This is a genomic window from Pseudomonas marincola, assembly GCF_900682675.2.
In the GTDB taxonomy this organism is placed as follows: Bacteria; Pseudomonadota; Gammaproteobacteria; order Pseudomonadales; family Pseudomonadaceae; genus Aquipseudomonas; species Aquipseudomonas marincola.
This window is the reverse complement of record NZ_LR215729.2, coordinates 742,501-969,670: the sequence shown is the minus strand read 5'-3', so window position 1 is coordinate 969,670 and position 227,170 is coordinate 742,501. Positions and strand designations below refer to the sequence as shown.

General features: G+C 57.1%; 223 protein-coding genes, 8 tRNA genes, 2 rRNA genes, 2 pseudogenes and 3 riboswitches (1 of these 238 cut by a window edge). Of the genes and pseudogenes, 88 read left to right on the top strand and 147 right to left on the bottom strand.

What is annotated here, in order from left to right:
• From PMYSY11_RS04430 to PMYSY11_RS04415, 4 genes are all read right to left on the bottom strand, one after another.
• Window positions 1-475: the 5' portion of a dihydrolipoamide acetyltransferase family protein gene (locus tag PMYSY11_RS04430; RefSeq protein ID WP_150548417.1), read on the bottom strand. Its footprint begins 629 nt before the window's first position; the window shows 475 of its 1,104 coding nt (coding positions 1-475); it begins with the start codon at window positions 473-475; its stop codon lies beyond the left edge, outside the window.
• 31 nt (window positions 476-506) lie between these two features.
• The gene (locus tag PMYSY11_RS04425) at window positions 507-1,496 is read right to left on the bottom strand and encodes an alpha-ketoacid dehydrogenase subunit beta (RefSeq protein ID WP_150548416.1); all 990 of its coding nucleotides are present in this window, start codon (window positions 1,494-1,496) and stop codon (window positions 507-509) included.
• The gene (pdhA, locus tag PMYSY11_RS04420; RefSeq protein WP_150548415.1) at window positions 1,489-2,577 is read right to left on the bottom strand and encodes a pyruvate dehydrogenase (acetyl-transferring) E1 component subunit alpha; all 1,089 of its coding nucleotides are present in this window, start codon (window positions 2,575-2,577) and stop codon (window positions 1,489-1,491) included. The genes PMYSY11_RS04425 and pdhA overlap by 8 nt, the downstream gene beginning before the upstream one ends.
• A 71-nt stretch (window positions 2,578-2,648) precedes the next feature.
• Window positions 2,649-3,671: a Leu/Phe/Val dehydrogenase gene (locus tag PMYSY11_RS04415; RefSeq protein ID WP_150548414.1), complete on the bottom strand. Its 1,023-nt coding sequence runs from the start codon at window positions 3,669-3,671 to the stop codon at window positions 2,649-2,651.
• A 230-nt stretch (window positions 3,672-3,901) separates the two neighbouring features.
• On the opposite strand from PMYSY11_RS04415, the gene PMYSY11_RS04410 reads away from it, so the two are divergent.
• The 7 genes from PMYSY11_RS04410 to gcvT all read left to right on the top strand — a co-directional run bounded on the left by PMYSY11_RS04410 (window position 3,902) and on the right by gcvT (window position 13,937).
• Entirely contained in the window at window positions 3,902-4,705 is an 804-nt protein-coding gene (locus PMYSY11_RS04410; protein ID WP_150548413.1) for a SirB1 family protein, read from the top strand.
• A 340-nt stretch (window positions 4,706-5,045) separates the two neighbouring features.
• Complete coding sequence (gcvH, locus tag PMYSY11_RS04405) at window positions 5,046-5,429, top strand: glycine cleavage system protein GcvH (protein WP_090514183.1); 384 nt, start codon at window positions 5,046-5,048, stop codon at window positions 5,427-5,429.
• A 9-nt stretch (window positions 5,430-5,438) separates the two neighbouring features.
• Window positions 5,439-8,294 carry an aminomethyl-transferring glycine dehydrogenase gene (gcvP, locus tag PMYSY11_RS04400; protein WP_069901071.1) on the top strand — a complete coding sequence of 952 codons (2,856 nt, stop codon included), beginning with the start codon at window positions 5,439-5,441 and terminating at the stop codon, window positions 8,292-8,294.
• A 345-nt stretch (window positions 8,295-8,639) separates the two neighbouring features.
• On the top strand, window positions 8,640-10,016 hold the full coding sequence (locus PMYSY11_RS04395; RefSeq protein ID WP_069901069.1) for an alanine/glycine:cation symporter family protein: 1,377 nt from the start codon (window positions 8,640-8,642) through the stop codon (window positions 10,014-10,016).
• A 50-nt stretch (window positions 10,017-10,066) separates the two neighbouring features.
• Window positions 10,067-11,320 carry a serine hydroxymethyltransferase gene (gene glyA / locus PMYSY11_RS04390; protein WP_069901067.1) on the top strand — a complete coding sequence of 418 codons (1,254 nt, stop codon included), beginning with the start codon at window positions 10,067-10,069 and terminating at the stop codon, window positions 11,318-11,320.
• A gap of 63 nt (window positions 11,321-11,383) precedes the next feature.
• Complete coding sequence (locus tag PMYSY11_RS04385) at window positions 11,384-12,760, top strand: L-serine ammonia-lyase (RefSeq protein ID WP_090514192.1); 1,377 nt, start codon at window positions 11,384-11,386, stop codon at window positions 12,758-12,760.
• A 52-nt stretch (window positions 12,761-12,812) separates the two neighbouring features.
• On the top strand, window positions 12,813-13,937 hold the full coding sequence (gene gcvT / locus PMYSY11_RS04380) for a glycine cleavage system aminomethyltransferase GcvT (RefSeq protein ID WP_090514195.1): 1,125 nt from the start codon (window positions 12,813-12,815) through the stop codon (window positions 13,935-13,937).
• Window positions 13,938-15,036: 1,099 nt separating this feature from the next.
• Here gcvT and dsbG read toward each other — a convergent pair.
• The 5 genes from dsbG to PMYSY11_RS04355 form a co-directional block, all read right to left on the bottom strand.
• Complete coding sequence (gene dsbG / locus PMYSY11_RS04375; protein ID WP_150548412.1) at window positions 15,037-15,810, bottom strand: thiol:disulfide interchange protein DsbG; 774 nt, start codon at window positions 15,808-15,810, stop codon at window positions 15,037-15,039.
• Window positions 15,807-16,622, bottom strand: a complete 816-nt coding sequence (locus PMYSY11_RS04370) for a TlpA disulfide reductase family protein (protein WP_090515086.1) — start codon at window positions 16,620-16,622, stop codon at window positions 15,807-15,809. The genes dsbG and PMYSY11_RS04370 overlap by 4 nt, the downstream gene beginning before the upstream one ends.
• Window positions 16,623-16,739: 117 nt before the next feature.
• The gene (locus tag PMYSY11_RS04365; protein WP_150548411.1) at window positions 16,740-17,870 is read right to left on the bottom strand and encodes a M14 family metallopeptidase; all 1,131 of its coding nucleotides are present in this window, start codon (window positions 17,868-17,870) and stop codon (window positions 16,740-16,742) included.
• Between the two features lie 94 nt (window positions 17,871-17,964).
• Entirely contained in the window at window positions 17,965-18,522 is a 558-nt protein-coding gene (locus PMYSY11_RS04360) for a helix-turn-helix domain-containing protein (RefSeq protein ID WP_150548410.1), read from the bottom strand.
• A 35-nt stretch (window positions 18,523-18,557) separates the two neighbouring features.
• The gene (locus PMYSY11_RS04355; protein ID WP_150548409.1) at window positions 18,558-19,847 is read right to left on the bottom strand and encodes an NAD(P)/FAD-dependent oxidoreductase; all 1,290 of its coding nucleotides are present in this window, start codon (window positions 19,845-19,847) and stop codon (window positions 18,558-18,560) included.
• Between the two features lie 220 nt (window positions 19,848-20,067).
• Between PMYSY11_RS04355 and PMYSY11_RS04350 the strand changes: the two genes are divergently transcribed.
• Window positions 20,068-20,616, top strand: coding sequence for a tetratricopeptide repeat protein (locus tag PMYSY11_RS04350; RefSeq protein WP_150548408.1), 549 nt, complete (start codon window positions 20,068-20,070; stop codon window positions 20,614-20,616).
• Between the two features lie 54 nt (window positions 20,617-20,670).
• Here PMYSY11_RS04350 and PMYSY11_RS04345 read toward each other — a convergent pair whose 3' ends face one another.
• On the bottom strand, window positions 20,671-21,423 hold the full coding sequence (locus PMYSY11_RS04345) for a FadR/GntR family transcriptional regulator (protein ID WP_069902136.1): 753 nt from the start codon (window positions 21,421-21,423) through the stop codon (window positions 20,671-20,673).
• Window positions 21,424-21,940: 517 nt separating this feature from the next.
• Here PMYSY11_RS04345 and PMYSY11_RS04340 point away from each other — a divergent pair.
• The gene (locus tag PMYSY11_RS04340; RefSeq protein WP_090515096.1) at window positions 21,941-22,150 is read left to right on the top strand and encodes a hypothetical protein; all 210 of its coding nucleotides are present in this window, start codon (window positions 21,941-21,943) and stop codon (window positions 22,148-22,150) included.
• A 52-nt stretch (window positions 22,151-22,202) separates the two neighbouring features.
• Here the strand turns inward: PMYSY11_RS04340 and PMYSY11_RS04335 are convergent, their stop codons facing one another.
• Window positions 22,203-23,720: a helicase HerA-like domain-containing protein gene (locus PMYSY11_RS04335; protein WP_150548407.1), complete on the bottom strand. Its 1,518-nt coding sequence runs from the start codon at window positions 23,718-23,720 to the stop codon at window positions 22,203-22,205.
• 125 nt (window positions 23,721-23,845) lie between these two features.
• On the opposite strand from PMYSY11_RS04335, the gene PMYSY11_RS04330 reads away from it, so the two are divergent.
• Window positions 23,846-25,723, top strand: coding sequence for a methyl-accepting chemotaxis protein (locus PMYSY11_RS04330; RefSeq protein WP_150548406.1), 1,878 nt, complete (start codon window positions 23,846-23,848; stop codon window positions 25,721-25,723).
• A gap of 69 nt (window positions 25,724-25,792) precedes the next feature.
• Here the strand turns inward: PMYSY11_RS04330 and PMYSY11_RS04325 are convergent, their stop codons facing one another.
• The 3 genes from PMYSY11_RS04325 to purU all read right to left on the bottom strand — a co-directional run bounded on the left by PMYSY11_RS04325 (window position 25,793) and on the right by purU (window position 27,400).
• Window positions 25,793-25,984, bottom strand: a complete 192-nt coding sequence (locus tag PMYSY11_RS04325) for a hypothetical protein (RefSeq protein ID WP_150548405.1) — start codon at window positions 25,982-25,984, stop codon at window positions 25,793-25,795.
• A gap of 91 nt (window positions 25,985-26,075) precedes the next feature.
• Complete coding sequence (locus PMYSY11_RS04320; RefSeq protein ID WP_069902132.1) at window positions 26,076-26,501, bottom strand: CBS domain-containing protein; 426 nt, start codon at window positions 26,499-26,501, stop codon at window positions 26,076-26,078.
• Window positions 26,502-26,548: 47 nt separating this feature from the next.
• Window positions 26,549-27,400 carry a formyltetrahydrofolate deformylase gene (gene purU, locus PMYSY11_RS04315; protein ID WP_150548404.1) on the bottom strand — a complete coding sequence of 284 codons (852 nt, stop codon included), beginning with the start codon at window positions 27,398-27,400 and terminating at the stop codon, window positions 26,549-26,551.
• A 366-nt stretch (window positions 27,401-27,766) separates the two neighbouring features.
• Here purU and mvaT point away from each other — a divergent pair, with 366 nt between their 5' ends.
• Window positions 27,767-28,141 (top strand): histone-like nucleoid-structuring protein MvaT, encoded by a 375-nt coding sequence (gene mvaT, locus PMYSY11_RS04310; protein WP_069902130.1) that lies wholly within the window; start codon window positions 27,767-27,769, stop codon window positions 28,139-28,141.
• A gap of 174 nt (window positions 28,142-28,315) precedes the next feature.
• Here mvaT and sbcB read toward each other — a convergent pair whose 3' ends face one another.
• Window positions 28,316-29,746, bottom strand: a complete 1,431-nt coding sequence (gene sbcB / locus PMYSY11_RS04305) for an exodeoxyribonuclease I (protein WP_150548403.1) — start codon at window positions 29,744-29,746, stop codon at window positions 28,316-28,318.
• 270 nt (window positions 29,747-30,016) lie between these two features.
• On the opposite strand from sbcB, the gene PMYSY11_RS04300 reads away from it, so the two are divergent.
• Genes PMYSY11_RS04300 through PMYSY11_RS04275 form a run of 6 tightly spaced genes read left to right on the top strand, consistent with a single transcriptional unit; the run spans window position 30,017 to window position 36,927 of the window.
• A complete protein-coding gene (locus tag PMYSY11_RS04300) occupies window positions 30,017-30,733 on the top strand; it encodes an RDD family protein (RefSeq protein WP_069902129.1) in 717 nt (238 codons plus the stop codon).
• Window positions 30,730-31,710, top strand: a complete 981-nt coding sequence (locus PMYSY11_RS04295; RefSeq protein ID WP_069902128.1) for a stage II sporulation protein M — start codon at window positions 30,730-30,732, stop codon at window positions 31,708-31,710. Before PMYSY11_RS04300 ends, PMYSY11_RS04295 begins: the two co-directional genes overlap by 4 nt.
• A complete protein-coding gene (locus PMYSY11_RS04290; RefSeq protein WP_150548402.1) occupies window positions 31,697-33,337 on the top strand; it encodes a DUF4129 domain-containing protein in 1,641 nt (546 codons plus the stop codon). Before PMYSY11_RS04295 ends, PMYSY11_RS04290 begins: the two co-directional genes overlap by 14 nt.
• Window positions 33,334-34,536 carry a DUF4350 domain-containing protein gene (locus PMYSY11_RS04285; RefSeq protein WP_150548401.1) on the top strand — a complete coding sequence of 401 codons (1,203 nt, stop codon included), beginning with the start codon at window positions 33,334-33,336 and terminating at the stop codon, window positions 34,534-34,536. The genes PMYSY11_RS04290 and PMYSY11_RS04285 overlap by 4 nt, the downstream gene beginning before the upstream one ends.
• Window positions 34,533-35,585, top strand: coding sequence for an AAA family ATPase (locus tag PMYSY11_RS04280; RefSeq protein ID WP_150548400.1), 1,053 nt, complete (start codon window positions 34,533-34,535; stop codon window positions 35,583-35,585). The genes PMYSY11_RS04285 and PMYSY11_RS04280 overlap by 4 nt, the downstream gene beginning before the upstream one ends.
• A gap of 10 nt (window positions 35,586-35,595) precedes the next feature.
• The gene (locus PMYSY11_RS04275) at window positions 35,596-36,927 is read left to right on the top strand and encodes a DUF58 domain-containing protein (protein ID WP_150548399.1); all 1,332 of its coding nucleotides are present in this window, start codon (window positions 35,596-35,598) and stop codon (window positions 36,925-36,927) included.
• A gap of 74 nt (window positions 36,928-37,001) precedes the next feature.
• On the opposite strand, the gene PMYSY11_RS04270 is transcribed toward PMYSY11_RS04275, so the two are convergent.
• From PMYSY11_RS04270 to PMYSY11_RS04260, 3 genes are all read right to left on the bottom strand, one after another.
• Window positions 37,002-37,289: a PA4642 family protein gene (locus PMYSY11_RS04270; protein ID WP_090515121.1), complete on the bottom strand. Its 288-nt coding sequence runs from the start codon at window positions 37,287-37,289 to the stop codon at window positions 37,002-37,004.
• Between the two features lie 74 nt (window positions 37,290-37,363).
• A complete protein-coding gene (locus tag PMYSY11_RS04265; protein ID WP_150548398.1) occupies window positions 37,364-37,837 on the bottom strand; it encodes a WbuC family cupin fold metalloprotein in 474 nt (157 codons plus the stop codon).
• 4 nt (window positions 37,838-37,841) lie between these two features.
• Window positions 37,842-38,399, bottom strand: coding sequence for a hypoxanthine-guanine phosphoribosyltransferase (locus PMYSY11_RS04260; protein ID WP_069902121.1), 558 nt, complete (start codon window positions 38,397-38,399; stop codon window positions 37,842-37,844).
• 269 nt (window positions 38,400-38,668) lie between these two features.
• On the opposite strand from PMYSY11_RS04260, the gene upp reads away from it, so the two are divergent.
• Both upp and PMYSY11_RS04250 read left to right on the top strand, forming a co-directional pair.
• The gene (upp, locus tag PMYSY11_RS04255) at window positions 38,669-39,307 is read left to right on the top strand and encodes a uracil phosphoribosyltransferase (protein ID WP_069902120.1); all 639 of its coding nucleotides are present in this window, start codon (window positions 38,669-38,671) and stop codon (window positions 39,305-39,307) included.
• A gap of 2 nt (window positions 39,308-39,309) precedes the next feature.
• Window positions 39,310-40,581 (top strand): uracil-xanthine permease family protein, encoded by a 1,272-nt coding sequence (locus PMYSY11_RS04250; protein WP_069902119.1) that lies wholly within the window; start codon window positions 39,310-39,312, stop codon window positions 40,579-40,581.
• 117 nt (window positions 40,582-40,698) lie between these two features.
• Here the strand turns inward: PMYSY11_RS04250 and PMYSY11_RS04245 are convergent, their stop codons facing one another.
• The 3 genes from PMYSY11_RS04245 to PMYSY11_RS04235 form a co-directional block, all read right to left on the bottom strand.
• Entirely contained in the window at window positions 40,699-40,986 is a 288-nt protein-coding gene (locus PMYSY11_RS04245) for a hypothetical protein (protein ID WP_150548397.1), read from the bottom strand.
• A 181-nt stretch (window positions 40,987-41,167) separates the two neighbouring features.
• Window positions 41,168-41,929 (bottom strand): ABC transporter permease, encoded by a 762-nt coding sequence (locus PMYSY11_RS04240; RefSeq protein WP_069902158.1) that lies wholly within the window; start codon window positions 41,927-41,929, stop codon window positions 41,168-41,170.
• A gap of 52 nt (window positions 41,930-41,981) precedes the next feature.
• Window positions 41,982-42,905: an ABC transporter ATP-binding protein gene (locus tag PMYSY11_RS04235; protein WP_069902117.1), complete on the bottom strand. Its 924-nt coding sequence runs from the start codon at window positions 42,903-42,905 to the stop codon at window positions 41,982-41,984.
• 175 nt (window positions 42,906-43,080) lie between these two features.
• On the opposite strand from PMYSY11_RS04235, the gene PMYSY11_RS04230 reads away from it, so the two are divergent.
• From PMYSY11_RS04230 to PMYSY11_RS04220, 3 genes are all read left to right on the top strand, one after another.
• Window positions 43,081-44,022 carry an EamA family transporter gene (locus PMYSY11_RS04230; RefSeq protein WP_150548396.1) on the top strand — a complete coding sequence of 314 codons (942 nt, stop codon included), beginning with the start codon at window positions 43,081-43,083 and terminating at the stop codon, window positions 44,020-44,022.
• 144 nt (window positions 44,023-44,166) lie between these two features.
• A complete protein-coding gene (locus tag PMYSY11_RS04225) occupies window positions 44,167-44,472 on the top strand; it encodes an I78 family peptidase inhibitor (RefSeq protein ID WP_069902115.1) in 306 nt (101 codons plus the stop codon).
• Between the two features lie 56 nt (window positions 44,473-44,528).
• Window positions 44,529-46,067 (top strand): sigma-54-dependent transcriptional regulator, encoded by a 1,539-nt coding sequence (locus PMYSY11_RS04220; RefSeq protein WP_090515144.1) that lies wholly within the window; start codon window positions 44,529-44,531, stop codon window positions 46,065-46,067.
• 25 nt (window positions 46,068-46,092) lie between these two features.
• On the opposite strand, the gene PMYSY11_RS04215 is transcribed toward PMYSY11_RS04220, so the two are convergent.
• The 5 genes from PMYSY11_RS04215 to PMYSY11_RS04195 form a co-directional block, all read right to left on the bottom strand.
• Complete coding sequence (locus tag PMYSY11_RS04215; protein ID WP_150547251.1) at window positions 46,093-47,424, bottom strand: IS4 family transposase; 1,332 nt, start codon at window positions 47,422-47,424, stop codon at window positions 46,093-46,095.
• Between the two features lie 124 nt (window positions 47,425-47,548).
• The gene (locus PMYSY11_RS04210) at window positions 47,549-48,460 is read right to left on the bottom strand and encodes an SDR family oxidoreductase (RefSeq protein ID WP_069902103.1); all 912 of its coding nucleotides are present in this window, start codon (window positions 48,458-48,460) and stop codon (window positions 47,549-47,551) included.
• Between the two features lie 142 nt (window positions 48,461-48,602).
• On the bottom strand, window positions 48,603-49,514 hold the full coding sequence (locus PMYSY11_RS04205) for an alpha/beta fold hydrolase (RefSeq protein WP_150548395.1): 912 nt from the start codon (window positions 49,512-49,514) through the stop codon (window positions 48,603-48,605).
• Window positions 49,514-50,296 (bottom strand): class II aldolase/adducin family protein, encoded by a 783-nt coding sequence (locus PMYSY11_RS04200; protein WP_150548394.1) that lies wholly within the window; start codon window positions 50,294-50,296, stop codon window positions 49,514-49,516. The genes PMYSY11_RS04205 and PMYSY11_RS04200 overlap by 1 nt, the downstream gene beginning before the upstream one ends.
• A 142-nt stretch (window positions 50,297-50,438) precedes the next feature.
• Entirely contained in the window at window positions 50,439-50,891 is a 453-nt protein-coding gene (locus PMYSY11_RS04195) for a flavodoxin (protein WP_069902100.1), read from the bottom strand.
• Between the two features lie 102 nt (window positions 50,892-50,993).
• Between PMYSY11_RS04195 and PMYSY11_RS04190 the strand changes: the two genes are divergently transcribed.
• Window positions 50,994-51,446, top strand: coding sequence for a PAS domain-containing protein (locus PMYSY11_RS04190; protein ID WP_090515151.1), 453 nt, complete (start codon window positions 50,994-50,996; stop codon window positions 51,444-51,446).
• Between the two features lie 63 nt (window positions 51,447-51,509).
• Window positions 51,510-52,115 carry a PilZ domain-containing protein gene (locus tag PMYSY11_RS04185; protein ID WP_150548393.1) on the top strand — a complete coding sequence of 202 codons (606 nt, stop codon included), beginning with the start codon at window positions 51,510-51,512 and terminating at the stop codon, window positions 52,113-52,115.
• 297 nt (window positions 52,116-52,412) lie between these two features.
• Here the strand turns inward: PMYSY11_RS04185 and PMYSY11_RS04180 are convergent, their stop codons facing one another.
• Window positions 52,413-53,366, bottom strand: a complete 954-nt coding sequence (locus tag PMYSY11_RS04180; RefSeq protein ID WP_150548392.1) for a MerR family transcriptional regulator — start codon at window positions 53,364-53,366, stop codon at window positions 52,413-52,415.
• Between the two features lie 70 nt (window positions 53,367-53,436).
• On the opposite strand from PMYSY11_RS04180, the gene PMYSY11_RS04175 reads away from it, so the two are divergent.
• The 7 genes from PMYSY11_RS04175 (at window position 53,437) to PMYSY11_RS04145 (ending at window position 58,000) form a co-directional block, all read left to right on the top strand.
• Window positions 53,437-53,886 (top strand): thiol-disulfide oxidoreductase DCC family protein, encoded by a 450-nt coding sequence (locus PMYSY11_RS04175; protein ID WP_150549651.1) that lies wholly within the window; start codon window positions 53,437-53,439, stop codon window positions 53,884-53,886.
• Window positions 53,887-54,008: 122 nt separating this feature from the next.
• Window positions 54,009-54,587: a putative antibiotic biosynthesis monooxygenase gene (locus PMYSY11_RS04170; RefSeq protein ID WP_150548391.1), complete on the top strand. Its 579-nt coding sequence runs from the start codon at window positions 54,009-54,011 to the stop codon at window positions 54,585-54,587.
• Between the two features lie 504 nt (window positions 54,588-55,091).
• Window positions 55,092-55,802: a dihydromonapterin reductase gene (folM, locus tag PMYSY11_RS04165; RefSeq protein ID WP_090515229.1), complete on the top strand. Its 711-nt coding sequence runs from the start codon at window positions 55,092-55,094 to the stop codon at window positions 55,800-55,802.
• Between the two features lie 23 nt (window positions 55,803-55,825).
• Complete coding sequence (folE, locus tag PMYSY11_RS04160; RefSeq protein ID WP_069902094.1) at window positions 55,826-56,386, top strand: GTP cyclohydrolase I FolE; 561 nt, start codon at window positions 55,826-55,828, stop codon at window positions 56,384-56,386.
• Between the two features lie 2 nt (window positions 56,387-56,388).
• Window positions 56,389-56,760, top strand: coding sequence for a dihydroneopterin triphosphate 2'-epimerase (folX, locus tag PMYSY11_RS04155; RefSeq protein WP_069902093.1), 372 nt, complete (start codon window positions 56,389-56,391; stop codon window positions 56,758-56,760).
• Window positions 56,761-57,356: 596 nt separating this feature from the next.
• The gene (locus tag PMYSY11_RS04150) at window positions 57,357-57,656 is read left to right on the top strand and encodes a DUF1244 domain-containing protein (protein ID WP_069902092.1); all 300 of its coding nucleotides are present in this window, start codon (window positions 57,357-57,359) and stop codon (window positions 57,654-57,656) included.
• 2 nt (window positions 57,657-57,658) lie between these two features.
• The gene (locus PMYSY11_RS04145; protein ID WP_069902091.1) at window positions 57,659-58,000 is read left to right on the top strand and encodes a HopJ type III effector protein; all 342 of its coding nucleotides are present in this window, start codon (window positions 57,659-57,661) and stop codon (window positions 57,998-58,000) included.
• Window positions 58,001-58,050: 50 nt separating this feature from the next.
• Here PMYSY11_RS04145 and trxB read toward each other — a convergent pair whose 3' ends face one another.
• Complete coding sequence (trxB, locus tag PMYSY11_RS04140) at window positions 58,051-58,998, bottom strand: thioredoxin-disulfide reductase (protein WP_150548390.1); 948 nt, start codon at window positions 58,996-58,998, stop codon at window positions 58,051-58,053.
• Between the two features lie 273 nt (window positions 58,999-59,271).
• On the opposite strand from trxB, the gene cysZ reads away from it, so the two are divergent.
• On the top strand, window positions 59,272-60,027 hold the full coding sequence (gene cysZ / locus PMYSY11_RS04135; RefSeq protein ID WP_069902089.1) for a sulfate transporter CysZ: 756 nt from the start codon (window positions 59,272-59,274) through the stop codon (window positions 60,025-60,027).
• A 15-nt stretch (window positions 60,028-60,042) separates the two neighbouring features.
• Window positions 60,043-61,245, top strand: a complete 1,203-nt coding sequence (locus PMYSY11_RS04130; RefSeq protein WP_150548389.1) for a glycosyltransferase family 4 protein — start codon at window positions 60,043-60,045, stop codon at window positions 61,243-61,245.
• Window positions 61,246-61,297: 52 nt separating this feature from the next.
• Here the strand turns inward: PMYSY11_RS04130 and PMYSY11_RS04125 are convergent, their stop codons facing one another.
• The 5 genes from PMYSY11_RS04125 to PMYSY11_RS04105 form a co-directional block, all read right to left on the bottom strand.
• Complete coding sequence (locus PMYSY11_RS04125; protein WP_150548388.1) at window positions 61,298-62,407, bottom strand: NADH:flavin oxidoreductase; 1,110 nt, start codon at window positions 62,405-62,407, stop codon at window positions 61,298-61,300.
• A gap of 43 nt (window positions 62,408-62,450) precedes the next feature.
• A complete protein-coding gene (locus tag PMYSY11_RS04120) occupies window positions 62,451-63,044 on the bottom strand; it encodes a TetR/AcrR family transcriptional regulator (protein ID WP_150548387.1) in 594 nt (197 codons plus the stop codon).
• Between the two features lie 115 nt (window positions 63,045-63,159).
• Window positions 63,160-63,885 (bottom strand): nitroreductase family protein, encoded by a 726-nt coding sequence (locus PMYSY11_RS04115; RefSeq protein ID WP_150548386.1) that lies wholly within the window; start codon window positions 63,883-63,885, stop codon window positions 63,160-63,162.
• 198 nt (window positions 63,886-64,083) lie between these two features.
• Window positions 64,084-64,566, bottom strand: a complete 483-nt coding sequence (locus PMYSY11_RS04110) for a glutathione peroxidase (RefSeq protein ID WP_069902085.1) — start codon at window positions 64,564-64,566, stop codon at window positions 64,084-64,086.
• 210 nt (window positions 64,567-64,776) lie between these two features.
• Entirely contained in the window at window positions 64,777-65,262 is a 486-nt protein-coding gene (locus PMYSY11_RS04105; protein WP_069902084.1) for an FKBP-type peptidyl-prolyl cis-trans isomerase, read from the bottom strand.
• Here PMYSY11_RS04105 and PMYSY11_RS04100 point away from each other — a divergent pair.
• The 4 genes from PMYSY11_RS04100 to PMYSY11_RS04085 all read left to right on the top strand — a co-directional run bounded on the left by PMYSY11_RS04100 (window position 65,231) and on the right by PMYSY11_RS04085 (window position 70,041).
• Window positions 65,231-65,563 carry a DUF3565 domain-containing protein gene (locus tag PMYSY11_RS04100; RefSeq protein WP_075723387.1) on the top strand — a complete coding sequence of 111 codons (333 nt, stop codon included), beginning with the start codon at window positions 65,231-65,233 and terminating at the stop codon, window positions 65,561-65,563. The genes PMYSY11_RS04105 and PMYSY11_RS04100 overlap by 32 nt on opposite strands.
• Window positions 65,564-65,600: 37 nt before the next feature.
• Window positions 65,601-66,785 carry an acetate kinase gene (locus tag PMYSY11_RS04095; RefSeq protein ID WP_150548385.1) on the top strand — a complete coding sequence of 395 codons (1,185 nt, stop codon included), beginning with the start codon at window positions 65,601-65,603 and terminating at the stop codon, window positions 66,783-66,785.
• Between the two features lie 61 nt (window positions 66,786-66,846).
• The gene (gene pta / locus PMYSY11_RS04090) at window positions 66,847-68,940 is read left to right on the top strand and encodes a phosphate acetyltransferase (RefSeq protein WP_150548384.1); all 2,094 of its coding nucleotides are present in this window, start codon (window positions 66,847-66,849) and stop codon (window positions 68,938-68,940) included.
• 192 nt (window positions 68,941-69,132) lie between these two features.
• Window positions 69,133-70,041: an acyltransferase gene (locus PMYSY11_RS04085; RefSeq protein ID WP_079235646.1), complete on the top strand. Its 909-nt coding sequence runs from the start codon at window positions 69,133-69,135 to the stop codon at window positions 70,039-70,041.
• A 56-nt stretch (window positions 70,042-70,097) separates the two neighbouring features.
• Here the strand turns inward: PMYSY11_RS04085 and PMYSY11_RS04080 are convergent, their stop codons facing one another.
• From PMYSY11_RS04080 to PMYSY11_RS04045, 8 genes are all read right to left on the bottom strand, one after another.
• Window positions 70,098-71,507 (bottom strand): GGDEF domain-containing response regulator, encoded by a 1,410-nt coding sequence (locus tag PMYSY11_RS04080; RefSeq protein WP_069902081.1) that lies wholly within the window; start codon window positions 71,505-71,507, stop codon window positions 70,098-70,100.
• A 195-nt stretch (window positions 71,508-71,702) separates the two neighbouring features.
• On the bottom strand, window positions 71,703-72,362 hold the full coding sequence (locus PMYSY11_RS04075) for a YiaD family glycine zipper/OmpA-like lipoprotein (RefSeq protein ID WP_069902080.1): 660 nt from the start codon (window positions 72,360-72,362) through the stop codon (window positions 71,703-71,705).
• 125 nt (window positions 72,363-72,487) lie between these two features.
• Window positions 72,488-73,132 carry an MBL fold metallo-hydrolase gene (locus PMYSY11_RS04070; protein ID WP_069902079.1) on the bottom strand — a complete coding sequence of 215 codons (645 nt, stop codon included), beginning with the start codon at window positions 73,130-73,132 and terminating at the stop codon, window positions 72,488-72,490.
• A gap of 349 nt (window positions 73,133-73,481) precedes the next feature.
• Window positions 73,482-74,423, bottom strand: a complete 942-nt coding sequence (locus PMYSY11_RS04065) for an alpha/beta fold hydrolase (RefSeq protein ID WP_150548382.1) — start codon at window positions 74,421-74,423, stop codon at window positions 73,482-73,484.
• 205 nt (window positions 74,424-74,628) lie between these two features.
• On the bottom strand, window positions 74,629-77,364 hold the full coding sequence (locus tag PMYSY11_RS04060; protein ID WP_150548381.1) for a winged helix-turn-helix domain-containing protein: 2,736 nt from the start codon (window positions 77,362-77,364) through the stop codon (window positions 74,629-74,631).
• Between the two features lie 332 nt (window positions 77,365-77,696).
• The gene (locus PMYSY11_RS04055) at window positions 77,697-79,070 is read right to left on the bottom strand and encodes a DUF1329 domain-containing protein (protein ID WP_090515187.1); all 1,374 of its coding nucleotides are present in this window, start codon (window positions 79,068-79,070) and stop codon (window positions 77,697-77,699) included.
• Window positions 79,071-79,099: 29 nt separating this feature from the next.
• Window positions 79,100-81,064 (bottom strand): DUF1302 domain-containing protein, encoded by a 1,965-nt coding sequence (locus PMYSY11_RS04050; protein ID WP_150548380.1) that lies wholly within the window; start codon window positions 81,062-81,064, stop codon window positions 79,100-79,102.
• 232 nt (window positions 81,065-81,296) lie between these two features.
• Window positions 81,297-82,979, bottom strand: a complete 1,683-nt coding sequence (locus tag PMYSY11_RS04045) for a fatty acid--CoA ligase (RefSeq protein ID WP_150548379.1) — start codon at window positions 82,977-82,979, stop codon at window positions 81,297-81,299.
• Between the two features lie 184 nt (window positions 82,980-83,163).
• Between PMYSY11_RS04045 and PMYSY11_RS04040 the strand changes: the two genes are divergently transcribed.
• Window positions 83,164-84,339 carry an acetyl-CoA C-acyltransferase gene (locus tag PMYSY11_RS04040; protein WP_150548378.1) on the top strand — a complete coding sequence of 392 codons (1,176 nt, stop codon included), beginning with the start codon at window positions 83,164-83,166 and terminating at the stop codon, window positions 84,337-84,339.
• A gap of 87 nt (window positions 84,340-84,426) precedes the next feature.
• Here the strand turns inward: PMYSY11_RS04040 and PMYSY11_RS04035 are convergent, their stop codons facing one another.
• Window positions 84,427-85,056, bottom strand: coding sequence for a LysE family translocator (locus tag PMYSY11_RS04035; RefSeq protein ID WP_150548377.1), 630 nt, complete (start codon window positions 85,054-85,056; stop codon window positions 84,427-84,429).
• 250 nt (window positions 85,057-85,306) lie between these two features.
• Here PMYSY11_RS04035 and PMYSY11_RS04030 point away from each other — a divergent pair, with 250 nt between their 5' ends.
• The 3 genes from PMYSY11_RS04030 (at window position 85,307) to PMYSY11_RS04020 (ending at window position 88,173) form a co-directional block, all read left to right on the top strand.
• Window positions 85,307-86,272 (top strand): 2-hydroxyacid dehydrogenase, encoded by a 966-nt coding sequence (locus PMYSY11_RS04030; RefSeq protein ID WP_150548376.1) that lies wholly within the window; start codon window positions 85,307-85,309, stop codon window positions 86,270-86,272.
• A 27-nt stretch (window positions 86,273-86,299) separates the two neighbouring features.
• Window positions 86,300-87,298, top strand: a complete 999-nt coding sequence (locus tag PMYSY11_RS04025) for a class I SAM-dependent methyltransferase (RefSeq protein ID WP_150548375.1) — start codon at window positions 86,300-86,302, stop codon at window positions 87,296-87,298.
• A 58-nt stretch (window positions 87,299-87,356) separates the two neighbouring features.
• Window positions 87,357-87,476, top strand: a riboswitch (yybP-ykoY riboswitch).
• Between the two features lie 112 nt (window positions 87,477-87,588).
• Window positions 87,589-88,173: a TMEM165/GDT1 family protein gene (locus PMYSY11_RS04020; RefSeq protein WP_069902069.1), complete on the top strand. Its 585-nt coding sequence runs from the start codon at window positions 87,589-87,591 to the stop codon at window positions 88,171-88,173.
• Window positions 88,174-88,242: 69 nt separating this feature from the next.
• Here PMYSY11_RS04020 and PMYSY11_RS04015 read toward each other — a convergent pair whose 3' ends face one another.
• From PMYSY11_RS04015 to PMYSY11_RS03995, 5 genes are all read right to left on the bottom strand, one after another.
• A complete protein-coding gene (locus PMYSY11_RS04015) occupies window positions 88,243-89,229 on the bottom strand; it encodes an NAD-dependent epimerase/dehydratase family protein (RefSeq protein WP_150548374.1) in 987 nt (328 codons plus the stop codon).
• Window positions 89,230-89,303: 74 nt separating this feature from the next.
• Entirely contained in the window at window positions 89,304-90,125 is an 822-nt protein-coding gene (locus PMYSY11_RS04010; protein ID WP_069902067.1) for a M48 family metallopeptidase, read from the bottom strand.
• Between the two features lie 117 nt (window positions 90,126-90,242).
• Complete coding sequence (locus PMYSY11_RS04005) at window positions 90,243-90,860, bottom strand: SOS response-associated peptidase (RefSeq protein ID WP_150548373.1); 618 nt, start codon at window positions 90,858-90,860, stop codon at window positions 90,243-90,245.
• A gap of 136 nt (window positions 90,861-90,996) precedes the next feature.
• The gene (locus PMYSY11_RS04000) at window positions 90,997-91,257 is read right to left on the bottom strand and encodes a putative signal transducing protein (protein ID WP_069902154.1); all 261 of its coding nucleotides are present in this window, start codon (window positions 91,255-91,257) and stop codon (window positions 90,997-90,999) included.
• Window positions 91,257-91,439, bottom strand: coding sequence for a CPXCG motif-containing cysteine-rich protein (locus tag PMYSY11_RS03995; RefSeq protein ID WP_069902065.1), 183 nt, complete (start codon window positions 91,437-91,439; stop codon window positions 91,257-91,259). Before PMYSY11_RS03995 ends, PMYSY11_RS04000 begins: the two co-directional genes overlap by 1 nt.
• 115 nt (window positions 91,440-91,554) lie before the next feature.
• On the opposite strand from PMYSY11_RS03995, the gene PMYSY11_RS03990 reads away from it, so the two are divergent.
• Window positions 91,555-92,718, top strand: a complete 1,164-nt coding sequence (locus tag PMYSY11_RS03990; RefSeq protein ID WP_150548372.1) for a 1-acyl-sn-glycerol-3-phosphate acyltransferase — start codon at window positions 91,555-91,557, stop codon at window positions 92,716-92,718.
• Between the two features lie 126 nt (window positions 92,719-92,844).
• Here the strand turns inward: PMYSY11_RS03990 and PMYSY11_RS03985 are convergent, their stop codons facing one another.
• Window positions 92,845-93,132: a hypothetical protein gene (locus PMYSY11_RS03985; RefSeq protein WP_150548371.1), complete on the bottom strand. Its 288-nt coding sequence runs from the start codon at window positions 93,130-93,132 to the stop codon at window positions 92,845-92,847.
• 379 nt (window positions 93,133-93,511) lie between these two features.
• Here PMYSY11_RS03985 and PMYSY11_RS03980 point away from each other — a divergent pair, with 379 nt between their 5' ends.
• Window positions 93,512-93,718: a hypothetical protein gene (locus PMYSY11_RS03980; protein ID WP_069902062.1), complete on the top strand. Its 207-nt coding sequence runs from the start codon at window positions 93,512-93,514 to the stop codon at window positions 93,716-93,718.
• 191 nt (window positions 93,719-93,909) lie between these two features.
• Here the strand turns inward: PMYSY11_RS03980 and PMYSY11_RS03975 are convergent, their stop codons facing one another.
• The 6 genes from PMYSY11_RS03975 to hemA form a co-directional block, all read right to left on the bottom strand.
• Entirely contained in the window at window positions 93,910-94,422 is a 513-nt protein-coding gene (locus tag PMYSY11_RS03975) for an acyloxyacyl hydrolase (protein WP_090515203.1), read from the bottom strand.
• Window positions 94,423-94,541: 119 nt separating this feature from the next.
• Window positions 94,542-95,330 (bottom strand): glutamate racemase, encoded by a 789-nt coding sequence (murI, locus tag PMYSY11_RS03970; RefSeq protein WP_150548370.1) that lies wholly within the window; start codon window positions 95,328-95,330, stop codon window positions 94,542-94,544.
• Window positions 95,323-96,078 (bottom strand): molybdopterin-synthase adenylyltransferase MoeB, encoded by a 756-nt coding sequence (locus PMYSY11_RS03965; RefSeq protein ID WP_150549650.1) that lies wholly within the window; start codon window positions 96,076-96,078, stop codon window positions 95,323-95,325. Before PMYSY11_RS03965 ends, murI begins: the two co-directional genes overlap by 8 nt.
• 7 nt (window positions 96,079-96,085) lie before the next feature.
• Entirely contained in the window at window positions 96,086-96,919 is an 834-nt protein-coding gene (gene prmC / locus PMYSY11_RS03960; protein WP_150548369.1) for a peptide chain release factor N(5)-glutamine methyltransferase, read from the bottom strand.
• Window positions 96,920-97,004: 85 nt separating this feature from the next.
• Window positions 97,005-98,087 carry a peptide chain release factor 1 gene (gene prfA, locus PMYSY11_RS03955; protein WP_069902058.1) on the bottom strand — a complete coding sequence of 361 codons (1,083 nt, stop codon included), beginning with the start codon at window positions 98,085-98,087 and terminating at the stop codon, window positions 97,005-97,007.
• Window positions 98,087-99,364, bottom strand: a complete 1,278-nt coding sequence (gene hemA / locus PMYSY11_RS03950) for a glutamyl-tRNA reductase (RefSeq protein WP_069902057.1) — start codon at window positions 99,362-99,364, stop codon at window positions 98,087-98,089. The genes prfA and hemA overlap by 1 nt, the downstream gene beginning before the upstream one ends.
• 348 nt (window positions 99,365-99,712) lie before the next feature.
• Here hemA and PMYSY11_RS03945 point away from each other — a divergent pair, with 348 nt between their 5' ends.
• The 9 genes from PMYSY11_RS03945 (at window position 99,713) to ychF (ending at window position 106,869) form a co-directional block, all read left to right on the top strand.
• Complete coding sequence (locus PMYSY11_RS03945; protein WP_150548368.1) at window positions 99,713-101,443, top strand: tetratricopeptide repeat protein; 1,731 nt, start codon at window positions 99,713-99,715, stop codon at window positions 101,441-101,443.
• Window positions 101,443-102,063, top strand: coding sequence for a lipoprotein insertase outer membrane protein LolB (lolB, locus tag PMYSY11_RS03940; RefSeq protein WP_172970660.1), 621 nt, complete (start codon window positions 101,443-101,445; stop codon window positions 102,061-102,063). The genes PMYSY11_RS03945 and lolB overlap by 1 nt, the downstream gene beginning before the upstream one ends.
• Entirely contained in the window at window positions 102,060-102,917 is an 858-nt protein-coding gene (gene ispE, locus PMYSY11_RS03935) for a 4-(cytidine 5'-diphospho)-2-C-methyl-D-erythritol kinase (RefSeq protein WP_150548367.1), read from the top strand. Before lolB ends, ispE begins: the two co-directional genes overlap by 4 nt.
• Window positions 102,918-102,943: 26 nt before the next feature.
• Window positions 102,944-103,018: transfer RNA gene (locus tag PMYSY11_RS03930), tRNA-Gln, on the top strand.
• Between the two features lie 56 nt (window positions 103,019-103,074).
• Window positions 103,075-103,149: transfer RNA gene (locus PMYSY11_RS03925), tRNA-Gln, on the top strand.
• A gap of 46 nt (window positions 103,150-103,195) precedes the next feature.
• Window positions 103,196-104,137, top strand: coding sequence for a ribose-phosphate pyrophosphokinase (locus tag PMYSY11_RS03920; RefSeq protein ID WP_069902053.1), 942 nt, complete (start codon window positions 103,196-103,198; stop codon window positions 104,135-104,137).
• Between the two features lie 167 nt (window positions 104,138-104,304).
• Window positions 104,305-104,931, top strand: a complete 627-nt coding sequence (locus PMYSY11_RS03915; RefSeq protein ID WP_069902052.1) for a 50S ribosomal protein L25/general stress protein Ctc — start codon at window positions 104,305-104,307, stop codon at window positions 104,929-104,931.
• A gap of 210 nt (window positions 104,932-105,141) precedes the next feature.
• Window positions 105,142-105,738 carry an aminoacyl-tRNA hydrolase gene (gene pth / locus PMYSY11_RS03910; RefSeq protein ID WP_090515217.1) on the top strand — a complete coding sequence of 199 codons (597 nt, stop codon included), beginning with the start codon at window positions 105,142-105,144 and terminating at the stop codon, window positions 105,736-105,738.
• Window positions 105,739-105,768: 30 nt separating this feature from the next.
• A complete protein-coding gene (gene ychF / locus PMYSY11_RS03905; RefSeq protein ID WP_069902050.1) occupies window positions 105,769-106,869 on the top strand; it encodes a redox-regulated ATPase YchF in 1,101 nt (366 codons plus the stop codon).
• A gap of 71 nt (window positions 106,870-106,940) precedes the next feature.
• Here the strand turns inward: ychF and PMYSY11_RS03900 are convergent, their stop codons facing one another.
• Entirely contained in the window at window positions 106,941-108,152 is a 1,212-nt protein-coding gene (locus PMYSY11_RS03900) for a CynX/NimT family MFS transporter (RefSeq protein WP_150548366.1), read from the bottom strand.
• 401 nt (window positions 108,153-108,553) lie between these two features.
• Here PMYSY11_RS03900 and PMYSY11_RS03895 point away from each other — a divergent pair.
• Window positions 108,554-108,630 (top strand) — tRNA-Met (locus PMYSY11_RS03895).
• Between the two features lie 480 nt (window positions 108,631-109,110).
• On the opposite strand, the gene PMYSY11_RS03890 is transcribed toward PMYSY11_RS03895, so the two are convergent.
• Entirely contained in the window at window positions 109,111-109,428 is a 318-nt protein-coding gene (locus tag PMYSY11_RS03890; RefSeq protein WP_150548365.1) for a type II toxin-antitoxin system RelE family toxin, read from the bottom strand.
• Complete coding sequence (locus PMYSY11_RS03885) at window positions 109,394-109,666, bottom strand: type II toxin-antitoxin system Phd/YefM family antitoxin (protein WP_172927143.1); 273 nt, start codon at window positions 109,664-109,666, stop codon at window positions 109,394-109,396. The genes PMYSY11_RS03890 and PMYSY11_RS03885 overlap by 35 nt, the downstream gene beginning before the upstream one ends.
• A 350-nt stretch (window positions 109,667-110,016) precedes the next feature.
• Between PMYSY11_RS03885 and PMYSY11_RS03880 the strand changes: the two genes are divergently transcribed.
• A tRNA-Leu gene (locus PMYSY11_RS03880) sits at window positions 110,017-110,097 on the top strand.
• 120 nt (window positions 110,098-110,217) lie between these two features.
• Here PMYSY11_RS03880 and PMYSY11_RS03875 read toward each other — a convergent pair.
• The 3 genes from PMYSY11_RS03875 to PMYSY11_RS03865 all read right to left on the bottom strand — a co-directional run bounded on the left by PMYSY11_RS03875 (window position 110,218) and on the right by PMYSY11_RS03865 (window position 111,670).
• Window positions 110,218-110,541 carry an excalibur calcium-binding domain-containing protein gene (locus PMYSY11_RS03875; protein WP_150548364.1) on the bottom strand — a complete coding sequence of 108 codons (324 nt, stop codon included), beginning with the start codon at window positions 110,539-110,541 and terminating at the stop codon, window positions 110,218-110,220.
• Between the two features lie 203 nt (window positions 110,542-110,744).
• Window positions 110,745-111,155, bottom strand: coding sequence for a hydroxyisourate hydrolase (gene uraH, locus PMYSY11_RS03870; protein ID WP_150548363.1), 411 nt, complete (start codon window positions 111,153-111,155; stop codon window positions 110,745-110,747).
• Between the two features lie 14 nt (window positions 111,156-111,169).
• Entirely contained in the window at window positions 111,170-111,670 is a 501-nt protein-coding gene (locus tag PMYSY11_RS03865) for a GlcG/HbpS family heme-binding protein (RefSeq protein WP_150548362.1), read from the bottom strand.
• 147 nt (window positions 111,671-111,817) lie between these two features.
• On the opposite strand from PMYSY11_RS03865, the gene PMYSY11_RS03860 reads away from it, so the two are divergent.
• Window positions 111,818-112,495 carry a heavy metal response regulator transcription factor gene (locus PMYSY11_RS03860; protein ID WP_150548361.1) on the top strand — a complete coding sequence of 226 codons (678 nt, stop codon included), beginning with the start codon at window positions 111,818-111,820 and terminating at the stop codon, window positions 112,493-112,495.
• Window positions 112,486-113,883, top strand: a complete 1,398-nt coding sequence (locus PMYSY11_RS03855) for a heavy metal sensor histidine kinase (RefSeq protein ID WP_150548360.1) — start codon at window positions 112,486-112,488, stop codon at window positions 113,881-113,883. The genes PMYSY11_RS03860 and PMYSY11_RS03855 overlap by 10 nt, the downstream gene beginning before the upstream one ends.
• Here the strand turns inward: PMYSY11_RS03855 and PMYSY11_RS03850 are convergent.
• The 3 genes from PMYSY11_RS03850 to ehuR form a co-directional block, all read right to left on the bottom strand.
• Window positions 113,849-115,126: a TRAP transporter large permease gene (locus tag PMYSY11_RS03850; RefSeq protein ID WP_150549647.1), complete on the bottom strand. Its 1,278-nt coding sequence runs from the start codon at window positions 115,124-115,126 to the stop codon at window positions 113,849-113,851. The genes PMYSY11_RS03855 and PMYSY11_RS03850 overlap by 35 nt on opposite strands.
• A 16-nt stretch (window positions 115,127-115,142) precedes the next feature.
• Window positions 115,143-115,679: a TRAP transporter small permease gene (locus PMYSY11_RS03845; protein ID WP_150548359.1), complete on the bottom strand. Its 537-nt coding sequence runs from the start codon at window positions 115,677-115,679 to the stop codon at window positions 115,143-115,145.
• Window positions 115,680-115,826: 147 nt separating this feature from the next.
• A complete protein-coding gene (ehuR, locus tag PMYSY11_RS03840; RefSeq protein WP_090514978.1) occupies window positions 115,827-117,230 on the bottom strand; it encodes a MocR-like ectoine utilization transcription factor EhuR in 1,404 nt (467 codons plus the stop codon).
• A gap of 269 nt (window positions 117,231-117,499) precedes the next feature.
• Here ehuR and doeA point away from each other — a divergent pair, with 269 nt between their 5' ends.
• From doeA to PMYSY11_RS03795, 9 genes are all read left to right on the top strand, one after another.
• Window positions 117,500-118,687, top strand: a complete 1,188-nt coding sequence (gene doeA / locus PMYSY11_RS03835; protein WP_150548358.1) for an ectoine hydrolase DoeA — start codon at window positions 117,500-117,502, stop codon at window positions 118,685-118,687.
• 16 nt (window positions 118,688-118,703) lie between these two features.
• The gene (doeB, locus tag PMYSY11_RS03830; protein WP_150548357.1) at window positions 118,704-119,762 is read left to right on the top strand and encodes a N(2)-acetyl-L-2,4-diaminobutanoate deacetylase DoeB; all 1,059 of its coding nucleotides are present in this window, start codon (window positions 118,704-118,706) and stop codon (window positions 119,760-119,762) included.
• 39 nt (window positions 119,763-119,801) lie between these two features.
• Window positions 119,802-120,836, top strand: a complete 1,035-nt coding sequence (locus tag PMYSY11_RS03825; RefSeq protein ID WP_069902027.1) for a TRAP transporter substrate-binding protein — start codon at window positions 119,802-119,804, stop codon at window positions 120,834-120,836.
• A gap of 79 nt (window positions 120,837-120,915) precedes the next feature.
• Entirely contained in the window at window positions 120,916-121,392 is a 477-nt protein-coding gene (locus tag PMYSY11_RS03820) for an Lrp/AsnC family transcriptional regulator (protein WP_069902026.1), read from the top strand.
• 197 nt (window positions 121,393-121,589) lie between these two features.
• On the top strand, window positions 121,590-123,062 hold the full coding sequence (locus tag PMYSY11_RS03815) for an NAD-dependent succinate-semialdehyde dehydrogenase (RefSeq protein WP_239655533.1): 1,473 nt from the start codon (window positions 121,590-121,592) through the stop codon (window positions 123,060-123,062).
• Window positions 123,063-123,116: 54 nt separating this feature from the next.
• Window positions 123,117-124,523 (top strand): aspartate aminotransferase family protein, encoded by a 1,407-nt coding sequence (locus PMYSY11_RS03810; RefSeq protein WP_150548355.1) that lies wholly within the window; start codon window positions 123,117-123,119, stop codon window positions 124,521-124,523.
• A gap of 66 nt (window positions 124,524-124,589) precedes the next feature.
• Window positions 124,590-125,585, top strand: coding sequence for a hydroxyectoine utilization dehydratase EutB (gene eutB / locus PMYSY11_RS03805; protein WP_150548354.1), 996 nt, complete (start codon window positions 124,590-124,592; stop codon window positions 125,583-125,585).
• Window positions 125,572-126,516: a cyclodeaminase gene (locus PMYSY11_RS03800; RefSeq protein WP_150548353.1), complete on the top strand. Its 945-nt coding sequence runs from the start codon at window positions 125,572-125,574 to the stop codon at window positions 126,514-126,516. Before eutB ends, PMYSY11_RS03800 begins: the two co-directional genes overlap by 14 nt.
• 1 nt (window position 126,517) lies before the next feature.
• Window positions 126,518-127,315, top strand: coding sequence for a maleate cis-trans isomerase family protein (locus tag PMYSY11_RS03795; protein ID WP_150548352.1), 798 nt, complete (start codon window positions 126,518-126,520; stop codon window positions 127,313-127,315).
• A gap of 26 nt (window positions 127,316-127,341) precedes the next feature.
• Here PMYSY11_RS03795 and PMYSY11_RS03790 read toward each other — a convergent pair whose 3' ends face one another.
• Together PMYSY11_RS03790 and PMYSY11_RS03785 are read right to left on the bottom strand one after the other, a co-directional pair.
• Window positions 127,342-128,862 carry a 3-hydroxyacyl-CoA dehydrogenase gene (locus tag PMYSY11_RS03790; protein ID WP_150548351.1) on the bottom strand — a complete coding sequence of 507 codons (1,521 nt, stop codon included), beginning with the start codon at window positions 128,860-128,862 and terminating at the stop codon, window positions 127,342-127,344.
• A 2-nt stretch (window positions 128,863-128,864) separates the two neighbouring features.
• The gene (locus PMYSY11_RS03785) at window positions 128,865-129,635 is read right to left on the bottom strand and encodes an enoyl-CoA hydratase (protein ID WP_090514994.1); all 771 of its coding nucleotides are present in this window, start codon (window positions 129,633-129,635) and stop codon (window positions 128,865-128,867) included.
• Window positions 129,636-129,918: 283 nt separating this feature from the next.
• Between PMYSY11_RS03785 and PMYSY11_RS03780 the strand changes: the two genes are divergently transcribed.
• The 4 genes from PMYSY11_RS03780 to PMYSY11_RS03765 all read left to right on the top strand — a co-directional run bounded on the left by PMYSY11_RS03780 (window position 129,919) and on the right by PMYSY11_RS03765 (window position 134,523).
• Window positions 129,919-130,737 (top strand): IclR family transcriptional regulator, encoded by an 819-nt coding sequence (locus PMYSY11_RS03780; RefSeq protein ID WP_069902020.1) that lies wholly within the window; start codon window positions 129,919-129,921, stop codon window positions 130,735-130,737.
• Between the two features lie 10 nt (window positions 130,738-130,747).
• Window positions 130,748-131,905: an acyl-CoA dehydrogenase family protein gene (locus tag PMYSY11_RS03775; RefSeq protein WP_150548350.1), complete on the top strand. Its 1,158-nt coding sequence runs from the start codon at window positions 130,748-130,750 to the stop codon at window positions 131,903-131,905.
• Between the two features lies 1 nt (window position 131,906).
• The gene (locus PMYSY11_RS03770) at window positions 131,907-133,442 is read left to right on the top strand and encodes a class I adenylate-forming enzyme family protein (RefSeq protein ID WP_150548349.1); all 1,536 of its coding nucleotides are present in this window, start codon (window positions 131,907-131,909) and stop codon (window positions 133,440-133,442) included.
• 238 nt (window positions 133,443-133,680) lie between these two features.
• On the top strand, window positions 133,681-134,523 hold the full coding sequence (locus PMYSY11_RS03765; protein WP_090515003.1) for an SDR family NAD(P)-dependent oxidoreductase: 843 nt from the start codon (window positions 133,681-133,683) through the stop codon (window positions 134,521-134,523).
• A 17-nt stretch (window positions 134,524-134,540) separates the two neighbouring features.
• Here the strand turns inward: PMYSY11_RS03765 and PMYSY11_RS03760 are convergent, their stop codons facing one another.
• A complete protein-coding gene (locus PMYSY11_RS03760; RefSeq protein WP_090515006.1) occupies window positions 134,541-135,137 on the bottom strand; it encodes a TetR/AcrR family transcriptional regulator in 597 nt (198 codons plus the stop codon).
• 154 nt (window positions 135,138-135,291) lie between these two features.
• On the opposite strand from PMYSY11_RS03760, the gene PMYSY11_RS03755 reads away from it, so the two are divergent.
• A complete protein-coding gene (locus tag PMYSY11_RS03755; protein WP_150548348.1) occupies window positions 135,292-136,782 on the top strand; it encodes a flavin-containing monooxygenase in 1,491 nt (496 codons plus the stop codon).
• Window positions 136,783-136,841: 59 nt separating this feature from the next.
• Window positions 136,842-138,293, top strand: a complete 1,452-nt coding sequence (locus PMYSY11_RS03750) for an aldehyde dehydrogenase family protein (protein WP_150548347.1) — start codon at window positions 136,842-136,844, stop codon at window positions 138,291-138,293.
• Window positions 138,294-138,460: 167 nt separating this feature from the next.
• Here the strand turns inward: PMYSY11_RS03750 and PMYSY11_RS22065 are convergent.
• The 4 genes and pseudogenes from PMYSY11_RS22065 to PMYSY11_RS03735 form a co-directional block, all read right to left on the bottom strand.
• Window positions 138,461-138,649: pseudogene (locus PMYSY11_RS22065) on the bottom strand (response regulator transcription factor); the annotation flags it as partial.
• 144 nt (window positions 138,650-138,793) lie between these two features.
• Window positions 138,794-140,401: pseudogene (locus PMYSY11_RS22180) on the bottom strand (winged helix-turn-helix domain-containing protein); the annotation flags it as partial.
• A gap of 797 nt (window positions 140,402-141,198) precedes the next feature.
• Window positions 141,199-142,566 carry a DUF1329 domain-containing protein gene (locus tag PMYSY11_RS03740; protein ID WP_069902012.1) on the bottom strand — a complete coding sequence of 456 codons (1,368 nt, stop codon included), beginning with the start codon at window positions 142,564-142,566 and terminating at the stop codon, window positions 141,199-141,201.
• Window positions 142,567-142,592: 26 nt separating this feature from the next.
• Window positions 142,593-144,398: a DUF1302 domain-containing protein gene (locus PMYSY11_RS03735; RefSeq protein ID WP_090515014.1), complete on the bottom strand. Its 1,806-nt coding sequence runs from the start codon at window positions 144,396-144,398 to the stop codon at window positions 142,593-142,595.
• Between the two features lie 668 nt (window positions 144,399-145,066).
• On the opposite strand from PMYSY11_RS03735, the gene PMYSY11_RS03730 reads away from it, so the two are divergent.
• The 6 genes from PMYSY11_RS03730 (at window position 145,067) to PMYSY11_RS03705 (ending at window position 154,723) form a co-directional block, all read left to right on the top strand.
• Complete coding sequence (locus PMYSY11_RS03730) at window positions 145,067-145,837, top strand: sulfite exporter TauE/SafE family protein (RefSeq protein WP_150548345.1); 771 nt, start codon at window positions 145,067-145,069, stop codon at window positions 145,835-145,837.
• Between the two features lie 95 nt (window positions 145,838-145,932).
• On the top strand, window positions 145,933-146,175 hold the full coding sequence (locus tag PMYSY11_RS03725; RefSeq protein ID WP_069902009.1) for an exodeoxyribonuclease VII small subunit: 243 nt from the start codon (window positions 145,933-145,935) through the stop codon (window positions 146,173-146,175).
• Entirely contained in the window at window positions 146,172-147,059 is an 888-nt protein-coding gene (gene ispA / locus PMYSY11_RS03720; RefSeq protein ID WP_090515018.1) for a (2E,6E)-farnesyl diphosphate synthase, read from the top strand. Before PMYSY11_RS03725 ends, ispA begins: the two co-directional genes overlap by 4 nt.
• Before the next feature lie 103 nt (window positions 147,060-147,162).
• On the top strand, window positions 147,163-150,444 hold the full coding sequence (locus PMYSY11_RS03715) for an acetyl-CoA carboxylase family protein (RefSeq protein WP_150548344.1): 3,282 nt from the start codon (window positions 147,163-147,165) through the stop codon (window positions 150,442-150,444).
• 126 nt (window positions 150,445-150,570) lie between these two features.
• Complete coding sequence (dxs, locus tag PMYSY11_RS03710) at window positions 150,571-152,472, top strand: 1-deoxy-D-xylulose-5-phosphate synthase (RefSeq protein WP_150548343.1); 1,902 nt, start codon at window positions 150,571-150,573, stop codon at window positions 152,470-152,472.
• A gap of 48 nt (window positions 152,473-152,520) precedes the next feature.
• Window positions 152,521-152,751, top strand: a riboswitch (cobalamin riboswitch).
• 91 nt (window positions 152,752-152,842) lie between these two features.
• Entirely contained in the window at window positions 152,843-154,723 is a 1,881-nt protein-coding gene (locus PMYSY11_RS03705; protein WP_150548342.1) for a TonB-dependent receptor domain-containing protein, read from the top strand.
• Between the two features lie 49 nt (window positions 154,724-154,772).
• On the opposite strand, the gene PMYSY11_RS03700 is transcribed toward PMYSY11_RS03705, so the two are convergent.
• The 13 genes from PMYSY11_RS03700 to nrdR form a co-directional block, all read right to left on the bottom strand.
• Window positions 154,773-155,573, bottom strand: a complete 801-nt coding sequence (locus PMYSY11_RS03700) for a cobalamin-binding protein (RefSeq protein WP_150548341.1) — start codon at window positions 155,571-155,573, stop codon at window positions 154,773-154,775.
• The gene (locus tag PMYSY11_RS03695) at window positions 155,573-155,989 is read right to left on the bottom strand and encodes an MFS transporter (RefSeq protein ID WP_150548340.1); all 417 of its coding nucleotides are present in this window, start codon (window positions 155,987-155,989) and stop codon (window positions 155,573-155,575) included. The genes PMYSY11_RS03700 and PMYSY11_RS03695 overlap by 1 nt, the downstream gene beginning before the upstream one ends.
• A complete protein-coding gene (gene ribA, locus PMYSY11_RS03690) occupies window positions 155,986-156,606 on the bottom strand; it encodes a GTP cyclohydrolase II (RefSeq protein ID WP_069902002.1) in 621 nt (206 codons plus the stop codon). The genes PMYSY11_RS03695 and ribA overlap by 4 nt, the downstream gene beginning before the upstream one ends.
• Before the next feature lie 148 nt (window positions 156,607-156,754).
• Window positions 156,755-157,402, bottom strand: a complete 648-nt coding sequence (locus PMYSY11_RS03685; RefSeq protein ID WP_150548339.1) for a retropepsin-like aspartic protease family protein — start codon at window positions 157,400-157,402, stop codon at window positions 156,755-156,757.
• Window positions 157,403-157,420: 18 nt separating this feature from the next.
• Window positions 157,421-158,152 (bottom strand): substrate-binding periplasmic protein, encoded by a 732-nt coding sequence (locus PMYSY11_RS03680; RefSeq protein WP_239655532.1) that lies wholly within the window; start codon window positions 158,150-158,152, stop codon window positions 157,421-157,423.
• A 1-nt stretch (window position 158,153) separates the two neighbouring features.
• Complete coding sequence (locus PMYSY11_RS03675) at window positions 158,154-158,666, bottom strand: phosphatidylglycerophosphatase A family protein (RefSeq protein ID WP_069902000.1); 513 nt, start codon at window positions 158,664-158,666, stop codon at window positions 158,154-158,156.
• A complete protein-coding gene (gene thiL, locus PMYSY11_RS03670) occupies window positions 158,659-159,627 on the bottom strand; it encodes a thiamine-phosphate kinase (RefSeq protein WP_150548337.1) in 969 nt (322 codons plus the stop codon). The genes PMYSY11_RS03675 and thiL overlap by 8 nt, the downstream gene beginning before the upstream one ends.
• A gap of 140 nt (window positions 159,628-159,767) precedes the next feature.
• On the bottom strand, window positions 159,768-160,250 hold the full coding sequence (gene nusB / locus PMYSY11_RS03665) for a transcription antitermination factor NusB (protein WP_069901998.1): 483 nt from the start codon (window positions 160,248-160,250) through the stop codon (window positions 159,768-159,770).
• Complete coding sequence (gene ribH / locus PMYSY11_RS03660) at window positions 160,247-160,723, bottom strand: 6,7-dimethyl-8-ribityllumazine synthase (RefSeq protein ID WP_069901997.1); 477 nt, start codon at window positions 160,721-160,723, stop codon at window positions 160,247-160,249. The genes nusB and ribH overlap by 4 nt, the downstream gene beginning before the upstream one ends.
• 92 nt (window positions 160,724-160,815) lie before the next feature.
• Window positions 160,816-161,910, bottom strand: a complete 1,095-nt coding sequence (gene ribBA / locus PMYSY11_RS03655; RefSeq protein WP_069901996.1) for a bifunctional 3,4-dihydroxy-2-butanone-4-phosphate synthase/GTP cyclohydrolase II — start codon at window positions 161,908-161,910, stop codon at window positions 160,816-160,818.
• A 30-nt stretch (window positions 161,911-161,940) separates the two neighbouring features.
• Complete coding sequence (locus PMYSY11_RS03650) at window positions 161,941-162,597, bottom strand: riboflavin synthase (protein WP_069901995.1); 657 nt, start codon at window positions 162,595-162,597, stop codon at window positions 161,941-161,943.
• Between the two features lie 182 nt (window positions 162,598-162,779).
• Window positions 162,780-162,942, bottom strand: a riboswitch (FMN riboswitch).
• Between the two features lie 93 nt (window positions 162,943-163,035).
• The gene (gene ribD / locus PMYSY11_RS03645; protein WP_150548336.1) at window positions 163,036-164,160 is read right to left on the bottom strand and encodes a bifunctional diaminohydroxyphosphoribosylaminopyrimidine deaminase/5-amino-6-(5-phosphoribosylamino)uracil reductase RibD; all 1,125 of its coding nucleotides are present in this window, start codon (window positions 164,158-164,160) and stop codon (window positions 163,036-163,038) included.
• Between the two features lie 2 nt (window positions 164,161-164,162).
• Window positions 164,163-164,627 (bottom strand): transcriptional regulator NrdR, encoded by a 465-nt coding sequence (nrdR, locus tag PMYSY11_RS03640; protein ID WP_069901993.1) that lies wholly within the window; start codon window positions 164,625-164,627, stop codon window positions 164,163-164,165.
• A 128-nt stretch (window positions 164,628-164,755) separates the two neighbouring features.
• Here nrdR and PMYSY11_RS03635 point away from each other — a divergent pair, with 128 nt between their 5' ends.
• The 4 genes from PMYSY11_RS03635 to PMYSY11_RS03620 all read left to right on the top strand — a co-directional run bounded on the left by PMYSY11_RS03635 (window position 164,756) and on the right by PMYSY11_RS03620 (window position 167,329).
• A complete protein-coding gene (locus PMYSY11_RS03635; protein WP_150548335.1) occupies window positions 164,756-165,181 on the top strand; it encodes a hypothetical protein in 426 nt (141 codons plus the stop codon).
• Window positions 165,178-165,831: a class I SAM-dependent methyltransferase gene (locus PMYSY11_RS03630; RefSeq protein WP_150548334.1), complete on the top strand. Its 654-nt coding sequence runs from the start codon at window positions 165,178-165,180 to the stop codon at window positions 165,829-165,831. The genes PMYSY11_RS03635 and PMYSY11_RS03630 overlap by 4 nt, the downstream gene beginning before the upstream one ends.
• A gap of 79 nt (window positions 165,832-165,910) precedes the next feature.
• A complete protein-coding gene (gene trxA, locus PMYSY11_RS03625) occupies window positions 165,911-166,783 on the top strand; it encodes a thioredoxin (protein ID WP_150548333.1) in 873 nt (290 codons plus the stop codon).
• A 102-nt stretch (window positions 166,784-166,885) separates the two neighbouring features.
• On the top strand, window positions 166,886-167,329 hold the full coding sequence (locus tag PMYSY11_RS03620; RefSeq protein ID WP_090515038.1) for a DUF417 family protein: 444 nt from the start codon (window positions 166,886-166,888) through the stop codon (window positions 167,327-167,329).
• A 38-nt stretch (window positions 167,330-167,367) separates the two neighbouring features.
• Here PMYSY11_RS03620 and PMYSY11_RS03615 read toward each other — a convergent pair whose 3' ends face one another.
• On the bottom strand, window positions 167,368-167,721 hold the full coding sequence (locus PMYSY11_RS03615) for a hypothetical protein (RefSeq protein ID WP_150548332.1): 354 nt from the start codon (window positions 167,719-167,721) through the stop codon (window positions 167,368-167,370).
• Between the two features lie 122 nt (window positions 167,722-167,843).
• Between PMYSY11_RS03615 and PMYSY11_RS03610 the strand changes: the two genes are divergently transcribed.
• From PMYSY11_RS03610 to PMYSY11_RS03595, 4 genes are read left to right on the top strand one after another with little or no spacing between them, the layout of a single operon-like run.
• Complete coding sequence (locus tag PMYSY11_RS03610; RefSeq protein ID WP_150548331.1) at window positions 167,844-168,434, top strand: DUF2796 domain-containing protein; 591 nt, start codon at window positions 167,844-167,846, stop codon at window positions 168,432-168,434.
• Between the two features lie 45 nt (window positions 168,435-168,479).
• Window positions 168,480-169,190 carry an ABC transporter ATP-binding protein gene (locus tag PMYSY11_RS03605; protein ID WP_150548330.1) on the top strand — a complete coding sequence of 237 codons (711 nt, stop codon included), beginning with the start codon at window positions 168,480-168,482 and terminating at the stop codon, window positions 169,188-169,190.
• Window positions 169,191-169,192: 2 nt separating this feature from the next.
• Window positions 169,193-170,458, top strand: a complete 1,266-nt coding sequence (locus PMYSY11_RS03600) for an ABC transporter permease (RefSeq protein WP_090515045.1) — start codon at window positions 169,193-169,195, stop codon at window positions 170,456-170,458.
• Between the two features lie 18 nt (window positions 170,459-170,476).
• On the top strand, window positions 170,477-171,007 hold the full coding sequence (locus PMYSY11_RS03595; RefSeq protein ID WP_150548329.1) for a DUF3299 domain-containing protein: 531 nt from the start codon (window positions 170,477-170,479) through the stop codon (window positions 171,005-171,007).
• Window positions 171,008-171,923: 916 nt separating this feature from the next.
• Here the strand turns inward: PMYSY11_RS03595 and PMYSY11_RS03590 are convergent.
• Genes PMYSY11_RS03590 through PMYSY11_RS03565 form a run of 6 tightly spaced genes read right to left on the bottom strand, consistent with a single transcriptional unit; the run spans window position 171,924 to window position 176,806 of the window.
• A complete protein-coding gene (locus PMYSY11_RS03590) occupies window positions 171,924-173,018 on the bottom strand; it encodes a tetratricopeptide repeat protein (protein ID WP_150548328.1) in 1,095 nt (364 codons plus the stop codon).
• Between the two features lies 1 nt (window position 173,019).
• A complete protein-coding gene (locus PMYSY11_RS03585) occupies window positions 173,020-173,715 on the bottom strand; it encodes an energy transducer TonB (protein WP_069901982.1) in 696 nt (231 codons plus the stop codon).
• The gene (locus PMYSY11_RS03580) at window positions 173,715-174,125 is read right to left on the bottom strand and encodes an ExbD/TolR family protein (RefSeq protein ID WP_069901981.1); all 411 of its coding nucleotides are present in this window, start codon (window positions 174,123-174,125) and stop codon (window positions 173,715-173,717) included. Before PMYSY11_RS03580 ends, PMYSY11_RS03585 begins: the two co-directional genes overlap by 1 nt.
• Before the next feature lie 11 nt (window positions 174,126-174,136).
• Window positions 174,137-174,622 carry a MotA/TolQ/ExbB proton channel family protein gene (locus PMYSY11_RS03575; RefSeq protein WP_178115848.1) on the bottom strand — a complete coding sequence of 162 codons (486 nt, stop codon included), beginning with the start codon at window positions 174,620-174,622 and terminating at the stop codon, window positions 174,137-174,139.
• 55 nt (window positions 174,623-174,677) lie between these two features.
• Window positions 174,678-176,039, bottom strand: a complete 1,362-nt coding sequence (locus PMYSY11_RS03570; RefSeq protein WP_150548327.1) for a MotA/TolQ/ExbB proton channel family protein — start codon at window positions 176,037-176,039, stop codon at window positions 174,678-174,680.
• Window positions 176,039-176,806: a DUF3450 domain-containing protein gene (locus PMYSY11_RS03565; protein ID WP_090515053.1), complete on the bottom strand. Its 768-nt coding sequence runs from the start codon at window positions 176,804-176,806 to the stop codon at window positions 176,039-176,041. Before PMYSY11_RS03565 ends, PMYSY11_RS03570 begins: the two co-directional genes overlap by 1 nt.
• A 186-nt stretch (window positions 176,807-176,992) precedes the next feature.
• Here PMYSY11_RS03565 and PMYSY11_RS03560 point away from each other — a divergent pair, with 186 nt between their 5' ends.
• Complete coding sequence (locus PMYSY11_RS03560) at window positions 176,993-177,673, top strand: OmpW/AlkL family protein (protein ID WP_150548326.1); 681 nt, start codon at window positions 176,993-176,995, stop codon at window positions 177,671-177,673.
• A 62-nt stretch (window positions 177,674-177,735) separates the two neighbouring features.
• Here the strand turns inward: PMYSY11_RS03560 and PMYSY11_RS03555 are convergent, their stop codons facing one another.
• Together PMYSY11_RS03555 and PMYSY11_RS03550 are read right to left on the bottom strand one after the other, a co-directional pair.
• Window positions 177,736-178,665: an NAD-dependent epimerase/dehydratase family protein gene (locus tag PMYSY11_RS03555; RefSeq protein ID WP_150548325.1), complete on the bottom strand. Its 930-nt coding sequence runs from the start codon at window positions 178,663-178,665 to the stop codon at window positions 177,736-177,738.
• Window positions 178,658-179,542: a sugar nucleotide-binding protein gene (locus PMYSY11_RS03550; protein WP_150548324.1), complete on the bottom strand. Its 885-nt coding sequence runs from the start codon at window positions 179,540-179,542 to the stop codon at window positions 178,658-178,660. The genes PMYSY11_RS03555 and PMYSY11_RS03550 overlap by 8 nt, the downstream gene beginning before the upstream one ends.
• Window positions 179,543-179,834: 292 nt before the next feature.
• Here PMYSY11_RS03550 and PMYSY11_RS03545 point away from each other — a divergent pair, with 292 nt between their 5' ends.
• Window positions 179,835-180,296: a hypothetical protein gene (locus tag PMYSY11_RS03545; protein WP_150548323.1), complete on the top strand. Its 462-nt coding sequence runs from the start codon at window positions 179,835-179,837 to the stop codon at window positions 180,294-180,296.
• 131 nt (window positions 180,297-180,427) lie between these two features.
• Here the strand turns inward: PMYSY11_RS03545 and PMYSY11_RS03540 are convergent, their stop codons facing one another.
• Both PMYSY11_RS03540 and PMYSY11_RS03535 read right to left on the bottom strand, forming a co-directional pair.
• Window positions 180,428-180,919 (bottom strand): single-stranded DNA-binding protein, encoded by a 492-nt coding sequence (locus tag PMYSY11_RS03540; RefSeq protein WP_069901973.1) that lies wholly within the window; start codon window positions 180,917-180,919, stop codon window positions 180,428-180,430.
• A 17-nt stretch (window positions 180,920-180,936) separates the two neighbouring features.
• Window positions 180,937-182,325: an MFS transporter gene (locus PMYSY11_RS03535; RefSeq protein WP_150548322.1), complete on the bottom strand. Its 1,389-nt coding sequence runs from the start codon at window positions 182,323-182,325 to the stop codon at window positions 180,937-180,939.
• Between the two features lie 135 nt (window positions 182,326-182,460).
• Between PMYSY11_RS03535 and uvrA the strand changes: the two genes are divergently transcribed.
• The gene (gene uvrA, locus PMYSY11_RS03530) at window positions 182,461-185,310 is read left to right on the top strand and encodes an excinuclease ABC subunit UvrA (protein ID WP_069901971.1); all 2,850 of its coding nucleotides are present in this window, start codon (window positions 182,461-182,463) and stop codon (window positions 185,308-185,310) included.
• Between the two features lie 68 nt (window positions 185,311-185,378).
• Here the strand turns inward: uvrA and bfr are convergent, their stop codons facing one another.
• From bfr to PMYSY11_RS03265, 53 genes are all read right to left on the bottom strand, one after another.
• Window positions 185,379-185,843, bottom strand: coding sequence for a bacterioferritin (gene bfr, locus PMYSY11_RS03525; protein ID WP_069901970.1), 465 nt, complete (start codon window positions 185,841-185,843; stop codon window positions 185,379-185,381).
• A 108-nt stretch (window positions 185,844-185,951) separates the two neighbouring features.
• Window positions 185,952-187,397 carry a catalase gene (locus PMYSY11_RS03520; RefSeq protein WP_150548321.1) on the bottom strand — a complete coding sequence of 482 codons (1,446 nt, stop codon included), beginning with the start codon at window positions 187,395-187,397 and terminating at the stop codon, window positions 185,952-185,954.
• 184 nt (window positions 187,398-187,581) lie between these two features.
• Window positions 187,582-188,961, bottom strand: a complete 1,380-nt coding sequence (locus PMYSY11_RS03515) for a Na+/H+ antiporter NhaC family protein (RefSeq protein WP_069901968.1) — start codon at window positions 188,959-188,961, stop codon at window positions 187,582-187,584.
• Window positions 188,962-189,125: 164 nt separating this feature from the next.
• Window positions 189,126-189,512, bottom strand: a complete 387-nt coding sequence (gene rplQ, locus PMYSY11_RS03510; protein WP_069901967.1) for a 50S ribosomal protein L17 — start codon at window positions 189,510-189,512, stop codon at window positions 189,126-189,128.
• A gap of 42 nt (window positions 189,513-189,554) precedes the next feature.
• Window positions 189,555-190,556: a DNA-directed RNA polymerase subunit alpha gene (locus PMYSY11_RS03505; RefSeq protein ID WP_069901966.1), complete on the bottom strand. Its 1,002-nt coding sequence runs from the start codon at window positions 190,554-190,556 to the stop codon at window positions 189,555-189,557.
• 22 nt (window positions 190,557-190,578) lie between these two features.
• Window positions 190,579-191,199 (bottom strand): 30S ribosomal protein S4, encoded by a 621-nt coding sequence (rpsD, locus tag PMYSY11_RS03500; RefSeq protein WP_069901965.1) that lies wholly within the window; start codon window positions 191,197-191,199, stop codon window positions 190,579-190,581.
• Between the two features lie 17 nt (window positions 191,200-191,216).
• On the bottom strand, window positions 191,217-191,606 hold the full coding sequence (gene rpsK, locus PMYSY11_RS03495; protein ID WP_013789773.1) for a 30S ribosomal protein S11: 390 nt from the start codon (window positions 191,604-191,606) through the stop codon (window positions 191,217-191,219).
• Window positions 191,607-191,636: 30 nt separating this feature from the next.
• Window positions 191,637-191,993 carry a 30S ribosomal protein S13 gene (gene rpsM / locus PMYSY11_RS03490; RefSeq protein ID WP_010487012.1) on the bottom strand — a complete coding sequence of 119 codons (357 nt, stop codon included), beginning with the start codon at window positions 191,991-191,993 and terminating at the stop codon, window positions 191,637-191,639.
• Window positions 191,994-192,126: 133 nt separating this feature from the next.
• Window positions 192,127-192,243 carry a 50S ribosomal protein L36 gene (gene rpmJ, locus PMYSY11_RS03485; protein ID WP_002555468.1) on the bottom strand — a complete coding sequence of 39 codons (117 nt, stop codon included), beginning with the start codon at window positions 192,241-192,243 and terminating at the stop codon, window positions 192,127-192,129.
• Between the two features lie 28 nt (window positions 192,244-192,271).
• Window positions 192,272-193,600 carry a preprotein translocase subunit SecY gene (gene secY, locus PMYSY11_RS03480; RefSeq protein WP_069901964.1) on the bottom strand — a complete coding sequence of 443 codons (1,329 nt, stop codon included), beginning with the start codon at window positions 193,598-193,600 and terminating at the stop codon, window positions 192,272-192,274.
• Complete coding sequence (rplO, locus tag PMYSY11_RS03475) at window positions 193,601-194,035, bottom strand: 50S ribosomal protein L15 (protein WP_069901963.1); 435 nt, start codon at window positions 194,033-194,035, stop codon at window positions 193,601-193,603.
• A 2-nt stretch (window positions 194,036-194,037) separates the two neighbouring features.
• Window positions 194,038-194,217, bottom strand: a complete 180-nt coding sequence (gene rpmD / locus PMYSY11_RS03470; protein ID WP_010487007.1) for a 50S ribosomal protein L30 — start codon at window positions 194,215-194,217, stop codon at window positions 194,038-194,040.
• 2 nt (window positions 194,218-194,219) lie between these two features.
• Window positions 194,220-194,720, bottom strand: coding sequence for a 30S ribosomal protein S5 (gene rpsE, locus PMYSY11_RS03465; RefSeq protein ID WP_069901962.1), 501 nt, complete (start codon window positions 194,718-194,720; stop codon window positions 194,220-194,222).
• A gap of 3 nt (window positions 194,721-194,723) precedes the next feature.
• Window positions 194,724-195,074 carry a 50S ribosomal protein L18 gene (rplR, locus tag PMYSY11_RS03460; RefSeq protein ID WP_069901961.1) on the bottom strand — a complete coding sequence of 117 codons (351 nt, stop codon included), beginning with the start codon at window positions 195,072-195,074 and terminating at the stop codon, window positions 194,724-194,726.
• Between the two features lie 9 nt (window positions 195,075-195,083).
• Window positions 195,084-195,617: a 50S ribosomal protein L6 gene (gene rplF / locus PMYSY11_RS03455; protein WP_069901960.1), complete on the bottom strand. Its 534-nt coding sequence runs from the start codon at window positions 195,615-195,617 to the stop codon at window positions 195,084-195,086.
• Between the two features lie 12 nt (window positions 195,618-195,629).
• Window positions 195,630-196,022, bottom strand: a complete 393-nt coding sequence (gene rpsH, locus PMYSY11_RS03450) for a 30S ribosomal protein S8 (protein ID WP_069901959.1) — start codon at window positions 196,020-196,022, stop codon at window positions 195,630-195,632.
• Window positions 196,023-196,219: 197 nt separating this feature from the next.
• On the bottom strand, window positions 196,220-196,525 hold the full coding sequence (gene rpsN / locus PMYSY11_RS03445; protein ID WP_150548320.1) for a 30S ribosomal protein S14: 306 nt from the start codon (window positions 196,523-196,525) through the stop codon (window positions 196,220-196,222).
• A 13-nt stretch (window positions 196,526-196,538) separates the two neighbouring features.
• Window positions 196,539-197,078 (bottom strand): 50S ribosomal protein L5, encoded by a 540-nt coding sequence (rplE, locus tag PMYSY11_RS03440; RefSeq protein WP_069901957.1) that lies wholly within the window; start codon window positions 197,076-197,078, stop codon window positions 196,539-196,541.
• 20 nt (window positions 197,079-197,098) lie between these two features.
• A complete protein-coding gene (rplX, locus tag PMYSY11_RS03435) occupies window positions 197,099-197,413 on the bottom strand; it encodes a 50S ribosomal protein L24 (RefSeq protein WP_009397501.1) in 315 nt (104 codons plus the stop codon).
• 11 nt (window positions 197,414-197,424) lie between these two features.
• The gene (gene rplN, locus PMYSY11_RS03430) at window positions 197,425-197,793 is read right to left on the bottom strand and encodes a 50S ribosomal protein L14 (RefSeq protein ID WP_003281831.1); all 369 of its coding nucleotides are present in this window, start codon (window positions 197,791-197,793) and stop codon (window positions 197,425-197,427) included.
• 23 nt (window positions 197,794-197,816) lie between these two features.
• Entirely contained in the window at window positions 197,817-198,083 is a 267-nt protein-coding gene (rpsQ, locus tag PMYSY11_RS03425; RefSeq protein ID WP_069902144.1) for a 30S ribosomal protein S17, read from the bottom strand.
• A gap of 2 nt (window positions 198,084-198,085) precedes the next feature.
• Window positions 198,086-198,277 carry a 50S ribosomal protein L29 gene (rpmC, locus tag PMYSY11_RS03420; RefSeq protein ID WP_002555481.1) on the bottom strand — a complete coding sequence of 64 codons (192 nt, stop codon included), beginning with the start codon at window positions 198,275-198,277 and terminating at the stop codon, window positions 198,086-198,088.
• The gene (gene rplP / locus PMYSY11_RS03415; protein ID WP_150548319.1) at window positions 198,277-198,690 is read right to left on the bottom strand and encodes a 50S ribosomal protein L16; all 414 of its coding nucleotides are present in this window, start codon (window positions 198,688-198,690) and stop codon (window positions 198,277-198,279) included. The genes rpmC and rplP overlap by 1 nt, the downstream gene beginning before the upstream one ends.
• Before the next feature lie 12 nt (window positions 198,691-198,702).
• Window positions 198,703-199,389 carry a 30S ribosomal protein S3 gene (rpsC, locus tag PMYSY11_RS03410; RefSeq protein ID WP_010486985.1) on the bottom strand — a complete coding sequence of 229 codons (687 nt, stop codon included), beginning with the start codon at window positions 199,387-199,389 and terminating at the stop codon, window positions 198,703-198,705.
• Window positions 199,390-199,402: 13 nt separating this feature from the next.
• Window positions 199,403-199,735, bottom strand: coding sequence for a 50S ribosomal protein L22 (gene rplV / locus PMYSY11_RS03405; RefSeq protein WP_003103908.1), 333 nt, complete (start codon window positions 199,733-199,735; stop codon window positions 199,403-199,405).
• Window positions 199,736-199,746: 11 nt separating this feature from the next.
• The gene (gene rpsS / locus PMYSY11_RS03400) at window positions 199,747-200,022 is read right to left on the bottom strand and encodes a 30S ribosomal protein S19 (RefSeq protein WP_010486981.1); all 276 of its coding nucleotides are present in this window, start codon (window positions 200,020-200,022) and stop codon (window positions 199,747-199,749) included.
• A 16-nt stretch (window positions 200,023-200,038) separates the two neighbouring features.
• The gene (gene rplB / locus PMYSY11_RS03395) at window positions 200,039-200,863 is read right to left on the bottom strand and encodes a 50S ribosomal protein L2 (protein ID WP_069901956.1); all 825 of its coding nucleotides are present in this window, start codon (window positions 200,861-200,863) and stop codon (window positions 200,039-200,041) included.
• A 14-nt stretch (window positions 200,864-200,877) separates the two neighbouring features.
• Complete coding sequence (gene rplW / locus PMYSY11_RS03390) at window positions 200,878-201,177, bottom strand: 50S ribosomal protein L23 (RefSeq protein ID WP_069901955.1); 300 nt, start codon at window positions 201,175-201,177, stop codon at window positions 200,878-200,880.
• Window positions 201,174-201,776: a 50S ribosomal protein L4 gene (rplD, locus tag PMYSY11_RS03385; protein WP_010486975.1), complete on the bottom strand. Its 603-nt coding sequence runs from the start codon at window positions 201,774-201,776 to the stop codon at window positions 201,174-201,176. The genes rplW and rplD overlap by 4 nt, the downstream gene beginning before the upstream one ends.
• 12 nt (window positions 201,777-201,788) lie before the next feature.
• Window positions 201,789-202,424, bottom strand: a complete 636-nt coding sequence (rplC, locus tag PMYSY11_RS03380; RefSeq protein ID WP_150548318.1) for a 50S ribosomal protein L3 — start codon at window positions 202,422-202,424, stop codon at window positions 201,789-201,791.
• Window positions 202,425-202,505: 81 nt separating this feature from the next.
• Entirely contained in the window at window positions 202,506-202,817 is a 312-nt protein-coding gene (rpsJ, locus tag PMYSY11_RS03375; RefSeq protein ID WP_010486970.1) for a 30S ribosomal protein S10, read from the bottom strand.
• A gap of 145 nt (window positions 202,818-202,962) precedes the next feature.
• Complete coding sequence (tuf, locus tag PMYSY11_RS03370; RefSeq protein ID WP_069901953.1) at window positions 202,963-204,156, bottom strand: elongation factor Tu; 1,194 nt, start codon at window positions 204,154-204,156, stop codon at window positions 202,963-202,965.
• Between the two features lie 30 nt (window positions 204,157-204,186).
• Complete coding sequence (gene fusA, locus PMYSY11_RS03365; protein ID WP_069901952.1) at window positions 204,187-206,286, bottom strand: elongation factor G; 2,100 nt, start codon at window positions 206,284-206,286, stop codon at window positions 204,187-204,189.
• A 33-nt stretch (window positions 206,287-206,319) separates the two neighbouring features.
• Window positions 206,320-206,790 carry a 30S ribosomal protein S7 gene (gene rpsG / locus PMYSY11_RS03360; RefSeq protein WP_002555493.1) on the bottom strand — a complete coding sequence of 157 codons (471 nt, stop codon included), beginning with the start codon at window positions 206,788-206,790 and terminating at the stop codon, window positions 206,320-206,322.
• 123 nt (window positions 206,791-206,913) lie between these two features.
• On the bottom strand, window positions 206,914-207,285 hold the full coding sequence (gene rpsL, locus PMYSY11_RS03355) for a 30S ribosomal protein S12 (RefSeq protein WP_003186084.1): 372 nt from the start codon (window positions 207,283-207,285) through the stop codon (window positions 206,914-206,916).
• 157 nt (window positions 207,286-207,442) lie between these two features.
• Window positions 207,443-211,642 (bottom strand): DNA-directed RNA polymerase subunit beta', encoded by a 4,200-nt coding sequence (gene rpoC / locus PMYSY11_RS03350; RefSeq protein WP_069901951.1) that lies wholly within the window; start codon window positions 211,640-211,642, stop codon window positions 207,443-207,445.
• Between the two features lie 64 nt (window positions 211,643-211,706).
• Window positions 211,707-215,780, bottom strand: a complete 4,074-nt coding sequence (gene rpoB, locus PMYSY11_RS03345; RefSeq protein WP_069901950.1) for a DNA-directed RNA polymerase subunit beta — start codon at window positions 215,778-215,780, stop codon at window positions 211,707-211,709.
• Window positions 215,781-216,004: 224 nt separating this feature from the next.
• A complete protein-coding gene (rplL, locus tag PMYSY11_RS03340; protein WP_069901949.1) occupies window positions 216,005-216,370 on the bottom strand; it encodes a 50S ribosomal protein L7/L12 in 366 nt (121 codons plus the stop codon).
• Between the two features lie 78 nt (window positions 216,371-216,448).
• On the bottom strand, window positions 216,449-216,949 hold the full coding sequence (gene rplJ, locus PMYSY11_RS03335) for a 50S ribosomal protein L10 (RefSeq protein WP_069901948.1): 501 nt from the start codon (window positions 216,947-216,949) through the stop codon (window positions 216,449-216,451).
• A gap of 198 nt (window positions 216,950-217,147) precedes the next feature.
• Window positions 217,148-217,843: a 50S ribosomal protein L1 gene (gene rplA / locus PMYSY11_RS03330; protein ID WP_069901947.1), complete on the bottom strand. Its 696-nt coding sequence runs from the start codon at window positions 217,841-217,843 to the stop codon at window positions 217,148-217,150.
• Window positions 217,843-218,274, bottom strand: a complete 432-nt coding sequence (rplK, locus tag PMYSY11_RS03325) for a 50S ribosomal protein L11 (RefSeq protein WP_069901946.1) — start codon at window positions 218,272-218,274, stop codon at window positions 217,843-217,845. The genes rplA and rplK overlap by 1 nt, the downstream gene beginning before the upstream one ends.
• Window positions 218,275-218,391: 117 nt before the next feature.
• Window positions 218,392-218,925 carry a transcription termination/antitermination protein NusG gene (nusG, locus tag PMYSY11_RS03320; protein WP_069901945.1) on the bottom strand — a complete coding sequence of 178 codons (534 nt, stop codon included), beginning with the start codon at window positions 218,923-218,925 and terminating at the stop codon, window positions 218,392-218,394.
• A gap of 9 nt (window positions 218,926-218,934) precedes the next feature.
• Entirely contained in the window at window positions 218,935-219,303 is a 369-nt protein-coding gene (gene secE, locus PMYSY11_RS03315; RefSeq protein ID WP_069901944.1) for a preprotein translocase subunit SecE, read from the bottom strand.
• Window positions 219,304-219,345: 42 nt separating this feature from the next.
• Window positions 219,346-219,421, bottom strand: a tRNA-Trp gene (locus PMYSY11_RS03310).
• A gap of 53 nt (window positions 219,422-219,474) precedes the next feature.
• Window positions 219,475-220,668, bottom strand: coding sequence for an elongation factor Tu (tuf, locus tag PMYSY11_RS03305; protein WP_069901943.1), 1,194 nt, complete (start codon window positions 220,666-220,668; stop codon window positions 219,475-219,477).
• 85 nt (window positions 220,669-220,753) lie between these two features.
• Window positions 220,754-220,829: transfer RNA gene (locus PMYSY11_RS03300), tRNA-Thr, on the bottom strand.
• Window positions 220,830-220,856: 27 nt separating this feature from the next.
• Window positions 220,857-220,930 (bottom strand) — tRNA-Gly (locus PMYSY11_RS03295).
• Window positions 220,931-220,954: 24 nt separating this feature from the next.
• Window positions 220,955-221,039, bottom strand: a tRNA-Tyr gene (locus PMYSY11_RS03290).
• Between the two features lie 144 nt (window positions 221,040-221,183).
• Window positions 221,184-221,858: an SPOR domain-containing protein gene (locus PMYSY11_RS03285; protein ID WP_150548317.1), complete on the bottom strand. Its 675-nt coding sequence runs from the start codon at window positions 221,856-221,858 to the stop codon at window positions 221,184-221,186.
• A gap of 8 nt (window positions 221,859-221,866) precedes the next feature.
• Window positions 221,867-222,616 (bottom strand): pantothenate kinase, encoded by a 750-nt coding sequence (locus PMYSY11_RS03280; RefSeq protein WP_150548316.1) that lies wholly within the window; start codon window positions 222,614-222,616, stop codon window positions 221,867-221,869.
• Window positions 222,606-223,562 carry a bifunctional biotin--[acetyl-CoA-carboxylase] ligase/biotin operon repressor BirA gene (gene birA, locus PMYSY11_RS03275; RefSeq protein WP_150548315.1) on the bottom strand — a complete coding sequence of 319 codons (957 nt, stop codon included), beginning with the start codon at window positions 223,560-223,562 and terminating at the stop codon, window positions 222,606-222,608. Before birA ends, PMYSY11_RS03280 begins: the two co-directional genes overlap by 11 nt.
• A 385-nt stretch (window positions 223,563-223,947) precedes the next feature.
• Window positions 223,948-224,063 (bottom strand): 5S ribosomal RNA (gene rrf, locus PMYSY11_RS03270).
• Between the two features lie 123 nt (window positions 224,064-224,186).
• Window positions 224,187-227,078 (bottom strand): 23S ribosomal RNA (locus tag PMYSY11_RS03265).
• Window positions 227,079-227,170: the final 92 nt, after the last annotated feature.

The window sequence follows — 227,170 nt, the reverse complement described above, 5'->3', positions numbered from 1 at the left end:
CGAATTTATCGCGTGCCGTCTGGCTTGCCGCCTCGACATCCGCTCTGGTGATCAGGCCATTGCTGCCGCTGCCGCTGAGCCCGTCGAGATCAACGCCAACCTGCCGCGCAAACTGGCGCACGGCAGGCGTCGCACGTGCGGCCGCATGCTCACGGGTCGAAGGCGCTGCACCGATGAAAAAGTGATCTTCCTGCTCGGCTTTGCCGCCGTCCAGGCGCCCGACCACGGTGCCGGCATCCGCTTCGCCTTCGTACGCCAACAGCGGCTCACCGACATGCAGAATATCGCCCTCGTTGCCGAAGGTTTTCAGCACCACGCCATCATAAGGCGCGGGAATATCGACAATTGCCTTGGCGGTTTCGACCGAGACCAGCAACTGATCTGCCTTGACCGTATCGCCCGCAGCGACATGCCACTGAACGATTTCTGCCTCCTGCAACCCCTCACCCAAATCGGGTAATTTGAAGTTCTTCATACGGCTCTCCTGCACAGTTGAGCGCTGGCTATCAGGCGTATTCGAGCACCTCGGTGCACGCACTGAGAATGTCTGTCACCGCGGGGATGTAGAGTTGTTCCATCCGGTACAAAGGCGGTGGAATATCCGGCGCAGTTACGCGGACGATGGGCGCCTGCAAATCCAGCCATGCGCGCTCATACAAACCGGCGGCAATCTCACTGCCAACCGCGCAACTCTTCGGCGCTTCGTGAACAATCACGCAGCGTCCGGTTTTGCGCACCGAAGCCTGCAGCGTGTCCATATCCAGAGGTTTGACGCAGGCCACATCAATCACCTCGACCGAAACGCCCTGCTCGCTCAACGCAGCCGCCGCCAGCAGGCTTTCATGCACGCTGGCGCCCCAAGTGATGAGGGTCAGGTCTGCGCCTTCGCGCAAGGTGAAGCAGGTGTCCAGCGGCAAGCGTTTGCCATCGTCCACCAGCGGTTGCGGGTTCATCCGGTACAGCCGCGTCGGCTCGAGAAACACCACCGGGTCCGGGTCGTCGATGGCCGCGAGTAACAGGCCGTATGCTCTGGCCGGCGATGAAGGAATGACTACGCGCAGGCCGGGAATCTGCGCAAACATCGCTTCGGTGCTTTCGCTGTGATGTTCCGGCGCGCGAATACCGGCGCCCATTGGCGTGCGTAACACTAACGGGCATGTCAGCCGGCCACGCGTGCGATTGCGCATGCGGCTGGCATGCGACACCAGATGATCCAGCGCCGGGTAGATAAAGCCCATGAACTGGATTTCCATGACCGGTTTCAGCCCCTGCGCCGCCATGCCGACCGCCAATCCGCTGATCATGGTTTCGGCCAACGGTGTGTCGATCACCCGCTTCAAGCCGAATGCATCGCGCAAACCCTGAGTGGCGCGAAATACACCGCCGTTTACGCCAACATCTTCGCCGAGCACCACCACGTTTTCGTCTTCATTCATGGCCCGGTGCAGCGCCAGATTCACCGCCTCGAGCAGGCTTAATTTGCTTGGCTCATTCATGCTCGGCCTCCCTGCGACTGGCGCGCTCCAGCAAGTCTTCACGTTGCTCTGCGAGCGCCTGCGGCCACTGCGCGTAGACGTAGTCGATAATCGACTCGACTGGCGCCGCATCGACACCTTCGAATGCATCGACCGCTGCTTGTACCTGGGCCTGACACGTATTGATCATCGCCTGCTCGCGGCTCTCATCCCAACACTGTTGCGCCCGTAAGAACGCCTGCATGCGTTTGATCGGCTCACTCAGCCAGGCTTGCTTGACCTCGGCATCAGGCCGGTACCGGCTGGCATCGTCGGCGGTGGTGTGATCGCCCAGCCGATAACTCATGCACTCGATTAAGGTCGGGCCTTTACCTTGCCGGGCTCGCTCCAGCGCAAGGCGCGTGCGGTGATAAACCGCCAGCACATCGTTGCCATCGACCTGTTCGCCGCTGAAACCGGCACCGATTGCCTTTTGCGCCAGCGTGGCGGCAGCGCACTGGATCTTGCGCGGCACCGAGATTGCCCATTGGTTGTTATTGACGATGAACACCACGGGCAATTGCCAGGCTCCGGCGACGTTCAATGCTTCGAGAAAATCGCCCTTGCTGGTCGCGCCATCACCGCAAGTGGTGACGGTAGCCCGGTGCTGGCCACGAATTTTCATCGCGCTGGCGACGCCGCACGCATGCAAAGCCTGCGTGGCGATGGGTACGCAGAGCGGGAAGTCCTGTGCGACAGCCGGATCGGCGTAGTCGCTGCCGCGCTCATCGCCGCCCCAATAGAGCAGAATTTCCTCCATCTTCACGCCGCGCATCACTTGCACGGCAGTATCGCGGTAGTACGGCACCAGCACGTCATCGGCATGCATCGCTGCGCCGATTCCCACGCCAACGGCCTCTTGGCCCAGCGTGGGCGCATAGGTGCCAATCCGCCCAGTGCGTTGCAAGGCGACGGCCTTTTGATCAAACAGGCGGGTCAAAACCATTTGCTGGTACAAGCCAATCAGCAACTGCTGGTCATCCGCCCACGCCGGCAAGGCTTCGAGCAGTTGACCGTCTGTGGCCAGAAATTGGCTGAAGGTGATATTCAAGCTGTCCTGCATGTTTAGCTCCCCGACACCTTATGGGCGTCTGCCGATGCGTTGGCTTTTGGCCGCGGCTTCAGTGTTGCGACCTATTTTGGATACAGCAGGCGCTCTGCCAGCGCGTCTGCTACACGGGCCGGTGGACGTTTGTCGGCCTGTGCGTGGGCAAAAATTTCCGTGAGGCGCTGGCTGATCCGCGCCAGATGGGCAGTAATCGCCGGCAGCTCCTGCCCCTGATGCTGCAAGGCGACGTAGATCAGGCCGCCGGCATTGATCACATAATCGGGGGCATAAAGGATGCCCCGCGCTTGCAAGGCGTCGGATATTTCAGGATTGGCCAACTGGTTATTGGCGGCGCCGGCGATTGCACTGCAACGCAGCCTGGTTACGCTTTCGGTATTGAGCACGCCGCCCAACCCGCACGGCGACAGAATCTCGCAGGGCGTTGAGAGCAGCTCATCTGTCGGCATCGCCTTGGCGCCGAACTCTTCGACCGCCAGTTGCACGCGCCCTTGATCGATATCACTGACAATCAACTCGGCACCGGCTGCATGCAGATGCGCCGCCAGTGCGTAGCCGACGTGGCCCAACCCCTGAATGGCAACACGGATGCCCTCAAGCTCATCGCAGCCGAAGCGCGCCATCGCGGTCGCACGAATCCCGCTATACACGCCCATTGCGGTATGCGGTGACGGGTCGCCCGCCGAGGTGGTGCTAGTAACGTGCTGGGTGTACTGGGCGATACAGTCCATGTCGGCACTGGTGGTGCCGCTGTCCATTGCGGTGATGTAACGACCCTTGAGGGTTTCGATAAACCGGCCAAATGCCTCGAACAAGGCGGCGCGATCATTCACGTGCGGCGGGCGCATGATCACCGCCTTGCCGCCCCCTTGCGCCAATCCGGCCAAGGCGGCCTTGTAACTCATGCCCTGGGCTAGCCGCAGGGCATCGCGCAGGGCGGCTTGTTCATCGGGATAGGTCAGGAATCTGCAGCCGCCCAGTGCCGGGCCGAGTTGCGTATTGTGAATGGCAATAATGGCCCGCAGGCCTGTGGCCGGGTCCTGGGTCATATGCAGTGACTCAAGACGCGATGCCGACATCATGCTGAACATGGTGCGCCCCTTGCTGAACACTCAGATGAGTATAGGCCCCGCCCCGAGTCCCGACTTATCCAGCGGATATAAGCCAGCCGCTGCTGAGTAACTCTGCGCATAAGCAGGCGAAAAACTGCCATGCCCCAGCGTTTTGTCGGCTACGGCATAAAACCGTTCTGCAGCCGGCACTCAAACACTAGACGCAGCGCTCAAGGCCAGCTAAAACAGATGCATCAGAGGGTTTGCCAATGAATCCACGCGCCATGTGCATCGAGTGCCTCTCCCGCCAGCCCAGCGCTTTATTGGAGGCCGCGTTGTGGCTGGCCGCAGAGCATGATTCGACGCTGCAACCGGCCCTCGTGCTTGAGCAGTTCGGCGAACTGCAGCGCCAGATAGACGCGGCATTACCCTCACTGCCTCCACAAGAACTGGCGCAACCGCTGTTAAGACAGCTCAGCCACCAGGGCTTTCGTCAGGACGACAGTCCGCTGTTAATGCCTCGCGTCGCACTTTTGCACAGGGTCTTGCAATGGCGTTGTGGCCAGCCGTTATCACTGGCGATCATTGCCTTGGAGCTAGCGCGGCGTCTGGGAATAGCCCTGCAGGGGATTAATTTTCCCGGCTACTTCCTGCTGCGTGTTCCCGGCGCGGACCATCTGCTCGACCCGTGCAGCGGACGGCGGTTGTACCCGCAAGACCAACGCGAATTGCTGCTGCGCACTCAGGGCGCGAACGCCAAATTACAGGCCGGGTATCTTCAGGTGGCCAGCGACCAGAACATGCTCCAGCGCTTGTCGCGCAACTTGCGCGAACTGCACACGCAGGCCGATGATTATCTGGCCGCCCTGAAAGATGCCGAGCGGGTGTTGCAGTTGGGCGAACCGTCAGCGCCGGACCATCTGGCGCGCGCGCATCTGCTTGAACAATTGGAATGCCCGCAGGCGGCGCGCTTCGATTTGCAGCGCGCCATGCTCCTGACCGAAGATGAGTCGCTGCGCTATCAACTGGCGCAACGCCTGCGCGAACTTCAGCAATCGCCAGCTATTCACTGAGCCGGAACTGGCCATTACTGGCTTGCTGACACGCACAACCTGTATCAAATTCAACACAGCGTATCCAATTCGATACACGCGACGCAGATCCAGCATTCAGCGGGCCAAGCCCTGGATATAGGCCTTAACCCTGAAAGTCCGTATCGAAATCAATACAAGCAAGGTTCTCGCTGTAACCTTGAAAAGCCCTCAAACGACTGATTTTACTGGTTTTTATTGAACAAACCGGCACTGGCACTGCCCTTGCTAGATTGTTTGATTAATAGCTCGCGACCCAACCGCGAGCATCAGACCATCGCCTGCAACAGAAACAGGCGAGCCTGTCACTTGAGGAGTTCACATGAGCGAATTGCGTTTTACCGTCGAGCACGAATGGCTGCGTCAGGAAGCAGATGGCCTGATCACTGTGGGCATCACCGCCTATGCCCAGGAAGCGCTGGGTGATGTGGTATTCGTGCAATTGCCGGACACGCAAGCCTACAGCGCCGAAGCTGAAGTCGCCGTGCTCGAATCCGTCAAGGCAGCCAGTAATATCACCATGCCGCTGGACGGCGAAGTCGTTGAGATCAATGCAGAGCTAGAATCAAGCCCTGAGCTGGTCAACGAAGACCCGCTGGGCAAAGGCTGGTTCTTCCGCTTCCGCCCTGCCAACCCAGGCGCCATCGCCGACCTGCTTGACCAAGCAGCGTACGATCGCCTGCTAAACGCCAACGCTGACGCCTGAGGTTTGCTGATGACTGACCTGACGACCCAAAACGAATTTATCGCGCGCCACATCGGCCCGCGTGACGCTGATATTGAAGCCATGCTCGCGCAGTTGGGCTACGACTCGCTGGAAGCTCTGAGCGCCAGCGTTATCCCGGAAAGCATCAAAGGCACCAGCGTTCTGGGCCAGACGCCGGGCCTCAGCGAAGCCGATGCACTGGCTAAAATCAAAACCATCGCGGCCAAGAATCAGCAGTTCAAGACCTTCATTGGTCAGGGCTACTACGGCACTCATACGCCGTCACCGATTCTGCGCAACCTGTTTGAAAATCCGGCTTGGTACACGGCTTACACGCCTTACCAGCCAGAGATTTCTCAAGGTCGCCTCGAAGCCCTGCTGAACTTCCAGACCCTGATCAGCGACCTGTCCGGCCTGCCGATCGCCAACGCCTCGCTGCTCGACGAAGCCACTGCTGCCGCCGAAGCCATGACGTTCTGCAAGCGCCTGTCGAAAAACAAGGCCAGCAACAGCTTCTTCGCCTCCCAGCATTGCCACCCGCAAACCCTCGACGTTCTGCGCACCCGCGCCGAACCGCTGGGCATTGACGTGGTTGTGGGCGATGAAGCCGAAATCACCGACGCCAGCGCCTACTTCGGCGCTCTGCTGCAATACCCGGCCAGCAACGGCGATATCTTCGATTACCGCGCACTGGTTGAGCGTTTCCACGCGGCCAACGCGCTGGTTGCAGTGTCTGCCGACTTGCTCGCCCTGACCCTGCTCACGCCGCCAGGTGAATTCGGCGCCGACGTTGCCCTGGGCAGCGCTCAGCGTTTCGGCGTGCCACTGGGTTTTGGTGGCCCGCACGCGGCCTACTTTGCCACCCGCGATGCCTTCAAGCGCGACATGCCGGGCCGACTGGTCGGTGTCTCGGTTGACCGCTTCGGCAAGCCGGCTCTGCGCCTTGCCATGCAAACCCGCGAGCAACACATCCGCCGCGAGAAGGCCACCAGCAACATCTGTACAGCTCAGGTTCTGCTGGCCAACATCGCCAGCATGTATGCGGTTTATCACGGTCCTCAAGGCCTGACCCGCATCGCCAAGCGCGTGCATCAGATGACTGCAATCTTCGCTCAGGGTCTGGCCAAACTGGGCCTTGCTGTCGAGCAGGAAAACTTCTTCGACACCCTGACCATCGCAACCGGCGCACGCACGGCCAAGCTGCATGCGCAAGCGCATCAGCTGTCGATCAACCTGCGCGTTGTCGATGATCAACGTGTTGGCGTGTCGTTCGACGAAACCACCGATCAGGCGGCCATTGAAAGCCTCTGGGAAGTCTTCGCCGAGCCGGGCAACAGCCTGCCAAGCTTCGACGAGTTGGCCAAAGCCGTTGCCAACCGTCTGCCGCAAGCACTGCTGCGTCAGTCCGAGATTCTCAGCCATCCGGTGTTCAACCGTTATCACTCCGAAACCGAGCTGATGCGCTACCTGCGCAAGCTGGCCGACAAAGACCTGGCGCTGGATCGCAGCATGATTCCGCTGGGTTCTTGCACCATGAAACTCAACGCCGCCAGCGAAATGATTCCAGTGACCTGGGCCGAGTTCGGCAATCTGCACCCGTTTGCACCGGCTGAGCAGAGCCTTGGCTACCAGCAACTGACCGACGAACTGGAGGCCATGCTCTGCGCTGCCACCGGTTACGACGGTGTTTCGCTGCAGCCAAACGCTGGCTCGCAAGGCGAGTACGCGGGCCTGCTGGCAATTCGTGCCTACCACATCAGCCGTGGCGACGATCAGCGCGATATCTGCCTGATCCCGCAATCGGCGCACGGCACCAACCCGGCAACTGCCAGCATGGTTGGCATGCGCGTTGTGGTAACGGCCTGCGATGCTCGCGGTAACGTCGACATCGAAGACCTGCGCGCAAAAGCTGAAGAGCACAAAGATCGTCTGGCTGCCCTGATGATTACCTACCCGTCGACCCACGGCGTGTTTGAGGAAGGCATCCGCGAGATTGCACAAATCGTTCACGACAACGGCGGTCAGGTTTACATCGACGGCGCCAACATGAACGCTATGGTTGGCCTGTGCGCACCCGGCCAGTTCGGCGGCGACGTATCGCACCTCAACCTGCACAAAACCTTCTGCATCCCGCACGGCGGCGGTGGTCCGGGTGTTGGTCCGATCGGGGTCAAGTCGCACCTGATTCCATTCCTGCCAGGCCACGCCAACATGGCGCGCAAAGAAGGCGCGGTCAGCGCGGCACCGTTCGGCAGCGCAAGCATTCTGCCGATCACCTGGATGTACATCAGCATGATGGGCGGCGAAGGCCTCAAGCGTGCATCGCAGCTGGCGATCCTCAATGCCAACTACATTGCCCGTCGCCTCGAAGAGCATTACCCAGTGCTCTACACCGGTACTAACGGTCTGGTTGCGCATGAGTGCATCCTCGACATTCGCCCGATCAAGGACCTCAGCGGCATCAGCGTTGATGACGTCGCCAAGCGCCTGATCGATTTCGGTTTCCACGCACCGACCATGTCGTTCCCGGTAGCGGGCACCTTGATGATCGAGCCGACCGAAAGCGAATCGAAAGAAGAGCTGGATCGTTTCTGCGACGCCATGATCGCCATTCGCGAAGAAATTCGTGCGGTTGAACGCGGCGATCTCGACAAAGACAACAACCCGCTGAAAAACGCGCCGCACACCGCTCTTGAGCTGGTTGGCGAGTGGACGCACAGCTACAGCCGTGAGCAGGCCGTTTACCCAACCGCCTCGCTGATTGACGGTAAGTACTGGCCACCCGTGGGCCGCGTCGACAACGTGTTTGGTGACCGCAACCTGATCTGCGCTTGCCCGTCGATCGAAGCGTACCAAGACGCCTAAGCAACACCGACAAACGCCTGCGCAACCCGCAGGCGTTTGTTATGGGGCATCGCCCCGCCTATTGAATACCCGGCTCATCAACTGATGTTCCGTGTGGATTGGCGCCTCGATCTGTGGCGCCAACCAATAGCCGATTGCTCACCGGTAATCGGTCATGCAACACCTTGGTTTCACCCGTTTGACGATGTACTCGGGCTTCTGAAAAAAATGTTCAACGCCAACGCAACAAAGTTGGCGCAGAGTGGTTCAGAGGCAACCGACAATTCCACCTGCAACACAACTGCAAACAGCCCCTAACCAGCACAGGCCACCCCTGACGCTGACAACAACAATAAGGTGCGTTATATGGAATTTCTCAACACCCTCGTAAACACAATCAACGGACTCGTCTGGGGCCCACCCATGTTGGTGGCGATTCTCGGCACGGGCCTGTTCCTCATGCTGCGCCTCAAGTTCATGCCGCTGAGCAAAATCGGCGCTGGCTTCAGCCTGATGTGGAAAGGCCGCAAGAAGGATGATGAAACCAGCGGCGAGATCAGCCCGTTCCAGGCGCTGATGACCTGCCTCGCAGCAACCGTCGGTACCGGCAACATTGCCGGCGTGGCCACGGCGATATTCCTCGGCGGCCCCGGTGCGCTGTTCTGGATGTGGTGCACGGCGCTGGTCGGCATGGCAACCAAGTACTGCGAAGTGGTGCTGGCCGTGCATTACCGGGAGAAAGATGATCGCGGCGAGCATGTCGGCGGGCCGATGTACGCAATCAAGAATGGTCTGGGTAAAAAGTGGCTGTGGCTCGGCACCGCATTCGCCATTTTCGGCGGTCTTGCAGGTTTCGGCATCGGCAACATGGTGCAAGTCAACAGCATGGCGCACGCCCTGCAAACCACCTTCGACATTCCCCTGTGGCTAACCGGCGTGGTCAGCATGGTCGCCGTGGGTCTGGTGATTCTCGGCGGCATCAAGCGCATCGGCGTCGTTGCAGCCGCACTGGTACCGTTCATGTGCATTGCTTACATCGTCGCCTCGATTGTGGTGCTGGTGGTATTTGCCGAGCAGATCCCGAATGCCTTCAACCTGATCTTCACCCACGCCTTCAGTCCAGCAGCCGCCACCGGTGGTTTTGCCGGTGCAGCGGTGATGGCGGCGATTCGTTTCGGTGTCGCGCGCGGTATTTTCTCCAACGAAGCGGGCCTCGGCACCGCCGGTATCGCGCAAGCGGCGGGCACCACCAATAGCCCGGTTCGTTCAGGCATGATCGGGATGCTGGGCACATTTATCGACACCCTGATCATCTGCACCATGACCGGTCTGGCCATCATCTGTTCCGGCGTCTGGACCAGCGGCGTGAGTGGCGCGGCGCTTTCAGCCTCGGCATTCGAGTCGGCCATGCCCGGCTTTGGCGGCGCATTCCTGAGCATTGCGCTGGTGGTCTTTGCGTTCACCACCATTCTTGGCTGGAGCTATTTCGGCGAGAAGTGCTGGGAGTTCATGGTCGGCACCAAGGCAATCATGCCGTTCCGGATTATCTGGGTACTGGCCGTGCCTTTTGGCGCCATAGCCCAACTCGACTTCGCTTGGCTGCTGGCCGATACGCTGAATGGTTTGATGGCCCTGCCTAACCTGCTTTCGTTGCTGCTGCTGAGCCCGATCGTAGTCAAGCTGACCCGCGATCATTTCAACCCGAACATCGTTGAGCGCAGCGTCGAATCCCTGCAACGCTAAATCATCTTGCGCGGGCGATAAGCGCCCGCGCCTTCTTGAAGGACACCGCAATGTTCTACAAAAGCCTGACTCTGAATGATTACGACCCTGCGCTGGCCCACGCCATTGCTGCTGAAGAGCAGCGTCAGGAAGACCATATCGAGCTGATTGCCTCGGAAAACTACACCAGCCCAGCGGTAATGACCGCGCAAGGCACCGGCCTGACCAACAAGTACGCCGAAGGCTATCCGGGCAAGCGCTACTACGGCGGCTGCGAGCATGTAGACATCGTCGAAAGCCTGGCCATTGAGCGCGCCAAGCAACTGTTCGGCGCTGACTACGCCAACGTCCAGCCGCACTCGGGCTCGTCCGCCAACTCGGCGGTCTATCTGGCGCTGCTGCAAGCTGGCGACACCATTCTCGGCATGAGCCTGGCGCATGGCGGCCACCTGACTCACGGCGCCAAAGTCAGCTCATCCGGCAAGCTGTATAACGCGGTGCAATACGGCATTGATGATCAGGGCCTGATTGATTATGCCGAGGTTGAGCGACTGGCTGTCGAGCACAAGCCGAAAATGATCGTGGCTGGCTTCTCGGCTTATTCGCGCACGCTGGACTTCCCGCGCTTCCGTGAAATCGCCGATAAAGTTGGCGCTTATCTGTTCGTCGACATGGCCCACGTGGCCGGCCTGGTTGCCGCTGGTTTGTACCCGAACCCGCTGCCGTACGCGGACGTGGTCACAACCACCACCCACAAGACCCTACGCGGCCCGCGCGGCGGCTTGATTCTGGCCAAAGCCAACGCCGAGATCGAGAAGAAACTCAACTCGGCGGTTTTCCCAGGCGGCCAGGGCGGCCCGTTAATGCACGTTATCGCGGGTAAAGCGGTGTGCTTCAAAGAGGCGATGGAGCCTGCGTTCAAAACCTATCAGCAGCAAGTGATCAACAATGCCCGCGCCATGGCGGAAGTATTTGTGGGTCGCGGCTATGAAGTGGTGTCCGGCGGTACCGATAACCACCTGTTCCTGCTCAGCCTGATCAAGCAGGGCCTGACCGGCAAAGCGGCCGATGCCGCGCTCGGCGATGCGCACATCACCGTCAACAAGAACGCCGTGCCCAACGATCCGCAGTCGCCGTTCGTGACCTCGGGCATTCGTATCGGCACGCCAGCAGTCACCACCCGCGGCTTCAAGGAAGGCGAGTGCCGCGAACTCGCTGGCTGGATTTGCGACATTCTCGATGAACTGGATAACCCGGCAGTTATCGAACGTGTACGCGGTCAGGTCGCGCAGCTGTGCGAAACCTTCCCGGTCTACGCTGACTAAACCGCAGGTTAAGTCATTGATGCGACCAGCGCCCGACGTTGGTCGCGGATAAATCGAGGTTATATGTCACTCAGTGTTTTTGACTTGTTCAAGATAGGCATCGGCCCTTCCAGTTCGCATACGGTTGGCCCCATGCGCGCGGCTGCCCGTTTTGCCGAAGGCCTGCGCCGTGACGACCTGCTGCAATCGACGGCCAAGGTATGCGTTGAACTCTACGGCTCACTCGGCGCGACCGGCAAAGGCCACGGCAGCGATAAAGCGGTGCTGCTGGGCCTGCTCGGCGAGCACCCGGACAGCGTCGATACAACGACGATCGAGCAGCGGCTGAGCGAGATTCGCAAAGCCGGCGAGATCCCGTTGCTCGGTGAAAAGACCATCCGTTTTGTCGAGAAAGAACACCTTGCGATGATTCGCAAACCGCTGCCCTTTCACCCCAACGGCATGATTTTCCGCGCCTTCGATGAAGCCGGTTTGCAAACCCGCAGCCGCGAGTACTACTCGGTTGGCGGCGGTTTTGTGGTCGACGATGAAGCCGCCGGGGCGGATCGCATCGTCGAAGACAAAACCCAGCTGGCCTACCCCTTCACCACGGCCAAGCAACTGCTTGCCCACTGCGCTGAACACAAGCTGTCGATCAGCCAGGTGATGCTGGCCAATGAAGCGGCGTGGCGCCCTGAAGCGGAAACCCGCGAGCGCCTGCTGCACATCTGGCAAGTGATGCAGGACTGCGTCAACGCCGGCTGCAACAACGAAGGCATCATGCCGGGCGGGCTCAAGGTCAAACGCCGCGCAGCCGCTCTGCACCGGCAACTGTGCAAACACCCGGAAGCCAATATTCGCGATGCACTCAGCGTACTCGACTGGGTGAACTTGTACGCCTTGGCGGTTAACGAAGAAAACGCCAGCGGCGGGCGCGTGGTTACCGCGCCAACTAACGGTGCGGCAGGCATCATTCCCGCCGTGCTGCATTACTACACGCGCTTCATCAGCGGCGCCAACGATGACGGCGTGATCAACTTTCTGCTCACCGCTGCGGCAATCGGCATTCTCTACAAAGAGAACGCCTCGATCTCGGGCGCCGAAGTGGGCTGTCAGGGTGAAGTTGGCGTGGCGTGTTCGATGGCAGCCGGGGCGCTGTGTGAAGTGCTGGGCGGCACGGTGGAACAGGTCGAGAACGCTGCCGAAATTGGCATGGAGCACAACCTTGGCCTAACTTGCGATCCGGTAGGCGGCCTGGTTCAGGTGCCGTGCATCGAGCGTAACGCGATGGGCTCGGTGAAGGCGATCAACGCTGTGCGCATGGCCCTGCGCGGCGACGGCCAGCACTTCATCTCGCTGGATAAAGTGATCCGCACCATGCGCCAGACCGGCGCTGACATGAAGAGCAAATACAAGGAAACCGCGCGTGGCGGTTTGGCTGTAAACATTATCGAATGCTGAAAACACGTGGCAGCCAGCGCGCTGCGGCGTAAAGAATACCAAGGAGACCCGCATGACTACCGAAACACTCGCAAAAACCCCGCTGCACGCCCTGCACCTCGAACTGGGTGCACGCATGGTGCCGTTCGCAGGCTTCGACATGCCTGTGCAATACCCGCTGGGTGTGATGAAAGAGCATCTGCACACACGCGATCAGGCCGGTCTGTTTGATGTCTCGCATATGGGCCAGTTGGTACTGCGCGGCGCCGATGCGGCCAAAGCGCTGGAAACACTGGTACCGGTCGACATCATCGACTTGCCGGTCGGCATGCAGCGTTATGCGATGTTCACGGACGAGAACGGCGGCATTCTTGACGACCTGATGGTTGCCAACCTCGGCAATGACACCCTGTTTCTGGTGGTCAACGCTGCCTGCAAAGACCAGGATCTGGCCCACTTGCAAAAGCACATCGGCGCACAGTGCGAGATCGAAAGCCTGTTCGACACGCGTGCATTGCTGGCCCTGCAAGGCCCGAAAGCAGTTGATGTGCTCAGCCGTCTGGCGCCGGAAGTGGCGCAGATGACCTTCATGCAGTTCGCGCCAGTGCGCCTGCTCGGGGTTGATTGCTTCGTCAGCCGTTCGGGCTACACCGGCGAAGACGGTTATGAAATCTCAGTGCCGAATGAAAGCGCCGAAATGCTCGCCCGCAGCCTGCTGGCCGAGCCGGAAGTCGAGGCAATCGGCCTGGGCGCACGTGACTCGCTGCGCCTCGAAGCCGGCCTGTGCCTGTATGGCCACGACATGAGCACCAGCAGCACACCAATCGAAGCCAGCCTGCTCTGGGCCATCTCCAAGGCTCGCCGTGCCGACGGTGCGCGTGCCGGTGGTTTCCCTGGCGCTGAACGTATCTTCGCCCAGCAGCAAGCCGGCGTTGAAAGCAAGCGCGTAGGCCTGTTGCCGCAAGAGCGCGTTCCGGTGCGTGAGGGCGCAGAAATTGTTGATGCCGACGGCACCATCATCGGCGCGGTATGCAGCGGCGGCTTCGGCCCGACACTGGGCGCACCGGTTGCCATGGGTTATGTAAAAGCCAGCCATGTACCGGCAGACAGCGAAGTCTGGGCGATCGTGCGCGGCAAGAAAGTGGCGATGAAAGTGGCCAAAACCCCGTTCGTACCACAGCGCTATTACCGCGGCTGATCAAAGCCAAGAGCGTGCGCGGTTTAGCGCTTGTCGCGACCGCGCCGTTGTTGGGAGTTCCATCCACCGCACGCCGAAAATCACGCCGTTGTGAGCTTCTCTATGCTGGAGGATGGAATCCGCGCAGCGGCTTCCGTCATGACGGCCTAACGCTATTACGCGGCCAGGCTGTTGATTGGCGAATTACGCAAGATTCAAAAGCCAAACCGCGCCAAGCGCAACATCGCAATGACGGAAACCCCGTTGGGGGTTCCATCCTCCGGCATCGAAAAACACCCGTTGTGAGCTTCTCTTTGCTGGAGGATGGAATCCGCGCAGCGGCTTCCGTCATGACGGCCTACCGGTATTACGCGGTTGAGTTGTTGATTGGCGGGGTTCGCAAGATTCAAAAGCCACACCGCGCCAGGTGCAACATCGCGATGACGGAAACCCCGTTGGGGGTTCCATCCTCCGGCACCGAAAACCGCACCGTTTGGGTTTCTGCTCGCTGGAGAATGGAATCCGCGCAGCGGCTTCCGTCATGACGGCCTACCGGTATTACGCGGTTGAGTTGTTGATTGGCGGGGTTCGCACGATTCAATAGCCAAACCGCGCCAGACGCAACACCGCAATGACGGAAACCCCGTTGGGGGTTCCATCCTCCGGCACGAAAATTACGCCGTTGTGAGCTTCTCTTTGCTGGAGGATGGAATCCGCGCAGCGGCTTCCGTCATGACGGCCTACCGGTATTACGGGTTGAGTTGTTGATTGGCGGGGTTCGCACGATTCAATAGCCACACCGCGCCAGGCGCAACATCGCCATGACGGAAACCCCGTTGGGGGTTCCATCCTCCGGCATCAAAAAACACACCGTTGTGAGCTTCTCCATGCTGGAGGATGGAATCCGCGCAGCGGCTTCCATCATGACGGCCTAACGGTATTACGCGGTTGAGTTGTTGATTGGCGGGGTTCGCACGATTCAATAGCCAAACCGCGCCAGGCGCACCACCGCGATGACGGAAACCCCGTTGGGGGTTCCATCCTCCGCATCGAAAATCACACCAATTTGGTTTTCATGTTGCGTCTGAATCCATGGTCGCGATCACAAAAACCGTTGGGTTTATTCGGGACCCATGATTTTTTGCAGGGCATCGGGGCGTGGGGCGCCTTGCTGTTGTTGCAGACGGCCTTTGTCATCGAGATAGAAAATCGCCGGCGTGGCCTGGCCACCCATTTCGTCCATCAGCGCCAGATTGGCATCTAGCTGCTTCTTGATATCGGCTGGGATATTCTCCATCGCCTGCAGGGTGCTGGCTTTGCCTGCACTCTCGTGCTGGTTGAGCGCCTCTGTCGGCGATTTGGAGGTCAGCAGCGTCGCGGCCTTGGCTTCGCTGTCTTCATGAATAACGCCGACCATAATGTGCCGTAACTGCACCTTGCCCGACTCGACCCACGGCCGCGCCTGTTTCCAGAACATATTGCAGTACGGGCAATTGGCATCGCTGAACATATAAATAATGCGCGGCGCCGAGTCTTTGCCATCGGCAATCCACTCGCTCTTCTCCATGCGCGCCCACATCTCTTTGCCCAGCGGCTCGTAGACCAGCTCTTCCAGAGGCGCCTGGCTAAGGTCCTGGCCGTTCTCGTCGAGCAGGGTGCCGAGCAGTACGTGCTTGCCGTCTTTAGTCAGGTACAACGCCAGGCCCTGACCGTTGTACTTGGCGGCATAGCCCTGCAAGCCGTCCGGTGCATCGAAGCGCCCGACAACTTCAGCGCCACGCGCCTCGACCGCCTTGATTGCCGCGGGCAACTCTTCGGCGTGCAGAGCCCCGGCGCCGAGGGTAAAAATGCCAATCGCGGCCAGCGATTTGGCGAGGGTGAGTGCGTTATTCATGGTTGTACGTCCTTATCAAAATGTTCCAATGCCTGGGTCAGGCTCGCCTTGGAGAGTTCTCCAAGGTGACTGCCAAGCTGGCGTCCTTGCGCGCTGTAAAACAGGGTAGTAGGCAATGACATCGAGCCAACCCTTTGGCCCAGCCGACCACCGCTGTCGAGTAGTACGTTATTTAGTTCTAGCTTGCTATGCGCGAGAAAGCGCTGAATTTCCTCAGCGCCTTCGCCCTGATTGACGAACAGGAAGGTGATCTCAGGATTCGCCGCCTGTGCCTCAGCCAGCACTGGCATTTCGCGCCGACACGGCGGACACCAGGTCGCCCATAGATTGATCACCACCGGCTTGCCGACGTAATCCTGTAGCTGCACAGGCGCGCCCGAGGCATCACGCAAAGCGACTTCGGGCATCCGCGTGCCCTGCTCGAATGCACTGAGCATCATGCTGCCCATCGCCCACACCAACACACCGACGCTCATGCCGATGCCCAGCGGTTTACGCAGTTTCGGCTTGCGCCAAAGTATCCACACACCAAATGCCAACGCCGCCAAAGCGCCAGGCTCGACGATGAATCCGCCGTCGCGAATATCCAGCACGCCCCACGGGTCATCGGCGAACAACGGCAAATAGCGCAACACAAATGCCAGTCGCGCCACCAATAATCCGACAAGCAGGATGCTGAACAGCTGGCTCTCTGGATTACTGCCACTGCTGCGCCCAACCCACCAGCCAATCACAACTGCCAGCAACAGGCTGCCGAGTATCAACAAGTGAGCCACGCTTAACGTCAGTGGCCCGAGACTCACACTCAACATTGAATTCCCTTTTGATCAACCGGCAGTTTCGAATGGCTCAGCAACTGCACAATGGCGAGTTGAGCACTTCAGAACCGCATAACCTGCATTGGTTCCCGCAACGCCGCAGCTTTGCGGCTAGCGCAACTGCCCGACCATCGACGCCGCAACAGTCAGCACGTCTTTACCCAACTGCATGGAGCGCTTGCCATTCCAACCGGTCTGCGGATCGAGCGAGTCGAGGTGATCCTTGAACGGCATCTCAATAGTGAACGACAGGCAGTCATAAGCCAGTCCCACCGCGTTACAAGCCAATGTGGTGTTGGCTTTGCCCGGTTCGTCGAGCGGATAACCGTGCACAGTTTGGAACTCCGCCCCGCACTCGATCAGGCGCTGGCGAAAGGTGCTCTCCAGCTCAGCAAGGCGCGGGGTGTAGCCCGGATTGCCCTCGCAGCCCGCCGTGAACACATGAGGGATTTCTTCATCGCCGTGAATATCCAGAAACATATCCACGCCAATATTGCGCATGTGCTGCTGCACAAATAACACCTCGGGGCTTTTCTCGGTGCTCGCCGATTGCCAGGCGCGATTGAGGTCTGTGCCGGCGGCGTTGGTGCGCAAATGCCCGCGAAAGGCGCCATCGGGATTCATGTTCGGCACCAGATACAAATTGGCCTGGTCGAACAGCTGATTAAGCACTTCATCATCACGCTGCCCCAGACGCTCGATAATGCCCTGCATAAACCACTCGGCCATATGCTCGCCGGGATGCTGCTGGGCTATGATCCAGATCGAACGCTGCGCCTGCGGATTGCGGCTGACCCGCAACAGTTCGATATTGCGACCCTCAATACTGCGGCCCGTGGCGCAAAGCTCAACGCCCGGCAACTCGAGCGCTTTGCACACAAGGGCGGCATGACGCTCGCGGCTGTACGGTTCGAAATAAGCAAACCAGACCTGCGGCTGAGCAGGCGTCAGCTCGAATTTCAGTGCGCCGCCCTCAAACCGGCTGGGCACCCGAAACCAGTTGATATGATCGTACGAGGCAACGGCGTCATAGCCATCCCATGCATGGGGATAAGCCGAGCCACCGGCGTTGGTCAGGTTGAATGTATGCGCCAGGCCAACCTGCAACGCTTCGACCTTGAAGTGAAACCATTGGTAATGATAGCTATTGAGGTCCTTGCGGATAGCCAGCTGCACATCTTGCGGATTGCTGGCGTTGATCACCTCAATGTTGCCGCTGTCGAAATTACAACTGATTTGCATACTGCCCCCGGATGATCGGCCACGATGACAAGCAGCACCGTGCGTAAGTCGTAGAGGGTTAAAATATACCCCACTCGCGGACAATACTCGCCACCTAGCGGAACACCCAGAGCACGCGGGTTACTGAGTCTGTCTGATTGGCGTAGCGAAACCGGCTGTGCGCCGGCAATTGGAAGCTGTCGCCGGGTTTTAAAATCACCGGCTGGGCGCTGTCGTTGTGCCAGATGCTCAGTTCGCCCTCCAACACGAAGCCGCCTTGCTCGGAACTGTCATCAAGGTGTTCGGCGCCACTGCTGGCACCCGGCTGAAGAAAGCTCTCAAGCATCGAGAACCCTGCCGAGATTGAGGGTGAGACCAGAACATCGGTCACGCCGTCGGCGTAATACAGCGTGCGCCGCTCATCCGGTCTGGTCACCCAGCTCAATTCCCGGGGTTTGCCCGGGCTGTAGAAGTACGTGGTGGGCACGCCCAGCGCCTCGCTGATCGCCGTGAGGTCGGCCACGGTCGGGCGCGAAAGGCCACGCTCTATTTGCGAGACAAAGCCGAGCGAGCGATTAATTTTCGCAGCCAGTTGGCCAATCGTCAGGTTCTTGTGTTTGCGCAGGTCGCGAATCAGCTTCGCCAATTCTTCGGTCTTATTCAGCTGATCCATCACTGCCCTCCCGGCCTCAATGCCGCCCGTCAAATTCAAAAGAAATCACGCAGGCGATACCACGCCTTGCCAGCCGCTTCGATGGGCGCAGCCAGAAAACCACCGCCCGGAAACGCCGGGTTATCCAGCGACTGATACAGCGTCAGTAATTCATCGTTGCCTAAAATCGCGTCGGTCACTGCGCGTGCGCCCGCCAGCGTCGGCAAAATGCCGTGGCCGGAGAAACCCTGCAGCCAATAGCGCTGCCCCTCCCGGCCGATGTCCGGCGTGCGCTTGAGCGTGCAGTCAATATGCCCGCCCCACGCATAGTCGATCTCAACGCCTTGCAACTGTGGAAATACCCGCTGCAGATAAGGTCGCGTAGCCGCGGCGACATCCTTGGGAATCCCGCCGAGGTAGGTGCAGCCGCCCCCGAACAGCAGGCGATTATCCGGCGTCAGGCGAAAGTAGTCCGGCACAAACTGATTATCTATCACACAGTTATTACGTGGCAGCAGCGAGTGCGCAAGCGCCTCATCGAGCGGCGACGTGGTGACTTGATAAGAGCCAACTGGCAGCACCCGACGCGACAGATTGCGGTCCAACCGGTCGATGTACGCATTGCACGCCAGCACCATAACATCGGCCTCAACCCGGCCCTTGTCGGTACGCACGCTGTAACCTGTTGGACCCTGCTGGTAATCAAGTACCTGGCTTTGCTCGAAAATCTGCCCGCCAGCCTGCTCGATTGCACCAGCCAGACCTTGCGCCAGCTTTAGCGGATTCAGATGAGCGCCTTGGGCGTCATACAGCGCTGCCTGATAGCGCGAGCTGCCAATCCATTCTGCCAACTCATCACGACGGATCAGTTGCAGGCTCTGGTAGGCATATTTGTCTTGAGCCTCGTGCAGCGCATCTTCGAGCAGTGACACCCGCCGCGGTTGCACCGCCGCCCACAAACTGCCCTGCTGATAGTCCACTGAAAAACCATGACGGGCAGGCAGTTCGCGCAGCTCCTCGGCGGCCCAGCACATGCTTTGCCACAACCGCAGCGAACGCTCCAGCCCCAGCGCCGCCTCAAGTGGTGGCATATCACATGACCAACCCAGCAGCGCTTGCCCGCCATTGCGACCCGAGGCAGCCCAAGCCAGGCGACTGGCCTCAAGCAATGCAACACACTTGCCCGCCAGCGCCAGCCGCAATGCACTGTGCAAACCGCTGAAGCCGCCGCCTACAATCACCACATCCACCCGCACTTCGCCTTCAAGGCTGGGACGCAGCGTAATGGACTGTGGATAAGTGGCGCTGTAGTAGCTGCGGATATGCTGGGCTGATTGCTTGAACATGGGCCACCATGAAATTTTATGTCGTTATTTTCATGAAAAAATACACAATAAATTTCATCAACCCAAGTTCTATCGCCTTCGACCAACTTATTGCCAGTTACAGTGTCTGTAGATTCATGGCCTGCGCGCTGTAAACCGGCCAATGCTCATTGACTTCAACGCGCATTAACACAGCACTCACATCTCGCGGGTCGCGCTCACTCGCTGAAAGGGGAAGAACATGAAATACGCAACTGGCCCTCTGGCCAAACTGGCCGGCCTTGTGGCCGCACTGTTGATCGTTGCTGGCTGCAGCAGCAAAGGCGACCAGCCGCAAACGCCAGAAACCCCAACCACTGGCGACGCACCGGCAACGCAGCAGATGAACGAATACGAGCAGCTGCAAATGCGCGCCAAACAGGGCGACATCAACAGCCAGTTCCAGCTGGGCAGCAGCTACTTTGTCGGCAAGCCGGTGAAGGATTTGAAACAGGCCGAATATTGGTGGAAGCAGGCAGCCGACAAAGGTCTGTCGATGGCGGCGGTAAGTCTGGCTTACCTCTACACCGGCCGCGATGACCCGGCAATGGCCAACCAGAAAGAGATGCTCAAGTACCTGAATCAGTCGGCAGCCGCCAACAATCCGATGGCGCAACACATCCTCGGCACGCTGTACCTTAAAGGCGACTTTGGCGTCCCGCGTGACCCAACACAAGCTAAAGCGCTGTTTCAGAGCGCCTGCAACTCACGCTACAGCGAAAGTTGTGAAACCCTGAAGAAACTGCCCTGAGGCCAACAATAACGCCGTGCTCAGAGCACGGCGTTATTGCATCACCGGCCAAGCTCAGGCAGTTTCTGCAGCCTTGATTTCTGCATTCGACTCAAAAGCTTTCTGCAAGCGGGTTCGGCTGTTAATCAAGTGCAAACGCATGGCCGCTTTGGCCGCTTCAGCGTCCTGGCGCATAATCGCATCGTAAACTTGATCATATTCGCTGATCAGCGAAAGTTTCAGATCATGCAACTGAAAGTCTTCCGAATAAAGTTGCAGCCGTGGAATCACACACGCACCAATATGCTGCATGATGTCGATGAAGTAATTATTCCCAGTTGCCTCACAAATACGCATGTGAAACTGGAAGTCAGACGCCTGAATTCCGCTGGTCTGGTTCGCGCTTTTTTTGAAGTTATCCAGCGCATCACGAATATCTTCTAATTGTTGCTTGTTTCGTCGTTGTGCGGCTAATCCTGCCGAGTCGACTTCGAGGCCATTGCGCAATTCAAGTACGGCCAACATATCGCGCAAACTGACAATAGTGGCAGGATCAATTCTCAGTCCGCTTGGGCTGGGTGTATTAAGTACGAAAGTACCAACACCATGACAAGTTTCGACCAGGCCGTTTGCCTGCATTCGCGACAATGCTTCGCGAACAACAGTACGGCTTACGCCATTTTCATCCATCAATACTGCTTCGGTGGGTAATTTATCGCCGCGTTTTATCTCGCCGTCGCGAATTTGTTGGGATAAGCCTGCGACCAGTTCCTGGGCCAGGCTGCGGTACTTGCGGTGTGGGCGTGGGAGCATTTTCTGACGTTCCATGTCAAAGGTTCTCTAGGTCCGGACTACTGAAGTTAAATCATAACGGGACAGTTGTACGATGAAAGCCATTTTGGCCAACCGAATGTAGGGTATGATGACTCTTGCCGACTCGTTCATCGCTTTGTGCCGTTAATGTGTCCCGTTCTCTTGTTTGAACATATTCTGTTACAGGCAACAACGGGTTGCTGTTCAGCTGTGAGGAAGACGCAGACGCCTTGAAAAGCAAACTATTACGCCTGATCAACGAGTCATTTGCCGAACTCAACGGAGTGCTTCAGCAGAGGAAATAGCCCCAAACGCTAGACTTTTCTGCTGCAGGTACGATAATAATAAAAGCTAGCCAATAGCTATCAGCAATACTCAGTCCAACACTTAGCCGGTGTTCCGACTGGATCACACTTCGTTAATATTTAACCTGTAGAACCATCAGAGCAGTTTCAACTGCCACGAAATTAGCAGCTATGCACACGGCTAAGCATTGCTGCACTTCATTATTAACAGACAATTGGAATATCACGTGACGAAAGACGAACTGCGCGCTGAACTCGAGCGCCAGGCGAAGCGTTACAAGGACGTATACGGCGGGGAAGTTACAACCTACGCAGCTCAGCCAGACCCTGAACGCAAGCCATGGCGGAAAAAGTCCAACTTACTCGATGAAGCTTTTGAAAAAGAGCTGGAGAAAATCGAGAAAGATCTACAAAGCAAAGAAGCCGCCAAACCCTGATAACTCACGCCGCCCAGTCAGAGCTTTTGATTCTCTGACTGGGCGACTGCGATCAGCGCTTTTTCCTGGTTCCCAGTAAAGAGCCCATAAAGCCCCGCACCAATTCGCGACCAAACTGGTTGGCGGCTTGGCGAACGGCCGTCTTCATGGCCTGGCTGGCAAAACCATCCAACAATTCAGACGCCACATCGGCAAAGCCCTTTTCGGCTTTCTCGCCCTTGCCTGGCGCCGCAGATTTCTCAGCAGTAGCGCCAGGTTCTGGCTCTTGCACCTTGGCCTCACTCGCCCGCTGGGTGAGAATTTCGTAGGCAGACTCACGATCAATCGGCTTATCGTAGCGACCGAGCAGCGGCGACTGGGTGATCAGCGCAGCACGCTCGCCCTCATTCAGCGGCCCGACTCGCGACTGCGGCGGCGCAATTGCCACTCGCCGGACCATCGCCGGGGTGCCCTTCTCTTCCATGGTGCTCACCAGCGCTTCACCGATACCCAGTTCGGTCAGCACACCGAGCGTGTCGAAATCGGGGTTGGGCCTGAAACCGTCTGCCACCGCACGGAGCGACTTCTGCTCCTTGGCCGTGAAAGCACGCAAGCCATGCTGAATGCGCAAGCCCAACTGGGCGAGCACATCATCGGGCAAGTCCGCCGGAGACTGAGTGACAAAGTAGACGCCAACACCTTTCGAGCGAATCAGCCGCACGACCTGTTCGAGCCGTTCTTGCAGCGCCTTGGGCGTGTCGGCAAACAGCAGATGCGCTTCGTCAAAAAACAGCGCGAGCACTGGCTTGTCGGCATCGCCGCGTTCAGGCAACTGCTCAAATAGCTCGGCCAGCAACCACAACAGAAAAGTGGCATAGACCTTGGGCGCTTCATGCACCAGACGGCTGGCGTCCATCAGGTGCACACGCCCCTTGCCATCGGCAGTGCTCTGCAGAATATCTTCGAGTTGCAGTGCCGGCTCACCAAATAGCGCTTCGGCGCCCTGCTGCTCCAACGCCGACAACCGGCGCAATAACGCCTGCGAAGAGGTGTTGGTAAACAGCGCACCGTCCTGCCCCAGAACTTCGGGATTGTCTTTGAGGTGCGCCAGCAAGGCTTTCAGGTCTTTGATGTCCAGCAGCAACAAGCCTTCGCGATCAGCCACTTTAAAGGCTGCATAGAGCGAAGCCTGCTGGCTGTCCGTCAACTCAAGCAGCGAGCCCAACAGCAAAGGCCCCATTTCGCTCAGCGTGGTGCGTAGCGGGTGGCCGCTCTTACCATCGACATCCCATAACGTAACAGGGTAAGCCTGCGGGGAGTGATTAAGCCAAGGCATGCTGGCAATCCGCTCGGCGATCTTGCCGCTGGGATTTCCAGCGGCGCCAAGGCCGCACAAGTCACCCTTTATATCCGCCGCGAAGACCGCCACGCCGGCGTCACTGAAACACTCGACCAGACGCTGCAACGTCACGGTTTTACCGGTTCCGGTCGCGCCGGCGATCAAGCCGTGACGGTTGGCGAGACGCAATGCCTGGCCAACGGGCTCGCCCTTCAAATCGGCGCCAAATACAAATTGCTCTGCTGCAGGCATCCATTCGTCCTCTGAGTTAAAGCTTTGTCATGCGCATGCCGAAATAGCTGCATATGCCTGACGAGGCCAGACTTTCACGATTCTTGTTAAAGACTGGTTCCAGAACCTAACCGATGCAAGAAACCATGACTAAAAACTTAAAGTTCAGCCACAAAATCCTCATCGCAGCCTCGCTGGTGGTCATCGCGACCTTCACGATGTTCACCCTTTATAACGATTATTTGCAGCGCAATGCTATCCGCAAGGACCTGCATAGCTATCTGCGCGAGATGGGTGCGGTCACGTCGAGCAATATCCAGAACTGGTTGTCGGGCCGCATTCTGATGGTGGAAAGCGTCGCGCAATCGGTCAGCACTGACTCGGGTCAGGAGGCGCTGGTCAATCGCCTTGAGCAAAAGGCACTGACTTCAACCTTCGACTTCACCTATTTGGGTGGCAATGACGGCGCATTCACCATGCGCCCCGACGACAAGATGCCCGACGGTTACGACCCGCGCACCCGGCCCTGGTTTATGGACGCTCAGGCAGCTGGCGGCACCACGCTCACCGAGCCCTACATTGATGCGGCAACCGGCGGCATGATCATCACGATTGCTACGCCTGCCTTGAACCGCGGCGTAGTTGGTGGCGATCTGAACATGTCGGTGCTGGTCGACCTGATCAATTCCCTGGATTTGGGCGGCATCGGCTACGCCTTTCTGGTCAACGCCGATGGCAAAATTCTGGTTCACCCTGACAAAAGCCGGGTCAACCAGACGCTGCGCGAGATGTACCCCAGCAACACGCCAGCGATCAACGCGGACTTCAGCGAAGCCAGCCTTGATGGCGTAACGCGCATTTTCAGCTTCACTCCGGTGACTGGTTTGCCGTCCGTTAAATGGTATCTGGGCCTGTCGATCGACAAGGACAAAGCCTATGCAATGCTCAGCGAGTTCCGCCAATCCGCAATCATCGCCACGCTGATTGCGGTGGTGGCGATCATTTTGCTGCTGAGCATGCTGATCAAAGTACTGATGCGCCCGCTGAATACCATGGCCAGCACCATGCAGGACATCGCCAAGGGTGAAGGTGACCTGACGCAGCGTCTGAAAATCGAATCCAACGACGAGTTCGCCCAACTGGCCACCGCCTTCAACCAGTTCGTCGAGCGTATCCACAGCTCGATCCGTGAAGTGTCATCCGCCACCAGCAAGGTCAATGAAGTGGCCAAGTTGGTTGTGAGTGCTTCGAACTCCTCGATGCTCAACTCCGATGAGCAGAGTAATCGCACGCACAGTGTTGCCGCCGCTATCAACGAGCTGGGCGCAGCCGCGCAAGAAATTGCCCGCAACGCAGCGGATGCTTCAACTCAGGCCTCGGATGCACGCGGCCAAGCAGAAGACGGCCGTCAGGTGGTGGAGAAAACCATCGCCGCGATGAATGATCTGTCCAGCAAGATCAGCGCCTCTTGCACCAATATCGAAGCGCTGAACAGCAAAACGGTAAACATCGGCCAGATTCTCGAGGTGATCAAAAGCATTTCGCAGCAGACCAACCTGCTCGCGCTCAACGCTGCCATCGAAGCAGCCCGCGCCGGTGAAGCCGGTCGCGGCTTTGCCGTGGTCGCCGACGAGGTACGTAACCTGGCGCATCGCACTCAGGAGTCGGCTCAGGAAATCGAAGGCATGATTGAGGAGCTGCAAGTCGGCTCGCGCGAATCGGTGCTAACCATGACCGAAAGCCAGCGTTACAGCGAAGAAAGCGTGGTGATCGCCAATCAGGCAGGCCAGCGTCTGGGCGCAGTCACGCTGCGAATCGGCGACATTGACGGCATGAACCAGTCCGTTGCGACCGCCACCGAGGAGCAAACATCGGTCATCGAGTCGCTGAACATGGACATCACCGAAATCAACACCTTGAATCAGGAAGGCGTCGAGAACCTGCAGGCCACGTTGCGCGCGTGCAGTGAGCTGGAAAGTCAGGCCACCCGCTTGAAGAGCATGGTCGACAGCTTCCGTATCTGAGGTATTTACGCGAGTAAAGACAAGGGCGCCAATAAGGCGCCCTTTTTATTGCGGTATTACTACGCTGGCTTAGCGACTTTTTTCGGGAGCCGGATGCGCGGGTTGCCCGGCCTGCGCATGCAACTCGCCCAGCAGTTCTTTGGCCTGACTGAAATCGGCGCCGTCCTCTGCGCTCAACTCGTCTATGTCGTAACGGCTCAGGCATCCCTGGCCTAATGTCTTAGGTGCAACGGATACCGCTTTCTCAAATGGATCGTTCATAGTTTGCCCTCGGCGATGCCATGCCGAAATGTCCATGGCTATGTATGCAGACTGGCACACGTAGCCGACAGTTCCAGTTCGCTCACCCTAACTAATCGACAGATTCCGTGCCCTGCTCGTGCTGGGCAAACTCTTTGACTGCTCGCAGCACGTCGCTGCGGCTGATCTGGCCGACCAGCCGGCCATCGGCAATGACCGGCAAACGTCCCAGCCGCCCTTCGAGAAACTGCTGGGAGACAGTGATAACGTCGACCTCGGGCGAGACCGTTTCAACCTCACGCGTCATCTGATCGCCTACCGTGCCACCAATCGACTCGTAGTAGGCGCCCGAGAGAATCGCCCGCAGGCAGTCCCCCTCGGACAACATGCCGATCAGGTGCCCGCTGGCATCGACCACCGGAGCGCCGGCAATGCGATGCTCAAGCAGACGGTTGATCGCGGTGAACAGATCCGTTTCAGCACGAAAGGTCACCAAATGGCGCGTCATGTAATCGCGCACCTTGATTGACTTCAACATAGCCTGACTCCTCTGTCGGGCGTCCTTGGCGGCGCACGACAGAACAGTTAGTTGAACACTACCGTCTTGTTGTCGTGAACCAGAACGCGATCTTCCAAGTGGTAGCGCAAACCACGTGAAAGCACCATTTTTTCAACATCCTTGCCGAGGCGAACCATCTCTTCGATGCTGTCGCGATGGCTGACACGCACCACATCCTGTTCGATGATCGGCCCGGCATCGAGTTCCTCGGTTACATAGTGCGAGGTCGCGCCGATCAGCTTAACGCCACGCATCGAGGCCTGATGGTATGGCTTGGCGCCGACGAACGATGGCAGGAAGCTGTGATGAATGTTGATCACACGCTGAGCATAGTCGCTGCACAGTTGTGGCGGCAGAATTTGCATATAACGCGCCAGCACGATGACATCCGCCTGGTGCTCTGCAACCAGCTGCGCAACCTGATCGAAGGCCGGCTGTTTATTCTGCGGATCAACCGGCACATGGAAAAACGGGATGCCGTGCCACTCAACCATGCTGCGCAGGTCGTTGTGGTTGGAGATCACGCACGGAATCTCACAATCCAACTCGTTGCTGTGCCAGCGGTGCAGCAAGTCTGCGAGGCAATGCGACTCGCGACTGGCCATCAAGACCACGCGCTTCTTTTGCTCGGAGTCGGTAACCCGCCACTCCATCGAGAACTCGCGCCCGATTGGCGCAAAAGCCTGACGAAAGCCGTCGAGATCGAAAGGCAACGAGTCGGCACGAATTTCATGGCGCATGAAGAACCAGCCGGTCTGGTTATCCGAGTGATGGCTAGCCTCAGTTATCCAACCGTTATAGGTCGCAAGAAAGTTACTGACCTTGGCCACGATCCCCACCCTGTCCGGGCAAGCAATGACGAGGCGAAAAGTGCGCATGAAATACTCCAGAGCTGGGCAAAGTCGGCCATTTTAGCCACTCTCGGGAAAAACTGCAGTATTCATCAGGCCCCTGCGCTAAACAGCCTTGCAGCCGCACGACAGTGAATATTTCTCGGCGCTGTAATATTTAGTCGAAAACAGCCTGCGAAGACCAACCGAACTAAACCTGTTGAAAGCTGTAGCGGCATTGCAAGGCAATAAGCAACTCGCCTGAATATGCAAAATCAGTAATTTATAAGTGTGAATTAAGCTTTAATTCAGTTTAGCCAAGAATATTTAAACAAACAGGTTTACTTGTGAAAAGTGCCTGACTATCATTACTAATACTCCGCTGTCTTACACATTACTTATCAAGGTAAGCCCATGTCGCTGATCAACGAATACCGCGCTACAGAAGAAGCCATCAAAGAATTGCAAGAGCGCCTTAAGAACATGTCGCAAGACGACAAGCTGAAGAAGGAACTCGAGTTCGAAGGCAAATTGCGCACCCTGATGGGCGAATACTCCAAGTCCCTGCGTGACATTATCGCCCTGCTCGACCCGGAAGCTAAAGTCGGCAAACTGCAGCGCGGCGCTAAAACCACTACGACCAAGCGCGCTCGTAAAGTTAAGCAATACAAAAACCCGAACACCGGTGACGTCATCGAAACCAAAGGTGGCAACCACAAAACGCTGAAAGAGTGGAAAGCCAAGTGGGGCTCCGACGTTGTCGAGAGCTGGGCTACCCTGCTGGGCTAAGCCTCGCGAACAGCCCTGCATTCCGATTCAAAGCGGATGCAATAAATTAACGCCAGCCTTGCTGGCGTTTTTTATGGCCGCTAAATAAGTACATCGCAGCTGGCAGATTGTTATAACAATCCTGCATTGCCTTATAACCTTATTATAATTAAGGATAAAGGCCGCGCCAGAGCCCTACAGCGCCAATTTAGCCTGCAACTGCGCCGCATATTCACGCCACGCCTTCAACACTTCTAACTGAGCGGCAGTGGCGCCAGACGACAACTCGTCTGCCGCTGCATTAAAACCCGCCAGGGTATTCGGTGCGCCCTGTTCGGGATCAGTTAAACGCTGCTGACAGAATAGTTGCCAACGCTGCAATTCTTCGCCATTAAGCGTGTCCGGGAAATTTCGGGCGCGGTAACGGAACAACAACTCAGGCAACCGCTGATCATCGAAGGGCCATTGTTGTTGGCCTAAATGAGCCGGATCGGCATTACGCACCTGTTCAGACAATCGCCGGTCACGGTCTCCAATAAAACCGTCATACAACTGCTGCTCCGGATCGCTGGTCGCCGTGAAATTCTCCTCGCTATATATAAGCGCTAACTTTTCCTGCCACTGCGTGCGGTTGTCACTGAGCAACGCAGTACGCGCCTCACAGACTGACATGTCTAATTGCACGCGCTGAATATCTTGCTCGCGCAACACACCCAGAGGCGCCAGAACCGGGCAACGATTAATGTGTATAAGCTTGAGCGGCACCGGCAATTGCTCTGCACTGAGTTGATCGCGGCGGGTATAAAGTCGCTCGCGCAGTGTTTCGGCCGTTTCATTAAGCAGCGGTGCCGGATCGTTGCGTAAATCACAAACAATTAACGCATTGCGATTACGCGGATGCCAGGCCAGCGGCAATACAACCGACAAGTAATGCTGTGCAGCGCCAAAACGCCCTGATACATGCACCACGGGTTTTAAAAGTTGCACCTGATCAAGCACTCGCTGTTTGCTGCGCAGCTTATACAGATAGTCATAAAGTTTGGGTTGGCTGTCGCGCAGCAACCGCGCGAGCGCAATTGTTGCCCGCACATCGGACAGTGCATCATGCGCCTGCCCATGATCGATGCCATTTTGCGCCGTTAGCCGCTCCAGCTTGAGGCTGACGCGGCCCTCCTCCTGCGGCCAGTTGATTCCCTCTGGGCGCAGGGCATAGGCGGTGCGCACCATATCGATCAAGTCCCAGCGGCTGTTGCCGCCTTGCCACTCGCGGGCATAGGGATCGAAGAAATTGCGGTAAAGACTGTAACGCGTGACCTCGTCATCGAAACGCAAGCTGTTGTAGCCCGCCCCGCACGTGCCGGGCAAAGACAGCTCGGCATGCGTTCGCGTCATGAACTCGGCCTCGCTCATGCCTTTCTCCGCCAGCACCGCCGGGGTTATACCGGTAACCAGGCAAGCTGCCGGATGCGGCAGAATATCGTCGCTTGGCTGGCAGTAGATATTCAGCGGCTCGCCGATTTCATTGAGGTTTTCATCGGTGCGCACCCCGGCGACCTGAAGCGGCCTGTCGCGGCGTGGGTCAATACCTGTGGTTTCGTAGTCGTACCAGAAAATGCTCGAAGTCACTTGATTGTCCTTTGGCGAGTGCGCGGCCAGTTTATCATCGCCAAGCCAACCGTTATCCAGCCGCCGAGGCTTGTGAGCAGGCTTGCAAGACGCCACACTGCGCGTCTGTGGTCATATTCACAAGGATGTCAGCCATGCACCCGTGCGTTTTATTGCAACTGCCAACAGGCCAGTCACGGCAACATCAACCCTGCAAATACGCTGACACAACCCTGTTGCGCGCACGTCGGCAGCTGGCTAGCATCGTGGTTTACCTCACACAAGCAACCCATGCCCGTTAATACCGCCCCGCGCGCGCCTGCCCCCGCTCTGGATACCCGCTACCACGTGGAAACTCCGGAAGGCATCGACCTGATCCTGCGACCGGCCGGGCTGATTCCTCGCGCCCTGGCATTCATCATCGATTTAGTGGTGCGTGGCGTACTGCTGACCGCGCTGTACTCGCTGCTTAGTTTGCTGGGCGACTTCGGCACCGGCCTTGCGACAATACTGCTGTTTCTGGTGACCTGGTGGTACATGGTGTTGTTCGAGGTATTGAACCAGGGCCGCTCACCGGGCAAGCAACTGATGAAGCTACGGGTCGTTCACGATGACGGGACGCCTGTAGGCTGGGCTGCTTCGCTCACGCGTAATCTTCTGCGTTTTGTCGACATGCTGCCATTCGCCTATACGCTGGGCATTATCAGTTGCCTGACTCACCCGGCCTTCAAACGTCTCGGCGATATCGCGGCCGGTACGCTGGTGGTGTATGCCGAAATCCCACTTGCTGCCCCCGAAATCCCCGAGGCCGAAATACTCATCCCGCCCTTCGCCTTGAACCTGGCCGAACAACGCGCGCTGCTTGGCTATGCCGAACGCTCAGCGCAACTCACTGCAGAACGGCGACTGGAGCTTGCCGCGATTCTCAGCGAGCCCCTCAAGGTCAGTTCAGAGGACGCCGAGAAGCAGATCCATGGCATTGCCCGTGGCTTAATGGGGCCGACATGAAACAGAGCCAGTTCGAAAACCAGCACCAGCAAGACTGGCAAGCATTCAGCAAGGAGCTCGGCCGCCTCGAACGCGGCAAAGCCGACCATAAGGCCAGCCAGCAGTTTGCCGCCAACTACCGACGGCTATGCCAGCAGCTCTCACTGGCCGAAGCCCGCGGCTACAGCAACTATCTGGTCGCTCACCTGCAACAACTGGTGATGCGTGGTCATCAACAGTTCTATCGCCATCGCAGCCCGATTGGTGCACAACTGATCGGATTCCTGCTCAGCGGCTTCCCGCGGCTGGTCCGCGCACAGTGGCGTTTTGTCGCCGCAGCCAGTGCAATCTTCTTCGGCAGCCTGCTGCTGATGGCACTGCTGGTTTATAACGTGCCCGAGTTGGTTTACAGCCTGATGGAGCCTGACCAAGTCGCCAGCATGGAGAAAATGTACGACCCCGAAGCGCATCGTCTTGGCCGTTTCGCCGAGCGTGATTCGGGGGATGACTGGATGATGTTCGGTTTTTACATCATGAATAACATCGGCATCGCCTTCCAGACTTTCGCCAGCGGACTGCTGCTGGGGCTTGGCAGCCTGTTTTACCTGCTGTTCAACGGTTTGATGATTGGCGCTGTTGCCGGGCATTTGCTGCAAATTGGCTACAGCGAGACATTCTTGTCCTTCGTCGTCGGCCATGGCGCCTTCGAACTGACGGCCATCGCGCTTGCAGGCGCCGCCGGTTTAAAGCTTGGCTGGGCGCTTCTGGCACCTGGCCGCTTGCCTCGCGCGGAAGCGCTGAAAATTGCCGGCAAAGACAGCGTGCGGCTGATTGGCGGCGTAATCGTATTCCTGCTGCTGGCGGCTTTTATCGAGGCCTATTGGTCGTCCATGACGTTCGCCAGCCCGCACATCAAGTATGCCGTGGGCGCGCTGTTGTGGCTGCTGGTTCTGGCTTATCTGCTTTTTGCCGGGCGAGGTTCGCATGCGCCTGAGTGATGTCAGCGTCAGCATCCGCCCGCGCAATGCATGGGAAGCGCTCGACCTCGGCACCCTGATGGCCCGCCAGCATAGCGCACTGCTGATGCTCAGCTGGGCGATTATCACCGTGCCGGTTTTTGCCGTGCTATGCCTGCTGTTCTGGGATTCGCCGGGTTGGGCGGTATTGATTTTCTGGTGGCTTAAACCGGTCTATGAGCGCCTGCCGCTGCATATCATTTCACGCAGCGTATTTGGCGAGACGCTGACATTGAAGGCGGCCCTGCGCGAGTATCCGCGCCTGATCATGCCGCAACTGCTGGCCAGCCTGACATGGCGCAGGCTAAGCATGCGCCGAAGTTTCTACATGCCGGTGCAGCAACTCGAAGGGCTTGCCGGACGCGCCCGCAACGACCGAATTGCGGTGCTGGGCCTGCGTGATGCCCGCCCCGCTACTTGGCTGACGCTGGTCGGCGTGCACATTGAAACCGCGCTGTATCTGGGCGGCATCAGCCTGTTCTATCTCATGTTGCCAGGCCAGATAGAAACCGACTGGAGCTGGCAGAACTTGCTCGAAGCCACCAGCCACGACTGGCTCTGGCTTGAGCACCTGTCGAACCTGATTTATGTGCTGGTATTGATCATCTGGGAACCGATTTATGTGGCCTGCGGATTCAGCCTGTACCTCAACCGTCGCACGGTGATCGAGGCGTGGGATCTCGAGTTGGTATTCCGCCAGATTCGCCAGCGTGTCAGCGGCGCGGCAACCGCATTGCTGCTCGGCTGTGCGCTGCTGCTAAGCCAGTTGCCCACTCAGGCAATGGCTGCTTCGGACACGGGTGCCACAGCGATGGCTGCCACACCAATGGGTGCCACAGCAATGGCTGCCACAACTGATACAGTCATCCCTCATCCCCAAGTTGATCCGTTGGGGCCTGATGCTGAACGGCTTGGCAAGCAGCCACTCAACAGCAAGCAAGCGCAGGAAAGCATTCACAACCTGTTGGATCAGCCGCCGTTCGAGAACCGCCAGACGGTTACCGGCTGGCGCTTGAGCTCGAACGACGAGTCGGATAAAGCCAAGAACGCCGACTGGCTGGAAACACTGATCAAAGGTTATAAAAATCTGGCCGAGTTCTGGGACTCACTGCGCGTACTCAACCAGATTTTCGAGATTCTGCTCTGGGCCGCGCTGGCGGGCCTGATCGTCACCCTGATTTGGCGTTACCGGGATTGGCTACGCACCTTCTCCGAACGCTTGAAAATCGCCCGTCCGCAACAACGCCGCCAGCCTGAAGAGCAGCTTTTTGGTCTTGCCGTTACCCCGCAAAGCTTGCCCGACAACATCAGCGCCGAAGCCCAGCGTCTCTGGGACACAGACCCGCGCGCGGCACTCAGCCTGCTCTATCGGGCAATGCTCAGCCGCTTGTTGCATGATCACGCGCTGGCGCTGAAAACTTCACACACCGAAAGCGAAGTACTGGCCTGTATCGAGACGCTTGAACAACCTGCGCTTAATCAGTTCAGCCAGCTGCTGACTCAGCATTGGCAGAACCTTGCTTATGGCCATCGCCTGCCGCCTGCCAGCCTCAAGCAGCAACTGTGCACAGGCTGGGATCAGGTCTTCGAGCGCGAGGGCCACGCATGAGCAGACGCAATGGACTGCTACTGATTGGTGCGCTGCTGATTGCACTCGGCTTTCTCGGCAGTTACTTGCTCGGGCGGGCCGAGCCGTATGAAGAAGTGATCAAGCATGGCCCCTCGCCTGAGGCCAGAAGCAACCGGTATTTGGCAGCCGAACATTTCCTGCGCAAACAAGGCATCGCTGTTGAGCGTGCCGACAGTTTGGCCCGCCTGAAAACCTTACCCAGCCGTGGACAAACCCTGCTGCTTTTAGGCTCCCGGTACAACATGACGCCCCAGCAAACCGATCGGCTGCTGGCATGGACCGCACAAGGCGGACATCTGGTCGTGGTGGCCGAGCGCCTGTGGGACAAGGAACAGGGCAAAAGTGGCGACCTGCTTCTCGACACACTGAGCATCGAGCAATACGAGAGCGCTGACCTGCCAGAAACAGAACCTGAACAGGCGGACTCACCGGCTGCGGCCCAACACCCCGCCGACACTGAGAAGAATCATTATCCAACGCTGACCCAGCTCTACCTGCAGAACGAAACAGCGCCGGCCTACATCGGCTTCGACACCGAGTTCCACCTCGCCGACCCCAAGAATCAGGCCTACGCCTGGGCCAATAGCGCCGACAGCACGCATTTGCTGCAACTGTATTATGGCGAAGGTCTGGTGACCGTGATGACCGACGCCTGGATCTGGCAGAACGACAAGATCGACCGATACGACAACGCCTGGCTGCTTTGGTATTTAACTCAGGACAGCCGCGTGACCATGCTCTATCGCGCCGAACACGACAGCCTGGCAACGCTACTTTGGCGCCATTACCGGCTGGCGATTGGCGCACTGTTGCTGCTGATTATTGCTGCAGTCTGGCATCTCGGCATGCGTCAGGGCCCGATCCGGCAACCGGCCAGCCATAGCCGCCGGCAACTGCTTGAACACCTGCGCGCAAGCGCCGAATTTATAGTCCGCCACAATGGCCAGAAAGCCTTGATGCGCGGCTTGCAGATCGACATTCAGCGCCGCGCCCGCCGTCGTCATCCGGGCTTCGACAAACTCGATGTGGCCCAGCAATGGCACATTATCGGACGCCTCAGCCGGATGCCCGCCAGTGCGATTAGTCGCGCCATGCGGCCTTTGCCAAACGAACGCCTCTCGGCCAGTGAATTCACCCGTCAGGTTGCCCACCTGCAAACTCTCAGGAATGCCCTATGAGCGAACAAACGCCGGATCAGCCAACACCCGAATCGCCAGCTGTGAGCACGGGCGAGCCCGCGCAAGCGACTGCTGCGAACAATGCAGCGCAGCAACGCCAGCGCGCCAGCCAGTTACTGCAAGCGCTGCGCGCCGAGCTGAAAAAAGCGCTGATCGGCCAGAACTTGGTGATCGATGATGTGCTCACCGCGCTGATTGCCGGTGGCCACATTCTCATTGAAGGCGTGCCCGGCCTTGGTAAAACCCTGCTGGTACGGGCGCTCGCCCGCTGCTTCGGTGGCGACTTTGCGCGTATCCAGTTCACCCCGGATCTGATGCCGAGTGATGTCACCGGCCACGCGGTTTATGACCTGCAGACCGAACAGTTCAAGCTGCGCAAAGGGCCGGTATTCACCAACTTGCTGTTGGCGGACGAAATCAACCGGGCACCGGCCAAAACTCAGGCCGCGCTGCTGGAGGTAATGCAGGAGCGCCAAGTCACCCTCGAAGGCCGTGCACTCGGTGTACCGCAGCCCTTCATGGTGCTGGCGACACAAAACCCGATTGAGCAGGAAGGCACCTACCCGCTGCCGGAAGCTGAGCTGGATCGTTTCATGCTCAAGTTACGCATGGACTATCCGGAGCAAAGCGAAGAGCTGAACATGGTTCGTCAGGTCAGCCGTTCCAGCAAAGCCGACATGCTCGAAGTCACCCAGCTGCGCAGTTTGTTGCAGGCCAAAGATGTCATGGCGCTGCAGAAAATCGCCAGCGACCTGCCTATCGACGAGCAAGTGCTTGAGTACGCCGTGCGCCTGGCGCGTGCAACGCGCAGTTGGCCGGGCCTGAGCATTGGTGCCGGCCCGCGTGCGTCGATAGCACTGGTGCGTTGCGCCCGCGCCCGCGCCTTGATGCGCAGCGGCGAGTTCGTGCTTCCGGAAGACATAAAAGGCTGTGCGCTGGCGGTCTTGCGCCATCGCGTGCGCTTATCACCGGAGCTGGATATCGAAGGACTGTCGGTTGATCAAGTGCTGCAGCAATTGATTGATCAGGTTCCGGCACCGCGCTTGTGAGAGATCACGCATGAAGCCTTCGCGCACACTGCTCTGGATGCTCACAGCGATGCTGGTGCTGGGCGTTATCGTCGGCAGCATTCAGGCGCTGGGCATCAATCTGCCTGCGCTTTGGCAATCCCTCGGCTGGGGCCTGCTGCTGGCGTTGCTGGTCGCGGCGGCCGTCGATGCACTGCGCTTGCAACGCATCGCCACGCCCGAGATAAGCCGCAGCCTGCCCGGCAATCTGGCGCTTGGCCGCTGGAATCCGGTGCAACTCCACATCAGCCACAGCAACGCGCGCACCCTGACACTCGAAATTATCGACCATGTGCCAGAGGCCATGACCGTCGAGGACTTGCCGCAAAGCCTTGAAATGCCCGCCGGTAAACAGGCCCAGCTGACTTACCGGGTACGCCCACGGCAACGCGGCCTCTTCGCCTTCGAGCGTTGCGAGATCGGCATGGCCAGCCCGCTGAAACTCTGGCGTGCCCGTCGTCTTGTCGCGCTGCCTGCGCAGACTCGGGTTTATCCGGACTTCGCCCGCCTCTACAGCGCGCAACTCATGGCCGTGGACGACTGGCTGAGCCAACTTGGCGTGCGCCAGAAGCCAAGACGTGGCCTGGGCATGGAATTTCATCAATTGCGCGAGTTTCGCGAAGGCGACAGCGTGCGCCAGATCGACTGGAAAGCCACAGCCCGTAAACGCACGCCAATTGCCCGCGAGTATATGGACGAGCGCGACCAGCAATTGGTGTTCATGCTCGATTGCGGGCGACGCATGCGCAGCCAGGACGGTGATCTGGCCCACTTTGATCATGCTCTCAATGCCAGCCTGCTCCTGAGCTACATTGCCCTGCGCCAGGGCGATGCCGTAGGCATTTCAGCGTTTGCCAGCGAAACGCCGCGCTATCTGGCTCCGGTCAAAGGTGCCGCTCAGCTCAACGTTATCCTCAACAGCGTGTATGACCTGCAAAGCAGCCAGCGCCCCGCTGATTATTCGGCGGCGGTACAAACCCTGCTCAAGCGTCAGCGTCGGCGCGCACTCGTGGTTCTGGTAAGTAATCTGCGCGAGGAAGATGAAGCCGAGCTGCTTGGCGCGGTCAAACAACTCAGCCGGCAGCACCGCGTGTTGGTTGCCAGCTTGCGCGAAGAAATACTCGATGAGGTGCGCCAAGTGCCGGTTGGCACTTACGATTCGGCTCTGGCCTACTGCGGCACCGTCGATTATCTGAATGCGCGCAATCGCCTGCATGAACGCCTGACGGCGCACGGCGTTACCGTGCTTGACGCGCGCCCGAGCGAGCTGGGCCCGGAGCTGGTAAATCGGTATCTGGGCTGGAAAAAATCTGGCGATCTGTAGCAGCCGCAAGCGCCAGACGTGCAACAAAAAACCGCCGGTAAAGGCGGTTTTTTTGGGCTGTAAGCCGCTGGGTATCAGCCGCGTGCAGCCTTAATCGCTTCGATGTAGGGCTCAGCGTTACGTTGATCCGCGATCAGCGCGATGAAGTCATTGCCTTGCGCATCCTTGGCATCAAGCGCATAACCGCGCTCGACGAAGAAGCCGACAAAACGCTCGAAATCATCGATCCGCAGGCCGCGATACGCCTTGATCAGTTTATGCAGGGACGCCGGTGTTTCATCTGCCGGTTCCACGTCGAGGAACAGCTTGATCGCGTCGTCGCTGATCTCTTCGCCAATCACCTGTTTCTTGTCTTTACGCATCACTCACTCCAGCTACACCGCTATAAACGAGGCCGGCAGTGTACCCCTGCCAGCGTCCTGCGCTCAACGCCGATTCAGGCGAATTGCGCGCGCATCCAGTCTCGGTACGCGGCAACTTCGGGCGTTCCCTCAACCGGCGCCCATGAGGCAATCTCGCCCTCGACAAGCGCACGGTAAGGCCCGGCCTTGCACTCAAACAGAATGCTGTCGGCCTCAAGCACGATCAGCGCATGAAACACGCCGGGCGGAATATCAACTCCGACGCAATCACCATTTGCCGCCAGAACTCGCGTACCTTGCAGGCTGCCATCTGTGTTGAACAGCAACAAACCCAGCCGGCCTTTGAGCACCAGCAAGGTTTCCGCTTTGTCTGCACTCAGATGCCGGTGCGGCGCAATGTATGTATCGGGCTGCAAACCAACCGCCAACCGATGACAAGGATCGCTCATCTCGTGGAAGTTGTGATGCTGGCGCTGTCGCGGGCTTTGTGCCGCGTTGGCCGCGAGCTGAGCAAACAGAGCCTGATCGATGTATGCCGGAGTGCTCATCTGTTTACATGCCTTTAATGGCATAGATGCCCGGTGCGTTACGCCAGTAGCCTTTGTAATCCATGCCGTAACCGAAGATGTAGCGGTCAACACACGGCAAGCCCACGAAGTCGGCTTTGAGTTCCGGGCGCGCCTTGCGGTCGTGGTCTTTATCGATCAGCACGGCAGTGTGCACAGCGCGCGCACCGGCGTGGTGACAAAAGTCGATGATCGCGCCCAGGGTGTGGCCTTCATCGAGAATGTCATCAATGATCAACACATCGCGGTCAATGAACGAAATTTCCGGCTTGGCTTTCCAGAACAGTTCGCCGCCGCTGGTTTGGTTGCGGTAACGCGTGGCGTGCAGGTAGGAAAGCTCCAACGGGAAATTGAGCTTGGGCACCAACTTGCCAGAGAAAATCAGGCCGCCATTCATGACGCAAAAAACCACTGGGTTGCTGTCGGCCAATTGGCTGTTAATGGCATCTGCAACCTGGCAGATGGACGCCTCAACCTCTGCCTCGGTGTAGATACAGTCGGCTTCAGCCATAACTTGACGGATGTGCGCGAGATCAGCGGGCATGGTATTTCCTCGTGGTTGACGCATTGTTGGTCAAAATAAAAGCCGGCAAAGGTACGCATGTGCCTGCCAAGGAGCAAGCCCTCATAGACGAACGAAGATCTATTTGCGGAAAATGTCAGCAATCTAAGCGACAATTGCCGCGAATCAACTGCATGACCCGCACACACTTCTATTATTAGAAAGTTTGTGCCTCGTCATACAACCACCCGACACGCTCGCCGATGCTTTAATCTAACGCACTTTTTGCCCGTTTTGCCGGAGAACCCGCCATGCCAGTCCATGAAATTCGTCACCCGCTTATTCGTCATAAACTCGGCCTCATGCGCCGCGCCGATATCAGCACCAAAAATTTTCGCGAACTGGCACAGGAAGTCGGCGCCCTGCTGACTTATGAAGCAACCAAAGACCTGCCGCTTGAAAACTACGAAATTCCGGGATGGTGTGGCCCGGTTCAGGTCGAAAAAATCTCCGGCAAGAAGATCACTGTAGTCCCTATTTTGCGTGCAGGCATCGGTATGCTCGAAGGTGTACTGAGCCTGATTCCAGGCGCCAAGGTGAGTGCTGTGGGCGTGGCGCGTAATGAAGAAACGCTGCAGGCGCACACCTATCTGGAAAAACTGGTACCGGAAATAGACGAGCGCATGGCCATGATCATCGACCCGATGCTGGCTACTGGCGGCTCCATGGTGGCGACCATCGACCTGCTCAAGAAAGCTGGCAGCACCAACATTCGCGCCATGGTGCTGGTTGCCGCACCTGAAGGCATCAAGGCGGTGCAGGATGCGCATCCGGACGTGACGATCTACACCGCCTCCGTCGATGAAAAACTCAACGAGCATGGCTACATCATTCCGGGCCTCGGCGATGCGGGTGACAAGATCTTCGGCACCAAGCAGAAGGACGCTTGAGCATGCTCGACGATCACACTCGCGACTCGACGTGGCGTCAGGCGCTTGCCGGTTCGCAAATGCTCTTCGTAGCATTTGGCGCACTGGTGCTGATGCCGCTGATTACCGGCATGGACCCCAACGTTGCACTGTTCACTGCCGGCATTGGTACGCTGATTTTCCATATTGTTACCAAGAACCAGGTGCCGGTATTTCTGGCCTCGTCCTTTGCCTTTATTGCACCGATTCTGGCCTCCAAGGCAGACTTCGGGCTACCCGCCACGCTCGGCGGCCTGGTAGCCGCCGGCATGGTCTACATGCTGCTGTCCGCGCTGGTTAAATTCAACGGCACCGGCTTCATCGACCGCCTGCTGCCACCCGTGGTCATCGGCCCGGTAATTATGTCTATCGGCCTGGGTCTGGCGCCGGTTGCGGCCAACATGGCGATGGGCAAAGCCGGTGATGGCAGCGCCCAGCTTATCCCGAACGATACGGCGTTGATTATCTCGATGTCGGCACTGGTCACCACCCTGATTGTCGCCGTTATCGGCTCGGGCATTCTGCGTCTGGTGCCGATTCTGATGGGCGTTGCGGTGGGTTTCAGCCTTTCCTGGTTTCTTGGCGTAATCGACTTCAGCAACGTTGTCGCCGCGCCGTGGTTTGCCATTCCGAAATTCGTCGCCCCTGAACTGAACTGGAGCGCAATATTGTTCATGCTGCCGGTGGCCATTGCCCCGGCCATCGAACACATTGGTGATGTGCTGGCGATCAGCACCGTAACGGGGAAAAACTACCTGAAAAAGCCCGGCCTGCATCGCACCTTGCTGGGTGATGGTTTGGCCACTTCGGCCGCAGGTATGCTCGGCGGCCCGCCCAACACCACCTACTCCGAGGTGACTGGCGCGGTGATGCTGACCAAGAACTTCAATCCTAAGGTCATGGTGTGGGCCGCTATTATTGCGATCGTGCTGGCCTTTGTTGGCAAGTTCGGCGTGCTGCTGCAGAGCATTCCGGTGCCGGTGATGGGCGGGATTCTGTGCCTGCTGTTCGGCTCGATTGCGGTAGTCGGCCTGAACACGCTGATTCGCCATCAGGTTGACCTGTCCGAGGCACGCAACCTGGTAATCGTCGCCGTAACGCTGGTGTTCGGCATTGGCGGCATGGTGATTGGCGCGGGCGATGTCAGCCTGAAAGGCATCTCGCTGTGCGGGATTGTTGCCATCCTGCTCAACCTGCTGCTGCCAGGCGGCAAGGGCTGGCGCAGCAAGAAACTCGACGAGCAAAGCGTCGAATAAGCGCTGGGCGGCTTAGCCCTGAAATAGGCTCACCTCTATTTCAAACGCAAAAGCCCGACTGCTGGATGCATGTCGGGCTTTTTAATATCTACAGCGTTTACCCACTGAATCGCTTGCTCAAGTTTGGCTATCGCCAACGCCCAACATTTGGACTTCGGTCACGGGCGGTTCAGGCTCATCTTCAACTGACTCACCGGTGATGGCGGCAATCAATGGCCATTGCTGATCAAGGCCAGCCCCAATCTGGGTGACATGATTGATCATGCGTTGACCGGCCTGCTTGGCGACTTCATCGCTGCTGCGCATCAGCTCGAACGACATGTCGGCGAGGGCTGCGGTCAGATGAGTCAGGGTGCGCGAATACAGGCTCATGAGCTGAGCAAGCTGTTTGTCTCTTACATCCATTTAAGCAATCTCCTACGCCCAACTTCCAGCACGTAGGCTACATCGAAAACGTGATAAACATCACGTAATTTTACATTTCTAGAGCGCGGCTAGTGGCCAGTCGCCAATCTCCCTAAGCGGCGAGCCACTTGCCTCCCGCGCCGGCTCCATAAAAACGGCGCTGGCAGATCTCAAAAGCCGCTTAGCTTTTAAGGCGATAACCGGTCTTGAATATCCAGCCGACAGTGGCGATGCACAACACCAGAAAGCCGAGAATCATGCCCACGCTGACCAGCACATTGACGTCTGAAACGCCGTAGAAGCTCCAGCGAAACGCACTGATCAGATACACCACCGGATTGAACAGGGTCACGGTTTGCCAGAACTCCGGCAACATACTGATCGAGTAGAAACTGCCGCCTAAAAAGGTCAGCGGGGTGACGATCAGGGCCGGCACAATTTGCAGCTTCTCCCAGCCATCCGCCCACACGCCGATGATGAAGCCGAACAGGCTGAAGGTAACGGCGGTGAGCACCAGAAATGCCCCCATCCAGAACGGGTGGAGTATCTCGAAGTCGACGAAGAACTGCGCCGTGAAGAGGATGATCAAGCCAAGGATGATCGACTTGGTCGCGGCCGCGCCGACATAGCCGATCAATATTTCCAGGTATGAGACAGGCGCCGACAGCACCTCATAAATAGTCCCCGAATACTTGGGCATGTAGATGCCGAAAGATGCATTGGAAATACTCTCGGTAAGCAAGGCCAGCATCATCAGGCCCGGCACGATGAATGCGCCATAACTGACACCGTGCACCTGCGTCATGCTTGCGCCAATGGCCGAACCGAACACCACAAAATACAGTGACGTCGAAATTACCGGCGTGGCAATGCTTTGCAGCAAGGTGCGCCAAGTGCGCGCCAGCTCGAACAAGTAAATCGAGCGAATTGCATAAAGGTTCATGAGCGGTTCCCCAAAAATCGAATGTCTGACTGGCAAGTGGCGACTGCGCTGTTCATCGGCCATGCACCAGGCTGACAAAGATCTCTTCCAGCGAACTCTGGCTGGACTGCAGGTCTTTAAAATCGATACCGCGTTGCGCCAGATCTTTCAGCAATTCGGCAATACCGGTGTGCTCACGCTGGGTATCGAAGGTGTAAACCAGCGCATGCCCATCATCGACAAGCTCAAGGGTGTAGTGATTGAGTTGCTCTGGAATGCTCGCCAGCGGTTGTTGCAATTGCAGGGTGAGCTGCTTCTTGCCCAACTTGTGCATCAGCGCTTGTTTGTCTTCGACCAGAATGATTTCACCGCGGCTGATCACCCCGATCCGGTCAGCCATTTCCTCGGCTTCCTCAATGTAATGAGTGGTCAGAATGATCGTCACGCCGCGCTCACGCAGCCCGCGCACCATGTTCCACATATCGCGGCGCAGCTCCACATCAACACCAGCGGTCGGCTCATCAAGGAAGAGGATTTGCGGTTGGTGCGACAGCGCCTTGGCAATCATCACGCGGCGCTTCATGCCGCCGGACAACTCGAAAATCCGCGCATCGCGCTTGTCCCACAGAGAAAGATCGCGCAGCAGTTGTTCGAGGTAAGCCGGATCCGGCGCTTTGCCGAACAAGCCGCGGGTGAACTTGACCGTGGCCAGCACACTTTCGAAGCCCTCGTTGAACAACTCCTGCGGCACCAGACCTATCTTGGAACGAGCCGCACGGTAATCACTGATGATGTCGTGCCCGTCAACCAGCACCTTGCCGCCACCCGGATTAACGATGCCGCAGATAATGCTGATCAGCGTGGTTTTACCCGCGCCATTGGGCCCCAGCAGCGCGAATATCTCGCCCTTGTGGATATCCAGATTGATGGTTTTCAGCGCCGGATGGCCGGACGCGTATGTCTTGCTCAGTTGCTGAATCGAAATTACCGGCTGCACAGCAACACCTTATCTGCGAGAGAAAATACGATTGTAGGGAAATTAACCGGTGCACGCACACCGCACATTTACCGCGCCGCCGTTTATTGAATAGACCAAAGTGCGACCCACGAGGCGCTCTAAATAGGCTAACCTGCCCGGCCTTCACTGCTGCAAACCATTAATGTAGTCGTTTATGACACCCTCGACCCAAAGCACACAACCCAGTCAATTTCCACGGCACATTGCCGTCACCATGCTGGCGCTGCTGGCCTGTACATTCGGCGCCAACCATGTGGCGGCACGGGTCGCGTTTGATCACGACACCGGCGTCATGCTCGCGGTGCTCTGCCGCAGCGGCGTAACCCTGCTGATTCTGGGCAGCCTGGTGCTGTATCAACGCCAACCCATCGCCCTGCCCCAAGGTGCCTGGCGCTGGCAAGCCCTGCTCGGCCTGTGCATCGCCATCCAGAGTTTATGTTTGTACAGCGCAGTGGCGCGCATTCCGGTCGCGCTGGCATTACTGGTGGGCAACACCTTTCCGATGGTACTGGCCCTTTTGACCTGGGCATTGGGTGGCCCGGCGCCTACCAGGCGCACCGCCGTGCTGATGGGCGTTATTCTGCTCGGCTTGCTACTGGCGCTGGATGTGCCTGCGCGCCTTCAGGGCAGCGGCGGCGAAGCAGAACTGCCGCGCTCGGTCTGGCTATTGGGAATAGCCTTGGCCATGTGCGCGGCGTGTGCCTTCGCCTGCGCCCTGTGGCTAACCGAACATAAACTTTCAAGTGTGCGCGGTTCGGTACGCAGCATGCTGACCATGGCCGTTGTGTTCAGCAGCAGCCTGATTGCCGGCTTCAGCGGGTTGATCGAGAACGGCCTGGCGTTGCCCAGCGCTGCCACCGGCTGGATAGCGCTGGCAGTTGTCGGCGTACTTTACAGCAGCGGGTTCTCGATTCTATTCATCAGCATGCCGCGCCTGGACATGCCGAAGAATGTCTCGGTCATGAACGTCGAGCCTGTGGCTACGCTGATACTCGGCTGGGTGATATTGGGCCAGGTATTGAGCCCGATCCAGATGGTCGGCGCGCTGATCGTGATAAGCGCAATTGTCCTGCTGACTTACCGTCAAAATCATTGAATACGGGTTAAATGCACAAGGAACGCAGACTGCAGAGTGCAGTCCGATAGTGTCTCAAGGCAATACACAGGCCCATTACGCTTGCCTTGCCGGATAAAATTGAACAGTCTGTTCACCAAGGAATTCGATTAAGAGGAGAACATCATGCAATTCAAACATCTCGTGGGCCTCGCTTGCCTGACCGTACTTACTGCTTGCAGCTCAGTCGACAGCACGGATGAAGCCGCCCCGGCATCTAGCCTCGGCGGGCGCTGCGATGCCTCTGCGGTGCAAAATATGCTCGGCAAAAGCGTCACCCCGGAACTGGTCAAGAAAATGCGCACAGCCAGCGGCGCCAAAACCTCTCGCGTACTCGGCCCAAGCGACCCGATGACCCTCGACTACAACCCTACCCGCCTGAACATCGACACCGACGAGGCCGACGTAATCGACCGTATTACCTGCGGTTAACTAAGCGCCACGGACAAGGCATACTGACGCCCTGATTCTTACTGCCAGTTGACCGTATGCGCATCCACGTAACTTTCATTGACCGCGTTGGCATCACTCAGGAAGTGCTGGCACTGCTGGGTGGGCGCAATCTGAATCTGGATGCGGTCGAAATGGTGCCGCCCAACGTCTATATCGACGCGCCCACGCTGAGCGCCGCTGTGCTGGATGAGTTGCGTGATGCGCTGTTCAATGTACAGGGCGTTCAAGCCGTCACCATTGTCGATATATTGCCAGGGCAACGTCGCCGCCTGCAGCTCGATGCGTTGCTTGCGGCGATGACAGACCCGGTTATGGCGGTCGATGGCGAAGGCCGGATTCTGTTGGCGAACCCAGCGCTGATTGCCTTGTGCGAACAGGAGCCCGAAGGCCAGTTACTCGCTGAGCTATTTACCGACCCCGGAATACTGGATGCGCTGCTGGAGCAGAATTTTCGCCTGCCTTTGCGCGAAGTAACACTCAATAGCCACGCACTGTTGCTCGATGCGATGCCGATCAGCGAGACCGCCGAGCCCAACCAGTTGCAGGTCGCTGGCGCGCTGCTGACGCTGTACGAGCCAAGCCGGATCGGCGCACGCTTGTCGGCGCTGCACCACGACCATGCCGAGGGCTTTGACTCGCTGCTCGGCGACTCGGTACCGATTCGCACACTTAAAACCCGTGCTCAGCGCATTGCCACACTGGATGCACCGCTGCTGATTCATGGCGAAACCGGAACCGGCAAAGAGCTGGTCGCCCGTGCATGTCATGCCAGCAGTGCCCGTCGCGACGAGCCATTTCTGGCTCTCAACTGCGCCGCCCTGCCGGAGAACCTTGCCGAAAGCGAGCTGTTTGGTTACGCGCCAGGCGCGTTTACCGGCGCCCAGCGTGGCGGCAAGCCGGGCCTGCTTGAGCTGGCGAATCACGGCACGGTTTTTCTCGATGAAATCGGCGAGATGTCGCCTTATTTGCAGGCCAAGTTGTTGCGCTTCCTCAGCGACGGCACCTTTCGCCGGGTTGGCGGTGAGCGTGAGGTCAAGGTTGATGTGCGCATTCTCAGCGCCACACACCGCGACCTGGAACAAATGGTCAGTGAGGGCGGCTTCCGTGAAGACCTTTACTACCGGCTTAATGTGCTCAATCTGGAAGTGCCGCCGCTGCGCGAACGCGATCAGGATATTCTGCTGCTGGCCCGCCATTTCATGCGCCAGGCTTGCGCGCAGATCCAGCGTCCGGTCTGCCGTCTGGCGACTGAAACCTATCCGGCGCTGTTGAGCAATCGTTGGCCGGGAAATGTGCGCCAACTGCAGAACGTGATTTTCCGTGCGGCGGCGATTTGCGAAAGCAATCTGGTGCAGATAGACGACCTGGATATCGCCGGAACAGCCATTGCCCAGCAGCACAGTGACAACGAGATCGGCAGCCTCGATGCAGCGGTGGCCAGCTTCGAAAAAGCCTTGCTCGAAAAGCTCTACCCCAGCCACCCATCAAGCCGCCAGTTGGCCGCACGGCTGAGCGCATCGCACAGCGCAATCGCCATTCGCCTGCGCAAATACGGTATCGGCAAGAGCAACTAAAAACGGGCCATTCGGCTAATGCCAGTCAGTTAAGCTGACTGGCATTTTTATTTCTGGTCGGATACTTGGACGGCTTGGGTTTGACCGCTCGCGGATAACTGCGATCCTCACGGCGATGAGGTAGGACGTAGTGCATGGCCGAGGCCTGTAGTTCGGCCAGGTAGCGAGGGATGTTGCCTGGATGATTCAAAGAGACCCCGTTCAAGAAGCCCAGAATCGCCCAGGTGCAAGCGGTAAAACTCATTTCGCAGGGGTAGATGCCAGGGCAGTGGCGACTCATTTCCAACATTTGATAACGCAGCAGGTTGTACCCCAGTAGTACGCCCCACAGTTCTTGTTCAATCATCTCCGGCGTTTTACTACGCAGTGTGTAGTGCCCCGCGAGCATGCCTTGCTTCATTTCTCGATAGCCCAGCTCGATTTCCCAACGCTGGCTGTACAGATCCACGATTTCGTCTGGAGGGAAGCGCAGAGGATCGATCATTGAGGTCAGTACCTGCCGCACTTTGCCCTTGATGGTCTTGCTTAATAACCGAGCCTGTAGCGTGTCTGGCAGGTCGGGCCATTGTTTACGCGCCTGCGGCGAGGTCTTTAGCGAGACGATGGCATCGTGGCGCCCTAACTTACGCAGCACCTCGTATTGAGCATCCTTGCGCAGCGGCAGTAACCAATGGCGCTGAGTGCCTGTCTGTTGCCAGCGATAAAGTAACCCCAGTGAATAGAAGCCACGGTCGAACAAGGTCAGCGAGTGATCGGGTGTACTGTCGATCAGTTGTTCGGCCAGTTTCATCTCGTTGCTGTGGTAGCCGGCAAAAGCACTATTCACCAGCATGTGGCTGGTCAGCTCCATCTGGCAGACCATGCGAACCTGGGGATAGCCGGTATCGCCATGCTGATTACTGGCGCTGCCATAGTGCTTGCGGTTGTCGTCCGTATCCGGCGTGCGCCAGACCACGCCATCGACACTGAGCAGGCGCAAACCGGCCCAAGTGGGGTGATTGGCGCTGGCATGCCAGCGTTGTTGAGTCAGGGAAAAGACTTCTCGCACCGCAGCGCTGCCCAAACGCTGGCGACCTTGCACGATTGCACTGGGTGCTACCAATGGCTTCTGCCCAGGCAGCATGATGCCCATACGGCTCGCGGCATCCCAGGCCGACATCCGGCGAAACAACGCCATGGCGATCACGCACCAGATCATGGCTTCAAGAGGGAGACGTCGCTTACGCAGGGTCGCCACTCCCGCCGTTTCCAGTGCGGTGCTAACTAGGTCTGGATCAAGCAGCGCCCCCAGCTCGTCAAGGGAGTGGGTGGCAGAAGCCGCTTCGTGAGTCAGTGCCAAGGCGCGGGAAAGTCGCATAAAAAATCCGATGCTCAAAACAAGCATCGGATTTTCGTTTCAGCACGCAGAAGGTCAAGCTGTAGCGCTTAACTGACTGGCATTAGCCATTCGGCCCGTTTTTAGTCAAACCAGTAATGCGCCGTCAGATGGCATACTTCTGCAAGTTGGCCATCATCTCTTTCAGTGCTTCGATGTTGTCAGCCGGATGCGCGGCGCCTTCAAAGTCGCAGATTTGCTGCCAGTGATCGGCTACATCTTCAGGGCTGAAACCTTCACGCGGATCAAAGCCTGCGCCCAGGCTGCGCTCCCAACGAACTTTGCCGATCCAGCCGCCACCCACTTCGAACAAACCCGAGGTATCGGTGCAGGCATTGCTGGCCAGATACACCACCAGCGGGCTGACCAGCTCTGGCTTGAGCTGTTCGAACACCTGCGGCGGGATCAAGCCTTCGGTCATGCGCGTGCCACCCGTTGGCGCGATCGCGTTGACCATGATGTTGTTCTTGCGCCCTTCAATGGCGAGCGTGCGGGTCAAGCCGTACAGACCGAGCTTGGCCATGCCGTAGTTGGACTGGCCGAAGTTGCCGTAAATGCCCGAAGTAGATGCAGTGAAGATTACCCGGCCATAGCCCTGCTCGCGCATATACGGCCAGGCGGCGCGGGTTACTTTATAAGCACCCTCGACATGGACCTTGTAGACAAGATCCCAGTCGGCGTCTTCCATCTTGTGAAAGGTCTTGTCGCGCAGGATACCGGCATTGTTGACCACCACATCAATGCGTCCAAACTCAGCAATGGCGTGGGCGACAATCTTGTCACCGTCGGTCACCGAGTCATGGTTGGCAATCGCAGTACCGCCCGCCGCGCGGATTTCCTCGACAACCTTGTCCGCCGCCGATGCATTGGCGCCTTCGCCATGCGTGCTGCCGCCCAAGTCGTTAACCACAACCTTGGCGCCATGTTTGGCGAACAACAATGCGTGTGCCCGACCCAGGCCGCCGCCGGCGCCTGTAACGATGACTACTTGATCCTGAAAACTAACCGCTGCGCTCATGACAATACTCCGGGGCAATTTCGACAATGCGACGAGTTTCATTCAGCCGGTGGCAACTCACAACAAAGTCGCCCGCCGCTGAATAGTGCCCGATAAGGCAGCGGGATAACCACTGCCTTATCGGGCATGCGCTCACCATCCTTTAATTTGCGAACGCGCGACGGGGGTTTTCTTCCAGCCGGTCATGCAAGGCCAGAAAGTGCTCAAGCACCTGCTCGGGCGCCTCTGTTTGCGGGTAATGACCAATGCTCGGCAGCAAAACCGTGTCAGCATCTGGGATCAGTTGGCGATAACGGTTGAGCATATGCTCGCCCGATATCGGATCAACCGCGCCATCAATCAAACGCAATGGCACGCCCGGCGCTTGCATGGCTGCCAGCCAGAGATCCCGGTGCACCTTGCGCTCGGGCATGTAGCGAATCAGCCGATGCATGATGTTAGGCCCGTCGTTCTGGCTGATCAGCGTCCAGAAGTCGTCCAACTCGGCGGCTGTTGGCTGGGTGTTGGCACCAAATATTCTGGCGAAACTCTTGTCCAGGGCGCTCTTCGAGAACAGCTTACCGAACAACGCGCCGAGCGGGCTGAGCAACAGTTTCTGCACCAGCACCGGATGATGGGTTTCAGGAAACAGCCCGCCATTGAGGAATACGCAACTGGCCAGCGCACAGCTACCGGCCACGTGACGCGCCAGCAACTCCTGCGCCACGCTGTCGCCGTAATCATGGGCGAGAATATGCACAGGCTGGCTGACTTGCAGATGCGCCAGCAATGCCTGCTGCAAATCTGCCTGTTCGAGCAGGCTGTATGCATGGCCGCGCGGCTTGGCGGAGTCGCCGAAGCCGAGCATGTCGCAGGCGATCACACGGAATCGCTGCGCCAGCGGCTGCCACAAATAGTGCCAGTCCCAGCTTGCCGTCGGGAAACCATGGATCAGCAGCAACGGCTCAAGACCCAAGTCGTTGCTGCTCTGCCAATAGGCAATGGTGTGACCCTTAAAGCTGAAGTGCTGCGCCTGAGAGCGCCAATCACTCAGCGCAATGCCTGCCAGAGCCATTAGTTGGCGTAGCCAGGCATTTGCTGATCGAGCTTACGCAGCAAGGCGGGCCAGGCCAGCGTGCCGCCCATACCTTGTGCGCTTTTCATCACGCCGGCGATCATCGCTTTGGCGCCATCGAGGATTTGCTGCGGGATGTGGATAAGTTCGCCACCGCCACTTTGCGCCATGATCTGCGCTTCGCAGGCGCGCTGCAGGGTGAACATCATCAGGAAGGTGTCGGCGATAGTTGCCGAAGCCGTGAGCAGGCCGTGGTTGGGCAGGATCATGAAGTTCTTGTCGCCCAAATCCGCCTGCAAGCGCGCCTTTTCTTCATGATGCAAAGCCACGCCTTCGTAGCCGTGATAAGCCAGACTCGACAGCACGAACAGCGACTGCTGAGACAACGGCAACAACCCTTGCTTCTGCGCCGAAACGGCAATCCCCGCTGGCGTATGGATATGCACCACGCATCCTACGTCGTGACGCACTTCGTGCACGGCGCTGTGGATGGTGTAGCCCGCCGGATTGATCTCATACGGGCTGTCCATCAGCTTTTTGCCGCTGATGTCGATTTTCACCAGGCTGGAGGCGGTTATTTCATGAAACATCAAACCGAACGGGTTGATTAAAAACTCATCAACACCGGGAATCTTCGCCGAAATATGGGTGAAAATCAGGTCGTCCCAACCGTACAGCGCAATCAGCCGGTAACACGCGGCGAGGTCTACGCGGGTTTGCCATTCAGCGGCAGACACCTGATCTTTGATATTCACGTCGGGAATAGCTTGGGCAGCAGTCATCGCGGTCACCTCGGTACTGTGAGTAATTGTTATCAGTACTCTGGAGTCTAGCGACTGCTGCGCCGATGCCTAGTTGCCCAAGCAGCCAGCTTAATGACCTTGCGGGTCACATCACGCAGGCTTTGCTTGGACAATACAATTATCAGGCCTTGAGCAAGGCGATGAACTCGGCCAACCACGGCTCGGCATCGGTCTCGGGCGTTACGCTTTCGCTGGAGTCCAGCCGCAACATTGGCAGCGCCTCTTTAATGCCCAACTCGGCATAGAGTTCGCGAACCAGCTCGCCACCGCCGCAGAAGGTGTCGCCATAACTCGAATCGCCGAGTGCGATTACCCCGCCCGGCAAACCAGACCACGCTGGCAGGTGGTCGCGGATAGCGTAATAAAGTGGCTGCAGGTTATCCGGCAGTTCACCCATGCCGGTGGTCGAGGTCACACACAGAAACGCTTGCGGATTAAATGCCTGAACCTCGCTTAAAGTGGCACGCGGGTTGTGCCATGCTTCCAGACCTGCGGCCTGCAGCAACTTGGCCGCATGGCGAGCAACTTCCTCTGCGGTGCCATAGACTGAACCGGAGAAGATCGCGACTTTCATAGAAACAGCTCCAAACATTAGGTAATTGATGATTATTATGCCGTAACTGGACTCTTCAGCCGGATATTTTAGAATTAGGCAATAAGCCTTGAGAGCAGACACATGATCAGCGCCAAACTGTTACAACTGGTAATAAATGCATCGAACGACGGAATTGTCGTCGCCGAACAAGAAGGCGAAGACAATATTCTGATTTACGCTAACGCTGCGTTCGAAAAGCTCACCGGTTACAGCGCTGATGAAATCCTCTATCAGGATTGCCGCTTCCTGCAGGCAGGTGACCGCGATCAGGCGGGCCTGGACATGATCCGTGAGGCCGTGAGAAAGCGCGAACCTTGCCGTCAGATCATTCGCAATTATCGAAAAGATGGCACTCCGTTCTGGAATGAGCTGTCAATCACACCCGTATTCAACGAGCATGATCAGCTGACCTACTTCATCGGAATTCAGAAGAACGTCACAGAACATGTACATGCTCTGGAGCGCGTGAAGCAGCTTGAAAAACAGTTGTCTACACTTCAAGCGCAATTGGAGGAGGCTAAAACACAGTCCTAGATCGAACTAAGACTCTGTTCTGCTGTCAGAGGTTTACCCACGCGTGCAGTCACGAGTTCAATCATGCAAGAGCAAGCCATTCTTACCAAGGCCGAGATGGCGTTCATCAAGCGCCTGTACAAACCGGCCAAACCGGTAGATCAAGCCCCTAAAGAAATTTTGGTGGATGCTGACGGCCCGCTTAAGACACTTCTTGCAGCCTATGCGAACACGGCGCAGCTCACGATTGAAGCCCACTTCGAAGGTCAGCGCCTGACCTTCACCCCGCAACTGGTTGAAGACGACCAGCATGTACAGCACCTGGAACTAGGCACACCGCAGATTTTTGATGACACCAACTCAACTCGTTCCTGGCGCTTGCCGTTAACCCCAGCCGTCGAGCTGAGGCTGAGCAATGGCAAACCCAGTGGGTTATTGGTGCATGAAATCTCAATGCACGGCCTACTGGTAGAGCAGCGACACAAACGCACGGCTCCGAAAACCTTGAATAAGTTGCTGCCGTTGCCAGGCGATAAACCAATCGCTATTCACGCGACCCGAGTGCGCTCTACCAAAAAAGGCATGCACGCCTACAGCCTTGAGCAGCTCGACCATGTGAGCAAGGAGCGCTTGCAGCAATACATCTACGAGAAACACCGCGAACTCTTCCCTCAGGCCCATCAGGTCTGAGCGATCCGCAGATACAACAAACCCGCCTGCTTGGCGGGTTTGTTGTATCTGTAAGGCATGAATCCTTACCATCGAATAAAAAACCGGCCACTCATAGTGTTGCCTCGGAGTCGCCGGGTTGCGCAGCCTGTTAGCGTACTTGCAGTGCGTTATGCGGATTGCTGCAGCGCCAAAACATGTACAAATAATAGTGTTTGCATAACATCTGTACAGCTATTTCCGCCGAACGGTCGAACGAGCCCAGCGAAATCAGGTTTCTCCGATCACGCTAAGCAGATTTTTTGAGAGTAAGGCTGATCAGGTATCCAGATGCCCGGCCAAAAACTGCTGCAAACGGCGCGGCATCAAACGCCCTTCACTTCCCAGGCAAGCGATTGGGCTGCCAACCAAGCTGTCGCTGGCCAAGTCGGCGCCATCGCCGGCAAACGCCAATGGGCAATTGATACCCAACGCCAGACGCTTGAGGGTTGCAGGCAGATCATCAGCCGGCGGCTGGTTGCTGAACACCACCACGCCACGCGGCCGGGTTTTCTCGCAGATCAGCGTCAGTTCTTTCAGCGGCTGCCCCAAACCAAGCGCAGTCACGCCAAAGTCACCACCGCTGAGCAACAAGCTAGCCACCAGCAACTCAAGCTCGCGGCAGGCACCTGGCAGCGCCACCAGAAGGACTTTAGCGCTGTATTGACCTTGCGTCAGATGAGCACGTTGCAGGGTTCTGGCACGCAGAAAACCATCGAGAAACAACCACTCACTGGTCTGCCCGAACTGGTCCTGATTTAGCAGGAGCTCTTGCCAGACCGGCATGAACACGTCCTGGAACACGACAGGCAGTGGGTAAGTGGAAAAAACCTGGCCATAAAGCCGGTCGAGTGCGGGCTCATCGAAATGGCTCACGGCCTGGCGCAGTTGCGCTTGCCATTGTTCCCACTCAGTCGCCGTAATCTGCTCATAGCCTTTGCTGCTGGCGGCTTTGACGGCGGTGGTTTTAGCCAGAATCTTGCCGACCTTGCTCACCGTAACACCGCGCTCGATCCACGCCAGAATACTGCGTACCGACTCGATATCCGCCAGCGAATACAGGCGGTGACCGCTGTCGGTGCGCACCGGCTGAATCAAACCATAACGTCGCTCCCAAGCCCGCAGCGTTACCGGATTGACACCGGTCAGGCGACATACTTCGCGGATTGGGAATAGCTCCTCTTCCTTGAGGGCAGTCGATGTAAGGGATGGCGCATCCACAATATCGGTCATGACTGAGGCATTCGCTTTTGATGATCTGAGCATTGTAACTCAGCTATTACCGGCATACCTTGTACAAAACATGTACAAGGAGATGATCGTGGCCAATTTCCCCTCCTGGCCCCTGACGCTTTACTACGCTGGCGACTGCCCGCTGTGCGCCAGAGAGATCAACCTGCTCAAGCAAAAAGCTGATCCCGCCAAGTTGTTGTTCGTTGACATCAACGACGCGCAATTCGATGCCAAGGCGCTGGGTCTGAGCCAGCAAAGCATGGAAGACCTGTTGCACGCCCGTTTCGCCGACGGCCAATGGGTCAAAGGCGTCGATGCGACCTATTGGAGTTGGTGCGCCGCCGGGCTGGGCCGTTGGGTGGCAATACTGCGCTGGAAAGCCATGAGGCCGCTGATTGAGTTCGGCTACCGCCTGTTCTGCCTCATGCGCCCGCATCTGGCTTGGCTGCCGCACCCGGATGGTGCAAAACGCTGCGATTTAGCCAACGCCGACAACCGCAAGCCTCGCTGCAAAGATTGATCTGGCTAATTCTGCAAAAAACGGAATAATCCTTGCCTGTCTTTTACCAGCGCTCATTACCCCGAGCGCGGTAATGCTCGCCTACACCCTTGGCGCGCACTCAGGCTTAATGGAGATACACAATGTCTGCACAACCCGTCACCCTGATGGTGGCGCGCCGTGTTGCTAACGGCCACTATCACGACCTAATCGCCTGGCTGCATGAAGGCGAACATCTGGCGACTGACTTTCCTGGCTATTTAGGCTCCGGCGTTCTCGCCCCGCCTCCAGGCGATGACGAATTTCAAATTATCTTCCGCTTCGCTGATGAGCAAACGCTCGCCTCATGGGAGCACTCGGCCTCACGCCAAGCCTGGCTGTCGCGCGGGGCTGGCTTGTTTGCCCAGCCAACCGAACAGCGCGCCACAGGGATTACCTCATGGTTTGGCCCCGCCAATAAACAGCCTCCGCGCTGGAAGCAAAGCGTGGCCATATGGCTGGCGTTCTTCCCTGTCTCGCTGGCCTTCAACCTGCTGTTTGGCGGCCTGCTGGCAGACTTCTCGCTGATTACCCGCGTGTTGCTCAGCACACTCGCGCTGACGCCGCTGATGACCTATCTGTTCATTCCGCTGTCGACGCGCCTGCTCGCGCCCTGGCTGCAGGCACGTGCAGTAACCCGTCCGCAAGCAGGCATTGCGTCGAGCGCCGCAAAACTGCGCTGAAATAACCGCTGCCCAACTGGCGCGAGGTATTTGCCGCCCTGGCAAGTACCTCGCACAGAACTGCTGAAACGTATGTCTGCCCATGCAACCGCGCCGATGTCATCGCGGCCGACAGCGCCTCTTAAATCGCTCGCAACTTCCGACAGACACGGTTCAGCAGGCAACTGTTGCCAATTAAACGGTTGAGCCGTTCGACGCTCACTGGCATGAGAACATCGAAAGACACCAAGCCCGGCTATTCAGCGCAGCTGCAATCTTCGACAGCAAACGATGCAAAACCTATACATAAAAAAACCATGTACAAATAATGAGAGTGGCGAATGTAAGCTATTAAGGCCTGACAGCGCTGCATACACCTGAAATTTAGGCAAAATAGACCCTAGCTCAAAACTATCCCGCCACAAATCCTTGTACAACTATTGCAGTTGGTATAACTTTAATCACAGCTTTCCGAGCGCCATAGCATCAGCAGCGTGCCACGCCACTTTAACAATCGAGTAGATGATGACTGCTAACCGTGCCCCCATCCTGATCACCGGCGCTACTCAGCGAGTCGGCCTGTACTGCGCTGAGCGTCTGCTCGATGAAGGGCAACCTGTGATCATCACTTACCGCTCCGGGCATGAAAGCCTCGCGCGACTACGCGAGCGTGGCGCCATCGCTTTGCACGCCGACTTCAACTCGGAATCGTCGATTCTTGAGTTCATTGCGACACTCAAGCAACACACTGACTCTCTGCGGGCGATTGTTCATAACGCCTCGATGTGGCGCAAAGAAGAACCCGGCAATGAGGCCGAGGCGTTCAGCCAGATGTTCACCGTGCACATGCTTGCGCCCTACCTGATCAACCTGCACTGCGCCGACTTGCTGCGCAAATCTACGCCTGCCGACATTATTCACATCAGTGACGATGTCACCCGCAAAGGCAGCGCCAATCGCCCGGCCTACTGCGCCAGCAAGGCGGGGTTGGAGAATCTGACGCTGTCATTTGCCGCAAGCCTTGCGCCGGACATCAAGGTCAACTGCATTGCCCCCGCACTCATCATGTTCAATCCCGGGGACAGTGAGGAATATCGCAAGAAAACCCTGAACAAATCCGTAATGGCCATCGAGCCCGGCCCGCAAGTGATCTACCAGAGCCTGCGCTATCTGCTCGACAGCCCTTATACAACCGGCACAACCCTCACTGTAAACGGCGGCCGCCACCTTAAATAAGGCGCTCCGCGAGGACTCTTGAAATGACTGACCTGTTAACCGGCAACTACCGCGAAATTTTGCTCGGCGTCGGCGAAAACCCTGAACGTGAGGGCTTGCTCGACACCCCAAAACGCGCCGCCAAAGCCATGCAGTATTTGTGTCACGGCTACCAGCAGAGCCTGGAGGAAGTTGTGAACGGCGCACTTTTCGCGTCGGACAACGACGAGATGGTGATCGTCAAGGATGTCGAGCTGTATTCACTCTGCGAGCATCACCTGCTGCCCTTTATCGGTAAAGCCCATGTGGCTTATATTCCGACCGGCAAGGTGCTGGGCTTGTCGAAAATTGCGCGCATAGTCGATATGTACGCAAGGCGTCTGCAGATTCAAGAAAACCTCACACGCCAGATTGCCGAGGCAATTCAGCAGGTCACCAACGCCGCCGGTGTAGCGGTGGTGATTGAAGCGAAGCACATGTGCATGATGATGCGCGGCGTCGAGAAGCAGAACTCAGTGATGAATACCTCAGTGATGCTCGGCGCCTTCCGCGAATCGTGCAACACTCGTCACGAATTTCTGCAATTGATTGGACGGAGCAACTAAGCATGCCGCGACTGGAACCCGGGATGGCCCGCATCCGCGTCAAGGATCTGCGCCTGCGCACCTTCATTGGTATCAAGGAAGAGGAGATCAACAACAAGCAGGACGTGTTGATCAACCTGACCATTCTGTATCCGGCGGTCGAGGCGGTGCGTGACAACGATATTGACCACGCCCTCAACTACCGCACCATTACCAAAGCGATCATCCAGCACGTGGAAGGCAACCGCTTTGCGCTGCTCGAACGCCTGACTCAGGAAGTTCTCGATCTGGTGATGGCCAATCAGGCGGTGCGTTACGCCGAGGTTGAAGTGGACAAGCCGCATGCGCTGCGCTTCGCCGAATCGGTGTCGATAACCCTGGCCGCCCATCGCTAAAAAAAATCACAGAGAAACTGCTGCGCTTGGGATTACTGCGTTGGAACCCGACTAAAAATGCTCATTTACTTGATGTAAATTGCGCTTTTGAGCCGCGTTCCGCCTTGTACTCCCTGCGCTCGCGACGTTTCTCTGCGATTTTTCCTCCGCAGGAGGAACAGGGCGCGACTGAGTTAAAAGCACTGGAGCAGAACTGAAAACACTTATTTACTCGATGTAAATTACGCTTTTGAGTCGCGTTCCACCTTGTACACCCTGCGCCGCGACGTTTCTCTGCGATTTTTTCTCCGCAGGAGGAACAGGGCGCGACTGCGTTAAAAGCGTTAGATCAGAAGATATCTCGCTTGCTCGATGTAAATTGCGCTTTTGAGTCGCGCTGCGCCTTGTACTCCCTGCGCTCGCGACGTTTCTCTGCGATTTTTCCTCCGCAGGAGGAACAGGGCGCGACTGGATTCATTGGCTTCTCGAACCTTGGATACGGGCTGCGTAGCCGTTTACTCGCTTCCTCATAGTTAGCTGATGCAAGGCATTGCTGTATGCCGGGGAGGCTTTTATCATCGCCTCAGCACATCCCGCTGTTTTTTGAGAGCCTGCATATGACCGAGCAAGAACGCCTCGAACTCGAAGCTGCTGCCTTCCGTAGCCTGGTACAACACCTGCGCAGCCGCCCGGATGTACAAAATATCGACCTGATGAACATGGCCGGTTTCTGTCGTAATTGCCTGTCTAAGTGGTACAAGGCGGCGGGCGATGACCTTGGTCTGGATGTGACGCCGGATCAGGCACGTGAAGAGATTTACGGCATGCCGTACGCGGTGTGGAAAGAGAAGTATCAGAAGGAAGCGTCTGCCGATCAGAAGGCCGCTTTCAAACAGCAAACCGGTAAAAGCGAGTAACAATGACCGCGTTGAATGATTTTCGTGCACGCCTGCAAAGCGATGACTTCATGTTTGCAGACACCCTGCAATTCATTGCTGAGCATTACACCTATCAACCCAGCGCCTTTACCAACGGCGCGGTTGAAAATGCTGCCGGGCAAAATGAAGGCTCGTGCAAAACCCTCGGCATGGCTGTGCTTGAAAAGTTTTCTGATGAAGAAGCGCTCAAGTGCTTTGGCGAGCATTATCGCAGCGTGGTTGCCACTCCAGATGGCAGCGACCACGGCAATATCCGTGCATTGATGGCCACAGGCTTGGCCGGCGTATCGTTCAGCCAGCAATCGATCACGCGCAACGCCTGATCGCCGAGTGCAAGCGCAAGCCCGGCAACGCCGGGGCTTGCGAATCTGCCTCAGATGCTATCGAGATAACGCTCGACATCCAGCGCCGCCATACAGCCGGCACCTGCTGAGGTAATCGCCTGACGGTAAACGTGATCGGCAACATCACCAGCGGCAAACACGCCCGCGACGCTGGTCGCTGTTGCATTGCCATCGCGTCCGCCATTGACCACCAGATATCCATCTTTCAGTGCCAACTGGCCCTCGAACAATGAGGTGTTGGGCGTGTGCCCGATGGCCACAAACAGGCCGTCCACTTTCAACTCGCCATGGCTGCCATCGTTGTTGAGCAAGCGCACGCCTGTTACGCCCATGTCATCACCCAGCACCTGATCCACCTGTGCGTTGAGGCGTAACTCGATCTTGCCCTCGGCGATTCGCGCCTGCAGTTTGTCCTGGAGGATTTTTTCGGCGCGGAAGGTTTCGCGGCGATGCACCAGCGTCACCTTGCTGGCGATATTAGCCAGATACAACGCCTCTTCGACCGCCGTGTTGCCGCCACCAACTACAGCGACCTCGCGGTTGCGGTAGAAGAATCCATCGCAGGTGGCGCAGGCAGAAACCCCTTTGCCCATGAACAACTCTTCACTCGGCAAACCCAGATAGCGAGCACTCGCGCCGGTCGCGATAATCAGCGAGTCGCAACTGTAGGTAGCGCTGTCGCCAACCAGGGTAAACGGTGCACCAGCCAGATCGACGGCGTTGATATGGTCGAAAACGATTTCGGTCTCGAACCGTTCGGCGTGTTCTTGCATGCGCTGCATCAAGGCCGGGCCGGTCAAACCGTGCACGTCACCGGGCCAGTTGTCGACCTCGGTGGTGGTGGTTAGTTGGCCGCCAGCCTGCATGCCGGTAATCAGCAAGGGCTTTAGATTGGCCCGGGCGGCGTAGACAGCAGCACTATAACCGGCAGGGCCGGAGCCGAGGATAATCACACGGGCATGACGTTGTGCGGACATTGCTAGCTCCTGCCGACGCATTGTCGGCGCGATAAAAGCGGATTTACCCAATACCCGGGACAAGGTAGCCACGGTAAATCCGAAACGGTTGGAATGCTGCGCAGACTACGCAGGCAATCACAGGCGGGGAAATACCGATTACCAATGCGTCAGATAGGCATTGGCTATCACGTAATTTGTGACGAAAATTCAGCGCCAACCCGTCACGGCGGCCCTTTCCACCCGCCACTAAAGCCGGTAAGGTCGCGCCTGTAAGTACCCTTGGAGAACGCTATGCCCGCCCCCGTGCTTTCTGGCCCGCAATACCTGAGTGAAGGTTTCAGGCTGATCATGCGCCCCGGCTTGCGCCTGTTCGTGCTGCTGCCACTGACCATCAACGTGATTCTGTTTATCGCGCTGGTCGGTTTTGCTATTCAGCAATTCAGTGGCTGGGTAGAAACATTCATCCCCAACCTGCCGAGCTGGCTGAGCTTTCTTGAGTATGTGCTCTGGCCCCTGTTTGGCGCCCTGGTTGTGCTGATGGTGTTCTTCACCTTCACCATGCTCGCCAATATGATTGCCGCGCCGTTTAACGGTTTTCTCTCGGAGAAAGTCGAAATCGTGGTGCGCGGAGAAGACAACTTCCCGCCTTTCAGCTGGACCGAGTTCATGGCGATGGTGCCGCGCACTATTGGCCGCGAGTTACGCAAGCTGGGCTATTTTCTGCCGCGCGCGATCGGCCTGTTCATCCTTTCATTCATTCCGGTAATTAACTTAGTTGCCGCTCCACTGTGGCTGCTGTTCGGTATCTGGATGATGGCCATCCAATACATCGACTACCCGGCGGATAACAACAAAATGAGCTGGCAGGACATGCTTGCCTGGCTGCGCCAGAAGCGCTGGCAGTCTCTTGGTTTTGGCGGCATCACTTATGTGGCCTTGCTGGTACCGGTGGTCAATCTGGTGATGATGCCGGCAGCGGTTGCCGGAGCAACGCTGTTCTGGGTGCGCGAACGCGGCGATGCCGTTGTCACGGTAAAGCAACCATAACGTCATATCGGCTACATGGCAGCAGCCGACACTGCTGTCATGAGCACACCCTCCCTGTACATCTCACTGATCAGCGAAACCTTTGCACCGGAAACCAACGGCGTCGCCAATACGCTTGGCCACTTGGTCGAGGGGCTGCGCCTACGCGGGCACCAAGTACAACTTGTACGTCCAAGGCAGGCAACCGATGAAGGCGCCTCGCAAGATGAACAACTGGTGCTGACCCGTGGCTGGCCGCTGCCGGGCTATCCCGGCTTGCAGTGGGGCCAGTCGGCGTTGCACAAACTGATCAATCGCTGGCGCAAACAACGCCCCGATGTGCTTTACATCGCCACCGAGGGCTTGCTGGGTTTGTCCGCCTTACGTGCTGCCCGGCGTTTGCAGATCCCGGTGGTCAGCGGCTTTCACACCAACTTCCATCACTACGCGGCGCACTATGGCGCAGGCTTACTGACTCAGGCTTTGATCCAATATCTGCGCTGGTTTCATAACCGTTCGCAGCTGACATTGGTGCCTTGCAACGGGCAAAAAACCGAGTTGCTGCGGCACAGTTTCGAGCGAATCGAATTGATGGCGCGCGGGGTCGACGGGCAGTTGTTCAATCCCGCCAGACGCTGCGCCTTGTTACGCCAATCCTGGGGCGTGGATGAAGACTCGGTTGCGGTGATGTACGTGGGCAGAATGGCCCCCGAGAAAAACCTCGGGCTGCTGGGGACGGCGTTCACTCAACTCCAAACACGCTTTGCCCATTTACGTTTGAAACTGGTGATTGTCGGCGATGGCCCGCTCCGCCCAGCCCTGCAGCAACAACTGCCCGATGCAGTGTTCTGCGGCATTCAACAGGGCGAAGCGTTAGCCAGCCACTACGCCAGTGCAGACCTGTTTCTGTTCCCCAGCGTGTCGGAAACCTTCGGCAATGTAGTGCTCGAAGCGTTGGCGTCAGGTTTGGGTGTGGTCGCGTTTGATCGTGCGGGTGCGGCGCAGCACATTCGCCACGGTTACAACGGCGCGCTGGCCATACCCGGCGATGAACAGAGCTTTATCGACGCGGCGTGCTGGCTGCTGGAAGCCCCGGAAAATTTGCGCAGAACCCGCCTCAACGCGCGCAAACATGCCGCGCGTCAGGGCTGGGAGAATATTACCGGGCAGTTCGAGTCGCACCTGCGCAGTGCCATGCAGGCGGCTGATCCAGTACCCGCTGGCCAAACCCAGCGCTGAAACGACAAGCCCCGAATAATCGGGGCTTGTGGATACGTGCTAACGAGCGGGCTTAAACCAGACTCATCAACGCATCGCGGCTGAAGGGCAGAATATCCTGATTGCGGCCTTCGCGGACCTTGATCAGCCAATCCGGATCAACCAGCAGCGCGCGGCCGACGGCGACCAGATCAAACTCCTGATTATTCAGACGGGTCAGCAGGTCATCCAGGCTGGCCGGCTGGGCTACTTTGTCGGTCTTGACCATGAACTGCATAAACTCGCCATCGAGCCCGACGCTGCCGACGGTGATCGTAGGCTTGCCGGTCAACTGACGGGTCCAGCCGGCGAGATTGAGGTCTGAGCCTTCAAACTCCGGCTCCCAGAAACGGCGAGTCGAGCAATGGAAAATGTCCACACCGGCATCCGCCAGCGGCTTGAGGAATGCGCCCAATTCTTCTGGGGTCTGCACCAGACGCGCGGTGTAATCCTGCTGCTTCCACTGCGAAAAACGCAGAATGATCGGGAAGCCCGGCCCTACGGCGGCACGCATCGACTTGATCAACTCGATCGCAAAGCGCGAGCGCTGAGCCAGATCACCACCGTAACCATCGGTGCGCTGGTTGCTGGTTTCCCAGAAGAACTGGTCGATCAGATAACCGTGTGCGCCATGGATTTCCACGCCATCCATGCCGATGCGTTGCGCATCGACAGCGGCCTGAGTGAAGGCCTGAATGACCTCATCAATGTCTTCCTGAGTCATGCCGTGAACCACGACATTACCGTCTTTGACCTTCTCGCTCGGGCCGTAACCCGGAACGCTGGCGTCCGGCTCGGTACCGGCGCGACGGATGCTGCCGACATGCCAGAGTTGCGGGACAATCTTGCCGCCTTCAGCGTGCACGGCCTCAACCACTTTCTGCCAGCCTGCCAGTGCATCTTCGCCAAAGAAGCGCGGCACATTGGGATAACCGTTGGCGGCTTTGTGGCCGACGGTTGTGCCTTCGGTGATGATCAGGCCAACACCCGAAGCAGCGCGGCGACGGTAGTATTCGATGACTTTGCTGTTGGGCACGCCGCCCGGTGAAAACGAGCGTGTCATTGGCGCCATGACCACGCGGCTCGGCAGCTCCAAAGCGCCGAGCGAGAAAGGTTGAAACAGTGCATTTACCGGGGCGTTCATAATTACTCCTGCAGCCATTGTGGCTCGTTCAAGGTCTATAAATTCAGGGTTGCAGCAACAGCCGCAAGCGATGAGTGAAGGCCGCTAGTGCCTCTGTACTGGCAGAAACTTTGAGCCGGGTTAACGCCCCTTGCCAGGCGTTGGTGATAAACATGGCCAGGTTGGCGCAGTCTTCATCCGCGCCGATTTCGCCCATCTGCTGCGCCTCTTCAAGGCAGGCTTGGAGAATCTCGGCAGAGCGTTGAAAAATCTGCTCAACCTGCTGGCCGATCGAGGGCGCAAGCTCGGCCATCTCAAAGCCGAGACTGGCGATGAAGCAGTGATACTCAAGCTTCTCCTGCGCAGCGAAATGCTCAACCAGGTCCTGGTAATAATCGAGAATTCGGCCGCACGGGGTCTGTTCGGCATTTGTCAGCGCCAATGCATAGCGCTGCAAGCGCGGCGCGTACAGGTATTCCAACGCCTGCTGGGCGAAGTCTTCCTTGCTGGCGAAATAGTGGTAGAAGGAGCCTTTGGGCACCCCCGCAGCCTGGACGATTTCCTGCACGCCGGCACCGTGATAACCCCGGCGGGTCATCACCTCAGTACCTTTGGCGAGGATAAGGTCGCGCTTGTCGAGACGTATTGAGCGATTCATGTCGCGCACAATATGACCGGTCGTCTCGGTTTCCCAGTACTATTGATTTTAGTGATTAACTATCCAACAGCAGACGCCCAGTGCAGCCACGCGGTAGCAGCAGAAAGCGTCGTTGCTACAGCCAGGTCACGTGCTGTTCAAGCGGGAAACGCAGACGCGGGTTGTACACGCCCTTCTCGCCTTGCTTACCGACTGCCAGCAGCATTATCGGCAGCGCTTCACGCGGGATATCCAGCGTTTTGCGCAGGCGCACCTCGTCAAAGCCTTCCATGGGGCACGTTGCATAGCCATGACTTTGAAAGGCCAGCATCAGGTTCTGCGCCGCGAGCGCCGTCGACTTGACCGCCCAGATGCGCATCTGTGCCTTGCTGTTCGGGGTTCTCATCAGCGGTTTGCGCAATGCGGCAATGCGCAGCATCTGCCTCTTGCAGAAACCGAGTATCCCCAACGGCCCCTGGTTGTATTGAAACGGTGCGGTCTTGCGATAGAAGTGGCGAATTCGCCCCGGCACTTCTGGCTCTGGCCAGTACTCGATAATATTTTCACACGCCTGGCGCCATGTATCCGGTCGCGCCAACACGGCAATGATCAATGGCGCCTTGGCAGCGTTCTGGCTCATGCAAACCGGATGCAGACGCGCGAGCAATTGCGGGTCGCGAATGACCTGAAAGCTCCACGGTTGCAGGTTGCAGGAATTGGGCGCCAGCACGGCCATTTGCAGACAGTCCCGGATCAACTCATCGGGAACCGGCTCGGAGCTGAAACGGCGGACCGAGCGACGACTTTCAATCAGCGCACGCAGCGCCTCGGGCGATGCTGATGTTACGGGTTCTTCGCTCATCACAAGCTCCTCGGCGATTGCACCGATTAAGCCGTGATCATGGCGTTCGGACAAGCCATGTCGCCGTTGTGCCCGCTGAGTTGGCATAACTGGCGCATTGATGCAGGTGAGTTAAGCGAGGTGGATTGATTGCCTGCCCGCTAACGAGCCGGCAATCGTTTATCCGCTGGCCGAATAAGCCTGTGGCCAGCTTGCAAGCTAGCCGAGAGACTTCTCGATGGCGGCAATCAGAGCCGGATCATCAGGTGTTGTGCGCGGCGAGAAACGCGCCAGAACGCGGCCATCCTGACCGACCAGAAACTTCTCGAAATTCCAGGTGATATCGCCAGGAAACTCGGCGCCCTCGCCCGCCAGCAGGCGGTACAACGGATGGCGACCCGCCCCGTTAACATCCATCTTGCTGCCCAATGGAAACGTCACGCCGTATTGCGTGGTGCAGAACTCGCGAATCTGTTCTTCGCTGTCCGGCTCCTGCCCGGCAAATTGATTGCACGGCAAACCCAACACCGTAAAGCCTTGCTCGCGGTAGGTTTGATACAGCTGCTCGAGTCCGCTGTATTGCGGGGTAAGCCCGCATTTCGAGGCGACGTTAACAACCAGCACGACTTGGCCTTTAAAAGGGGCCAGCGGTAAATCCTGACCGTCCAGTGCTCGCAAATTAATGTCGTGGAAGGCACTCATTCATCAACTCCTGGAGAGCGTTTGCGGGGTACGGCAGAGGGCAAAAAGGCGCCATAAGGCGCCTTTGGTTTACTCATATTAGCAGTGCTGGGCGCAGATGACAGAACCATAAGTCGCCTTGAGAACGTCGGTCATTATCGCGTCCTGTTGAGCCACGCATTCAAGCGTCGCGCAACTGCGATAAACACACACCCAGCCTGCTTTGAGTAATTAGTGCTGGTGACCACCTTCGCCGTGGATGTGGCCGTGAGCCACTTCTTCTTCGCTGGCGTCACGCACGTTTACAACTTTAACTTTGAAGTTCAGACGCTGGCCAGCCAATGGGTGGTTGCCGTCGACGATTACGTCGTCGCCATCCAGCTCACGGATAGTCACGATCTGCATGCCGCCATCAGGACCCGAGGCGTGAAACTGCATGCCGACTTCCAGCTCGTCGACGCCTTCGAACATCGAACGGTTGAGAGTAGCGACCAATTCAGCGCTATATTCACCGTAAGCATCTTCTGGCTCAACGGAGACGTCCAGCTCGTCGCCAGCTTGTTTGCCCAGCAGGGCTTTTTCCAGACCAGCGATGATGTTACCGGCACCGTGCAGGTAGGCAAGCGGAGCACCGCCAGCCGAGCTGTCGATAACCTCACCGGCATCATTGGTCAGGGTATAGTCGATAGAGACAGCTTTATTGGCAGCGATCAGCATGGGGCGAGACCTTTTGCAGAAGTTTAAAGAACGGACAAGTTTAACCAAGCCAACGCCCGAAAGCGAACCCACCGCTGACAGACGGAAAGATAGTACAAGCTCTCACGTGCTTGACTTTCGTCAGGACGAGCACGGTGATTGGGTGGCAGTCTTGTCATGTGGCCACACTCAGCACTTGCGTCATCAACCGCCATGGCAGAACCGGGCATGGGTACTGGATGCGCAATTGCGGCAACGCCATATTGGCCAGCCATTTGCCTGTGGCTGGTGTGCAAGCGAGACTGCTGCTGAAAAGCGATAGTCATTTACCCGGTGGCCTTTAAGCCAAGGACTATTCAATGTCGGCACGTAACATTCTGGTAATCAATTGCGGCAGCTCATCGATCAAGTTTGCTCTGGTCAATGAGGCACAGCAGTCCTTTGCCATCAGTGGCATCGCCGAGCGACTCGGCAGCCCGGATGCCGTGTTGCATTGGCAGCTCGGCGACAAAAAGCACAGCGCGATGATGGCTTTCGGCGATCATCAGGCTGCACTCGCCGAGCTGATGCCAAAAGTGCAGGCCGCCGCCAATGGTAAACTCCACGGCATTGGCCACCGCGTGGTACACGGCGGAGAAAAATTCACCACGGCGAGCCGGCTTAATCAGGCAACCCTCAACGCCATCAAAGCCACCTCCCCGCTCGCGCCGCTGCACAACCCGGCGAACTTGCTGGGCATTGACGTGGCCATGAAGCTCTTCCCCAATTTGCCGCAAGTGGCCGTGTTCGATACGGCTTTCCATCAAACGCTGCCCCAGCATGCTTATCGCTATGCACTGCCCGAGTCGCTGTATCGCGAGCACGGGGTGCGCCGTTACGGTTTTCATGGCACCAGCCACCGTTTTGTCAGCCGCCACGCCGCCGAGCTTTGCGAGCTTTCAGTGGGTGATAGCAGTTGGTTGGTCGCACACCTTGGTAACGGTTGCTCTACCTGCGCCATCGTCAATGGCCAGAGCCGCGACACCAGCATGGGTTTGACGCCCTTGGAAGGCTTGGTGATGGGTACACGCAGCGGCGATGTCGACCCCAATCTGCACAGCCACTTGGCGCGCACACTGGGCTGGGATCTGGAACAAATCGATCATATGCTCAACCGCGAAAGTGGCTTGCTTGGGTTGTCCGGCTTGTCGAACGACATGCGCACGCTTGAGCAGGCTCGCGAGCAAGGCCATGCCGGAGCCACGTTGGCTATCGAGGTGTTTTGCTACCGGCTGGCCAAATCTCTGGCTGCTTTGAGTTGCGCACTGCCGCAATTCGACGGGCTGATATTCACCGGCGGCATAGGTGAAAACTCACCGCTGATTCGCACGATGACAGTCGCCCACCTGAAACTATTTGGCCTGGTCCTGGATAAGGAAGCCAACGCCCGAATGATCCGCGGCATCAGCGGGCCGATTAACGCTAAAGATCATCCACGCGTGCTGGTTGTGGCGACCAACGAAGAACGCCAGATCGCCCTCGACACGCTGGCTCTGCTTAACTGACGTAAGCAGTCTTGCAGTCATTCACTGACCACGCGCTACCGCGCACTCGACAGGAAACCGCATGCACACCTTTTTTGTAGCCCCAACCGGATTTGGTGTCGGCCTGACCTCGATCAGCCTCGGACTGGTCGGTGCGCTGGAGCGCGCTGGCCTCAAGGTCGGCTTCTTCAAGCCAATCGCGCAACCGCATCAGGGCGACGCCGGCCCCGAACGCTCGAGTGAGTTGATTGCCCGCACCCACGGCCTCAACTCGCCAAAACCGCTGGGCCTTGCTCATGTCGAAAGAATTCTCGGTGACGGTCAACTGGATGAGCTGCTGGAAGAGATCATCAGCCTCTATCAGCAAGCGGCCGAAGGCAAGGATGTGGTCATTGTTGAAGGCATGGTCCCCACTCGTCAGGCCAGTTACGCCGCACGGATCAATTTTCATCTGGCCAAAAGCCTTGATGCCGATGTGATTCTGGTCTCTGCACCGGATCAGGAAAGCCTGCATGAACTGTGCGACCGGGTGGAGATTCAGGCGCAGTTATTTGGTGGCCCGAAAGACCCGAAAGTGCTCGGGGTAATCCTCAACAAGGTGCGCCACGATGCGGGTATGGATGCCTTTGTCGAACGCTTGCAGGAAATCTCGCCGCTGTTTCGCCGCGATGATTTTCGCCTGCTTGGCTGCATCCCTTGGGAACCGGAATTGAACGCACCGCGCACGCGCGACATTGCCGACCTGCTCGGCGCCAGAGTTCTCAATGCCGGTGATTACGAGCAGCGGCGCATGCTCAAGATAGTTCTGTGCGCACGCGCGGTGGCCAACACCGTGCAGCTGCTTACGCCCGGCACTTTGGTAGTAACGCCAGGCGACCGCGACGACATTATTCTCGCCGCCAGCCTGGCCGCTATGAATGGTGTACCGCTGGCAGGTTTGCTGCTGTGCAGCGACTTCAGCCCGGACCCGCGAATCATCGAGTTGTGCCACACCGCGCTGCAAAGCGGCCTGCCGGTAATGGCCGTGAGCACCGGCTCATACGATACCGCGACCAACCTCAATCGACTCAACCGCGAGATTCCGGTAGACGATAAAGAACGCGCCGAGAAAGTCGCCGACTTTGTGGCCAACCATATTAATCACGACTGGTTGAGCACCCGCTGCGGCACGCCCCGTGAGTTGCGTTTGTCGCCGCCGGCGTTTCGCTATCAGCTGGTACAGCGCGCCAAAGCTGCGAATAAACGCATTGTGCTGCCGGAAGGCAACGAGCCACGCACGATTCAGGCAGCGGCTATTTGTCAGGCACGCGGCATTGCCCGCTGCGTGTTGCTGGCTAAGCCCGAAGAGGTCTACAGCGTTGCCAAGGCGCAAGGCATCGAGCTGCCGGACGATCTGGAAATTCTCGACCCGGACCTGATTCGCGAGCGTTATGTCGAGCCCATGGTTGAACTGCGCAAAGGCAAGGGGTTGAACGCGCCCATGGCCAGCGCTCAACTGGAAGACACGGTCGTGCTGGGCACCATGATGCTGGCTCTGGACGAGGTGGACGGACTGGTATCTGGCGCCGTGCACACCACTGCAAACACCATTCGCCCGGCGCTGCAATTGATCAAGACGGCGCCTGGCTACAAGCTGGTTTCCTCGGTGTTCTTCATGCTGCTGCCCGATCAGGTCGTGGTGTATGGCGACTGCGCAGTCAACCCGGACCCGAGCGCGCCGGATCTGGCCGAGATCGCCCTGCAGAGCGCGAACTCGGCTCTGGCCTTCGGGATTCCGCCACGGGTGGCAATGCTTAGTTACTCAACCGGCGACTCGGGCACGGGTGAGGAAGTCGAAAAGGTGCGCGAAGCCACGCGGCTGGCCAAGCTGGCGGACCCTGCATTACTTGTCGATGGCCCGCTGCAATACGACGCGGCGGCTATCGAGAGCGTTGGCCGTCAGAAAGCGCCGAACAGCCCTGTAGCAGGCCGGGCGACGGTGTTTATCTTCCCCGACTTGAACACTGGCAATACCACCTACAAAGCTGTGCAACGCAGCGCGGACTGCATCAGTGTCGGGCCGATGCTGCAGGGTTTGCGCAAGCCTGTGAACGACTTGTCGCGCGGGGCATTGGTCGATGACATCGTCTACACCATCGCCCTCACCGCCATCCAGGCCGCCAACCTGCCCCAGTAGCCGTCTGGCCTGATCCTTTCAGGCCAAACAGCGGCAAACATGGCGGTATTGTCAGCCAATTAAGCAAAAATTCAGCGAAGTTCGATATTTTAAGTCTGCAGGCTTCAAGGTAATCTGCGCACCCCAAGAGCCGCACCTGATTGCGGCAATAAATAAACCGGGAACGCCCTTTCCATGGAGGCACCTACCCGCATGCTGCACTTTCTCCCTGCCCCTTTGCGCGGCGTACTCAGCGCCAGCCTGTTGGCTATTAACACCCTGTTCTGGTGTATTCCGCTGTTCACTGTAACCCTGCTGAAAATTTGCCTGCCTTTCAAAGGCGCACGGCGCGCTTGCAACTGGGCGATGAATTTCATTCAGGAAGGCTGGATTAGCTGCAATAAAGCCTGGATGAAACTGCTGTGTAATATTCGCTGGAACGTGGATGGCTTGCAGGCGCTCGACTATCAGCACACGTATCTGGTCACCAGTAACCACCAGAGCTGGGTCGACATTCTGGTGTTGCAATACCTGCTTAATCGCCACGTCCGCCCGCTCAAGTTCTTCCTCAAACAGGAGCTGATCTGGGTGCCGGTGATTGGCTTGTGCTGGTGGGCGCTGGAGTTTCCGTTCATGAAGCGTTACTCCAAAGCCTATCTGGCCAAGCATCCGGAAAAACAGGGCAAGGACCTGGAAACAACCCGCAAAACCTGCGACAAGTTTCGCGGCAGCCCTGTGGCCATTTTCAACTTTCTCGAAGGCACACGCTTCAATCCGAGCAAGCATGCGCAGCAGCAATCTCCGTTCAACAATTTGCTCAAGCCCAAGGCTGGCGGCGTCGCGTTTGTATTGGATGCGATGGGCGAGCAGATGCACAAGATCGTCAACTCGACCATATACTATCCGCAGGGCAACCCCGGTTTCTGGGACTTGCTGACCGGCAAGGTGAATGATGTGGTTGTGCGCTTTGAGGCGTTGCCGATTCCGCAGGAATTTCTCGGCAAGAGCTACGATCAGGACGAAAGCTATCGCCTGGCGTTTCAACAGTGGGTGAATGCCTTGTGGGAGAAAAAAGACGCCGAGTTGAGCGCACTCAAGCAAGGTCATTACACCGGCCAATAACCCCGCTCCACTACTCAACAGCCAGCACCATCACTGGGGCGCTGGCCGTTGCGTGGTTAGCTCAGTGTGGAGCGCAGCGCCTCGCTAAAACCAAGTGCCGGCTGCTTGTCACACGGCGAGAGCAAAATATCGCGCGCCTGCATGGCACTGCAGAAATACTTGAATTGCCGGCGACCGCTACGCTTGGCTTCATACATCGCAATGTCAGCGGCGCGCAGCAACTCCTCCACTGTTTGCCCGCACTCAGGCATCGAAGCCACACCGATGCTGACGCCCAGACTGAACTCGACGCCGTCGATGCTCTGCGGAGTTGAAACCACATCTATCAGTTTTTGCGCCACGCGCCCGGCATCTTCGGGCGTATTGAGGCTATCGAGCAATACGGTGAACTCATCCCCGCCCAGGCGCGCCAGCGTATCGTAAGGGCGCAGGCAGCCCTGCAACATCTCACTCACGCGGCGCAGTAAAAGATCACCGGCGTCGTGGCCCAAGGTATCGTTGATTTTCTTGAAACCATCCAGGTCGAGAAACAGCAACGACATCGACTTTTGAGTGCGCTCGATGCGCGCCAGCGCCAACTCCATCGACTGGTAAAAACCGCGGCGATTGAGCAGCCCCGTCAGCGCATCTGTAATTGTCAGCGACTCCAGTTGGCTGCGCAGATGGCGCTCCACTGTCATATCAAGCGCCATCAATACCAACGCGCCGCGTGGCCCCGGTAACGGCGCGCAGGACAATGTCACCGGCACGCTTTCACCCATGCGCGAACGCAGCATGAAGTCGGTCAGGCGAAAATTCTTATTGGTTTGCCATTGGCTATAGATAACCGATTGCAACCAGCCAGTCGGCTGTTCAGGTTGTTTGATATAGCCCATGAAGTGAGCGCCTTGCAAAGCCTCAACCGAGGTCTTGAGCATGGCGGCAATGGTTGGGTTGGCAAAGCGGATCACGCCGTCAGCCTCGATTACCATGATGCCTTCAGCGGCACTGGTCAAAATAGAGGCATTGAAGGCGCGCTCGCTCTCCAGTTGCTGGCTCAACGCCAACAATTCGCGGCGGTGCCTCGCATGCTCAAGCAGCGACTCGACCTTATGGCGCAGCACCACGGGATCGAAGGGCTTTTTGATGAAATCGATCGCGCCCTGAGAGTAACCCTTGGCGAGAAAGGAGTGGCTTTGCTCCAGACCGGAAAGAAAAATGATTGGGGTGTATCGACTGCGCGGATCTTCGCGCATAAGCCGGGCGACTTCGAAACCGTCCATCCCGGGCATTTGCACATCCAGCAACACCAGACTGACATCCTGCGTTTGCAGGATTCGCAAAGCCCCAGCGCCGGAATTGGCGCAGACAATCCGCCAGGGACCGTCGTCCAGCAACTCGCTCACGCCATCAAGGTTATCCTGCTGGTCATCCACAACCAGAATCAATTGACTACCAGACCCAGCTTCCAAACGCGTGATATGCATGCCTCCCCCAAACCGATTTGTCGCGCTCACTGCAAAAAATGATCGGCTATTTTTGTCTATCGGCATCAGCGCGCAGACCTTGAACGCCAGTCCCAACTTCAACTGGCTCTGTCAGAAAATAGCACAATGCCACTATCAAAGAATCAAGGCCAAAAAAAAGCTCCCAACGGGAGCTTTTCTTCTGCGCCAATACGCTTATTGCATTTGTTGCAGGGTAATTTCCACACGACGATTTTGCGCACGACCTTGTTCAGTCGCGTTGCTCGCGATCGGCTGATTAGGGCCGGCACCGTAGGCAGAAATGCGGTTACCCGCCACGCCATTGGAAGACAGGTACGAGGCAACACTCTGCGCACGCGCATTGGAGAGGTTCTGGTTCAACGCCAGCGAGCCAGTGCTGTCAGTGTGGCCGACAATATTGATGCCGCTCTTATCGAACTCTTTGAAAACCGTAACCAGTGAGTTCAGCGTTGGATAGAAGCTGCTGGAGATGTCTGAAGAGTTGGTCGCAAAGGTAATGTTACCCGGCATGATCAACGTCAGTTGGTCACCATTACGCTGCACTTGAACACCAGTGCCTACCAGGCGCTGACGCAGTTGAGCTTCTTGCTTGTCCACGTAGTAGCCATAACCACCACCCGCAGCGCCACCGACAGCTGCGCCGATCAATGCGCCTTTGCCGCGGTCTTTCTTGCTTGAGGTCGCCGCGCCGATAACAGCCCCTGTCACAGCGCCAATGCCGCCGTAGATACCGGATTTCCCGGCTTCGCTTTCGCCTGTGTAAGGGTTGTTGGTGCACGCCGCCAGCATAGTAACTCCGGCTGTTAAGATCGCCAGATTTCGCCACTTGTTCATCGGTAGTTCCTTTGTTTACGTGTTATTTCAGGTCTAAGACCTGAACATGTCGATTCCAAAACGCCATTAAAGTTCTGACGCCGAGCCTATCAGAAAGCCTTCAAACAAACTGTGAAGCGCTAACCTCATGCACGCACAAAGGGGTTTTCACGCATCTCATCGCCCAGGCGGGTATCCGGCCCGTGACCGGTTACAACGGTTGCCTCTTCATCCAGGGTATAAAGCCGCTGCTTGATCGAGCGCTCAATAGTCGCCGAATCTCCGCCCCACAAATCGGTCCGGCCAATGCCGCGACGAAACAGGGTGTCTCCGGCAATCAACAGCTTGGCCTCGGGAAACCAGAAGCTCATCGAGCCTGGTGTATGGCCTGGCGTGTGCAGCGCCACACCACAGCCGCAGTCGAGCGCCTGATCATCCGTCAGCCATTGATCCGGCGCTGGCACTGGCCGGTAAGGCACACCGAACATCGAACACTGCATCTCCAGATTGTCCCAGAGAAACTGATCTTCCTTGTGCAGGTGCAGCGTTGCGCCGGTCAGCTCTTTCATCTGCCCGGATGCTAGAAAGTGATCGAGATGGGCGTGGGTGTGAATAATGCTCACCACCTTCAAACCGTGCGCATCAAGCCGCGCCATGATCGCGTCAGGGTTGCCGCCCGGATCAACCACGATGGCCTTCTTGCTCACGGGGTCACCGATAATCGTGCAGTTGCACTGCAAAGGGCCGACAGGGAAGGTTTCGCGGATAAGCGCAGGTTTCGCGGTTTGCATGAGGGGTTCCTGTATTAGTGACGGCCTATTTTACACAGTGTCACCAACAGCGCATGGGCTGGCAACCACACTCAACCAACGCTCTGCGCCTGCTTTTAGGGCTTGAGCTTGGGCACCAGCACGTGGACTCAAGCAATAAACTCCCTGTGCAGTGGTGCGGAATTCGCGTGCTGGGCTGCGCTGAAAATGAATCGCGATCGATACATTCAAGCCGCTGCGGATTCGCTGCTTAGTTACTCTCAAAAGGCTATTCAGGGGGCTTTCAAGGCAAAGCACGATCACCTGTTGCCGACTGTCCGGGAGCAAGGCCAGGCAGTGAAAATGATCGTGCTAAACAGCGGTATACGACTTATTCGCTGAGAAATCGCTGCGCATCGGCAGCGCTTTGTTGCGGGATTTCTTCCATGGCCACATGCCCGACTCCGGCATAGATAATCACCTGAATATCCGGCAAGTCTTTCTGCCAGCGCGACACATGATTGGCTGACACCCAGCGATCCTGTGCACCCCACATCAGCAGGACTGGCGCCTTGATCGTGCAGATACGTTCAGAGACGTCGAGAAATTCCACGCGATTGGCGTGAATGAACAACCTGAATACATCTATCATTGCACGCCGATTGCCGGGGCGCCGAGACAGGTTGTAAATGCGTTCAAGTGTGCCTGGTTTGATCTTTTCCGGCTCGCCGTAAAGCTCGCGAACCCCCTGCACAATCAGTGCTTTTGGCATCCATACCGGCATCAGCAAGGGTGAACCGGGAATATTGGCAGCAGCCATGAGGCGCGGGACTTTGTCGATGTGATACCCGACCGGATCAATCAGGATCAACTTGTTTACTCGCTCGGGGTGCTGCACAGCAAAGGTCCAAGCGATGTATCCGCCCAGTGAACTACCGGCAATCGAGGCGCGCTCGACATTGAGGTAATCAAGCAACAGCCCGAGCATGTGATGCACCCGCTCAGCCGAATACTCTCCATCCTTGGCCGGGCCGGTTAGGCCAAAGCCCGGCAGGTCAAAGCGAATAACCCGATAATCGCCCGCCAACTCAGTCAGCCAGTCATTCCATGCATGCAGTGATGAAGCAACGCCGTGGATCAATACCAACGGCGGTTTTTGCGGATCACCTTGATCGCGAAAATGCACATTGAAGCCATCCAGTTCAACGTATTGCGAGCCGTCTTCTGCGCTGCCGTAACACCGTATGAGTTCATCCAGCGACAAGGCGCCAAAGCCCAAACGGGTTATGCCAGTCGCCAAAGGTGACACCGGCGAGAGACTGGAAGCGGACATGCAAGCACCTCTGAATGATCGTCAGCGTAATCAATCGCTGCACATCGACTAATCAGAGCATTGCGCCATGCCAAGTTGAACCTAACCTAGGTTCAGACCAGCGACTGCACGGCAATAGAAATGCCAACCGGTAATCATTACGGTATACGGCACGACTTTCAGATGGCTGAATTGAAGGGGTTAATGGGCTGTCTGCAGGTGTTCACTAGTCGAGCAAGCCGAGACTTTTCGCGCACGCCACCGCCTGGGTGCGCCGTTCAACCCCCAGCTTGCTGTTGATATGCCGGGCATGCGTTTTGACAGTGTGCACCGAAATAAACAAACGCTCGCTAATTTCCTGATTCGAGCAACCCTGAGCAATCAATTGCAGCACCGCTTGCTCGCGCGAGCTTAATGTCTCGACAGAACCTTGCTCATGATTCACCCGCTCCTCGCCTTGGGGAATTCGCGCCAGCAGCGCATCGCGCACCGGGCACTCTGCAAGCTGCAGCAATTGCTTGCGCAGCCAGTTGGGCTGATGCACGAGTAGCTCGCTGAATGCCAGCAAACCGCCACCCGAGGACTGCTCCACACATTCACGTAGCTGCGCCTGCGCCTCAAGCTCCTGACCAGACATACGCAGCAGCAGCGTCAACTGGCCCTGGGCAAACAGACTGAGCAAATGCCCCCCCATCTCTGGAGCGGTGACGATCAGTTGGCGCAAGCGTTTCTGCGCAGCATCGACCTTGCCTTGAATACGCTCAAGAGACGCCAGATGAAACTCGACATGCATCGGTAATTGCGGATGGTATTCAGGCGGTGTGGCACCGCCTTCGCGGCTGTAGGTTTGCGCCATACGCAGCAACCAGGACTCAGCAAGCTCAGTCTGACCCTGCTTTAACCACAACTCACACTTGATCAGCGTGATCATGGCCAGATAATAAATTGGCGGAATATCCCAGATGTGCATCAAGCGCTCGGCTTCAGCCAGCAGTGCAAAGGCCTCGGTTACTTTGTTCTGACGTCCGTACAAATTGGCCAGCGCGCAATAACCAATCAAAACACCCATGTCCCGGCAGGCACTGGCCTCGGCAATGCCTTCGCGTATACAGCTCACGCCTTTCTCACATTCAAGCCTGAGCAGCAGCAAGAAACCTTCGAATATTTTCAAACGGCCACGCACGGCATAACGGCGCTTGGCAGGCATGCGCGTGAGCAATTGCAAGCCGTCGTGGGCTTCATCAAGGGCTCGTAATATTTCGCCACGTGCTTGCAGCATGCGCACCCGGTCGTATCGGATAAGCGCTTCAAACAGGGGCTTATCGACGCGTTGAGCGAGTTCAAGCGCCTCGCGATTGAGTGCCCGCGCCTGCCACAAGTCACCGGTAATAATCAGCAGATTGGCCTGCACCGACTGACACAGCAGACGCTGGCCGTAGCGCTCTGCTTCGAGCGTTTGCAGGGCCTCACCGAGATAGGCCATCGCCACGGGCACTTCGCCGCGTCCACGGGCGATGATGCCGTTCAAAGCCAACCACTGTGCCAGCAGACTTTTTTGCTGCTGGGCATTTTCAGCCGGCAAGAACCGGCTCAGCTTATCTGCCAACTCTTGCGCAGCTTCCAGCTGGCAGCCTAACGCCAGCGCCCAGCCATACAACACAATCAATCGCGGCGAACTGACCAGCAGCGACTCGGGCAAATCCATTTTCCAGCGCAGTAACATGGCAACATTCTGCTCGCCGAGCATTTGTTCCTCAGACAAGCTTTGCACCAGACTCGCGGCAACATCCGGGTTGCCGGCGCGTAATGCCTGCTCGATGGCGTCATCCAGCAAGCCTTGGCCGCTAAACCAGCGGCAGGCACGCAAATGCAGGCTCGACGGGGAAACACCGGGGCTGGTCATCGAACGTGCACGCAACAAATCCGAGAACAAATGGTGGTATCGATACCACTGGCCCTGATCATCCAGCGGCACCAGAAAAACCTGATGGGCTTTCAGGTAATCAATAATCCGGGCGCTGTCGTGGGAATCACGCAAGGCATCGCAAAGCGCTGCACTGAAGCGCTCCTGACTGGCGGTGTCGTACAGGAAAGCCTGAATTTCAGCGGGCTGGCTCTCGATAACCTCTTCAAGCAAGTAATCTCGAATCAGGCCCTGGCCGCCATCGGGCGCGTGCTCATAGGCCTCGTTGCCTGCATGCTCGCTCGCGGCCAGCAACCACAGGCGTAAACCAGCCACCCAGCCTTCGCTGCGCTGCACAATCGAATTCATGGTTTCGGGCGGCAGGCATGCGCCATGACTGCCTAACAGCTGACTGATCTCAGACGGACTCAGGCGCAAGTCCTGCTCATCGAGTTCGAGCATCTGACGCGACAGGCGCAAACGTGCCAAGTGCCAATCCGGACGCTGGCGACTGGTAACCAAAACCACCACGCCACCCGGCATATGACTGAGGAAAAATTGTAAACAGTGATCCAGAACCGCGCCTTGGGCCAGGTGGTAATCATCCAGCACGATAAGCAACGGTTGCTCGCTATCGAGCGCACCAGCCAGCTCATCCAACACGCTGTCGAGCCATTCATCGAAAGGAAACGGCTGATGGCGCTGGCGCATTTTCATGACGTTTAGCGCATCACGACCGATCGACGGATACAACTGACGCAGCCCTTGCAGCAAGCGCTCGAGGAATCGCCCCGGATCAACATCACGGTGACTCAGGCCCAGCCAGAGGCTCTGCCATTGTTCAGGCAACGACTCGCAAAACTCGATGGCCAGCGAACTCTTACCAAATCCGGCCGGCGCCGAGACCAACAACAAACGACCCGACAAGCCTTCCTGCAGACGCTCGCAAAGATGCGCGCGCGCAACATGCCCGTCTGGCAGCGGCGGCCGATAAAATCGGGCAGCGTCCGTCTTCGAGGGCAGTTGGACAGCGAATAAGGTGTCGGAAAAGTCAGTCATTGGCCGTTTTATTAGGGGCTTTATTAACCAGCGTACACGATGCCAGCACCAGCCTACCTATTTGCCAGGATTAAATGAAGAGCCCGCCGCAGTGATAACCCGTAACCTAAACGCACAATTGCCGGTTATCGACGCAAATAACCACCAGAACGCGGTAAGCTTCGTTCGCCTGAGCCATTGAGTACGGTCCATTAACGGCGGCGCTGCAGATGTAACAAGGCGTAAAAGTCGCCATTTAGCAGACGAAAAAAAACCCGCCTCTCGCAAGGCAGGTTTCTTCTTGATCAACAGCGCAAATCAGGCGCTATGCACCTGACCGCGCTGCCTGCAGATTAACGTACGCCAGACTGACGCAGTGCTGCCGGAGTGTAATCGCTTTCCGAGGCCTTGTAGTCGAACTCGTAAGCTTGACGCTCTTCGTTCTTCATACCCAGGGCCAGGTAACGACCAGAAACCAGGTCATACAGGGTTTCCAGGGTGTACCACGGTACCTGGTGATCATAGTAGTACTGCGAGTGAGCCTCAGCTACGCGCCACAGTTGGCCACGGCCATCGTAATGGTCGATGGTCGCTGCTTGCCAGGTGTCTTCATCGATGAAGAAGTCACGCTTGGCGTAGATGTGACGCTCGCCTGACTTCAGGGTCGCCGTTACGTGCCATACGCGGTGCAACTCATAACGCGTCAGGTCCTGATTGATGTGACCTGCCTTGATGATGTCGTCGTACTTAAGCTTCGGCGAATCAAGTTCGTAGGCGTTGTAAGGAATGTACTTCTCTTCCTTGCCAACCAGCTTCCAGTCATAACGATCGGGAGCACCGTTGAACATATCGAAGTTATCCGAGGTACGCAGACCATCGGACGCAGTACCCGGACCGTCATAAGAAACCTGCGGGGCGCGACGAACGCGACGCTGACCGGCGTTATACAGCCACGCCAGACGCGGCTCTTTTACCTGGTTCAGGGTTTCGTGTACCAGCAGTACGTTACCTGCCAGACGCGAAGGCGCAGTCACACGCTGCTTGAAGTAGAACAGCACGTTGCTTTGCTTACTTGGGTCGTAATCTGCCAGCGAGTCACGGAAGGTAAACTCGTCCTGGAAGTAAACCATGGAGTACGAGCCATTAGCTTGCGGCGTAGCCTGAGTCACTTGGCGCTTCAAGCTACCGCCACGGTAACGGGTGATATGGTTCCAGATAACTTCCAGGCCGTTCTTCGGAATCGGGAACGGGTTGGCGACCTCGAAGTTTTCCAGACCGTTACCGCCTTCAACCATCGTGGTGTTGGTGGCGTTGTTCTTGGTCGCAGCGAGAACACTGGCTGGCAGCGTAGCCGAACGATGCGTGGTGTAAACCGGCATCTTGAACGTGTCTGGGTAACGCTTGAACATCGCCAACTGGCCAGGAGTCAGCTTGGCTTTGTACTGATCCAGGTTCTGCGCAGTGATGGTGAACAGCGGCTTTTCACCCGCATATGGGTTGGGCAGAAAACCCTTGTCATCGGCCTTGCCTGCAGTCGTCGGCAGACCACCTGTCCAGGCTGGAATAGTGCCGTCGGCGTTACCCGCCTTTTCGGCGCCCACCGGGGTCAAGGTAGTGCCCAGCTTGGCCGCTTCGTCAGGAGATACGGCAGCCATTACGCCGCTTGCAAGCAAGCTTAGCGTCAGTGCGATCGCACTGTTTTTAAGTAAATTAGTTTTTGTTTTCATGAATAATATTTCCCTCTATTCCTGACTACTTAGAAGTTCATACCGAAGCTGAGCGCAACGAAGTCGCGGTCAGACTGGGTGCTGTACTTGCCGTCAAAGAAACTGGCGTAGGACAGGTCGGCGGTGTAAGTGTTCTGGTACTCAGCGCCCAGCCCCAGGCTGACAGCCTTACGACCTTCTTCAAAGTTACCGCCTGGGCCTGGCGAGTAGCCATCGACGTCATGCGACCAGGCAACGCTTGGCTTGAGGTTTACACCCGCAAATACGTCGTTGTAATCCCAGATGGCTTTGATGCGGTAGCCCCACGAGTCGGTAGTGGTGAAACCGTCGTTTTCGCAGTAGCGCGAGCCGTTGTTCGAGCCGGAGGTACCAATAGTGCTGGCGTTAAGCGTCTCGCAAGTGCCGCCAGGCAATGGACCAGGACCAAAAACCGGGTCACGGCCGTAACGCAGCTCGCTGGTGCTTTCCAGACCACCCACGTGGGTCCAGCCTACTTCACCAACAACTGCCAGGCGGCTTGCACCCATTACCTGATCGAAGAAGTGGGTGAAGGTAGTCTGCAGCTGGCTGACTTCTTTACGCTTGTAGCCCGGAGTTTCCTGGCCTGGTTGGGCCTGGATGAGTGAGAGACTCGGGCTCAGCGGAGTAATACCGCCGTAAAGAATATCGGTAGTGTTGAGCTGTACCGGTGCGTTTGGACGGTAGCTGAATTCACCGCTCCAAGCTGTGCCCGTAGGCAGAGTGGTGGCGAAGCTCAAGCCGTAGAGACGAATATCTTCCGGGTATTCAATGAAATAGTTACTGGCGCCAGCAACTGTAGCGAACGCCAAGCCCTGCGAAGCACTTCTGAAGCCCGCCGAGCTCAGTACCTGCTGACGCACTGCAGCCAAACCTGCCGCACTGGTACATGCACCAGTAGCCGCACACGCCTGCTGGATAGAGGCAGAGGCCAAGCTGCCAACTGCACCCTGCGCGGCTGCGAAGGTTTGCGGTGAAGCAGCGCCGCCGCTGAAGATCGGGTTGCGGCTGTGGTAGTTCATTGCATAAGCACCAAACTCGGTATCAAGCTCTGGTGCGAAGTAACGGAACGACACGCCCCACTGGCCGTCATCACGCGCATCACGGTCACCACCACGTGGAACGATCACACCTTCAGAGGTAGTGGTGTAGCCGCCGCCATTTGCAGCAGAGAAACCTTGCACACCAGCCAACGCCGGGTTGAGTACTGCCAGGTTGCCGTCACAGCCATCAGCCACTACGTCTGGCTGGGAGAAGAACGTACCGCAGTTATCAATAACGGTCTGATCCCACTCCAGCTGATAGAAGGTTTCCATCGACAGGTTCTCAGTGAGGCTTTGAGCCACATAGAACATGTTGACCGGAATCAGACCTTCCTTGATTTCGGCGCCTGGACGACGGAATGCAGAAACGTCGACCGGGTTGATCGAGTTGATCGAGTTCTGGATGAAGGTACTTTCACCCCAGCTGACCACCTGCTTACCCAAACGCACAGTACCTGGCTGATCACCAATGGCGTAGTTGTAATAAGCGAAGGCGTCGAGGAATTGCGCGCCGGCAGATTTGGCAGCTTCTTTGGCGTTGCTGTCGTCGATGTCCTTGAACGGACGGTCACCGTCCTTCAGTTCAAAGTCATACCAGTACTTACCGCGAACGAACACACCGCCATCGCCATATTTCAGTTCAAGGTCGTGAATACCCTTGAAGATTTTCGAGAAGGTTTCGCCGCTCTTGAAGTTTTGACGACCATCGTCTGATGTCTGTGAAAGGCCCATACCGCCATTATTCACACCAATCAGGTTCTCGTCGGCACTCTCAGTCGACCAGCTAGCGCCCACAGAGAGCGAGGAGTCGAACTGACCTTCAATTTCACCAATGTTGAAGTTAATGGCGAAGGCCGGGCTTGCCATAGTAGATGCGAGGCTGACAGCCAATGGCAGTTTTGCCAGGCGCCAGAACATATTTGTTGTTGTCATCGACGCTACTCCATGTACATATTTTTGTTATGAGTGATGTGACTATATCCAGCAGGTACAACGGATTGATCCCCCTAAAGTGTGATTTATGACCCTTTAGAGACTCTGGCTCAAGTGTTTCGACGGATAAAAAAGCACCAAAGCCGCACGAGTGTTACCAGTAAACAGCAATTACCAAGCCAAACGCTTGTTTGAATTGGTAATTGCTCGATTTATCGCACGTAATTGTGATCTAGAGCGTAGAAAGGAAGCTGCTTCCAGCCGCCTGCCACTGGACGACATCGGCACGAATGCGCTTTTTGTCGAGTTTGCCGACACTGGTCTTGGGTACTTCGGTAACAAGCGCGATCTGCGTCGGGATCGCCCACTTGTTAATGAGGCCTTGCTCCACAAATGGCTTGAGGTGCTCCTTAAGACCTTTAGCATCCAGCTCACTGCCTGCGCGCAGGACCAGCAAGGCAAACGGGCGCTCACCCCACTGTGGATCTGGGATACCGACCACTGCGACTTCGCTGACTGCCGGGTGGCGACTGATCAGGTCTTCCAGCTCAAGCGACGACAGCCACTCCCCACCCGTTTTGATCACATCCTTGATTCGGTCGCGGATGTCGATGAAGCCCATGCCGTCGATGGTCGCCACATCGCCGGTGTGCATCCAGCCATGCGCCCACAGCTCTTCACCCTTCTCCGGCTCACGGAAGTAACCCTGGGTCAGCCAAGGCGCTCGCAACACCAGCTCGCCTTGGGTCTCACCGTCATGCGGTAACAGGTTACCGTTACCGTCCATAAGCGCCGCCTCGGCCAGCGGCACTGGAACACCAGCTTTGATGCGATAGGTGATCTGCTCGTCTTCGCTGCCGGAGCGGATTTCACTGTTCAAATAGCTGCACGAAATCAGCGGGCAGGTTTCCGACATGCCGTAAGCAGCCGTCAGTTGAATGCCCCGTGCTTTAGCGGCGTCGTAGACCGAGCGGTTAAGCGCACTGCCGCCGATGATCATTTTCATGCCACCAAAATCATAATCCTTGGCGCTTGGGGTATTAAGCAGCATTTGCAGAATGGTCGGCACGCTGTGAGAGAACGTGACCTTCTCGTCGCGAATCAGCTTGCAGAGCATCTCCGGCTCGTAACGCCCCGGATAAACCTGTTTGACCCCAAGCATGGTCGCCACGTACGGCACGCCCCACGCGTGCACGTGGAACATTGGGGTGATGGGCATATACACATCGTCATTGCCGAGCAGACGAATGCTGTCGAGGCTGGACACTGTACTGGCCATCGACATGGTGTGCAGAACCAGTTGGCGATGGGAGAAAAATACGCCTTTGGGATTACCGGTGGTGCCGGTGGTATAGAACGTGGTTGCAACCGAGTTCTCGTCAAAGTCTTCAAACGGGTAGGTCGGGCTGGCAGCGGCCAACAATTCCTCGTACTCGCCCACCAAGCCCGGCAAGTTGGCGGTTTTGGTGTCGGTATCCGTCAGTAACACGGTCTTTTCGACCGTGGTCAGTTGATCGGCCAGGCCGTTGTAGAGATCGACAAACTCGGTATTGACCAGCACGAACTTATCTTCGGCGTGGTTCATGGTGTAAAGAATCTGTTCGGACGACAAACGAATATTGATCGTATGCAGCACCGCGCCGAGCATGGGAATTGCAAACATGCATTCAAGGTAGCGATGGCTGTCCCAATCCATCACCGCCACGGTATCACCCGCTTTCACGCCTACCGCTGTGAGCGCACCAGCCAAGCGGGCAACCCGCTCATTGAGGGTCGCGTAGCTGTAGCGCACTTGGTCACGGTAGACGATTTCACGGGTTTTCTCGTAGCGCGCCCCAGACAGAAGCAGGCTCTTGACCAAAAGTGGATTTTGATGGGCATTAGCCACTGCCGGAATTATTTTTGTTTGTAGCATTGCTGGCACCTGTAGGAATGAATGTCGTCAGTTCATCATTAATCGACTTTAGTCAGCGGGCGTAGCGAACAAATCAGCCAAAAGAATGATTTGAACGTGACCCTATGACCACTTCTAGTCACGATGTAGAATTACTCGATCACCTTATTCACAAACCTAGAATAAACAGCAAGAGGTTAGCGACATGTCCGAGATCGTTATTGTCAGCGGCGCCCGTACTCCAATGGGCGGTTTTCAGGGCAGCCTTTCAACCGTTTCTGCCGTAGACCTGGGAGCAGCTGCCATTCGCGAAGCCATCACGCGTGCCGGTATTGAAGCCGCCGATGTCGAAGAAGTGGTAATGGGATGCGTTCTGCCAGCGGGTCTTAAACAAGGCCCTGCGCGTCAAGCGGCGCTGAACGCTGGCCTGCCGACTTCTTCGGGCTGCACCACTATCAACAAGCTGTGTGGTTCCGGCATGAAAGCCGTGATGTTTGCGCATGACCAGCTCAAAGCCGGCAGCAACGCGGTGATGATTGCAGGTGGCATGGAGAGTATGTCCAACGCCCCTTACGTGATTGAAAAAGCCCGTACTGGCCTGCGTATGGGCCACGGAGAAATCAAGGATCACATGTTCCTTGATGGTTTGGAAGACGCCCGTACCGGCCGTTTGATGGGCTCTTTCGCGCAAGACACAGCCGACAAATACGGCATCAGCCGCGAAGAAATGGACGCCTATGCCATCGAGTCTCTGAAGCGTGCGCAAACGGCAATCGAGAACGGTTCACTGAATGCCGAGATCGTGCCGATCACCGTCAGCTCGCGTAAAGGCGACGTGGTGGTTAAGGATGACGAGCAACCGCACAACGCCAACATCGACAAGATTCCAGGCTTGCGCCCTGCTTTCAAGAAAGACGGCACCATCACCGCAGCCAACGCCAGCTCGATCTCAGACGGCGCTTCGGCACTGGTCATGATGACCGCTGAGGAAGCGGCCAAGCGTGGCCTCAAGCCGCTGGCGAAAGTGGTTGCCCACGCAACGCAGAGCCAGGACCCGAGCGAATTCACCTTGGCGCCGATTGGCGCGATGACAAATCTGCTGAAGAAAACCGGCTGGAACAAAGATGAAGTTGATCTGTTCGAGATCAACGAAGCCTTCGCCATGGTAACCATGCTGGCCATGCGTGAACACGGTCTGGATCACGCCAAGGTCAACATCTATGGCGGCGCTTGCGCTCAGGGCCATCCCGTTGGTTCGACAGGTTCGCGCATTATCATCACGCTGATCAACGCGCTGAAAAACACCGGTGGCAAGCGCGGTATTGCCTCGTTGTGCATCGGCGGCGGCGAAGCCACTGCAGTGGCCATCGAGCTGATCTAAGCCGACTCAAGACCACCGCGCAACCTTGCTTGCGAGCGCGGTGGCTTTTGACTGAAAGGCTGCAATCAGCCTTCCAGCAATCATGCCTCAATGCATTTCAGTCAGTGCCAGCTTGATCCCCAACCCTACCAGCACCACACCCATCGCCCGGTCAAACCAGTGACCCAAACGGGCGAAGCCGGCGCGCACTCGCTGCTGGCTGAACAACATGGCCACCAGACAAAACCACACTGATGTAGCGGCCGCCAGATAAACCCCGTAACCCGCCTGAACCAGCAACGGCGTGTGCGGATTGATCACCACAGTGAACAACGACAGGAAGAACAAGGTGGCCTTGGGATTCAAGCCATTGGTCACGAAACCGGTCATGAACGCAGCCCGAGGCGAACGTTCAAGACGCGGCTGTTCGCTGTCGCTCGTATTCGCCGCAGCCGGTTTGGCGCGCAAAGCCTTGAAGCCGATATACAACAGGTAGGCCGCGGCCAGCCATTTCAGCGCGTTGAACAAAACAATCGACTGCGACACGATCAGGCCAATACCCAACAACGAATAGGTGACGTGTACGAAGATGCCGCAGCCCACACCCAAGGCTGTGAAAATGCCGGCACGACGCCCTACCCCGACACTTTCACGCACGACAATTGCGAAGTCCGGCCCCGGGCTTGCCACCGCCAGCAGGTGAATCAGCGCCACCGTAAAAAACTCTGCCCAATACATTGTCGCCTCCGTGAAAACCTGATGATTCTGTTAGGCTTTGCCAACCCCGTGGTTGCAGCACCCAGAAATAATGCGCCTGTGACACCTCGCAATCAGCACCGTTTGTAAGAGAGTCGCTGTTCTCATCTTGCTCAATGCATGAGCCGGTTGAGAGCGCAGCTCTTTTACTGGCCTGTTTATAAGAGGTTGCCAGTCGCAAATTTCGCTCGCCACAATAAGCCAACTGCCTAGTGGATTAAAGGTACAGATAATGAGTAACAGTAATCGCGCGGTTTTCCTCGATCACCACTCGCTCGACCTCGGCGATCTCGACATGCAGCCGCTGAAGCAGGTTTTTGACGAGCTCGAACTCTATCCGGCCAGCACCCCCGAGCAAGTTGCCGAGCGCCTGCAGGGCGCCCATGTTGCCATCACCAACAAAACGCCTATCACCGCAGCCACGCTGGGGGCCTGCCCGGACTTGAAACTGGTGCTAGTAGCCGCCACGGGCACCAACAATATCGACCTCAAGGCCGCTCGCGAGCATGGCGTTACCGTCAGCAACTGCCAAGGTTATGGCACGCCTTCGGTCGCGCAGCACACACTGATGTTACTACTCGCGCTGGCAACACGCTTACCGGACTATCATCGCGATGTGGCTGCAGGGAAGTGGCAAACCGCCAAACAGTTCTGCCTGCTCGATTACCCGATTGTCGAACTCGAAGGCAAAACCCTGGGCATGTTGGGACACGGTGAGCTCGGCGGCGCTGTTGCAAAACTGGCCGAAGCCTTTGGCATGCGCGTATTGCTGGGACAAATCCCCGGCCGCCCTGCCCGCCCGGACCGCCTGCCGTTGGATGAGTTGCTGCCGCAAGTCGACGCGCTGACCCTGCATTGCCCGCTCAATGAGCACACTGAAAACATGCTCGGCGAACGCGAACTCAATCTGATGAAGCCCGGCGCTTACATCATCAACACCGCGCGCGGTGGCTTGATCAACGAGCAGGCACTGGCCGACACCTTACGTCGCGGCCACTTGGGCGGCGCTGCAACCGACGTACTGGTGCAAGAACCGCCAGTGAACGGCAACCCGCTGCTCAGCGCAGACATCCCACGTCTGATCATCACGCCGCACAGCGCCTGGGGCAGTAAAGAAGCACGCCAGCGCATCGTTGGGCAGATGACCGAGAATGCTCAGGGATTTTTCAACGGTGCAGCCATTCGCGTAGTCAGCTAAGCTGCGCGACTTTTTTGAGGAGCGATCATGGACCCGCGAAGCGAAGTACTCCTGCGTCAAGCCGAGCTATTCAACGGGCCACTGCTCCTCGCAGGCTTACCCGCCGACGACTTGCTCGGGCAACTGCCCCATGCACGAGGCTGGAGCTGGCATGCCGGCGATCAGCAACTGCTTGAGCAACGCTTCCCTGACCGCACCTATTTAGGGGTCAGCCCAGCCGCAGGCGACTATTCGTCTGCGGTGCTGTTTCTGCCTAAGTCCCGCGAGCTGACGGCGTATCTGCTGCACGCACTCGCCGCCAACCTGCAAGGAGGCGAGCTGTTCTTGGTCGGTGAAAAACGTGCCGGAGTCGAGCGCGCGGCCAAGCAATTGGCTGAGTTCGGCAAGGCGCGCAAAATCGACAGTGCACGGCATTGCCAGCTCTGGCAGATCCACGTCGAGCAGGCGCCGGCGCAACCGCAACTCGAAGAACTGGCTCAGCATTACTCGCTGGAATTAGCCGACGGACCACTCAAGGTCGTTACCTTGCCCGGCGTGTTCAGCCACGGGCGACTGGATGTTGGCAGCGCCTTGCTGCTTGAACACCTGGACGACCTGCCGAATGGCCATATTCTGGATTTTGGCTGCGGTGCCGGCGTCATCGGTGCGAGCATCAAACGCCGCTATCCGCAAAGCCGCCTGACCCTGCTCGATGTCGATGCCTTTGCAGTCACCAGCAGCCGTCTCACGCTTGCGGCCAATAATCTGCAGGCAGAGGTCATCATCGGTGACGGGATTGATGCAGCCCCCGACAATCTCGCCGCGATTATCAGCAACCCGCCGTTCCATCAGGGTGTGCATACGCATTATCAAGCCACCGAGCATTTATTGCGCCAGGCCGCGCAGCATTTGCAACGCAGTGGTCAACTGCGCCTCGTGGCCAACAGTTTTCTGAAATACCCGCCGCTGATCGAACAGCATCTGGGCCCCTGCCAGACACTCGCAGACGCCAACGGATTCAGGATCTATCGCGCCGACAAAGCCTGAGTCCGCCAGCCACACTCAAAACCTTTAATGCAGATTTGCCGAACTCGAAAAAATTCGGCAAAATGCGCGCGTCCTAGGGGAGTAGTCTCCCGTGAATGCCCGCATTCACCCGGCACGCGTCAACATACTTGGTCAACAGACCATGGCGCGTGCGACCCGAAGCCCAATCATTGGGCTCGCTGAGCGCAAGCCGCCAGCAGGGTTTGACAAGACCTATGACACGTACACCTCACCCGGGGCGGGAAGGTTGTTCGTGTCATAGCCATGTCGACCCGCCCCGAGGAACCTCAATGCTTGAATCCCTGACAGTCCCGACCCTGATCGTTGCGCTTGCAGAAATTGGCGACAAGACCCAATTGCTGGCGTTGCTCCTGGCAGCTCGCTTTCGCAAACCCTGGCCAATCATTGCAGGCATTATCGTCGCCACACTGGCCAACCACTTTGCCGCTGGCGCTGTGGGCAACTACGTCGCTGGCTTCTTCTCCCCTGCCACGCTCAGCTGGGTGCTGGCCGCCTCGTTCATGGCCGTGGCGTTGTGGACACTGGTGCCCGACAAACTCGATGACGACGAAGCCTCAAGCCTCAAGCGTTACGGGCCGTTTCTGACCACGCTCATTGCCTTCTTTCTGGCCGAGATGGGCGACAAAACTCAGGTCGCCACGGTGATGCTGGCGGCGCAATACCCGAGCCTGACACTGGTGGTGATTGGCACCACATTGGGCATGCTGATCGCCAACGTGCCGGTGGTATTGGCGGGCAACTTTGCCGCCGAGCGCTTGCCGCTGGACTTGATTCGCCGCATTGCCGCGGCTTCGTTCGCCGTGCTGGGCATTTATGCTGCCTACAAGGCACTGCAACTGAGCGGCTTCATTTAAGCCAATCAGCTGAGTCGGCTGGGCTTGCGAGAGTAAACCGGCGCTCAGCCGAGCGCCGGTCTATCGCGGCTACTGGATATAACCGTTGTCGCGGAACCAGCTGATGGTGCGGCGCAACGTGTCATCCAGTGACTGTTCGCTGACGAAACCCAGCTCCTCGCGCGCTTTGCTGCCATCGAGAAACTGACCGCCACTCATCACCGCAATGCTGGTGTCATTCAGTAATGGTTGTTGGCCGGTCAGGCGGTAACGCATGCGCCCGATTACGGCCAGCCCCTTCACGACCTTGAGCGAAACCGGCGTGGGTGCCGGTTTACCCAGCAAACTGGCGATTTGCGCCGTCAATTCAGCCAGCTGAATATTCTCACCAGTCAGCAGATAACGCTCGCCCTGACGCCCCTTTTCCAGCACCCGCAGCAAGCCACGGCCAGCCTCGGCAGCGTCGATCACGTTACGGGCGCCAGGCACATAGCGACTCATCTGCCCGGAAGCGATCGCGGTAATTATCCGTCCGGTACTTGGGCCGACATCAAACTCGCCTATCGACATCCCGGGAATGCCAATCATCACCGGCAAACCGTTGCGCGCCTGTTCGCGGGCCTGTTCATCCAGCGCCCACTTGCACAACAGATACGGATTACGCCAGTTCGGCATCCCTTCGTAGAACAACCCTTCGTGGCCCAGCTTGCCTTCTGGATGCTTGGGCAGCGCGATAGCCGCCCCGACATAAACAATACGCGCGACCTTGGCCGCAACGCACGCTGCGTAGAAGTGATTGGTCTGATTGAGGGCGTTGGAAACGTCATCCTGCCAACGCCGCGGTTTACTTGGGTAATAACCCGCACAGAACACCACGCCATCGACATCGCGCATGGCCTTGGTCATCTGGCTGACGTCGAGTATCTCGGCGGCACGGGTTTCGGCGCCCAGATAGGCCAGCCGTTGAATCCGCGATGAAGGGCGATGAATAAGAATCAGCTCATGACCCGCCGCCTTTATGGCCCGGGCCGTGTGATGGCCAAGCAAACCAGTGGCGCCAAATACAGCAATTTTCACAGCGTCTCCTTGCTGACAAAACAACAGGGCAACGTGCAGTTACTCAGCATGAGCAACCGCACGCCGGGGCGACATCATCGCGAAGCTTTGGCTTGCTCGTAGAGCGGCATGACTTTTGGAATAGCAGCCTGTAAGGAGGCGATCCGGCTGCTTGAGGCCGGGTGAGTGCTCATGAACTCAGGCGGTGCGCCTTCACTGGCCTTGGCCATTTTGGTCCACAGGCTGATCGCAGCATTCGGGTCGAAACCCGCACGGGCCGACAACTCCAGACCAATCAGGTCGGCCTCGTTTTCGTTGCTGCGACTATTAGGCAGAGTCATACCGTACTGCACGGCATAGTCGGCCAGCGCCATGGTGTCCTGACCGACGCCAAGCAGCGCGCCCGCACCCTGCTTGGCCAACTCGATTCCATAGGCTTTAGACATGGCTTCACGGCCGTGTTCGCGCAGGGCATGCGCGATTTCGTGGCCCATGACCGCGGCAATTTCATCGTCGGTCAGTTTCAGCTCGTCGATCAGGCCGGTATAGAAAATGATCTTGCCGCCGGGGCCGCAATTGGCATTCAGCTCGGGGCTGTCGATAAGGTTAACTTCCCACGCCCATTGTGCGGAGTCCGGACGAAATACCGGCGCCTGCTTGATCAGACGATCGGCAACGGCTTGCAGGCGTTTGGCTTGTGGAGTGCTTTTTTCCAGCTTGCCTTTGCTCGAGGCCGCCGAGACGGTCTCCTGATAAGACTGCGCATAGGACTGATTGACCTGATCGGTCGACAGCATGCTGAACATGTATTGCTTGCGATCAATGCCGACGGCACCGCCGCTGGTGGTGTTGACAGCCTGACATCCCGCCAGAACCAACGCTGCAGCCAACGCGGACAAAGACAACAACTTACTCATGTTCAAACTCCATATCGTTAGGCTGGCTATGCTAGGCCGACACTGCAAGTTGAGCAACTTGATTGCGTATCAATCAGCCGACGAAGTCACATTGAGCGCGGCTAATTTGCATGCGGCTTACGCTGGCGTCAGGCACTCGGGGGCGTCCAGTTTGGGATCGTTGACCAGATTGGCCAGCACTCGCTCGCGCAGTTGCGGCTGCGGCGCAATCAGCAACTCGCGCAATTGTTCGACAGGGGTTTGCGGGTCCAGCCAAAGTGCCTGGCCTTGCTCATCAAGAATCAACGGCCGGCGTTGGTTGCTGGCAGCCTGGGTCACCACGGCAGCGCTCAGGTAAACATGCCCTTCAACCGGATACGCTTCCCAGATCGCGGCAAAATACAGCGGCGATGCATCTGCAGTCAGCCAGTAGGGGCGCTTGCGCGCCGAGCCGCGCCACTCGTAAAAGCCATTGGCCGGGAGCAGACCGCGACGCAGGCGAAACGCATCGCGAAACATTGGCTGATCGGCCAGCGTTTCCGCGCGCGCTTGTGCGGGGGTTTTCGATAAGTCTTTGAGCCACGGCGGAGTGAGCCCCCAACGCACTCGGCTGAGTTGCCGCTGACCTTCTATCTCGCGCAGCAGTAACACCTGCGCATGCGGTGAAATACTCCAATGCGGCTGCTGGTCATCGGGAAAACCCGGCAAGGCTGCGAATGCTGCATTCCAGCGGAAAAAGGCAAAACGTCCACACATGGGTAACTCGATAAACAGATAAATTGGCTACCAATACGCGGCAGCGCGATTCACCGCCCGCCTTAAACGGCGCAACGCGCCGTCTGCCTGCACGCGGCAAAGCAGTGCTTTTTCAGCGCGGCATATTAATGCGGCACTAGCAGAGCAACTCGCCTTGATAACTCTCAGGCTCATCGCCCGGCAGGGGTTGGGCGGCATTGTACTCGCCGATCAATTGGTGTGCCCGCGCCGCCTGTTGATTATTTACCATCAGTCCAAGCAGACCGCTGGTCGGCAATTCTCCGACGGCACCGGCCAAATGTTGCCCGGTCAGGTGCGCTTCGATGCCTTCACTATTGAGCATACTCAAGAGCAATTCGGCTTCCATCAAGTCTCGCGGCTCGTAGATCCTTTGCATCATTCATCCTCCGCTCGCACGTCAAGCGTCCACTCTTCGCCGTTTGTAGCCAAATCAAAGACAATCGGCCGGCAGCAAACCTGGCAGTCTTCGATGTATTGTTGATCGCCCGCAGAGAGATCAACCAGAACCTCAATCGGTTCACCACAATAGGGGCAATGAATCATCTGGTTTTCGAGCATTTAAGACTCCGTGTGACTTACGCGTATAATCGCCGGTCTATTGCTAGCCTCTATCGGGGCTAAAACTTTTTACCCAGCCGGCTAGCTCCTTACCGGCCAAGACCAAGAGATCATGATGGGCGAATTTGATGCCATCCGACCCTATTCCGACGCCGAAGTGCCAGCCGTGCTGTCACGCCTGCTGGCTGACGATATGTTTCTCGACGTACTTACCCAGTTTCGCTTCCCGAAATTGGCCAAAGCATTTGGCTGGTTGCTTAAACCACTTATAGCCCATCGGCTGCGTAAAGAGTTTAAAGACGTCACTTGCGTCTCGACCCTGCAAGACAAAGTCGAGCTTTATGTTGACCATAGCATCGAGCAGGCAACCGACGGTGTTACCTACACCGGTGTCGAGCACCTGAAGAACGGCAGCGCCTATTTGTTGCTGGCCAACCACCGCGACATCGTGATGGACCCGGCGTTCGTCAATTACGCGGTTTACCACGCGGGCCTTCCCACACCGCGCATTGCCATTGGCGACAACCTGCTGCAGAAACCTTTTGTCAGCGATCTGATGCGCCTGAACAAAAGCTTCATCGTGCACCGCTCGCTTACCGGCCGCCGTGAACGCCTGGCGGCTTATCAGCTGCTTTCGGCGTACATCAATCACTCGATCCGCAACGATTGCCAGTCCATCTGGATCGCTCAGGCCGAAGGCCGGGCAAAAGACGGTGATGATCGTACTGACTCGGCGATCCTGAAAATGTTTCATATGAGCCGCAAGGATGAGCCGTTTGCGGACGTGATTCGCTCGCTCAATCTGACCCCGGTCTCGATCAGCTATGAATACGATCCCTGCGATCAGGCCAAGGCACGCGAGCTTTATATCCGCTCCACCACCGGCACATACGAGAAAGCCAAAGGTGAAGATGACCAGAGCATTGGCCTGGGCATTACCGGATACAAAGGTCGCGTGCATGTGCACTTCGGCACGCCGATCACTGAGAATCTGGACGACAGCAAGCAACTGGCGACTGAGGTCGACAAGCATATCCTCACGGGCTACCGCCTGTTCCCCGTGCACTATCTGGCTTACGCCATGTGGAACGAGCGTGAACCGGAACTGAATGTGCCAGAGGCTGACTTGTTGTTCACCGGCGCAGAGCTGGCCGTGGCCAAAGTCGAATGGCAGCGTCGGATCGAGTTATGCCCGCAAGAGCAACGTCCTTACCTGATCGTGCAGTACGCCAACCCGGTGCGTAACCAGTACCGGATTAAAGCGGGCTTGCCGCTTTAATCCGGCCTACATTCGCCAGCAATTGGCTGCCCAAGCGGGCGGCCATACCTGTGCAGCGGCGCAAGCATGAGATGAGTCAGCGATTAATCAGATGAGCTGTGTAGCCGCCCTGCTTCGGCTGCACGCTCAGAGCTGAGTGCTGGCCCAGGAGACGGCCAACGCCAGTGCCAGACTGGCGAAGCCAAAACAATAGAAGAAGCGGTTGACCCGCTGTGTAGGCGTATCTGCAAATCCAGCAGTCACCTTGCCCTCAACGCACTCTGACTGCACCAGCAAGCGCGCCAGCGCACGTTGCTGACGATAGCGCGTGGCAACCAACAACCAGCCTCCTGCGGCGGCAAAAAACAACGCCAGCCCGTTCAAAGACTGCGAGGGATAGCTGTACACGAGGGACCAAAACGCTTGCAGACTCATCCGCAACCTCCACTACAAGTTGGTGCATGTGCGGACGCCGTGCACCATGAAAGGGAAAAAACCGTGCATTGCCAGCGCGAAAAAGGATCGAAAAATACCGCCTGAGCGGGGTAGAAAAGCCACATTTTGCGGGGACAAGCAGAGAAACAAGCCGATTCGCCAGTGCCCTAAAAGAGGCGGTGAGAGCGAAACGCGCTGAATAGAGCGGTTATTTTACTGCGAGAAAAACCATATGCGTTTCCAATCCGACGAGCGACGATTTGATCAAAAAAACTTCTTAAGATCGTCATATTGTTGGCCTAATGTTTGATACCTCTCTTATCAGGCACCCGGCAATTTTCGCCGGGAGTGCTCTATTCCATACGTAGAGGACACCATCATGCTGAACCCACAAGCTGCTGATCACGATTATCAAATCGACTCGCTGGACGAAGTGGACGCTGTGATTGACGAGCTCTCCTTCAACGTTCAGGACTATCACTGGCTGATCTATTGCACGATGGGCGGCCACGAGCATTACGACCTCCCGGACATCGACTCGACCACGGGCTTCAGCCTGCCTGAGCTCTACGCAGAAGCGGCCTGAACGGCCAGCCCCAGAAACGCAAAACCGGCGCTGTTTGCACAGACGCCGGTTTTTTATGCGCGTTACATAAGAGAAGCAGCGGCTCTGGCCCCACCCGCTCCCTGCTTGCTCCGCTAAAAGCGCAGCATGCGAAAAGCGTGCGAGTGACCGCGACCGAGAAAGCCGCAAGCGCTATAGCAGCGCCAGAACCATCAGAAGCTCAAGCGATAATGCAGCGCGTAGTTCTCAACGCCATCGTTTGGCTGTTTGATGCTGGCGTTGGAATAATGGTACGCCCGCACGCCAATCTCCTGCCCGCTAAAGCGAATGCCGGCGCCGATGTGGCTCTCGAACTGAAAAGAGGTCGACATTGCGCTGTCGTCAATTTCAGTCTGCGAGAAGAACGCGCCGCCGATACCTGCTTCAGCGTAAGGGCGGATCGTGTCGCCATTGAACTCATAGACCAGCACAGGCGCCAGCGAGATGCTGTTATTGCCACTGGTGTCATCCGCGTCCCAATAGGTGTAAGCCGCATCCCAGTATCCGCCGAGATGGCCCACATCACTTTCCAGCCAGCGCTTGTTGAAATCGAATTGCATACCTAGTCGGTAGGTCTGTGCGGAATCTCCGGTCTGTCCGACCGAAAGGCTTATATTCGCGGCCTGAGTCGTGCTCGCTGCCCCCAGTGCAGCCACACTCAAAACTGCCGCAACCAACTTGTGCATACCACTTCCTTATTTTTAATTTACAGCCGTGCATTCCCACAAATGCACCTGAGGCTTGATTATATTTTCTAGCGGCAAAACGCCATCCAACCAAAGCAGGGGGCCAATCATCCGCCTTGTCAGAACTGCAAGACTTCCTGGCTTTCACCCCATAAGGTTGGCAATACCGCCTGCAATTTCTGCGCCTTGCCGCTGCTCCAGAACTGCGCAGCTCGGGCAGGCCCAGACGCCAACAGATCACGCTCACGCAGCAAGCGCTGCAGTTGTCTGGCAACTGCGGCGCCGGTGTCGATTAAACTGACATTGGCCGGCACCAGTTCGTTCAATAACGGCTTAATGAACGGGTAATGGGTGCAGCCCAGAATCAGCGTATCGCACCCCTGCACCAGCAATGGCTGCACGAAACCGTCGAGCAATTCGCGGGTGCGTGACGACTGCAACTCACCGGCTTCGATCTGCTCGACTAAACCGGGGCACGGCTGGGTAATTACTTTCACGTCGCTGGCGACACGATCCAGCAGGGCGGCGAACTTGGCACTTTTCAGGGTGCCGGTAGTCGCCAGCACACCGACCACGCCACTTCGTGTTGCGGCAACCGCAGGCTTTACCGCAGGCTCCATGCCCACAATCGGCAATTGCGGGTAAAGCTCGCGCAGCTCGGCAACCGCCGCCACGGTTGCGGTATTGCAGGCCAGCACCAGCGCCTTGGCGCCCTGCTCCAGCAGAAACGCGGCGATCAGCCGACAGCGCTCGCGAATGTATTCGGGCGATTTCTCGCCATACGGCACATGGGCGCTGTCGGCTATGTACAGCAGAGACTCCTGCGGCAACAGCGTGCGAATCTCGCGCAATACCGAGACGCCGCCCACACCGGAGTCGAATACACCGATGCCCTGGCTGTTAGTCATGTGTGGTTCCGCACACACTGCACGCCGGATCACGCTTTACTCGCAGCTCGCGAAACTTGCTGCTCAGCGCGTCGATCAACAGCAACCGGCCTACCAGCGGCTCACCAAACTCGGCCAGCAGTTTAAGCGCCTCGAGTGCTTGCAGGCTGCCGACCATACCGACTAACGGCCCGACGACACCGGCCTCACTGCAGGTCAGTTCAGCTTCACTGCCGTGCCCGTATAGGCAGTGGTAGCAAGGGCTGCTTGGCAAGCGCGGATCGAACACTGAGAGCTGGCCTTCCAGGCGAATCGCTGCGCCACTCACCAACGGTTTTACTGCCGCAACGCAGGCAGCGTTGACCGACTCACGGGTCGAGAAGTTGTCCGAGCAATCCAGCACCACATCAACCGCTGCCACCGCAGCGGCCAACGAGTCAGCATCCAGCCCTTGCGGATAAGTGCGGATGTTCAAATGCGGATTGATCGCCTTGAGCCGGGCCGCCGCCGAATCGACCTTGGCCACGCCGATGCTGGTGGTGTCGTGGGCAATCTGGCGTTGCAAGTTGGTCAGATCGACCGTATCAAAATCGGCCAGATGCAGAGTGCCGATTCCGGCTGCAGCCAGATACAGCGCCACCGGCGAGCCCAAACCGCCGAGCCCGATTATCAGCGCGCTGCGCTGCTTGAGCCGGAGTTGGCCGTCGACATCAATTTGTTGCAACAGGATCTGCCGGCTATAGCGCAGCAGCTCTTCATCACTGAGCATGTTTGCGTCACTCATGCGTGCATTGTCCAAAACTGATGCGCTCATGACCGCCAAGGTCACGGCGACTTTCTACTGCGCTAAACCCGTTTGCCGTCAACAGATCACGCACGGCCTGCGCCTGATCATAGCCGTGCTCAAGCAATAACCAGCCGCCCGCCTGCAAATAGTCCCCGGCATTGGCGATGATCAGACGGATATCATCCAGCCCGTCGGCACCTGCGACCAGCGCACTGCTGGGTTCGAAACGTACATCGCCCTCACCCAGATGGCGGTCATCGCTGGCGATATACGGCGGGTTACTGACAATCAGCTGAAAGCGCTGCCCGGCCAACTGGCTGAACCAGTGGCTTGCATGAAAACGCACATTAGCAAGGTTCAGGCGCTGCTGATTACGCGTAGCCAGCGCCACAGCTTCATCGACCCGGTCAACGCCAACAACCCGCCAAGCGGGACGCTCTGAAGCCAACGCCAACGCAATCGCACCGGTGCCCGTACCAAGATCAAGCACAGCAGCAGGGGTTGCAGGGATTGTCGCCAGCGCGGTTTCGACCAGTAATTCGGTGTCTGGACGGGGAATCAGGGTGTGCGGCGCCACTTCAAGGTCGAGGCTCCAGAAGCCCTGATGCCCCAGAATGTAGGCAATCGGCTCGCCCTGCTGACGCCGCGCCAGATTAGCGAGAAAGCGCTCGGCCATCGGCGCCTCGACTTCTCGCTCGGGCCAGGTCCGCAGATAACTGCGCGACTTGCCAAGCACCGCCGCAAGGAGCAGTTCGGCGTCGAGTTGCGGGCTGGGCGAGTCGGCCAGAACAGCGCCATTGAGCAGCGATTCGATGGTTGCCATTGGGGCACACTACCTATTCAGAGGTTCCTCAGCATCAATCCACATCACATCAGCAACTGTCGCCCGCAGCTAGCCACGCTGCGTATCAGTCGCCCAGCGATGCCAACTGGTCAGCTTGATACTCGGCCAACAATGGCTCGATAACCGCCTCAACACCGCCCGCCATCACCTCGTTAAGTGAATACAGGGTCAGGTTGATACGGTGATCAGTGACCCGGCCTTGCGGGAAGTTGTAGGTGCGGATGCGCTCGGAGCGATCGCCAGAGCCTACCAGCAAGCGGCGGGTATCGGAGATTTCCTTGTGCGCCGCGGCTTCCTGTTGGTCTTTTAGCTTGGCGCCGAGCCAGGCCATCGCCTTGGCGCGGTTCTTGTGCTGCGAACGCTCTTCCTGACACTCAACCACAGTGCCCGTCGGGATGTGGGTAATGCGGATGGCGGAATCGGTGGTGTTTACGTGCTGACCACCCGCGCCGGATGAGCGATAGGTATCAACCCGCAGATCAGCAGGATTGATCTCGATAGCCGCTTGCTCGTCAGGCTCCGGCAACACTGCAACCGTGCAGGCCGAGGTATGAATGCGGCCTTGCGACTCGGTCTCTGGCACGCGCTGAACGCGGTGCGCGCCGGACTCGAACTTGAGCTTGCCGAATACGTTATCGCCTTCGATGCGTGCGATGACTTCCTTGAAGCCACCATGCTCGCCTTCGTTGGCCGACAATACTTCGACCCGCCAGCCACGACGCTCGGCGTAGCGCGAATACATACGGAACAGATCACCGGAGAAAATGGCCGCCTCGTCACCGCCGGTGCCAGCACGCACTTCCAGAAACACGCTGCGACCGTCGTTCGGGTCTTTTGGCAGGAGCATGCGCTGCAGATTGTCTTCGAGTTCGATCAGGCGGGTTTTCGCCTCGTCGACTTCCTCTTCAGCCATCTCGCGCATCTCGGGGTCGCTGTCTTTAAGCAACGCCTGAGCGCCTTCGAGGTCGCCCTGCACTTTTTGCAGCTCGGTAAAGGCCTGATACACCGGCTCTATTTCGGCATATTCCTTTGAAAGAGCGCGGAACTGAGTCTGATCGCTGATCACCTCAGCATCGCCCAGCATGGCAGTCAGCTCTTCAAAGCGATCCTGTAGCAACTCAAGTTTTTTCGTAAGCGAAGCTTTCATTACAGGCCTTTGTTGGACGACGCACCCTCATTGAGGGCAAAGAGTTCCTGAGCAACTGTCAGCGCATCGATGCGCCCGTCCGCGGATAGTTTTTTCATTTGCACACTGGGTGCATGCAGCAATTTGTTGGTCAGGCCGCGCGCCAGTTGCGCCATAACGTCTTCAGCGGCAACGCCATTGTTAAGTGCGCGCAATGCCTTGCCAAGCTCCTCGTCACGCAGCCGTTCAGCCTGTTGACGATAAGCCTTGAGCACATCCACCGCGGCCAGCTCACGCAGCCGCGCCATGAAGTCATCGGCGCCATTCGACACCAGGTCTTCGGCGGCCTGCGCAGCGCCTTGGCGGCTTTTGAGATTCTCGGCGATGACTTCATGCAAATCATCGACGGTATACAGATAAACGTCGTCGAGCTCGCCGACCTCGGGCTCAATATCACGCGGTACGGCGATATCGACCATGAAAATCGGTTTGTGCTTGCGCTGCTTGAGTGCACTTTCGACTGCACCCTTGCCCAGAATCGGCAACTGGCTGGCAGTCGAACTGATCACGATGTCGCTCTTGGCCAACTCCGCCGGAATATCCGACAGCAGCACCGCATGCGCGCCAAACTGTTCGGCCAGCGTGCTCGCCCGCTCCAGTGTACGGTTGGCGACCACAATGCGCTTAATGCCCTGATCGTGCAGATGACGCGCAACCAGACCAATGGTCTCACCGGCGCCGATCAACAACGCCTGACTGCGGTGCAAGTCACTGAAAATTTGTTTCGCCAGGCTGACGGCGGCAAAGGCAACCGACACCGGGTTCTCGCCAATCGCGGTATCCGTGCGCACCTGTTTGGCGGTATTGAAGGTGGCCTGGAACAGGCGGCCGAGCAATGGCCCCATCGTGCCGGCTTCACGCGCCACGGCAAACGCCGACTTCATCTGGCCGAGAATTTGCGGCTCGCCCAACACCATCGAGTCGAGCCCGCAGGCGACGCGCATCATGTGGCGCACCGCATCGGCTTCCTGATAAACGTAGGCGCAAGCCCGCAGGTCTTCGATATTCAGCTGGTGATAACCGGCAAGCCAGGCGAGCACTTCATCGACACTCAAGGCGTCCTGTTCGAGATACAGTTCGCTGCGATTGCAGGTCGAAAGAATCGCCGCCTCACGGCTCACCGTGGTCTGGCAGAGCAATTGCAGCGCCTCAACCAAACGCTCAGGAGTAAACGCCACGCGCTCGCGTACATCCACCGAAGCAGTTTTATGGTTGATACCGAGGGCAATAAAGGCCATGCAACGTCGCTGACAAGAAAAGGAGCCGGCAATTGTCCTACTTCAACCGACTGAGAACAACCTCCCCTTTATATTGTCGACAACTGACCGGTCACAATCGGCACCGAAACCAGCGCCAACCTTGCTCAAAGCAGCCGATGGAACCTTGCAGAAGCGGCCCTGACTAACCCAGTATGGCTCGCGTGACGGGCTAAGACATTTTGTCGCACAATTGAATCCATTATGCTGCGAGGCATCAGCCCATTTTAATCTCCCACGCCACACGCCTGCGATTAAGCCAAGCCCCATGGGCTTGCTCTGCGGCTTGTGTCATGATGATCAGACCGCAGGTTAGTCGTCTTTTCCCCTATGAATAGAACTTATATCGCATTGGCAGCCGTGGCATTTCTGAGTGGCTGCCAAGCACTCTCCAGCACGTCGACTGACGGCACGCCGCCAGTCGAGGATGTCTCTGTCATCGCGAAAAAGACTGAGCCTGAGCAATACGCATCGTTCAGCCGGGAAACCCTGCTGGCCCTGCTTACGGCCGAACTGGCCGGACAACGCGACCGCTTCGACATCGCGCTGGGCAATTACGTGCAGCAAGCCAATGCGACCCAGGACGCTGGCGTCGCCGAGCGTGGCTTTCGCATTGCCGAATACCTGGGCGCTGATCAGGCGGCGCTCGACACCGCACTGATCTGGGCCAAGAACGCCCCGGATGACCTCGACGCGCAGCGCTCTGCAGCTATCCAGCTGGCCCGCGCCGGTCGCCATGACGAAGCCATGACGTACATGGAGAAAGTCCTGCAGGGGCACGGCAACACCCACTTCGACTTCCTCGCGCTGTCGGCCGCCGAAACTGACGAGCAGACCCGCGCCGGGCTGCTGCAAAGTTTTGACCGCCTGCTGGCAAAGTACCCCGACAACACTCAGCTGGCCTTCGGTAAAGCCCTGCTGTTACAGGAAGACGGCCAGTCGGAAGAAGCCCTGCAGCTGCTCGAAGATTCTCCCAACATCGACAGCGAAGTCATTCCGCTGCTGTTGCACGTGCGCCTGCTGCAAAGCCTCAAGCGCGGCGATGAAGCCATGCCCCTGCTCAAACAGGGCATCAAGCTGTACCCGGAAGACAAGCGTCTACGCCTAACCTATGCGCGGATGCTGGTTGAGCAAGGCCGAATCGAAGATGCGCAGAGCGAGTTCTCGGCGCTGGTTCAACAATATCCGGAAGACGACGACCTGCGGTTCTCGCTGGCACTGGTGTATCTGGAAGGCGAAGCCTGGAAAGAGGCCATCGTCTACCTTGAAGAACTGGTCGAGCGCGGCAGCCATGTCGACGCAGCGCACTACAATCTGGCGCGCGCCTATGAGCACTTGGACGAGCCGGAAAGCGCATTGACCGAATACGCGCAAGTCGGCCCCGGCAATGAATACCTGCCGGCACAGGCGGCGCAAACTGAACTGTTGTTCGCCGAGAAGCGCGGTACCGAAGCAACCCAATTACTGGCCAAGGCCCGCGACGAACAGCCGGATTACGCGACCCAGCTCTATCTGATCGAGTCCGAGGCGCTGAGCAGCAACCAGCAGCCTGAACTCGCCTGGCAAGTCATTCAGCAGGCAGTCAAGGATAATCCCGACGATCTTAACCTGCTCTATGCCCGCGCCATGATGGCCGAGTCACGCGATGATCTGGGCCAGCTCGAAAGCGATTTACGCCAGATCCTTGAGCGCGATCCTGAAAACTCGATGGCGCTGAATGCCCTGGGCTACACGCTGGCCGATCGCACCACGCGCTACAGCGAGGCGCGCAAACTGATCGAGCAGGCCTACCGGCTCAACCCCGAAGACCCGGCGATTCTCGACAGCATGGGCTGGATCAGCTATCGCCAGAACCGTCTCGACGAAGCTGAGAAGTACCTGCGCAAAGCCCTGCAGAAGTTTCCTGACCACGAAGTCGCCGCTCACCTTGGCGAAGTATTGTGGGCACAAGGCAAGCAGCGCGACGCCCGCAAAGTGTGGGCAGAGGCGCTGGAAAACCATCCCGATAGCGAACCCCTGCGCAGCACGATATTGCGCCTGACCGGAGCCGAGAACCTGTAATGCTGTGGCGAAACCTAGTTGTCATCAGCCTGATCGCCCTGCTTGCAGGTTGCGCCGGGCTGACCTCACGCGAATCTATCGAAGGCGGCGGCGACCCCGCCCTCTGGAAAGCTCACAAGCAACAGCTCACCCAGCTTGATGGCTGGGAAATCAACGGCAAAGTCGGCATTCGCGCGCCTAAAGACTCAGGCAGTGCCACACTGTACTGGCTGCAACGTCAGGATTATTTCGACATTCGCCTGTCTGGCCCGCTGGGCCGCGGCGCCGCCCGCCTGACCGGAAGACCGGGCGAAGTTAAACTCGAAGCCGCCAGCCGTGGCACCTACACCGCCAGCTCGGCAGAAGAACTGCTGCAGGACCAACTGCGCCTCAACCTTCCGGTTTCGCACCTGCTGTGGTGGATTCGCGGCCTGCCAGCGCCAGACAGCAAAAGCCGGATCAAACTCGATACCGACAGCTACCTTGCCCAACTGGAGCAGGATGGCTGGCAGGTCGACTACTTGCGCTACGTTGATCAGGCCGGCTTTACCCTGCCCGAACGCCTGAAAATCACCGGTTACGATCTCCAGGTCACTGTGGTCATCAAGGACTGGCAACCGCGCCAGCTTGGCCAGCAATGAACGGCGCTACACTAACCCTGCCGGCGCCGGCCAAACTCAACCTGATGCTGCACATCCTTAATCGTCGCCCCGACGGTTATCACGAACTGCAGACGCTTTTTCAATTTCTCGATTATGCCGACGAGCTGGGTTTTGCCCTGCGTGAAGATGGCGAAATTCGTTTGCACACAGAAATTGCTGGTGTGCCGCACGACAGCAACCTGATCGTGCGCGCTGCCAAACAGTTGCAGCAATTAACCGGCTGCACACTGGGTGCCGATCTCTGGATCGATAAGAAATTACCGATGGGCGGCGGTATTGGCGGCGGCAGCTCCGATGCGGCCACGACCCTGCTTGGCCTAAATCACTTGTGGCAACTGGGCTTGAGCGCCGATCAGCTCGCCGAACTGGGCCTGAAGCTTGGCGCAGACGTGCCGGTATTCGTGCGCGGCCATGCTGCTTTTGCGGAAGGCGTGGGTGAAAAACTCACCCCAATTGAGCTTGAAGAACCCTGGTTTCTCGTCGTAATTCCGCAAGTACTTGTGTCAACTGCAGAAATTTTCTCTGACCCTGAGTTGACACGCGATTCTCCGCCCATTAAAGTTCGCAGCCTTCTTGAGGGGGGTGGTCGTAATGACTGCCAGCCAGTGGTTCAAAAACGTTATCCAGAAGTACATAACGCTTTGATCTTGCTGAACAAATTTGTTCAAGCAAAACTAACTGGCACTGGAGCTTGTGTATTTGGGAGCTTCCCAAATCGGGCAGATGCTGATAAAGTCGCCCGCCAACTTCCAGTCACTTTGCCAAGCTTTGTGGCTCAAGGTCGTAACATCTCGATGTTGCACCGAAAGCTGGAAACATTGGCCGGGAAGTGAATGCGTAACACCAGTTTGTAATATTTAGGGGCGTCGCCAAGCGGTAAGGCAGCAGGTTTTGATCCTGCCATGCGTTGGTTCGAATCCAGCCGCCCCTGCCATTACACCTATAGGTAGGTGTATTACAAACCGAAGCATTCAGTACAAAACACGATACAGGGGCGTCGCCAAGCGGTAAGGCAGCAGGTTTTGATCCTGCCATGCGTTGGTTCGAATCCAGCCGCCCCTGCCATTTTCTATACTCATCCAGGTATACCCTCAGCCGGCAGGTACTGCGCGTGTCCAAGATGATGGTCTTTACGGGGAATGCAAACCCCGACCTGGCGCGACGTATTGTACGTCAGCTGCACATCCCCCTCGGCGATGCTTCAGTCGGAAAATTTTCCGACGGCGAAATTAGCATCGAGATCAATGAAAACGTTCGTGGTAAAGACGTATTCCTGATCCAACCGACGTGCGCGCCAACAAACGATAACCTGATGGAACTGGTCGTGATGGCAGATGCCTTCCGTCGTTCGTCAGCAACCCGAATCACAGCTGTTATCCCCTACTTTGGCTATGCACGCCAGGATCGCCGTCCGCGTTCCGCTCGCGTTGCAATCAGCGCCAAGGTCGTGGCTGACATGCTAACTGTCGTCGGCATTGACCGTGTTCTCACGGTTGATCTGCACGCGGATCAGATCCAGGGCTTCTTCGATATTCCGGTAGATAACATCTACGGCTCCCCGGTATTGGTGGATGACATTGAAGATCAGCGCTTCGAAAACCTGATGATTGTCTCCCCGGATATCGGTGGTGTAGTGCGTGCGCGTGCTGTCGCCAAATCTCTCGGGGTTGATCTGGCAATCATTGATAAGCGTCGCGAAAAAGCCAACCACTCAGAGGTGATGCATATCATCGGTGATGTGGAAGGTCGCACGTGCATCCTGGTTGACGATATGGTCGATACCGCTGGCACACTCTGCCACGGCGCCAAAGCTTTGAAAGAACACGGTGCCGCCAAGGTTTACGCCTACGCGACTCACGCTGTTCTGTCGGGCCGAGCGATCGAGAACATCGAAAACTCGGTACTGGATGAGCTGGTGGTGACTAACACCATCCCGCTTTCTGCCAGCGCCCAATCCTGCCCGCGTATTCGCCAGCTGGATATAGGCCCGATTGTCGCTGAAGCGGTTCGCCGCATCAGCAATGAAGAATCGATCAGCGCGATGTTCCGTTAATTCGGAACACTGCCTGACGAAATACGCCCCGCCAAACAGGCGTGATGAAACCCGGTAGCTTCGGCCACTCGGGTTTCATGCTTTCTGTGCTGCGGGGCTTTTTTGCCTAACCGTAGGATCGCTGGTCGCAAGCGTTGATCACGGCATGGCTATTTTGGAGAAATGAAATGACTGAATTTGCCCTGAATGCTGAAGTGCGTTCTGACCTGGGGAAAGGTGCGAGCCGCCGCCTGCGTCGTAACGCCAACCTGGTTCCAGCTGTAATTTACGGTGGCGAAGCTGCCCCGCAATCGATCAGCCTGCTGGCCAACGAACTGGCTAAGCTGCTGAACAACGAAGCTGCTTTCAGCCACGTACTGACGCTCGACGTTGCTGGCAAGAAAGAATCTGTACTGATCAAGGCTCTGCAGCGCCACCCAGCCAAGGGTTTCGTTCTGCACGCAGACTTCATCCGCGTTGTTGCTGGCCAGAAGCTGGTTGCACACGTACCGCTGCACTTCGTTAACCAGGAAACTTCGGTTGGCGTTAAGCAGCAAGGTGGCGAAGTTTCGCACACCCTGGTTGAAGTAGAAGTTAACTGCTTGCCGAAAGACCTGCCTGAGTTCATCGAAGTCGACATGGCTAAAGTTGAACTGGGTACTACCCTGCACCTGTCCGACCTGACTCTGCCAAAAGGCATTGAACTGGTTGCACTGTCTCACGGTAACGACTTGGCTGTGGCTAACATCCACGCTTCGCGCGTTGCTAAAGAAGACACCAGCGAAGGCGAGAGCGAAGCTCCTGCTGCCGAGTAATTACTCGACTCGCTTGATAACAGCCTAGCCGCATTCGCGTCTGGGCTGTTTCTACGAAAGGGCCTCCGATAAAGAGGCTTTTAAAACGTAGCAAGCGCTGGGCGTGCAAGACAAAAAGCGATGAAAGCGCCGTTTACATCAGTAAGCCGCACCTTGAGACGCTTTTTAACCAAGCAATATCCAGCACTGTAGTTTTAGAGGGCCCCTGATATGACCGCCGTACAACTGATCGTTGGCCTGGGTAATCCCGGCCCTGAATACGACCAGACCCGGCATAATGCAGGGGCTCTTTTCGTTGAAAGACTGGCAGACAGCCAGCGCGTCAGCCTGAGTGCTGATCGCAAGTATTTTGGCTTGGTGGGCAAATTCAACCATCAAGGCCGCGATGTTCGCCTGCTAATACCCACCACGTTTATGAACCGCAGCGGCCAGTCCGTCGCCGCGCTGGCGAATTTTTTCCGAATTCCGCCAGAAGCCATACTCGTGGCCCACGACGAACTCGATATGCCGCCAGGCGTCGCCAAACTCAAAAAGGGTGGCGGGCACGGCGGGCATAATGGGCTGCGCGACATCATCGCCCAGCTTGGCAACAACAATGAGTTTTACCGCTTGCGCCTGGGTATCGGCCATCCGGGACACAGCAGCATGGTTTCCAATTTTGTACTGGGCCGCGCACCGCGCAGCGAACAGGAGTTACTCGATAGCAGCATCGATTATGCGCTCGAGTCGCTCTCCGACATGCTCGCCGGTAACTGGTCGAAAGCCATGCACGCGCTGCACAGCAAGAAAGCTCAACTCCCCACTTAATTTCTGATTCATCTCCGCGAGGGACACACCATGGGATTTAACTGCGGCATCGTCGGCCTGCCAAACGTCGGCAAGTCCACCTTGTTCAACGCCCTGACCAAATCGGGTATCGCTGCGGAGAACTTCCCCTTCTGCACAATCGAGCCGAACACCGGTATCGTGCCGATGCCTGATCCACGCCTTGAAGCCTTGGCCGAAATCGTCAAGCCCGAGCGCGTGATTCCCACCACCATGGAATTCGTCGACATCGCAGGCCTGGTGGCCGGCGCCTCGAAAGGTGAAGGTCTGGGCAACAAATTCCTCGCCAACATCCGCGAAACCCACGCGATTGCTCACGTTGTGCGCTGCTTTGAAGATGACAACGTCATCCACGTATCGAACAGCGTCGACCCCAAGCGCGACATCGAGATTATCGACCTTGAGTTGATCTTCGCCGACCTCGACAGCTGCGAGAAGCAACTGCAAAAGACCTCGCGTAACGCCAAAGGCGGTGACAAAGACGCGGTCGCGCAGAAAGCCCTGCTGGAAAAACTGATCCCGCACTTCACCGAAGGCAAACCAGCCCGCACGCTGATGAAAGACCTCGGCGACGACGAGAAGCAGCTGATTCGCGGCTTCCACCTGCTGACCAGCAAGCCGGTCATGTACATCGCCAACGTCTCTGAAGACGGCTTCGAGAACAACCCGCTGCTCGACATCGTGCAAGGCATTGCTGATGCCGAAGGCGCGATCGTTGTGCCGGTTTGCAACAAGATCGAAGCTGAAATCGCTGAGCTTGAAGACGGCGAAGAAAAGGACATGTTCCTCGAAGCACTGGGCCTTGAAGAGCCGGGCCTGAACCGCGTAATTCGCGCAGGCTATCAGCTGCTCAACCTGCAGACCTACTTCACGGCCGGCGTTAAAGAAGTGCGCGCATGGACCGTGCGTGTCGGCGCAACTGCACCGCAATCTGCTGCCGCCATCCATACCGACTTCGAAAAAGGCTTCATCCGCGCCGAAGTCATCGCCTATGACGACTTCATCCAATACAAGGGTGAAGCTGGCGCGAAAGAAGCCGGCAAATGGCGCCTTGAAGGCAAGGAATACATCGTTAAAGACGGCGACGTCATGCACTTCCGCTTTAACGTGTAAGCGTCACTGCCTGACCAAAAGCCCCGCATTCAGCCACTGATGCGGGGCTTTTTATTGCCCGAAAACAACGCTCAGCGCTGGCCGCCGTGCGCCGGCGAGAGTGCATTGAACGCGCCGATACGCGAATAACTTGCCGGGCTGAAACGCAGGGTCATCAGCAGCATCGCCAGCAAACTCAACACGGTAAATTGCCAGGTACTGTGAAAGCTGCCCGTAACCTCACGCAACAAGCCGCCAAGCGATGGCGCCAGCGCATTGATCAGAAAACCAAAGCCCTGCACGAAGGCCGCCAGCTGCCCAGCCAATCGCGGTTCATGCAAGTGATCCATGCTCAGCAGCAGGCACAACACAAAACAGGCGCCCAGCCCAAAACCGATCAAACCGACCCACACCGCAGGCGCCAGCAGAGGCGCGAATAACAATCCCGAGAAACCCATCAACTGCGCAAGCAGACTTACGCCCAGCAGCGGCCGGCGATCTTGTATGCGATGCGCCAACACTGGCATCGACAGCGCAGCCGTCACCTGAAAAATTGTCATCCAGGCCAACAACGCCCCGCTTGCCTGCTGCGTCCAACCAAGCTGTTGATAATAAGCCGGCAGCCACGCCACGACCGTCATGAAGCCCCAATTGCAAAAACCAAAATACACCGCCAGCGCCCATGCTCGGCGATTTCCGATAAAGGTTTTCCACGAGAGCTTTTGCGCCAACGAATGCGGTGTATGCCAAGGCATCTTGAGCCACAGCACAAACGCCAGCAGCGCCGGAATCAGCCAAACCCACAGCCCGACCTGCCAATGGCCAAAAGAATGCGCCAGACGCGGGCTGATCAACGCAGCAAGGCCTCCGCCGCCCATCAGCGACGCCGAATAAACGCCCATCGCCAACGCAACGCCACCCACAAACTGACGCTTGATCATCCCGGGCACCAAAACCTGAATCAGCGCGATGCCCAACCCACCCAACAGCGCCGACATCAGCAACAAATTGCCATCCGCGATCAGCCCTCGCGACAGGCAGGCAAACAGAATACACAGCAAGCCAAGCGCTATACCTCTGCCCTCACCCAACCGCGCCTCCACCCACGCGCCACACAACGCCACCAGCCCGATGCAAATCACCGGCAAGGTGGTCAGCAGCGCAGCAACTTGAAAGCTCATGGCCGTGTCGACGCGAATGTCGTCAAGCAATGGACTGATCGAAGTCAGAATCGGCCGCAGGTTAAGCCCCAGCGCAAGCAGCAACAGCCAACCCACAACCCCAACGCGTTCAACCTTATGCATGACCAACAGCCCTTATGCACGCAGCAGTCATGCACCCACAACTGCCCAAGCAAGCAACACGAACTTGCCTAAGTGCACTCAATGATCGCCAATCAAGCATTAGAACCCCCATAGATACACACCCAGCCAAACTGCGGACGAACGAACACATCGCCCATGGCCAGAACCGGCTAGAGAAAGTCATAAGGAATAAGCATCCCGCCGGCCATTGTGCCACGCCAGCGCAAAAAACCTGATCACTCAATCAGGTACACCCCCAAAGCCCCCTTGCCCAAGGCAAAGAAACCCGCACCAACCCGCCCTCGCACCACGCCTTGCGCGTAAGCACTTGATCATGCGCAATAATTTTATAAAAACATGCTTGACACAGAAGCCCGAGACTAGAATAATGCGCGCCACTCGGCTACGTAGCTCAGCTGGTTAGAGCATAGCATTCATAATGCTGGGGTCCGGGGTTCAAGTCCCTGCGTAGCCACCAAACAAAACAAGGGTTTACCGAAAGGTAAGCCCTTTTTTGTGTGCGCTCGATAATTAATCCAGTGACTACAGCGCGCCTACCGACGCTGAGCATCGCTGTACTACAAAAGATATCTCATCCCCTTCTTTGCTTCCGACAAGAACCTGCCCATCGCCAAGGGATGCAACCTTCTGCCCCACCTATATCTGGCACTGCGTCTTCTCGAACATTTTGAAGTTGTATAAGAACCACGTGGTTCTGCTCCCAACGAAATGCTCATAAGTCGTGTTTTTGCCTAGAGACCAGTCGTAGGCAAAGCTCAAGCACGTAATCAGATTCACCACCTGAACGAAAGCAGTGACCCCCTTGAAACGAACGCCCTGGTCGCCGCCTTAGACTGATAGGAGTGACAGCGAACAACTAGCCCCTCAATATCTGAAAGAGCCTCAATCACCAAACCTTCAGATTTATAAAGTTTACTAAACAATCTAGTTCTATAACTTAGCTACGCCGATCCGAGGCACTCCCATACACTTTACTTCGCTCCCGCTTACCTACGGCGATCACGCTAACAATCAGACGACTATCTATCACCTCATATACCAATCGGTAACCGATTGAACGCAACTTGATCTTGTAGCAATTGGGCATATCCCGAAGCTTGTCAGCCTCGACACGGGGGTTATGAAGACGCTCTTTTAGCTTTTTAGCAAACTGTAGTTGGATTGTTTTACCTAGTTTGCCCCACTCTTTCTTTGCCTGCGTGTTGAATTCCAGGGAGTAATCAGTTCGCTCCGCCGGCTTCTGCGATGAGGTCATCAATATCTACTCGGACAGTAGGCTCCCCACGCCGCGCACGGACGACTTCAGCCAGTCGAAGATCATCAATCAGTTCCAGCATTGCTTCGTAACGTGCTGGAGGCACTGCATAGAAGGCTGGCTCGTTTCGATTGAGGATCACAACGGTTTCGCCCGCACCCTCACGGATGGTTCCCATAGGATCTTTTTTAAGGTCTGTCACCGACGCCGCAACGTCAGCCAGTACCGCGTATGTCATCGCCATATCCACCTGTTCTTCGCTATCTGCGTTATCTATCTGTGCCTGAGCTATCTTCAGCGGCCATGCCTCAAGCCTCACTGGGCTAATCTCGGCTTTCTTCTCTTTTGGGCCTAGCTATCGTATTTAGGACTTTTCTTCATGAGGTTATTTGTGCGAACACGGGGTAAAGCCATCACAGAATAGCACCATAAAAAGCACTATTAAAAGCATCTTTTTCAGCTCTATTCAGACTGACACATCAAAAAATGGTTCATCCATGAGCGTAAGCCATGGTGTCCCATTCCGAGCCTCAGATTAAGCTTAGTGGTAAATAGTGACTTAGAAGCAGGCTCAAAGGCCCGTACCTAGGGTACGTGAGCAGCACTCTAGGTAATTGGCGCACTTTCATAATGCTGGGGTCCGGGGTTCAAGTCCCTGCGTAGCCACCAAACAAAACAAGGGTTTACCGAAAGGTAAGCCCTTTTTTGTGTGTGCTCGAGAATTAATCCAGTGACTGCAGCCCCCCCCATCCCTGAACAAGCATCAACTCACCTCCGCACGCCGCGCCCTTACCGACACCACTGCTGCTCACACGGCACGCCATCGTGATTGCCATCCATTTTTGTGCCGGGGCAGTTTTTCAGGAAGTAGGTTGCTTCTTCGCATGAGCGCATCTGCGAGCAGTGCGTTCGTCCATCACAGCTGTAGGCGGATGCGTTTGAGGTTGTCGATGTGGGCAGTAGAGATGTCGAGGAGCGTGCGTTGGTTATTACAGGATTGCTCAGCACGCTGCCGTCAGAGCCGATGTTGCTGATGACCGGGCTATCCGATGGTTTCAGGTAGTAGTGCCAAACAGCGAAGCCAATAATCAGCGCAATGATTAGATTTTTCATTCCCTAGACTCAAGTATCCAATTTTTTGCCGCACTCTAACGCTGGACTATTGTTCCGGCAATCAAATAACCAGCAAGCCACGGCCTGTATCCGCAGGCTCGATTCAGCAAATCACCCCAAGTTAACCTGCCCAGATGCAAAACGGCCCGCCTTGTGGCGAGCCATTTATCGATCCTTCAGCAACCCACTTAACAGCCGGGCGATTAGTTACCGCGGTAGGTCGAGAAGCCGTAAGGGCTGAGCAAGAGTGGGATGTGGTAATGCGGGACGGTGCCATCCACTTCAAAGATCACCGGCACTTCCGGGAAGAAGCTTTTGCTGTTGTGTGCAGAGAACCATTCGCCGGTCTTGAAGGTGACGCGGTACGTGCCTTTCTCCAGTGCTTTGTCTTGTGGGTAAAACTCGGTGATGCGGCCTTGCTCATTGGTTTTGGCGCTGTTGAGCAAGTCCCACTGCTTGCCATCCTTCTTCTCCAGCGTGACGTTAACATCAGGCGATGGCAAGCCATCTTGCAGGTTGAGCACGTGAACGCTCAACGGATTACTGGCAGCCAGAGCGACGGACGACAAGCCACTGAAGATAATGCCGGCGGCGAGGGTTTTAAGCATTTTCATGGTGTAACTCCTGATTAGTTAGCGGAAGGTAAAACCTTGGCGATGGCCTTGAGCGCGCAACCTTCGTCGATCTCGGCGCCGCCTGCTCCGGCAACGCCAATGGCGCCGATTACCTGATCGCCTACGCGCAGCGGCACACCACCGCCGAGTAACAACAGTTCGTCGAGGGTGTTGAGGTTTTCAGCTTCTGGATTGCTCCGGGCGCGCTCAGACAGAACCCGGCTTGAGGTCTTGGTCGAGAGCGAGGTGAAGGCCTTGCGCTGAGCGGCGATGGTGTTGTGCGGGCCAACATTGTCATCCCGCTGCAAGGCGACCAGATTACCGCCGCGATCCACCACAGCGGCGACAGCGGTACGGTTATCGGCGTGGCAGGCAGCCATTGTTGCGTTGAGCAAATCATTGGCCAGCGCCAGCGTAACGTCCTGGCGCTCGGCTACTTGGGCAGTGCCGGCAAATACACTGGCGCTGCCAATGGCAAGGCCAAGCAGGCTGAGTTGGGCGGCGCGAAGTAACATGATGAACCTCCTGAAATAAGCGATAGCGAGCGATTTCAGGCAAGTCTGCACAAGCGCCAGCAACAAACCGATTGCGCGTGCATTACCAATTTGTAATGAGCCTACGGCGCAATTTGGCATAGCCTATGGGCACGCTCTGGAGGAAACATGCGCATCCTGATTGTCGAGGACGAAGTAAAAACGGCGGACTACCTGCACAAGGGGCTGACCGAATCCGGCTATACCGTGGAAGTTGCACGCAATGGTCTGGACGGTCAGCACCTGATCAGCGAGTGCGTATTCGATCTGATCATTCTCGACGTCATGCTGCCCGGCGTGGATGGCTGGCAACTGCTACAGATTCTTCGCCGCAAACAGCAAACACCTGTGCTGTTCCTCACCGCACGCGACTCGGTAGAAGACCGGGTCAAAGGCCTTGAGTTGGGGGCTGATGATTATCTGGTTAAGCCGTTCTCATATGCCGAATTACTCGCCCGGGTGCGCACACTGCTCAGGCGCGGCCCGCCCCGCGAGGTGGAAGAGTTTATGGTCGCAGACCTGCATCTCGACTTGCTGCGCCGCAAGGTCACCCGCCAGGGCGAGCGTATAACCCTGACCAATAAGGAGTTCGCGCTGCTGCACTTACTGCTCAGCCGCGAAGGTGAAGTTCTGTCGCGCGCACAGATTGCCTCGCAGGTTTGGCAGATGAATTTTGACAGCGACACCAATGTGGTGGATGTCGCTATTCGCCGTCTGCGCGCCAAGATTGACGACCCCTACCCGCTCAAACTGATTCACACGGTTCGCGGCATGGGCTACTTGCTTGAGGTGCAAACATGCAATTGATGCCGCGCTCGTTGAGCCTGCGCATGGCGCTGATGTTTGCGCTGGTGAGCGCACTGTTATTGGGCGCGTTCGGCTTTTATCTGTATCAATCGCTGCAGCGTGAAATCGCCTGGCGTGATGATCAGGCGTTGCTCGGCAGGCTGGAGCGTATGCAGGCGCTGATTGACGACAGCCAAAGCATCGAGTCATTGCGGGCGCGCCCGCAGCTATACGAAAACATGCTCGGCAATCGCGACAACATGCTCTGGATTATTGATGAGCAAGGCCGTTTGCAGATTGAAATAAACCCGGCTGGCGTCAAGCTACCCGCGCTGCACGCAGCGGCTCAGGCACAACTGCGCGACAGCCCGCTTAATTCCCATGTTCGCCTCGCCTGGCTGGACGCCGAACGCGACGGGCGCAAGCTGACGCTGGTAGCCGGCAAGCTGTTGAACGAGCGCGAGCAAATGCTCGACGCCTACAAAATGAAGCTCTGGCTGTCGCTCGGCGTCGGCTCGTTATTGGCCTTTCTGCTTGGCTGGCTGGTGAGCCAACGCGGCCTGCGTCCGGTGCGTGAACTGGCGGCCAGTGCCTCGGCGATAGACGTGCAACATCTGCATTTGCGCCTCAACGATTACCGTGACGTCAGCGAACTTGAAGCGCTCAGCGGCGCACTCAACAACATGCTCGGCCGTCTTGAAGATGGCTTCGCCCAGCTTTCGCGCTTCTCTGAAGACCTCGCCCACGAAATGCGCACACCGCTGAGTAACCTGATGGGCCAAACCCAGCAAACCCTCAGACACAGCCGCTCAGTCGAGGCCTATCAAGACTTACTGGTGTCCAATCAGGAAGAGTACGAGCGGCTGTCGAGAATGATCGACAGCATGCTGTTTCTGGCGCGGACAGAACAGGTCAACGCGGCCATTACGCGTGAGCCAATCGAGCTGTTCGAGCAAGCCGAATTACTTTGCGATTACTTCGAAGGCATGGCCGAAGAACGCGGCATGCGCTTGCTGAATAACGCGCAAGGCGCACTGTTCGCAGACACCGATCTTCTGCGCCGTGCGCTGGCAAATTTGCTGGCAAACGCATTGCGTTACGCACCTGCCGGCAGTGATGTAACCCTGAGCAGCGAGATCACGGCCGAACAGGTGCAGGTTTCTGTACACAACGCCGGCCCCGCCATAGCGTCCGAGCATATAAGCCATTTGTTCGAGCGCTTTTATCGCTGCGATCCATCGCGTAACGAGCCGGGCGACTCGGGCGGTTTGGGCCTGGCCATCGTCCGCTCAATCATGCAACTGCACGGCGGCAGCGTCGTCGTCACGAGTGATGATTCGGGCACCCGCTTCAGCCTGATATTTCCCGCGTCGATTAACGGAATGCCAAGTCACGCAGGAACAAGGTAATTGGCGGGAACATGATCAGCAGCACCGACATCAGCAGCAAAATGGCAAAGAACGGCAAGCTACCGCGTATCACCTCGAAATAAGACCGACGGAACACGGCAATTGCGGTGAAGATATCGCAGCCGAATGGCGGTGTTGCCGATCCGATAGCGGCCTGCAACGTGATGATGGTGCCCACTAGCACCGGGTCCAAACCAGACACACGCACAGCCGGCGCAAAAATAGGCACCAGAATCAGCATGACCACGATGGGGTCGACAAACATGCAGCCGATGAAGAATGCGATGGAAATGATGATCAGCAGTTCGGTCGGCGAAGCGCTCATGATGCCGATGCCACTCAGAATCTGCTGAGGGATCTGCGCGAACGAGATCACCCAGGAAAATGCCGAACCTGCCGCCACCAGGATAAATACCACGGCGGTAATCAAACCGGTCGACAGCGCAATAGAGGAAAGCTCACTGAGTTTCACCCGGCGAAAAATCACAACCTCCAGAATCAGCGCGTACAACACCGACACCGCCGCCGCTTCAGTCGGGCTGAATACACCTGTGTAAATCCCGCCAATGGTCAGAACCGGCAGCAGCAGCGGCAAGATGGCGCGGCGACAAGTGACCAGGCGCTGCGTCCAACTGAACTTCTCCCCCGATGGAATCCCGGTAATGCGCGCAAAGATGTAGCAATAGCCGCACAGCAAAAACATCAGCAGCAAACCGGGGCCAATACCGGCGATAAACAACTCGGCAACCGAGGTGCCCGACACCACACCATAAATAATCATGCCGATGCTCGGCGGAATCAGCAGCGCGATGTCCGATGCGTTGATGATCAGCGCCATGGCAAAACTGTCTTTATAACCCTGCTGCAACATCTTTGGCCGCATGATGCTGCCAACCCCAACCACGGTGGCTTGGGTGGAGCCCGACAGCGCGCCAAACAGGGCGCAACTCAATGCAGTTGTGACAGCCATGCCGCCACGCACATGCCCGACAAACGCCATGGCCACATCCAGCAAACGATTGGCTGTGGCGCCACGCGTAATAATGTCTGCCGCCAGAATGAACATCGGCACGGCGACCAAAGCAGCGGGACGAATGCCGGCAATCATCTGCTGGATGATGAACTCCGGGCCCATGGTAAAAAACATCGTGAAGCCGGCAGCCGATGCTGCGAGCAAAGTTGTCATCATGGGAAAGCCCGACAACAGCAGAACCAGCATGATGATCAATAGCGTGGTAGTCATGTCCATGGGTGCGCGCTCAGGGTTGTACGGGAATGGTGGCGTCATCAAGACGCTCAGGTGCTGCGCGCAAACCAAGTAGCACTTGCAGCTGGATGAAGGCGTGGCGAATAAACTGCAGCCCGGTCATGCCCAGACCCAGCGGAATCACCAGATAGATATAGTGCAGCGGCACCTGCAGAGCGGAGGACGAGCGACCGACCTTGGCAGCGGACTCCACATAGCCAACGGCAGCCCAGGCGAGCCAGAGCATCAGGGCAGCAGTTACGCCATTGATTACCAGCATTGCCAGCGCCGCAGCCCTGCCCTTTAGCTGCTCAGTGAGCGCGCTCATGCAAATGTGCCGGCCATGCCTGGCGGCATAGCTGCAGCCAACAAAGGTGACAAAGATGATGAGGAATTGGTTGAGCTCTTCAGAAAAGTAGATGCTCTGATTAAACAGGTAGCGTCCGAAAACATTACCAACTGAATTCAGCGCCATGAGCAGAATACCGCTAGCGAGGATGAAAGCCTCGAGCTTCTCCAGCACCCAATCCAACTTTCGCAGCCAAGACATAGCTACCTCCGGTCCACCTTCGTATGGGCGGACACTGTTCTTGTAGTGGAGGCTAGACCTTATCGCCGGCAAAAAATCATGTCAATTATTAATTTGAATCATTACATATGCACGCAAAACAGGCATATGTAATGATTTTGCCCCACTTTAGAACACAAAGTGCATGGGTGGCGGCATTTCCGCCATCAGCCCACTCAGCGTCGCTAAGCCTGCCTGCACCCTTGAGCGGCTTTGCTCCGCGCCCAAGCTGACTCGCACGTTTTGATTACCCCGGTCTGCGGTGGCCAGAAAGGGCTCCGCGGGGAAAATCATTACGCCTTCCTGACGCGCACGGCGGGCAAATTTTTCCGGCGTCCAATGCTCAGGCAGCTCGGCCCAGAGGTGCATGCCATTGGGATGGGCCTTAAATCTGCAGCCGCTCAATTGCTCCCGCGCCATTAGCTGGCGAGCCGCCAGTTCCTGCTGCTGGAAGCTGATCATGCGGTCCAGCGTGCCGTCCTGCATCCACCAACTGGCGATCTCGAACGGCATCAGCGTGGCCATCCAGGTGGTACTGCGCAGCCGGCCAATAGCTTGCTGCACAAGGTGCGGCGGAGTCACCAGATAGCCTGCCCGCATGCCCGGCAGCGTGATCTTGCTCAGGCTGGTGGCGTAGAAACTGCGCTCAGGAATCAAGGCCGATAACGGCGGTAGCCGGTTTGGTTGCAACGCACCGTAAACATCGTCTTCCACCACAGTCAGATCGTACTTACGCGCCACATCGGCAATGGCCTGACGCCGCTCAAGACTCATGGTGTCTGAGTTCGGATTGTTCATGGTCGGCGTGCAGAACAGCACGCGCGCGCCGCCCTGCTTGCAGGCCGCCTCAACGGCTTCCGGCAACAAGCCCTGATCATCCGTGGCCAGGCCTTTGAGATTGAAATGCAGGGTATGCGCCAGGGCCATCAGCAACATGCAGGTTTCACGCTCACACAGCACAGTATCGCCGGGCTTGAGCACGGTTGCCATGGCGATGGTCAGCGCATGGGCGGCGCCATTGCAGAACAGCATGTTGTCCGGGTCGGCGGGCATTTTCTGCTGTTGCCCCATCCAGTTGCAGACCACTTCACGGTGCTGGGTCAGGCCTTGCGTGGGATGAAATGAGGTAATGAAATCATCACGCCCTTCACGGGCCAATCGCTCAAGGCTTTCGCGGTAGAGCTTGACGTGACGCTGGGTACACACCGGGTGCGCGGTAGACAAATCGATACCGCGACTGGGGTCTTCATGCTCATCCGTGGAGAGGTAATCCGACTCGTGACTGACATGCCGGCTGCGCACAAAAGTACCGCTGCCGACCTGCCCGTAAATGGCGCCCTGCTTCTCTGCGTGGGCATAGGCATTGCTCACGGTTTGCACACTGACACCGAGGGTTTCCGCTAGCTCGCGATGGGTCGGCAGTTTGCTTCCCGGCAGCAGCGCACCCGTATTGATGGCTTCAGTGAGCGCATTTCCGATTGCCAGGTATTTGGGCTGCCCTGTGCGCATGAACGGCTTAAGGTCAATTGTCATAGAACAATAAATCCCTTGACGATGATTGTAATGAACATAATATGAAGCCCGAAACGTATTGACCTGTATTTGTCACGATCACTTTAGCAGGTTTCAGTACAATTTCTCCACCAGCCACAAATCGGCTACTCGACGATTTGCCAAGGACCGGAGGATTCGTATTCAGCCGCTCAGGGCTTTTTACGAATCGCAGCAGTGGCGTCCGCCGGGCATCACCAGCGGGCACAACGAGACCTGAACGCGAAAGCGTTCGTTATTGAGATGCTGTCATGAGTGAAGTCGTTTTGAATTTCAGCCGTGCAGAATACGCCCAGCGCCTGAGCAAGGTGCGCGCTGCGATGGCAACCCGCGGAATCACCACTCTTATCGTTCACGACCCCTCTAACATGGCCTGGCTCACCGGCTATGACGGCTGGTCGTTCTATACCCCGCAGTGCGTCGTGGTCGGCCAGGACGGAAATCCGCTGTGGTTCGGTCGCGGGATTGATGCCAACGGCGCGCGCCGCACGGTGTATATGCCCCAAGAGGACATAACCTCTTACAGCGACAAATATGTGATGAACCCGCCGCATCACGCGCTCGACTATCTGTGCACGGAAATCCTGCCATCGCGCGGCTGGACCACCGGCAACATCGGCGTCGAGATGGACAACTATTACTACAGCGCGGCCTCTCACCAAGCGATGCAACGCGGCTTGCCGCAAGCACAACTGGTTGACACGACAGGCCTGGTGAACTGGTGCAGGGCGATAAAGTCCGACCAGGAAATCGAGTACATGCAAGTCGCCGCGCGCATTGTCGAGAACATGCACCGCGCCATTATCGAGATGATAGAACCCGGCTTGCCGAAGAATATTCTGGTGGGCGAAATCTACCGGGTGGCCTGTGTCGGGCATGACGGTAAATTTGGTGACTATCCGGCAATCGTACCGATGCTGCCCTCTGGCAAAGACGCTTCGGCACCGCATCTGACATGGGACGACCGCCCGTTCAAAAAGGGCGAAGGCACCTTCTTCGAAATCGCCGGCTGCCACAAACGCTACCACTGCCCGCTATCGCGCACGGTTTATCTCGGTGAGCCTTCAGCCGCGTTTCTCAAAGCCGAAGAGGCCATTAATGCCGGGCTTGAGGCCGGACTTGCAGTCGCCAAACCGGGCAATACCTGCGGCGATATCGCCCGCGAACTCAACAGCACACTGCGCCGCTATGGCTACGACCGTGGCGATAACCGCTGCGGCTATCCAATCGGGCTGAGTTATCCGCCGGACTGGGGCGAGCGCACCATGAGCTTGCGTGAAAGCGACACCACGGTGTTGCAGCCCGGCATGACGTTCCACTTTATGCCGGGTCTTTGGCTCGACGACTGGGGCCTGGAAACGACTGAAAGCATTGTGATAACCGAAACCGGCGCAGACACGCTTTGTGATTATTCGCGCCAACTGTTTGTGAAGGCCTGAGATGAGTACGGCAGTGATGAATATAACCCCCGAAGCAGAACTGCAGGCCGTCAGCCATTCAGGCTTGGTTGAGGCCCCGGCAACGACCATGAGCGTGACCGTTGATTTCGAACGCGACGGTGTTCAGCACGGTTTCATGAAGCTGCCCTACTCCCACGACCTGTCGGCGTGGGGCTGCATCATGATCCCGATCAGTGTTATCAAAAACGGTGAAGGCCCAACCGCGCTGCTGACTGGCGGTAACCATGGCGACGAATATGAGGGCATCACCTCGCTGCTCAAACTCGCCAGTGAACTGCGCGCCGAAGATGTTCAGGGCCGGGTCATTATTGTGCCGGCCATGAATTATCCGGCGGTGCAGAACGGCAGTCGCACCTCGCCAATCGACAAAGGCAACATGAACCGTTCATTCCCCGGTCACCCTTACGGCAGCATGACCGAGCGTATTGCCGATTACTTTCAGCGTCACCTGATCCCGCTGTGCGACTTCGCGCTGGACATCCACTCGGGCGGCAAGACCCTCGACATATTGCCCTTTGCAGCAGCGCACCGCCTGCAAGACCCGCGACAAGAAGCCAAGTGCATTGAAGGTGCTAAGGTTTTCGGTACGGCCGCGAGCATGATCCTTTTCGAGCTTGATGCCGCCTCGTTGTACGACACCGCAGTGGAAGCCCAAGGCAAGGTCTTTGTCACGACCGAGCTTGGCGGTGGCGGCACCAGCACCCCGCAAACCATGCTGTTGGCAGACCGTGGTGTGCGCAACTTTCTCAAGTTCGCCGGCATAACCAAAGGCGAACTTGAGCCTGCGGATGAACCCGCACTGCAACTCGATATGCCCGATGCCACGTGCTACGTACAGAGCGTGCATCACGGCATTCTCGAACTCGCATTGAGTGTCGGCGACCGGGTGCAAAAAGGTGATCTGGTGGCACGCGTGCACACCTTTGAGCGCACCGGTACTCCGGCGGTCGAGTACCGCGCCGAGCGTGATGGCTTGCTCGTTGCAAGACGCTTCCCGGCCTTAGTAGACATAGGCGACACCCTGGCGGTGATTGCCGACATAGTGGAAAACTGACTTACCCCTGCACTTAAAAAAATAAATGGAGACTGCACCATGAAAAAGTTCAGCACACTGAAAAAGGCAGCACTGGCGGCGGCGATGGGAGTACTCCTGGCGGGACAAGCCAGCCTGGCAGCAGCAGAGGAGTGGAAGTTCGCGCTCGAAGAAATCAGCGGCAGCGTGCAAGACGCTTACGCCCAGAAGTTCAAACAACTGGTAGAAGAGAAAAGCGACGGCAAGATCAAGGTCACGGTTTATCCGTATGGCGCCTTGGGCGAGTCCGAAGACCTGACCGAACTGGTCGCCAATGGCGTCATCCAGTTCACCCATGGTTCCACCGGTATTCTGGGCTCGACCGCACCGTCGATGCAGGTGTTCTCGGTGCCTTATCTGTTGTCGCAAGACAACAAGGTCAACCTCAAGGTGCTCACTGAAAGCCCGACGATTTACGGGCCGATGGCAGACAAACTGAAGACCCGCAATCTGCGTCTTTTGAGCATGTATCCGGAAGGCGAAATGGTCTGGACCACCAACAAGGAAGTGCATAAGCCCGCAGATTTCGACAATGTCAAAATGCGCGTAATGGCATCGCCAATGCTGGTTGAAACCTACAAGTCGTTCGGCGCCGTGCCCACGCCTCTGCCCTACTCCGAGGTGTATGGCGCTCTGCAGTTGAAGATGATTGATGGTCAGGAAAACCCGATCTTCGCGATCGAAGAAATGAAGTTCTACGAGGTCAATGATGTACTGACCTGGTCCGGTCATCAGCAATTCACCGTCGCTGTGCTATCGAGCGAATCCTGGTATCAGGGGCTGCCGGCAGATGAGAAGAAAATCATCGACGAGACTGTTGCTGAACTCGGCCCATATATCTTCGATACTCAGGCTGAATACAACAAAACCCGTCTTGAAAAAATCAAGCAGGCCAAGCCCGGCATCAAGATTGTTCATCTGACCGAAGAAGAACAGGCCGCCTTCCGCAAGGCCAGCCTGCCACTGCGTGACAAGCTTGTAGAGCTGGCGGGCGATGAAGCCGGCACCACCCTCAAAGCACTCGAAAAAGAAATCGCCGATCTGGAAAAGCAGTAAGGCATGACACACAGCCGGCGGGTTGACTCGCCGGCTTTGTCACATCAGGTGCGCAGGTTTTCTGCGCCGGAGCAGATCCATGCGTCTAGACAGTTATGACCTGAAGATTCTGCAGATCCTTCAGCACAACGGCCGCATCACCAAATCAAGCCTGGCCGAGGCCATCAACCTGTCCATCAGCCCTTGCTGGGAAAGGGTCAAACGCCTGGAAGAGGCCGGCATCATTCGCGGCTACGGCGCCTTACTCAACCCCGAGATCATCACCAAGCGTGCGGCCGTCATGGTCGAGATCAGCTTGAAGCAGCACAACCGCGAAGCCTTCCAGCGCTTCGAACACGCCATGCACGAGTGCCCGCAAGTGACCGAGTGCTACGCCACCGGCGGCGGCATTGATTACATCGTCAAGGTAATGGCCGCTGATATCGACCAGTACCAACGCCTGATAGACCGCTGGTTAATGGCCGATCTGGGGATTGAACGCTACTTCACCTACATCGTGACCAAGACCATCAAACATTGCGATCCGCCGCTCGAACTGGAAGAAAAACCGGCCTGAAACGGTGTTCCGCAAGGCGCTAATTGCGCCACCAAAAAAACACCATGTGCAGGCCATTCAAAGCAAAAAAAACACAGGCCCAACCCCGCTCAAGAGAAAAAATCCATCGCCAATCCCCCCTAAAGTGGAAGCCGTAAACACGCACCACGCCCTGCACCGACACGCTGTGTGGCAGGCCAGTAGAGAGGATGCTTTGCATGCACAACTTCGAAGATCCACGGCTGATTCGTCAGCTCGCCTATATCAATGGCAAATGGACCGCAGGCACGTCCGGTCGCGATGAGGCCGTACTCAATCCGGCTACTGATGAAGTCATCGGCCGCTGCACCCAACTCGATGAAACACAAATTGTTCAGGCCATTGATGCTGCACACGCCGCCTTCCCTGCGTGGCGTGCGCTGTCGCTGGATGCGCGTGGCGAGATACTCGGCAAGTGGCACGACCTGCTGCTGGAAAACAAACAAGACCTGGCCCGGCTGATGACGCTGGAGCAAGGCAAGCCATTGTTTGAAGCGCTGGGCGAAATCGACTACGCCGCCTCGTTTATCCGCTGGTTTGCTGAAGAGGCGCGCCGCGCATACGGCGAAACCATCCCGAGCCACATCAACAACGCGCAACTGGGCACCGTGCGCGAGCCGATTGGCGTGGCCGCCTTGATTACCCCGTGGAACTTCCCCTGCGCGATGATCACCCGTAAAGCCGCTGCAGCGCTGGCGGCTGGTTGCACGGTGCTAGTCAAGCCTGCCGGTGAAACACCGTTCTCAGCACTGGCGTTAGCTGAACTGGCAGAACGTGCGGGCTTTCCGGCGGGTGTTTTCAACATTATCACCGGTGAGCCGGAAATGGTTTCGCAGGTGCTTTGCGCCAGTGACAAGGTCAAGGCATTGTCATTCACCGGCTCCACCCGCGTGGGCCGTTTGCTGCTGGAGCAATCTGCCGCCACCGTGAAGAAATGCTCAATGGAGTTGGGCGGCAATGCGCCGTTTATTGTATTGCCCGATATGGATGTCGAGCAGGCTGCGCAAGCGGCGATCGACGCCAAATTCCAGACCACTGGCCAGGATTGCCTCGCGGCTAATCGGATCTTCGTGCACCGCTCGCTGTATGAGGACTTCCTGCAGGCATTTGCCCGGCGCATGGGCGAACTCACTCTGGGCAACGGTTTGATTCGTGGCGTCAATCAAGGCCCGCTGATCAATCGCAAGGCCGTAACCAAAGCCCAGGAAATCGTTGATGACGCCGTTGCCAAAGGTGCGCGCCTGCTGGTCGGCGATCAGAGCCAGGCGCCTGGCAGCAACTACTTCGTGCCGACGCTGCTGGCCGACGTCACCGCCGGGATGCGCGTTTACCGCGAAGAGAATTTCTCACCGGTGGCCGGCGTATTGGCCTGGGACAACACCGAGCAATTAATCAGCCAGGCCAATGACACCGAGTACGGCCTTGCCGCCTACGTTTACGGCTACGACATTCGCCAAATCTGGCAACTGATGCGAGGGCTGGAGTTCGGCATGGTCAGCGTTAACTCCGTGAAGATGACCGGCCCGCCCGTGCCGTTTGGTGGCGTCAAGCAATCCGGTCTCGGCCGCGAAGGCTCCAGCCACGGCCTCGATGAATACAGCCAAATCAAATACTACTGCCTGGGCAATTTGCCCAGTGTCAGCGGATGTTAATCGCGCCCGGCTTGCTGCGCGCCAATTAAATACCTATCGACAAAGGACATCATCATGACCCTCGACACCCAGAAAATTATCGAGATCGACCGCCAGAACGTGTTCCACGCCTCGACTCACCTCAAGCAACACGCCCACGGCGAAAGCCCGGCGCGGATCATTACCGGCGCGCAAGGCATCCGCATTCAGGACTCGCTGGGCAACGAATACATCGACGGCTTTGCCGGCCTGTATTGCGTAAACATTGGCTATGGCCGCACCGAAATGGCCGAAGCCATTTACGAGCAAGCCAAGCAACTCGCGTACTACCACACCTATGTTGGCCACACGACCGAAGGCATGGCGCAGCTGTCTGAGCGCATCGTCAAGCTCGCAGGCCAGGGCATGAGCAAGGTCTATTACGGCATGTCCGGCTCGGATGCCAACGAGACCCAACTCAAGCTGGTTTGGTACTACAACAATATCCTTGGGCGTAAAGAGAAGAAGAAGGTCATCTCGCGTGACCGTGGCTATCACGGATCGAGCATTGCATCCGGTTCGATGACCGGCCTGCCGGTGTTCCACGCCCACTTCGACCTGCCGCTGGAGCGCATCAAACACACCGTTGCGCCGGTCTACTATCGTCGCGAAGATGATGCGATGAGCGAGCAGGAGTTCTCGGTTTACTGCGCGCAAAAACTCGAAGAAATGATTCTCGCTGAAGGTCCGGATACCGTTGCCGCAATGATCGGTGAACCAGTGCTGGGCACCGGCGGTATCGTGCCGCCGCCAAAAGACTACTGGACTGAAATCCGCAAGGTGCTGGATAAGTACGACATCCTGCTGATTGCCGATGAAGTGGTCTGCGGCTTCGGCCGGTTGGGCGTGGACTTCGGTTCGCAGTACTACGAAATGAAGCCGGACCTGATCACCGTCGCCAAGGGCCTGACCTCGGCGTATCAGCCGTTGTCCGGAGTGATTGTCGGCGAGCGTGTGTGGCAGGTGCTGGAGCAAGGCACCGACACCTATGGCGCCATCGGCCACGGCTACACCTACTCCGGTCACCCGATGGGCATTGCCTCGGCCATCGCCAACCTGAACATCATCGACCGCGAAAACCTCACCGGCAATGCCCGCGACACCGGCGCGTACTTGCAACAACGCATGCAGCAAACCTTCGGCGATCACCCGCTGGTGGGCGAAGCGCGCGGCATCGGCCTGCTCGCAGCACTGGAGTTTTCCAGCGACCGCAGCAAGCGTCAGCACTTCGACCCGAACCTCAAGGTCGGCGCGCAAATCTCCGCTGCCTGCCTCGAAGAAGGACTGATCGCCCGCGCCATGCCGCACGGAGACATTCTCGGTTTTGCGCCGCCACTGGTGGTAACTCGCGACGAGGTTGATGACATCGTTGCCCGCGCCGAGCGTGCGGTAAACAAGGTGACCGACAAGCTGATCACCAGCGGTGACTGGCAAGCCAAGTAAAAACCGCCAACGCACCAAGACCGGCCTCTCATCTGAGTCGCCGGTCTTTGCGTGATGAGGATAAACATGCAAGCCGAACTGACCCTCAAAGACATTTATCTGGCGCGCCAACGGATCGCCACACTGGCCGAGCGCACGCCTTTGCTGCGCAGTGAAAGCCTGTCGCGTCGCTGGGGCTGCGAGGTCTGGCTGAAGCTCGACAACCTGCAGCCCACCGGCGCGTTCAAATTGCGCGGCTCAGTCAATGCACTGTCGGGGCTTGAATCTGAGCAGCGCGAACGCGGCGTGGTAACCATGTCGACCGGCAACTTTGGCCGGGCACTGGCCTACGCCGGGCAGCATCTCGGCATTCCCGTGAAGGTGTGCATTTCTCATCTGGTGCCAGACAACAAAGTCGAAGCGCTGCGCCTTGCCGGTGCCGACGTGGTGATTCACGGCGCCACTCAGGATGATGCCGACACTCAAGCGCGGCGCCTGCAACACGAGAACGGTCTGGCCTATATCTCGCCCTTCGATGACCCGCTGGTGATTGCCGGACAAGGCACCTGCGGCCTTGAGATCATGGAGCAACAGCCCGAGATCGACACCGTGTTTGCCGGTCTCTCCGGTGGCGGATTGATTGCCGGTATTGGCTTGGCGGTAAAGACCATCAACCCACAGGCTCAGGTCATCGGCGTGAGCATGAATGAAGGGGCCGCGATGCTCGAAAGCCTCAGCGCCGGCCATCCGGTGCAGGTTGGCGAGGTCGCCTCGCTGGCTGACAGTCTGGGCGGTGGCATTGGCCTTGATAACACCTGGAGCTTCGCCATGACCCAACGCTACATGGACCGGGGCTACCGGGTTGATGAGGCGCAAATCGCCCGCGCCATGCTGCACCTGTTTAATCAGGAAAAGCTCATCGTCGAAGGCGCTGCGGCCGTGGGTATTGCTGCCGTCGAACAACATCAAATCGACCTGCGTGGACGGCGCGTGGCGCTGGTTATCAGCGGCCAAAACGTATCCCCAAAGACCTTTGCTCAAGCCTGTCGGCTGGCCGGAGAGAATGACCATGCATATTTATAATCGCCAGCAAATTGCCGATCAGGTCAAGCTGGATGCTGCTGCGCTCGAAGCGGTTGAAGCCGGGTTTGCAGCACTCGGCCGTGGTGAAGTCGAGATGCCGCCGATTCTCAGCATGAACATTGCCGAGAGCAATGGCGAGGTCGACGTGAAGACGGCGCATATCCGTGGCTGGCCGCGCTTCGCGATCAAGATCAGTCCCGGTTTCTTCGACAACCCAGCGCTTGGCCTGCCCAGCCTTAATGGCTTGATGCTGCTGTTCTCTGCCAAGACCGGTCTGGTTGATGCCGTGCTGTTCGATGAAGGCTACCTGACAGATATCCGCACCGCATTGGCAGGCGCAATTGCGGCCAAACACTTGTCGCGCAGCAATGCGCAATCGGTCGCGGTAATCGGTGCGGGACTGCAAGCCGAGTTGCAGGTTGCGGCCTTACGCCTGGTTCGCGATATCCGCGAGGTACATGTGTACAGCCGCGATCGTCACAAGGCTGAAACCTACGCGGCGCATATGCAAACATCTTACGGCCTTTCAGTAAGCGTTCACGACAGCGCTGCCAGCGCCTGTAAACAAGCCGATATTGTGGTCACCACCACACCGGCGCGCGAGCCGGTTTTGCATTGGGCTGATTTACCCGAAGGCGTCCATGTGACGGCAATGGGCTCGGACAACCCGCATAAAAACGAGTTGCAGGCGAGCATTCTGGCCAACGCCGATGTGCTGGTAGTCGATCGTCTCAGCCAGTCACGCGCATTGGGTGAACTGCACCACTCGCCCGACTTGCAGCGCGAAGTATTTGAACTCGGCAACTTGATCTGCAACCAGCAGATCGCCCGCAGCAATGATCAGCAAATTACCGTGTGCGACCTCACCGGCACCGGTGTGCAAGACACAGCCATTGCCAACTACGCAGCACGCTTGCTTGAGGGCGCCTGAAATGATCGAAACCTTTGCCGAGTTTCAGGCATTGCAGCAACACTTTGAACACCAGAGTAATCAGGACGATGGCCGCGTAAGAGTCGGCCTGGTCCAGCTTGCCAGCGACTTCACTCTGGAAAATGAGTGGCGCCAACTGCTTGGCGAGCGCGTGGAGTTGTACAGCACTCGCACGCCCTGCAGCCCAACCGTCACGCCCGGCGGCTTGCGCGCCATGAGCCAGGGCTTGAGCCACTCAACCAGCCATCTGGTGCCCGGTTTGCCACTGGATGTGATCGCCTTTGGCTGCACATCGGGGAGCATGTTGATTGGTGAACAGGAAGTCGGCGCGCTGATCAACAGCGTTCGCCCGGGCGTCCCCGTGACCAATCCGTGGAGTGCGGTCAAAGCGGCGTTACGCGCGCTTGGCGCGCGCAAAGTTGCCGTGCTCACGCCTTACATCAGCGAGGTGAACTACCCGATTTTTCAGGGGCTGCGCCAGGCCGGTTTAACCATCAGCGCCTTTGGTACCTTTGGCGTGCTTGAAGACGCGCAAATCCCGCGCATACCAGCACCCGCTATTGAGCGTGCGGCAGAGCAACTGCTGCGCAATAACCCAGCCGATGCCTTGTTTTTATCGTGCACCAACTTGCACACCCTGGAGATTCTCGAGCGACTGGAGCGGCGCCTTGGCATACCGGTTATTTCAAGCAATCAGGCCTTGTTCTGGCACGTGTTGCAACTGAGTAACTGCGTGCACCGGCCGAATGGTTTCGGCGCACTGCTCACCGATAACCCATCGGCAACGCTCGCCAGCTAACCATTGCATCGCCGCCAACAAAGCACTTACGCCTCGCAGCTAAGCAGAGACAACTCAAGCTTTGCCCGGCGTTTAAGCCACGGGCTGGGGCGGTAGCGCGGATCGAGGTAGAAGCTGTGCAGCTGCTCGAGGATCTGCAAAATTGTCTGCGCGCCAATGGCGTCGCCCCAGCTAAGCGGCCCTTGTGGATAGCCCAGCCCAAGGCGAATGGCCTGATCGATATCAATCGGCGTGGCCACGCGTTGCTGGGCCATGTCACAGGCCACATTGATCACCTGCGCCAACACCCGTTGGGAGACGAAACCGGCACTGTCGCGGATCACGCTCACCGCCATACCATCGCGGCTGAACAGCGCATGAGCGCAGTCGCGCCAGTGTGGCAAAGTCACAACCGTGGTCATCAACACACGCCGACGCGCCAGCGGCAACAGGGTGTCGAGCGCCACGGTGCGCTGCGGATCGAGCCCTTCGTTTAGCGCGCTGGAGGTCGCATCGTCGCCCAGCGGCAGCACAACTATCAGCGCATCGGCGCTGGGTTGGGCGCCATGTTCAAGGGTTGCGCCCAGCACAGTAAGCAGCTGCACCACGGCATCACGTGCATCCACCCGGGCATGGCTGACCCACACTGGCGGCATGCATTCGACCTGCGGGGCCGGTGCCTCGTCAGGGATTTGCGCGACACCGTCGACATAGCCATAGAAGCCCTGTGCGGTTTTACGCCCGAGCAGACCGGCATCGTAGAGCTGCTTGGTGATCACCGTTGGCCGATAACGCGGCTCCTGGTAATACTGCGTATAGAGCGACTCGGTGACAGGATGCGAAACATCCAGACCGGTAAGATCGAATAGTGCACACGGGCCCATGCGAAAGCCGGCGTGCTCACAGAGAATGCGGTCGAGCTCTGCGGGTTCGAGTACAGACTCACTGAGAATGCGCATGCCCTCGGTGCCGTAGCCGCGACCACCGTGATTGACGATAAAGCCAGGGGTATCTTTGGCGCGCACGGCCACGTGGCCAAAGCGTTGGCCCAGCGCCAGCAGTGTTTCGCCAACCCACGCCGCGCTTTGCAGGCCGTCGATAACCTCGACCACTTTCATCAGCGGCACCGGGTTGAAGAAGTGGAATCCGCCCACGCGTGCTGGCACCCGGCATTTGGCCGCGATGGCGGTAACGGACAGCGATGAGGTATTCGTCGCCAGCAAACAATCCTCAGCAACGACCTCTTCAAGCTCTGCAAACAGCGCACGCTTGGCCTCGAGGTTTTCAACAATGGCTTCGACCACCAACTGGCAATCACTCAGCTCAGAAACGTGACTGACGCTGCGTAGTCGCTGAGCCGCCAAATGTGCGCTGGCAGCGTCGAGCTTGCCTTTGCCGACGAGCCGATCCAGCGTGGCGATAATGCTTTGCTTGGCGGATTGCGCAACGCCTTCACGCACGTCAAACAGCAACACCTCGACGCCCGCGAGTGATGCAATTTGCGCAATGCCGGCGCCCATCACGCCAGCCCCCACCACGGCCATTTGCCGAATTTCTCGATTGGCCATGCTCATGCTCCCACATACACAGGTTTGCGCTTCTCCAGAAAGGCCTGCATGCCCTCTTTCTGGTCGGCCGAGTCGAACAGCAGTTGGAAGGACTTGCGCTCCAGCATCATCGCCGCTTCCAACGAGGCATCTTGCCCTGCCAGCAGCACCTCTTTGATTTGCATCACCGCCAGCGGCGGCATGCTGGCGATCAATTCAGCCAAGGCCAGCGCCCGCGCCTGCACTTCGTCATCCGCCACCACTTCACTGGCCAGCCCCATGCGCAGGGCGTCGGCCGCCTTCACCGGCAAACCGGTCAGCAGCATGTGCATCGCCTGAAACTTGCCGACTGCGCGCGTCAACCGCTGGGTTCCACCCGCTCCCGGCATGATCCCAACTCGCACCTCCGGCTGGCCGAAACTGGCGCCCTCGCCCGCGACAATAATGTCGGCATGCATCGCCAGCTCACAGCCGCCGCCCAAGGCGTAGCCATTCACCGCCGCCACCACAGGTTTAGGGCATTGGGCGATGGCAGCCCAGAGCCGATGCGTATTGCGCAGCAGCATTTCCACCGCGCCGCGCTCGGCCATATCGCGAATGTCGGCACCCGCAGCGAATACTTCCTCGCCCCCGGTCAGCACGATGCAACGCACATCGGCAGCGTTGCTGAGCACAGTGAAGTGCGCCGCCAGTTGTTCTCGCACGGATTGGCTCAGGGCGTTACGCGCCTCGGGCCGATTGAGTCGAATCAGGGCCACGCCTGGTGATGGGCGCTCGAGAAGTACCTCACTCATAATCGACCTCTTGGCTTGATTATTATTGTTTCGCACAGCGGAATATGGTTTTGCTTTATAGATTTAGCCTACGCAACTCGTTGCGGCTTGGCAGGTGGATTGATCATCAATAAACGCTATGAATACCGCGTATTCAGTCACGCCATATGCGCCTGCCAACTTTCGATTGAACTCTTAAATTCCGCCATGCGAAACTGAGTTTTAATTTATTGACTCACTTTCTCAGCCTGTGCCAGCATCAAAGCCAGCGCCAGAAAGCTCACCTGACGCCCAAGGAACGACAATGGATAACCGCCAGCAGATCGACAACGAACTCGATAACCAAAGCCTTGAGCAGGATCGTCAGTTCGTCACGGCATTAGCACGAGGACTGGAATTGTTGCGCTGCTTCCGCCCCGGCGAGCAGCTGCTGGGCAATCAGGAACTGGCCAAACGCAGCGGTTTACCCAAGGCCACCGTGTCGCGGCTGACCTATACCCTGTCGCGTCTGGGCTATTTGCAGCACGTCGCCAGCTTGGGCAAATACGCGCTCGACACCGGCGTACTGGCGCTTGGTTACGCCCATCTCAACGGGCTGGATATTCGCCGTCAGGCGCGCCCACTGATGCAGGAACTGGCAGAGCAATCGCAGAGCTCGGTATCGCTTGGCGCCCGTGACCGCCTCAGCATGGTTTACACCGAAAACTGCCAAGGCCAGGGGCCGCTGACGCTGAGACTGGACATTGGCTCGCGCATTCCCATGGCCAGCACTGCGATGGGCCGCGCCTACCTCGCCGCCCTGCCGGATGCAGAACGGGACTTGTTGCTCGATCAATTGCGCCAGCGCGCAGGCGAGCAATGGCCAGAGACTCGCGATCAGTTAGAGAAAGCCTTCCGTCACTATCAGGATTTTGGCTTCTGCCTTGCCTGCGGAGATTGGCAAAAAGACATCAACGCCGCCGGAGTCCCCCTGATAAAGCCAGACGGCTCCGGCGTGGTTGCGTTCAGCGTGGGCGGCCCGGCATTTGTGCTGCGCCAGCACATGCTGGAGGACGATTTAGGGCCACGCTTGGTTCATCTGGTTCGTAACGTCGAGGCCACTATAGGCCGACAATTCCAATAAGAGGTCGACAATGATCAACGATCAGGAAACGCTCAATCTGCTGCTCGATAACCTGTCTCGCTTTGTCCGCGAACGCCTGATGCCGAATGAGGCTGAGGTCGCTGAAAACGATCACATCCCTGACGACATCATCGCGGACATGCGCGAGATGGGCCTGTTTGGCATGTGCCTGCCTCAGGAATACGGCGGCATGAGCCTGACCATGGAAGAGGAAGTGATGGTGGCGTTTGAGCTGGGACGCACCTCGCCGGCATTCCGCTCGTTGATCGGCACCAACAATGGCATCGGCTCGCAGGGCTTGATCATTGACGGCACCCCCGCACAAAAACAGCGCTATTTGCCGCGCATGGCCACGGGCGAATTGGTCGGCTCGTTTGCCTTGACCGAGCCGGGGTCTGGCTCAGACGCGGCCTCGTTGCGCACAACCGCCGTGCGCGACGGCGACCATTACGTGCTCAATGGCACCAAACGCTTCATCACCAATGCGCCGCAAGCGGGCATTTTCACCGTGATGGCGCGCACCAATCCAGAGATCAAAGGCGCGGGCGGTATTTCAGCGTTTATCGTCGAGGCCGGAACACCAGGCTTATCGCTGGGCAAGATTGATCAGAAGATGGGCCAGAAAGGCGCGCACACCTGCGATGTGATCTTCGAAGATTGCCGCGTGCCAGCCGAAAATCTAATTGGCGGCGTCGAAGGCGTTGGCTTCAAAACCGCGATGAAAGTGCTCGATAAAGGCCGCCTGCACATTGCTGCCGTATGCGTTGCCGCTGCGGAGCGCATGCTGAAAGACGCGCTGGATTACGCAATGGAGCGCAAACAGTTCGGCCAACCACTGGCTGAGTTCCAGTTGATTCAGGCAATGCTCGCCGACAGCCAGGCCGATATTTACGCGGCGCGCTGCATGGTGCTCGACGCGGCGCGCAAACGTGACCTCAAGCAAGATGTTTCGATGGAAGCCTCGTGCTGCAAGATGTTCGCCTCAGAGATGTGTGGCCGTGTAGCCGACCGCGCCGTGCAGATATTCGGCGGTGCCGGTTACGTCAGTGAATATGGCATTGAGCGTTTCTACCGCGACGTACGCCTGTTCCGCATTTACGAGGGCACTACGCAAATCCAGCAATTGGTGATTGCGCGAAATTTAATCCGCCGCGCGGAGCAACACTGAAATGATGTCGCTCAGCGCCAGGCTAGCGGCATTACCCAAACGACTGCACCACATAATCGCAACCCATCCGCACGCCGCACCCGCCTTGTATGAGCACGGCGAAGTGATGACTTTCGCGATGTTGCGCGACGCCGTCGAGGAACTCGCCCAGACCTTGCGCGATGAAGGTGTACGCGCTGGCGACCGCGTCATGTTGGTAGCGGAAAACAGCCGCTTGCTGGTCGCCGCCATTCTCGCGGCGAGCCAGCTCGACGCGTGGGCGGTCATCATCAATGCGCGTCTGTCTGCCGGGGAAATAGAAACGATTCGCCAGCACTGCGCGGCGCGGCGCGTGTTGTTCAGCAGCGCTGTCTCAACGGACGCAGCAGCCCATGCCGAGCGTGCAGGCGCACAGATTCGCCAATCGGCCCTGCTCGGCAGCTATCACCTTGGGCCGCTGAATGACGCATGTGCGCCGGAGCCGGTTCACGCTGATCCCGCAATGCAGGTGGCGGCAATGATCTACACCACCGGCACCACCGGCGACCCGAAAGGTGTGATGCTGACCCATCGTAATCTGATGTTCGTCGCCGATACCGCGCGCACCATGCGCAAACTCACCGAGGCCGACAGCGTGTTTGCGGTGTTGCCGTTCTCGCACGTATTCGGCTTGTCGTCGGTGTGTTTGGCCAGTTTGTACGCCGGCTGTTCGCAGCATCTGGAAGCGCGCTTTGATCCCGCCAAGATGATCCGCGCGCTGGCGAACGACAACATCAGCATGATGCTCGGCGTGCCTGCCATGTTTGCCAAGGCGTTAGAACTGGCAGACACGCAGCACATCGAACTGCGTGCCCCCACACTGCGCTTTATGTATGCAGGAGGATCGCCGCTCGACCAGACGCTGAAAGACACGGTCGAGCAACGTTTCGGCTGCGCACTGCACAACGGCTACGGATTGACCGAAAGCTCGCCGACCATCAGCCATACCCGCGTCGATCAACCGCGCCGGGATACCTCTGTCGGCCCGCCGATAGACGGCGTTGAGGTGCGCCTGCTGAATAGCCAGCGCAGCGCACCCGTTGCGCCAGGCGAAGTGGGCGAATTATGGGTACGCGGGCCGAACGTGATGAAAGGCTATTACCGCGCAGAACAGCAAACGGCCGCCGTTATCGATGCTGAGGGCTGGTTCAATACCGGCGATTTAGCCCGTGCGGACGCCGACGGTGCGCTGTTTATTGTCGGGCGCAGCAAGGAGCTAATCATCCGCTCGGGCTTCAATGTTTACCCGCCAGAAGTCGAAGCGGCGCTCAATGCCTACCCCGGCGTGGTCATGTCGGCGGTGGTCGGCCGCGCGGTGGACGGCAACGAAGAAGTGGTGGCATTCATTCAGGTGCTGGCACCCGAAACCTTCGATCTGGCGGCATTACAGGCGTTTCTCGCCGCACAACTGGCGCCGTACAAACGGCCCGGCGAGGTGCGCATTCTCAGCTCACTGCCGGCGGCGGCGAGCGGCAAAGTGCTCAAGCACCAGCTGCAAAAAATGGCGATGCACGTCTAGCCCGCCTCAGATAAACCGCCGCTGGCTGCAATGGCCAGCGGCGGCTGTGTGGATCTTACCGCCGCTCATTTCCTGTTGATCATTCATCGCACGCATAGCGCTATATGCGCGTGAGCGGGACTATTGGCAGAGGAAATCCGTATAGGCTAACCTCATTATAAATAAGGTAAACACCTTAAATAATAAAAACCCGGATAGCTGCGTATTTGCGCGCTTATAACCGCTCAGGAGATAGCCAATGTCGAAGCTGACGCACTATTACAACAATAAGATCGCGGTGGTCACCGGCGCAGGTTCAGGTATTGGCCGCGCCATCGCAGAGCAGCTCAGCGCCAACGGCAGCCGGGTGTATTGCACCGACATCAACCTCAGCGCCGCCGAGCAAACCGCCGCATCACTGACAGACGCCGTGGCGTACGCACTGGATGTAACCGATGCGGATGCAGTGGGCGCATTTGCCAATGAAGTATTCGGGCGCGAAGGCCGGGTCGATCTGCTGTTCAATAACGCCGGCGTTGGCCATGCCGGCGCGGTTATCGACACCGAGCTGGCCGACTGGAAGTGGGTAATGGAGGTAAACGTGATGGGCGTCGTGCACGGCTTGCATGCCTTTTTGCCGCGCATGCTCAGCCAAACCTCGCCCGCGCATATCATTAACACCGCATCCGGCGCCGGCATTATTCCCATGCCGCGCACCGCGCCCTACTGCGCCACCAAGCATGCAATCGTTGGCCTCTCGCAATCACTCGCAGGTGAGCTGCATGGCAGCAACGTGGGCATCACCATTCTGTGCCCGGGCACGATCAACACTGCCATTATCAAGAACACCAAAATGCGTGGCAGCAGCGCACAACAACGCCAGGCGCAGGCGGTGAATCATTACGCAGAGAAAGGCGCGTCGCCCACACAAGTGGCGCAAGACGTATTGCGCGATGTGGTCAAAGGCAAACTGTTCTGCCTGACACCAATGAAAGAAGTCGGCCTCGGCTGGATTCTGCAACGCCTGTCACCTGGCTTGATGCAACGCATCATGCGCGCCCGGATGGATCAGGTAGAAGGCGTTAATGCCACCCAGAACTGAGCGCTGCGTAAGGTGCTTTACTCAGCGGACAGAAAGGTATCTTGCGGGGCTGCATCTGCACGAATCAGGTAAGGCTCAAACAATGCAGCCATCTGTTTATAACCCCAGCTCAGGTGCTTTTTAGTCACGCGGGTAATGCCGTGGCGGGAGTGCAGGTACTCAATCCAGTAGGTCGAGATGATCCAGCTATTTTCCAGCAGCACATCAAGCTCCGCCTCGGTAGCCCGTAACTGGCCGAGGCTGATCATCTCCTGCAACTTGCGGCGGCTGCGGGCTTGAACTTGATCGGACATGTCCTGCAATTGCAGGCGCATCGCCGGCTCCATGCTGAAAATGATCATGCTGTCGCGGTAAAAAAAGCGCCACTCCCACATCAGTTCAAACCAGTGGCGCAGGTGTTGGTCCTGAGAAGCCAGCTTGAGTTGTTCGGCGGCAAACTGTTCGAACAAGGCGTTAAGAATGTCGGTTTTTTTCTTGAAGTAGTAATACAGGTTGCCTTCATTGATACCCACCGCTTCAGCAATACCTGCGGTGGTAACAGCGGCAACGCTTTTGCCATTAAACAGTTTTCGGCAGGTCGCCAGTATTTGCTCACGGGTGCTTTGACGCTTCATGGATCGGCCTTGAATCGACTACCAGACATAAGGTATGCACCTTAGCTTAAACAGTCAGAACAATGCAGCGCAACGATGCTTAAATTCATCGTAGCAATCCAGAAATGTAGGTGTCGGCAAGGCGCTTACGCATAACAAGAATGGAAGAGAGCGTATGACAGTCAAACACTTTGATGTTCTAGTTTTGGGCGCAGGGCTATCGGGAATTGGCGCGGGTTATCACCTGCAAAAAAACTGCCCGAGCAAAACCTACGCGATTCTCGAAGCACGTGAAGACCTCGGTGGCACCTGGGATTTGTTTCGCTACCCGGGCATCCGCTCTGACTCGGACATGTTCACGCTGGGCTATTCATTTCGTCCGTGGACCTCAAACAAGAGCATCGTCGATGGCAGCGAAATTCTCCAATACCTGCGCGACACCAGCCGTGAATTTGGCATCGACAGCAATATTCGCTACGGCCACCGCGTAATCGCAGCAGCGTGGTCATCGGAAGAGGCCCGCTGGACACTGGATATCGAGGTCGGCGAGCAGCGCACACCTGTCCAATACAGCTGTAACTTCTTCTACGTCTGCAGCGGTTATTACAGCTACGAGGGCGGTTACCAACCGGATTTCCCCGGGCTCGAAAACTACACCGGGCAACTGATCCATCCGCAGCAATGGCCAGAGGGCCTCGACTACAGCGGCAAGCGCATTGTGGTGATTGGCAGTGGTGCTACTGCCGTAACGTTGGTGCCTGCACTGGCGAAAAAGGCTGCGCATGTGACCATGTTGCAGCGCTCGCCCAGCTACGTGATGTCCCTGCCGGATGACGATGTGATAGCCAAAGCGATGCGCAAGGTTTTACCCAGCAGTTGGGTGCATAAAACCGTCCGTTTCAAGAACGTAATGCTCAGCACCGCGATCTACCGCTTGTTTCGCTTCAAGCCTGAATTTGCCAAACGCCTGTTGCGCAAAGGCATCGCCGCACACCTGCCGCAAGACTTTCCCATCGACACCCACTTCAAGCCCAGCTACAACCCGTGGGACCAGCGCTTGTGCCTGGTGCCTAATGGTGACTTATTCACGGCGCTGCGCGAACAGAGTGCCTCTATCGTCACCGACCGTATCAGCAGCTTTACCCCAACCGGTATCATGCTTGAGTCGGGGCAGAGTCTGGATGCCGATATTGTCGTCAGCGCCACCGGTTTGAAGCTGGTCGCCTGCGGCGGTGTGCAACTGACGGTGGATGGCGAACCGGTAACCATTGGCCAGACCTACTCTTACAAAGGTTTGATGCTCTCCGGTATTCCCAACGCTGCGGTGTGTGTGGGCTACACCAACGCCTCGTGGACGCTGCGTGCGGACTTGTCGTCTGAGTTTGTATGCCGCCTGATCAATTACATGAGCCGCAAAAATTACGACCAATGCCGGCCACAAATTGACCCGAGCGAAATGGATCAGCGGCCGTTACTGGACATGACGTCTGGCTATATTCTGCGCGCCGTGGAGCAGTTCCCAAAACAGGGCAAGCAGCAGCCGTGGCAACAGAACCAGAACTACCTGCAAGACTTGCTCAGCATGAAGTTCACCACGCTCGACGACAAAGCCCTGAAGTTTTCCCGCGCCCACGCAGCTTCCACGTCACTCAAGCAGAGCGCCTGAGCCCTTTTGCCATAACGCAGGGGCGCAGCGCCGCGCCCGCTAAACAGCGGAGAATGCAGATGACTTTTATCGAACGTGAACAATCATTGACCTCGGATGAGGTCGCGATCACTGAGTTGCAGCGCGTGTTTGCGCTACAGAAGAAAGCCTTTGTCGAACAGCCGCAGCCTGACCTCAATCAGCGCTTGGAATTGCTCGGTGCACTGGCGCATATGATGATCAGTAATCGTCTGAAAATTCAGCAGGCGCTGGTGGCAGACTTTGGCTCGCACCCGAGCCAATTTGCCGATTTGGTTGAATGCTTGGGCGTTGCCGGTCGCGTGCAATATGTGGCGAGCAACCTTGGCGAATGGATGAAACCGCAACAACGGCCCATTGAGCCGGCACTTTACGGCACGGCTAAGGCGTATGTGTTGGCGCAACCCAAGGGCGTGGTCGGCAACATGGCACCGTGGAATTTCCCCTTCGATATCGGCATTGGCCCTGTGGTTGAAATGCTCGCAGCAGGCAACCGGGCCATTATCAAACCGTCGGACCTGACGCCAGCCTGCAGCGAATTGACGCTTGAGATGATCAAGTCAACGTTTGATCTTGATCAGGTTGCGGCCATCTCCGGCGGCCTGCAATTGGCCAAGTTTTTCCCGACACTCAACTGGGACCATTTGATGTACACCGGCAGCACGGAAGTCGGCCGTTCAGTGGCAGTCAGCGCTGCACAAAACCTCGTGCCAGTCACCCTGGAGCTTGGCGGCAAATGCCCTGCCTTGGTGGCTGCCGACGGCTTGAACAGCCGAAATATTGAACAAATTGTGGGCTGTAAAACCATCAAAAGCGGACAGATGTGCGTGACAGTGGATTACGCCCTAGTGCCGGAAAACCAGCAGGAGAATTTCGTTCGCCTGGTGCAACAACACATGGATGCAACATTTACCCACGGAGCCAGCGAGGCCGACACCACCGGCATTATCAATGCCCGCCACCTGGCTCGCCTGCAAGGTTATCTGGACGATGCGCAGGCCAAAGGTGCCACCCTGATTCCCATTGGCGATGCCACGGACAAAGCGGCGCGCAAGATGCCGCTGACCTTGGTGCTCAACGTCACGGACGACATGGCGCTGATGCAAAACGAAATTTTCGGGCCGATCTTGCCGGTTAAAACCTACCGCGACATTGATCAGGCCATTGCCACAATCAACGCCGGTGAGCGCCCGCTGGGCGTTTATGTGTTCACCGACACCCCGGCAATTGCCCAGCGGGTGCTGGCGCGGACCGTGTCCGGCGGTGCCTGTGTAAATTCTGCCGCACTGCATGCCGCGATGCCTTCCCTGCCCTTCGGCGGCATCGGCAAAAGTGGCAGCGGTCGCCATCATGGCGTTGAGGGGTTCAACGAGTTCTCGAATCAACGGGCCATTTTCGAGCGCGGCGAGAATGACAACATCCGCGCCATGTTCGCCCCGTATGGTGAACTGGCCAATGGATTGATCGAAGGCGCCCTGACAGGCGAAAGTTAATCTGAGCTTGGTGCTTAAACAGGACCGCGGATAGCCCTGCGGGGCTATCCGCAATGGCTAACTGAATACCTGATCGAGCGCCGGTAAATTCCTCAAGCGCCCCAGCAGCACATCTTTGCCCCCTCTTTCGCCCGGTAAGCAGATTCATACCGGGCACTGAGGATTATCTAACCAATCAATCCTTCAGCTTTGGCCAGCGCCACCGCTTGCGTGCGGCGCTGCACACCGAGCTTGGTATTGATACGCCGGGCATGCGATTTAACTGTGTGCAGCGAGATGAACAAGGCCTCGGCTATCTGCTGGTTGGAGCAGCCCTTGGCGATCAGGTCGAGCACGGCTATTTCGCGTTTACTCAGCACCGGCACACTTGATGGCAGGGTTGTATCCACCGCCTCACTGGCGCTGATCAGGTGCTGGCGCAAGGGTTGTAACTGGCTATTGAGTAACAGCACATCTTCCAGCCATTGGGGCTGCGATTGCATGAGTTCAAGCACGGGCCGGAAGTGCTCCTGACGCTGCGCCTCAAGCAGTGCTGCGGACAACTCTTGATCCGCGCGCTGCGGCTCGCCGAGCTGTTCCAGCGCCTGTGCACAGTGCATTTGCGCCTGAGTGGCCAGGCTCAAGTGCCCGGACTCGGTGAACTCGTGCATCATCTGCTGCAAGTCGGCTAATGCTTGCGCCGTCTGGCCGGTGGCGATCCTGCCTCGCGCCTCCAGTAATCGCGACGTCGGCAATAAGTTGCAGAAACCGGAAGGCGCCAAGAACTTGTGCTCCTGCAGATGCTCACGCACTTCGGTAAACACACTCAGGGCTTTCTCGGCGTCGCCCAGATGCAGCCAGAGTTGGCCCTTGGCCAGGCTCAAGGCTTCGTGATAACGCATGCGCGGCACCCGATACGCCTGCATCTTCTGCTCGGCGTTACGCAGATGCTGCTGCGCGGCCTCAAAGTGACCTTCCTGCAAACACAACTCTGCCAGGCCGATATGGCCATGCAACGAGTAGGCATCTTCACAGGTTTCAGCCTCTTGTATGCCTGCTTCAAAGGCCTCGCGCGCCAGCATCCGCTCGCCCCGTCCGGCATGCAGCAGGCCGCGCAAGAGCAACAACCGGGCATAGACCGGGCCGCGCATACCGCCGTCCTTCAAGAGCTGCACGGCATATTCAGTGCGTTCTTTGGCAACCTGGCGCTGGCCGCGCATGATCAGCAAATGCACTTGATCAATGGTAAGCAGCGCATCAAACAGGATGTTGCGGTGCTCACGCGCCAGTTTCAGCCCCTGGTTGCAATGCTCTTCAGCCAGCGCCAGATTTTGCTCTGCGCCCGCCTGCTGGGTGAGCGCCTGATGACACAGAACCTGCTGCGACCAGCCCCGCTCATCCAGTTTGCTCAGCGCTTCAAGGCAATGCTGGCGCGCACTGGCAAGGCCGCGCTGACGGTGCAACACGCCCATGATGACCTGATAATTGGCCAGCAGCAGTTGTTGGCGCTTGGCCGATGGCTGCGGCATGTAGCGCGCCAGCTCATCAATGCAGTCCTCGACTTCATCAAGGCGGGTACAAATGATCAGCGCCCAGGCTTGCAGAATAATCAGGTGCGGAGTGCTGGCAAACAAGCTCGCCGGCAGTTCTTCACGCCAGTGCAACAGCTGAGAAACACTCTGACCAATCAACAGCTGATCTTCACCGTAGCGCTGCAAATAGCTGGCAGCCGTTTCCGGCTGATCCGCACACAAGGCATGCTCCACGGCATCACGCACTTCACCGCGCTGGGCAAACCACTGGCACGCCAGAATGTGCTGATGCAACGGCGGCAGACATTGCGGGAGTAGCTTGAGCTGTTTGGCAAAGGCTGGCGACAGGCAATACCACTCACCTTGCTCATCCAGCTGGGACAAGAACAGCTGGTGCTGACGCAATTGCTCGATAACCTGAGCGCCGTCGTGGACTTCAAGCATGTGCTGGCAAAGTGCGGCCGAGAATCGCGGTATATGCGCAAGGATCAGCACCACTTCGCGCAATTCGTCGGACAACTCATCGAGCACTTCGCGCTGGATGTATTCGAGTAACAGTGCTGAGCCCGCCTCAAGGCGCTGGCCCAGCTCGGACATATTGCCCTCGATCAGGTGCAGGCAAATGCCCGCGAGCCAACCCTCGGTGGACTGATGCAACTGGATAGCCAACGGGCTCGGCAATGGGGCTTTGAGCTGCTGCAAGTAACCCGACAATTCATCACTGCTCAGCGCCAGTGCCTGCGCATTACGCTCTTGGATTGCGCCCTGCAACAGCAGCCGCGGCAGATGCCATTCAGGCCGCCTGCGCCCGGCGATCCACCAGCGCAGTGTGTGCGGTGAGCGCTCAAGCAAATGATCGAGGCAGGCGTCCAGCTCAGCACAAGGCTGACGCGGGTAATCATCGAGAATGATCCACACCGGCTGCTGCACCAGCCGGCCAATCAGCAGGCTCAGCTCTGTCGCCGCATCGCCCTCGCCGACCGGCAGATGCAATGAGGCCGCCAGACGGGCAAGCAAATCTTCAGGTGTAAGGGTGTGGCCGAGTAAATCAAGCCAGACAATACGCGTGGCCATACTGGCTTGGCGTACGCATTCATTGAGCAGCACGCTCTTGCCATAACCGGCCGGCGCGCAGATAAGAGTGACGCGGCTGTCTTCGCCTACAAGGCTTTCAACCAGACGAGGACGCGCAACATGATTGGCGGGTAGTCGCGGCAAGCTGACATCCAGCGCTCGCACACGCGATCCGGGTAACGCACGAACATTGTCGTGCATGGTCTGGCCTCTCTCTTATTAGTATAAGGCCTGCACCCATCCCCTCAGGTACAGGCTGATATTCGTGGAAAGGCGGCTCTGAGGCCGCCTTTCGTTGTGCTACTGGTAACTCACTACGATCAACGTACCCCGGCGTTACGCAATGCGGCTGGGGTGAAGTCAGCAGCGCTGGCTTTAACACCGAACTGCACGAACTCTTTCTCTTCGTTGCTCATGCCAGTGACAATGTAGCGGCCAGCGATGAGATCGTACAAGCCCTCAAATGCAAAAGCTGGAACCTCGCGCTGATAATACTGCATCATCATCGCCTGACCGACGCGCCACAGCTGGCCGCGACCGTCGTACAAGTCAGAGAGTACGATGGTCCAGGAGTCCTCATCCATGAAGAAGGTGCGCTTGGCGTAGATATTCCGCTCACCGGACTTCAACGTCGCCTGCACTTCCCATACACGGTGCAACTCATAACGCGCCAGATCCTGGTTGGAGTGGCCTGCCAAGAGCAGATCCTTGTACTTCAGCGACGGGCTGGCAATGCGGTAGTTGTTGTACGGGATGTACATTTCGCGCTTGCCCACCAGTTTCCAGTCGTAACGATCTGGCGCACCGTTGTACATGTCGAAGTTATCCGAAGTGCGCAAGCCGTCAGCCGCCGTACCCGGACCGTCATACGCTACCTGTGGAGCACGGCGAACGCGGCGCTGACCGGCGTTATAGATCCACGCAGAGCGCGGGTCCTTAACCTGATCAAGCGAGTCATGCACCAGCAACACGTTACCGGCCAGACGCGACGGTGCAGTGATGCGCTGCTTGAAGAACAGCAAGGCGTTGGATGCGCGCTCTGGCGCCAGGTCCGGCATGAAGTCCGGGAAAGCCACTTCATCCTCGAAATTTACCGCTGTGAACGAGCCGTTAGTTTGTGGCGCAGCCTGGATGTACAGACGCTTGAGGTTGCCCCCGCGATAACGGGTGGTGTGGTTCCAGACAGCTTCAACCCCGCTTTGCGGAATCGGGAACGGATAATAACGGCTTTCGGTAAAGTTCTTCAGGCCGTTGCCACCCTCGACCAGCGTGGTTTTGGCAGCACTGATCTTGGCCCTTTCCTGAATATCCTTGGGCACCGTGGCCGTACGATGGGTCTCGAAAACCGGCATTTTGAACGTATCAGGATAACGCTTGAGCATCGCAATCATGCCCGGCGACAGCTTGTCCTTATACTGGTCCATGTTTTGCGCAGTGATAATGAACTTGGGCTTTTCGTTCGGGAACGGATCACCCAAAAAGCCGTTACTGGTCACTGGCGCCGCGTCTACCGGCAGGCCGCCAGTCCAGGCAGGAATGGTGCCATCGGCGTTACCGGCCATTTCGCCACCCAACGGGGTCAGGCTGGTGCCCAGCTTTGCGACTTCCGACGCAGGTACTGCGGCCATGACGCTGCTGGCTAGCAACGAGAAGGTGAGCGCAGTAATCAGTTTACTTGTTGTTTTCATATGACTGATTCTCCGTACTGACATTATTAGAAGTTAACGCCAAAGCTGAGCGCGACGAAGTCACGGTCAGTTGCAACGTTGTAAGAGCCGCCGAAGAATTCGGTCACGTTCAGGCTCGCCGTGTAGGTGTTCTGGTACTCAGCATCCAATCCGAAACTGACAGCCTTGGACCCTTCGTTGAAGGTCGGGCCATAGCCCTGAACGTCATGCGAGAAGGCCATGTTCGGCTTCAGGTTGATCCCGGCGAATACGTCGTTGTAGTCAAGCACACCGCGGGCGCGATAGCCCCATGACGAACTGGTGAAGAAGCCGTGCGAACCATAACGCTCATCAGCCAGCGCATTTTCTGGCACGCCGAAGGTCGCATCACGGCCGAAGCGGTTACCCACCTCATTGGTCATGCCGCCTACGCGGGTATAGCCAACTTCACCCACCAGGGTTAAGCGACTGGCGCCGAGAATCTGGTCGAAGAAGTGCACGAAGGTGGTTTGCGCCTGAGTCACCTCTTTACGCTGATAACCATGGGTTTCCAGCCCGGCAGTTGCCAAAGCGCCAGCTACGCCACCGGTGGTGAGCCCGCCAACGACCGTAGTCGCAAGATTTGGCGTCAGGTCAGTGGTGTTGGTTTGCAGCGGCATGTTCGGCCGGTAGCTCACCTCACCCGACCATGAGGTCCCTGTCGGCAAGGTTGTGGCGAAGCTCAAACCGTAAAGACGAATGTCTTCCGGATACTCAAGGAAGTAGGTGCCCCGACCAATCAGCAGTGCCTGCGCACCCAGAGCGCCCGCAGGCCCCTGCAGCGATTGCAAGGCGGCGCCAATACCGGCGCGGTCAGTATTCTGCATGCTGACGATTGGCGTGCGGCTGTGGTAGTTCATGAAGTAGGCACCGTACTCGGTGTCATCCCCCAACCAGCGCAATGCCATACCCCACTGGCCATCATCGCGTGCGTCACGGTCCCCACCGCGCGGCAGCAGCAAGCCTTCATTTTCAACCGTTACGCCAGGCAATAAACCTGCGCCGGAAGCACCTTGCAACGCAGCGATAGAGTTTGGATCGAGAATGTTGTAGTTGGTGTTACAGCCATCGGCCGCTACGTCGGTAGTCGCGAAGAAGGTTCCGCAGTTATCGAGAATCGTCTGATCCCACTCCAACTGATAAAACGCTTCAGCCGAGAGATTTTCCGTGATGCTCTGTGACAGATAGAACATGTTGACCGGGATCAGACCTTCCTTGATTTCGGCCCCCGGACGACGAAATGCGGAGACATCGATCGGGTTGATCGAGTTGATGCTGTTACCGATGAAGGTACTTTCACCCCAACTGACAACCTGCTTACCCAGACGCACACTGCCCGGCACATCTCCGATCGAGTAGTTGTGATAAACAAAGGCATCGAGGATCTCTGCGCCGGACGACTGCGCGCTGACTTTACGGTTGTGATCGTCGATGTCCTTGAACTCGCGCCCTTCATCCTTCAGTTCGAAGTCGTACCAGTACTTGCCGCGAACAAACACCCCGGTGTCGCCGTATCTCAGCTCCAGGTCGTGAATACCCTTGAAAATTTTCGAGAAGGTTTTGTTCTTTTTGAAGTTCAGACGACCGTCATCGTTTGTCTGAGTAAATGCAGTACCGCCATTGGCCATACCGATCAGCTCATTGTCCGGATCTTCTGTCGACCAACTGGCCCCTACCGACAGCGAGGAGTCAAACTGCCCCTCAAGCTCACCGATATTGAAGTTGAGTGCGTGGGCTGGAGCGGCAACACTCATTGCGATAGCGACTGCGAGGGCGTGCGGACTTAATACCCCGGGCCATGTTGTTTTTGTCATACGGCTCTCCTTGGATGTGGGTGTAGCTGGCAACGACATTAGCACGCAGAACTAGTCGTTTCGGCCCACAAAAGGAGGAATTTGCAGCTTTAGCTCGAAAGTATGAATACCCTTCTAGAACGACCTTCATAGCGCATTAACACGCAAATGAATGATCCATCATTAACCATAAATACATGCCATGACCACGCGCAAATCGAGGGATTAGTTTTTAAGGTAAACACCTGAATACAAGCGCTGAAAGTGGCGTGTTTAAGCGGTACAGGCAATGCTGCTCATACAACTCGAATCGCCTGCTGGCGATGCTGTTAAAACAGCTGTCCAAGTGCCTTTAATCCGTTATCACTGCCACGCCTAAAAAACGCTGAAGATGGACAGCTACTCACACTGATCGGGCAGCAATACTGTGAAATAGCAACCGCCCCGCTGCCCGCAATATCGCCCCAACAGCGCCTGCAAAAAACCTGATCCAGCACGGCAAAGTCAGGAATATCGCGGCCTCCAGCGGCTCTGAGACACTGAAAAAAACTGTTACTTTTTTTCCTGTTGTGGTTTTTAAACGAAACAACTGCATGGCAATTAGCGCCCCTGAGCTGCCTCAAATAGCCATTGGCGGCGCCCTTTACAGGGCTTAAGCTGCGCACTTTTAACTGCCCAGAGCCGAAAAAATGGAGTTCACCGAGATCGCTTTGCTGATTGCAGCGGGTTTTGCTGCTGGCGGTATGAATGCGCTGGCGGGCGGCGGCACATTTTTCTCTTTCCCGGCCCTGCTCGCCACGGGTTTACCACCTGTGACGGCCAACGCAACGAATGCAGTGGCGCTGTGGCCGGCAAGCGTGGCCGCTGCGTGGGCAGCTCGAAGCACGTTGCGGCCACTGGGTAAGTATCTGTTGCCATTACTGCTGGCAGGATTCGCCGGCGGCTTGCTCGGCGGCCTGTTGCTGTTACTCGGTGGTGATGAGATTTTCCGTGGGCTCATTCCGTGGCTGTTACTCGCCGCTACAGTGTTGTTTGCCGCCAGCCCAAGCCTGAGTCGCGCACTCGCGGCCAGGCGTAAAGAAGCAGCACAACCGCCGCATTCACCGCTGTCTCTGGCCGCGCATGGATTGGTGTCGGTTTATGGCGGTTACTTCGGTGCGGGCATGGGCATTTTGCAGTTGGCGGCATTCTCGATTGAGGGCCATCCGCTGGCTCGCAGTAATGCCCTGAAAAACCTGATCTCGGCGGTCATATACAGCGTTGCCACTGCAACGTTCATTGTGGCGGGCCGCGTGAGCTGGACTGAACTGCTGATACTCCTCTCCGGCGCCACGCTCGGTGGCTATGCTGGCGGCGCCTTGGGCCAGCGCCTGCCGCCCAAATTTTTACGCCTGCTGGTGTTGGCGGTCGGCGCGGGCATGACGGTTTATTATTTCTGGGCGACTTACTTCAAGCACTGAGGTCGCGGCTGGCGCGCCGATTTGCCCGAAAGCCTCGGCTCTGCTAGTGTCGCGAGCGATATTCGCCCGTTGATTTCCCGCCGAGAATGCCCTAAATGGCCCGCAAAAAAGCATCACTCGACTTCGAGCAGTCGCTAACCGACCTGCAAACGCTGGTAGAACGCCTGGAAAATGGCGAGCTGAGCCTCGAAGATTCGCTTACCGCATTCGAGCAGGGCATTCGCCTGACTCGCGATTGCCAGGCCGCGCTGGCTTCGGCCGAGCAGAAAGTAAAGATCCTGCTTGAGCGCGACGGCGAGTTGGAGGAAGCCCCTTTCGACGCGGACCAACAAGCATGATTGCGGCCTATCAGGCCACGTGCCAACAGCGTGTCGACCAAGCACTTGAGCAATTATTCCAGGCCCCGCAGGCCGATCTGCAGCGTTTGTATCAGGCCATGCGCTACAGCGTAACCAATGGCGGCAAACGCGTGCGCCCGCTGCTGGTTTACGCCGCGTGTGAAGCGCTCGGTGGCGACCCGGCTAAAGCCAATGGCGCAGCCTGTGCGGTCGAATTGATTCACGCCTATTCACTGGTGCATGACGACTTGCCGGCAATGGACGATGACGATCTGCGTCGCGGCCAGCCGACCACCCACATCGCCTTTGACGAAGCCTGCGCAATTCTCGCTGGCGATGGCCTGCAAAGCCTGGCCTTTGATGTTATCAGCGACCCGGAACTTAACCCGCACAGCGCTGAGTTGCGCCTGCAGATGCTCAACCGTCTGGCCAAAGCGGCCGGGCCTGCGGGCATGGTTGGCGGGCAGGCGATTGATCTCGGCTCGGTCGGGCGCAAGCTCGATCAGGCTGCGCTTGAGAATATGCACCGGCACAAGACCGGCGCCCTGATCGAGGCCAGCGTGGCCCTTGGCGCACTCGCCAGCGGCGTTGCCAGCAGCCAGAATTTAAGCGCATTGCAGCAATACGCCCAAGCCATCGGCCTGGCGTTTCAGGTGCAGGACGATATTCTCGATGTCGAGAGCGATACCGCCACGCTGGGTAAAACCCAGGGCAAGGATCAGGCTCACGACAAGCCAACATATCCGGCGCTGCTGGGCATGCAAGCGGCTAAAGCCTACGCGTTAGAATTGCGCGATCAGGCGCTGGCAGCGCTGCAGGATTTTGGCGCAACGGCGCAACCGCTGCGTGAGCTGGCCGAATTCATCGTCGCCCGCCGCAGCTGATCATCACTCAAACTGATAGCAATAAGTACGTCGAGGTAAACCTTGGTTTACCTCAAAGGGTGAGCGCCTAAGATATCTGCAGAATAAAAACTGCGGAGCTTCCATGCCTTTCACCTCACTGCTGATTGCCAACCGTGGCGAGATCGCCATTCGTATCGCCAGAGCTGCCGCCGAGCTGGGCATCCGCACAGTCGCGGTGTATGCCGAGGATGACGCCGACTCATTGCATGTGCGCCGCGCCGATCACGCAGTGGCACTTAAAGGCCGTGGCGTAAGCGCGTATCTCGACATCCCCCAGCTTTTGCAAATCGCCCGCGCAGAAGGCTGCGATACGGTTCATCCCGGCTACGGTTTTTTAGCCGAGAACGCGCAGTTTGCCCGCGCCTCCAGCGAGGCAGACGTGCTGATGATCGGTCCCGGCGCTGAGATTCTCGAGTGTTTTGGCGACAAGGCTCAGGCCCGCCAACTCGCCGAACGTTGCGCGGTGCCATTGGTACGAGGCAGCGCCGCAGGGATTAGCCTTGAGCAGGCGCGTGAGTTCATGCACAGCCTCGGGGCTGGTGCAGCGATCATGCTCAAGGCTGTGGCTGGCGGCGGTGGTCGCGGCATGCGCGTGGTGCTCGACGCCGCACAGCTGCCCGCCAGTTTCGAGCAATGTCAGGGCGAGGCACGCAATGCATTCGGCAACGGCGAGCTGTACGCCGAACAGTTGATTAGCAATGCCCGGCATATCGAAGTGCAAATCATCGGTGACCAGCAGGGCAACGTCAGCCACTTGTGGGAGCGCGACTGCAGCCTGCAACGCCGCCAGCAAAAACTCATCGAAATTGCGCCCAGCCCAAACCTGCCAGAGACCGCGCGTACCGCCATTATCGAGGCCGCTCTCACCCTCGCCCGCGCAGTGGATTATCAGGGTGTTGGCACCTTCGAATTCTTGCTGGATGCCGATAACCCTCAGTGCTTCTACTTCATGGAAGCCAACCCGCGCATTCAGGTCGAACACACCGTCACTGAGCAAATAACCGGCATCGACTTGCTGCAAACCCAACTGCAATTGGCAGCCGGCGCCAGCCTTGCGCAACTGGGCCTGAGCACGCCACCGCCAATCAACGGTTGCGCCGTGCAACTGCGGATCAACCTTGAGCGCCAACAGGCCGACGGCAGCACCCAACCGGCCAGCGGCACTATCACAGCTTACGAACCCGCAAGCGGTCCGGGTTTGCGGGTGGACGGTTATGGCTACAGCGGTTATCGGGTCAATGCCAGTTATGACTCGTTACTGGCAAAACTGATTGTTCATGCAGGCGACTACGCCACTGCCTTGAATCGCGCCTATCGCGCGCTTTGCGAATTCCGCCTGGAAGGTGTGAGCCACAACATCGCCCTGCTGCAAAGCCTGATCCGCTTGCCGGAAGTCGCAGCCGATCAGCTCGACACCCGATTCGTCGAGCGGCACATGGCACGTCTGCTCGAGGCCAGCCATGCACACCGCAACATGAGTTTCAGCCTGGCCGACTCCAGCGAGAGCCACGTTCAAGCAACAGCCGAGATACCCGCCGGTTGCGTCTCGATTAACGCCAGCAGTGCGGGCGTGTTGGTCACCCTCGCTGTGCACGAAGGCGATGCAATCGCTCAAGGCCAGGAGATTGGCGTGCTGGAGGCGATGAAAATGCAGTTTGTGATCAAGGCAGAACACAGCGGTGTCGTGGTCAGGCAGCTAGCCGATCAGGGCGACTTTATCGACAGCGGCCAGGCGTTGCTGGTTATCGAGCCGGCCGAGATTTTCGGCGCAGCCTACCACAGCGAAGAAAGCGTCGACCTTGAGCATATTCGCGCCGACCTTGCCGAAGTACTCGAGCGCCACGCAATCACCACCGACGCAAGACGCCCCAGCGCGGTCGCCAAACGGCGCAAGACCGGACAACGCACCGCCCGCGAGAACCTCGATGATCTGCTCGACGCCAACAGTTTCATTGAGTACGGCGCGCTGGCAATTGCCGCGCAGCGTCGTCGTCGCTCGCTTGATGAGTTGATCGAACAAAGCCCGGCCGATGGCCTGATTGCAGGCTTGGGCACAGTCAATGCGCAGCTGTTCGACGAGCAGGCGGCGCGTTGCATGGCCATTGCCTACGACTACACGGTATTTGCCGGTACGCAGGGGGTGATGAATCACAAGAAGACCGACCGCATGCTGCAACTGGCCGAGCAATGGCGCGTGCCGCTGGTGTTATTTGCCGAAGGCGGCGGCGGGCGGCCCGGCGACACCGATTTTGTGGGCGTTGCCGGTCTCGACTGTCACACTTTTGTCGGCATGGCCAAACTCTCCGGCTTGGTGCCGTTGGTGGGCGTGGTGGCCGGACGCTGCTTTGCCGGTAACGCCGCGCTGCTCGGCTGCTGCGATGTGATTATCGCCACCCGCGATGCCAGTATCGGCATGGCCGGCCCGGCGATGATCGAAGGTGGCGGTCTGGGCAGTTTCACCCCCGAACAAGTCGGCCCAAGCTCAGTGCAAGCGCCTAACGGGGTGATTGATGTACTGGTCGCCGATGAGGCCGCGGCAGTGGCCGCCGCCAAACAATACCTGAGTTATTTCCAGGGCCCGGTGGCAGATTGGCAATGTGCGGATCAACGCCAACTACGCAGCTTGATTCCGGAAAATCGCCTGCGCGTCTATGACATTCACCGGGTTATCAGCACCCTGGCTGACACCAACTCGGTACTCGAACTGCGCAGCCAGTTTGCGCCGGGCATGATTACCGCTTTTGTGCGCATCGAAGGCAAGCCCTTCGGTTTGCTGGCCAATAACCCGGCGCATCTGGGCGGCGCGATTGACGCGGCGGCAGGCGATAAAGCCGCACGCTTCATGCAACTCTGTGACGCCTTCGACATCCCGCTGGTTTCGTTGTGCGACACTCCTGGCTTCATGGTTGGCCCGCAGGCCGAGAAGCAAGCCACGGTGCGCCATGTTTCGCGCATGTTTGTTGCCGCCGCAAGCCTCAGCGTGCCGTTCTTCACGGTGGTTCTGCGCAAGGGCTACGGCCTCGGCGCGCAAGCGATGGCAGCCGGCAGCTTCCATTCACCGCTGTTCACCATCGGCTGGCCCAGCGGCGAATTCGGCGCCATGGGCCTGGAAGGCGCGGTAAGGCTAGGGTTCAGCAAGGAGCTGGCAGCACTGCAAGACCCGGCAGAGCGCCAGCAACTGTTCGATAAACTGGTGGCCAAGGCCTACGAGAATGGCAAAGGCATCAACATGGCCAGTTTTCTTGAAATTGATGCCGTGATCGACCCGCAAGAAACCCGGCATTGGTTAATCCGCGGCCTCAACTCAACAGCGCCTGCACCGGTACGGGCAGGCAAAAAGCGCGGATTTATCGACACGTGGTAGCCACTGTCCGCGGCATTTGGTCGCTGATTTACAGCTTTAACCGACGCGGGCAACGTTACTGCTTAAAGCTTTGCCCGTGTTTCGGGTAAACTGGTGCATCTTTATGCATTTGAACTGATTCGCCTGATGCCGACGACTTTTCATGAGATTCCCCGCGAGCGTCCGCTGACGCCGTTACTAGACCGTGCGAGCACGCCAGATCAACTGCGCCGCTTAGGTGAAGCTGAGCTGGAAACGCTGGCGGACGAACTGCGCCAGTACCTGCTCTACACCGTCGGCCAGACTGGCGGGCACTTCGGTGCAGGCCTCGGCGTGATCGAACTGACTGTCGCTCTGCATTACGTTTTCGACACCCCCGATGACCGGCTGGTCTGGGACGTGGGCCATCAGGCGTATCCGCATAAAATTCTCACCGGGCGTCGTGAGCAGATGTCGACCTTGCGCCAGAAAGACGGAGTTGCCGCCTTTCCACGTCGCAGTGAAAGCCCGTACGACACCTTCGGCGTCGGCCATTCCAGCACCTCGATCAGCGCGGCAATGGGCATGGCTCTCGGTGCCAAGCTGCAAGGCAGCAAGCGCAAGAGTGTTGCGGTCATCGGCGACGGCGCATTGACTGCGGGCATGGCGTTCGAAGCACTCAACCACGCGTCCGATCTGAAGACCGACATGCTGGTTATCCTCAACGATAACGACATGTCGATCTCGCGCAATGTCGGCGGCCTGTCCAACTATCTGGCCAAGCTGCTTTCCAGCCGCACTTACGCGAGCATGCGTGAAGGCAGCAAGAAAGTGCTGTCACGTCTGCCCGGCGCTTGGGAAATTGCCCGCAAAACCGAAGAGCACGCCAAAGGCATGCTGGTTCCCGGTACGTTGTTTGAAGAGTTGGGCTGGAACTATATCGGCCCGATTGATGGCCACGATTTGCCAACACTGCTGGCAACCCTGCGCAACATGCGCGATCTGGAAGGCCCGCAGTTTCTCCACGTCATCACTAAAAAAGGCAAAGGTTTCTCGCCTGCCGAAGCCGACCCGATTGGCTACCACGCGATTACCAAGCTCGACCCGATCAACGCGCCCGTGGTGCCAAAGAAGCCATCCGGCCCCAAATACTCCAGTGTATTTGGCCAGTGGTTGTGCGACATGGCCGAGGCCGATCCGTTGCTGGTGGGAATTACCCCGGCAATGAAAGAAGGCTCCGATCTGATCGCCTTCAGCGAGCGCTTCCCCGAGCGCTACATGGACGTGGCAATTGCCGAACAGCACGCGGTAACGCTGGCTGCCGGCCTTGCCTGCGAAGGTGCCAAGCCGGTTGTGGCGATTTACTCGACCTTCCTGCAGCGCGCCTACGACCAACTGATTCACGATGTCGCGGTACAGCACCTCGACGTACTGTTCGCCATCGACCGCGCCGGACTGGTCGGTGAAGACGGCCCGACTCACGCTGGCAGCTTTGATATCTCGTTCCTGCGTTGCATTCCCGGCATGTTGATCATGACCCCGAGCGACGAGAACGAGATGCGCCGCATGCTCACCACCGGCTACCGTTTCAACGGCCCGGCAACGGTGCGCTACCCACGTGGCACCGGCCCGAATGCAACGATTGAAGCCGGCCTTGAGCCGCTCGAAATCGGCAAGGGCATCGTCCGCCGCAAAGGCCAGAACGTAGCGATGCTGGTGTTCGGCGTGCAACTGGCCGACGCCCTGCAAGCGGCTGAAAAACTCGATGCAACAGTCGTCGACATGCGCTTTGTGAAGCCACTGGACGAAGCATTGGTGCGCGAAATGGCCAGCCAGCATGAGCTACTGGTAAGCATCGAAGAAAATACCATTATGGGCGGCGCCGGCAGCGCGGTCAGCGAGTTCCTGGCCGACGCCAATCTGCGCACCCCCATACTGCATCTGGGCTTGCCCGACTATTACGTCGAGCACGCCAAGCCTGCACAAATGCTCGCCGAGTGCGGGCTGGACAGCGCAGGAATCGAGGCGTCGATCACTCAGCGCCTGAACCTGCTCAATCCGCAAGACTGAAGATTACTGCTTGAATTTCACCACTGCTGACTAAACCCGGCAGTGGTTTTTTATTGATTGGCCGAGGTCGCTGCAAGCCGCAAGGCTCAGCGTGAAAAGGGAATCAGGTGCGTCTTTGACAATGCCTGTGCTGCCCCCGCAACGGTAACCGACAGTGCGATGCGAACGCTTCATAGCGCCGCGTTGCACAGCGTTTTTCGAGAGACCACTGGGCATTGCCCGGGAAGGTGAAAAACTCATGTCGGCAGCCCGGAGACCTGCCTCGGAACAATTTCTGACTGGTGTTGCGGAGGGCATCACCGTCAAGTGCGTGCTTGCGTGTGCACTTGCCCCTGCCCTCCTCAAAAGCATTCTACTTTTGAGGATTTACATGAAACTTTCCCGTCTTACTCTGGCTATCGCACTGGCGCCCTGCCTGGCCAATGCCGCCGACTCAACTGATGTCTATCAAGCCTCGCCGCTAGTTGTTACTTCGGGCCGCCAGGCTGAACCTGTGGCCAAAGCCACGGCGGCAACCAGCGTGTTCGAGCGCAAAGACATCGAGCGCCTGCAAGTGCGCAGCGTCGCCGAGTTGCTGGAGCGCGTGCCCGGCGTCAACTTCAGCCACACAGGTGGAGCCGGCAGCCAGACCGGACTGTTCCTGCGCGGCACCTCGACCGCGCAAACCCTGATTCTGGTAGATGGCCAGCGCATCGCATCAGCCTCCAGCGGCACCAGCAGCTTGGAGTTTTTAAGCCCGGATCAGATCGAGCGCATTGAAGTGGTACGTGGCGCCCGCTCGGCGCTGTATGGCAGCGACGCAATCGGCGGCGTCATTCAGATCTTCACCCGCAAAGGCGACGGTCAGGGCCTTAAGCCAACCATGCGCTTTGGCATCGGCAGCGACAGTACTTACGAGCGCAGCCTCGGGCTCTCCGGTGGCGATGGCCAGACTCAATTCAACCTTGGCGCGGCACTGGACGAAACCCAGGGCATTGATGCAACCCGCGATGCTTATGGGGCCAACGGTGATGAAGACGCCTACCGCAATCGCTCACTGAGCCTGAACGTGTCGCACCAGTTCAACGATCAGGTCGAAGCCGGATTCAGCGTGCTTGATCAGCGCGGCCAGTCCGAGTTCGATGATGTATTCGGCACCTCGTTGCCGACCGTGGATTTTCAGGTCAGCAGCATTTCGGGCTACCTCGATGCCACGGTTAATGACGTCTGGAGTAACCGCCTCGAAGTCGGCCACAGCGAAGACAAGCGCGACACCAGCAACGACCTGACCAACTTCGGTGACAGCCAGTTCTTCACCTACCGGGACTCGGCAAACTGGGTCAACACCCTGCAACTGACCAGCAATCAGCAGGTGTTGCTAGGCCTGGACTGGTACGAAGACCGCCTGCATACCGACGACAGTGTCGATTTTGTCGAAGACTCACGCTGGAACCGCGCCGCCTTTATCCAGCATCGCTACACCGCCGAAAAGTTCTCGACCGAGCTTGGCCTGCGCCACGACGACAACCAGCAGTTCGGCAGCGAGAACACCTGGAACGCCGCGCTGACAGTGCCGATGAATGAGCGCAACGAGGTGATTCTGAGCTACAGCGAAGGCTTCCGCGCGCCCACCTTCAACGACCTGTATTACCCGGACTTCTGCTCCGGCGGTTTCTGTTTCGCCAGCGCCAACCCGGATCTCAAGCCGGAAACCTCGAAGAGCTACGAAGTGCAATGGCGCAGCCGTTTCGGCACCAGCAGCGAACTGCAAATGTCGCTGTACCGTACCGACCTGAAAGACGCGATTGTGCTGGATCAGAACTTTATTCCGCAGAACACCCAACGCGCGCGCATCAACGGATTCGAGACGTCACTCAAGCAAGAGTGGTTTGGCTGGCAGAGCAATCTGGCACTGTCATTGATTGACCCGCGTGACCGTGAAACTGGGCACACCTTGCCGCGACGCGCTAAACGCACGCTGAGCCTGGACCTTGATCGCCAGTTTGGTGATTTCAGCGTCGGAACAAATCTGCGCGCCGTGAGCGGGCGTTTCGATGACGCAGCCAACACCATCGAGTTGGGCGGCTACGGGCTGGTGGATTTGCGCGGCAGCTGGCAAGCCAGTCGGGAAGTGAGCTTCGATCTCAAGCTCAACAACCTGTTCGACAAGGACTACAGCGACGCCACTTACAGCACACCCAACGGTCGTTACGGCTACAACACCGAAGGGCGCACGGCCTTGTTTGCTGTGACCTGGACGCCGGAAATCTAAGGGTTGTAAACCTGCGTGGGGCGCATTACGCCCTCACGCAGGTTGTTTTTCAGCGGGCTTGCGCCAGCACTTTGCAGAGTTTCCCGGTTGCGCCGAGCATCTGAAAACTCGGACGCTCCAGACCTTTATCCGGCACCTGCCAAAGTTGTTGCTGCGCCACCGCAGTCAGGCTCGGCCAGTCTTTCCAGCCTTCCAGTTCTGCGCCGCTGCCAGCCAGAATCACCTCAGGATTGCGCGCAATAACCGACTCGATGCTGACCTGCGGCGCCGGTTGCGGCAGATCTGCAAACACATTCACCGCGCCGCAAACACGTAAGGCATCGCTGATAATCTGCTGGCCGCCGAGCGTATACAGCGGTTTGTCCCAGACCTGATAAAACACCCGCAACGGTTGCTCGCGCCGGTATTGCTGCTGTAGAGCCTGCATGCCAGCGTTAAACCGCTGGCGCAGTTGCCGCCCTTGTTCGGGGCGGCCGATACGCGTGCCTATCTCGGCAAACTGGTCGGCCAGCGTGGCCAGCTTATGCGGCTCAGCCACCAGCAGCTCGATGCCGAAGTTTTCCAGTTGTTTGCGCTGCCCGGCACTGATGCTGTCGGGCCAAAGCAGAATCAAATCAGGCTTGAGCTGGAGCAGGGTTTCCAGCTCAAGCTGGCCGTAACGGCCAACCGATGGCAGCCCTGCCAGCGCCGCCGGGCGCTCACCACCATCGAGCACACCGACCAGCTGTTTGGCAGCGCCGAGCTCGATAACAATTTCACTGAGCGAAGGCGCCAGGCTCACAATGCGCTCGGCGGCAAAGGCCGGCGCGCTCAGCAACAGCGTCAGCAATAGCCAGACGCAGCGCTGCATTAGCCGAGCTGACGCGGAATGCGATAGAGGTACAACAGCACCACGCTGGCGAGCGCCAGAAGAATCTGCGGGATGGCTTCAAGCCCGGCGAATACCGCAACGGCAGCAATCCAGGCCGGCAAACCGGCAGCGAGAAACGCCAAGCGCCGCGACTTGGCCAGAGCCAGCCAGGCTTGCGGTTCGGCGTCGGTATCGAGGGCTTTCTGGGTGGCGATCAGTTGATGCTTGAAACGCCGAAACAACGGCAAGCTGACAAACATCGACAGCAGCCCGGCAATGAACAATGGCATTGCCAGAGCGCTCGGCTGACGTGAGCCGGCCAGCAGCCAGTCGATGATAATCAGCGGTGCCAGCGTCAAGCCGAGCTGCCACCACCAGATGAAACCGAGACCGCGCTTGATTTGCTCGCGGGTCACAGTTTTTCCTCAACCTCAGCCTGATGCAGGCTGCCGAGCATGTGCCCAAGCTTGCCGGCTTTGGTCGCCAGGTATTTTTTGTTGTGCGGGTTGTGGGTGATTTGCAGCGGTACGCGCTGCGCCACTACCACGCCCATGTCGGTCATAGCTTTGACCTTGCGCGGATTGTTGGTCATCAGCTTGAGCGACTCGATGCCCAGATGCTTGAGCATTGGCCGGCAGATTTCGTAATCACGCTGATCGGCGCCAAAACCCAAACGCTCATTGGCTTCGACGGTGTCGGCACCGCCATCTTGCAGCTCATAAGCACGGATTTTATTGAGCAGGCCAATACCACGGCCTTCCTGACGCAAGTACAGCAAAACGCCACGGCCTTCTTTGGCAATGGCGCTTAGCGCAGCTTCTAACTGAAAACCACAATCGCAGCGCAGGCTGAACAGTGCGTCCCCAGTCAGGCATTCGGAATGCAGGCGACCCAGCACTGGCTCACCATCGGCAACATCACCAAAGGTCAGCGCGACGTGTTCCTTGCCGGTGGCTTTTTCAAGAAAGCCATGCATGGTGAACTCGCCAAACGGCGTGGGTAACTTGGAGGCGGCGACGAAGACGACGGGCACCGGATACTCCTGATCATATAAAGGAGAAAGAAAAGGGTTAACTCAGCCTGCCATTGTAACAGCAGGCCATGCTGGCGGGTCAGTCTGAATTTTTGATCATAACCATCAAGCCACCCGTATCAGACCGGCGTAATGAGGTGCGCAGGCCTTAATGTTTGGCCTCAAGCACCAGCACATCCTGCTCGACCCGCCAACCCACGCGGCTGAGAAAGCTCATGCCCAGCAGCGCTTCGGCAGGCGAAGAACCTTCCAGCACCACCGCTTCGACACCCAGCACTTCGATGGTGCCGACCTTAACGCTGTTGAGCGTCACCTTCCAACCGCGCACGTTGCCACTTGCGGTGCTGATCTGCAGTGGCCGCCCTTCAACGCGATAGTCGATTCCCAGACGCCGGGCCTGCGCATCATTGAGGGCGATCGAAGTGGCGCCGGTATCAACCAGAAAAGGCATCGACTGGCCGTTAACCGAACCGGAGATCCAGTAATGCCCACCGAGGCCTTTGGCCACGCTTAACTGCTGCTTCTCAGGCGCGACAAAACCATTGCTGTATTCGCGGCTGAGGCCGTAGTCACGCTCGACGCCGTCCACGCGCAACACTGCGCCTTTGCTGTCGGCCTTGAGAACCACAACGCCGCCGGGACCAGTCTGGCCGACCTTGACCATTTTGCGCTGGCCATTGACGTTGATGACTGCCGCACCAGGAAACAATCCGACCACTTGCACCTGCGTGGCCGCATTGGCCCAGCAAGAGCTGATCAGAAGGAATGCTGCGCCAATCAGTTTCACACGCTGCATACCCGCCTCGCTGTGGGATTAATCAAATGGATAAGGCCAGTCCCAGCGTTTGAATATGGATTGCAAGGTGCCATTTTTTCGCAATTCATCAATACGCTGGTCGTAAAACTCAGCCAACGCCCTGCCCCGCGGGCTGTCGGTGAAGCCCGGATAGTTGGGCAGTTTTTGCAGACAAGTCATCGTGTACTTTTCTGGATGATCGGTATCTGACAACACTTGCTCAATTTCAGGCTGAGCATCAAGAAATGCATCGGCGTGGTTATAGTCGAGCATCCCCAGAATACCGCCACGCTTCAGAATTTCCCGGTAGTGCTGCACATTTGGCAGATAACGGTCGTATTTGTAGTCACGCATCCAGACCAGACGGAAATTGCCCAAGGTCTCCAGGGTTGGCGCGACTCTGCCCGCCAGCGTCAAGGCGCAAATCTGGTCTTGGTCGTAGTGGTTTTTCGGGTAGATCACACCTTGTACGACCTCATTGCGGTAAGCGCCCATCCAGGCGTCGGCTTCACCACGCTGCACCAGCCCGACCGAGCGGGTATAAGGCACAATGCTGAATTTGACTTCGCCTGCGAGCGGCTTGAACACTTCACGCATGATGTCCCAGGCCAACCCGCTGCCATCAGCATTGGTGTAGTCGAGCCACTCCTCGCTCACCAGCCGCACATCACCCTTGATCGGCTCTTGGGCCTGCGCCACGCAAGCGACGGAAAATGCCAGCACGCACACCAGCAACCTGACAAACATCATTCTAGAACCCCAGTGCCGCAGCCAAGCCATTTGCCCAACCCCACACCACCAACTGCATTGCCAGCCAGGCAAATACACCGGCCAGAACGTCGTCGAGCATGATGCCGACGCCGCCATGCACATGGCGGTCGATCCAGCGGATAGGCCAGGGTTTGAGAATGTCGAAGAAGCGGAACATCAAAAAGCCCACCAGCAGCCAGCCCCAGCCTTCCGGCACCAGCCAGAGGGTGATCCACATGCCGACCATTTCATCCCAGACGATGCCTTCGTGGTCATGCACGCGCAGGTCGGTTGCCACTTTGCCGCACAGCCAGAAGCCGAACAGCATGGTCACACCCAGCATCAGCCAGTAGCCCCAGTCGGGCAGCATTTGCCACAGCGGAATGAAAGGCAGCGCGACCAGCGAACCCCAAGTTCCAGGCGCCTTGGGCAGCGTGCCCGAGCCAAAGCCGAAGGCAAGAAAATGCCATGGATTACGCCATACCGAAGGCGGCACTGCTAGCGGTTCAGTCACCAGTACTCCCAAAATGTTGATAACCCTGAGCGGGCAGCGCCACTTGTGCGCCATGTTTATCGAGTAATTGTACGCCTTGGCCACTGACAACACGGCCGATCACATGCACCGAATGGCCAGCCTCACGCAACGCCGGCAAATGCTGCTCGGCCATAGTGAATGCCAGAACATAGTCATCGCCACCGCTCAGGGCGCAGCGTAACGCACCAGCCTCACCCGACAGTTGCAACAACGCAGTGGACAACGGCAGCCGCTGTTGCTCGATAAGCAGCGACACACCGGACGCTTTGGCGATGTGTCCGCAATCGGCCAGCAAGCCATCGGAGATATCCAAGGCGGCACTCGCCTTGCCGCGCAGCGCCTGGCCTAAGGCCAGTTGTGGCTGCGGCGACCAATAATGCTCCAGCAATGGCTGGCTTACCGCAGGTTCGGCCTGTTGTTGCTCAAGCACCAGCGCCAGAGCGCCAGCGGCATTGCCGAGGTTGCCGCCCACGCAGAGTAAATCCCCCGCCTGCGCGCCACTGCGCAGCAATGCCTGACCACTCGGGACACGCCCAAACACGGTCAGCGTCAGGCTCAACGGGCCGCGCGTGGTGTCACCGCCAATCAAACTGAGCGCACATTGCGCAGCCATTTTGTCGAGGCCACGGGCAAAGGCTTGCAGCCATTCGGGCTGAGCATCAGGGAGGGTCAGTGCGAGGGTGAAACCAATAGGCGTCGCGCCCATTGCAGCAAGATCGCTGGCCGAGACAGCCAATGCGCGCTGGCCCAGAAGATAGGGGTCGGCAGCGTGCGGAAAGTGCACACCGACCACCAGCGTATCGGTGGATACCGCCAATTGCTCGCCCGCGGGGAGCTGCAATAAAGCGCAATCATCGCCGATACCCAGTGCCACACCTTCGCCGCCACGCGCACAAGCGGCGGCAGCAAAGTAGTGATGAATCAGCTCAAACTCACCCACGACATCCCTCACACAAGCAGCAAACTGCGCGGCGAACGAGGGCGGGCAACACTGTAATCAGGCTTGAGGGCTGTGTAATCATCTGCATTTCACGCCTGACTTCAGTGAACCGGGCCAGCACCGAAATGCTGGCCAGGAATTCAACGCTTGTGTGCGCGCACTTCATCTGCGCGAACACGTGGGGCCAACTTGTCGAGCACACCGTTGACGAACTTGTGTCCGTCGGTGGCGCCAAACACCTTGGCCAACTCGATGCCTTCGTTGATCACGACACGGTATGGAATATCCACACGGTTGCGCAATTCATACGTCGACAGACGCAGAATCGACAGCTCAACCGGATCGATTTCATCCAGCGGGCGATCCAGCAGCGGCTCGAACAGCGCATCGATTTCAGCTTTCTCACGGGGTACGCCATGCAGAATCTCATGGAAGTACGAACCGTCGACGGTCGCGAAATCGTTGTCTACGCGAAACTGTGCTTCGATCTCATGCAGCGGTTGCCCGGCAATATGCCAGGAGTACAGAGCCTGCATGGCCAAGGTACGCGCTTCACGACGCGCCAAAGTTTTTGGGCTAGGGCCCTTCGGCTTTGGCTTCTGGCTGTTATCGTTCTGGCTCACTTGGCCTCCAACTGCGCCAGCAGGCTTACCATCTCAAGAGCAGAAAGCGCAGCTTCTGCACCTTTGTTACCGGCCTTGGTGCCGGAACGCTCGATCGCTTGTTCGATAGAGTCTACAGTCAGCACGCCGAAGGCAACCGGTACGCCGAACTCCATGGAAACCTGAGCCAGGCCTTTGGTGCACTCGCCTGCAACGTATTCAAAGTGCGGAGTACCGCCACGAATCACCGCGCCGAGGGCGATGATTGCGTCGAAATCGCCACGCTGAGCAACTTTCTGGGCAACCAGTGGAATTTCGAAGGCGCCTGGTGCGCGAATGATGGTGATGTCGCTTTCGCTCACACCGTGGCGAACCAGAGCATCAATGGCGCCACTTACCAGGCTTTCAACCACAAAGCTGTTAAAGCGGCCAACAACCAGAGCAAATTTACCCTTGGGTGCGATGAAAGTCCCTTCGATGGTCTTCAGTGTCATAGCGAGTCTCGTCAATTAAAGAGCCAGGCCGCCATTGGCGGCCTTTGGATAGTCAAATATCTGATTAATACTAGATGGTTTTCAGCCGGCATTTATTCAGAGGGCAGGTATTCTACAACTTCCAGGTCGAACCCGGATATCGCATTGAACTTCATTGGTGAGCTCATCAGGCGCATTTTGCGCACGCCGAGGTCACGCAGAATCTGCGAACCGGCACCTACAGTGCTGTAAGTACCGGCTGTCGGAGCTTTGTGCTCGTTGCCCAGTTGGCGTTCAAGGTGGGCCAACAGGTCCGGACCGGTCAGCGGATTGCCCAGCAACAGCACCACGCCGCTGCCTGCCTTGGCCACTTCAGCCATGGCCGCACGCAAACTCCAGCGACCTTCCTGCTTGACCATGAACAGATCACGCAACGGGTCCATGTTGTGCACGCGCACCAGCGTCGGCTCGTCAGCGCAGATTTTGCCGAGCGTGAGCGCCATGTGCACATCGCCTTCGACCGAATCACGGTAGGTCACCAGATTGAACTGGCCTAACTCACTGTCAATCTGCTGTTCGCTGATACGCTCGACAGTGCGCTCGTGGATCATGCGGTAGTGAATCAGGTCGGCGATGGTGCCGATCTTGATGCCGTGCTGCGCAGCGAACTCTTCAAGCTCAGGACGACGCGACATGGTGCCGTCATCGTTCATGATTTCGCAGATAACCCCGCTCGGCTCAAAACCACCCATCCGCGCCAGATCACAGGCGGCTTCGGTGTGGCCGGCACGCGCCAGAACACCACCGGGCTGCGCCATCAACGGGAAGATATGGCCGGGGCTGACAATGTCTTCAGCTTTGGCGTTTCTTGCGGCTGCGGCTTGCACAGTGCGCGCGCGGTCAGCGGCGGAGATACCGGTGGTCACGCCTTCTGCGGCTTCGATGGAAACGGTGAATTTGGTGCCAAAACCGGAACCGTTACGCGGCGCCATCAATGGCAGCTTGAGCAGTTCGCAGCGCTCGCGGCTCATCGGCATGCAGATCAGGCCACGGGCAAAGCGCGCCATGAAGTTGATGTGCTCGGCGGTCACGCACTCGGAGGCGATAATCAGATCGCCTTCGTTCTCGCGGTCTTCGTCATCCATGAGGATGACCATCTTGCCCTGGCGGATGTCTTCAACAAGTTCTTCGATGCTATTGAGAGCCATGGGCCCTCCTTATAAAAAGTGGGCGGCAGGTTACAGGTAGCCGTTCTCGGCCAGGAAACCCTGAGTAATTCCGGAAGCAGTTGGCTCTGCTGCACGGTCACCGAGCAGCAAACGCTCGAGGTAACGGGCAAGCAAGTCGACTTCAAGATTGACCTTACGGCCCGGGCGATAGTCGACCATGATGGTTTCCGCCAGCGTGTGCGGAACAATGGTCAGCTCGAACTCGGCGCCATCCACGGCATTCACCGTGAGGCTGGTGCCATCGACCGTAATCGAACCCTTGTGGGCAATATATTTGGCCAACTCTTTCGGCGCGCGAATACGAAATTGCACGGCGCGGGCATTGTCTTCACGCGAGACAACCTCGCCAACACCATCAACGTGGCCGCTGACCAGATGACCGCCAAGACGGCTGGTCGGAGTCAGGGCTTTTTCGAGATTGACCGCACTGCCGCTCTTAAGATCGACGAAGCCGGTGCGCGCCAGGGTTTCACGGCTCACGTCGGCCCAGAAACCATCACCCGGCAATTCGACTGCCGTCAGGCAAACACCGTTTACCGCGATGCTGTCGCCGAGTTTGACGTCGCCCAGATCAAGCTTGCCGGTTTCGACATAAACCCGCACATCGCCGCCTTTTGGGGTGAGCGCGCGAATGCGCCCAACTGACTCAATTATGCCGGTGAACATGCGGCCTCCCGTCGTTTAAGCGCAGCGCTTCGATCACACACAGCACTAGGCTGACAGCGGGAACTGCGCAGCTGGCGTGAGCAATAAACATATGACATTTACAGACTCCTGTTTATAAAAAACAGGGCACGTTTGATCGATAGGGATCTTTCAGGCACGCCGCAACGCGCCTTGGCAGATTATCCCGCTCTCTCTTTATCCGGACTTTAACCGTCGGCTCCGGAATCTCACCGGCTCTGCTGACCTTGCCGCACAGTCTGCAACAGACCGGCAAGCGCTCGCGGGCTAGACGCTTTGCGCGCCATTACCGCCGGTGGGGAATTACACCCCGCCCTGAGAACGTACGGTCGCTTCTGCAACCGTGGCAGGCTTTTTACCATATTTGGGCCGCGCACGCACCGCCGAGTGTGGGCCACTCAACGGTTGCAGTGCCTGCACTTACTCGGCAGCAGGGGCGATTTGAGGGCGCGCGATGATGCGCCAGTCGTCACCGACAGCACGCATGTCGATAATTTCCAGCGCCTGCGCCTCGGCCATGCGCGCCAGCGGCAGGTCCAGTAAAGGCCGGGCGCCGGAGCCCAGGAACTTGGGCGCCATGAATATCTGGTACTCATCGACCAACCCCTGCCGGGCAAACGCCCCGGCGAGTTTTGGACCGGCTTCTACCAACACTTCATTGGCGCCGCGAGACGCCAGCTCCAGCAACAGCTTGCGTAAATCGACATGCCCGCTGCTGCCCGGAACGGCCAACAACTCGTGGCCTTCGGATAAATAATTGTCGCGCGCCGAGGCCGCCGCACAGGTTGCCACCAGCGCCGGCCCGGCTTGAAAAAACGCTGCAGTCAGCGGCACGCGCAAACGTCCATCAACCAGCACGCGCAAGGGCGGACGCCGCTCAGCCAGTGCAGACAACTCGCCATTGAGGCCCAATTCATCTGGGCGAACGGTAAGCCGCGCATCATCGGCCAGCACCGTATCGGCGCCTGTAAGAACAACGCTGGCCTGGGCCCGCAAGCGTTGCACCGCAGAACGTGCATGCGGGCCGGTAATCCATTTGCTCTCGCCGCTGGCCATTGCCGTCCGGCCATCCAGACTCATCGCCATTTTGACCCGCACCAACGGCAAGCCATGCTCCATGCGTTTGATAAACCCCTCATTCAGCGCCCGGGCTTCGGCTTCGAGCATGCCGCTCTGCACACTGATGCCTGCATTCATCAAGCGCAGCAGCCCGCTACCGGAGACTGCCGGGTTAGGGTCTTGCATGGCCGCGACCACACGGCTGACACCCGCCCCAATCAGCGCATCGGCACACGGCGGCGTGCGGCCATGATGACTGCACGGCTCGAGCGTGACGTAAGCTGTAGCCCCGCGCGCCAACTCGCCAGCCTGGCGCAGTGCATAAACCTCGGCATGGGGTTCGCCGGCGCGCGCATGCCAGCCTTCGCCGACAATCTTGTTGTCGCGCAAAATCACGCAGCCAACACGCGGGTTGGGATGAGTCGAATACAGGCCTTTACGGGCCAGCTCCAATGCGCGAGCCATAAAGGCCTGATCAGTGTGCATGTTCAATCCTTTGAGGGTTCGCGAGACAGCCGTTCAATCTCTTCACGAAATTCGTTCAAATCCTGAAAGCGGCGATAGACCGAGGCGAAACGGATATAGGCGACTTCATCAAGCTTTTGCAGCTCGGTCATCACCAACTCGCCCAGCACCAGCGACTTGATCTCGCGCTCGCCGGTGGCCCGCAGCTTATGTTTGATATGGGCAATTGCCGCCTCGACACGTTCTATACTGACGGGACGTTTTTCCAGTGCACGCAGCATGCCGGCGCGCAGCTTTTCTTCATCGAATGGCTGGCGGCTGCCGTCCTGCTTGATCAGCCGTGGCATGACCAATTCGGCCGTCTCGAAGGTGGTAAAACGCTCACCACAGGCCAGGCACTCACGCCGACGACGAACTTGCTCGCCTTCGGCAACCAAACGTGAATCAATGACCTTTGTGTCGTTGGCGCCGCAGAATGGACAGTGCATAGCGAGCATCAGCCTAAAACGTAAAACGCCATGTTAGCGCATCCGCCGGGCAAGACAAGCCGACTGCTTTGCGGTATACAGGCGCGATTGGATTCAAACACCTGCTGGGTTCACAGATAGGGAATTTCATGAATATTCGACTGCTCTTATTGCTCACCATCACCGGACTCCTCAGCGCGTGCAGCAGCGCGCCAACCGCCCCGCCCGCTCAGCCCGAAGCGGTGCTGGCCGAGCCGACGCCTGCTGGCCAGAATGAAATCAGCGGAAATCTGCTTGGCGTTCCAGAGGGCGCCGTCGCCGAAGTTGCCCTGCTGACCATCGGTTCGAACGGCCTGCCCTTCACCACGCTGGGCAACATTCAACTGCAAGGCACGGGCGAGGCACTGCCGTTTCGCGTGCTGTTCAATCCGCAAGCCTTCGCCAAGGGTATTCGCGTTGAGTTACGCGGCCGCGCCAATCAATCCGGCAAGCTGATCCTGCACATGCCCAAGCGCGTTATCGACTCGCCCCAAAGCCAATCGGTTGGCGATCTGCGCATGGTCCCCGCGCCATGAGCCCACCCGGCCACTTGCAAGCGGCATTGAGCGAGCTGCTGGGTGATGCACAGTTAGTCGACGCGCAACTGCCGGGCACTGAGCTGAAGTTATGGCTGATCAACCCCGAGAATATGCAGCGCGCGTTCAGCCCTGAGGAAACCATGCGTATCCTCAACGAGCCAACCTACTGGTGTTTCTGCTGGGCAAGCGGCCTGGTGCTGGCCCGCTGGCTGGCCGAGAATCCGCACTGGGTGGCGGGCAAGCGCGTGCTTGATTTCGGTGCAGGCTCAGGCGTAGCGGCGATTGCCGCCGCCAAGGCTGGCGCACTCGAAGTGGTGGCCTGCGACCTTGATCCGCTGGCGATCGCAGCCTGTAAAGCCAATGCCGAACTCAATAATGTGACGCTGGGCTACTCGGATGACTTTTTCAGCGAGGCGGATCGCTTCGACCTGATCATCGTCGCCGATGTGCTCTACGACCGGACCAATCTGCCGCTACTCGACGAATTCCTCAGCCGCGGCAAACAGGCGCTGGTTGCCGACTCGCGGGTGCGCAACTTCGAACATCCGCTGTACACCCGCCTCGGCGTGATGGAAGCCTGTACCTGGCCCGATCTGGCAGAACCTGCCGAGTTTCGCCACGTCAGCCTGTATCATGCAGAGCGCTGAGTTCACCCTTGATTTAAGCGCCATCCGCCCGCATTTATAAACCTGTAAACGCCTCTATTTTGACCCGCGAGAGCCGACCATGAGCGACACCCCTTATATTTTTGATATCTCCGGCGCTGCCCAGTTTGATCAACTGGTCATCGAGAACTCGTTCCACAAGCCGGTTCTGGTCGACTTCTGGGCGGATTGGTGCGCGCCCTGCAAAGCACTGATGCCAACGCTGGCGCAAATTACCGAGGGTTATCAGGGCGAACTGCTGCTGGCCAAGGTCGATTGCGATGCCGAGCAGGATATCGTCGCCCGCTTTGGCATCCGCAGCCTGCCAACCGTGGTGCTGTTCAAGGACGGCCAACCGATAGATGGCTTTAGCGGCGCCAAGCCGGAGTCTGAAATTCGCGCCATGCTCCAGCCTCACGTCAACGAGCCCGCCGCGCCGCAAGTCGACCTGCTGAAAAGCGCGCAAGCGCTGTTTGCCGACGGCCATATCAGCGAAGCCGAAGCGCAGTTGAAGCAACTGCTCGCCGAGGACAACAGCAACGCACTGGGGCTGATTCTGTATGCCCGCTGCATGGCTGAGCGTGGTGAGCTGGCAGAAGCCGAAACCGTCCTGAATGCCGTGCAGGGTGATGAACACAAGCAAGCACTGGCGGGTGCGCGGGCGCAACTGACGTTCCTCCGTCAGGCGGCTGAAATGCCGGATATCGCTGCCCTGAAAACCCGTATTGCGCAGAACAGCGAAGATGACGAGGCGGTGCATCAACTGGCCGTCCAACAACTCGCCCGCCAACAATACGAGCCGGCACTTGATGCGGTGTTGCGCCTGTTTGTGCGCAACCGTGGCTACGCTGACGGCATCGCCCACAAGACCTTGCTGCAGGTGTTCGAGCTGCTGGGCAATGATCACCCGTTGGTGACGTTGTACCGGCGCAAACTGTATCAAGCGATTTACTGATGTAATTTTTATCGCCCCACCGGCTCTGTAGAGACAACACCGCCGCAGAATCCCTCTCGGATCTGCGGCGTTTTTATAGCTCTCTAAAGGTTGCAGGGACGTATGTCGAACAAACTTTCAAAAATCGGTTTTTACCTCGCGCTGTACGGCACGGTTTTCATCATCGCCTGGATTGGTGCGTTCAAGTACCACCCCGACGAAGCTCAGGCTATCAGCGGCCTGATTCAAAACTCACCACTGCTGTCCTGGCTTTACGCGGTGGGCAGCGTGCAAGGCGTGTCATCCATGATTGGTACCGGCGAGCTGATCATTGCCGCGTTGCTGGCCCTGTATCCGCTCAGTAAAAAAGCCTCGCTGCTGGGTGCCCTGCTGGCTATCGGTTTATTCCTGACAACCCTGACATTCCTGTTCAGCACGCCCGGTGTTTTACATACCGAGGGGCTTTTCCCTTCGCTGCTGGGCTCGTTCCTGATCAAGGATGCCGTGCTGTTGGGCGTTTGCCTGTGGGTTGCCGGCGAGTCGTGGGACGCCATCAAGCAGCAATAACTTGAGATTTTGTATGCGTGAGGCGGCGCAATGCGGCCTCACGCCTCTCCCAGCCAGTGATAAACCGGCGCATCCTCACCATTCTCAACCCGCACCAGCGGACTGTGGCGCATGCGCACCAGCAGGCGCTTACCGGCTAGCTCGCTGCCGACCAGTGCCGACAATTGCCCCAGCAATTGCGGACCATCGATTTGCCCGGCATTGCGCAGCAGCGTCAGGCTTGTGCTCCACAAGTCATCGGTAGCCGGCGCTGATGCCGCAACCGGAGGTGTGGGCGCAACATCCTGCGCTGCGGCCTCCGCCCGCCCCGCCAGTTGAGCCCACTCATGCGGCTCCATTTCGACCGTCAAATCCACCGGCCATTCGCCGATCTTGCCGCGTATGCGCACCATCGCTACCTCCACCGTAATGCTTGAATGCTCCCACGCAGAGAGGGTGAGCGACAACTGCTGATAGCAATTGCTGTTATATTTCGTTATAACGTAACAATCATCACACGACACATGGACTCGATATGCGCCGCTTACTCCTTGCTGCCCCCTTCGTTCTGCTGCCATTGTTGGCTACCGCTCAAGAGCATGATCACACTGACCACGACAGCCTCCCCGCGCATGAGCATGGCTCGGCGCAGCTAAACGCGGCGCTCGACGAACACACTCTGGAACTTGAACTCAACAGCCCGGCGATGAACCTATTGGGCTTCGAGCACGCGGCAAACTCTGCCGAAGATAAAGCCGTTGTTGCCGAAGTGGCACGCGCGCTGGCCGATCCGGTAACCTTGTTTGGTTTGCAAAACGGTAACTGCAGCGTCATCGAGCAAGACATTGACGGGCCTATGTTTGGCGGCCATGAAGAGCACGCGGAGCATGCACACAGCGCCGACGACAGCGACCATAAGCATGAACATGAACATGAACATGAACACAGCGATATTCACGCGCAGTACAGCTTCGACTGCAAACAACCCGAGGCCCTTGGCCAGCTGGATCTTGGCGGGCTGTTCAAGCGTTTCTCGGGCATGCACAAGATTCAACTGCAGATGATCGGCCCGGCGGGCCAGAAAGGTGCACAATTGGACCCGGCTAACGCGACTGCCAACTTTTAAGCACACCAAGCGAAGATCGGTCGGGGCAACTCGACCGACATGAACATGACCTCGACGTTGATTAGTTTGACCGACTTGGGCTTTGCCTGGCCCGGCCAGAATGAGCTGTTGGACATTCCGAGCCTGACCCTGCAACGCGGTGAGCGGCTGTTTCTCAGTGGCCCCAGCGGCAGCGGCAAAACCACCTTGCTGGGTTTGCTTGGCGGCGTACAGAAAGCCAGCCGTGGCACCGTCATGCTGCTCAACCAGGATCTCGGCGCCATGAGCGCCAGCGCACGGGATCGCTTTCGGGTGGATCACACCGGCTACATCTTCCAGCAGTTCAACCTGCTGCCTTTTTTGTCGGTGCGCGAAAACGTCGAATTGCCCTGCCACTTCTCGAAACTACGCAGCAGCCGCGCACGCTTTCGTCATGGCAGCGTTGCCAAAGCCGCGACTGAACTGCTCGGCCATTTGGGCCTGGCAGATCGCAATTTGCTGGAACGCCGCGCCGACACGCTGTCGATTGGTCAGCAACAACGTGTGGCAGCCGCTCGCGCCCTGATCGGCCAGCCGGCGCTGGTGATTGCGGACGAGCCGACCTCGGCACTGGATGCCGACTCGCGTGAACGCTTTCTGGAGTTACTGTTCGCCGAGTGCGCCACGGCCGAATCCAGCCTGTTGTTTGTCAGCCACGACCACAGTCTGGCCAAACATTTCGACCGCACTGAATCGCTGGCATCGCTCAATCGCGTCAAGCGTGAGATGGAGAATTAAGCGTGTACCTATTTCGTCTGGCGCTGGCCAGTCTGGCCAACCGCCGCTTCACCGCCTTGCTCACGGTATTCACCATTGCTCTGTCTGTTTGCCTGTTACTGGCGGTCGAGCGCGTGCGTACCGAGGCGCGCACCAGCTTTGCCAATACCATCAGCGGCACCGACCTGATCGTGGGCGCACGTTCAGGCTCGATCAACCTGCTGCTCTACTCGGTTTTTCGCATCGGCAACGCCACCAACAATATCCGCTGGGACAGCTACGAAACCATCGCCAAGCACCCGCAAGTGAAGTGGGCAATTCCAATTTCACTGGGCGACTCGCATCGCGGCTATCGCGTAATGGGTACGTCCACCGACTATTTCAGCCACTACCGCTACGGGCGCAAGCAAGCACTCGAACTGGCTCAGGGCCGCGCATTCGCCGATGATCCGTTCGAAGTCGTACTGGGCGCCGAGGTGGCCGAGGCGCTGCATTACAAGCTCAAGGACGAACTGGTCCTCGCGCACGGCATAGCCACCATCAGCCTGGTTAAACATGCCGACAAACCCTTTCACGTCGTCGGCATTCTCAAGCGCACTGGCACCCCGGTAGACCGCACCCTGCATATTTCCCTGAGCGGCATGGAAGCGCTGCACGTCGACTGGAAAAACGGCATGCCAGCGCGTAAGGGTCAGGGCGTCAGCGCAGAACAAGTGCGCGCAATGGATCTGCAACCGCAGGCGATTACGGCCATGTTGCTGGGCCTGAAAAGCAGAATCGCAACCTTTGCCCTGCAACGCGAAATCAACGAATACCGCGGCGAACCGTTGCTGGCGATTTTGCCGGGCGTGGCCTTGCAGGAACTCTGGAGCCTGATGAGTACGGCAGAGAAGGCACTATTTGTGGTGTCGCTGTTTGTCGTGCTGACCGGTTTGATCGGCATGCTCACCGCCATCCTGACCAGCCTCAATGAACGCCGCCGCGAGATGGCCATTCTGCGCTCAGTCGGCGCCCGCCCGATCCACGTCGCAGGGTTGCTGATACTTGAGGCATTCAGCCTGGCGCTGGCCGGCGTGGCGCTCGGCCTCGGCTTGCTTTACGTCGGCATCGCGCTGGCGCAAGGCTATGTGCAAGCCAATTACGGTTTGTACCTGCCGCTGAGCCTGCCGTCGCACTATGACTGGAGCCTGCTCGGCGCTATTCTCTGTGCTGCGTTGCTGATGGGCTGTATCCCGGCGTGGCGCGCATACCGTCAATCTCTGGCGGATGGCTTGTCCATTCACCTTTAACCGTTACGAGCGCATCCGATGCCACGCTTTATCACCGCCCTACTCCTGGCCAGCAGCTTGCTGGCGGCATCTGCCGCCAGCGCCAATCCGGTTCGCGAATTGATCTGGGACGACCTGATCCCGCCAGACGCGCCACCGGTAGCTGCGCAAATGGCGCCAATGCATGATCTCTCGCAACTCGCCAATGTGCTCAACGAGTCTGGCCCGGCAGCCAGTCAGCCGGCGCTTAATGCCCCCGTGGTCAAAGCGCTCGACGGTGAGAACATCCGCCTGCCCGGCTACATCGTGCCGCTGGATACCGACGATAACGGCGACGTTACCAGTTTTTTGCTCGTGCCCTATTTCGGCGCCTGCATCCACGTACCGCCACCACCGCCCAACCAGATCGTAATGGTCCGCAGCCAGAAGCCCGTGAAAATGGAGTCGCTGTATCAGCCGTTCTGGATTGAGGGTAAAGTTAAAGTTGAAAGCGCCAGCAGCGAAATAGCCGACGCCGGCTACCAATTACAGGCCAGCAAAATCTACCCCTACGAATTACCGGACAGCTAAAGCCGTACAACCGGAGGATGGATAGCGGAGCTTCGCGACGCAATCCGTCAGGCGATTTATACATCGACGCATAAACCCACCCACGGCAAATAACCGGCGCGCCGAACGCACAAAAAACCGGAATGGGTACATCCCAAAGATCGTCATGACGGTTTACCCTGCGGGTTAACCATCCTCCATCGAGATGGTCACCGCGGCATTAGACTCCCGCCACAAACCGGAGGATGGATAGCGGAGCTTCGCGACGCAATCCGTCAGGCGATTCATGCACCAACGCATAAACCAATCCTCGGCAATCGACCGGCGCACAGACCGCACAAAAATCGGGAACAGGTACATCCTGAAGATCGCCATGACGGTTTACCCTGCGGGTTAACCATCCTCCGTCGAGATGCCGGCGGAATACGATTCACCCCACAAACCGGAGGATGGATAGCGGAGGTCCGCGACGCAATCCGTCAGGCGATTCATGCACCAACGCATAAACCAATCCTCGGCAATCGACCGGCGCACAGACCGCACAAAAATCGGGAACCGGTAAACCCCGCAGATCGCCATGACGGTTTACCCTGCGGGTTAACCATCCTCCGTCGAGATGCCGGTGCAATACGATTCACCCCACAAACCGGAGGATGGATAGCGGAGCTTCGCGACGCAATCCGTCAGGCGACTCATGCACCAACGCATAATCCAATCCACACCAATTGACCGGGGCACCGACCGCACAAAAAACCGGAATCGGTACATCCCGAAGCCCGCCATGACGGTTTACCCTGCGGGTTAACCATCCTCCGTCGAGGTGCCGGTGGAATACGATTCACACCACAAACCGGAGGATGGATAGCGGAGCTTGGCGACGCAATCCGTCAGGCGATTTATGCACCAACGCATAAACCACCCACCCCGCATGCGCGGCTTAACGGTTGCTGAGCAGGTTTGAGTCTTCGGCGAAGCTCAGTTCGCTTTCAGCCCAGCGTCGCCAGTCATTGACGGTTTTACGGTTGGCGCCGCCCGCTTCGGCCTTTTTCAGTGCCGCGAGGCCGGCCTTCCAATGCGCCTGCTCCATTTGCAGTTGCGCGACCTTCAGCCAGTGCTGGCCGCTGCCGCTGTTTTTGGCCAGTTGCTGGAATACCTGCACGGCCTTTTGGCGATCACGCGCTTGCCACCAGAGGCTGCCCAAACGCTCTTCGCGGGCACTGCTGCGCTGCAGATAACCTTGTTCAAGCATGCCTTGCAGCAAGGTTGCGCCCTGCCATGGCTGGTCCGCTGCACTGGCCATGAGCACCAGATTATCCAACTCGCTGGCTTTGAACCGCAGCCCTTTGCGGTAAGCCGCACGCAAGGTCGCCAGGGCGCGCTCAGGTTTGCCGCTAATTTGCTCGAGCGCTGCCAATTGCCGCCATTGCTGCACATCATTGACGTGACGTTTGAGCAACTGACGCTGCCAGTTTTCGGCAGCTGGATAGCGCTTTAACTGCGCATTCATGGAAACCAGAAACTGCAGCCAGCTGTCCGCAGCCTTTGGATTGGCTTTGACGTAGCGCTCGGCTAAAGGCAGCGCTTTGGCTGGTTGCCCTGCGCCCTGATAAGCCTGCACCAGCATTTGCAGCTGCTCTTCATTGGCCTTGGCCTGAAGCGGTGCCAGCAAGCTGATGACTTGCTTATAGCGCTTTTCGACCAGATTCAGCCGTGCCAGATTGATGGTCTCGGTGGCACTTTGTTCAGCGTCTAAGTGTTTGCTCTTGAGCGCTTTATCAAGCAACTCGATGGCTTGCGCGTTGTTGCCCTCGGCCCAGGCCAGATAACCCCGGCTGCGCCATAGCAAGGCTTGCTCAAGCGTATCAGGCGCTGCTTTGGCGCCATCCAGTGCGCGCCTGGCGGCGGAGTAATTACCCTGCTGCTGAGCCGCTTGCGCCGTATTCAGCGCCTTCAACACAGAGGGATCAACTGATTGCGCAGCCTGTGTCGCTGACGCCCAAACCAAAGCAGTCAAAAACAGTAAACGATACATATCAGCCTTTCCCCTCTAAACGAAAGTACAAGGTTTTTACCGCCTCACGGGACACTGCCAAACCGCTCTCCGTGCGCGGCGCAAAACGCCAGCGCACGGCGGCGCGACGCGCTTCACGTTCAAATACGTTGGCAGGCTCAGCCTCCAGCACCCGCACATTTTCGACCTTGCCGGCGCGGGTGATGGTAAAGGCCAATTTGACGTGCCCCTGAATTCCACGCTGCAAGGCATAACGCGGATACTCCGGACGCACATCATTGAGCGGCATCACTTCGCTTTCCGGCCCACCCGCAGCAGCGCCGGAATCAGCCGGCGCAGCAGGTGCAGGTGCAGCCGCTGGCGCTACCGCAGCGGCGCTCAGACCGGTCAGGCTTGGTGCGGGGGCAACACTGACGCTGACGCCAGCACTCAGGCTCGGCATCGGCATATCCAGCGCCGGCAAGCTTGCGCTTGGCGTGGCCGCGACCGGCGTTGGCGGAGTCGGCGGCTGAGGTGTTTGTGGCTGCGGCGGTTGCGGCGCTTGCTGGCGGGTACGCGACTCGGGGCTGCTGGTGTCGGTGTCCATGCGCACGAAGTTGGCGACCGACACCGGCTCATCCGAAGGCTGGCTGTGTGGCGGCGCGACCATGTAAAGCATCAAGCCGAACAGACCCAGCGCGACCAGACACGCGGCGGCTAATGATCCGAGTAAACGCATCAAAGCGCTCCCGAACTGGCCGCCAGCGCTACGTCTTGCACACCGGCCAGACGCGCCTGATCCATCACCTGCACCACCAGACCGGTACGTGCATCCTGATCAGCCTGCACCACCACCGAACCTTCCGGCTGGTCGACCCGCATGCGCTCAATGTGCGCACGCACGCTGCGTACATCCACCACCTTTTTATCCATCCACACCTGCCCGTCGGCAGTCACCGCGATCAGGATATTGCCCTTGTCCTGCGGATTGGCCGTTTCGGCTTGTGGACGCTGCACTTCGACACCCGACTCCTTGATAAAGGAGCTGGTGACGATGAAGAAAATCAGCATGATGAAAACCACATCGAGCATCGGTGTGAGGTCGATGCCGGTGTCTTCGTCTTGCTGATGGTGACGACGCATTCTCATGATGATCTATCTCAGTCGTGACGCAGCTGGTCAGCCAGCCGCTCAATTGCCTGACGGGCGTCACGTTCAAGACGCGCCAGGCTGAACAATCCACTAATCGCCAACACCATGCCGGCCATCGTCGGCAGTGTTGCCTGCCAGACGCCCGCCGCCATGCCTCGCGGATTACCGCTGCCGTTAATGGCCAGCACATCGAACACCGCAACCATGCCGCTCACTGTGCCCAGCAAGCCGAGCAGCGGGTACATGGCCACCAGCGTTTTGCTCAGGCGCAGCGGGCCCATCAGTTGCTCGCGAGCCTGCGCAAGCCAGGCGCTGCGTACCGAGCGCTGCCAGTTTTCTGCGCTTTCCTGCTGCATCGCTTGCCACGCATGCAAGCGCTCAGTGGCCCATTGCGGGAAAACCCGGCGAATAAACCACAGGCGCTCGAAAGCCAGCGTCCAGAACAGCACGCACAACCCCGCTAACGCCCACATCACAACGCCGCCCGCCTGCATGAAATCGAGCAAGGCGTAGCCGCTGTCGGTCAGACGCAGCCACAGGCCGTAGACTTCACTCACGACGCGGTGCTCCGGACAAATGCAGGGCAATCAGGCCGGCGCTTTGTTGCTCAAGCAGTTGGATCAGATTTTTGCTGCGGCTGGCCAGCAAGGTGTGCAGGAACAGCAGCGGGATTGCCACCAACAAGCCCAGCACGGTGGTGACCAGCGCCTGCGAAATACCGTCGGCCATTAGTCGCGAGTCGCCGCCACCGCCCTGAGTAATCGCCTGGAAGGTGACGATCATCCCGGTGACCGTACCCAGCAAGCCCAGCAGCGGCGCAACTGCACTCAGCAGTTTGAGCAGGCCCTGGCCTTTCTCCAGCGGCGGAGTTTCGAGCATGATCGCCTCGTCGAGTTTCAACTCCAGCGTCTCCAGATCCGACAGCTGCGGCTTGGCGCCGAGCACGCCAATCACCCGGCCCAGCGGGTTGTCATCACGCGGCGCACTCAGGTCACGCATCTGCGCACTCACGCCACGTCCGGCACGCCCCAGAACAGCCATGCGCCACAGCGCAAGCAGCAAACCAACAACGCCCAGCGCGACAATCACCCAACCCACCAGGCCGCCTTGTTGCAAGCGATCCCACGGCGTCGGTTGACGCTGCAACTGCGCCAGCAAGGTGCCACGAGTCGGGTCAATCGGCAGTACGCCCAAGGCCTCTTTGCTTTGCAGGTAATCACTCACCAACGCTTGCCCGGAAGGCTGACGCGCCGGAGTCAGGAGGTTCTGGGTGTCGGCATCGAAACGCAGGAATGCATCGTCGTCGAACGCCGAAAACGCCCCAACGCGCAGTACCTGCTTCTCGCTGCGCGTGCCGTCGGCAGCAACAACCGGCAACTTCACCCGCGCAACCTGACCACTCGCGGTAAGGTCTTCAAGCAGCAGCATCCAGTAAGCTTCTAGATCTTGCGCGGCCGGCAAGGTGCGGCTTTTCGCCAGATTATTCAGACGCTCCAGACGCTCGGGGAATTGCGCATTGAGCAGGCTGTCTTGCCATTGCCCGGCCACATCGCCAGCGCTCTGACGGACCACGCCGAACAGTTCGCCCAAGTGACCTACGCGTTGGTTGAGCAGTTTTTCCTGCTCTGCCAACTGGGTTTCCTGAAGGTCGAATTCGGCTTTCAAGCGAGCCGCTTCGGCTTGCTGCTGGCTCAGTGCCGCCTTGGCTTTACTGAGCATTTGCGCACGCTCAGCGCTTTCGCTGATAAACGCCTTTTCGCGCGCCTGCATAGCCGTTACTTCACTGGCACGATCACTGCGAATGCGTTGCAGCAATTGTTCAGGGCTGAGTACTTCGTTGGCCGAGGCCATTATTGGCAGCAGGCTGAGCAAGAGCGCGCCGAGCAGATTTCGCTGAATGACAGGACGCATTAATGGCTCTCCCCAACCAAGGTTTTGACAGGTAACTCAAGCAACGCCGGCGCCTCTTCCTGACGGGCAATCGCCAACGCCTGGTGCAACGGACGCCGTGCAGCGTTATCGAGCACCTGCCAGCTTTGTGCCTGCGGATTCCACCAGCCACTTTCACGGCCGTCGAGTGTTTGGTAATAAAGCATTGCGCGCCCCAGGCGCAGGAACTCGACATTGCGCGTGCCGCCCTCTACAGGCAGCTCACCACGCCAGGCTTCAAGCGTGCGACCGTAATCGCTCTCGACTTGATAGGCCTCCAGAATGCGCCGGTATTTTTCCGCCAGACTGATGTCGGCTCGCGGCATCATTTCCTCAAGTTGAGCGAGGCGATCTGCACGCTCTTGCGGCAAGAACGGTACGTCGGCCGCAATGAACTCACCCAGCACCTCAACCATTTGCCGCATCAACGGCGTCACGGCTTCCTGCGTGCGCTCGATCCCGTCGAGTTGGGCCTGATAACCCTCAAGCTCTTTGCGCTGAGCTTCAACCAGCTCGCGCAGTTGTTGGTTGTAGCCTTTCAGGGCTTCGGCTTGTTGTACGGCATCGCGGTACTCACCGAGCATTTCACGGCTGCTGTCATCAAGCTTTTCGATGCGCGCTTGCGAGGCTTTGGCGTCTTGAGCCAGCCCTTGGCTTTCATCGAGTGCATTGTCGAGCGGTGCCGCAACGAGCGTGCCGCTAGATAGCAGCATGGCCGCAATGAGCGCACGAAGAGGATGGGGGTTCATGCAGTTTCCTTGACAGATACGCGAAGTACTAAAGATAACCATTATCATCTAGACGCGCAGGCAAAGGCAATCCATTAGTCGAGATTGGGCAGAATGCCATCCTATTGAGCTGGATCAACAAGCGCTTTTTACCAAGCCTTATGCTTATTCCATTCCCGATTTACAGCAACTCGATGGAGTTAATTAATGAATAAGCAACTGTTTGCAGCTCCCCTTCTTGCGCTCGCCATGGTTGCACCGTTCGCTCAGGCGCACGAAGCCGGTGACATCATCGTTCGTGCCGGTGCAATTACCGTTGACCCGCACGAAGACAGCTCAGGCATTGGCAGCCCGCTGGGTGACCTGGGTGGTCACGCAACTGTTGATAGCAGCACCCAGCTCGGTTTGAACTTCGCTTACATGATGACCGACCACTTGGGCCTCGAATTGCTGGCAGCCACCCCGTTCTCGCATGACATCGGCGTATCCGGCCTGCCCGGCGGCCTGGCCGGCCTCAACGGCAACCTCGGCGACGTTAAGCAACTGCCGCCTACCCTGAGCCTGGTTTATTACCCGCTGGACAAGAACTATGCGTTCCAGCCTTACGTCGGCATCGGCATCAACTACACCGCGTTTTACGATGCTTCGACTTCAGGCTCCGCAGAAGCCAAAGGTTTCAGCAATCTTGACGTCAGCGACTCATGGGGTGCGTCCGCGCAGATCGGCGCCGACTACATGATCAATGACAACTGGATGATCAACGGCCAGATCCGTTACATCGATATCGACACCAACGCCCACGTTGACCTGGCCGGTGTCGGCAACCTGAAAGTGAACGTTGACGTTGATCCATGGGTTTACATGGTCGGCCTCGGCTACAAGTTCTGAGAATAATCTCAGGCACAAAAAAACCGGCTCAGTGCCGGTTTTTTTTGCTGCGAAGAAAGTGACTAAAGCCCCAGCAGGTTTTTCAGACCTTGCTTGATCGAGGTTTGCTCAGGCATTTGATAACGCGACTGCAAACGCGTGTTATCGGCGCGTGAGTGACGAATGTCGCCGGCACGCGGCGCCTTATAACTCACCTCGGGCAAACCGCCAAACAATTCGCCAATCGACTCGAGCAGTTGATTGAGGCTGGTGGTTTGATTCCAGCCGACATTCAGCGCATCAACGCCGACGTCAGACGTCTTCAGGCCTTGCATCAGCAGGGCGACCAAATCAGCCACATAGAAGAAATCGCGGGTTTGTTCACCATCGCCAAACACGCTGATCGGCAAATTTTGCTGAGCGCGCTGGGTGAAGATACTGATCACCCCGGAATAAGGTGACGAAGGGTCCTGACGCGGGCCGAAGATGTTGAAGAAGCGAAAAATCGCCGGCTCCAGACCGTGCTCACGGCGATAAAAGTCCAGATAGTACTCACTGGCCAATTTATCTGACGCATAAGGCGTGAGCGGCGCTTTGGCGGTTTCCTCGACAATCGACTGGCCCTGACCGTTGCTGCCATAAATTGCTGCACTCGAGGCGAACACGACGCGCTTGAGTCCATGCAGGCGCATGGCTTCACAGATATTCAGGGTGCCGACGAAGTTGCTTTGATGCGTACTCACCGGGTCATCCACCGACGCCTGCACCGAGGCAACTGCCGCCAGGTGTACGACCGCAGCACAACCGGCAACAGCATCGCTAACAACGGCTGCGTCGGCGACATCGCCCTGGATAAACTGCAGTCGCGGGTTATCCAGCGGCAGGTTGTCGCGCTTGCCCATCGACAGATTGTCGAGCACGCGCACGCTGCGCCCTTCAGCCAGCAGTGCATCAACCAGATGTGAGCCGATGAAACCGGCCCCACCCGTAACAAGAACAGGTAAATCAGACATGGCGGTAGTAATAGTCCAGTAGATTAGGCAGTCCCGCACGCCAGGCGCGGGGTTTTATGCCGAAGGTATGAAGGATTTTTTTGCAAGCCAACACCGCATGCTGCGGCTCTTCGGACGCATCAGGGCGTGCGACGTGGGCTTGCGGGGTGATTTCCTCAACCAAACTACTGCGGAAGTTACGCGCCTCACTCAGGGCAGCCTGCCCTAACGCCAGCGAGGTTGTCGCCTCGTGGCCGCCGTAGTGGTAAGTCCCCCACAGCGGAGTCATGCAATCCAGTTGCTTGAGTACCGCGAGTATCACCCGCGCGGCGTCATCAATTGGCGTCGGATTACCGCGCCGGTCATCTGCCAGATACAACGCTTCATCACGCTCGGCGCGGCTCAGGAAACGCCCCAGCAACCCCTCAGGGGTGCCATCCAGAAGCCAGCCAAAGCGCAACAGCACATGCCGCGGGCAGGTAGCGCGGACACTTTGCTCAAGGTATCGCATGGCCTGACCATGCAAGCCCAAAGGTGCAGGGTCGTCTTTTTCACTGTAAGCAGTCGCTCGCGAGCCATCGAATACGCGATAGCTAGAAGGCTGAATCAGCATGATTTCATGGTGCTTGCACAACTCAGCCAGACGCTCGACCGCCCGCTGCTGCTCGTTGAAGCGCGCAGGGGTCACCGTCTCGGCCTGAAACCAGTCGAAGTAATACGCCAGATTGATCAGGGCATCCGGGCGAGTCTCATCGAGCAACTGAGTCAGGCTGGCAGCATCCCAACCCGACTCCGGCGGCTTGGGTGCCAGAAAGCCAATGTCTTCCTCGGCGCCCTGCTGAATCAGCGCCTGCCCCAGCACATTGCCACCACCTAACAGCATCAAACGCATTCGCATAATCGATAGCTATCTCAGCAATCAGTACGGTTATAAATAAGAGAAAGCTAACAAAGCTTCTGTGAGGTCACATAACTTGCATACTAAAGCTCAGGCGAGCAAAAACAAAATCAGGTCACATGAAAACGCCCACTTAACGCGGGCAGATAAAGTATCACATGACCCACGTCAGTTTAGTTTGATTAAGTCGCGCTATTGCCGGGTCGCCACGCCCATCGCCGCCCTTCGGATGGCACGGGTCAAGTCCGGATTATTGATTACGCTTAGGTAACCTTCAAAAAGGATCAACATCATGCGCATAAATACACTACTGGTTGGCGCGGTTGTTTCATTGGTTTGCCTGAACGCCAACGCGATTGACAGCAAATACCGGGAGAAACTCGAACGCTCCGGGTGCACTCAGATATCCGAGATGCAAGGCTGCGACATCAATAAAACCAAAGCCGAAAATGCCAAAGCGGGTTACGGCAGCAGCCAGACCGAAGCCACCCCAAAAGCCAGTACTGGGCACGGTGACCGACAGCTGACGGCCGTAAGTGACGAAGGACTAACCGTCGCGAAAATCCGTATCGACGCGAAAAATCAGGTCTGGGTCAACGGCAAGTCGGTGAAAGCCAAACACACTGGCGGCGCGCTGCATTTCCAGCAAGGCATGATCACCTACACCGTAACCGACAATCCCGATGCCGCCAGCTTCTGGATGGACACCGATGCGGGCACCAAGGGCGACATCAAGGCCCAAAGTGGCATGTAAGCGCGATCAGCCCCACTCAACGCTGCACTGCGCGTGCAATGAGTGTCGCCATTTCAATTGAGCAGAAACGATGAAGCCCCCGTAAACGGAGGCTTCATCAACAGCTTTTAGATGATTACATCATCCGTTACTTAGAACGGGATGTCGTCATCGAAGCTGTCGTAGTCAGCGGCTGGCTGTGGAGCCGGCGCAGGACGTGGCGCAGCCTGAGGCTGTGGTGCACGCTGTTGCGGCGCAGGACGCTGCTGACGTGGAGCGGAATCACCACTATCGTTGTTCGGACGACCGCCGAGCAGTTGCATGGTGCCTTGCATGTCGACCACGATTTCGGTGGTGTAACGCTTGATACCGTCTTTTTCCCACTCACGGGTCTGCAGCTTGCCTTCGATGTAGACCTGCGAACCTTTACGCAGATACTCGCCAGCAATTTCAGCCACTTTGCCGAACATTGAAACGCGGTGCCATTCGGTCTTCTCGACCTTCTGTCCGGTTTGCTTGTCGGTCCACTGCTCACTGGTAGCCAGGCTCAGGTTGGTAACCGCGTTACCGTTTGGCAGGTAGCGGGTCTCCGGATCTTGTCCGCAGGTACCGACCAGAATGACTTTGTTAACCCCACGGGCCATAACGTTCTCCTAAGCTTTCAGCTCATCACCGGGGCTGATCCAATCAAGCGATCCAGTGACGGGCGATCCAATTGTTGAGTATCCACTTTGATGTAGATGGCTGACTCATCGGCCACTACTACAGCATCCGCCACACCGGGCTCTGCCATTAAACGTTCGACCAATCCGACATCTTGCAGCGAGGCTGCGCTCAACGGCAAGCGCAGGCTGGTTACGTATGGAGGTTCCTTCATATTAACAGCAAAGATGAGCCAAAGAAGCGCCATTGCCGCACACCCGATGAATACACCTGAAAGTCCGTAATGCTGATACATCCAGCCACCGACAATGCCACCAATCGCGGCCCCGAGAAATTGGCTGGTCGAGTACACGCCCATCGCGGTGCCCTTGCCGCCTGCTGGGGCCACCTTACTGATTAACGATGGCAGCGAAGCCTCGAGCAGGTTGAATGCGGTGAAGAACACGACCTGACCGATCACCAGCGCTTGCAGGCTCGTGCCGAACTCGAAGAAATAAAGCTCGCACAGCATCAGCACCGCGACTGCGCCGACCAGCACGCGCTTCATCTGGCGTTTTTTCTCGGCATAGATAATGAACGGCACCATGCCGAAGAAGCCGATCAGCAAGGCGGTCAGGTACACCCACCAGTGCTGCTCTTTAGGCAAGTTACCCTGTTCAACCAGCGCCAGCGGCAGCGCTACAAAGCTCGCCATGAGAATGGCGTGCAGGGCCAGAATCCCCAGATCGAGGCGCAGCAGATCCGGATTTTTCAGGGTCGGGATCAGCGCTTGCTTGGCCACGCCCGACTCACGGTGCTGCAGCGGTCCTGCAGAAGACGGCACCACAAAGGCAATAATCAATATGCCGACAATCGCCAGACCAGCGGTCGCCAAAAATAATCCGGAGAGTCCGAATGCGCGCGTCAGCAACGGCCCGACCACCATCGCCACGGCGAACGACAGGCCAATACTCATGCCGATCATGGCCATCGACTTGGTTCGGTGTTGCTCGCGTGTGAGGTCCGAAAGCAAGGCCATGACCGCCGCAGAAATAGCGCCTGCGCCTTGCAGCACGCGGCCTGCAATAACACCCCAGATAGAATCCGCGCCTGCGGCCAGCACACTGCCGGCGGCAAAAATCAGCAGCCCGAGATAGATAACCGGACGCCGGCCGATACGATCAGAAATCACCCCGAACGGGATTTGGAAAAAGGCCTGAGTCAGGCCGTATGCGCCAATGGCCAAACCGATAAGCGCGGGCGTACTGCCCTTGAGGTCCATTCCATAGGTTGCTAACACCGGCAAAACCATGAACATGCCGAGCATACGAAAGGCAAAAACCATTGCCAGACCACCCGCCGCACGGGTTTCGCTACCACTCATACGCTCGCTGTGCAGATCGTGCATTGAATTGACCCTATTCGAACAAGCCGACGATTCTACCAGTCATCTAACCTGCGGCACAGGAGCGCACTTTGCCGCAGGGGGCGTACCGGCCGTATACTTGATCGTTTCTCCGCCCGCCAAGCGAGGCCGCTGTTTGTGGACAAGATTCTGATACGTGGGGCTAGAACCCATAACCTGAAGAATATCGACCTGACTCTGCCGCGGGACAAGCTGATTGTCATCACCGGCTTGTCTGGCTCGGGCAAGTCATCACTGGCGTTCGACACGCTTTATGCAGAAGGCCAGCGCCGTTACGTCGAATCACTTTCGGCGTATGCCCGCCAATTCCTGTCGATGATGGAAAAACCCGACGTCGACACGATCGAAGGTTTGTCGCCGGCTATCTCAATCGAGCAAAAGTCGACATCGCACAACCCGCGATCGACTGTCGGCACAATCACCGAAATCTACGACTACCTGCGTCTGCTGTATGCACGCGCGGGTATTCCGCGCTGCCCGGATCACGACGTTCCGCTGGAGGCGCAAACCGTCAGCCAGATGGTTGATCAGGCGTTGGCATTGCCAGAAGGCAGCAAGTTGATGCTGCTGGCGCCAGTTGTGCGCGAGCGCAAAGGTGAGCACCTCTCGGTATTCGAGGAGCTGCGCGCCCAGGGTTTTGTGCGTGCCCGCATCAATGGCCGGCTGCATGAGCTTGACGAGCTGCCCAAGCTGGATAAACAGAAGAAGCACAGCATTGATGTGGTCGTTGACCGTTTCAAGGTGCGTGCCGACCTGCAACAGCGCCTGGCCGAGTCGTTCGAGACCGCGCTGAATCTGGCTGACGGTATTGCGCTCATCGCGCCAATGGATGACGAAGACAGCGACCTCAAAGAGATTATCTTCTCCGCCCGTTTCGCCTGCCCGCATTGCGGCCATTCGATCAGCGAGCTTGAGCCGAAGCTGTTCTCGTTCAACAACCCCGCAGGCGCCTGCCCTTCTTGCGACGGCCTGGGTGTTAAGCAATTCTTCGACACCAAGCGCCTGATCAACGGCGAGATGACCTTGGCCGAAGGCGCGATTCGAGGCTGGGACCGGCGCAACGTTTATTACTTCCAGATGCTCGGCTCGCTGTCGGCGCATTACGGTTTCAGCCTGGAAATACCTTTCGACGATCTCAGTGCCGAGCATCAGAAAGTCATTCTGTTCGGCAGCGGCACGCAAGCGGTTGATTTCCGCTACCTCAATGATCGTGGCGATATCGTTAAACGCTCGCACCCGTTCGAAGGCATCGTGCCGAACCTCGATCGCCGCTACCGCGAGACAGAATCAAGCAGCGTGCGCGAAGAACTCGGCAAGCTGCTCAGCACCCAACCGTGCCCGGACTGTTGCGGTGCGCGCCTGCGCCGTGAAGCCCGCCATGTGTGGGTCGGTGAACGCACGCTGCCGGCGGTGACCGGTTTGCCGATTGGCGATGCGGCTGAATATTTCAGCAGCCTTACCCTGCCCGGCCGCCGTGGTGAAATTGCCGACAAGATTCTCAAAGAGATCTGCCAGCGCCTGCAGTTTCTGGTCAACGTCGGTCTCGATTACCTGACGCTTGATCGCAGCGCCGACACGCTTTCGGGCGGTGAAGCACAGCGTATTCGTCTGGCCAGCCAGATTGGCGCCGGTCTGGTCGGGGTGATGTACATCCTCGACGAGCCGTCGATTGGCCTGCATCAGCGCGACAACGAGCGCCTGCTCGGCACGCTGCGCCATCTGCGCGACATCGGCAACACGGTAATTGTTGTCGAGCACGACGAAGACGCCATTCGCATGGCTGATTACGTGGTTGATATCGGCCCGGGTGCCGGCGTGCACGGCGGTCGTATCGTTGCCGAAGGCACTGCGGCCGAGGTGATGGCGCATCCGGATTCGCTGACCGGAAAATACCTTTCGGGCCGGGTCAAGATCGCCGTGCCGAACAAGCGCACGCCGCCAAACCGTAAACAGTTGCTGAAGATCAAAGGCGCTCGCGGCAACAACCTGCGCAACGTCAATCTGGAAATTCCAATTGGCCTGCTGACGTGCGTCACCGGCGTTTCCGGTTCGGGTAAATCGACACTGATCAACAACACACTTTACCCGTTGAGCGCCACTGCACTGAACGGTGCGACGACGCTGGAAGCCTCGGCACATGACAGCTGCGATGGTTTGCAGCATCTGGATAAAGTCGTCGACATCGACCAAAGCCCAATTGGTCGTACGCCGCGCTCGAACCCGGCCACGTACACCGGCTTGTTCACACCAATTCGTGAACTGTTTGCCGGCGTGCCGGAATCGCGCTCACGCGGTTACGGGCCGGGCCGCTTCTCGTTCAACGTCAAGGGTGGACGCTGTGAAGCCTGCCAGGGCGATGGGGTGATCAAGGTCGAAATGCACTTCCTGCCGGATATCTATGTGCCGTGCGACGTGTGCAAGGGCAAGCGCTACAACCGTGAAACCCTGGAAGTGAAGTACAAGGGCAAGAGCATCACCGAGGTGCTCGACATGACCATCGAGGAAGCCCGTGACTTCTTCGACGCCGTGCCGGCCCTGTCGCGCAAACTGCAAACCCTGATTGATGTGGGCCTGTCTTACATCAAGCTTGGCCAGAGCGCGACGACGTTGTCTGGCGGTGAAGCGCAGCGGGTCAAGCTGTCGCGTGAGCTGTCCAAGCGCGACACGGGCAAGACTCTGTATATCCTCGATGAGCCGACCACAGGCCTGCACTTTGCGGATATTCAGCAGCTACTCGAAGTCCTCCATCGCCTGCGTGACCACGGCAACACCGTCGTGGTGATCGAGCACAACCTCGACGTGATCAAGACTGCCGACTGGCTGGTGGATCTCGGCCCCGAGGGCGGCTCAAAAGGTGGCCAGATCATTGCCGTCGGCACACCTGAAGAAGTCGCCGGCATGGAGCAGTCACACACTGGCCACTTCCTCAAACCACTGCTTGAGCGTGACCGCGACCAGCCCGCCTGAGGTAAACCGCAGGCAATAAAAATCCCCCGCACGCCAAGCCTGCGGGGGGTTTTTTTGCGCCTTGAAAACTACATCTGCGATTGCAGGTAGTTCTCCAGACCGATCTTCTCGATCAGTTGCAGCTGGATTTCCAGCCAATAGGCATGATCCTCTTCGGTGTCTTTAAGCTGCGCCAACAGGATATCGCGGCTGGTGTAGTCCTGATGCTTTTCGCACAAGGCCATGCCTTTACACAATGCAGCACGCACATGGTACTCAAGCTTTAGATCAAGCTTGAGCATCTCAGGCACGTTCTTACCGAAGGTGAAAGCATCCGGGGCCATGTCCGGCGTGCCTTCGAGGAAAAGAATCCGCTTGAGCAATGCATCCGCATGCTGGGTTTCTTCTTCCATCTCGTGATTGATGCGTTCATAGAGCTTGCTGTAGCCCCAGTCTTCATAAAAGCGCGAGTGAATGAAGTACTGATCACGCGCAGCGAGTTCGCCTTTGAGCAGCGTTTTCAGATAAGAAATGACTTCGGCGTGGCCTTTCATGGGGCAAATCCTTGCACGTGAAACTGAATATAGCGCCAATGCTCCGCTCATCAGCCGGTTGGGTCAAGCAAAACGCCCCCATAACGGGGGCGCTCACTGAAGCATAGTTTAGTTATTGGCTTTTAGTGCGGCCCGAACGCCATTGCCGTAGTCGGCATGCACAAGGTCGAAGTGAGCCAGCTGCCGCTCGACAATGAACTCAGGCACTCCTGCCATCGCGCCGGCGATATTTTTGAACAAGCGCTGCTTCTGCGCATCATCGAACAAGGCGAACAGCGCCCGCGGCTGGCTGTAATCATCGTTACCTTCGCGATGGTTGAAGCGGTCAGCGTCACCCTCGAGTGGCAGCGGCGGCTCGGCATATTCAGGCGCCTCGACCGGACCGTTGAACGAGTTCGGCTCGTAGTAGGCATCCGCATTAGGATTGTTCGGCATAAAGCGCATGGCGCCGTCCTTGTGGTAATGGTGCACCGGGTTCTTCGGCGCGTTCACCGGCAACGCTTCGTAATGCGTACCCAAACGGTAGCGGTGCGCATCGGCATACGAGAACACCCGGGCCTGGAGCATCTTGTCTGGCGAGAAACCAATGCCAGGGATGATGTTCGAAGGCGAGAATGCGGCTTGCTCGATTTCGGCGAAATAGTTTTCCGGGTTACGGTTGAGTTCCATGATGCCGACCTCGATCAGTGGAAACTCGCCATGCGGCCAGACCTTGGTCAGATCGAACGGATTGAACGAGGTGTGCTTCGCTTGCTCCTCGGTCATCACCTGAATGCACATACGCCATTTCGGGAAGTCACCCTTCTCGATGCTGTAGAACAGGTCTTCCTGTGTGGTTTCGCGGCTGTTGCCGACCACTGTGCTCGCCTCGGCATTGGTCCAGTGCTTGTGGCCTTGCAGGGTTTTGAAGTGGAACTTGACCCACACCCGCTGGTTATCAGCGTTGAGCATGCTGTAGGTATGCGAACCGTAGCCATTAATGTGGCGCACATCGGTTGGCAGGCCGCGATCCGACATCAAAATCGTCACCTGGTGCAGGCTTTCTGGCGACAACGACCAGAAGTCCCACATGGCGGTCGGCGAGCGCAGATTGGTTTTTGGGTGACGCTTCTGGGTGTGGATAAAATCCGGGAATTTCAGCGGGTCACGCACGAAGAACACCGGCGTGTTATTACCCACCAGATCCCAGTTGCCTTCATCGGTGTAGAACTTCAAGGCGAAGCCGCGTACATCGCGCTCGGCGTCTGCTGCGCCCTGCTCGCCCGCTACAGTCGAGAAACGTGCGAGCATCTGGGTTTTACTGCCCACTTCAGCGAACAGTTTGGCTTTGGTGTATTGGCTGATATCGTGAGTAACAGTAAGCGTACCGAAAGCGCCCCAGCCCTTGGCGTGCACAACACGCTCAGGGATACGCTCACGGTTCTGGTGAGCGAGCTTTTCGATCAACTGATAGTCTTGAAGCAACAAGGGGCCGCGCGGACCCGCACTCAGTGAGTTCTGGTTATCGGCAATCGGGTTACCGGCACTGGTGGTCTGGATGGTCTTATAGGTCATGGCATCGCTCCTTGTTTGCGACTTATTGCTGGCTAACCAGCGATGAATCAAGAATAAGTACAAACCAGTCGCGGCTCTAATTTATTAAACCCAACGCATCATTAGCTTTTAACTATCGAACTCCATTGGTTAGCGACACAAAAAAACGGGCACTCGGCCCGTTTTTTTGGAGTACAGCGCAGTATCAGGCCATCAGCAAGAAGCCGACAAATGCCAGGGAGGCAGCAATCAGCGCATAAGGCAACTGAGTCACCGCGTGGCTAATCAGGTCACAACCCGAGCCTTGCGCCGCCAGTACGGTCGAATCGCTGTAGAAGCACGCCTGGCTGCCGAAAGCAGAGGCAGAGAGCAAGGCACCCAAAACCAGCGGGATGTCAGCATCCAGCGCATGAGCCAATGGCATTACGATCGGAATCGTCACGGCAAAGATGCCCCAGGACGAGCCAGTAGCGAACGCCAGAATAGCCATCGACAGGAAGACGATTGCCGGCATCATTTGCGGGGTCATGTATGGCTTGAGCGAGTCGATCACGTACAGGGAAAGATGCAACTGATCACAGACTTCTTTAAACACGAAGGCAGCGATTACAGTGCCGATCGCCGGAAGCATGGTTTTGAAACCATCCATCATCTCTTCGAACATTTCGGACATCGGCATCAGGCGCTGGATCAGATAGAACGGCACGATGAAAACCAAAGTGGCCAGCATGCCTTTCCACACATCGATGTCGAAGTAGACGGTAGCAGCAACGAGGAACAACAGCGGCGCGAGGAAGTTATAGAGCTTGCCACCCTCTTTGTCCGCGTGCTCCATCTCGGCTTCAACAGCCTTCATCGAGTAGTTGTGCTCAGGCGCGAACTCACCAACGTGCATGGCACCGGCAGAGCCGTGACGGGCGAGATTCTCCGCTTTGCGCATCGGACCAAAAGCCGGGACCACGCCCATGCACACCAGAATCACCAGAATTACAGACAACCAGGCGTAGAACATGTAAGGGATGGCTTGCATGTAAACCGACACACCTTGACCGGCATCGGCAACGCCATTACTTTCGAGCAGGCCGCCAAAGAACACCGCCCAGGTCGACAACGGAACCAGTACGCAAACCGGTGCCGCCGTGGAGTCCACTACATAGGCGAGCATTTCGCGGGAAATCTTGAAGCGGTCAGTTACACGCTTCATGGTCTCGCCGACGGTGAGCGCATTGAGGTAATCGTCGATAAAGATCACCAAGCCCAATACGCAGGTCATCAGCAGGGAGGAACGACGTCCCTTGCACAGCTTCAGCGCTGAACGACCGAAAGCCAAGGCACCGCCAGTGCGAACCAACAAGGCGATAAGGGCACCAAAGCTGCCGCAGACCAGGATCAACCAGCCAATGGTTTCGTCCTGCATCACCTTGAGGGAAATGTCGGAAAAATTACCCAGCGCTTGCTCAGGGGATATCAGCAGAAGACCAGCCACTGCACCAATGATGAGGGCGAAGATCGGGCGGCGCAGCCAAATGGCCAGGACCAGCACGACCGCAGGAGGGATAAGGCTTAAAGCAGAAGGTTCGGGCATGATGTGCTTTTTCTTATGGGGGCCGAATACGGCGTTTCAAGTTCGGGCTGCACCATACCCGAGCTTGTTCCCGCACACAATATCAAACACGACGTGCGGAATAATCTCCACTTCAAAAACAAAAAAGCCGGGCTAAAAGCCCGGCTCTTTCGATGATCTACAGCTTACTCAGCAGCTTCTACAGAACCACCGACCGGACGGTCAACCAGTTCTACGTAAGCCATCGGAGCATTATCGCCAGCGCGGAAACCGCACTTGAGAATACGCAGGTAACCGCCCTGACGGGTGGCGTAGCGCTTGCCCAGATCGTTAAACAGCTTACCAACGATGGCTTTCGAACGAGTACGGTCGAAGGCCAGACGGCGGTTAGCAACGCTGTCTTCTTTAGCCAAAGTGATCAGCGGCTCGGCAACGCGGCGCAGCTCTTTAGCTTTCGGAAGAGTAGTTTTGATCAGCTCGTGCTCGAACAGCGATACCGCCATGTTTTGAAACATGGCCTTGCGGTGAGCGCTAGTGCGGCTGAGGTGACGGCCACTTTTACGATGACGCATGGTTCAATTCCTTACCAAACTCACGTTCGGTGATGATGACGATCAGGCAGTCGCCTTATCGTCTTTCTTCAGACTTGCCGGCGGCCAGTTGTCGAGGCGCATACCGAGGGACAGACCGCGAGAAGCCAGAACATCCTTGATTTCAGTCAGGGATTTCTTGCCCAGGTTCGGGGTTTTCAACAGCTCTACTTCGGTGCGCTGAATCAGATCACCAATGTAGTAGATGTTTTCTGCCTTGAGGCAGTTAGCCGAACGTACGGTCAATTCCAGGTCATCTACTGGGCGAAGCAGGATCGGATCGATCTCGTCTTCTTGTTCGATCACAACAGGTTCGCTGTCGCCTTTGAGGTCGACGAACGCTGCCAACTGCTGCTGCAGAATGGTAGCGGCACGACGAATGGCCTCTTCAGGGTCCAGAGTACCGTTGGTCTCCAGGTCGATGACCAGCTTGTCCAAGTTGGTACGCTGCTCAACACGAGCGTTTTCCACCACGTATGAGATGCGACGAACAGGGCTGAACGAAGCGTCAAGCTGCAAGCGACCAATGCTGCGGCTTTCGTCTTCATCGCTCTGACGGCTGTCTGCTGGCTCATAGCCGCGACCACGAGCTACGGTGAGCTTCATGTTCAGCGCGCCATTGCTGGCCAGGTTGGCAATCACGTGGTCGCCATTAACGATTTCAACATCATGATCCAGCTGAATATCGGCAGCGGTAACTACGCCCGAGCCCTTTTTCGCCAGAGTCAGTGTCACTTCGTCACGGCCATGCAGCTTAACAGCCAGACCTTTAAGGTTGAGCAGGATTTCAATTACGTCTTCCTGAACACCTTCGATTGCGCTGTACTCGTGGAGCACACCATCAATCTCGGCCTCGACTACTGCACAGCCAGGCATGGAGGACAACAAGATGCGACGCAACGCATTGCCCAGGGTATGGCCAAAGCCACGCTCGAGAGGCTCGAGAGTGATCTTGGCGCGGGTCGGACTGACCACCTGCACATCAATATGGCGGGGGGTCAGGAACTCATTTACCGAAATCTGCATGGATACACCTATTTTCTAGCCCTTACTTGGAGTAGAGCTCGACAATCAGGCTTTCGTTGATGTCAGCGGAGAGGTCACTACGAACAGGAACGGCTTTGAAAACGCCAGACTTGTTTGCGGTGTCTACTTCTACCCATTCAACGCGGCCGCGCTGTGCACACAGTTCAAGAGCTTGAACAATACGCAGCTGATTCTTCGATTTCTCACGTACTGCAACGACGTCACCAGCTTTAACCTGGAAAGACGGAACGTTTACAGTCTTACCGTTTACGCTGATCGCCTTGTGCGATACCAGCTGACGGGATTCAGCGCGGGTAGCGCCGTAGCCCATACGGTAAACAACGTTATCCAGACGGCACTCGAGCAGTTGCAGAAGGTTCTCACCAGTAGCGCCTTTCTTGCCGGCTGCTTCTTTGTAATAACCGCTGAACTGACGCTCAAGTACGCCATAGATACGACGAACTTTTTGCTTCTCACGCAGCTGAGTGCCGTAGTCAGACTGACGGCTACGGCGCTGACCGTGGATACCTGGGGCTGCTTCGATGTTGCACTTCGATTCCAGAGCGCGTACGCCACTCTTCAGGAAAAGATCAGTGCCTTCACGACGAGACAGTTTGCATTTGGGACCAATGTAACGAGCCATTTCTCACTGTCTCCTGATTACACGCGACGCTTCTTCGAAGGACGGCATCCGTTGTGCGGGATGGGCGTCACATCGGTGATGCTGGCGATCTTGTAACCGCAGCCGTTCAATGCACGGACAGCGGACTCACGGCCGGGACCTGGACCTTTGACGTTAACGTCGAGGTTCTTCAGGCCGTATTCCAGCGCAGCTTGACCAGCACGTTCTGCAGCCACCTGGGCAGCAAACGGAGTGCTCTTACGTGAACCGCGGAAACCTGAACCACCGGAGGTAGCCCAAGACAGAGCGTTGCCCTGACGGTCAGTAATGGTCACGATTGTGTTGTTAAAAGAAGCGTGGATATGGGCGATGCCATCAACCACCGTCTTTTTGACTTTCTTACGAGTACGAGCAGCAGGTTTAGCCATGATTAAATTCCTGTCGATTCGCTAATGCGATTACTTGCGGATCGGCTTACGCGGGCCCTTACGGGTACGCGCGTTGGTCTTGGTACGCTGACCGCGAACCGGAAGACCGCGACGATGACGCAGGCCGCGATAGCAACCCAGATCCATCAAGCGCTTGATTTTCATGTTCACTTCACGACGCAGGTCGCCTTCGGTATTCACCTTGGCAACTTCGCCACGCAGCTGCTCGATCTGCTCGTCAGAGAGATCTTTGATCTTTGCAGCCGGGTTAACCCCGGTCGCAGCACAGATTTTCTGTGCAGTAGTGCGACCAACACCAAAGATGTAGGTCAGCGAGATAACAGTGTGTTTGTTATCCGGAATGTTTACGCCTGCAATACGGGCCATTCAGTGGAACTCCAATTGACAGCTACCTACGCCCCGGAAGCCAAGAATAAGGGCGCGAGATATTAACGCTGTAGAAACAAATAATCAACCCGGCAGCGCACTAGCTGCCGGGCTTATTACGCAACAATCACACTCAGCCTTGGCGCTGTTTGTGACGCGGTTCCGCGCTGCAGATCACTCGCACGACACCTTCGCGACGAATAATTTTGCAGTTACGGCACAGCTTTTTCACTGATGCACGAACTTTCATCACCAACTCCTCGAACCTTATGGACACATTAGCGGAGCATGCCGCTGCCGTAGCCCTTCAGGTTGGCTTTCTTCATCAGGGATTCGTACTGGTGTGAAACGAGGTGCGATTGTACTTGGGACATAAAGTCCATAACAACCACTACCACGATCAGCAACGAGGTCCCGCCAAGGTAGAACGGAACGTTTGCCGCAACCACCAGGAACTGGGGCAGCAGGCACACGGCCGTCATGTACAGAGCACCGAACAGGGTCAAACGAGTCAGAACGCTATCAATGTAACGTGCCGACTGCTCACCTGGACGGATGCCTGGAATAAAGGCACCGGACTTCTTCAGGTTTTCCGCTACGTCTTTCGGATTGAACATCAATGCTGTGTAGAAGAAGCAGAAGAAAACGATCCCTGCACTAAACAGCAAAATGTTCAACGGCTGACCAGGAGCGATAGCCTGTGAAATATCCTGCAGCCAGCCCATACCTTCGGACTGACCAAACCAGGACCCCAGCGATGCCGGGAACAACAGAAGGCTGCTAGCGAAAATAGCCGGGATAACCCCTGCCATGTTCACCTTCAGCGGCAAGTGGCTAGTCTGCGCGGCAAAGACCTTACGGCCCTGCTGACGCTTGGCGTAGTGCACCGCAATGCGACGCTGACCACGCTCAATGAACACCACAAAACCGATGATCGCTACTGCCAGCAGACCGATGGCGACAAGGGCGAAGATATTGATATCGCCCTGACGAGCAGACTCGAAAGACTGCCCAATCGCCCGCGGCAGACCGGCTACGATGCCTGCAAAAATCAGCATCGAAATACCGTTACCAACACCACGCTCGGTGATTTGCTCGCCCAGCCACATCATGAACATCGCGCCTGCGACGAACGTAGTGACCGCTACAAAGTAGAAGCTAAAGCCATCAGCGAACGCGACGCCCTGGCTCGCCAAACCAACGGACATGCCGATAGCTTGAACGAATGCCAGGACGAGAGTGCCGTAGCGGGTGTATTGGCTGATCTTACGACGACCAGCCTCACCTTCCTTCTTCAACTGCTCCAGCTGTGGGCTGACAGCGCTCATGAGCTGCATGATGATCGACGCCGAAATGTACGGCATGATCCCCAGTGCAAAAATACTCATGCGCTCCAGCGCACCGCCGGAAAACATGTTGAACAAGCTAAGAATGGTCCCCTCATTCTGTCGAAACAGGTCCGCCAGCCGATCAGGGTTGATGCCGGGCACAGGGATGTGTGCGCCTATCCGATAGACGATAATCGCCATGAACAGAAAGCGCAGACGAGCCCAGAGCTCGGATAACCCGCCATTGCTGAGCGCTGAGAGAGCACCTTGCTTAGCCATTTATTCCTCGAACTTACCGCCAGCTGCTTCGATAGCCGCGCGCGCACCTTTGGTGGCGGCGATACCTTTAAGGGTGACTGCACGAGTAATCTCGCCGGACAGCATGACTTTTACACGCTGTACGTTTTGATTAATCAGGTCAGCATCCTTCAGCGCCTGCAGAGTAACTACGTCGCCTTCGATCTTGTTCAGCTCGGAAGTACGCACTTCTGCGCGATCCATAGCCTTCAAAGAAACGAAACCAAACTTAGGAAGACGACGGTGCAGTGGCTGCTGGCCGCCTTCAAAACCCGGAGCAATGGAACCACCGGAGCGGGAGGTTTGACCTTTGTGGCCGCGGCCACCAGTCTTACCCAAACCACTACCGATACCACGACCCGGACGGTGCTTCTCACGACGGGAACCCGGCGCAGGACTCAAATCATTCAGGTACATAATTAACCCTCCACACGGAGAAGGTAATAAGCCTTGTTCATCATGCCGCGATTTTCCGGAGTATCCAGAACTTCAACGGTGTGATTGATGCGACGCAGGCCGAGACCCTTGACGCAGGCTTTGTGATTAGCCAGACGGCCGTTCACGCTTTTGATCAGCGTGACTTTAACGGTATTAGCCATGATTAGAGAATCTCCTCGACGCTCTTGCCACGCTTGGCCGCAACGGAGTCCGGAGACTGCATAGCACGCAGACCCTTGAACGTAGCGTGAACCACGTTTACCGGGTTAGTCGAGCCGTAGCACTTGGCCAGAACGTTCTGCACACCAGCAACTTCGAGAACAGCACGCATAGCGCCGCCAGCGATGATACCGGTACCTTCAGAAGCAGGCTGCATGTACACCTTGGAGGCGCCATGAGCAGCTTTCATCGCGTACTGCAGAGTAGTACCGTTCAGATCAACGGTGATCATGTTGCGACGCGCAGCTTCCATCGCCTTTTGAATGGCAGCAGGAACTTCGCGGGATTTACCACGGCCGAAACCTACGCGACCTTTACCATCACCTACCACGGTCAACGCGGTGAAAGTGAAGATGCGGCCACCCTTAACGGTTTTAGCTACACGGTTAACCTGCACCAATTTCTCGATGTAGCCTTCGTCGCGCTTTTGGTCGTTATTTGACATAACTTAGAACTCCAGCCCGCCTTCACGAGCAGCATCAGCCAGCGCCTTAACGCGGCCGTGGTACTTGAAGCCAGAACGGTCGAATGCAACCTGAGTTACACCAGCGGCTTTCGCGCGCTCGGCAACCAGCTCACCAACTTTCTTGGCTGCGTCGATGTTGCCAGTGGCGCCATCACGCAGTGCTTTGTCCAAGGTTGAGGCGCTGGCCAGAACCTTGCTGCCGTCGGCCGAAATGACCTGGGCATAGATGTGCTGCGAAGAGCGATACACGCAGAGACGCACGACTTCGAGTTCGTGCATTTTCAGACGTGCTTTGCGAGCGCGGCGCAGTCGAGTAACGTTTTTGTCGGTCATTTGCTAGCCCTACTTCTTCTTGGCTTCTTTACGGCGGACGACTTCGTCAGCGTAACGAACACCTTTGCCCTTGTAAGGTTCAGGACGACGGAAGTCACGAATCTCCGCAGCTACCTGACCAACCAGTTGTTTGTCGACGCCCTTGAGCAGGATGTCTGTCTGGCTAGGGGTTTCGGCGGTAACGCCTTGCGGCAATTCGTAGTCAATTGGGTGGGAAAAACCCAGAGCCAGGGACAGGATTTGTCCTTTAGCTTGAGCCTTATAACCAACACCGACCAACTGGAGCTTGCGCTCGAAGCCTTCGCTGACGCCGATTACCATGTTGTTAACCAACGCACGAGTGGTACCGGCCATTGCGCGAGTCTGCTGGTCGCCGTTACGAGCGGCAAAACGCAGCTCACCGGATTCCTGGACCACTTCAACGGACGAATGAACATTCAGTTCCAAAGTGCCTTTAGCACCTTTCACCGAGAGCTGCTGGCCGGCGAGTTTGATCTCTACACCAGAAGGCAGCTTGACGGGGTTCTTAGCAACGCGAGACATGCTTATCCCCCCTTAGAACACTGTACATAGCACTTCACCACCGACACCGGCAGCGCGTGCAGCACGATCCGTCATCACACCTTTGTTGGTGGAGACGATGGATACGCCAAGACCGCCACGAACTTTCGGCAGATCATCGACGGACTTGTACTGGCGCAGACCTGGACGGCTAGCGCGTTTTACTTCTTCGATGACCGGACGGCCTTCGAAATATTTCAGCTCGATGGACAGCTGCGGCTTTGCTTCGCCGCTAATCTGATAATCCGCAACATAACCTTCGTCCTTCAGGACTTTGGCTACGGCTACCTTCAAGGTAGAAGATGGCATGCTTACGACGGACTTTTCAGCCATCTGGGCATTACGGATACGAGTTAGCATGTCCGCTAACGGGTCCTGCATACTCATGGGCTAGACGCTCCTGGTACATAGATAGATAGCCTTTCGGCTAGAGTCGCCATACATCCTGGGAAAACCCAGGCTCAGGCGAGCCGAACATTCTAGAGACTGTGCAGAAATGAATCAAGCCCCAATAGGGGCTTGATTCATTTTGCTTGTCTGTAAAGCCGACGCACGGAGGCATCGGCCATACAGTACGCAACGATTTACCAGCTTGCTTTACGCAGACCTGGTACGTCGCCACGCATAGCTGCTTCACGCAGCTTGATGCGCGACAGACCGAACTTACGGAATACACCGTGCGGACGACCTGTGATGCGGCAACGATTACGCAGACGCGAAGCGCTTGCGTCACGTGGCTGCTTTTGCAGTGCCACCGAAGCTTCCCAACGTGCTTCAGGAGTTGCTTCCTGATCGACGATGATTGCTTTCAGCTCAGCACGCTTCTTGGCGTACTTGGCAACCGTTTGCTGACGCTTCAGCTCACGGTTTCTCATGCTCATTTTGGCCATGATCCAGCTCCTATCAGTTGCGGAACGGGAATTTGAAAGCACGCAGCAATGCGCGACCTTCATCATCCGTCCGAGCAGTAGTGGTCAGGGTAATATCCAGACCGCGGAGGGCATCGATTTTGTCGTAGTCGATTTCCGGGAAGATGATCTGCTCTTTAACGCCCATGCTGTAGTTGCCACGGCCGTCGAACGACTTGGCATTCAGGCCGCGGAAGTCACGCACGCGCGGCAGGGAGATAGACAGCAGACGATCCAGGAACTCGTACATACGCTCACGGCGCAGAGTTACTTTAACGCCAATCGGCCAGCCTTCACGAACCTTGAAGCCTGCAATCGACTTACGGGCATGAGTCACAACGACTTTCTGACCGGTGATCTTTTCCAGGTCGGCAACAGCGTGCTCGATGATCTTCTTGTCACCGATTGCTTCGCCCAGGCCCATGTTAAGGGTGATCTTGGTGATACGCGGAACTTCCATCACGTTCTCAAGCTTCAGTTCTTCCTTCAGCTTGGGCGCAATTTCCTTCCGATAAATCTCTTTTAGTCGTGCCATGGTCTTCTACCTAGCAGTGTTCAAGCATCAACCGCTTTTTGGGTCGACTTGAAGACACGAATTTTTTTACCGTCTTCAACTTTGAAACCAACGCGATCTGCCTTGTTGGTTTCGCCATTGAAAATGGCCACGTTAGAAGCGTGCAATGGCGCTTCTTTTTCGACGATACCGCCTTGAACGCCCGACATCGGGTTCGGCTTGGTATGACGCTTAACCAGGTTGATCCCACCAACGACCAAACGGTCGTCAGCGAGAACCTTGAGCACCTTACCGCGCTTACCTTTGTCTTTGCCGGCGATCACGATGATCTCGTCGTCACGACGAATCTTTTGCATGTCGGATCTCCTTAAAGCACTTCAGGGGCGAGCGAGACGATCTTCATGAACTTCTCAGTACGAAGTTCGCGAGTCACGGGCCCAAAGATACGGGTACCGATAGGCTCTTGCTTGTTGTTCAACAGAACAGCAGCGTTGCCATCGAAGCGAATGATCGAGCCATCAGGACGACGAACGCCGTGACGGGTACGGACTACAACAGCAGTCATTACCTGGCCCTTCTTCACTTTACCGCGCGGAATTGCTTCCTTAACGGTTACCTTGATGATGTCACCGATGCCAGCATAACGACGGTGTGAGCCGCCCAGCACCTTGATACACATAACGCGACGTGCGCCACTGTTGTCAGCAACGTCGAGCATGGATTGAGTCTGAATCATATAATTTCTCCGACCCCTAGTCCTTAGACTTCCACTGCGCGTTCGATGACTTCAACCAGAGCCCAAGACTTAGTCTTGGCTACAGGGCGAGTTTCACGAATCGAAACTTTGTCGCCGATGTGGCACTGATTGTTTTCGTCATGCGCGTGCAGCTTGGTCGAACGCTTAACGTATTTACCGTAGATCGGGTGCTTAACGCGACGCTCGATCAATACGGTGATGGTCTTGTCCATCTTGTCGCTGACAACACGGCCGGTCAGCGTACGGACTGTTTTTTCGGCTTCAGCCATGATCACTTACCTGCCTGCTGGTTGAGCACAGTTTTCACACGAGCGATGTCGCGCTTAACTTGCGAGAGCAGGTGAGACTGCCCCAACTGGCCAGTTGCTTTCTGCATACGCAGATTGAACTGGTCGCGCAGCAGGCCGAGCAGTTGCTCGTTCAGCTGCTGTGCTGATTTTTCACGAAGTTCATTCGCCTTCATCACATCACCGTCCGCTTAACAAAAGTGGTAGCGAGTGGCAGCTTTGCAGCAGCCAAGGCAAATGCCTCACGCGCCAACTCTTCGGAAACGCCTTCGATTTCATACAGGACTTTGCCTGGCTGAATCTGGGCTACCCAATATTCGACGCCACCCTTCCCTTTACCCATCCGCACTTCGAGAGGCTTCTTGGTAACTGGCTTGTCCGGGAAAACGCGAATCCAGATCTTCCCGCCACGCTTAACGTGACGAGTCAGAGCACGACGAGCGGACTCGATCTGACGGGCGGTAAGACGACCGCGGGCAACAGACTTCAAGGCGAATTCGCCGAAGCTGACTTTGCTACCGCGCAGAGCCAAGCCACGGTTGTGGCCGGTCATCTGCTTACGGAACTTCGTACGCTTTGGTTGTAACATTTGGCGTACCCCTTACTTAGCAGCTTTTTTACGAGGCGCAGGTGCTTGTGGTTTCAGTTCTTCGTGGCGACCACCAATTACTTCGCCTTTGAAGATCCAAACCTTGACACCGATCACACCATAAGTGGTGTGCGCTTCGTACGTGGCATAGTCGATATCGGCACGCAGGGTGTGCAACGGCACACGACCTTCGCGATACCATTCAGTACGTGCGATTTCTGCACCACCGAGACGACCGCTCACTTGGATTTTGATGCCCTTGGCACCAATACGCATGGCGTTTTGTACAGCGCGCTTCATAGCGCGACGGAACATCACACGACGCTCCAGCTGCTGAGCTACGCTCTGCGCAACCAGCATACCGTCGAGTTCCGGCTTGCGGATCTCTTCGATATTGATGTGCACAGGCACACCCATTTGCTTGGTCAGGTCCTGACGCAGCTTCTCAACATCTTCACCTTTCTTACCGATAACGATACCGGGACGAGCAGTGTGAATGGTGATACGTGCAGTCTGAGCCGGACGAGCAATGTCGATACGGCTTACGGACGCGCTTTTTAGTTTGTCTTGGAGGTACTCACGCACTTTCAGATCAGCGAACAAATAGTCCGCATAAGTCCGACCGTCTGCGTACCAGACGGAGGTGTGCTCCTTGACGATTCCCAGGCGAATGCCAATGGGATGTACTTTCTGACCCATCTGATCGACTCCGTTACTTGTCCGCAACCTTGACAGTGATATGGCAAGACCGCTTGACGATGCGATCAGCGCGGCCTTTGGCTCGCGGCATGATTCGCTTCAGCGAACGCCCTTCGTTGACGAAAACAGTGCTGACCTTCAAGTCATCAACGTCTGCGCCTTCGTTGTGCTCGGCGTTGGCTACAGCCGACTCCAGCACTTTCTTCATGATCTCGGCGGCTTTCTTGCTGCTGAAAGCCAACAGGTTGAGCGCTTCGCCCACCTTTTTCCCGCGGATCTGGTCGGCGACCAAGCGGGCTTTTTGGGCGGAGATTCGAGCGCCCGACAACTTAGCGGCTACTTCCATTTCCTAACCCCTTAACGCTTGGCTTTCTTGTCTGCTACGTGCCCACGATAAGTGCGGGTACCAGCAAACTCGCCGAGTTTGTGACCGACCATGTCTTCGTTCACAAGAACTGGGACATGCTGACGGCCGTTATGTACAGCAATGGTCAGACCGACCATTTGCGGCAGGATCATCGAGCGACGCGACCAGGTTTTAACTGGCTTGCGATCGTTCTTTTCCACCGCCACTTCGATCTTCTTCAGTAGGTGAAGATCAATAAAAGGACCTTTTTTCAGAGAACGTGGCACTGTCGTATCCCTCTATTTACTTGCGACGACGGACGATCATATTATCGGTGCGCTTGTTTCCACGAGTCTTAGCACCCTTAGTCGGGAAGCCCCATGGAGACACCGGATGACGACCACCTGAGGTACGACCTTCACCACCACCGTGTGGGTGGTCGACCGGGTTCATGGCAACACCACGAACGGTCGGGCGAACGCCACGCCAGCGCTTAGCACCAGCTTTACCCAGCGAACGCAGGCTGTGCTCGGAGTTCGAAACTTCGCCCAAAGTCGCACGGCACTCGGCCAGAACTTTACGCATCTCACCGGAACGCAGACGCAGAGTCACATAGACGCCTTCACGAGCGATCAGCTGAGCCGAAGCACCAGCGGAACGAGCGATCTGAGCACCTTTGCCTGGCTTCAGCTCGATACCGTGAACAGTGCTACCAACTGGAATGTTACGCAGTTGCAGGCTGTTACCTGGTTTGATCGGAGCCATGATGCCAGCTACCAGCTGATCGCCAGCACTCACGCCTTTAGGGGCGATGATGTAGCGACGCTCGCCGTCTGCGTACATCAGCAGAGCGATGTGTGCGGTACGGTTCGGATCGTATTCAATACGCTCGACAGTGGCTGGAATGCCATCTTTGTCGTTGCGACGGAAATCGACCAAGCGGTAATGCTGCTTGTGACCACCACCGATATGACGGGTAGTGATGCGACCATTGTTGTTACGACCGCCAGACTTCGACTTCTTCTCAAGCAGCGGAGCGTACGGAGCGCCTTTGTGCAGCTCCTGATTGACCACCTTGACCACAAAACGGCGGCCAGCGGAAGTCGGTTTGCATTTAACGATTGCCATGATGCACCCCTTCCTTACTCAGCACTGCTGGCGAAATCGAGATCTTGGCCTGGCTGAAGCGAGATGATCGCTTTCTTCCAGTCGTTACGCTTGCCCAGACCGCGAGCGGTGCGCTTGCTCTTACCCAGAACGTTCTGAGTAGTAACACGCTCAACCTTCACGCTGAACAGGCTTTCGACGGCCTTCTTGATTTCCAGCTTGGTTGCATCGGTTGCAACCTTGAATACGAACTGGCTTTTCTTATCGGCCAGTAGTGTGGCTTTCTCAGAGATGTGCGGACCCAGCAGCACTTTAAATACGCGTTCCTGGTTCATCCCAGCATCTCCTCGAATTTCTTCACGGCAGAAACGGTAACCAGTACCTTTTCATACGCGATCAGACTGACCGGATCGGAACCCTGTACGTCACGAACATCGACGTGCGGCAGGTTACGTGCAGCCAGGTACAGATTTTGATCAATTGCATCAGACACGATCAGGACATCAGTCAGACCCATGCCATTCAGCTTGCCCAGCAGATCTTTAGTCTTCGGAGCTTCGACAGCGAAGTCTTCAACTACGACCAGGCGATCGGTGCGGACCAGCTCAGCAAGAATCGAACGGATCGCAGCGCGATACATCTTCTTGTTCAGCTTTTGGTCGTGATTCTGCGGACGTGCCGCGAATGTCACACCACCACCACGCCAGATTGGACCACGAGTGGTACCGGCACGAGCGCGGCCAGTACCCTTCTGACGCCATGGACGCTTACCGCCGCCCGACACATCAGAACGAGTCTTCTGCTGCTTGCTGCCTTGACGGCCGCCGGCCATGTAGGCCACAACTGCTTGGTGAACCAGGGTCTCGTTGTAATCGCCACCGAAAGTTGCTTCGGATACTTCGATCGCTTGAGCGCCATTTACATTTAATTGCATGTCAGCTTCCCCTTAACCGCGAGTCTTAGCTGCTGGACGCACAACCAAGTTACCGCCAGTCGCGCCAGGAACAGCGCCTTTGACCAACAGCAGGTTGCGTTCAGCGTCGACGCGCACAACTTCCAGGGACTGTACCGTCACACGCTCAGCACCCATGTGACCGGACATTTTTTTGCCCTTGAATACGCGACCCGGAGTTTGGCACTGGCCAATCGAACCCGGAACACGGTGGGACACGGAGTTACCGTGAGTGTTGTCTTGGCCGCGGAAGTTCCAACGCTTGATGGTACCGGCAAAGCCTTTACCTTTGGACTGACCGGTCACATCGACCATCTGTCCAGCTTGGAAAATTTCAGCGTTGATCAAGTCGCCAGCTGAGTAGTCGCCTTCTTCAAGACGGAATTCCCAGACACCACGACCTGCCGCGACGTTCGCCTTAGCGAAGTGACCGGCTTGAGCCTTGCTGACACGCGAGGCACGACGCTCACCTACAGTGACTTGCACTGCACGATAGCCGTCGGTTTCCTCAGTTTTGAACTGGGTGACGCGATTCGGTTCGATCTCAATGACCGTAACCGGAATGGAGACACCTTCTTCGGTGAAAACACGGGTCATACCGCATTTACGACCGACTACACCAATAGTCATGTTGTAAACCTCATGAGTGTACGGGGCTTTCACCCGCTATGGCCGCCCATTTCAGAGCGTTACACGACTAAGACCCAAGTCTTAGCCGAGGCTGATCTGCACTTCCACGCCAGCCGCAAGGTCGAGCTTCATCAGCGCATCAACGGTTTTATCCGTTGGCTGGACGATGTCCAGTACACGCTTATGGGTCCGAATTTCAAACTGATCGCGCGCGTCTTTGTTGACGTGCGGAGAAGTAAGAACTGTGAACCGCTCTTTGCGAGTTGGCAGTGGAATCGGACCACGCACCTGAGCACCAGTACGTTTCGCGGTTTCCACGATTTCCTGGGTTGATTGATCGATCAGGCGATGGTCAAAAGCCTTCAACCGAATACGGATTTGTTGGTTTTGCATTTTGACCTCAGATTCCAAGCTGCGATTCCCAACGAGCGCAGAACGCCCGTTAAAAGGAGGCGCAATTCTATAGACGCGTCAAGCTAGTGTCAACCCAATAAAAAAAGCCCCCGCAAGCGGGAGCTTCTTTTACTCGATCAATCGATTACTCGATGATCTTGGCAACCACGCCAGCACCAACGGTACGGCCGCCTTCGCGAATTGCGAAGCGCAGACCATCTTCCATGGCGATCGACTTGATCAGGGTAACAACCATTTTCACGTTGTCGCCCGGCATTACCATTTCAACGCCTTCCGGCAGTTCGCAGTTACCAGTTACGTCCGTAGTACGGAAGTAGAACTGCGGACGGTAGCCCTTGAAGAAAGGAGTGTGACGACCACCCTCTTCTTTCGACAGAACGTACACTTCGCCTTCGAACTTGGTGTGCGGCTTAACGCTGCCTGGTTTGCACAGGATCTGGCCACGCTCTACGTCGTCACGCTTGGTGCCGCGCAGCAGGATACCGCAGTTCTCGCCAGCACGACCTTCGTCGAGCAGCTTGCGGAACATTTCAACACCAGTACAGATAGTCTTGGTGGTGTCACGCAGACCAACGATTTCCACTTCTTCCTGAACGCGGATAACACCACGCTCAATACGACCAGTTACAACAGTACCGCGACCGGAGATCGAGAATACGTCTTCTACTGGCATCAGGAATGGCTTGTCGATAACACGAACAGGCTCAGGAATGTAAGTATCCAGAGTCTCAACGAGCTTACGAACGGCAGTGGTGCCCATTTCGTTGTCGTCTTGGCCGTTCAGAGCCATCAGAGCCGAACCGATGATGATCGGAGTGTCGTCGCCCGGGAAGTCGTAAGTCGACAGCAGGTCACGAACTTCCATCTCAACCAGTTCCAGCAGCTCAGCGTCGTCTACCATGTCAGCCTTGTTCAGGAAGACAACGATGTACGGAACGCCTACCTGGCGGGACAGCAGGATGTGCTCACGAGTTTGCGGCATCGGACCATCAGCGGCCGAGCAAACCAGGATAGCGCCGTCCATCTGAGCAGCACCAGTGATCATGTTCTTCACATAGTCAGCGTGGCCTGGGCAGTCAACGTGCGCGTAGTGACGAATGGTCGAATCGTATTCAACGTGGGAAGTGTTGATCGTGATACCACGAGCTTTTTCTTCCGGCGCGCTGTCGATCTGAGCGAAGTCACGAACTGCACCACCGAATGCTTCAGCACAAACCTTGGTCAGTGCAGCAGTCAGAGTAGTTTTACCATGGTCAACGTGGCCGATAGTGCCGACGTTTACGTGTGGTTTGGAACGATCAAATTTTTCTTTAGCCACGACAGTGATCCTCTAGCCTAAAGGGCTGAATTAGCCTTTCTTAACGATAGCTTCGACGATATTCGACGGAGCCTCAGAGTATTTAGAAAATTCCATGGAGTAGCTCGCGCGACCCTGAGACATGGAACGAACGTCGGTCGCATAACCGAACATTTCACCCAACGGTACTTCAGCGCGGATAACCTTGCCAGAGACCGTATCTTCCATACCTTGAATCAGACCACGACGACGGTTCAGGTCACCCATCACGTCACCCATGTAGTCCTCAGGTGTAACTACTTCCACTTTCATTACCGGCTCAAGCACAACAGCACCGCCCTTCTGGGACAGCTGCTTGGTAGCCATGGAGGCAGCAACCTTGAACGCCATCTCGTTGGAGTCGACGTCATGGTAAGAACCATCGAACACAGTAGCCTTCAGGCCGATGAGCGGATAGCCGGCAACAACACCGTTCTTCATCTGCTCTTCGATGCCTTTCTGAATAGCCGGGATGTATTCCTTAGGAATCACACCACCTACTACCTCGTTGACAAACTGCAAGCCTTCCTGACCTTCGTCTGCCGGAGCAAAACGAACCCAGCAATGACCGAACTGGCCACGGCCGCCAGACTGACGTACGAATTTGCCTTCGATTTCGCAAGACTTGGTGATCTTCTCACGGTACGAAACCTGCGGCTTACCGATGTTGGCTTCGACGTTGAACTCGCGACGCATACGGTCTACGAGGATGTCGAGGTGCAACTCGCCCATGCCGGAGATGATCGTCTGACCAGTCTCTTCATCTGTCTTAACGCGGAAAGATGGATCTTCCTGAGCGAGTTTGCCCAGAGCGATACCCATTTTTTCCTGGTCATCCTTGGTCTTAGGCTCGACAGCAACCGAGATTACCGGCTCTGGGAAGTCCATACGAACGAGGATGATTGGCTTCTCTTGCGAGCACAGAGTGTCACCAGTGGTGACGTCCTTCATGCCGATCAGAGCAGCGATGTCGCCAGCGCGTACTTCTTTGATCTCTTCACGGGTGTTTGCGTGCATCTGCACCATACGACCCACGCGCTCTTTCTTGCCTTTAACCGAGTTCAGAACGCCGTCGCCGGAGCTCAGAACACCCGAGTAAACGCGAGCGAACGTCAGAGTACCCACGAATGGGTCGGTAGCGATTTTGAAAGCCAGAGCCGAGAACGGTTCAGCATCATCTGCATGACGCTCCATCTCAACGGTTTCATCATCGATATCCGTACCTTTGATCGCAGGAATATCAACCGGAGCCGGCAGGTAGTCGATAACGGCGTCGAGAACCAGAGGTACACCCTTGTTCTTGAACGACGAACCGCAAACAGCCAGAACGATTTCGCCAGCGATAGTGCGCTGACGCAGAGCAGCTTTGATTTCAGCAGTGGTCAGCTCTTCGCCTTCCAGATACTTGTTCATCAGCTCTTCAGAGGCTTCAGCGGCAGCTTCAACCATGTTGCTGCGCCACTCGTCCGCCAAGTCCTGCATGTCCGCTGGAATTTCTTCTTCGCGGAAAGTCATGCCCTTGTCGTCGTCGTTCCAGTAGATAGCCTTCATCTTGATCAGATCGATCTGACCCTGGAAGTTATCTTCCGAACCGATAGCCAGCTGGATCGGCACCGGGGTGTGACCCAGGCGCGCTTTGATCTGGCCGATTACGCGCAGGAAGTTAGCACCGGCACGGTCCATCTTGTTTACGTAAACAAGACGTGGAACACCGTACTTGTTGGCTTGACGCCATACGGTTTCCGACTGCGGCTCAACGCCCGAAGTACCACAGAACACTACAACAGCGCCGTCGAGTACGCGCAGCGAGCGCTCTACTTCGATGGTGAAGTCAACGTGCCCGGGGGTGTCGATGATGTTGAAGCGGTACTTATCGAACTGCTTCTCGGAACCCTGCCAGAAAGCAGTGGTTGCCGCGGAGGTGATGGTAATACCACGCTCCTGCTCCTGCGCCATCCAGTCCATGGTCGCGGCGCCATCATGCACCTCGCCCATTTTGTGGTTTACGCCGGTGTAAAACAAAACCCGCTCAGTCGTAGTGGTTTTGCCGGCATCAACGTGCGCGACAATACCAATGTTACGGTAGCGGTTAATCGGAGTAGTACGAGCCATATAGCCCTCGCAAAGTTTAGAAGCGCTAGAAAATTAGAAGCGGTAGTGCGAGAAAGCCTTGTTGGCTTCAGCCATACGGTGCACGTCTTCACGCTTCTTAACTGCAGCACCTTTGCCTTCAGCAGCGTCCAGCAACTCGCCAGCTAGGCGCAGAGCCATAGACTTCTCGCCGCGCTTACGGGCGAAATCTACCAGCCAGCGCATGGCAAGAGCATTACGACGGGAAGGACGTACTTCAACAGGAACCTGGTAAGTAGCACCACCAACGCGGCGCGACTTCACTTCGACCAGCGGAGCGATGGCGTCGAGAGCTTTCTCGAAGATCTCCAGGGGATCGCTGTTCTTACGTTCTTTAACCTTTTCCAGCGCGCCATAAACGATACGCTCGGCAACGGCTTTCTTGCCGCTTTCCATTACGTGGTTCATGAACTTGGCCAGAATTTGGCTTCCGTATTTTGGATCATCAAGCACTTCGCGCTTGGCTGCTACACGACGTCTTGGCATGTGATAAGCCCTCAAACGGTCTTCAGGTTAGCTCGGGACCGCATTTGCGCCCGACCTTACTCTTATCGACTCAAATAAATAGATAACTGCAATTTAGTGAAATGTCCCATTACTGGGGCGTAATCACTTAGGACGCTTAGTACCGTACTTCGAACGACCCTGGTTACGACCTTTAACACCGGAAGTATCCAAAGAACCGCGAACGGTGTGGTAGCGAACACCCGGAAGGTCTTTTACACGACCGCCACGGATCAGCACTACGCTGTGCTCTTGCAGGTTGTGACCTTCACCACCGATGTACGAAGAAACTTCGAAACCGTTGGTCAGGCGCACACGGCAAACTTTACGCAATGCCGAGTTAGGTTTTTTCGGCGTAGTGGTGTACACACGAGTGCATACGCCGCGACGCTGCGGGCAGTTCTGCAGCGCAGGCACGTCGGATTTCTCGACGATACGCTTACGCGGCTGACGTACCAGCTGGTTAATAGTTGCCATCTTTAGCTCCACTGTTGTCTTTCGACGCTATTGCTTTACAAACAAAGCAAAATGGCAGAGCACATGCCCTGCCAAATTTAGGGGTGCATGAGTCTAAAGAGACTCAGCCTCCCAGTCAAGATGCAACCCTACCGCTCAGCGCGGCAGGGTTACGCTCTTAATTTCCGCTGAAGTTCAACGCTTCGGTCAGTGCAGCTTCCACTTCACTGGCGCTAACGCGAACTGGCTTGTCTGCATCACGCTTGCGCTTGCGCTCGCTGTGATAAGCCAAACCGGTACCGGCCGGGATCAAACGACCCACAACCACGTTCTCTTTCAAGCCGCGCAGGTAGTCACGCTTACCAGTCACTGCCGCTTCCGTAAGAACGCGGGTAGTTTCCTGGAACGAGGCTGCCGAGATGAACGACTCAGTCGACAACGACGCTTTGGTGATACCCAGCAACACGCGGCTGTACTTGGCGATGAACTTGTCTTCTGCAGCCAGACGCTCGTTCTCACCCAGTACCGCGGTCAACTCCATCTGGTCACCCTTGATGAAGGTTGAGTCGCCGGACTCTGCCACTTCAACTTTACGCAGCATCTGACGCAGGATGGTCTCGATGTGCTTATCGTTGATTTTCACGCCTTGCAGACGGTAAACGTCTTGAATCTCGTTAACGATGTACTTGGCCAGCGCGCTTACACCCAGCAGACGCAGGATGTCGTGCGGATCGCTCGGGCCGTCCGAGATAACTTCACCCTTGTTAACCTGTTCACCTTCGAACACGTTCAGGTGGCGCCACTTCGGAATCAGCTCTTCGTACGGATCGCTACCGTCGGTTGGTGTAATCACCAGACGACGCTTGCCTTTGGTCTCTTTACCGAAGGAGATCGTGCCGCTGATTTCAGCCAGGATCGATGCTTCTTTCGGACGACGCGCTTCGAACAAGTCAGCTACGCGTGGCAGACCACCGGTGATGTCACGGGTCTTCGACGTTTCTTGCGGGATACGCGCGATAACGTCACCGATGGCGATTTGCGCACCATCCTGTACACCGACCAATGCGTTCGACGGCAGGAAGTACTGAGCCGGTACGTCGGTACCTGGCAGCAGCAAGTCTTTACCATCGTCGCCAACCATCTTGATGGCCGGACGAATGTCTTTACCAGCAGCCGGACGATCTTTCGGATCAAGCACTTCGATGTTGGTCAAACCAGTCAATTCGTCAGTCTGACGCTTGATGGTGATCCCTTCTTCCATGCCTACGAACGTCACGGTACCTTTCATTTCGGTAACGATTGGGTGAGTGTGCGGATCCCACTTGGCGACGATGGCGCCCGGATCAACTTTGTCACCTTCCTTAACCGAGATCACAGCACCGTAAGGCAGCTTGTAACGCTCACGCTCACGACCGAACTCGTCAGCCAGGGCCAGTTCACCAGAACGCGATACCGCGATCAGGCAGCCGTCCACACGCTCAACGTGCTTGAGGTTGTGCAGGCGGATTTGGCCGCCGTTCTTAACCTGAATGCTGTCAGCAGCCGAAGTACGGCTTGCCGCACCACCGATGTGGAACGTACGCATGGTCAGCTGTGTACCCGGCTCACCGATCGACTGTGCAGCGATAACGCCGACAGCTTCACCGATGTTCACCTGGTGACCACGGGCCAGATCGCGGCCGTAGCACTTGGCACAGATGCCATAACGAGTTTCACAGCTGATTGGCGAGCGCACGATAACTTCGTCGATGCTGTTCAGCTCGATGAACTCAACCCACTGCTCGTCTACCAGCGTACCGGCAGGAACGATTACGTCTTCAGTGCCAGGCTTGAATACGTCTTTGGCGATTACTCGGCCCAATACGCGCTCACCCAGCGGCTCTACTACGTCACCGCCTTCAATGTGCGGTGTCATCAGCAGGCCATGTTCAGTGCCGCAATCAACTTCAGTTACCACCAGATCCTGAGCAACGTCTACCAGACGGCGCGTCAGATAACCGGAGTTAGCTGTTTTAAGTGCGGTATCCGCCAGACCCTTACGAGCACCGTGAGTCGAGATGAAGTACTGAAGTACGCTCAAACCTTCACGGAAGTTCGCAGTAATCGGCGTTTCGATGATCGAGCCGTCCGGCTTGGCCATCAGACCACGCATACCGGCAAGCTGACGAATCTGGGCTGCGGAACCCCGCGCACCCGAGTCGGCCATCATGTACATCGAGTTGAAGGACTCTTGGTCAACTTCCTCGCCGTGACGGTCAACAACCTTCTCTTTCGAGAGGTTGGCCATCATCGCCTTGGACACTTCGTCGTTGGCCTTGGACCACAAGTCGATAACCTTGTTGTACTTCTCGCCCTGAGTTACCAGGCCCGATGCGTACTGGCTTTCGATCTCTTTAACTTCTTCGGTTGCACTGTCGATGATGCGTGCTTTTTCATCCGGGATGACGAAGTCGTTAACACCGATCGACACACCCGAGATGGTCGAATAGGCGAAACCGGTGTACATCAACTGGTCAGCGAAGATAACGGTGTCTTTCAAGCCGACAGTGCGGTAGCACTGGTTGATCAGCTTGGAGATAGCCTTCTTCTTCATCGACTGGTTGACCACGTCATAGGACAGGCCAGCAGGCACGATCTGGTACAACAGCGCGCGGCCGACAGTGGTGTCGACGATGCGGGTGTTCTTGGTCACGCTGCCATCTTTTTCGTTGATGGTTTCGTGAATACGCACTTTTACGCGAGCGTGCAGAGAGGCTTCACCGGCGCGGAAAACGCGGTCAACTTCCTGCAAGTCAGCGAATACACGACCTTCGCCTTTGGCGTTGATCGCTTCACGCGTCATGTAATACAGACCCAATACAACGTCCTGCGACGGCACGATGATTGGCTCACCGTTGGCTGGCGACAGAATGTTGTTGGTCGACATCATCAATGCACGGGCTTCGAGCTGGGCTTCCAGCGTCAGCGGTACGTGCACAGCCATCTGGTCACCGTCGAAGTCGGCGTTGTACGCCGCACAAACCAACGGGTGCAGCTGGATAGCCTTACCTTCAATCAGAACCGGTTCAAACGCCTGGATACCCAGACGGTGAAGGGTCGGTGCACGGTTGAGAAGCACTGGGTGTTCGCGAATTACTTCAGCGAGAACGTCCCAAACTTCTGGCAGCTCACGCTCAACCATCTTCTTGGCAGCTTTGATGGTGGTAGCGAGACCACGCATTTCCAGCTTGCCGAAAATGAACGGCTTGAACAGCTCAAGTGCCATCTTCTTAGGCAGACCGCACTGGTGCAGACGCAGGGTCGGGCCTACGGTAATTACCGAACGACCGGAGTAGTCCACGCGCTTACCGAGCAGGTTCTGACGGAAACGACCTTGCTTACCCTTGATCATGTCAGCCAGGGATTTCAATGGACGCTTGTTCGAACCAGTGATGGCGCGACCGCGACGGCCGTTGTCCAGCAGGGCGTCAACCGACTCTTGCAGCATGCGCTTTTCGTTACGCACGATGATGTCTGGCGCCGACAGATCGAGCAGGCGCTTAAGACGGTTGTTACGGTTGATCACACGGCGGTACAGGTCGTTGAGGTCGGACGTTGCGAAACGGCCACCATCAAGCGGTACCAACGGACGCAGATCTGGCGGCAGAACCGGCAGAACGGTCAGGATCATCCACTCAGGCAAGTTGCCCGAGCCGAGGAACGCTTCCATCAGCTTCAGACGCTTGGACAGCTTCTTGATCTTGGTTTCCGAATTGGTTTGCGGAATCTCTTCACGCAGACGGCCAATTTCGTGCTCCAGATCGATAGCGTGCAAAAGCTCGCGAACAGCTTCGGCACCCATACGGGCGTCGAAGTCGTCACCGAACTCTTCCAGTGCTTCGAAGTACTGCTCATCGTTCAGCAGCTGACCTTTTTCAAGCGTGGTCATGCCCGGATCGATAACAACATAGCTCTCGAAATAGAGAACACGTTCGATATCACGCAGGGTCATGTCCATCAGCAAACCGATACGGCTCGGCAGCGACTTCAGGAACCAGATGTGGGCAACCGGCGAAGCCAGTTCGATGTGCGCCATACGCTCACGACGAACTTTGGCCAGTGCAACTTCAACGCCGCACTTCTCACAGATAACACCACGGTGCTTGAGGCGCTTGTACTTACCGCACAGGCACTCATAGTCTTTTACCGGGCCAAAGATTTTGGCGCAGAACAGACCGTCACGCTCTGGTTTGAACGTACGGTAGTTGATGGTTTCCGGCTTTTTAACTTCACCGAACGACCACGAGCGGATCATCTCAGGCGATGCCAATCCAATACGGATGGCGTCGAACTCTTCGACTTGACCCTGGTTTTTCAGCAAATTCAGTAGGTCTTTCAAGGCCTTTCCTCCTGGCGGAGCTGGCGATGGAGCAAAGTGCTCCACCGCCGATTCGCGTCACGTGTTATTCGGTTTCCAGATCGATATCGATACCGAGCGAACGGATCTCTTTGATCAGTACGTTGAAGGACTCAGGCATGCCTGGCTCCATACGGTGATCACCGTCCACGATGTTTTTGTACATCTTGGTACGGCCGTTCACATCGTCCGACTTCACAGTGAGCATTTCCTGCAGCGTGTAAGCAGCACCATACGACTCGAGTGCCCACACCTCCATCTCACCGAAGCGCTGGCCACCGAATTGCGCCTTACCACCCAGCGGCTGCTGAGTAACCAGGCTGTAAGAACCGGTAGAACGCGCGTGCATCTTGTCGTCAACCAAGTGGTTCAGCTTGAGCATGTACATGTAGCCAACGGTAGTTGGACGCTCGAACTGATTACCGGTACGGCCATCGATCAGTCGCATCTGGCCGCTTTCTGGCAGGTCTGCCAGTTTCAGCATGGCCTTGATTTCAACTTCTTTAGCACCGTCGAACACCGGAGTAGCCATTGGCACGCCGCCGCGCAAGTTCTTCGCCAGGTTGAGGATTTCCGTGTCGCTAAGATCATCCAGACTTTCCTGACGGCCGCCGATCTCGTTGTAGATCTGCTGCATGAATTGACGCAGTTCAGCGACTTTGCGCTGCTCTTCGAGCATCAGGTTGATCTTCTCGCCCAAACCTTTAGCCGCGAGGCCCAGGTGAGTTTCGAGGATCTGACCCACGTTCATACGCGAAGGTACACCCAGCGGGTTCAACACGATGTCTACCGGCGTACCGTGAATATCGTGAGGCATGTCTTCAACCGGCATGATCACCGAGACAACACCCTTGTTACCGTGACGACCGGCCATCTTGTCACCCGGCTGGATGCGACGGCGGATTGCCAGGTAAACCTTAACGATCTTCAGAACGCCCGGAGCCAGGTCATCGCCCTGCTGCAGCTTGCGCTTCTTGTCTTCGAACTTGTCGTCGAGCAACTGACGGCGATCAGAGATGTAGGCCTGAGCCTTTTCCAACTGCTCGTTCAGTGCATCGTCAGCCATGCGCAGCTTGAACCACTGGCCACGCTCAAGACCGTCGAGGAATTCGTCAGTGATTTCGGCGCCTTTCTTCAGGCCAGCACCGCCTTCAACAACTTTACCCACGAGAGCAGAACGCAGACGTTCGAAGGTTGCGCCTTCAACGATGCGGAACTCTTCGTTAAGGTCCTTACGGATCTCGTCCAGTTGCATCTTCTCGATAGCCAGGGCACGCGAATCGCGCTCTACACCATCACGGGTGAAGACCTGTACGTCGATGACTGTACCTTTGGTGCCAGTCGGCACACGCAGGGAAGTATCTTTAACGTCAGATGCCTTCTCACCGAAGATCGCACGCAACAGCTTCTCTTCCGGCGTCAGCTGGGTCTCACCTTTCGGCGTTACCTTACCAACCAGAATGTCGCCCGGGCCAACTTCAGCGCCGACATACACGATGCCTGCTTCGTCCAGCTTGTTCAGTGCAGCTTCACCCACGTTCGGGATGTCCGAGGAGATTTCCTCAGGCCCAAGCTTGGTGTCACGGGCCACACAGGTCAGTTCCTGGATGTGGATCGTGGTGAAGCGGTCTTCTTGTACTACACGCTCGGAAAGGAGGATGGAGTCTTCGAAGTTGTAACCGTTCCACGGCATGAACGCGACGCGCATGTTCTGGCCCAAAGCCAGTTCACCCATGTCGGTCGACGGGCCGTCAGCGAGAATGTCGCTGCGTGCTACCTGATCACCTTTGCTCACCAGCGGACGCTGGTTGATGCAGGTGTTCTGGTTAGAACGGGTGTATTTGGTCAGGTTGTAAATGTCGACACCGGCTTCGCCAGTTTCAACTTCGTCATCGTTAACACGAACAACGATACGGCTGGCGTCGACCGAGTCGATCACACCGCCACGACGTGCAACAACGCAAACACCGGAGTCGCGCGCTACGTTGCGCTCCATACCAGTACCTACCAGCGGCTTGTCCGAACGCAGGGTCGGAACAGCCTGACGCTGCATGTTCGAACCCATCAGGGCCCGGTTAGCATCGTCGTGCTCGAGGAACGGGATGAGGGAGGCTGCAACCGAAACTACCTGCTTCGGCGAAACGTCCATCAGGGTCACGTCTTCAGGCGCTTTTACGGTGAATTCGTTGAGGTGACGTACCGCCACCAACTCATCAACCAGCTGACCTTTGTCGTTCATCGTTGCCGATGCCTGAGCGATCACGTGGTCTGCTTCTTCGATCGCAGACAGGAACACGATCTCATCAGTAACCAATGTGTCTTTAACCACACGGTACGGGCTCTCAAGGAAGCCGTACTGGTTGGTACGCGCATAGGCCGCCAGGGAGTTGATCAGACCAATGTTCGGACCTTCCGGCGTTTCAATCGGGCATACACGACCGTAGTGAGTCGGGTGTACGTCACGGACTTCGAAGCCTGCACGCTCACGTGTCAGACCGCCCGGGCCAAGAGCCGAAACGCGGCGCTTGTGGGTGATCTCGGACAGCGGGTTGTTCTGGTCCATGAACTGCGATAGCTGGCTGGAACCGAAGAACTCTTTGACCGCAGCAGCCACTGGCTTGGCGTTGATCAGGTCCTGCGGCATCAAGCCTTCGCTTTCAGCCATCGAAAGACGTTCTTTAACCGCACGCTCAACACGTACCAGACCTACACGGAACTGGTTCTCGGCCATTTCGCCGACACAACGCACGCGACGGTTACCCAGGTGGTCGATGTCATCGACGATGCCTTTGCCGTTGCGGATATCCACGAGGGTCTTCAGAACCTCGACGATGTCTTCTTTGTTGAGTACGCCAGAACCTTCGATCTCGGTGCGACCGATACGACGGTTGAACTTCATCCGGCCAACAGCCGACAGATCATAACGCTCTGGGCTGAAGAACAGGTTGTTGAACAGAGTCTCGGCAGCATCCTTGGTTGGCGGCTCGCCTGGACGCATCATGCGATAGATTTCAACCAGCGCTTCGAGCTGATTGGTGGTCGAGTCGATCTTCAGGGTATCGGAGATGAACGGACCGCAATCGATATCGTTGGTGTACAGGGTTTCAATGCGCACAACCTGCGCCTTGACGACCTTGGCCAGGTCTTCAACGCTCAGCTCAGTGTTGCATTCAACCAGGATCTCGCCAGTTGCCGGGTGCACGATTGCCTTGGCAGAAGTACGGCCAAGCAGGTAATCGATAGGCACGTTGAGCTCGGTGATACCGGCTTTGTTCAACTGGTTGATGTGGCGCGCAGTAATACGGCGGCCTTGCTCGACAATGACTTTGCCCTTGTCGTCAGCAATATCCAGTACAGCAATTTCACCGCGCAGACGCTCTGGCACCAGTTCCAGACGCAGGCTTTCGCCGGTGACGTGGAAAACGTTGGTGGTATAGAAAGCGTCCAGCACTTCTTCAGTGGTGTAACCCAGTGCACGCAGCAGCACGGAAGCCGGCAATTTGCGGCGACGGTCGATACGTACGAACACGGCGTCTTTCGGGTCGAATTCGAAGTCGAGCCACGAGCCACGGTAAGGAATTACGCGAGCTGAATACAGCAGTTTGCCAGAGCTGTGCGTCTTGCCACGGTCGTGATCGAAGAACACGCCCGGCGAACGGTGCAACTGGGAGACGATGACGCGCTCGGTACCGTTGATTACGAAGGTACCGTTCTCAGTCATCAGGGGGATTTCCCCCATGTAAACTTCTTGCTCTTTAATGTCCTTGATCGCTTTGTTCGACGATTCTTTGTCGAAAATGATCAGACGGACTTTTACCCGCAGCGGTACGGCAAAGGTTACGCCACGAAGTACGCACTCTTTGACGTCAAAGGCCGGTTCGCCCAGGCGATAACCGACATATTCCAGAGCAGCATTGCCGGAATAGCTGATAATCGGGAAAACGGATTTGAAGGCTGCATGCAAGCCAATATCGCGAAACTGATCTTTGGTCGCTCCCGCCTGCAGGAATTCGCGATACGAATCCAGCTGGATGGCCAGGAGATAAGGCACATCCATGACATCCGGCAACTTGCTAAAGTCCTTGCGGATACGTTTTTTCTCAGTATATGAGTAAGCCATCAGCGTTCCCCAGCTTGGTCACCTGCTTATTTGGCCTCTCCGACGGGAGCAGCCAGAAACTCTTGCAAACCCATCATGGTTTGCTCCACCACCTATTCAGGCGTGGGTTTCCGGACTAGGCCAACTGACGAACAGTTGAACTAGAACGGAAAAAGGCCGGTGGCAAAAGCCACCAGCCATCAGCCTTACGCGAGTCGCTCGGGCTGTAGACGCAAGGTCTTCGCTTACTTAAGCTCGACTTTGGCGCCAGCTTCTTCCAGAACCTTCTTAGCGGCTTCAGCTTCTTCTTTCGAAGCGCCTTCTTTAACAACGCCAGGAGCGCCGTCAACCACTGCCTTGGCTTCTTTCAGGCCCAGACCAGTCAGTTCGCGAACTGCTTTAATTACGTTTACTTTCTTCTCGCCAGCTTCAACCAGAACGATGTTGAATTCGGTCTGCTCTTCAACTGCAGCGGCAGCAGCAACAGCTGGGCCAGCAGCAGCAGCGGCGGAAACGCCAAACTTCTCTTCCATTGCCTTGATCAGTTCTACAACCTGCATCACGGACATTTCAGATACGGCGTTGATGATGTCTTCGTTAGTCAGAGCCATGACTCTAATTTCCTGTATTGGGGGACAGCCTACGCGGCCATCAAATTAAACAATTTTGATTGAAAGAGACTCGCTGCCTTAGGCGGCGGTAGCTTCTTTCTGGTCGCGAACAGCGGCCAAGGTACGAACGAACTTGCTGGTAGCGCCTTGAATAACGCTCATCAGCTGCGAAACCGCCTCGTCGTAAGTTGGCAGAGTTGCCAATACGTCGATTTGGTTGGCTGCGATCAGTTGACCTTCGAATGCGGCTGCTTTGATTTCGAACTTGTCCTGACCTTTTGCGAACTCTTTGAAGATGCGAGCAGCAGCGCCCGGATGTTCATTCGAGAAAGCAATCAAGGTCGGGCCTTTGAACGCGTCGTTGAGCACTTCATACGGAGTGCCTTCAACAGCGCGGCGCAGCAATGTGTTACGTACAACTTTTACGTACACACCAGAAGCGCGGGCCTCTTTACGGAGTCCGGTCATAGCACCTACAGTCACGCCACGGGCATCAGCCACAACAGCGGAAAGGGCAGCTTTGGCAGCCTCGTTGACTTCAGCGACGATGGCCTTCTTGTCTTCGAGTTTAATTGCCACGGGTAAAACTCCTGCTTGTTACCGTTTCATCTGGCCTAAGCCGGATGTCGTTTTGGTGTCTGATTCGGTAAGAATCGGGAGCACCATCTGCGTAGGCTTCCATGTTTAAGGCTTGCGCCACCTACGGTCTTGGATAGCCCCCGCAAAGCAGGGACCCCAATTTTGTAGCGGGCACGTATTACGCACCCGCTTAAGTCATTACGCGTCGAGCGAACCCTGATCAATGATCAGGCCTGGACCCATGGTAGTGCTCAGGGTCACACGCTTAACGTAAACGCCTTTAGAAGTCGAAGGCTTCAGACGCTTAAGATCAGCGATCAGCGCTTCAACGTTCTGCTTCAATTTCTCGGCGTCAAAGCCAACCTTGCCGACGGAACCGTGAATGATACCGTTTTTGTCGGTACGGAAGCGAATCTGACCGGCTTTGGCATTCTTGACGGCAGTAGCAACGTCAGGAGTAACAGTACCAACCTTCGGGTTAGGCATCAGGCCACGCGGACCGAGCACTTGACCCAATTGACCGACAACGCGCATTGCATCAGGCGATGCGATAACGACGTCATAGTTCAGGTCGCCGCCTTTCATTTCAGCAGCCAGATCGTCCATGCCTACGCGGTCAGCGCCGGCAGCCAGAGCAGCTTCAGCAGCCGGGCCCTGAGTGAACACTGCAACGCGAACAGTTTTGCCCGAGCCATTCGGCAGCACAGTAGCGCCACGAACAACTTGGTCAGACTTACGTGGGTCAACGCCCAGGTTAACTGCTACGTCTACAGATTCAGAGAACTTAACAGCCGAGATTTCGGCAAGCAGAGCAGCTGCTTCAACGAAGTTATAAGCCTTACCAGCTTCAACTTTCTCAGCGATTGCCTTTTGACGCTTAGTCAACTTAGCCATTACACACCCTCCACGTTCAGGCCCATGCTGCGAGCGGAGCCAGCGATAGTACGCACGGCGGCGTCCATATCGGAAGCAGTAAGATCAGCCTGTTTAGTCTTGACGATCTCTTCCAGCTGAGCGCGGGTTACAGTGCCAACTTTAACGGTGTTTGGACGAGCGGAACCGCTAGTCAAACCAGCCGCTTTCTTCAGCAACACTGCTGCCGGGGTGCTTTTGGTTTCAAAAGTGAAGCTACGGTCGCTGTATACAGTGATGATCACTGGAGTCGGCAGACCTGGCTCTTGGCCTTGGGTCTTGGCGTTGAACGCCTTGCAGAATTCCATGATGTTAACACCGTGCTGACCCAGTGCCGGACCAACAGGTGGCGACGGGTTAGCTTGTCCAGCTTTTACCTGCAGCTTGATATAAGCCGTAATTTTCTTAGCCATGAGCTACTCCAATATTGGGTTCTGACGCCTTGCGGCTCCCCAGTTACTTACGCGTTTATCCCAGTGACGACAAAACCCCGCAGTCGATAACTGCGGGGTATGGGATGCTTGTGTCAGTTATGCCTTCTCGACCTGACTAAACTCCAGCTCGACCGGGGTAGCGCGACCAAAAATAGTCACTGCCACCTGGATGCGGCTTTTCTCGTAATTGACTTCTTCGACAACACCGCTGAAATCCGCGAACGGACCATCGATAACACGGACCATTTCGCCCGGCTCGAACAGTGTTTTCGGTTTTGGCTTATCGCCGTTATCTGCCACACGACGCAAGATAGCTTCAGCTTCTTTGTCGGTGATCGGAGCCGGCTTATCAGCCGTACCACCGATGAAACCCATGACGCGAGGCGTATCCTTGACCAAGTGCCAAGTGCCTTCGTTCATGTCCATCTGAACCAGAACATAGCCAGGGAAGAACTTACGTTCGCTTTTGCGCTTCTGGCCATTACGCATCTCTACCACTTCTTCGGTAGGAACCAGAATCTCGCCAAAGCCGTCTTCCATACCGGCGAATTTTACACGCTCAATCAAAGAGCGCATCACATGCTTCTCGTAACCCGAGTAAGCATGCACAACGTACCAACGCTTAGCCACGGGACACCCTTAGCCGACAATCAATGAAACAAGCCAGCCAAGCAGGGAATCTAAACCCCACAACAACAGCGCCATAACCAGAACTACCGCTACAACAATCAATGTTGTTTGGGTGGTTTCGGCGCGAGTTGGCCAGACTACTTTACGAATTTCAACGCGTGCTTCTTTAGTCAGAACCGCAAAGGCTTGACCCTTCGAAGTTTGCAGCGCAACAACACCGGCGATGACCGCAATCACCAACAGGCCTATTACGCGATACAGAATCGGCTCAGCAGCGAAGTACTGATTACCAACCACGCCAACGACTACAAGAGCCGCAACTACCAGCCACTTGAGCAGGTCAAAGCGGGTTTCTTTGGCTTCAGCCTTTGCATTCATTTACGAGGATCCTGTGAAAGACGCGCCAAATTCATTTGAAAATGGCAGGTCAGGAGGGAATCGAACCCCCAACCTACGGTTTTGGAGACCGTCGCTCTGCCAATTGAGCTACTGACCTAAAACTTGATTAGGCCGACCATTATGTCGGCCTAACAGGGACAAATCAACTACTTACTCGATGATTTTGGCAACTACGCCAGCACCAACGGTACGACCACCTTCGCGGATTGCGAAGCGCAGACCATCTTCCATTGCAATGGATTTGATCAGGGTAACAACCATTTTCACGTTGTCGCCTGGCATGACCATTTCAACGCCTTCCGGCAGTTCGCAGTTACCAGTTACGTCCGTAGTACGGAAGTAGAACTGCGGACGGTAGCCCTTGAAGAAAGGAGTGTGACGACCACCCTCTTCTTTCGACAGAACGTACACTTCGCCTTCGAACTTGGTGTGCGGCTTAACGCTGCCTGGCTTGCACAGGATCTGGCCACGCTCTACGTCGTCACGCTTGGTGCCGCGCAGCAGGATACCGCAGTTCTCGCCAGCACGACCTTCGTCGAGCAGTTTGCGGAACATTTCAACACCAGTACAGATAGTCTTGGTGGTTTCACGCAGACCAACAATCTCTACTTCGTCCTGAACGCGAACGATACCGCGCTCAACACGACCAGTCACAACAGTACCGCGACCCGAGATCGAGAATACGTCTTCTACTGGCATCAGGAATGGCTTGTCGATAACGCGAACAGGCTCAGGAATGTAAGTATCCAGAGTCTCAACGAGCTTACGAACGGCAGTGGTGCCCAACTCGTTGTCGTCTTGGCCGTTCAGAGCCATCAGAGCCGAACCGATGATGATCGGAGTGTCGTCGCCCGGGAAGTCGTAAGTGGACAGCAGGTCACGAACTTCCATCTCAACCAGTTCCAGCAGCTCAGCATCGTCTACCATGTCAGCCTTGTTCAGGAAGACAACGATGTACGGAACGCCAACCTGACGGGACAGCAGGATGTGCTCACGAGTTTGCGGCATCGGACCATCAGCGGCCGAGCAAACCAGGATAGCGCCGTCCATCTGAGCAGCACCAGTGATCATGTTCTTCACATAGTCAGCGTGGCCTGGGCAGTCAACGTGCGCGTAGTGACGAATAGTCGAATCGTACTCAACGTGCGAAGTATTGATAGTAATACCGCGGGCTTTTTCTTCCGGAGCGCTGTCAATCTGAGCGAAGTCACGGACAGCACCACCGAATGCCTCAGCACAAACCTTGGTCAGTGCAGCAGTCAGCGTTGTTTTACCGTGGTCAACGTGACCAATAGTGCCAACGTTTACGTGCGGCTTGCTACGTTCAAATTTCTCTTTAGCCATTTTGACTATCTCCCGACGAATAGTTACGCGAGTATTACCACCATTAAAACAAAGGCAGATACTTGCATATCTGCCTTTATTAGAATGGAGCTCATGAGCGGATTTGAACCGCTGACCTCACCCTTACCAAGGGTGTGCTCTACCAACTGAGCTACATGAGCGATATTTCCATCGCGACGCAGCAAACATGGAGCGGGTAGCGGGAATCGAACCCGCATATTCAGCTTGGAAGGCTGACGTTCTACCACTGAACTATACCCGCGGAGCTTGCTGCTCTCGCTAAATCTGGTGGAGGGAGAAGGATTCGAACCTTCGAAGTCGATGACGTCAGATTTACAGTCTGATCCCTTTGGCCGCTCGGGAATCCCTCCAAATTGTGAGGCGGCATTTTCTAGATCTGCCACCCTACTGTCAAGCTTTTTCTCATTTAAATCCTGAGGTTAGCTGCTTGCCAGCATCTTCTAAGCGCTGCCTGTTAAGGCGACCACTGCGAAGCGGGCGCCATCATATGCAATCTATCGCTGCGATGCAACACCTTTACACGGCATTATTTGATGCTCTAAGCCATTGAAGTCAAAAGCTAATTTCTGCAGAAGCTGATCATCCAGCAAACGCCGCCCTTCTGGAGCAATTCGCACCCAGTAACTGCGGCTAGCGCGCGGCATTTCTTTAAGCTGGGGTTGGTAGCCCGCATCACTTAAACGCTGCATTACGCTTTGCGCCGAATCCCTGCGCGGATAGATGCCAAGCGATATACCGTTGTTCAGCTCGCCTTCACTGATCAGAAAACTATCAATTTTACGCCCCTGCAACTCGCGCAATAGCCGCAACGAGGCATCCCTGTTACCCAAAGGCGGCAGATACACCCAGTAATCTTGACCCGCCTGCCCTTCTACTGCCTGGGTAGCTGAACGAATATCCAGACTCAACAAGCGCTGCTCGACCTGAGCGGCATCAGCCTCCTGATCAAACTTGCCCAGGAACAAGCAGGCCTCTTCAGGCTCTTGGGCTGCGGGAGGCGCTTCACGGCGCAGTTGCGTTTCTGATTCGCTGAGTAAGCGAATAGCACGGTCACTCTGCTGCGCCACCGCTAACGGCAACACTTCCTTCGCCCGCAACGGCACTTGCTGCTGATGCCAGACGTAGTAAAAAGCATTGAGCACTAACAACAACAAAAACAACCAACGCATGAGCGACCTCAATTAAGCGGGCAAGCGGCAGCCAGGCCGATAAATACCAAATCCGGCACTATCCGCGCCTGTGGCAGCATCTCTTCAACCAACGCAGCATCGCCCCCAGTAATAAATACTGCGAAGTCCGCCCCCAAGTACTCGCCAGCCATACCCAACTGCGCCTGCACGAAGCCGCGAAGCATAATAGAGCAACCACGCTCCACCGCCTCCGCAGTCGATTTACCTGGAGCAAAACTATGCCGGGCTTCCTCAGCCGTAGGCTGGTCATAGCGGATACGCCGCGTATGGGTACACAGCTGATTGCGCATCAGCGGCATTCCGGGGCAAATATACCCGCCCAGATGCTCACCTTCGCGCGTCACCAAGTCAGAGGTCACAGCGGTACCAAGGTCGAGCACCAGACAACTCTGCCCACCTGACAACGAATAAGCGCCTACTAGCGCGAGCCAGCGATCAAGGCCCAGCCGCTGGTAATCCTCATAACCGTTACGCACGCCTGCCAGCGAATGTACAGATTGGGCCCGCGAACACTGCACATTGAAGCGCTCTGCCAGACTGGCCACGAGCTGATCAGTCTCCACATCGCTGCGCACACTGACCAGCCGGCAAGCTTGAACATCTTGCCCGGTATCGCCGACAGCCTGCAGCAGTTCGGCATCAGAGCCGACCACACCGACATGTTCAGCTTTCAGGCCACCTTTATTAACCAGCCGCCACTTGATAAAGCTGTTACCGCAGTCAAGCTCAAGAATCATCACGCAACCTCAGGCTGAGCTCGCCGCCACTAAATTGTTGTTCAACACCATCAACCTCCAATCGCAAAGCACCAGAGGCATTCACGCCCAGCACCCGCCCATCGACATGGCGATCACCCGCGCTCAGCCGTACAGACCTGCCCTGCCATGCATGATTGTCCTGCCACTCATCAAGCAGACTAGAAAAACCCTGCTGCAGATATCGCTCGAGATAGTGCGCGAGGTTATCACCCAGCTTCAGAGCCAAAGCATTGCGATCGACCAGGCAGCCCAACTGCGCACTGACCGAGGTCCAGGCCTGATCAATGCCCTCGGCCTCAGCAGGCATATTGACGTTAACACCAATACCAATCACCACATCGCAGGCATCAGCCGGATCACCCGCAATCTCAACAAGAATTCCGGCTATCTTCGCACCTTCGACCAGTACATCGTTGGGCCACTTTAATGCAGTTTGTTGGACGCCCACCTGCTGCAAAGCCTTGGCAAGGGCCAACCCTACAACCAGGCTCAAACCTTCAAGCTGGCGCAGGCCGCCCTCGATACGTATAGCCAGGCTGTAATACAGGTTCTGCCCAAACGGGCTAACCCATTGCCGGCCTCTGCGACCACGGCCTGCTGTTTGCTGCTCCGCGGTGACCACCATAGGAGCAGACTGGCCTGCCTGTAAACGACGAAGTACTTCGGCGTTGGTGGAGTCGACAACTTCAACCACGGAAATTGGCCAATGCTGACAGCCTGCCGCAAGGCTGGCTTCATCGAGCAGCACCAAAGGCATCTCAAGCCGATATCCGCGACCGCGGACCTTGTGAAAGCGCAGCCCTCGCTCAGCCTCCAGACTTTGCAGCTGCTTCCAGACCGCAGCGCGACTCACACCCAGTTCCGCCCCAAGGGCCTCACCAGAGTGAAACTGTCCGTCCTGTAATAGCCTCAACAGCTGCAACATAGAATTCTCACCGAGCAATAAGGTGCGCATGATAACGATGCACCCTGTACTTGCCTACCAAACAGGCACAGCTTTATTACCCGCGCGACCACTCTTTATAGACCGGCAACACCGCAATCAATAAATAAACGCCCATTCAGCCCGCGAGTTAGAGCGATTGCGACACTGATATCGCTTCGATGGCTGAATCTTCATAGATGCAGCGCGCACCAGACGGCAACGCCGTGGACTGCGCTGTTTAGCACCGCGAAGCGGGGCTAAACAGCCTGCGATAGCGGTGGTGCCGCTTTGCTGCCTGCTGCCCGCCGCTTCCGAGCACCCGACATTTTTAGCGCACAAAGTAAAACCCCAGACCGTTTACACGATCTGGGGTTTTGGTATAGGCGCTTGACGATGACCTACTCTCACATGGGGAAACCCCACACTACCATCGGCGATGAATCGTTTCACTTCTGAGTTCGGGATGGGATCAGGTGGTTCCAATTCTCTATGGTCGTCAAGCAATTTGTTGAAGCCTCGTCTGAGACGCTGCTTCGAATCGGGTATGTGATGTTTTGTAGTTTCGCAAACTTTCGGTGTTTCTACTTCCAGAGACACACAAACATCAAATTGTTTGGGTGTTATATGGTCAAGCCTCACGGGCAATTAGTATGGGTTAGCTCAACGCCTCACAGCGCTTACACACCCCACCTATCAACGTCGTAGTCTTCGACGGCCCTTTAGGGAACTCAAGGTTCCAGTGAGATCTCATCTTAAGGCAAGTTTCCCGCTTAGATGCTTTCAGCGGTTATCTTTTCCGAACATAGCTACCCGGCAATGCCACTGGCGTGACAACCGGAACACCAGAGGTTCGTCCACTCCGGTCCTCTCGTACTAGGAGCAGCCCCTCTCAAATCTCAAACGTCCACGGCAGATAGGGACCGAACTGTCTCACGACGTTCTAAACCCAGCTCGCGTACCACTTTAAATGGCGAACAGCCATACCCTTGGGACCGGCTTCAGCCCCAGGATGTGATGAGCCGACATCGAGGTGCCAAACACCGCCGTCGATATGAACTCTTGGGCGGTATCAGCCTGTTATCCCCGGAGTACCTTTTATCCGTTGAGCGATGGCCCTTCCATACAGAACCACCGGATCACTAAGACCTACTTTCGTACCTGCTCGACGTGTCTGTCTCGCAGTCAAGCGCGCTTTTGCCTTTATACTCTACGACCGATTTCCGACCGGTCTGAGCGCACCTTCGTACTCCTCCGTTACTCTTTAGGAGGAGACCGCCCCAGTCAAACTACCCACCATACACTGTCCTCGATCCGGATGACGGACCAGAGTTAGAACCTCAAGGTTACCAGGGTGGTATTTCAAGGATGGCTCCACGCAAACTGGCGTCCACGCTTCAAAGCCTCCCACCTATCCTACACAAGTAAACTCAAAGTCCAGTGCAAAGCTATAGTAAAGGTTCACGGGGTCTTTCCGTCTAGCCGCGGATACACTGCATCTTCACAGCGATTTCAATTTCACTGAGTCTCGGGTGGAGACAGCGCCGCCATCGTTACGCCATTCGTGCAGGTCGGAACTTACCCGACAAGGAATTTCGCTACCTTAGGACCGTTATAGTTACGGCCGCCGTTTACCGGGGCTTCGATCAAGAGCTTCGCGTTAGCTAACCCCATCAATTAACCTTCCGGCACCGGGCAGGCGTCACACCCTATACGTCCACTTTCGTGTTTGCAGAGTGCTGTGTTTTTTAATAAACAGTCGCAGCGGCCTGGTATCTTCGACCGGCATGTGCTTACGGGTAAACCCTTCACACTCACCGGCGCACCTTCTCCCGAAGTTACGGTGCCATTTTGCCTAGTTCCTTCACCCGAGTTCTCTCAAGCGCCTTGGTATTCTCTACCTAACCACCTGTGTCGGTTTGGGGTACGGTTCCTAATTACCTGAAGCTTAGAAGCTTTTCCTGGAAGCATGGCATCAACCACTTCGTCGTCTAAAAGACAACTCGTCATCAGTTCTCGGCCTTAAGATCCCGGATTTACCTAAGATCTCAGCCTACTACCTTAAACACGGACAACCAACGCCGTGCTGGCCTAGCCTTCTCCGTCCCTCCATCGCAGTAATTAGAAGTACGGGAATATTAACCCGTTTCCCATCGATTACGCATTTCTGCCTCACCTTAGGGGCCGACTCACCCTGCGTCGATTAACGTTGCGCAGGAAACCTTGGTCTTTCGGCGTGCGAGTTTTTCACTCGCATTGTCGTTACTCATGTCAGCATTCGCACTTCTGATACCTCCAGCAAGCTTCTCAACTCACCTTCACAGGCTTACAGAACGCTCCTCTACCGCTCATCCAAAGGATGAACCCGTAGCTTCGGTGTATGGTTTGAGCCCCGTTACATCTTCCGCGCAGGCCGACTCGACTAGTGAGCTATTACGCTTTCTTTAAAGGGTGGCTGCTTCTAAGCCAACCTCCTAGCTGTCTAAGCCTTCCCACATCGTTTCCCACTTAACCATAACTTTGGGACCTTAGCTGACGGTCTGGGTTGTTTCCCTTTTCACGACGGACGTTAGCACCCGCCGTGTGTCTCCCGTGCTGACACTTGCTGGTATTCGGAGTTTGCATCGGTTTGGTAAGTCGGGATGACCCCCTAGCCGAAACAGTGCTCTACCCCCAGCAGTGATACACGAGGCGCTACCTAAATAGCTTTCGAGGAGAACCAGCTATCTCCGAGCTTGATTAGCCTTTCACTCCGATCCACAGGTCATCCGCTAACTTTTCAACGGTAGTCGGTTCGGTCCTCCAGTCAGTGTTACCTAACCTTCAACCTGCCCATGGATAGATCGCCCGGTTTCGGGTCTATTCCCAGCGACTAAACGCCCTATTAAGACTCGCTTTCGCTACGCCTCCCCTATTCGGTTAAGCTTGCCACTGAAAATAAGTCGCTGACCCATTATACAAAAGGTACGCAGTCACAGAACAAAGTCTGCTCCCACTGCTTGTACGCATACGGTTTCAGGATCTATTTCACTCCCCTCTCCGGGGTTCTTTTCGCCTTTCCCTCACGGTACTAGTTCACTATCGGTCAGTCAGTAGTATTTAGCCTTGGAGGATGGTCCCCCCATATTCAGACAAAGTTTCTCGTGCTCCGTCCTACTCGATTTCACTTCTAAGATCCTTTCGCGTACAGGGCTATCACCCACTATGGCCGCACTTTCCAGAGCGTTCCGCTAAAATCAAAGAAGCTTAAGGGCTAGTCCCCGTTCGCTCGCCACTACTAAGGGAATCTCGGTTGATTTCTATTCCTCAGGGTACTTAGATGTTTCAGTTCCCCTGGTTCGCCTCTTACACCTATGTATTCAGTGCAAGATACCTAACTTATGTTAGGTGGGTTCCCCCATTCAGATATCTCCGGATCAAAGGTTATTTGCCACCTCCCCGAAGCTTTTCGCAGGCTATCACGTCTTTCATCGCCTCTGACTGCCAAGGCATCCACCGTATGCGCTTCTTCACTTGACCATATAACCCCAAGCAATCTGGTTATTGTCTCTAACGTGAAGTAGACATTCGCCGAAAATTTGCAATTGAGAACTACAAATTTTACCTTGACC

Coding starts and splice junctions, on each gene's coding strand:
- PMYSY11_RS03590 (WP_150548328.1), bottom strand. CDS start 173,018: ATGTATCGTTTACTGTTTTTGACTGCTTTGGTTTGGGCGTCAGCGACA.
- rplO (WP_069901963.1), bottom strand. CDS start 194,035: ATGTACCTGAATGATTTGAGTCCTGCGCCGGGTTCCCGTCGTGAGAAG.
- PMYSY11_RS04150 (WP_069902092.1), top strand. CDS start 57,357: ATGACCGAGCAAGAACGCCTCGAACTCGAAGCTGCTGCCTTCCGTAGC.
- rplV (WP_003103908.1), bottom strand. CDS start 199,735: ATGGAAGTAGCCGCTAAGTTGTCGGGCGCTCGAATCTCCGCCCAAAAA.
- rplL (WP_069901949.1), bottom strand. CDS start 216,370: ATGGCTCTGACTAACGAAGACATCATCAACGCCGTATCTGAAATGTCC.
- eutB (WP_150548354.1), top strand. CDS start 124,590: ATGCAAGCCGAACTGACCCTCAAAGACATTTATCTGGCGCGCCAACGG.
- PMYSY11_RS04260 (WP_069902121.1), bottom strand. CDS start 38,399: ATGCCCGCTGATCTCGCGCACATCCGTCAAGTTATGGCTGAAGCCGAC.
- PMYSY11_RS03825 (WP_069902027.1), top strand. CDS start 119,802: ATGAAAAAGTTCAGCACACTGAAAAAGGCAGCACTGGCGGCGGCGATG.
- PMYSY11_RS04360 (WP_150548410.1), bottom strand. CDS start 18,522: ATGGATCAGCTGAATAAGACCGAAGAATTGGCGAAGCTGATTCGCGAC.
- PMYSY11_RS03715 (WP_150548344.1), top strand. CDS start 147,163: ATGCCTTTCACCTCACTGCTGATTGCCAACCGTGGCGAGATCGCCATT.
- PMYSY11_RS04115 (WP_150548386.1), bottom strand. CDS start 63,885: ATGAGCGAAGAACCCGTAACATCAGCATCGCCCGAGGCGCTGCGTGCG.
- ychF (WP_069902050.1), top strand. CDS start 105,769: ATGGGATTTAACTGCGGCATCGTCGGCCTGCCAAACGTCGGCAAGTCC.
- uraH (WP_150548363.1), bottom strand. CDS start 111,155: ATGAAAATGCTTAAAACCCTCGCCGCCGGCATTATCTTCAGTGGCTTG.
- PMYSY11_RS03635 (WP_150548335.1), top strand. CDS start 164,756: ATGAATATTCGACTGCTCTTATTGCTCACCATCACCGGACTCCTCAGC.
- PMYSY11_RS04085 (WP_079235646.1), top strand. CDS start 69,133: ATGCTGCACTTTCTCCCTGCCCCTTTGCGCGGCGTACTCAGCGCCAGC.
- PMYSY11_RS03865 (WP_150548362.1), bottom strand. CDS start 111,670: ATGTTACTTCGCGCCGCCCAACTCAGCCTGCTTGGCCTTGCCATTGGC.
- rplB (WP_069901956.1), bottom strand. CDS start 200,863: ATGGCAATCGTTAAATGCAAACCGACTTCCGCTGGCCGCCGTTTTGTG.
- PMYSY11_RS04190 (WP_090515151.1), top strand. CDS start 50,994: ATGATCAGCGCCAAACTGTTACAACTGGTAATAAATGCATCGAACGAC.
- PMYSY11_RS03725 (WP_069902009.1), top strand. CDS start 145,933: ATGGCCCGCAAAAAAGCATCACTCGACTTCGAGCAGTCGCTAACCGAC.
- PMYSY11_RS04170 (WP_150548391.1), top strand. CDS start 54,009: ATGTCTGCACAACCCGTCACCCTGATGGTGGCGCGCCGTGTTGCTAAC.
- ribBA (WP_069901996.1), bottom strand. CDS start 161,910: ATGGCTCTCAATAGCATCGAAGAACTTGTTGAAGACATCCGCCAGGGC.
- PMYSY11_RS03730 (WP_150548345.1), top strand. CDS start 145,067: ATGGAGTTCACCGAGATCGCTTTGCTGATTGCAGCGGGTTTTGCTGCT.
- PMYSY11_RS04325 (WP_150548405.1), bottom strand. CDS start 25,984: ATGAACGATCCATTTGAGAAAGCGGTATCCGTTGCACCTAAGACATTA.
- PMYSY11_RS04130 (WP_150548389.1), top strand. CDS start 60,043: ATGGCAGCAGCCGACACTGCTGTCATGAGCACACCCTCCCTGTACATC.
- PMYSY11_RS04005 (WP_150548373.1), bottom strand. CDS start 90,860: ATGTGTGGACGTTTTGCCTTTTTCCGCTGGAATGCAGCATTCGCAGCC.
- PMYSY11_RS04300 (WP_069902129.1), top strand. CDS start 30,017: ATGCCCGTTAATACCGCCCCGCGCGCGCCTGCCCCCGCTCTGGATACC.
- PMYSY11_RS03520 (WP_150548321.1), bottom strand. CDS start 187,397: ATGACCTATAAGACCATCCAGACCACCAGTGCCGGTAACCCGATTGCC.
- rpsC (WP_010486985.1), bottom strand. CDS start 199,389: ATGGGTCAGAAAGTACATCCCATTGGCATTCGCCTGGGAATCGTCAAG.
- folE (WP_069902094.1), top strand. CDS start 55,826: ATGACTGACCTGTTAACCGGCAACTACCGCGAAATTTTGCTCGGCGTC.
- rpmD (WP_010487007.1), bottom strand. CDS start 194,217: ATGGCTAATACCGTTAAAGTCACGCTGATCAAAAGCGTGAACGGCCGT.
- PMYSY11_RS03770 (WP_150548349.1), top strand. CDS start 131,907: ATGATGTCGCTCAGCGCCAGGCTAGCGGCATTACCCAAACGACTGCAC.
- folX (WP_069902093.1), top strand. CDS start 56,389: ATGCCGCGACTGGAACCCGGGATGGCCCGCATCCGCGTCAAGGATCTG.
- PMYSY11_RS03885 (WP_172927143.1), bottom strand. CDS start 109,666: ATGACATACGCGGTACTGGCTGACGTTGCGGCGTCGGTGACAGACCTT.
- hemA (WP_069902057.1), bottom strand. CDS start 99,364: ATGGCCTTTATTGCCCTCGGTATCAACCATAAAACTGCTTCGGTGGAT.
- gcvT (WP_090514195.1), top strand. CDS start 12,813: ATGACTACCGAAACACTCGCAAAAACCCCGCTGCACGCCCTGCACCTC.
- PMYSY11_RS04220 (WP_090515144.1), top strand. CDS start 44,529: ATGCGCATCCACGTAACTTTCATTGACCGCGTTGGCATCACTCAGGAA.
- trxA (WP_150548333.1), top strand. CDS start 165,911: ATGAGCGACACCCCTTATATTTTTGATATCTCCGGCGCTGCCCAGTTT.
- rplD (WP_010486975.1), bottom strand. CDS start 201,776: ATGCAATTAAATGTAAATGGCGCTCAAGCGATCGAAGTATCCGAAGCA.
- PMYSY11_RS04060 (WP_150548381.1), bottom strand. CDS start 77,364: ATGACTGACTTTTCCGACACCTTATTCGCTGTCCAACTGCCCTCGAAG.
- PMYSY11_RS03795 (WP_150548352.1), top strand. CDS start 126,518: ATGATCGAAACCTTTGCCGAGTTTCAGGCATTGCAGCAACACTTTGAA.
- PMYSY11_RS03650 (WP_069901995.1), bottom strand. CDS start 162,597: ATGTTCACCGGCATAATTGAGTCAGTTGGGCGCATTCGCGCGCTCACC.
- prfA (WP_069902058.1), bottom strand. CDS start 98,087: ATGAAAGCTTCGCTTACGAAAAAACTTGAGTTGCTACAGGATCGCTTT.
- PMYSY11_RS04285 (WP_150548401.1), top strand. CDS start 33,334: ATGAGCAGACGCAATGGACTGCTACTGATTGGTGCGCTGCTGATTGCA.
- PMYSY11_RS03850 (WP_150549647.1), bottom strand. CDS start 115,126: ATGACTACCACGCTATTGATCATCATGCTGGTTCTGCTGTTGTCGGGC.
- trxB (WP_150548390.1), bottom strand. CDS start 58,998: ATGTCCGCACAACGTCATGCCCGTGTGATTATCCTCGGCTCCGGCCCT.
- doeA (WP_150548358.1), top strand. CDS start 117,500: ATGAGTGAAGTCGTTTTGAATTTCAGCCGTGCAGAATACGCCCAGCGC.
- PMYSY11_RS04065 (WP_150548382.1), bottom strand. CDS start 74,423: ATGTCCGCTTCCAGTCTCTCGCCGGTGTCACCTTTGGCGACTGGCATA.
- rpsJ (WP_010486970.1), bottom strand. CDS start 202,817: ATGCAAAACCAACAAATCCGTATTCGGTTGAAGGCTTTTGACCATCGC.
- PMYSY11_RS03280 (WP_150548316.1), bottom strand. CDS start 222,616: ATGATTCTTGAGCTTGACTGCGGTAACAGCTTTATCAAGTGGCGGCTG.
- PMYSY11_RS04245 (WP_150548397.1), bottom strand. CDS start 40,986: ATGGATGTAAGAGACAAACAGCTTGCTCAGCTCATGAGCCTGTATTCG.
- PMYSY11_RS03980 (WP_069902062.1), top strand. CDS start 93,512: ATGCTGAACCCACAAGCTGCTGATCACGATTATCAAATCGACTCGCTG.
- birA (WP_150548315.1), bottom strand. CDS start 223,562: ATGTTGCAGCTGTTGAGGCTATTACAGGACGGACAGTTTCACTCTGGT.
- PMYSY11_RS03620 (WP_090515038.1), top strand. CDS start 166,886: ATGTCGAACAAACTTTCAAAAATCGGTTTTTACCTCGCGCTGTACGGC.
- PMYSY11_RS03580 (WP_069901981.1), bottom strand. CDS start 174,125: ATGAGAATGCGTCGTCACCATCAGCAAGACGAAGACACCGGCATCGAC.
- PMYSY11_RS04250 (WP_069902119.1), top strand. CDS start 39,310: ATGCTCGACGATCACACTCGCGACTCGACGTGGCGTCAGGCGCTTGCC.
- PMYSY11_RS04350 (WP_150548408.1), top strand. CDS start 20,068: ATGAAATACGCAACTGGCCCTCTGGCCAAACTGGCCGGCCTTGTGGCC.
- PMYSY11_RS04070 (WP_069902079.1), bottom strand. CDS start 73,132: ATGCAAACCGCGAAACCTGCGCTTATCCGCGAAACCTTCCCTGTCGGC.
- PMYSY11_RS03755 (WP_150548348.1), top strand. CDS start 135,292: ATGACAGTCAAACACTTTGATGTTCTAGTTTTGGGCGCAGGGCTATCG.
- PMYSY11_RS03860 (WP_150548361.1), top strand. CDS start 111,818: ATGCGCATCCTGATTGTCGAGGACGAAGTAAAAACGGCGGACTACCTG.
- PMYSY11_RS03975 (WP_090515203.1), bottom strand. CDS start 94,422: ATGCACAAGTTGGTTGCGGCAGTTTTGAGTGTGGCTGCACTGGGGGCA.
- PMYSY11_RS03585 (WP_069901982.1), bottom strand. CDS start 173,715: ATGCGTTTACTCGGATCATTAGCCGCCGCGTGTCTGGTCGCGCTGGGT.
- PMYSY11_RS03990 (WP_150548372.1), top strand. CDS start 91,555: ATGGGCGAATTTGATGCCATCCGACCCTATTCCGACGCCGAAGTGCCA.
- PMYSY11_RS04040 (WP_150548378.1), top strand. CDS start 83,164: ATGTCCGAGATCGTTATTGTCAGCGGCGCCCGTACTCCAATGGGCGGT.
- PMYSY11_RS03845 (WP_150548359.1), bottom strand. CDS start 115,679: ATGTCTTGGCTGCGAAAGTTGGATTGGGTGCTGGAGAAGCTCGAGGCT.
- rpsQ (WP_069902144.1), bottom strand. CDS start 198,083: ATGGCTGAAGCCGAAAAAACAGTCCGTACGCTGACCGGCCGTGTTGTC.
- PMYSY11_RS03765 (WP_090515003.1), top strand. CDS start 133,681: ATGTCGAAGCTGACGCACTATTACAACAATAAGATCGCGGTGGTCACC.
- mvaT (WP_069902130.1), top strand. CDS start 27,767: ATGTCGCTGATCAACGAATACCGCGCTACAGAAGAAGCCATCAAAGAA.
- PMYSY11_RS03815 (WP_239655533.1), top strand. CDS start 121,590: ATGCACAACTTCGAAGATCCACGGCTGATTCGTCAGCTCGCCTATATC.
- PMYSY11_RS04200 (WP_150548394.1), bottom strand. CDS start 50,296: ATGACTGCTGCCCAAGCTATTCCCGACGTGAATATCAAAGATCAGGTG.
- PMYSY11_RS03810 (WP_150548355.1), top strand. CDS start 123,117: ATGACCCTCGACACCCAGAAAATTATCGAGATCGACCGCCAGAACGTG.
- ribD (WP_150548336.1), bottom strand. CDS start 164,160: ATGCACACTGATCAGGCCTTTATGGCTCGCGCATTGGAGCTGGCCCGT.
- rpsD (WP_069901965.1), bottom strand. CDS start 191,199: ATGGCTCGTTACATTGGTCCCAAATGCAAACTGTCTCGTCGTGAAGGC.
- ehuR (WP_090514978.1), bottom strand. CDS start 117,230: ATGACAATTGACCTTAAGCCGTTCATGCGCACAGGGCAGCCCAAATAC.
- PMYSY11_RS03505 (WP_069901966.1), bottom strand. CDS start 190,556: ATGCAGATTTCGGTAAATGAGTTCCTGACCCCCCGCCATATTGATGTG.
- dxs (WP_150548343.1), top strand. CDS start 150,571: ATGCCGACGACTTTTCATGAGATTCCCCGCGAGCGTCCGCTGACGCCG.
- PMYSY11_RS03570 (WP_150548327.1), bottom strand. CDS start 176,039: ATGCGTCCTGTCATTCAGCGAAATCTGCTCGGCGCGCTCTTGCTCAGC.
- PMYSY11_RS04230 (WP_150548396.1), top strand. CDS start 43,081: ATGACACCCTCGACCCAAAGCACACAACCCAGTCAATTTCCACGGCAC.
- rpsK (WP_013789773.1), bottom strand. CDS start 191,606: ATGGCTAAACCTGCTGCTCGTACTCGTAAGAAAGTCAAAAAGACGGTG.
- PMYSY11_RS04370 (WP_090515086.1), bottom strand. CDS start 16,622: ATGTTGAGTGTGAGTCTCGGGCCACTGACGTTAAGCGTGGCTCACTTG.
- PMYSY11_RS03555 (WP_150548325.1), bottom strand. CDS start 178,665: ATGTCTGATTTACCTGTTCTTGTTACGGGTGGGGCCGGTTTCATCGGC.
- ispE (WP_150548367.1), top strand. CDS start 102,060: ATGAACGGCGCTACACTAACCCTGCCGGCGCCGGCCAAACTCAACCTG.
- PMYSY11_RS03945 (WP_150548368.1), top strand. CDS start 99,713: ATGAATAGAACTTATATCGCATTGGCAGCCGTGGCATTTCTGAGTGGC.
- PMYSY11_RS03700 (WP_150548341.1), bottom strand. CDS start 155,573: ATGCAGCGCTGCGTCTGGCTATTGCTGACGCTGTTGCTGAGCGCGCCG.
- PMYSY11_RS03915 (WP_069902052.1), top strand. CDS start 104,305: ATGACTGAATTTGCCCTGAATGCTGAAGTGCGTTCTGACCTGGGGAAA.
- PMYSY11_RS04365 (WP_150548411.1), bottom strand. CDS start 17,870: ATGCAAATCAGTTGTAATTTCGACAGCGGCAACATTGAGGTGATCAAC.
- PMYSY11_RS03800 (WP_150548353.1), top strand. CDS start 125,572: ATGCATATTTATAATCGCCAGCAAATTGCCGATCAGGTCAAGCTGGAT.
- PMYSY11_RS04425 (WP_150548416.1), bottom strand. CDS start 1,496: ATGAATGAGCCAAGCAAATTAAGCCTGCTCGAGGCGGTGAATCTGGCG.
- PMYSY11_RS04110 (WP_069902085.1), bottom strand. CDS start 64,566: ATGAGTGCCTTCCACGACATTAATTTGCGAGCACTGGACGGTCAGGAT.
- PMYSY11_RS04010 (WP_069902067.1), bottom strand. CDS start 90,125: ATGAGTAAGTTGTTGTCTTTGTCCGCGTTGGCTGCAGCGTTGGTTCTG.
- nrdR (WP_069901993.1), bottom strand. CDS start 164,627: ATGCACTGTCCATTCTGCGGCGCCAACGACACAAAGGTCATTGATTCA.
- PMYSY11_RS03760 (WP_090515006.1), bottom strand. CDS start 135,137: ATGAAGCGTCAAAGCACCCGTGAGCAAATACTGGCGACCTGCCGAAAA.
- PMYSY11_RS04330 (WP_150548406.1), top strand. CDS start 23,846: ATGACTAAAAACTTAAAGTTCAGCCACAAAATCCTCATCGCAGCCTCG.
- doeB (WP_150548357.1), top strand. CDS start 118,704: ATGAATATAACCCCCGAAGCAGAACTGCAGGCCGTCAGCCATTCAGGC.
- rpsE (WP_069901962.1), bottom strand. CDS start 194,720: ATGTCAAATAACGACCAAAAGCGCGACGAAGGCTACATCGAGAAATTG.
- rpsH (WP_069901959.1), bottom strand. CDS start 196,022: ATGAGTATGCAGGACCCGTTAGCGGACATGCTAACTCGTATCCGTAAT.
- PMYSY11_RS04210 (WP_069902103.1), bottom strand. CDS start 48,460: ATGAGCGCAGCGGTTAGTTTTCAGGATCAAGTAGTCATCGTTACAGGC.
- PMYSY11_RS04290 (WP_150548402.1), top strand. CDS start 31,697: ATGCGCCTGAGTGATGTCAGCGTCAGCATCCGCCCGCGCAATGCATGG.
- PMYSY11_RS04080 (WP_069902081.1), bottom strand. CDS start 71,507: ATGCATATCACGCGTTTGGAAGCTGGGTCTGGTAGTCAATTGATTCTG.
- PMYSY11_RS03900 (WP_150548366.1), bottom strand. CDS start 108,152: ATGCATAAGGTTGAACGCGTTGGGGTTGTGGGTTGGCTGTTGCTGCTT.
- rpsG (WP_002555493.1), bottom strand. CDS start 206,790: ATGCCAAGACGTCGTGTAGCAGCCAAGCGCGAAGTGCTTGATGATCCA.
- ispA (WP_090515018.1), top strand. CDS start 146,172: ATGATTGCGGCCTATCAGGCCACGTGCCAACAGCGTGTCGACCAAGCA.
- PMYSY11_RS03740 (WP_069902012.1), bottom strand. CDS start 142,566: ATGAAAACAACAAGTAAACTGATTACTGCGCTCACCTTCTCGTTGCTA.
- PMYSY11_RS04205 (WP_150548395.1), bottom strand. CDS start 49,514: ATGGCTCTGGCAGGCATTGCGCTGAGTGATTGGCGCTCTCAGGCGCAG.
- PMYSY11_RS03995 (WP_069902065.1), bottom strand. CDS start 91,439: ATGCTCGAAAACCAGATGATTCATTGCCCCTATTGTGGTGAACCGATT.
- PMYSY11_RS04335 (WP_150548407.1), bottom strand. CDS start 23,720: ATGCCTGCAGCAGAGCAATTTGTATTTGGCGCCGATTTGAAGGGCGAG.
- dsbG (WP_150548412.1), bottom strand. CDS start 15,810: ATGAATAACGCACTCACCCTCGCCAAATCGCTGGCCGCGATTGGCATT.
- gcvH (WP_090514183.1), top strand. CDS start 5,046: ATGAGCGAATTGCGTTTTACCGTCGAGCACGAATGGCTGCGTCAGGAA.
- fusA (WP_069901952.1), bottom strand. CDS start 206,286: ATGGCTCGTACTACTCCGATTAACCGCTACCGTAACATTGGTATTGTC.
- PMYSY11_RS03630 (WP_150548334.1), top strand. CDS start 165,178: ATGAGCCCACCCGGCCACTTGCAAGCGGCATTGAGCGAGCTGCTGGGT.
- rplW (WP_069901955.1), bottom strand. CDS start 201,177: ATGAACCAGGAACGCGTATTTAAAGTGCTGCTGGGTCCGCACATCTCT.
- rplX (WP_009397501.1), bottom strand. CDS start 197,413: ATGCAAAAGATTCGTCGTGACGACGAGATCATCGTGATCGCCGGCAAA.
- PMYSY11_RS03610 (WP_150548331.1), top strand. CDS start 167,844: ATGCGCCGCTTACTCCTTGCTGCCCCCTTCGTTCTGCTGCCATTGTTG.
- PMYSY11_RS04175 (WP_150549651.1), top strand. CDS start 53,437: ATGTACAAGGAGATGATCGTGGCCAATTTCCCCTCCTGGCCCCTGACG.
- pth (WP_090515217.1), top strand. CDS start 105,142: ATGACCGCCGTACAACTGATCGTTGGCCTGGGTAATCCCGGCCCTGAA.
- rplC (WP_150548318.1), bottom strand. CDS start 202,424: ATGACTATTGGTGTAGTCGGTCGTAAATGCGGTATGACCCGTGTTTTC.
- PMYSY11_RS04355 (WP_150548409.1), bottom strand. CDS start 19,847: ATGTTCAAGCAATCAGCCCAGCATATCCGCAGCTACTACAGCGCCACT.
- pta (WP_150548384.1), top strand. CDS start 66,847: ATGCACACCTTTTTTGTAGCCCCAACCGGATTTGGTGTCGGCCTGACC.
- PMYSY11_RS04415 (WP_150548414.1), bottom strand. CDS start 3,671: ATGTTCAGCATGATGTCGGCATCGCGTCTTGAGTCACTGCATATGACC.
- PMYSY11_RS04280 (WP_150548400.1), top strand. CDS start 34,533: ATGAGCGAACAAACGCCGGATCAGCCAACACCCGAATCGCCAGCTGTG.
- folM (WP_090515229.1), top strand. CDS start 55,092: ATGACTGCTAACCGTGCCCCCATCCTGATCACCGGCGCTACTCAGCGA.
- PMYSY11_RS04050 (WP_150548380.1), bottom strand. CDS start 81,064: ATGACAACAACAAATATGTTCTGGCGCCTGGCAAAACTGCCATTGGCT.
- murI (WP_150548370.1), bottom strand. CDS start 95,330: ATGACTAACAGCCAGGGCATCGGTGTATTCGACTCCGGTGTGGGCGGC.
- PMYSY11_RS03780 (WP_069902020.1), top strand. CDS start 129,919: ATGGATAACCGCCAGCAGATCGACAACGAACTCGATAACCAAAGCCTT.
- rpoB (WP_069901950.1), bottom strand. CDS start 215,780: ATGGCTTACTCATATACTGAGAAAAAACGTATCCGCAAGGACTTTAGC.
- rpmJ (WP_002555468.1), bottom strand. CDS start 192,243: ATGAAAGTTCGTGCATCAGTGAAAAAGCTGTGCCGTAACTGCAAAATT.
- PMYSY11_RS04265 (WP_150548398.1), bottom strand. CDS start 37,837: ATGAGCACTCCGGCATACATCGATCAGGCTCTGTTTGCTCAGCTCGCG.
- PMYSY11_RS04000 (WP_069902154.1), bottom strand. CDS start 91,257: ATGCAAAGGATCTACGAGCCGCGAGACTTGATGGAAGCCGAATTGCTC.
- PMYSY11_RS04185 (WP_150548393.1), top strand. CDS start 51,510: ATGCAAGAGCAAGCCATTCTTACCAAGGCCGAGATGGCGTTCATCAAG.
- rpsL (WP_003186084.1), bottom strand. CDS start 207,285: ATGGCAACTATTAACCAGCTGGTACGTCAGCCGCGTAAGCGTATCGTC.
- PMYSY11_RS04025 (WP_150548375.1), top strand. CDS start 86,300: ATGGACCCGCGAAGCGAAGTACTCCTGCGTCAAGCCGAGCTATTCAAC.
- rpmC (WP_002555481.1), bottom strand. CDS start 198,277: ATGAAGGCGAATGAACTTCGTGAAAAATCAGCACAGCAGCTGAACGAG.
- lolB (WP_172970660.1), top strand. CDS start 101,443: ATGCTGTGGCGAAACCTAGTTGTCATCAGCCTGATCGCCCTGCTTGCA.
- rplN (WP_003281831.1), bottom strand. CDS start 197,793: ATGATTCAGACTCAATCCATGCTCGACGTTGCTGACAACAGTGGCGCA.
- PMYSY11_RS03890 (WP_150548365.1), bottom strand. CDS start 109,428: ATGACCTCATCGCAGAAGCCGGCGGAGCGAACTGATTACTCCCTGGAA.
- PMYSY11_RS04275 (WP_150548399.1), top strand. CDS start 35,596: ATGAAGCCTTCGCGCACACTGCTCTGGATGCTCACAGCGATGCTGGTG.
- PMYSY11_RS03750 (WP_150548347.1), top strand. CDS start 136,842: ATGACTTTTATCGAACGTGAACAATCATTGACCTCGGATGAGGTCGCG.
- PMYSY11_RS04035 (WP_150548377.1), bottom strand. CDS start 85,056: ATGTATTGGGCAGAGTTTTTTACGGTGGCGCTGATTCACCTGCTGGCG.
- rpsN (WP_150548320.1), bottom strand. CDS start 196,525: ATGGCCAAAATGAGCATGAGAAACCGTGAGCTGAAGCGTCAGCAAACG.
- rpsM (WP_010487012.1), bottom strand. CDS start 191,993: ATGGCCCGTATTGCAGGCGTAAACATTCCGGATAACAAACACACTGTT.
- ribH (WP_069901997.1), bottom strand. CDS start 160,723: ATGACACTGAAGACCATCGAAGGGACTTTCATCGCACCCAAGGGTAAA.
- PMYSY11_RS04270 (WP_090515121.1), bottom strand. CDS start 37,289: ATGCGTAAAGACAAGAAACAGGTGATTGGCGAAGAGATCAGCGACGAC.
- PMYSY11_RS03790 (WP_150548351.1), bottom strand. CDS start 128,862: ATGGCCAATCGAGAAATTCGGCAAATGGCCGTGGTGGGGGCTGGCGTG.
- PMYSY11_RS04195 (WP_069902100.1), bottom strand. CDS start 50,891: ATGAAAGTCGCGATCTTCTCCGGTTCAGTCTATGGCACCGCAGAGGAA.
- PMYSY11_RS03820 (WP_069902026.1), top strand. CDS start 120,916: ATGCGTCTAGACAGTTATGACCTGAAGATTCTGCAGATCCTTCAGCAC.
- prmC (WP_150548369.1), bottom strand. CDS start 96,919: ATGGCAACCATCGAATCGCTGCTCAATGGCGCTGTTCTGGCCGACTCG.
- PMYSY11_RS03965 (WP_150549650.1), bottom strand. CDS start 96,078: ATGCTCAGTGATGAAGAGCTGCTGCGCTATAGCCGGCAGATCCTGTTG.
- PMYSY11_RS03705 (WP_150548342.1), top strand. CDS start 152,843: ATGAAACTTTCCCGTCTTACTCTGGCTATCGCACTGGCGCCCTGCCTG.
- glyA (WP_069901067.1), top strand. CDS start 10,067: ATGTTCTACAAAAGCCTGACTCTGAATGATTACGACCCTGCGCTGGCC.
- PMYSY11_RS04215 (WP_150547251.1), bottom strand. CDS start 47,424: ATGCGACTTTCCCGCGCCTTGGCACTGACTCACGAAGCGGCTTCTGCC.
- pdhA (WP_150548415.1), bottom strand. CDS start 2,577: ATGCAGGACAGCTTGAATATCACCTTCAGCCAATTTCTGGCCACAGAC.
- PMYSY11_RS03775 (WP_150548350.1), top strand. CDS start 130,748: ATGATCAACGATCAGGAAACGCTCAATCTGCTGCTCGATAACCTGTCT.
- PMYSY11_RS04145 (WP_069902091.1), top strand. CDS start 57,659: ATGACCGCGTTGAATGATTTTCGTGCACGCCTGCAAAGCGATGACTTC.
- PMYSY11_RS04240 (WP_069902158.1), bottom strand. CDS start 41,929: ATGAACCTTTATGCAATTCGCTCGATTTACTTGTTCGAGCTGGCGCGC.
- PMYSY11_RS04385 (WP_090514192.1), top strand. CDS start 11,384: ATGTCACTCAGTGTTTTTGACTTGTTCAAGATAGGCATCGGCCCTTCC.
- purU (WP_150548404.1), bottom strand. CDS start 27,400: ATGCGCACTTTTCGCCTCGTCATTGCTTGCCCGGACAGGGTGGGGATC.
- PMYSY11_RS04020 (WP_069902069.1), top strand. CDS start 87,589: ATGCTTGAATCCCTGACAGTCCCGACCCTGATCGTTGCGCTTGCAGAA.
- PMYSY11_RS04225 (WP_069902115.1), top strand. CDS start 44,167: ATGCAATTCAAACATCTCGTGGGCCTCGCTTGCCTGACCGTACTTACT.
- PMYSY11_RS03515 (WP_069901968.1), bottom strand. CDS start 188,961: ATGCCCGAACCTTCTGCTTTAAGCCTTATCCCTCCTGCGGTCGTGCTG.
- PMYSY11_RS03595 (WP_150548329.1), top strand. CDS start 170,477: ATGCCACGCTTTATCACCGCCCTACTCCTGGCCAGCAGCTTGCTGGCG.
- PMYSY11_RS04105 (WP_069902084.1), bottom strand. CDS start 65,262: ATGCTGATCGCTGCCAATAAAGCTGTCTCTATCGACTATACCCTGACC.
- secE (WP_069901944.1), bottom strand. CDS start 219,303: ATGAATGCAAAGGCTGAAGCCAAAGAAACCCGCTTTGACCTGCTCAAG.
- PMYSY11_RS04030 (WP_150548376.1), top strand. CDS start 85,307: ATGAGTAACAGTAATCGCGCGGTTTTCCTCGATCACCACTCGCTCGAC.
- PMYSY11_RS03545 (WP_150548323.1), top strand. CDS start 179,835: ATGCGCATAAATACACTACTGGTTGGCGCGGTTGTTTCATTGGTTTGC.
- PMYSY11_RS04180 (WP_150548392.1), bottom strand. CDS start 53,366: ATGACCGATATTGTGGATGCGCCATCCCTTACATCGACTGCCCTCAAG.
- cysZ (WP_069902089.1), top strand. CDS start 59,272: ATGCCCGCCCCCGTGCTTTCTGGCCCGCAATACCTGAGTGAAGGTTTC.
- PMYSY11_RS04295 (WP_069902128.1), top strand. CDS start 30,730: ATGAAACAGAGCCAGTTCGAAAACCAGCACCAGCAAGACTGGCAAGCA.
- PMYSY11_RS03285 (WP_150548317.1), bottom strand. CDS start 221,858: ATGCGTTGGTTGTTTTTGTTGTTGTTAGTGCTCAATGCTTTTTACTAC.
- PMYSY11_RS04320 (WP_069902132.1), bottom strand. CDS start 26,501: ATGTTGAAGTCAATCAAGGTGCGCGATTACATGACGCGCCATTTGGTG.
- PMYSY11_RS03785 (WP_090514994.1), bottom strand. CDS start 129,635: ATGAGTGAGGTACTTCTCGAGCGCCCATCACCAGGCGTGGCCCTGATT.
- PMYSY11_RS03535 (WP_150548322.1), bottom strand. CDS start 182,325: ATGCACGATCTGCACAGCGAGCGTATGAGTGGTAGCGAAACCCGTGCG.
- rplP (WP_150548319.1), bottom strand. CDS start 198,690: ATGTTACAACCAAAGCGTACGAAGTTCCGTAAGCAGATGACCGGCCAC.
- PMYSY11_RS03605 (WP_150548330.1), top strand. CDS start 168,480: ATGACCTCGACGTTGATTAGTTTGACCGACTTGGGCTTTGCCTGGCCC.
- rplA (WP_069901947.1), bottom strand. CDS start 217,843: ATGGCTAAGTTGACTAAGCGTCAAAAGGCAATCGCTGAGAAAGTTGAA.
- PMYSY11_RS04045 (WP_150548379.1), bottom strand. CDS start 82,979: ATGCTACAAACAAAAATAATTCCGGCAGTGGCTAATGCCCATCAAAAT.
- bfr (WP_069901970.1), bottom strand. CDS start 185,843: ATGAAAGGCCACGCCGAAGTCATTTCTTATCTGAAAACGCTGCTCAAA.
- PMYSY11_RS03685 (WP_150548339.1), bottom strand. CDS start 157,402: ATGCAGCGTGTGAAACTGATTGGCGCAGCATTCCTTCTGATCAGCTCT.
- PMYSY11_RS03985 (WP_150548371.1), bottom strand. CDS start 93,132: ATGAGTCTGCAAGCGTTTTGGTCCCTCGTGTACAGCTATCCCTCGCAG.
- rplF (WP_069901960.1), bottom strand. CDS start 195,617: ATGTCTCGCGTTGCTAAGAACCCCGTCAAGCTGCCTTCTGGTGTAGAG.
- tuf (WP_069901943.1), bottom strand. CDS start 220,668: ATGGCTAAAGAGAAATTTGAACGTAGCAAGCCGCACGTAAACGTTGGC.
- gcvP (WP_069901071.1), top strand. CDS start 5,439: ATGACTGACCTGACGACCCAAAACGAATTTATCGCGCGCCACATCGGC.
- PMYSY11_RS03560 (WP_150548326.1), top strand. CDS start 176,993: ATGAATAAGCAACTGTTTGCAGCTCCCCTTCTTGCGCTCGCCATGGTT.
- PMYSY11_RS03550 (WP_150548324.1), bottom strand. CDS start 179,542: ATGCGAATGCGTTTGATGCTGTTAGGTGGTGGCAATGTGCTGGGGCAG.
- PMYSY11_RS03615 (WP_150548332.1), bottom strand. CDS start 167,721: ATGGTGCGCATACGCGGCAAGATCGGCGAATGGCCGGTGGATTTGACG.
- PMYSY11_RS04095 (WP_150548385.1), top strand. CDS start 65,601: ATGTCGGCACGTAACATTCTGGTAATCAATTGCGGCAGCTCATCGATC.
- PMYSY11_RS04395 (WP_069901069.1), top strand. CDS start 8,640: ATGGAATTTCTCAACACCCTCGTAAACACAATCAACGGACTCGTCTGG.
- PMYSY11_RS04075 (WP_069902080.1), bottom strand. CDS start 72,362: ATGAACAAGTGGCGAAATCTGGCGATCTTAACAGCCGGAGTTACTATG.
- PMYSY11_RS03855 (WP_150548360.1), top strand. CDS start 112,486: ATGCAATTGATGCCGCGCTCGTTGAGCCTGCGCATGGCGCTGATGTTT.
- PMYSY11_RS04125 (WP_150548388.1), bottom strand. CDS start 62,407: ATGAACGCCCCGGTAAATGCACTGTTTCAACCTTTCTCGCTCGGCGCT.
- PMYSY11_RS03735 (WP_090515014.1), bottom strand. CDS start 144,398: ATGACAAAAACAACATGGCCCGGGGTATTAAGTCCGCACGCCCTCGCA.
- PMYSY11_RS04410 (WP_150548413.1), top strand. CDS start 3,902: ATGAATCCACGCGCCATGTGCATCGAGTGCCTCTCCCGCCAGCCCAGC.
- PMYSY11_RS03565 (WP_090515053.1), bottom strand. CDS start 176,806: ATGAACCCCCATCCTCTTCGTGCGCTCATTGCGGCCATGCTGCTATCT.
- PMYSY11_RS04120 (WP_150548387.1), bottom strand. CDS start 63,044: ATGAATCGCTCAATACGTCTCGACAAGCGCGACCTTATCCTCGCCAAA.
- rplE (WP_069901957.1), bottom strand. CDS start 197,078: ATGGCACGACTAAAAGAGATTTATCGGAAGGAAATTGCGCCCAAGCTG.
- rplQ (WP_069901967.1), bottom strand. CDS start 189,512: ATGCGTCATCGTAAAAGTGGCCGTCACCTCAGCCGCACTAGCGCTCAC.
- upp (WP_069902120.1), top strand. CDS start 38,669: ATGCCAGTCCATGAAATTCGTCACCCGCTTATTCGTCATAAACTCGGC.
- PMYSY11_RS04055 (WP_090515187.1), bottom strand. CDS start 79,070: ATGAAAACAAAAACTAATTTACTTAAAAACAGTGCGATCGCACTGACG.
- PMYSY11_RS03575 (WP_178115848.1), bottom strand. CDS start 174,622: ATGCAGGCGGGCGGCGTTGTGATGTGGGCGTTAGCGGGGTTGTGCGTG.
- rplK (WP_069901946.1), bottom strand. CDS start 218,274: ATGGCTAAGAAAATTACGGCTTATATCAAGCTGCAGGTAAAAGCTGGA.
- PMYSY11_RS03540 (WP_069901973.1), bottom strand. CDS start 180,919: ATGGCCCGTGGGGTTAACAAAGTCATTCTGGTCGGTACCTGCGGACAA.
- PMYSY11_RS03680 (WP_239655532.1), bottom strand. CDS start 158,152: ATGATGTTTGTCAGGTTGCTGGTGTGCGTGCTGGCATTTTCCGTCGCT.
- PMYSY11_RS04345 (WP_069902136.1), bottom strand. CDS start 21,423: ATGGAACGTCAGAAAATGCTCCCACGCCCACACCGCAAGTACCGCAGC.
- PMYSY11_RS03875 (WP_150548364.1), bottom strand. CDS start 110,541: ATGAAAAATCTAATCATTGCGCTGATTATTGGCTTCGCTGTTTGGCAC.
- secY (WP_069901964.1), bottom strand. CDS start 193,600: ATGGCTAAGCAAGGTGCTCTCTCAGCGCTCAGCAATGGCGGGTTATCC.
- rplR (WP_069901961.1), bottom strand. CDS start 195,074: ATGACCGACAAAAACGTTACTCGACTGCGCCGCGCTCGCAAAGCACGT.